At 67.8% G+C, this 220761-nt stretch carries 222 protein-coding genes, 1 tRNA gene and 1 other RNA gene (1 of these 224 only partly in view); 110 read left to right on the top strand and 114 right to left on the bottom strand.

What is annotated here, in order from left to right; translation table 11 throughout:
- The 5 genes from IEY58_RS07035 to IEY58_RS07015 form a co-directional block, all read right to left on the bottom strand.
- Positions 1–161 carry the beginning of a superoxide dismutase gene (locus IEY58_RS07035; protein WP_229743547.1) on the bottom strand. 568 nt of this gene lie to the left of the window's left edge, so 161 of the gene's 729 nt are visible here — the first part of the coding sequence; its start codon is at positions 159–161; its stop codon lies off the left edge, out of view.
- Positions 151–330: a hypothetical protein gene (locus IEY58_RS07030; RefSeq protein ID WP_189043981.1), complete on the bottom strand. Its 180-nt coding sequence runs from the start codon at positions 328–330 to the stop codon at positions 151–153. The genes IEY58_RS07035 and IEY58_RS07030 overlap by 11 nt, the downstream gene beginning before the upstream one ends.
- Positions 327–1739, bottom strand: coding sequence for a chromate efflux transporter (chrA, locus tag IEY58_RS07025; protein ID WP_189043980.1), 1413 nt, complete (start codon positions 1737–1739; stop codon positions 327–329). The genes IEY58_RS07030 and chrA overlap by 4 nt, the downstream gene beginning before the upstream one ends.
- An 11-nt stretch (positions 1740–1750) precedes the next feature.
- Entirely contained in the window at positions 1751–2524 is a 774-nt protein-coding gene (locus IEY58_RS07020) for a chromate resistance protein ChrB domain-containing protein (RefSeq protein ID WP_189043978.1), read from the bottom strand.
- A gap of 149 nt (positions 2525–2673) precedes the next feature.
- On the bottom strand, positions 2674–3957 hold the full coding sequence (locus IEY58_RS07015; RefSeq protein WP_189043976.1) for an MFS transporter: 1284 nt from the start codon (positions 3955–3957) through the stop codon (positions 2674–2676).
- Between the two features lie 96 nt (positions 3958–4053).
- Here IEY58_RS07015 and IEY58_RS07010 point away from each other — a divergent pair, with 96 nt between their 5' ends.
- Genes IEY58_RS07010 through IEY58_RS07000 form a run of 3 tightly spaced genes read left to right on the top strand, consistent with a single transcriptional unit; the run spans position 4054 to position 5510 of the window.
- Positions 4054–4695, top strand: a complete 642-nt coding sequence (locus tag IEY58_RS07010; protein ID WP_189043974.1) for a TetR/AcrR family transcriptional regulator — start codon at positions 4054–4056, stop codon at positions 4693–4695.
- Positions 4696–4753: 58 nt separating this feature from the next.
- Positions 4754–5176 carry a MerR family transcriptional regulator gene (locus IEY58_RS07005; protein ID WP_189043972.1) on the top strand — a complete coding sequence of 141 codons (423 nt, stop codon included), beginning with the start codon at positions 4754–4756 and terminating at the stop codon, positions 5174–5176.
- A complete protein-coding gene (locus tag IEY58_RS07000) occupies positions 5115–5510 on the top strand; it encodes a carboxymuconolactone decarboxylase family protein (RefSeq protein WP_189043970.1) in 396 nt (131 codons plus the stop codon). The genes IEY58_RS07005 and IEY58_RS07000 overlap by 62 nt, the downstream gene beginning before the upstream one ends.
- Before the next feature lie 13 nt (positions 5511–5523).
- Here IEY58_RS07000 and IEY58_RS06995 read toward each other — a convergent pair whose 3' ends face one another.
- From IEY58_RS06995 to IEY58_RS06985, 3 genes are read right to left on the bottom strand one after another with little or no spacing between them, the layout of a single operon-like run.
- On the bottom strand, positions 5524–8673 hold the full coding sequence (locus tag IEY58_RS06995; RefSeq protein WP_229743546.1) for an efflux RND transporter permease subunit: 3150 nt from the start codon (positions 8671–8673) through the stop codon (positions 5524–5526).
- Positions 8670–9866, bottom strand: coding sequence for an efflux RND transporter periplasmic adaptor subunit (locus IEY58_RS06990; protein ID WP_229743545.1), 1197 nt, complete (start codon positions 9864–9866; stop codon positions 8670–8672). The genes IEY58_RS06995 and IEY58_RS06990 overlap by 4 nt, the downstream gene beginning before the upstream one ends.
- The gene (locus IEY58_RS06985) at positions 9866–10480 is read right to left on the bottom strand and encodes a hypothetical protein (protein ID WP_189043969.1); all 615 of its coding nucleotides are present in this window, start codon (positions 10478–10480) and stop codon (positions 9866–9868) included. The genes IEY58_RS06990 and IEY58_RS06985 overlap by 1 nt, the downstream gene beginning before the upstream one ends.
- Positions 10481–10628: 148 nt before the next feature.
- Here IEY58_RS06985 and IEY58_RS06980 point away from each other — a divergent pair, with 148 nt between their 5' ends.
- Together IEY58_RS06980 and IEY58_RS06975 are read left to right on the top strand one after the other, a co-directional pair.
- On the top strand, positions 10629–11537 hold the full coding sequence (locus tag IEY58_RS06980; protein ID WP_189043967.1) for a LysR family transcriptional regulator: 909 nt from the start codon (positions 10629–10631) through the stop codon (positions 11535–11537).
- A gap of 96 nt (positions 11538–11633) precedes the next feature.
- A complete protein-coding gene (locus tag IEY58_RS06975) occupies positions 11634–12593 on the top strand; it encodes an ion transporter (protein WP_189043965.1) in 960 nt (319 codons plus the stop codon).
- 15 nt (positions 12594–12608) lie between these two features.
- Here IEY58_RS06975 and IEY58_RS06970 read toward each other — a convergent pair whose 3' ends face one another.
- From IEY58_RS06970 to IEY58_RS06960, 3 genes are read right to left on the bottom strand one after another with little or no spacing between them, the layout of a single operon-like run.
- On the bottom strand, positions 12609–13478 hold the full coding sequence (locus tag IEY58_RS06970; RefSeq protein WP_229743544.1) for a metal ABC transporter permease: 870 nt from the start codon (positions 13476–13478) through the stop codon (positions 12609–12611).
- Entirely contained in the window at positions 13478–14263 is a 786-nt protein-coding gene (gene aztA / locus IEY58_RS06965; RefSeq protein WP_189043963.1) for a zinc ABC transporter ATP-binding protein AztA, read from the bottom strand. Before aztA ends, IEY58_RS06970 begins: the two co-directional genes overlap by 1 nt.
- A 26-nt stretch (positions 14264–14289) precedes the next feature.
- The gene (locus tag IEY58_RS06960) at positions 14290–14457 is read right to left on the bottom strand and encodes a hypothetical protein (RefSeq protein ID WP_189043961.1); all 168 of its coding nucleotides are present in this window, start codon (positions 14455–14457) and stop codon (positions 14290–14292) included.
- Between the two features lie 194 nt (positions 14458–14651).
- On the opposite strand from IEY58_RS06960, the gene IEY58_RS06955 reads away from it, so the two are divergent.
- Together IEY58_RS06955 and IEY58_RS06950 are read left to right on the top strand one after the other, a co-directional pair.
- Complete coding sequence (locus IEY58_RS06955) at positions 14652–15107, top strand: NlpC/P60 family protein (protein ID WP_189043959.1); 456 nt, start codon at positions 14652–14654, stop codon at positions 15105–15107.
- 35 nt (positions 15108–15142) lie between these two features.
- Positions 15143–15571, top strand: a complete 429-nt coding sequence (locus IEY58_RS06950) for a hypothetical protein (protein WP_189043957.1) — start codon at positions 15143–15145, stop codon at positions 15569–15571.
- A 24-nt stretch (positions 15572–15595) separates the two neighbouring features.
- Here the strand turns inward: IEY58_RS06950 and IEY58_RS06945 are convergent, their stop codons facing one another.
- From IEY58_RS06945 to IEY58_RS06935, 3 genes are all read right to left on the bottom strand, one after another.
- The gene (locus tag IEY58_RS06945; RefSeq protein WP_189043955.1) at positions 15596–16633 is read right to left on the bottom strand and encodes a nickel/cobalt transporter; all 1038 of its coding nucleotides are present in this window, start codon (positions 16631–16633) and stop codon (positions 15596–15598) included.
- On the bottom strand, positions 16633–17244 hold the full coding sequence (locus IEY58_RS06940; protein ID WP_189043953.1) for a DUF1007 family protein: 612 nt from the start codon (positions 17242–17244) through the stop codon (positions 16633–16635). The genes IEY58_RS06945 and IEY58_RS06940 overlap by 1 nt, the downstream gene beginning before the upstream one ends.
- Before the next feature lie 100 nt (positions 17245–17344).
- Positions 17345–18688, bottom strand: a complete 1344-nt coding sequence (locus tag IEY58_RS06935; RefSeq protein ID WP_229743543.1) for an Nramp family divalent metal transporter — start codon at positions 18686–18688, stop codon at positions 17345–17347.
- 189 nt (positions 18689–18877) lie between these two features.
- On the opposite strand from IEY58_RS06935, the gene mntR reads away from it, so the two are divergent.
- The 7 genes from mntR (at position 18878) to IEY58_RS06900 (ending at position 24273) form a co-directional block, all read left to right on the top strand.
- Entirely contained in the window at positions 18878–19357 is a 480-nt protein-coding gene (gene mntR, locus IEY58_RS06930; RefSeq protein WP_189043951.1) for a manganese-binding transcriptional regulator MntR, read from the top strand.
- Between the two features lie 3 nt (positions 19358–19360).
- Entirely contained in the window at positions 19361–19987 is a 627-nt protein-coding gene (locus tag IEY58_RS06925) for a LysE family translocator (protein WP_189043950.1), read from the top strand.
- A gap of 94 nt (positions 19988–20081) precedes the next feature.
- A complete protein-coding gene (locus tag IEY58_RS06920; RefSeq protein ID WP_189043948.1) occupies positions 20082–20894 on the top strand; it encodes an undecaprenyl-diphosphate phosphatase in 813 nt (270 codons plus the stop codon).
- Positions 20895–21166: 272 nt separating this feature from the next.
- Positions 21167–22411, top strand: a complete 1245-nt coding sequence (locus IEY58_RS06915; RefSeq protein ID WP_189043946.1) for a DUF3419 family protein — start codon at positions 21167–21169, stop codon at positions 22409–22411.
- A 1-nt stretch (position 22412) separates the two neighbouring features.
- A complete protein-coding gene (locus tag IEY58_RS06910; protein WP_189043944.1) occupies positions 22413–23090 on the top strand; it encodes a class I SAM-dependent methyltransferase in 678 nt (225 codons plus the stop codon).
- Between the two features lie 117 nt (positions 23091–23207).
- On the top strand, positions 23208–23711 hold the full coding sequence (locus IEY58_RS06905) for a GlcG/HbpS family heme-binding protein (RefSeq protein WP_189043942.1): 504 nt from the start codon (positions 23208–23210) through the stop codon (positions 23709–23711).
- 97 nt (positions 23712–23808) lie between these two features.
- Positions 23809–24273, top strand: a complete 465-nt coding sequence (locus tag IEY58_RS06900; protein WP_229743542.1) for a GNAT family N-acetyltransferase — start codon at positions 23809–23811, stop codon at positions 24271–24273.
- Between the two features lie 8 nt (positions 24274–24281).
- Here IEY58_RS06900 and IEY58_RS06895 read toward each other — a convergent pair whose 3' ends face one another.
- Positions 24282–24683, bottom strand: coding sequence for a hypothetical protein (locus IEY58_RS06895; protein ID WP_189043940.1), 402 nt, complete (start codon positions 24681–24683; stop codon positions 24282–24284).
- 98 nt (positions 24684–24781) lie between these two features.
- Between IEY58_RS06895 and IEY58_RS06890 the strand changes: the two genes are divergently transcribed.
- Positions 24782–25348, top strand: a complete 567-nt coding sequence (locus tag IEY58_RS06890) for a TetR/AcrR family transcriptional regulator (protein WP_229743541.1) — start codon at positions 24782–24784, stop codon at positions 25346–25348.
- Between the two features lie 16 nt (positions 25349–25364).
- Here IEY58_RS06890 and IEY58_RS06885 read toward each other — a convergent pair whose 3' ends face one another.
- Positions 25365–26075, bottom strand: coding sequence for a DUF7168 domain-containing protein (locus IEY58_RS06885; protein ID WP_189043936.1), 711 nt, complete (start codon positions 26073–26075; stop codon positions 25365–25367).
- A 123-nt stretch (positions 26076–26198) separates the two neighbouring features.
- Between IEY58_RS06885 and IEY58_RS06880 the strand changes: the two genes are divergently transcribed.
- Positions 26199–27128, top strand: coding sequence for a hydroxyacid dehydrogenase (locus tag IEY58_RS06880; RefSeq protein ID WP_189043934.1), 930 nt, complete (start codon positions 26199–26201; stop codon positions 27126–27128).
- On the opposite strand, the gene IEY58_RS06875 is transcribed toward IEY58_RS06880, so the two are convergent.
- Entirely contained in the window at positions 27125–28297 is a 1173-nt protein-coding gene (locus IEY58_RS06875) for a glycosyltransferase family 87 protein (protein WP_189043932.1), read from the bottom strand. The two genes, IEY58_RS06880 and IEY58_RS06875, sit on opposite strands and share 4 nt — an antisense overlap.
- A gap of 120 nt (positions 28298–28417) precedes the next feature.
- On the opposite strand from IEY58_RS06875, the gene IEY58_RS06870 reads away from it, so the two are divergent.
- A complete protein-coding gene (locus IEY58_RS06870; protein ID WP_189043930.1) occupies positions 28418–28720 on the top strand; it encodes an SCP2 sterol-binding domain-containing protein in 303 nt (100 codons plus the stop codon).
- Positions 28721–28746: 26 nt separating this feature from the next.
- Here the strand turns inward: IEY58_RS06870 and IEY58_RS06865 are convergent, their stop codons facing one another.
- Positions 28747–29151, bottom strand: a complete 405-nt coding sequence (locus IEY58_RS06865) for a nuclear transport factor 2 family protein (protein WP_189043928.1) — start codon at positions 29149–29151, stop codon at positions 28747–28749.
- Between the two features lie 183 nt (positions 29152–29334).
- On the opposite strand from IEY58_RS06865, the gene IEY58_RS06860 reads away from it, so the two are divergent.
- Entirely contained in the window at positions 29335–30114 is a 780-nt protein-coding gene (locus IEY58_RS06860; protein ID WP_189043926.1) for an AraC family transcriptional regulator, read from the top strand.
- A 9-nt stretch (positions 30115–30123) separates the two neighbouring features.
- Here IEY58_RS06860 and IEY58_RS06855 read toward each other — a convergent pair whose 3' ends face one another.
- Complete coding sequence (locus IEY58_RS06855; RefSeq protein ID WP_189043924.1) at positions 30124–30861, bottom strand: CbtA family protein; 738 nt, start codon at positions 30859–30861, stop codon at positions 30124–30126.
- A gap of 141 nt (positions 30862–31002) precedes the next feature.
- Complete coding sequence (locus tag IEY58_RS06850) at positions 31003–31209, bottom strand: CbtB domain-containing protein (RefSeq protein ID WP_189043923.1); 207 nt, start codon at positions 31207–31209, stop codon at positions 31003–31005.
- Between the two features lie 194 nt (positions 31210–31403).
- On the opposite strand from IEY58_RS06850, the gene IEY58_RS06845 reads away from it, so the two are divergent.
- Positions 31404–31979, top strand: coding sequence for a histidine phosphatase family protein (locus tag IEY58_RS06845; protein ID WP_189043921.1), 576 nt, complete (start codon positions 31404–31406; stop codon positions 31977–31979).
- Positions 31980–31998: 19 nt separating this feature from the next.
- Here IEY58_RS06845 and IEY58_RS06840 read toward each other — a convergent pair whose 3' ends face one another.
- The 5 genes from IEY58_RS06840 to IEY58_RS06820 all read right to left on the bottom strand — a co-directional run bounded on the left by IEY58_RS06840 (position 31999) and on the right by IEY58_RS06820 (position 39705).
- Positions 31999–33243 (bottom strand): ABC transporter substrate-binding protein, encoded by a 1245-nt coding sequence (locus tag IEY58_RS06840; protein ID WP_189043919.1) that lies wholly within the window; start codon positions 33241–33243, stop codon positions 31999–32001.
- A complete protein-coding gene (locus tag IEY58_RS06835; RefSeq protein WP_189043917.1) occupies positions 33243–34262 on the bottom strand; it encodes an ABC transporter substrate-binding protein in 1020 nt (339 codons plus the stop codon). Before IEY58_RS06835 ends, IEY58_RS06840 begins: the two co-directional genes overlap by 1 nt.
- A 27-nt stretch (positions 34263–34289) precedes the next feature.
- A complete protein-coding gene (locus IEY58_RS06830; protein ID WP_189043915.1) occupies positions 34290–35102 on the bottom strand; it encodes an ABC transporter permease in 813 nt (270 codons plus the stop codon).
- The gene (locus tag IEY58_RS06825) at positions 35095–35964 is read right to left on the bottom strand and encodes an ABC transporter ATP-binding protein (RefSeq protein WP_229743540.1); all 870 of its coding nucleotides are present in this window, start codon (positions 35962–35964) and stop codon (positions 35095–35097) included. The genes IEY58_RS06830 and IEY58_RS06825 overlap by 8 nt, the downstream gene beginning before the upstream one ends.
- Positions 35965–36264: 300 nt before the next feature.
- On the bottom strand, positions 36265–39705 hold the full coding sequence (locus IEY58_RS06820; RefSeq protein ID WP_189043913.1) for a response regulator: 3441 nt from the start codon (positions 39703–39705) through the stop codon (positions 36265–36267).
- Positions 39706–39954: 249 nt separating this feature from the next.
- Here IEY58_RS06820 and IEY58_RS06815 point away from each other — a divergent pair, with 249 nt between their 5' ends.
- Positions 39955–42117 carry an ATP-binding protein gene (locus tag IEY58_RS06815; RefSeq protein ID WP_189043911.1) on the top strand — a complete coding sequence of 721 codons (2163 nt, stop codon included), beginning with the start codon at positions 39955–39957 and terminating at the stop codon, positions 42115–42117.
- Between the two features lie 24 nt (positions 42118–42141).
- On the opposite strand, the gene IEY58_RS06810 is transcribed toward IEY58_RS06815, so the two are convergent.
- Positions 42142–42876: a response regulator transcription factor gene (locus tag IEY58_RS06810; protein WP_189043909.1), complete on the bottom strand. Its 735-nt coding sequence runs from the start codon at positions 42874–42876 to the stop codon at positions 42142–42144.
- A 311-nt stretch (positions 42877–43187) separates the two neighbouring features.
- On the opposite strand from IEY58_RS06810, the gene IEY58_RS06805 reads away from it, so the two are divergent.
- The gene (locus IEY58_RS06805) at positions 43188–43622 is read left to right on the top strand and encodes a hypothetical protein (RefSeq protein ID WP_189043907.1); all 435 of its coding nucleotides are present in this window, start codon (positions 43188–43190) and stop codon (positions 43620–43622) included.
- Between the two features lie 20 nt (positions 43623–43642).
- On the opposite strand, the gene IEY58_RS06800 is transcribed toward IEY58_RS06805, so the two are convergent.
- The 3 genes from IEY58_RS06800 to IEY58_RS06790 all read right to left on the bottom strand — a co-directional run bounded on the left by IEY58_RS06800 (position 43643) and on the right by IEY58_RS06790 (position 46889).
- Entirely contained in the window at positions 43643–44785 is a 1143-nt protein-coding gene (locus tag IEY58_RS06800; RefSeq protein ID WP_189043906.1) for a hypothetical protein, read from the bottom strand.
- Positions 44786–44938: 153 nt separating this feature from the next.
- Positions 44939–46378 carry a dihydrolipoyl dehydrogenase family protein gene (locus tag IEY58_RS06795; protein WP_189043904.1) on the bottom strand — a complete coding sequence of 480 codons (1440 nt, stop codon included), beginning with the start codon at positions 46376–46378 and terminating at the stop codon, positions 44939–44941.
- Between the two features lie 13 nt (positions 46379–46391).
- A complete protein-coding gene (locus IEY58_RS06790) occupies positions 46392–46889 on the bottom strand; it encodes a DUF302 domain-containing protein (RefSeq protein WP_189043902.1) in 498 nt (165 codons plus the stop codon).
- A 243-nt stretch (positions 46890–47132) separates the two neighbouring features.
- On the opposite strand from IEY58_RS06790, the gene IEY58_RS06785 reads away from it, so the two are divergent.
- Together IEY58_RS06785 and IEY58_RS06780 are read left to right on the top strand one after the other, a co-directional pair.
- Positions 47133–48305, top strand: coding sequence for a cyclic nucleotide-gated ion channel (locus IEY58_RS06785; protein WP_189043900.1), 1173 nt, complete (start codon positions 47133–47135; stop codon positions 48303–48305).
- Positions 48302–49162, top strand: a complete 861-nt coding sequence (locus IEY58_RS06780; protein WP_229743539.1) for a class I SAM-dependent methyltransferase — start codon at positions 48302–48304, stop codon at positions 49160–49162. Before IEY58_RS06785 ends, IEY58_RS06780 begins: the two co-directional genes overlap by 4 nt.
- A 23-nt stretch (positions 49163–49185) precedes the next feature.
- Here IEY58_RS06780 and IEY58_RS06775 read toward each other — a convergent pair whose 3' ends face one another.
- Positions 49186–50091, bottom strand: coding sequence for a DUF4349 domain-containing protein (locus IEY58_RS06775; protein ID WP_189043898.1), 906 nt, complete (start codon positions 50089–50091; stop codon positions 49186–49188).
- A 128-nt stretch (positions 50092–50219) separates the two neighbouring features.
- Here IEY58_RS06775 and IEY58_RS06770 point away from each other — a divergent pair, with 128 nt between their 5' ends.
- Positions 50220–50693 carry a MaoC family dehydratase gene (locus IEY58_RS06770; RefSeq protein WP_189043896.1) on the top strand — a complete coding sequence of 158 codons (474 nt, stop codon included), beginning with the start codon at positions 50220–50222 and terminating at the stop codon, positions 50691–50693.
- Between the two features lie 109 nt (positions 50694–50802).
- Here IEY58_RS06770 and IEY58_RS06765 read toward each other — a convergent pair whose 3' ends face one another.
- The 5 genes from IEY58_RS06765 to IEY58_RS06745 form a co-directional block, all read right to left on the bottom strand.
- Complete coding sequence (locus IEY58_RS06765; RefSeq protein WP_189043894.1) at positions 50803–51114, bottom strand: hypothetical protein; 312 nt, start codon at positions 51112–51114, stop codon at positions 50803–50805.
- A 325-nt stretch (positions 51115–51439) separates the two neighbouring features.
- Entirely contained in the window at positions 51440–52174 is a 735-nt protein-coding gene (locus IEY58_RS06760) for a metallophosphoesterase family protein (RefSeq protein ID WP_189043892.1), read from the bottom strand.
- Between the two features lie 45 nt (positions 52175–52219).
- Positions 52220–53623: a phospholipase D-like domain-containing protein gene (locus IEY58_RS06755; protein WP_189043890.1), complete on the bottom strand. Its 1404-nt coding sequence runs from the start codon at positions 53621–53623 to the stop codon at positions 52220–52222.
- 13 nt (positions 53624–53636) lie between these two features.
- On the bottom strand, positions 53637–56501 hold the full coding sequence (locus IEY58_RS06750; protein ID WP_189043888.1) for an ATP-binding protein: 2865 nt from the start codon (positions 56499–56501) through the stop codon (positions 53637–53639).
- Positions 56502–56513: 12 nt separating this feature from the next.
- Positions 56514–56933: a VOC family protein gene (locus IEY58_RS06745; protein WP_189043886.1), complete on the bottom strand. Its 420-nt coding sequence runs from the start codon at positions 56931–56933 to the stop codon at positions 56514–56516.
- 330 nt (positions 56934–57263) lie between these two features.
- Here IEY58_RS06745 and IEY58_RS06740 point away from each other — a divergent pair, with 330 nt between their 5' ends.
- The gene (locus IEY58_RS06740; protein ID WP_189043884.1) at positions 57264–58883 is read left to right on the top strand and encodes a peptide ABC transporter substrate-binding protein; all 1620 of its coding nucleotides are present in this window, start codon (positions 57264–57266) and stop codon (positions 58881–58883) included.
- A 23-nt stretch (positions 58884–58906) separates the two neighbouring features.
- Here the strand turns inward: IEY58_RS06740 and IEY58_RS06735 are convergent, their stop codons facing one another.
- Positions 58907–59842 carry a hypothetical protein gene (locus IEY58_RS06735; protein WP_189043882.1) on the bottom strand — a complete coding sequence of 312 codons (936 nt, stop codon included), beginning with the start codon at positions 59840–59842 and terminating at the stop codon, positions 58907–58909.
- A gap of 28 nt (positions 59843–59870) precedes the next feature.
- On the bottom strand, positions 59871–61934 hold the full coding sequence (locus tag IEY58_RS06730; RefSeq protein ID WP_189043880.1) for a mechanosensitive ion channel family protein: 2064 nt from the start codon (positions 61932–61934) through the stop codon (positions 59871–59873).
- Positions 61935–62076: 142 nt separating this feature from the next.
- On the opposite strand from IEY58_RS06730, the gene IEY58_RS06725 reads away from it, so the two are divergent.
- The 3 genes from IEY58_RS06725 (at position 62077) to IEY58_RS06715 (ending at position 64939) form a co-directional block, all read left to right on the top strand.
- Entirely contained in the window at positions 62077–62670 is a 594-nt protein-coding gene (locus IEY58_RS06725; protein WP_189043878.1) for a TetR/AcrR family transcriptional regulator, read from the top strand.
- Complete coding sequence (locus IEY58_RS06720) at positions 62667–63557, top strand: haloalkane dehalogenase (protein WP_189043876.1); 891 nt, start codon at positions 62667–62669, stop codon at positions 63555–63557. Before IEY58_RS06725 ends, IEY58_RS06720 begins: the two co-directional genes overlap by 4 nt.
- Positions 63558–63712: 155 nt before the next feature.
- Positions 63713–64939: an MFS transporter gene (locus tag IEY58_RS06715; RefSeq protein WP_189043875.1), complete on the top strand. Its 1227-nt coding sequence runs from the start codon at positions 63713–63715 to the stop codon at positions 64937–64939.
- Between the two features lie 3 nt (positions 64940–64942).
- Here the strand turns inward: IEY58_RS06715 and IEY58_RS06710 are convergent, their stop codons facing one another.
- Positions 64943–65890: a GlxA family transcriptional regulator gene (locus tag IEY58_RS06710; protein ID WP_189043873.1), complete on the bottom strand. Its 948-nt coding sequence runs from the start codon at positions 65888–65890 to the stop codon at positions 64943–64945.
- 121 nt (positions 65891–66011) lie between these two features.
- On the opposite strand from IEY58_RS06710, the gene IEY58_RS06705 reads away from it, so the two are divergent.
- Positions 66012–66809: an SDR family NAD(P)-dependent oxidoreductase gene (locus IEY58_RS06705; RefSeq protein ID WP_189043871.1), complete on the top strand. Its 798-nt coding sequence runs from the start codon at positions 66012–66014 to the stop codon at positions 66807–66809.
- A 16-nt stretch (positions 66810–66825) separates the two neighbouring features.
- Here IEY58_RS06705 and IEY58_RS06700 read toward each other — a convergent pair whose 3' ends face one another.
- A complete protein-coding gene (locus IEY58_RS06700; RefSeq protein WP_189043869.1) occupies positions 66826–67437 on the bottom strand; it encodes a CGNR zinc finger domain-containing protein in 612 nt (203 codons plus the stop codon).
- 23 nt (positions 67438–67460) lie between these two features.
- Between IEY58_RS06700 and IEY58_RS06695 the strand changes: the two genes are divergently transcribed.
- Together IEY58_RS06695 and IEY58_RS06690 are read left to right on the top strand one after the other, a co-directional pair.
- Positions 67461–68174, top strand: a complete 714-nt coding sequence (locus tag IEY58_RS06695; protein WP_189043859.1) for an AzlC family ABC transporter permease — start codon at positions 67461–67463, stop codon at positions 68172–68174.
- A 7-nt stretch (positions 68175–68181) separates the two neighbouring features.
- The gene (locus IEY58_RS06690; RefSeq protein ID WP_189043857.1) at positions 68182–68481 is read left to right on the top strand and encodes an AzlD domain-containing protein; all 300 of its coding nucleotides are present in this window, start codon (positions 68182–68184) and stop codon (positions 68479–68481) included.
- 66 nt (positions 68482–68547) lie between these two features.
- Here IEY58_RS06690 and infC read toward each other — a convergent pair whose 3' ends face one another.
- From infC to IEY58_RS06675, 3 genes are all read right to left on the bottom strand, one after another.
- A complete protein-coding gene (gene infC / locus IEY58_RS06685; RefSeq protein WP_189044518.1) occupies positions 68548–69084 on the bottom strand; it encodes a translation initiation factor IF-3 in 537 nt (178 codons plus the stop codon).
- Between the two features lie 102 nt (positions 69085–69186).
- Positions 69187–71124, bottom strand: coding sequence for a threonine--tRNA ligase (gene thrS / locus IEY58_RS06680; protein ID WP_189044516.1), 1938 nt, complete (start codon positions 71122–71124; stop codon positions 69187–69189).
- 116 nt (positions 71125–71240) lie between these two features.
- Positions 71241–72482, bottom strand: a complete 1242-nt coding sequence (locus IEY58_RS06675; protein ID WP_229743538.1) for a glycosyltransferase family 4 protein — start codon at positions 72480–72482, stop codon at positions 71241–71243.
- 182 nt (positions 72483–72664) lie between these two features.
- Here IEY58_RS06675 and IEY58_RS06670 point away from each other — a divergent pair, with 182 nt between their 5' ends.
- The 3 genes from IEY58_RS06670 (at position 72665) to sbmA (ending at position 75213) form a co-directional block, all read left to right on the top strand.
- Positions 72665–73306, top strand: a complete 642-nt coding sequence (locus tag IEY58_RS06670) for an alpha/beta fold hydrolase (protein ID WP_229743537.1) — start codon at positions 72665–72667, stop codon at positions 73304–73306.
- Between the two features lie 146 nt (positions 73307–73452).
- Positions 73453–73794: a hypothetical protein gene (locus IEY58_RS06665; protein WP_189043856.1), complete on the top strand. Its 342-nt coding sequence runs from the start codon at positions 73453–73455 to the stop codon at positions 73792–73794.
- A gap of 174 nt (positions 73795–73968) precedes the next feature.
- A complete protein-coding gene (sbmA, locus tag IEY58_RS06660) occupies positions 73969–75213 on the top strand; it encodes a peptide antibiotic transporter SbmA (protein ID WP_189043854.1) in 1245 nt (414 codons plus the stop codon).
- Between the two features lie 2 nt (positions 75214–75215).
- Here the strand turns inward: sbmA and IEY58_RS06655 are convergent, their stop codons facing one another.
- The 5 genes from IEY58_RS06655 to IEY58_RS06635 form a co-directional block, all read right to left on the bottom strand.
- Complete coding sequence (locus IEY58_RS06655) at positions 75216–75608, bottom strand: DUF779 domain-containing protein (protein ID WP_189043846.1); 393 nt, start codon at positions 75606–75608, stop codon at positions 75216–75218.
- A gap of 60 nt (positions 75609–75668) precedes the next feature.
- Positions 75669–77186, bottom strand: coding sequence for an aldehyde dehydrogenase (gene adh / locus IEY58_RS06650; protein WP_189043844.1), 1518 nt, complete (start codon positions 77184–77186; stop codon positions 75669–75671).
- 152 nt (positions 77187–77338) lie between these two features.
- On the bottom strand, positions 77339–78310 hold the full coding sequence (locus IEY58_RS06645; protein WP_189043842.1) for a GAF domain-containing protein: 972 nt from the start codon (positions 78308–78310) through the stop codon (positions 77339–77341).
- A gap of 111 nt (positions 78311–78421) precedes the next feature.
- Positions 78422–79300 carry an SDR family oxidoreductase gene (locus IEY58_RS06640; protein ID WP_189043840.1) on the bottom strand — a complete coding sequence of 293 codons (879 nt, stop codon included), beginning with the start codon at positions 79298–79300 and terminating at the stop codon, positions 78422–78424.
- Positions 79301–79303: 3 nt separating this feature from the next.
- Complete coding sequence (locus IEY58_RS06635; RefSeq protein ID WP_189043838.1) at positions 79304–80908, bottom strand: peptide ABC transporter substrate-binding protein; 1605 nt, start codon at positions 80906–80908, stop codon at positions 79304–79306.
- A 55-nt stretch (positions 80909–80963) separates the two neighbouring features.
- Between IEY58_RS06635 and IEY58_RS06630 the strand changes: the two genes are divergently transcribed.
- Positions 80964–81770 (top strand): tetratricopeptide repeat protein, encoded by an 807-nt coding sequence (locus IEY58_RS06630; protein WP_189043836.1) that lies wholly within the window; start codon positions 80964–80966, stop codon positions 81768–81770.
- A gap of 4 nt (positions 81771–81774) precedes the next feature.
- Here IEY58_RS06630 and IEY58_RS06625 read toward each other — a convergent pair whose 3' ends face one another.
- The 6 genes from IEY58_RS06625 to IEY58_RS06600 form a co-directional block, all read right to left on the bottom strand.
- A complete protein-coding gene (locus tag IEY58_RS06625) occupies positions 81775–82161 on the bottom strand; it encodes a VOC family protein (protein WP_189043834.1) in 387 nt (128 codons plus the stop codon).
- Positions 82162–82206: 45 nt separating this feature from the next.
- Positions 82207–83787 carry a peptide ABC transporter substrate-binding protein gene (locus IEY58_RS06620; RefSeq protein WP_189043832.1) on the bottom strand — a complete coding sequence of 527 codons (1581 nt, stop codon included), beginning with the start codon at positions 83785–83787 and terminating at the stop codon, positions 82207–82209.
- 3 nt (positions 83788–83790) lie between these two features.
- Complete coding sequence (locus IEY58_RS06615) at positions 83791–85356, bottom strand: peptide ABC transporter substrate-binding protein (RefSeq protein WP_189043830.1); 1566 nt, start codon at positions 85354–85356, stop codon at positions 83791–83793.
- A 90-nt stretch (positions 85357–85446) separates the two neighbouring features.
- A complete protein-coding gene (locus IEY58_RS06610) occupies positions 85447–87024 on the bottom strand; it encodes a peptide ABC transporter substrate-binding protein (protein WP_189043829.1) in 1578 nt (525 codons plus the stop codon).
- A gap of 84 nt (positions 87025–87108) precedes the next feature.
- Positions 87109–88692 carry a peptide ABC transporter substrate-binding protein gene (locus IEY58_RS06605; RefSeq protein ID WP_189043827.1) on the bottom strand — a complete coding sequence of 528 codons (1584 nt, stop codon included), beginning with the start codon at positions 88690–88692 and terminating at the stop codon, positions 87109–87111.
- 8 nt (positions 88693–88700) lie between these two features.
- Positions 88701–90263 carry a peptide ABC transporter substrate-binding protein gene (locus IEY58_RS06600; protein ID WP_189043825.1) on the bottom strand — a complete coding sequence of 521 codons (1563 nt, stop codon included), beginning with the start codon at positions 90261–90263 and terminating at the stop codon, positions 88701–88703.
- A gap of 236 nt (positions 90264–90499) precedes the next feature.
- Here IEY58_RS06600 and IEY58_RS06595 point away from each other — a divergent pair, with 236 nt between their 5' ends.
- From IEY58_RS06595 to IEY58_RS06585, 3 genes are all read left to right on the top strand, one after another.
- Entirely contained in the window at positions 90500–91432 is a 933-nt protein-coding gene (locus tag IEY58_RS06595) for a DNA-3-methyladenine glycosylase family protein (protein ID WP_229743536.1), read from the top strand.
- A gap of 2 nt (positions 91433–91434) precedes the next feature.
- Positions 91435–91938, top strand: coding sequence for a methylated-DNA--[protein]-cysteine S-methyltransferase (locus IEY58_RS06590; protein ID WP_189043821.1), 504 nt, complete (start codon positions 91435–91437; stop codon positions 91936–91938).
- Between the two features lie 119 nt (positions 91939–92057).
- Positions 92058–93194 (top strand): hypothetical protein, encoded by a 1137-nt coding sequence (locus tag IEY58_RS06585; RefSeq protein ID WP_189043820.1) that lies wholly within the window; start codon positions 92058–92060, stop codon positions 93192–93194.
- A gap of 55 nt (positions 93195–93249) precedes the next feature.
- Here the strand turns inward: IEY58_RS06585 and IEY58_RS06580 are convergent, their stop codons facing one another.
- Positions 93250–93873 carry a glutathione S-transferase family protein gene (locus IEY58_RS06580; RefSeq protein ID WP_189043818.1) on the bottom strand — a complete coding sequence of 208 codons (624 nt, stop codon included), beginning with the start codon at positions 93871–93873 and terminating at the stop codon, positions 93250–93252.
- Positions 93874–93986: 113 nt separating this feature from the next.
- Between IEY58_RS06580 and IEY58_RS06575 the strand changes: the two genes are divergently transcribed.
- The 5 genes from IEY58_RS06575 (at position 93987) to IEY58_RS06555 (ending at position 98456) form a co-directional block, all read left to right on the top strand.
- Positions 93987–94457 carry an Lrp/AsnC family transcriptional regulator gene (locus IEY58_RS06575; protein WP_189043816.1) on the top strand — a complete coding sequence of 157 codons (471 nt, stop codon included), beginning with the start codon at positions 93987–93989 and terminating at the stop codon, positions 94455–94457.
- 152 nt (positions 94458–94609) lie between these two features.
- Entirely contained in the window at positions 94610–95644 is a 1035-nt protein-coding gene (locus IEY58_RS06570) for an NHL repeat-containing protein (RefSeq protein WP_189043814.1), read from the top strand.
- A 161-nt stretch (positions 95645–95805) separates the two neighbouring features.
- Entirely contained in the window at positions 95806–97074 is a 1269-nt protein-coding gene (locus IEY58_RS06565; RefSeq protein ID WP_268237551.1) for an MFS transporter, read from the top strand.
- 303 nt (positions 97075–97377) lie between these two features.
- Positions 97378–97863, top strand: coding sequence for a hypothetical protein (locus IEY58_RS06560; RefSeq protein WP_189043812.1), 486 nt, complete (start codon positions 97378–97380; stop codon positions 97861–97863).
- A gap of 5 nt (positions 97864–97868) precedes the next feature.
- Positions 97869–98456, top strand: a complete 588-nt coding sequence (locus IEY58_RS06555; protein WP_189043810.1) for a T6SS effector amidase Tae4 family protein — start codon at positions 97869–97871, stop codon at positions 98454–98456.
- Positions 98457–98484: 28 nt separating this feature from the next.
- Here IEY58_RS06555 and IEY58_RS06550 read toward each other — a convergent pair whose 3' ends face one another.
- The 3 genes from IEY58_RS06550 to IEY58_RS06540 all read right to left on the bottom strand — a co-directional run bounded on the left by IEY58_RS06550 (position 98485) and on the right by IEY58_RS06540 (position 101443).
- Positions 98485–98898 carry a VOC family protein gene (locus IEY58_RS06550; RefSeq protein ID WP_189043808.1) on the bottom strand — a complete coding sequence of 138 codons (414 nt, stop codon included), beginning with the start codon at positions 98896–98898 and terminating at the stop codon, positions 98485–98487.
- Positions 98899–98956: 58 nt separating this feature from the next.
- Complete coding sequence (locus IEY58_RS06545) at positions 98957–99625, bottom strand: glutathione S-transferase family protein (protein WP_189043806.1); 669 nt, start codon at positions 99623–99625, stop codon at positions 98957–98959.
- Between the two features lie 123 nt (positions 99626–99748).
- Positions 99749–101443: a methyl-accepting chemotaxis protein gene (locus tag IEY58_RS06540; protein WP_189043804.1), complete on the bottom strand. Its 1695-nt coding sequence runs from the start codon at positions 101441–101443 to the stop codon at positions 99749–99751.
- 216 nt (positions 101444–101659) lie between these two features.
- Here IEY58_RS06540 and IEY58_RS06535 point away from each other — a divergent pair, with 216 nt between their 5' ends.
- Positions 101660–102208, top strand: coding sequence for a PAS domain-containing protein (locus IEY58_RS06535; protein ID WP_189043802.1), 549 nt, complete (start codon positions 101660–101662; stop codon positions 102206–102208).
- 25 nt (positions 102209–102233) lie between these two features.
- Here IEY58_RS06535 and IEY58_RS06530 read toward each other — a convergent pair whose 3' ends face one another.
- A complete protein-coding gene (locus IEY58_RS06530; RefSeq protein WP_229743534.1) occupies positions 102234–102560 on the bottom strand; it encodes an ArsR/SmtB family transcription factor in 327 nt (108 codons plus the stop codon).
- Positions 102561–102737: 177 nt separating this feature from the next.
- Between IEY58_RS06530 and IEY58_RS06525 the strand changes: the two genes are divergently transcribed.
- The 3 genes from IEY58_RS06525 to IEY58_RS06515 all read left to right on the top strand — a co-directional run bounded on the left by IEY58_RS06525 (position 102738) and on the right by IEY58_RS06515 (position 107518).
- On the top strand, positions 102738–104309 hold the full coding sequence (locus IEY58_RS06525; protein ID WP_189043800.1) for a peptide ABC transporter substrate-binding protein: 1572 nt from the start codon (positions 102738–102740) through the stop codon (positions 104307–104309).
- 119 nt (positions 104310–104428) lie between these two features.
- Entirely contained in the window at positions 104429–105979 is a 1551-nt protein-coding gene (locus tag IEY58_RS06520) for a DUF4070 domain-containing protein (protein ID WP_189043799.1), read from the top strand.
- Between the two features lie 111 nt (positions 105980–106090).
- Positions 106091–107518, top strand: coding sequence for an alkaline phosphatase family protein (locus IEY58_RS06515; RefSeq protein ID WP_189043797.1), 1428 nt, complete (start codon positions 106091–106093; stop codon positions 107516–107518).
- A gap of 43 nt (positions 107519–107561) precedes the next feature.
- Here IEY58_RS06515 and gltB read toward each other — a convergent pair whose 3' ends face one another.
- The 3 genes from gltB to IEY58_RS06500 all read right to left on the bottom strand — a co-directional run bounded on the left by gltB (position 107562) and on the right by IEY58_RS06500 (position 114986).
- Positions 107562–112130 carry a glutamate synthase large subunit gene (gltB, locus tag IEY58_RS06510; protein WP_229743533.1) on the bottom strand — a complete coding sequence of 1523 codons (4569 nt, stop codon included), beginning with the start codon at positions 112128–112130 and terminating at the stop codon, positions 107562–107564.
- Positions 112131–112144: 14 nt separating this feature from the next.
- Positions 112145–113575, bottom strand: a complete 1431-nt coding sequence (locus tag IEY58_RS06505) for an NAD(P)-dependent oxidoreductase (RefSeq protein WP_189043795.1) — start codon at positions 113573–113575, stop codon at positions 112145–112147.
- 382 nt (positions 113576–113957) lie between these two features.
- A complete protein-coding gene (locus tag IEY58_RS06500) occupies positions 113958–114986 on the bottom strand; it encodes an aspartyl protease family protein (protein ID WP_189043793.1) in 1029 nt (342 codons plus the stop codon).
- A 166-nt stretch (positions 114987–115152) separates the two neighbouring features.
- Between IEY58_RS06500 and IEY58_RS06495 the strand changes: the two genes are divergently transcribed.
- Entirely contained in the window at positions 115153–115455 is a 303-nt protein-coding gene (locus IEY58_RS06495) for a helix-turn-helix domain-containing protein (protein ID WP_229743532.1), read from the top strand.
- 50 nt (positions 115456–115505) lie between these two features.
- On the opposite strand, the gene IEY58_RS06490 is transcribed toward IEY58_RS06495, so the two are convergent.
- On the bottom strand, positions 115506–116495 hold the full coding sequence (locus IEY58_RS06490) for an aspartyl protease family protein (RefSeq protein WP_189043792.1): 990 nt from the start codon (positions 116493–116495) through the stop codon (positions 115506–115508).
- Between the two features lie 213 nt (positions 116496–116708).
- Between IEY58_RS06490 and IEY58_RS06485 the strand changes: the two genes are divergently transcribed.
- Together IEY58_RS06485 and IEY58_RS06480 are read left to right on the top strand one after the other, a co-directional pair.
- On the top strand, positions 116709–117635 hold the full coding sequence (locus IEY58_RS06485; protein ID WP_189043790.1) for a LysR family transcriptional regulator: 927 nt from the start codon (positions 116709–116711) through the stop codon (positions 117633–117635).
- Between the two features lie 94 nt (positions 117636–117729).
- A complete protein-coding gene (locus IEY58_RS06480) occupies positions 117730–118314 on the top strand; it encodes a TIGR00645 family protein (protein WP_229743531.1) in 585 nt (194 codons plus the stop codon).
- 17 nt (positions 118315–118331) lie between these two features.
- On the opposite strand, the gene IEY58_RS06475 is transcribed toward IEY58_RS06480, so the two are convergent.
- Positions 118332–119288: a complex I NDUFA9 subunit family protein gene (locus IEY58_RS06475; protein WP_189043788.1), complete on the bottom strand. Its 957-nt coding sequence runs from the start codon at positions 119286–119288 to the stop codon at positions 118332–118334.
- Positions 119289–119490: 202 nt separating this feature from the next.
- On the opposite strand from IEY58_RS06475, the gene IEY58_RS06470 reads away from it, so the two are divergent.
- The 9 genes from IEY58_RS06470 (at position 119491) to IEY58_RS06430 (ending at position 125518) form a co-directional block, all read left to right on the top strand.
- Positions 119491–119577: transfer RNA gene (locus IEY58_RS06470), tRNA-Leu, on the top strand.
- Positions 119578–119647: 70 nt separating this feature from the next.
- Entirely contained in the window at positions 119648–120268 is a 621-nt protein-coding gene (locus IEY58_RS06465; protein WP_229743530.1) for a ribonuclease D, read from the top strand.
- Between the two features lie 156 nt (positions 120269–120424).
- Complete coding sequence (gene rpmH / locus IEY58_RS06460) at positions 120425–120559, top strand: 50S ribosomal protein L34 (RefSeq protein ID WP_189043784.1); 135 nt, start codon at positions 120425–120427, stop codon at positions 120557–120559.
- Between the two features lie 21 nt (positions 120560–120580).
- Complete coding sequence (gene rnpA / locus IEY58_RS06455; RefSeq protein ID WP_189043782.1) at positions 120581–120973, top strand: ribonuclease P protein component; 393 nt, start codon at positions 120581–120583, stop codon at positions 120971–120973.
- 11 nt (positions 120974–120984) lie between these two features.
- Positions 120985–121245 (top strand): membrane protein insertion efficiency factor YidD, encoded by a 261-nt coding sequence (gene yidD / locus IEY58_RS06450; RefSeq protein WP_189043780.1) that lies wholly within the window; start codon positions 120985–120987, stop codon positions 121243–121245.
- 32 nt (positions 121246–121277) lie between these two features.
- Positions 121278–123011, top strand: a complete 1734-nt coding sequence (gene yidC / locus IEY58_RS06445; protein ID WP_189043778.1) for a membrane protein insertase YidC — start codon at positions 121278–121280, stop codon at positions 123009–123011.
- Positions 123004–123684: a ribosome biogenesis GTP-binding protein YihA/YsxC gene (yihA, locus tag IEY58_RS06440; protein WP_189043776.1), complete on the top strand. Its 681-nt coding sequence runs from the start codon at positions 123004–123006 to the stop codon at positions 123682–123684. The genes yidC and yihA overlap by 8 nt, the downstream gene beginning before the upstream one ends.
- A 41-nt stretch (positions 123685–123725) precedes the next feature.
- Positions 123726–124619, top strand: coding sequence for an acetylglutamate kinase (argB, locus tag IEY58_RS06435; RefSeq protein WP_189043774.1), 894 nt, complete (start codon positions 123726–123728; stop codon positions 124617–124619).
- A gap of 14 nt (positions 124620–124633) precedes the next feature.
- Positions 124634–125518 carry an MBL fold metallo-hydrolase gene (locus IEY58_RS06430; protein WP_189043772.1) on the top strand — a complete coding sequence of 295 codons (885 nt, stop codon included), beginning with the start codon at positions 124634–124636 and terminating at the stop codon, positions 125516–125518.
- On the opposite strand, the gene IEY58_RS06425 is transcribed toward IEY58_RS06430, so the two are convergent.
- The 5 genes from IEY58_RS06425 to IEY58_RS06405 form a co-directional block, all read right to left on the bottom strand.
- Positions 125515–126606: a WD40/YVTN/BNR-like repeat-containing protein gene (locus tag IEY58_RS06425; RefSeq protein WP_189043770.1), complete on the bottom strand. Its 1092-nt coding sequence runs from the start codon at positions 126604–126606 to the stop codon at positions 125515–125517. The genes IEY58_RS06430 and IEY58_RS06425 overlap by 4 nt on opposite strands.
- A gap of 14 nt (positions 126607–126620) precedes the next feature.
- Positions 126621–126878, bottom strand: a complete 258-nt coding sequence (locus tag IEY58_RS06420) for a MoaD/ThiS family protein (protein WP_189043769.1) — start codon at positions 126876–126878, stop codon at positions 126621–126623.
- A gap of 81 nt (positions 126879–126959) precedes the next feature.
- Entirely contained in the window at positions 126960–127886 is a 927-nt protein-coding gene (locus tag IEY58_RS06415; protein ID WP_189043767.1) for a methyltransferase domain-containing protein, read from the bottom strand.
- A 163-nt stretch (positions 127887–128049) separates the two neighbouring features.
- Entirely contained in the window at positions 128050–129351 is a 1302-nt protein-coding gene (locus IEY58_RS06410; RefSeq protein ID WP_189043765.1) for a DUF2336 domain-containing protein, read from the bottom strand.
- A gap of 91 nt (positions 129352–129442) precedes the next feature.
- The gene (locus tag IEY58_RS06405; protein ID WP_189043763.1) at positions 129443–129796 is read right to left on the bottom strand and encodes a cupin domain-containing protein; all 354 of its coding nucleotides are present in this window, start codon (positions 129794–129796) and stop codon (positions 129443–129445) included.
- Between the two features lie 180 nt (positions 129797–129976).
- Here IEY58_RS06405 and cobD point away from each other — a divergent pair, with 180 nt between their 5' ends.
- The 5 genes from cobD to IEY58_RS06380 all read left to right on the top strand — a co-directional run bounded on the left by cobD (position 129977) and on the right by IEY58_RS06380 (position 134357).
- A complete protein-coding gene (gene cobD / locus IEY58_RS06400; RefSeq protein ID WP_189043761.1) occupies positions 129977–130984 on the top strand; it encodes a threonine-phosphate decarboxylase CobD in 1008 nt (335 codons plus the stop codon).
- An 8-nt stretch (positions 130985–130992) separates the two neighbouring features.
- Complete coding sequence (locus tag IEY58_RS06395) at positions 130993–131703, top strand: pyrimidine 5'-nucleotidase (protein WP_189043759.1); 711 nt, start codon at positions 130993–130995, stop codon at positions 131701–131703.
- Positions 131704–131767: 64 nt separating this feature from the next.
- Positions 131768–132625: a 2,3,4,5-tetrahydropyridine-2,6-dicarboxylate N-succinyltransferase gene (dapD, locus tag IEY58_RS06390; RefSeq protein ID WP_189043757.1), complete on the top strand. Its 858-nt coding sequence runs from the start codon at positions 131768–131770 to the stop codon at positions 132623–132625.
- Positions 132622–133776, top strand: coding sequence for a succinyl-diaminopimelate desuccinylase (gene dapE, locus IEY58_RS06385; RefSeq protein WP_189043755.1), 1155 nt, complete (start codon positions 132622–132624; stop codon positions 133774–133776). The genes dapD and dapE overlap by 4 nt, the downstream gene beginning before the upstream one ends.
- The gene (locus tag IEY58_RS06380) at positions 133773–134357 is read left to right on the top strand and encodes a hypothetical protein (RefSeq protein ID WP_189043747.1); all 585 of its coding nucleotides are present in this window, start codon (positions 133773–133775) and stop codon (positions 134355–134357) included. The genes dapE and IEY58_RS06380 overlap by 4 nt, the downstream gene beginning before the upstream one ends.
- Here IEY58_RS06380 and truA read toward each other — a convergent pair.
- Genes truA through def form a run of 3 tightly spaced genes read right to left on the bottom strand, consistent with a single transcriptional unit; the run spans position 134301 to position 136565 of the window.
- Positions 134301–135107, bottom strand: coding sequence for a tRNA pseudouridine(38-40) synthase TruA (gene truA, locus IEY58_RS06375; RefSeq protein ID WP_189043745.1), 807 nt, complete (start codon positions 135105–135107; stop codon positions 134301–134303). The two genes, IEY58_RS06380 and truA, sit on opposite strands and share 57 nt — an antisense overlap.
- Complete coding sequence (gene fmt, locus IEY58_RS06370) at positions 135089–136033, bottom strand: methionyl-tRNA formyltransferase (RefSeq protein WP_189043743.1); 945 nt, start codon at positions 136031–136033, stop codon at positions 135089–135091. The genes truA and fmt overlap by 19 nt, the downstream gene beginning before the upstream one ends.
- 7 nt (positions 136034–136040) lie before the next feature.
- Positions 136041–136565: a peptide deformylase gene (def, locus tag IEY58_RS06365; RefSeq protein ID WP_189043741.1), complete on the bottom strand. Its 525-nt coding sequence runs from the start codon at positions 136563–136565 to the stop codon at positions 136041–136043.
- A gap of 144 nt (positions 136566–136709) precedes the next feature.
- Between def and IEY58_RS06360 the strand changes: the two genes are divergently transcribed.
- The 4 genes from IEY58_RS06360 (at position 136710) to IEY58_RS06345 (ending at position 141451) form a co-directional block, all read left to right on the top strand.
- Entirely contained in the window at positions 136710–138107 is a 1398-nt protein-coding gene (locus IEY58_RS06360; RefSeq protein ID WP_189043739.1) for a DNA recombination protein RmuC, read from the top strand.
- Positions 138104–138568 carry a PaaI family thioesterase gene (locus IEY58_RS06355; protein WP_189043737.1) on the top strand — a complete coding sequence of 155 codons (465 nt, stop codon included), beginning with the start codon at positions 138104–138106 and terminating at the stop codon, positions 138566–138568. Before IEY58_RS06360 ends, IEY58_RS06355 begins: the two co-directional genes overlap by 4 nt.
- A 260-nt stretch (positions 138569–138828) precedes the next feature.
- Entirely contained in the window at positions 138829–140070 is a 1242-nt protein-coding gene (locus tag IEY58_RS06350) for a pentapeptide repeat-containing protein (RefSeq protein ID WP_189043735.1), read from the top strand.
- 109 nt (positions 140071–140179) lie between these two features.
- Complete coding sequence (locus IEY58_RS06345; protein ID WP_189043734.1) at positions 140180–141451, top strand: pentapeptide repeat-containing protein; 1272 nt, start codon at positions 140180–140182, stop codon at positions 141449–141451.
- Here the strand turns inward: IEY58_RS06345 and IEY58_RS06340 are convergent.
- Positions 141423–142700 (bottom strand): MFS transporter, encoded by a 1278-nt coding sequence (locus IEY58_RS06340; RefSeq protein ID WP_189043732.1) that lies wholly within the window; start codon positions 142698–142700, stop codon positions 141423–141425. The two genes, IEY58_RS06345 and IEY58_RS06340, sit on opposite strands and share 29 nt — an antisense overlap.
- A 126-nt stretch (positions 142701–142826) precedes the next feature.
- On the opposite strand from IEY58_RS06340, the gene IEY58_RS06335 reads away from it, so the two are divergent.
- A complete protein-coding gene (locus tag IEY58_RS06335) occupies positions 142827–143738 on the top strand; it encodes a LysR substrate-binding domain-containing protein (RefSeq protein ID WP_189043730.1) in 912 nt (303 codons plus the stop codon).
- Between the two features lie 11 nt (positions 143739–143749).
- On the opposite strand, the gene recR is transcribed toward IEY58_RS06335, so the two are convergent.
- From recR to ffs, 4 genes are all read right to left on the bottom strand, one after another.
- A complete protein-coding gene (gene recR, locus IEY58_RS06330) occupies positions 143750–144343 on the bottom strand; it encodes a recombination mediator RecR (RefSeq protein WP_189043728.1) in 594 nt (197 codons plus the stop codon).
- 9 nt (positions 144344–144352) lie between these two features.
- Positions 144353–144676 carry a YbaB/EbfC family nucleoid-associated protein gene (locus IEY58_RS06325; protein WP_189043726.1) on the bottom strand — a complete coding sequence of 108 codons (324 nt, stop codon included), beginning with the start codon at positions 144674–144676 and terminating at the stop codon, positions 144353–144355.
- 1 nt (position 144677) lies between these two features.
- Entirely contained in the window at positions 144678–146612 is a 1935-nt protein-coding gene (locus IEY58_RS06320; RefSeq protein WP_189043724.1) for a DNA polymerase III subunit gamma/tau, read from the bottom strand.
- Between the two features lie 105 nt (positions 146613–146717).
- Positions 146718–146814, bottom strand: an RNA gene (gene ffs / locus IEY58_RS06315) — signal recognition particle sRNA small type.
- 148 nt (positions 146815–146962) lie between these two features.
- Here ffs and nudC point away from each other — a divergent pair.
- Positions 146963–147898 carry an NAD(+) diphosphatase gene (nudC, locus tag IEY58_RS06310; protein ID WP_189043722.1) on the top strand — a complete coding sequence of 312 codons (936 nt, stop codon included), beginning with the start codon at positions 146963–146965 and terminating at the stop codon, positions 147896–147898.
- Between the two features lie 13 nt (positions 147899–147911).
- Positions 147912–148235, top strand: coding sequence for a YnfA family protein (locus IEY58_RS06305; RefSeq protein ID WP_189043720.1), 324 nt, complete (start codon positions 147912–147914; stop codon positions 148233–148235).
- Positions 148236–148244: 9 nt separating this feature from the next.
- Here the strand turns inward: IEY58_RS06305 and cueR are convergent, their stop codons facing one another.
- The 3 genes from cueR to IEY58_RS06290 all read right to left on the bottom strand — a co-directional run bounded on the left by cueR (position 148245) and on the right by IEY58_RS06290 (position 150465).
- Positions 148245–148670 carry a Cu(I)-responsive transcriptional regulator gene (gene cueR, locus IEY58_RS06300; RefSeq protein WP_322112042.1) on the bottom strand — a complete coding sequence of 142 codons (426 nt, stop codon included), beginning with the start codon at positions 148668–148670 and terminating at the stop codon, positions 148245–148247.
- Between the two features lie 114 nt (positions 148671–148784).
- Positions 148785–149657, bottom strand: a complete 873-nt coding sequence (locus IEY58_RS06295; RefSeq protein WP_189043718.1) for a prephenate dehydratase — start codon at positions 149655–149657, stop codon at positions 148785–148787.
- A gap of 55 nt (positions 149658–149712) precedes the next feature.
- Entirely contained in the window at positions 149713–150465 is a 753-nt protein-coding gene (locus tag IEY58_RS06290) for a 3-deoxy-manno-octulosonate cytidylyltransferase (protein ID WP_189044499.1), read from the bottom strand.
- Positions 150466–150736: 271 nt separating this feature from the next.
- Here IEY58_RS06290 and IEY58_RS06285 point away from each other — a divergent pair, with 271 nt between their 5' ends.
- From IEY58_RS06285 to IEY58_RS06275, 3 genes are read left to right on the top strand one after another with little or no spacing between them, the layout of a single operon-like run.
- Complete coding sequence (locus IEY58_RS06285) at positions 150737–151285, top strand: c-type cytochrome (protein ID WP_189043716.1); 549 nt, start codon at positions 150737–150739, stop codon at positions 151283–151285.
- 7 nt (positions 151286–151292) lie between these two features.
- Positions 151293–152081 (top strand): histidinol-phosphatase, encoded by a 789-nt coding sequence (gene hisN / locus IEY58_RS06280; protein ID WP_189043714.1) that lies wholly within the window; start codon positions 151293–151295, stop codon positions 152079–152081.
- On the top strand, positions 152081–153016 hold the full coding sequence (locus IEY58_RS06275) for a 2-hydroxyacid dehydrogenase (RefSeq protein ID WP_189043713.1): 936 nt from the start codon (positions 152081–152083) through the stop codon (positions 153014–153016). Before hisN ends, IEY58_RS06275 begins: the two co-directional genes overlap by 1 nt.
- Positions 153017–153020: 4 nt before the next feature.
- Here the strand turns inward: IEY58_RS06275 and IEY58_RS06270 are convergent, their stop codons facing one another.
- Both IEY58_RS06270 and IEY58_RS06265 read right to left on the bottom strand, forming a co-directional pair.
- Positions 153021–153368 (bottom strand): MarR family transcriptional regulator, encoded by a 348-nt coding sequence (locus IEY58_RS06270; RefSeq protein ID WP_189043711.1) that lies wholly within the window; start codon positions 153366–153368, stop codon positions 153021–153023.
- A gap of 103 nt (positions 153369–153471) precedes the next feature.
- Positions 153472–154854, bottom strand: coding sequence for a leucyl aminopeptidase family protein (locus IEY58_RS06265; RefSeq protein WP_189043709.1), 1383 nt, complete (start codon positions 154852–154854; stop codon positions 153472–153474).
- A 206-nt stretch (positions 154855–155060) separates the two neighbouring features.
- On the opposite strand from IEY58_RS06265, the gene IEY58_RS06260 reads away from it, so the two are divergent.
- Both IEY58_RS06260 and aceB read left to right on the top strand, forming a co-directional pair.
- Positions 155061–155720 carry a glutathione S-transferase family protein gene (locus tag IEY58_RS06260; protein ID WP_189043707.1) on the top strand — a complete coding sequence of 220 codons (660 nt, stop codon included), beginning with the start codon at positions 155061–155063 and terminating at the stop codon, positions 155718–155720.
- A gap of 49 nt (positions 155721–155769) precedes the next feature.
- Complete coding sequence (gene aceB, locus IEY58_RS06255; protein ID WP_229743529.1) at positions 155770–157377, top strand: malate synthase A; 1608 nt, start codon at positions 155770–155772, stop codon at positions 157375–157377.
- A gap of 63 nt (positions 157378–157440) precedes the next feature.
- On the opposite strand, the gene IEY58_RS06250 is transcribed toward aceB, so the two are convergent.
- From IEY58_RS06250 to IEY58_RS06230, 5 genes are all read right to left on the bottom strand, one after another.
- Positions 157441–157680 carry a hypothetical protein gene (locus IEY58_RS06250; RefSeq protein ID WP_189043704.1) on the bottom strand — a complete coding sequence of 80 codons (240 nt, stop codon included), beginning with the start codon at positions 157678–157680 and terminating at the stop codon, positions 157441–157443.
- Positions 157681–157687: 7 nt separating this feature from the next.
- Positions 157688–158059, bottom strand: coding sequence for a TfoX/Sxy family protein (locus IEY58_RS06245; RefSeq protein ID WP_189043702.1), 372 nt, complete (start codon positions 158057–158059; stop codon positions 157688–157690).
- On the bottom strand, positions 158059–159453 hold the full coding sequence (locus IEY58_RS06240) for a C13 family peptidase (protein ID WP_189043700.1): 1395 nt from the start codon (positions 159451–159453) through the stop codon (positions 158059–158061). Before IEY58_RS06240 ends, IEY58_RS06245 begins: the two co-directional genes overlap by 1 nt.
- 81 nt (positions 159454–159534) lie before the next feature.
- The gene (locus tag IEY58_RS06235) at positions 159535–160998 is read right to left on the bottom strand and encodes a caspase family protein (RefSeq protein ID WP_189043698.1); all 1464 of its coding nucleotides are present in this window, start codon (positions 160996–160998) and stop codon (positions 159535–159537) included.
- Positions 160999–161124: 126 nt separating this feature from the next.
- Positions 161125–162030 carry a DMT family transporter gene (locus IEY58_RS06230; protein ID WP_189043696.1) on the bottom strand — a complete coding sequence of 302 codons (906 nt, stop codon included), beginning with the start codon at positions 162028–162030 and terminating at the stop codon, positions 161125–161127.
- 100 nt (positions 162031–162130) lie between these two features.
- On the opposite strand from IEY58_RS06230, the gene IEY58_RS06225 reads away from it, so the two are divergent.
- Both IEY58_RS06225 and IEY58_RS06220 read left to right on the top strand, forming a co-directional pair.
- On the top strand, positions 162131–162991 hold the full coding sequence (locus IEY58_RS06225) for a LysR substrate-binding domain-containing protein (protein ID WP_189043695.1): 861 nt from the start codon (positions 162131–162133) through the stop codon (positions 162989–162991).
- Complete coding sequence (locus IEY58_RS06220) at positions 162988–163284, top strand: hypothetical protein (protein ID WP_189043693.1); 297 nt, start codon at positions 162988–162990, stop codon at positions 163282–163284. The genes IEY58_RS06225 and IEY58_RS06220 overlap by 4 nt, the downstream gene beginning before the upstream one ends.
- A 74-nt stretch (positions 163285–163358) precedes the next feature.
- On the opposite strand, the gene IEY58_RS06215 is transcribed toward IEY58_RS06220, so the two are convergent.
- Both IEY58_RS06215 and IEY58_RS06210 read right to left on the bottom strand, forming a co-directional pair.
- Positions 163359–163985 (bottom strand): 2OG-Fe(II) oxygenase family protein, encoded by a 627-nt coding sequence (locus tag IEY58_RS06215; RefSeq protein ID WP_189043691.1) that lies wholly within the window; start codon positions 163983–163985, stop codon positions 163359–163361.
- Positions 163986–164139: 154 nt separating this feature from the next.
- Positions 164140–165204, bottom strand: a complete 1065-nt coding sequence (locus IEY58_RS06210; protein WP_189043689.1) for a lipase family protein — start codon at positions 165202–165204, stop codon at positions 164140–164142.
- Positions 165205–165576: 372 nt separating this feature from the next.
- Here IEY58_RS06210 and zapE point away from each other — a divergent pair, with 372 nt between their 5' ends.
- The 9 genes from zapE to IEY58_RS06165 all read left to right on the top strand — a co-directional run bounded on the left by zapE (position 165577) and on the right by IEY58_RS06165 (position 176812).
- Entirely contained in the window at positions 165577–166755 is a 1179-nt protein-coding gene (gene zapE, locus IEY58_RS06205) for a cell division protein ZapE (protein ID WP_229743569.1), read from the top strand.
- Between the two features lie 113 nt (positions 166756–166868).
- Positions 166869–167822, top strand: a complete 954-nt coding sequence (mdh, locus tag IEY58_RS06200; RefSeq protein WP_189043685.1) for a malate dehydrogenase — start codon at positions 166869–166871, stop codon at positions 167820–167822.
- A gap of 75 nt (positions 167823–167897) precedes the next feature.
- Positions 167898–169094: an ADP-forming succinate--CoA ligase subunit beta gene (sucC, locus tag IEY58_RS06195; protein ID WP_189043683.1), complete on the top strand. Its 1197-nt coding sequence runs from the start codon at positions 167898–167900 to the stop codon at positions 169092–169094.
- Positions 169094–169969, top strand: a complete 876-nt coding sequence (gene sucD / locus IEY58_RS06190) for a succinate--CoA ligase subunit alpha (RefSeq protein WP_189043681.1) — start codon at positions 169094–169096, stop codon at positions 169967–169969. Before sucC ends, sucD begins: the two co-directional genes overlap by 1 nt.
- 78 nt (positions 169970–170047) lie before the next feature.
- Positions 170048–172909, top strand: a complete 2862-nt coding sequence (locus IEY58_RS06185; protein ID WP_189043679.1) for a 2-oxoglutarate dehydrogenase E1 component — start codon at positions 170048–170050, stop codon at positions 172907–172909.
- Positions 172910–173002: 93 nt separating this feature from the next.
- Complete coding sequence (odhB, locus tag IEY58_RS06180; protein ID WP_189043677.1) at positions 173003–174244, top strand: 2-oxoglutarate dehydrogenase complex dihydrolipoyllysine-residue succinyltransferase; 1242 nt, start codon at positions 173003–173005, stop codon at positions 174242–174244.
- 53 nt (positions 174245–174297) lie between these two features.
- Positions 174298–175704 (top strand): dihydrolipoyl dehydrogenase, encoded by a 1407-nt coding sequence (gene lpdA, locus IEY58_RS06175; protein ID WP_189043675.1) that lies wholly within the window; start codon positions 174298–174300, stop codon positions 175702–175704.
- 161 nt (positions 175705–175865) lie between these two features.
- Positions 175866–176438 (top strand): PAS domain-containing protein, encoded by a 573-nt coding sequence (locus IEY58_RS06170; protein WP_189043673.1) that lies wholly within the window; start codon positions 175866–175868, stop codon positions 176436–176438.
- A gap of 95 nt (positions 176439–176533) precedes the next feature.
- Positions 176534–176812 carry a hypothetical protein gene (locus tag IEY58_RS06165; protein WP_189043671.1) on the top strand — a complete coding sequence of 93 codons (279 nt, stop codon included), beginning with the start codon at positions 176534–176536 and terminating at the stop codon, positions 176810–176812.
- 15 nt (positions 176813–176827) lie between these two features.
- On the opposite strand, the gene IEY58_RS06160 is transcribed toward IEY58_RS06165, so the two are convergent.
- The 3 genes from IEY58_RS06160 to fsa are packed head-to-tail and all read right to left on the bottom strand — an operon-like array spanning position 176828 to position 179247.
- The gene (locus IEY58_RS06160) at positions 176828–177805 is read right to left on the bottom strand and encodes a tyrosine recombinase XerC (RefSeq protein ID WP_189043670.1); all 978 of its coding nucleotides are present in this window, start codon (positions 177803–177805) and stop codon (positions 176828–176830) included.
- Positions 177806–177829: 24 nt separating this feature from the next.
- Positions 177830–178561 (bottom strand): DUF484 family protein, encoded by a 732-nt coding sequence (locus tag IEY58_RS06155; RefSeq protein ID WP_189043668.1) that lies wholly within the window; start codon positions 178559–178561, stop codon positions 177830–177832.
- Between the two features lie 29 nt (positions 178562–178590).
- Positions 178591–179247, bottom strand: coding sequence for a fructose-6-phosphate aldolase (fsa, locus tag IEY58_RS06150; RefSeq protein ID WP_189043666.1), 657 nt, complete (start codon positions 179245–179247; stop codon positions 178591–178593).
- A gap of 94 nt (positions 179248–179341) precedes the next feature.
- On the opposite strand from fsa, the gene IEY58_RS06145 reads away from it, so the two are divergent.
- From IEY58_RS06145 to IEY58_RS06125, 5 genes are all read left to right on the top strand, one after another.
- Positions 179342–181585, top strand: a complete 2244-nt coding sequence (locus IEY58_RS06145; protein WP_189043664.1) for a primosomal protein N' — start codon at positions 179342–179344, stop codon at positions 181583–181585.
- A gap of 16 nt (positions 181586–181601) precedes the next feature.
- Positions 181602–182294 carry a PAQR family membrane homeostasis protein TrhA gene (gene trhA / locus IEY58_RS06140; protein WP_189043662.1) on the top strand — a complete coding sequence of 231 codons (693 nt, stop codon included), beginning with the start codon at positions 181602–181604 and terminating at the stop codon, positions 182292–182294.
- 198 nt (positions 182295–182492) lie between these two features.
- Positions 182493–183050, top strand: a complete 558-nt coding sequence (gene petA / locus IEY58_RS06135; protein ID WP_189043653.1) for a ubiquinol-cytochrome c reductase iron-sulfur subunit — start codon at positions 182493–182495, stop codon at positions 183048–183050.
- A gap of 11 nt (positions 183051–183061) precedes the next feature.
- On the top strand, positions 183062–184315 hold the full coding sequence (locus IEY58_RS06130; protein WP_189043651.1) for a cytochrome b: 1254 nt from the start codon (positions 183062–183064) through the stop codon (positions 184313–184315).
- On the top strand, positions 184315–185091 hold the full coding sequence (locus IEY58_RS06125) for a cytochrome c1 (RefSeq protein WP_189043649.1): 777 nt from the start codon (positions 184315–184317) through the stop codon (positions 185089–185091). The genes IEY58_RS06130 and IEY58_RS06125 overlap by 1 nt, the downstream gene beginning before the upstream one ends.
- Positions 185092–185161: 70 nt before the next feature.
- Here the strand turns inward: IEY58_RS06125 and IEY58_RS06120 are convergent, their stop codons facing one another.
- On the bottom strand, positions 185162–185422 hold the full coding sequence (locus IEY58_RS06120) for a hypothetical protein (protein WP_189043648.1): 261 nt from the start codon (positions 185420–185422) through the stop codon (positions 185162–185164).
- Between the two features lie 177 nt (positions 185423–185599).
- Between IEY58_RS06120 and IEY58_RS06115 the strand changes: the two genes are divergently transcribed.
- The 6 genes from IEY58_RS06115 (at position 185600) to IEY58_RS06090 (ending at position 192210) form a co-directional block, all read left to right on the top strand.
- Entirely contained in the window at positions 185600–186481 is an 882-nt protein-coding gene (locus IEY58_RS06115) for an S-methyl-5'-thioadenosine phosphorylase (protein ID WP_189043646.1), read from the top strand.
- 3 nt (positions 186482–186484) lie between these two features.
- Positions 186485–187573 (top strand): S-methyl-5-thioribose-1-phosphate isomerase, encoded by a 1089-nt coding sequence (mtnA, locus tag IEY58_RS06110; RefSeq protein ID WP_189043644.1) that lies wholly within the window; start codon positions 186485–186487, stop codon positions 187571–187573.
- Positions 187566–188222: a class II aldolase/adducin family protein gene (locus IEY58_RS06105; protein WP_189043642.1), complete on the top strand. Its 657-nt coding sequence runs from the start codon at positions 187566–187568 to the stop codon at positions 188220–188222. The genes mtnA and IEY58_RS06105 overlap by 8 nt, the downstream gene beginning before the upstream one ends.
- Before the next feature lie 180 nt (positions 188223–188402).
- Complete coding sequence (locus IEY58_RS06100; protein ID WP_189043640.1) at positions 188403–189260, top strand: VOC family protein; 858 nt, start codon at positions 188403–188405, stop codon at positions 189258–189260.
- Positions 189257–189721: a GNAT family N-acetyltransferase gene (locus IEY58_RS06095; protein ID WP_189043638.1), complete on the top strand. Its 465-nt coding sequence runs from the start codon at positions 189257–189259 to the stop codon at positions 189719–189721. Before IEY58_RS06100 ends, IEY58_RS06095 begins: the two co-directional genes overlap by 4 nt.
- Before the next feature lie 137 nt (positions 189722–189858).
- Positions 189859–192210: a TonB-dependent receptor gene (locus IEY58_RS06090; protein ID WP_189043636.1), complete on the top strand. Its 2352-nt coding sequence runs from the start codon at positions 189859–189861 to the stop codon at positions 192208–192210.
- A 54-nt stretch (positions 192211–192264) separates the two neighbouring features.
- Here the strand turns inward: IEY58_RS06090 and IEY58_RS06085 are convergent, their stop codons facing one another.
- The 9 genes from IEY58_RS06085 to IEY58_RS06045 form a co-directional block, all read right to left on the bottom strand.
- Positions 192265–192660 (bottom strand): MaoC family dehydratase, encoded by a 396-nt coding sequence (locus tag IEY58_RS06085; RefSeq protein WP_189044497.1) that lies wholly within the window; start codon positions 192658–192660, stop codon positions 192265–192267.
- A 238-nt stretch (positions 192661–192898) separates the two neighbouring features.
- On the bottom strand, positions 192899–193567 hold the full coding sequence (locus IEY58_RS06080) for a dienelactone hydrolase family protein (RefSeq protein ID WP_189043634.1): 669 nt from the start codon (positions 193565–193567) through the stop codon (positions 192899–192901).
- Positions 193568–193668: 101 nt separating this feature from the next.
- The gene (locus IEY58_RS06075) at positions 193669–194490 is read right to left on the bottom strand and encodes an AIM24 family protein (RefSeq protein ID WP_189043632.1); all 822 of its coding nucleotides are present in this window, start codon (positions 194488–194490) and stop codon (positions 193669–193671) included.
- 70 nt (positions 194491–194560) lie between these two features.
- Positions 194561–195082 (bottom strand): TY-Chap domain-containing protein, encoded by a 522-nt coding sequence (locus IEY58_RS06070; RefSeq protein ID WP_189043631.1) that lies wholly within the window; start codon positions 195080–195082, stop codon positions 194561–194563.
- A 51-nt stretch (positions 195083–195133) separates the two neighbouring features.
- Positions 195134–196234 carry a redox-regulated ATPase YchF gene (gene ychF, locus IEY58_RS06065; protein WP_189043629.1) on the bottom strand — a complete coding sequence of 367 codons (1101 nt, stop codon included), beginning with the start codon at positions 196232–196234 and terminating at the stop codon, positions 195134–195136.
- A gap of 185 nt (positions 196235–196419) precedes the next feature.
- The gene (gene pth, locus IEY58_RS06060) at positions 196420–197052 is read right to left on the bottom strand and encodes an aminoacyl-tRNA hydrolase (protein ID WP_189043627.1); all 633 of its coding nucleotides are present in this window, start codon (positions 197050–197052) and stop codon (positions 196420–196422) included.
- Positions 197053–197084: 32 nt separating this feature from the next.
- The gene (locus IEY58_RS06055) at positions 197085–197699 is read right to left on the bottom strand and encodes a 50S ribosomal protein L25/general stress protein Ctc (protein WP_189043625.1); all 615 of its coding nucleotides are present in this window, start codon (positions 197697–197699) and stop codon (positions 197085–197087) included.
- Positions 197700–197898: 199 nt separating this feature from the next.
- Positions 197899–198831, bottom strand: coding sequence for a ribose-phosphate pyrophosphokinase (locus IEY58_RS06050; protein ID WP_189043624.1), 933 nt, complete (start codon positions 198829–198831; stop codon positions 197899–197901).
- A 182-nt stretch (positions 198832–199013) separates the two neighbouring features.
- Positions 199014–199955: a DMT family transporter gene (locus IEY58_RS06045; protein WP_189043621.1), complete on the bottom strand. Its 942-nt coding sequence runs from the start codon at positions 199953–199955 to the stop codon at positions 199014–199016.
- A 154-nt stretch (positions 199956–200109) separates the two neighbouring features.
- Here IEY58_RS06045 and IEY58_RS06040 point away from each other — a divergent pair, with 154 nt between their 5' ends.
- Positions 200110–200502 carry a RidA family protein gene (locus IEY58_RS06040; RefSeq protein WP_189043619.1) on the top strand — a complete coding sequence of 131 codons (393 nt, stop codon included), beginning with the start codon at positions 200110–200112 and terminating at the stop codon, positions 200500–200502.
- Between the two features lie 18 nt (positions 200503–200520).
- Here the strand turns inward: IEY58_RS06040 and IEY58_RS06035 are convergent, their stop codons facing one another.
- The 6 genes from IEY58_RS06035 to rfaD all read right to left on the bottom strand — a co-directional run bounded on the left by IEY58_RS06035 (position 200521) and on the right by rfaD (position 206346).
- Positions 200521–201414 carry a hypothetical protein gene (locus tag IEY58_RS06035; protein WP_189043617.1) on the bottom strand — a complete coding sequence of 298 codons (894 nt, stop codon included), beginning with the start codon at positions 201412–201414 and terminating at the stop codon, positions 200521–200523.
- A gap of 87 nt (positions 201415–201501) precedes the next feature.
- Complete coding sequence (locus IEY58_RS06030; RefSeq protein ID WP_189043616.1) at positions 201502–202653, bottom strand: M24 family metallopeptidase; 1152 nt, start codon at positions 202651–202653, stop codon at positions 201502–201504.
- A gap of 43 nt (positions 202654–202696) precedes the next feature.
- Complete coding sequence (gene pgeF / locus IEY58_RS06025) at positions 202697–203476, bottom strand: peptidoglycan editing factor PgeF (RefSeq protein ID WP_229743528.1); 780 nt, start codon at positions 203474–203476, stop codon at positions 202697–202699.
- A 14-nt stretch (positions 203477–203490) separates the two neighbouring features.
- Positions 203491–204546, bottom strand: a complete 1056-nt coding sequence (locus IEY58_RS06020; RefSeq protein WP_189043614.1) for a class I SAM-dependent methyltransferase — start codon at positions 204544–204546, stop codon at positions 203491–203493.
- Positions 204547–204553: 7 nt separating this feature from the next.
- The gene (gene lgt / locus IEY58_RS06015) at positions 204554–205363 is read right to left on the bottom strand and encodes a prolipoprotein diacylglyceryl transferase (protein WP_189043612.1); all 810 of its coding nucleotides are present in this window, start codon (positions 205361–205363) and stop codon (positions 204554–204556) included.
- A complete protein-coding gene (rfaD, locus tag IEY58_RS06010; protein WP_189043610.1) occupies positions 205360–206346 on the bottom strand; it encodes an ADP-glyceromanno-heptose 6-epimerase in 987 nt (328 codons plus the stop codon). Before rfaD ends, lgt begins: the two co-directional genes overlap by 4 nt.
- A gap of 304 nt (positions 206347–206650) precedes the next feature.
- Between rfaD and IEY58_RS06005 the strand changes: the two genes are divergently transcribed.
- The 8 genes from IEY58_RS06005 to IEY58_RS05970 all read left to right on the top strand — a co-directional run bounded on the left by IEY58_RS06005 (position 206651) and on the right by IEY58_RS05970 (position 211372).
- A complete protein-coding gene (locus IEY58_RS06005) occupies positions 206651–206980 on the top strand; it encodes an accessory factor UbiK family protein (protein WP_189043608.1) in 330 nt (109 codons plus the stop codon).
- 154 nt (positions 206981–207134) lie between these two features.
- Entirely contained in the window at positions 207135–207638 is a 504-nt protein-coding gene (locus IEY58_RS06000; protein WP_189043606.1) for a type III secretion system chaperone family protein, read from the top strand.
- A gap of 7 nt (positions 207639–207645) precedes the next feature.
- Positions 207646–208464 (top strand): pyrroline-5-carboxylate reductase, encoded by an 819-nt coding sequence (gene proC, locus IEY58_RS05995; protein ID WP_189043604.1) that lies wholly within the window; start codon positions 207646–207648, stop codon positions 208462–208464.
- Complete coding sequence (locus IEY58_RS05990; RefSeq protein ID WP_189043602.1) at positions 208461–208937, top strand: YbaK/EbsC family protein; 477 nt, start codon at positions 208461–208463, stop codon at positions 208935–208937. The genes proC and IEY58_RS05990 overlap by 4 nt, the downstream gene beginning before the upstream one ends.
- 122 nt (positions 208938–209059) lie before the next feature.
- Complete coding sequence (locus tag IEY58_RS05985; protein ID WP_189043594.1) at positions 209060–209734, top strand: TetR family transcriptional regulator; 675 nt, start codon at positions 209060–209062, stop codon at positions 209732–209734.
- A 142-nt stretch (positions 209735–209876) separates the two neighbouring features.
- Positions 209877–210305 (top strand): phasin family protein, encoded by a 429-nt coding sequence (locus IEY58_RS05980; protein ID WP_189043592.1) that lies wholly within the window; start codon positions 209877–209879, stop codon positions 210303–210305.
- Between the two features lie 144 nt (positions 210306–210449).
- Positions 210450–210785 (top strand): tRNA-binding protein, encoded by a 336-nt coding sequence (locus IEY58_RS05975; protein ID WP_189044493.1) that lies wholly within the window; start codon positions 210450–210452, stop codon positions 210783–210785.
- Between the two features lie 17 nt (positions 210786–210802).
- Positions 210803–211372, top strand: coding sequence for a hypothetical protein (locus tag IEY58_RS05970; protein WP_189043590.1), 570 nt, complete (start codon positions 210803–210805; stop codon positions 211370–211372).
- Between the two features lie 13 nt (positions 211373–211385).
- Here the strand turns inward: IEY58_RS05970 and IEY58_RS05965 are convergent, their stop codons facing one another.
- Genes IEY58_RS05965 through IEY58_RS05955 form a run of 3 tightly spaced genes read right to left on the bottom strand, consistent with a single transcriptional unit; the run spans position 211386 to position 213953 of the window.
- Positions 211386–212750 (bottom strand): ATP-binding protein, encoded by a 1365-nt coding sequence (locus IEY58_RS05965; protein ID WP_189043588.1) that lies wholly within the window; start codon positions 212748–212750, stop codon positions 211386–211388.
- A complete protein-coding gene (locus IEY58_RS05960; RefSeq protein ID WP_308422395.1) occupies positions 212731–213450 on the bottom strand; it encodes a response regulator in 720 nt (239 codons plus the stop codon). Before IEY58_RS05960 ends, IEY58_RS05965 begins: the two co-directional genes overlap by 20 nt.
- On the bottom strand, positions 213447–213953 hold the full coding sequence (locus tag IEY58_RS05955; protein ID WP_189043586.1) for a MarR family winged helix-turn-helix transcriptional regulator: 507 nt from the start codon (positions 213951–213953) through the stop codon (positions 213447–213449). Before IEY58_RS05955 ends, IEY58_RS05960 begins: the two co-directional genes overlap by 4 nt.
- A 75-nt stretch (positions 213954–214028) precedes the next feature.
- Here IEY58_RS05955 and IEY58_RS05950 point away from each other — a divergent pair, with 75 nt between their 5' ends.
- The 3 genes from IEY58_RS05950 to IEY58_RS05940 all read left to right on the top strand — a co-directional run bounded on the left by IEY58_RS05950 (position 214029) and on the right by IEY58_RS05940 (position 217517).
- Positions 214029–215282, top strand: coding sequence for a BaiN/RdsA family NAD(P)/FAD-dependent oxidoreductase (locus IEY58_RS05950; protein WP_189043584.1), 1254 nt, complete (start codon positions 214029–214031; stop codon positions 215280–215282).
- 148 nt (positions 215283–215430) lie between these two features.
- Entirely contained in the window at positions 215431–215877 is a 447-nt protein-coding gene (locus IEY58_RS05945) for a response regulator (RefSeq protein WP_189043582.1), read from the top strand.
- The gene (locus IEY58_RS05940; protein ID WP_189043580.1) at positions 215874–217517 is read left to right on the top strand and encodes a peptide ABC transporter substrate-binding protein; all 1644 of its coding nucleotides are present in this window, start codon (positions 215874–215876) and stop codon (positions 217515–217517) included. Before IEY58_RS05945 ends, IEY58_RS05940 begins: the two co-directional genes overlap by 4 nt.
- Positions 217518–217621: 104 nt before the next feature.
- Here IEY58_RS05940 and IEY58_RS05935 read toward each other — a convergent pair whose 3' ends face one another.
- The 4 genes from IEY58_RS05935 to IEY58_RS05920 form a co-directional block, all read right to left on the bottom strand.
- Entirely contained in the window at positions 217622–218872 is a 1251-nt protein-coding gene (locus tag IEY58_RS05935) for a tetratricopeptide repeat protein (RefSeq protein WP_189043578.1), read from the bottom strand.
- 91 nt (positions 218873–218963) lie between these two features.
- Positions 218964–219395 (bottom strand): ExbD/TolR family protein, encoded by a 432-nt coding sequence (locus IEY58_RS05930; RefSeq protein WP_189043576.1) that lies wholly within the window; start codon positions 219393–219395, stop codon positions 218964–218966.
- Between the two features lie 127 nt (positions 219396–219522).
- On the bottom strand, positions 219523–219954 hold the full coding sequence (locus IEY58_RS05925; protein ID WP_189043574.1) for an ExbD/TolR family protein: 432 nt from the start codon (positions 219952–219954) through the stop codon (positions 219523–219525).
- Positions 219955–219956: 2 nt separating this feature from the next.
- Positions 219957–220761: MotA/TolQ/ExbB proton channel family protein (locus IEY58_RS05920; protein ID WP_189043572.1), on the bottom strand; the 805-nt coding region annotated here is incomplete at its 5' end.

Below are 220761 nucleotides of genomic sequence, written 5' to 3'. Positions count from 1 at the left end.
AATGGCATCGGCTTGATTTCGTAAGGCATGGGAATCTTTCCTTGCTCAGGGGAGGTTTGGGCCTGCGCCGCGCCGACGGCGAGCCCGACAGGGATCGCCAGGCTGGCAGCGGCGAGGCCGGCGGCTTCGATGAACTGGCGGCGGTCGAGATCAGCGGTCATGGGCCACGCCCTCGTTCGCCGAGACGGCCGCATCGGGCTCCGGGCCCGCCGTGGTCGCGGTGAGCGGCAGCCCCCGTTCGCGGGCAGCGCGGTTCAGATATTCGGCGGCGATCAGGCTCTTGGCCGAGCCGTGCAGGCAGACGAAGGCAATCTTCCTTGCAGCAATCATTGCATTACTCCGAGAAAATAACTGCCCACGCCGAGCGCCGAGCAGACTGCCAGGGTCGGGATCATCCCGACCTTGAACCGGAACAGGGCGAGCATGGCGGCCGTGGCCAGGATCAGCGTTCCGATGCTGATCGAGCCCGGATCGGGCACCTGGAGGCGGAGGGCGAAGCCGGGATGGGCGACGTCCACCCGGCCGAACAGCGTGTGAATCGCGAACCAGACGGCGAGGTTCAGCACGACGCCGACGATCGCCGCGGTAATGGCGGAGAGCGCCGCCGACAGCGCCTTGTTGCCGCGCAGCGCCTCGATGTACGGCCCGCCGACGAAGATCCACAGAAAGCACGGCGCGAAAGTGGTCCAGGTAGCGAGCGTGCCGCCCAAGACGCCCGCCAGCATCGGCGGCAGCAGCCCCGGATGGCGGAAGGCGCCCATGAATCCCACGAACTGGAGCACGATGATGAGGGGACCCGGCGTCGTCTCGGCCATGCCGAGACCGGCCAGCATCTCGCCCGGCTGGAGCCAGCCGTAGTGCTCGACCGCCGCCTGCGCGACATAGGCTAGCACCGCGTAGGCGCCGCCAAACGTGACGACGGCCATGGTCGCGAAGAACGCGGCGATGTCGGTGAACACGTTCTGCGTGCCGACCGTCGCCAGCAGGACGACGAGCGGCCCGAGCCAGAGCACGAGGCAGATCGCTGCGATCCGGAGCGCGCGACCGGTTGCCGGCCGGACATGCTCGGGGATTTCGCGCGCGAATGCCCGGTCGATCGCCGCCGAGCCGTCGTCGGTGGCGGCGGTCTTGCCGTTCGCACCGGGACGGAAGGCTGCGATCCCCGCCGCGTTGCCGACGAAGCCCACCAGGGCGGCCGCGATCACGATCAGCGGGAAGGGGACGCCGAAGAAGAAGATCGCGACGAAGGCCAGTCCTGCGAGGCCGACCATGACGCGGTTGCGCAGCGCCCGCTTGCCGATCTTGACCAGCGCTTCAAGCACGACCGCCAGCACGGCGGCCTTGAGTCCGAAGAACAGGCCCTGGACCGCGCCGATGTCGCCGTACCCGGCGTAGAGCCAGCTCAAGATCATGAGCGCGACGTAGCCGGGCAGGACGAACAGCCCGCCGGCAATCAGCCCGCCGCGAATGCCGTGCAGCAGCCAGCCGATGTAGGTCGCAAGCTGCTGCGCCTCGGGACCCGGCAGAAGCATGCAGTAGTTGAGCGCATGCAGGAAGCGGGTCTCGCCGATCCATTTTTTCTCTTCGACCAGGATGCGGTGCTTGACGGCGATCTGGCCGGCGGGTCCGCCGAAGCTCAGCATCGCGACGCGCGCCCAGACGCGCGTGGCCTCGCCGAGGGTGACCCCGTGGCCCACGGTCGGTCCGACGGCGATATCGGGCGCCTCGAGCTTGCTCATGCCTATCTCGCTCACGACAACGATCCGGCGCGGCATGCGGCGTAGAGTGCGTCATAGACGACGAGCCCGTGGCGCAGTTGGCGATGGTCATCGTCGAAGACGGCGGACAGGCCGCGCGACACGGCGAGCAGGCCTGCCGCCTCCGGTACCAGATCGGGCCGGCCCGTGTCGGCGCCGCGAACGATCGTCGCCAGCCGGTCGAGCCCCGGCGCATCGAGTTCGGGCGCCTCGAGCCGATAGCGATGGCGGATGGCGTCGAAGCTGCATTCGTCGCCGTGATGGCCAAGCTCGACGCCGGGGATGTCATAGGGGGTGGCGCCGGTCGCGGCGGCGGCCGCCAGCACCGCGTCTGCCGGGACATAGAGGAAGCGCGCGTCCGGATCGATGAACCGGCGGATCAGCCACGGGCAGGCGATGCGGTCGACCTTCGGCCGCTCGCGCGTGACCCAGAGCGACGGATCCTCGACCGGCCGCAGCGGGAAGCCGCGATCGAGCCAGCCCTGGATGCCCTCCTTGAGGAACTGGGCAACGAACCCGCGCTCGCGGAGCGCCGTCGCGGCCACTTGGCTGACCTCGCGCCCCTGGACGCCATAGACGACGATCGGCCGGCCGATCTCGATCGCGCCGACCCACTCTGGAAGCTCGTCGGGGTCGCGCCGGATGGCACCCGGCAGCATCTGGTGCCAGGCCGCGAACGCCTCGTTCGGCCGCACGTCGATGACGAGCGGTGGCGGAAAGGCGCCCCGCGATTGCTGAAGGTCTTCGGGACAGACCGAAACGTCCATAGCTCCCTCCACGCCGCGGGGCGGCGGTGGTTGAAGCAGAGCTTGGACGACGATCGTCTAAAGGGGAGCCTGCATTCCCCCATGCGCAAGAAGATAGGGCGGCGCCGGCCGCGCGGCAAGTGCGCGACGGCGCCGCCCTGTCGTAATCGTCACTCGGCCGGGATGGCGATCGGCCGCAGCTCGCCCTCGTCCCGGCCACGCTTCAGGCCGATGAACAGCACCATGACCGAGGCGCCGACGCAGAGCGCGCCCGAGATCATGAAGGCCTGGGTATAGGAGCCGAGGTCGGTCCTGAGCAGGCCCGCGCCATAGGCTGCGAACGAGGCGCCCAGCTGGTGGGCGGCGCCGATCCAGCCGAACATGATGCCGACGTTCTCCTTGCCGAACGCATTGGTCGCAAGCCGGACCGTCGGCGGCACGGTCGCGATCCAGTCGAGCCCATAGAACACGGCGAAGATCGACAGGCCCGCGAAGCTCAGATCGAACGAGAAGGGCAGGAACAGGAGAGACAGGCCGCGCAGCCCGTAGTACCAGGCGAGCAGATAGCGGTTGTCCCAGCGGTCGCTGAGCCAGCCGGACAGCGTCGTGCCGAAGAAGTCGAAGATGCCCATGGCGGCGAGCAGGCTGGCGCCGGTTACCTCGGGGATGCCGTGGTCGACGCAGGCCGGAATGAGATGGGTCCCGATGAGCCCGTTGGTGCTGGCGCCGCACACGAAGAAGCTGCCGGCCAGCAGCCAGAAGTCACGCGAGCGGAAGCCGGCGATGAGCGCATTGATCGCACGGGTGAACGGGTTGCCGGCAACATGGACCGGCGGCTCGGTGCCTTCGGGCTCGCCATAGGGGCGCAAGCCCAGGTCGCCCGGCCGGTTGCGCATGAACAGCGCCACGACCGGCACCATCACGGCCGAGACGCCGGCAACCGTGAGCGAGACCGAGCGCCAGCCATAGGCATCGGCGAAGCTTGCCAGCATCGGCAGGAACACGAGCTGCCCGGTCGCCGTGCTGGCGGTCAGGATGCCCATGACGAGCCCGCGCCGTTCGGTGAACCAATGGGCGACGACGGTGGCGCCCAGCACCATGGCTGTGACGCCCGTGCCGCTGCCGACCACGACGCCCCACAGCAGGATGAGCTGCCAGGGCTCGGTCATGAGCGGCGTCATGGCGACGCCAAAGGCGATGACGGTGAGCGCTGAGACCATCGTGCGGCGGATGCCGAACCGCTCCATGATGGCGGCGGCGAAGGGGCCCATCAGGCCGTAGAGCAGGATATTGACCGCGACCGCGCTTGAAATCGTGGCGCGGCTCCAGTGGAATTCACTCTCGAGCGGCACCATCAGTACGCTCGGCGTCGAGCGCACGCCGGCCGCGGCCAACAAGGTCAGAAAAGTGATGGCGGCGACGATCCAGCCGTAATGCAGACGCTTTGAACGCATGAGGGACCAGCCTTCAGAGTTTCGGCTCATTGCGCTGGTAATGTGAGAGACAGGTCTGTATCATGTCAACAGCGAAGATCACAAATCGGTAGTGGCATGAGCGTATCCCGCAAACTGGCGCCCGAAGCGCCTTCCGCCGACAAGCTCGCCGACAAGCTCTCTGCGCGCGAGCGGATCCTGAACGTCGCGAGCGAGCTGTTCTATCACCAGGGCGTGCGCGCGGTCGGCATCGACACGATCATCGCCGCCGCGGGCGTCGCCAAGATGAGCCTCTATCGCGCCTTTCCGTCCAAAGACGATCTGGTCGCAGCCTATCTGGAACGGCGCAATCTCGAGTTCTGGGAGCGCTGGGACCGCACGGTCGCAGCATATCCGGACGATCCGCGGGCGCAGCTCGAAGCCCTGCTCGATGCGATCACCCGCCGGACGGTGTCGGAAGCGTACCGTGGCTGCCCGTTCCTCAATACCGCGACGGAGTTCCCGGGCTCGGCCCTGCCGGCCGATGCGGTCATCCGTGCGCACAAGCATCGGGTGAACGAGCGGCTCCGCGCCATGGCCGAGGGTGCGGGCGTGCGCGACCCGCAGACGCTCGCCGACCAGCTGCAGCTCGTCATCGACGGCGCCTACACGGCGGGCCAGGCCTTGGGCGCCGACGGGCCGGCCAAGGCGCTCGCGTCCGCCGGGCGCGTGCTGATCGCGGCAGCGCTCGGCGATGTGCCGACGAAAACAACCGCTTGACTTAGAGCGCGCTCTAACTTGTAGAAGTCCCAGCGTCGTGACGGAAACAAGGTAGAGCATGAAGATCGGCGATCTCGCCCGGCGTACCGGCCTCAGCACCTACACGATCCGCTATTACGAGCGGATCGGGCTGTTGCCGCGCGTGCCGCGCACGTCGAGCCAGCGGGACTATGACGTGAGCATCCTGCCGTGGGTCGAGTTCATCGGGCGTCTCAAGACGACCGCGATGCCGATCCGCGAGATGGTGCGCTACGCCCAGCTGCGGGCCCGGGGGCCGGAGACCAATGCCGAGCGACGGGAGTTGCTCGAACGGCATCGGGACCAGGTCCGCGCCCATGTGGCCGAGCTTCAGGCCTGCCTTGCCGTCCTGGATGACAAGATCGCCGGCTATGCCGACGACGATCGGATGGAGCAGAGCCATGACGCAGACGCACTACGAGACCAACGACCGGTTCGAGCGGGGGCAGCGCGCCCTCGCTGAGATCGACGGCGCGGGCGGGCAGAAGGTGATCGACGCGCTTGCCGACATCGCGCCCGATTTCGCCCGCTATCTCCTGGAGTTCCCGTTCGGCGACATCTATTCGCGCCCGGGCCTGGACTTGAGAAGCCGCGAGATCGCGACCATCGCGGCGCTGACCGCGCTCGGCAATGCCGCACCCCAGCTCAAGGTCCATATCGCGGCCGGCCTCAATGTCGGGCTCGGCCGCGAGGAGATCGTCGAGACCATCATGCAGATGGCGGTCTATGCCGGCTTCCCCGCGGCACTCAACGGCCTGTTCGCGGCGAAGGAGGTGTTCGCGGCCCATCCGGCCTGATAGACGGGCCGGCTCAAGCCGCGGACGGCCGGCGTCGGACGAGCTGCCGCAGAAGCGCGCGCAGCCGTCCCACGGCCTGCTCCAGCCGGCCCATGTAGAGGTAGACGACCGGCGTCGTGAACAGGGTCAGCACCTGGCTCACCGCCAGGCCGCCGACCATGGCATAGCCCAGCGGCTGGCGGATTTCCGAGCCGGTGCCGGTGCCGACCATGAGCGGGATGCCGCCCAGGATCGCGCACATCGTCGTCATCAGGATCGGCCGGAAGCGCGAGAGGCAGGCGGCATGGACGGCCTCGAGCGGCGTCTTGCCCTCGCGCTCGGCGGCGAGCGCGAAATCGACCATCATGATGCCGTTCTTCTTCACGATGCCGATCAAGAGCACGATGCCGATGATGCCGATAACGTCGAGCGGCATGCCGGCGGCCATCAAGGTCAGGAGCGCGCCCAGGCCGGCCGACGGCAAGGTGGAGAGGATCGTGACCGGGTGGATGGCGCTCTCGTAGAGCATGCCCAGGATCAGGTAGACCGCGGCCAGCGCCGCGGCGATCAGCGCCGGCTGGCCGGCGAGCGCCGTCTCATAGGCATGCGCCGTGCCCTGGAACGACGCCTGGATGCTGCGCGGCAGGTGCAGGGCCGCGACGGTCTGCTGGACATCGGTGACCGCCGTGCCGATCGAGCTGCCCGGCGCCAGGTTGAACGAGACGGTGACCGACGGGAACTGTCCCTGGTGGTTGACCAGCAGCGGCGCCGTGGTTGCCGTCGGATGCGCGACCTGGTCGAGCGGCACGGGCGCGCCCGCCGACGAGCGCAGGTAGATCGACGTGAGCGCATCCGGTCCGTGCCGGAAGGCCGGGTCGACCTCCAGGATCACGTAATACTGGTTGAGCGAGGTGAAGACCTTGGTCACCACGCGCTGGCCGAAGGCGTCGTCGAGCGCGTTGTCGATGTCCTGCGGCTGGATTCCCAGGCGCGAGGCCGCGTCGCGATCGATCGCGATCGAGAACTGTAGGCCGGCACTCTGCTGGTCGCTCGTGACGGCGGCGACGCTCTTGAGCTTGGCGACGGCGGCGACGACCTTCGGCGCCCAGCTCGCGAGCTCCCCGGCATTCACGTCGGTCAGCGTGTACTGGTACTGCGTCTTGGCGACCCGGCCGCCGATCGTGATGTCCTGGGACGCCTGCATGTAGAGATGGATGCCAGTAACACCCTCGAGCTGCCGGCTGAGGCGCCGGATCACCTCGTCGGCGCTCGCGTGCGGCCCGCGCTGGCCCCGGGGCTTCAGCGCGATGAACAGGCGGCCCTGGTTCGGCGAGGGGTTGGTGCCGCCGGGCCCGACGTAGCTCGCGACCGAGGCGACGGCCGGGTCCTTGAGCACCAGGTCCACGACCTGCTGCTGCTTGGTGGCGAGCGCCTCAGACGACACGTCCTGCGCCGCCTCCGTGACGCCGGCGATGAGGCCGGTGTCCTGCTGCGGGAAGAAGCCCTTGGGGATGCTGACGAACAGGTAGCCAGTGAGCGTGACCGTCGCGAGCATGACGACGAGCATCGTGCGCTGGTGCCGGAGCGCCCGCGTGAGGGCTGCGTCATAGCCGGCCGCCAGCCGGTCGAAGCCGCGCTCGAGCAGCCGGTAGGCGAGGCCGTGCCGCGCTCCGCCGGCCGGCACCGGCTTCAGGAGATAGGCGCACAGCATCGGCGTCAGCGTGAGCGAGACGAAGGCGGAGACGCCGATCGCGACCGCGACGGTGACGGCGAATTCCTGGAAGAGCTTGCCGACCACGCCGTTCATCAGCAGGAGCGGGATGAAGACGGCGACGAGCGAGACGGAGATCGACAGGATGGTGAAGCCGATCTCGCCGGCGCCCGCGAGCGCCGCCTCGAGCGGTTTCTTGCCGTGCTCCAGATGATGGACGATGTTCTCGACCATGACGATCGCGTCGTCGACGACGAAGCCGACGGCGATCGACAGCGCCATGAGCGACAGGTTGTCGAGCGAATAGCCCAGCACCGCCATGACCGCGAAGGTGCCGACGATCGACAGCGGCACGGCGATGCCCGGGATGATTGTCGCCCACAGGTTGCGCAGGAAGACGAGGATCGTCATCACGACGAGGCCGATGGTCAGCGCCAGCGTGAACTGCACGTCGGCGACCGAGGCGCGGATGGTGGTCGTGCGGTCGGAGACGAGCGAAATCTTGATCGCCGGCGGCAGCGAGGCCTCGAGCTGCGGCAGTTCCTGGTTGATGCGGTCGACGGTCTGGATGACATTCGCACCGGGCAGGCGCTGCACCGCGAGAATGATGCCGCGGCCGTGGCCGTACCAGGCTGCCAGCTCGTCGTTGGCCGGCCCGATCTCGGCATGGCCGATGTCCTTGACCCGGATCGGCGCGCCGTTCTTGTAGGCGACGATCACGTTGTTGAAATCGGTAATCTTGGTCAGCTGGTCGTTCGTCTGCAGCGCATAGGCCTGCTGCTTGCCTTCGAGGGTGCCCTTGGGATTGTCGACCGTCACGGCGGCGAGCGCCGTTCGCACGTCCTCGAGCGCCAACCCTTGGGCCGCCAGCTGCTGCGGGTTGATCTCGACCCGCATGGCCGGCTGCTGCTGCCCGCCGATCGTGACGAGGCCGACGCCCGGCACCTGCGACAGCTTCTGGGCCAGGATGCTCTCGGCGTAATCGTCGACCGTGGTCAGCGGCAGCGTGTCCGAGGTCAGCGCCAGGATCAGGATCGGCGTATCCGCCGGGTTCGTCTTGCGGTAGGTCGGCGGCGTCGGCATGGTCTTGGGCAGGTCGCCGCCCGCGGCATTGATCGCGGCCTGGACGTCGCCCGCCGCGGAATCGACCGTGCGCGAGGCATCGAACTGCAGGGTCACCTGGGCGAAGCCGGTGGCGCTCGCGGACGTCATCTGCGACAGGCCCGGAATCTGGCCGAACTGCCGCTCGAGCGGCGTTGCGACCGACGAGGCCATGGTCTCCGGATCGGCGCCCGGCAGCTGCGCCGTCACCTGGATCGTCGGCAGATCGACCGACGGCAGCGCCGCGACCGGCAGGGTGCCGTAAGCGATGATGCCGATGAGGACGACGCCGATCATCAGCATGAGCGTCGCGATCGGGCGGCGGATGAACGGGGCGGACAGGCCGCCCGTATGGCTGGTTTCTGTGCTCATGGCTGGATCCCCAGCATGTCGGTTTGCGCATTCTTGAGTGGGGCCGCACTAGCGACTTCGTTCGCGGTCTGCTCGGCGACGCGTGTTCCCGGCTCAAGGCCGTATTGCCCGTCGGTCACCACCTTCTGGCCGGGAGCGAGACCCGACGTGACGAGCGCCCGGCCATGGGCCAGCTGGGCGACCTGGATCGGCTGCATGATCGCGGTCCCGCTTGGATCGACGACCCAGGCGTAGCTGCCGGCCGGGCCGCGCTGGACCACGGCGGCCGGCACGGCGACGCCGTCGTGGCGGACGGAGAGGACGAGCCGGGCCTGGACGAATTCGCCTGGCCACAGGAGCTTCCCGGCGTTCGGGAAATCGGCGCGCAGCGTGATCGTGCCGCTCGCGGCGTCGACCATATTGTTGGTGGTCTCGAGCGTGCCTTGGTCGAGCTTCCGCGCGCCGTCCTGGGAATAGGCCTCGACCGCAAGGCCGGTCTGGCCCGCCGCCGCCATGCGCTGCTGGATCTCGGGCAGATCCGCCTGGGGCAGCGTGAACAGCACGGCGATCGGCTGGACCTCCGTGATGGTCACGAGCCCGTTCGCATCCGTCGGATGGACGACGTTGCCCTCATCGACCAGACGGAAGCCCGCGACGCCGTCGATCGGCGCGGCGATGTCCGTATAGTCCACCTCGACCTGGTCCTGGTCGATCTGCGCCTGGTCGGCCTTCAGCGTCGCCTGCTGCTGCGCCACCATGGCCTGTTGGGTATCGACCTGCTGGCCGCTCGCGAAGCCGGAATGGGCGAGCGGCAGGTAGCGATTGAGGTTGGCCTCCGCGTTCGCCAGATGCGCCTTGTCGCGGGCAAGTGCCGCCTGGTCCTGCTCGAGCTTGGCCTGATAGAGCCGTGGGTCGATCTTCACCAGCAGATCGCCCTTATGCACGGTCTGGCCCTGGGTATAGGCGATGCGCTGGATCTGCCCCTCGACCTGGGTACGGACGGTCACCGTGTTGAACGCCTGGACCCGGCCGAGACCGTCGAGTTCGATCGGCACGTCGCCGGCCGTAGCGGTTGCCACGGTGACGGGCACGGGCGCTGGCGTCACGGCAGGGGCGGGGACCTTGGCCACTGCGTCGTGTTCATGCGACAGCAGGGCGAAGGAGAAGCCGCCGGCCATGGCGAGGGCCGGCACGAGAAGCTTGCGGCGCATCATCAGTCTCCGAGTTTGACGGCGGTACTGGGCCGATAGAAAGGCTTCGGCGGGTCGAGGGCCGCGGCGGACAGCTCGGCGAGGTAGGCGGTGCCGATCCGCACCGCCGGTCCCACGAGCCTGCGTTCGCGCAACTGGGTCGCGCGCGCGTCGATGCCGAGCGAGCGCAGGCGCTGGACCAGCAGTCCGGGCAGCCGCTCGCGATCGGGATCGTCGGACCCGAGCCCGACCAGGCGGACCTTGACCCTGCGGTCGAGGGCGGCGGCGGCCGTCGCAAGCGCCGCCGGCGGGTCGTAGACGAGCACACCGGTGCAGGCGGCTGGCACCTCGACCGCCCGGTCGATGCAGAGGCCGCCGCCTTTGCCGATGCCGACCAGCAATTGCCGTCCGCTCGGGATCGGCAGCCCGGCGAGCGACCGGGTGATCCGAATGGGGATGTCGCCCTCAGCCTCGAACACGACGAAGGCGCCAAACGGCAGGGCCGCGGCCCAGGCGTCGGCTGCATCCAGCAGGTTCGGCGACGCGCCGGCGCCGCCGATGATTGCCACGAGAAATTCGGCCGACGGGCCGCCGGTCCGTTCCGCCACCAGGCCGAAGCTGGTTCTGGTCCACTTCATGCCGCGTCTCCGATGTCCGTGGCTTGAAGATGCCGCGCCGCTCCGCCCCATTCCAATGTATGCTCGGCACTGCAATATGCCCGTCCGACATGATCAGTTCCGACATGAGCAGCCGGGCGAGGCTGCCTCGTCGGGAAGGCCCGGTCGCATGAATCTTCGCGCCCTCGATCTCAACCTGCTCGTCGTGTTCGACGCGGTGATGACCGATCGCAGCGTCACCAAGGCCGCGGTGCGGCTCAACATGGCGCAGCCGGCGCTGAGCCACGCGCTGACCCGCCTGCGTCAGGCGCTCCAGGACGAGCTGTTCGTCCGCACGCCGGACGGCATGGCGCCGACGCCCAAGGCGGAAAGCCTGGCGGAGGGGGTGCGCGAGGCGCTCGACGGCCTGCGCACCGCGCTCGACAGTGCCGAGCCGTTCGATCCGACCACCGCCGACCGGCAGTTCGCCATCGCCGTCAACAATCATGCCGCCATCGTGCTGGCAGCCCCGCTCGCCACGGCGGCGGCGGCAGAGGCGCCGAGCGTCGTGCTCGACTTCCGACCGAGCGGCACGCTCGATCTCGCCGACCGGCTCGACCGGGGCATGCTCGATCTGGCGATCGGCGGCACCGCCGCACCCGGCGATCGCTTCGCCGACCTGCGGCTGTTCCATGATCGCTTTGCCGTGCTCATGCGGCGGGGACATGCGGCCGCGAATGCCGGCGCACTCACGCTCGCCGCCTTCGCAGCCCTGCCGCATCTCATGATCACCTCGTCGGGCGAACGCGTCGACTTCGTGGATGAAGCGCTCGCGGCAGCGGGGCTCGCGCGCCGGATCGCGCTTCGCGCGCCGCTGCTGGCGACGCCCGCGGCCTTGCTGCAATCCGACATGATCGCCGTGGTGAGCGAGCGGGCCGCGCAGGAGTTCGCCCGGACGGCGCCGCTCGCGACGGTGCCGCTGCCGTTCGAGTCGCCGGTGCTGACGACGGCGATGCTCTGGCACCGGCGTGTCGGCGCCGTCCCGGCGCATCGCTGGCTGCGCGATCTCGTGCTGCGCGTCGCCCGGACTGCCGGCTAAACGCGAGTTGTTCCCGAAAGCGTGGGCAGCGGGGCCGAGCTGGGTTAGGCTTCGAATTTAAGGGAGAAAACCGCGCGGGAAGGCGCAATGCGCTCGATGCCGACGTTACGCCAACGGGTCAATGCCTGGTTCGACCATGACCTGCCGTCCAACTGGGGCGGGCGGCTGATCGGCGGCTTCGTCGCCCTGCTGATCGTCGTCAACGTCTCCTCGGTCGTTCTCGAATCGGTCGAGAGCCTGCGCGAGCGACATTTCGCGACCTTCTGGTGGATCGAGCAGATCTCGACCGCCGTGTTCACCGTCGAATATCTCTTGCGGGTGTGGAGCGCGCCCGACCGCATCTCGGCCCGATTCCGCGCGCCGGTCTGGGGCCGGCTGCGCTACGCCTCCCAGCCGTTCTCGCTCGTCGACCTGGTCGCGATCCTGCCGGCGATCCTGGGTATGCTCGGCGCCGACGACCTGCGCGTGCTCCGGCTGCTCCGGCTCCTGCGCATGCTGAAGCTGACGCGCCATTCGACCGCCTTCGCGCTCTTGTGGGACGTGTTCCGCGAAGAGGCGCAGTCGATCGGTGCCGTGCTGTTCATGCTGCTGATCACGCTCATCATGAGCGGCAGCATCATGTACATGCTCGAAAGCGACGCGCAGCCGGAGGTGTTCTCCTCGATCCCCGCGGCGATCTGGTGGGCGCTCGTGACACTCACTACCGTCGGCTACGGCGACATGGTGCCGATCACGCCTTTGGGCAAGATTTTCGGCGGCTTCGTCGCGGTCGTCGGCGTCTGTACGCTGGCGCTCTTTTCCGGCCTGCTCACGGTCAGCTTCATGGACCAGCTGCGCCTCCGGCGCGAGCAGTACCGCTCGCTGCTGCGCGCTGGCGTCGCCGGCCGGCAGATCCGGGCGCGCGACGCCGCGGCGATGGAGCAGCTCGGCGCCGAGATGGGCGTGTCGCGCCGAGACGCTGAGGCGATGGTCGGCCAGGTATTGGCCGACGCCGCTGCAGACCGCTGCCCCCATTGCGGCCAGCCCATGCCGCATCCGGCGGAAGCGGCGAAGTAACTGGCGGCTGGGCGATCACGCCGCCAGGTGCGACTTCACGAAATAGCGGGTGCGGATCGAATCGCGCCGGCCGACGGCGACGGAGACAAGGTAGAGCAGGCCGGCTGTCAGGATGATGGCCGGGCCCGACGGCAGGTCGGCATGATAGGAGACGAGCAGGCCGACATAGCCGGCAAGCGCCGCGAGCGCGCTTGACACCGCGGCCAAGGACCAGATCTCGCGCGCCCAGAAGCGCGCGGCGGCGGCCGGGATCATCATGAGGCCGACGGCCATCAAGGTGCCGAGCGCCTGGAAGCCCGCGACCAGGTTGAGCACGACCAGCGTCAGGAACAGTGCGTGGATCGTGCCGCCCGGCACGCCGACCGAGCGCAGGAAGCCCGGGTCGAACGCGTCGAGCACGAGCGGCCGATAGATGAGGGCGAGGGCAATGAGCGTCACGGTCGCAATCGCGCCGACCAGGATCAGCGCCGTGTCGTCGACCGCCAGGATGGTGCCGAACAGCACATGCAGCAGATCGACGCTGCTGCCGTGGGTCGACACAATCAGGACGCCCAGTGCCAGCGACATGAGATAGAACGCGGCGAAGCTCGCGTCTTCGCGGAGCGGCGTCAATCGCGTGACGATGCCGGCCAGGAGCGCCACCAGCAGCCCGGCGCCGAGGCCGCCGAGGCTCATCGCCGGCAGCGACAATCCTGCGAACATGAAGCCGATCGCCGCCCCCGGCAGCACCGCATGGCTCATGGCATCGCCCATCAGGCTCATGCGCCTCAAGACCAGGAACGTGCCGATCGGGCCGCAGCCAAGCGCCAGCGCCAGCGCGCCGACGAGCGCGCGCCTGAGGAACGGGAACTCGACGAACGGTCCGGCCAGGAAGTCGTAGAGCATCAGGCGCGAGCCCTCAGCGCATCCTCGGCCGCCGCATGGCAGGCGACGGCGTTCTCATCCCAGGCTTCAGAGATGCGCCGCGCGGCCGCCAGATTGTCCGGCGTCAGCACCGTCTCGGTCGGGCCCCAGGCGACGAGCTCGCGCGCGATAAGCAGGCTCTCCGGGAAATGGGCGCGCACCTGCTCGAAATCATGCAGCACGGCGATGATCGTGCGGCCCTCGCGGTGCCAGCGCTCGACCAGCGCCAGAAGATCGCGCGTCGTCTTGCTGTCGAGTGCGGTGAACGGCTCGTCGAGCAGGATCAGCGGCGCGTCCTGCACCATGAGGCGCGCGAACAGCACGCGCTGGAACTGGCCGGACGAGAGTGTCGAGACGCCGCGCTGCTCGAAATGGGCGAGACCGACGGCGTCGAGCGCCGCCAGCGCGGCCTCCGTCTCGGCCCGGCCGGCGGCGCGGTGCCAGCCGATGCGGCGCCAGGCGCCGAGCAGCACCGTGTCGAGCACGGTGATCGGGAAACCGCGCTCGATCTCCGACTGCTGCGGCAGATAGGCAAGCCGCGCAGGCCCGGCCGGATCGCGCCGGACGCGGCCGCTCACCGGGCGAAGCGTGCCGGCGATGGTCTTGACGAGCGTCGACTTGCCGGCGCCGTTAGGGCCGATAATGGCAGTGAGCGAGCCGGCCGCGAACCGGCCGCGAATGTGATGGATCGCCGGATGCCGCTCGTAGGCGACGGTCAGATCCTCGACTGCGACCGCGGCGCCCGACGCGGTCTTGGCCGTGCTCATTACGGCTCCACTCATTGCAACGCTTGTCATTGCAATGCCCAGGCGACGCCGAGCCACAAGAGCGCCGACAGGCCGCCGGCCCAGGCGAGCCGGAAACCCAGGCCATGGGCAAGCGGGCTCGTCCCCGCTACCGGTAGCGACGCCCGGCGGCGGACATGCGCGTGATCAAGCCCGTGCTCCGTCTCCATCGCCATGCTGCGGTCCACCCGTTCGATCGAAAGAAAAGGATATAACGTTACATTTCGACCGCGACAAGCGCGCGTCGCGCATCCCACTCGCGATCGCCAGCCCCGGTATCGTGGACAACATCGTCAGGTGGTGCCGCTTCCCGCCGTCTCGACCTTAGCGTACGCTCCGGTGCAGACGCCATCGAAGGACGCCGGACCAGATGCCAGACGATCAATCACCTGCCGCCACCACGTCGGATAGGATCGCCGTTGCGGCCGCCAAGCTCTGGCAAACCAAGCAGGCCGCCACATACGCAACTCCCCCTGTCTCCGATCAAGCCTTCGACTGCTCGTATTTCGTCTGGCTCGCGATCAAGACGGTGAACCCGCTGTTCGTGCGCGAGAGCTCGGATGAGATCGCAAAAGACAGGCTACAATTCCAGTCGGTGACCGGAGCGCCACAGGCCGGAGACATCGTCTACTTCCCGGCCGGGCCGGTACCGTACGAGGTCCAGAAGGGCGTGAAGCGCTCCTTCCCGGCGCACGTAGCGATCATGCTGTCTGCTTCCCAATTCGTCGGCATGCAGTCCGGGGGCGTAGGCAAGGTGAACGTACCGGATCGCTGGTGGTGGTCCCGGAAGAAGCAGTTCCTCCGCTACATCGGTTCGGCACAATGAGGTTGCTCCCAACCCTAGTGGCGGTCGCCGCTGCCATGGTCGGCATCGGCGCGGCGATGGCGGACGACGCGTCTCAGCCCATGTCGACGCCGCAGGGGACGCCTGAGATGTTCGGCACCTGGACCGTGACCAAGGTTCTGTGCAGCGATTGCCAAGGTCGCAAGACGCCGGAGATCGGCACCCAGATCGTTATATCTGACGACTCGTTCAACGACCCGTTCTCCACGAACTGCGCCACGGGCGCATCGTATCCGAACCGTCAGCTCCCTTGGCTGTCCGCAATCAAATTGTTCAAGCTGCCGAAGGGCGCACACGCGCTGGCTTCGCCGAAGGGGACGATCACCGACGCCCGACTCAACTGTGACGACGGCCCCTACGCCCGTGTTCTGTTCATCGGTCAGGATCGGGCGATCTACATCTACGAGGGCGAGGACTATTTGATCGAGCGGGCGAAGACGCCGTGATCAGCTGACGAGCGGCGCGGGCCGCTAAAGCCGCTCCCAGGCGCCCAGCATCAGCAGGCCGGCGAAGCCCACGACCAGGACCGAGCCGGCGATGTTGAGCACGCGCTCGAGCCGTTCGCCGGCCGCCGTCTCGCCGCCGGCGAAGCGCTTCATCAGGCCGCGCGCCAGGATCGACAGCACGCCGATCGCCGAGACGGTCAGGCCCATGCCGAGCGACAGCGACATGACCGCAATCGTGCCGACCAGCATCGCGCCGTTGGCGAGCGCGAACAGCATGATGATGATGGCGCTGGCGCAGGGGGCGACGCCGGCCGCGAGCGTCAGGATGTGGCGGAACGAGCTGTGCGCCGGTGCCGGGTGGTGATGCCCGTGGTCGTGGTGATCGTGGTCATGATGATGATCATGGCCGCAGGCATGGTGGTCGTGGCCGAGCGGAGCGGGCCCATGATGATGGTGGTGTCCCCGGCCCGTGGCCGCACGCCAGAACAGCACCAGGCCGATCAGCACGACCAGGCCATAGCTCAAGAACTCGACCATGGCGCCGTTGTTCTCGATCGCCATCTGGCTGGTCCGGAGGACCAGCGATAGCAGGGACACCACGACGATGGCGGTCAAGCCCTGCAGGAGCGAGATGACGCCGCCCATCATCACGCCGCTGGTCCAGCGGGCCTCGTTCGCGACGAAATAGGCGGCAACAATCGATTTGCCATGGCCGGGGCCGGCCGCGTGCAGCACGCCGTAAAGGAAGGCAAGCGCCAGGATGGTCGCGAAGGCGGTGCGCGAGCCGGTGTCGCGCACGGCCTTGAACTGGTGCGAGATGCGTTCGTTCAGCAGCATCTGCTGGTGAGCCAGCCGTTGCAGCATGCCGTTGAAAAGGCCGGTGACGGGCAGCGTAGCCGCAACGTCGCCAGGCTGCGCCGCTGGCGCCTCCGGTTGGCCCGCGGGCTTGCTCGACAGCGGCGTGCCGCCGCCGCCGGTGAACGGGTCGGCCTTGGCAGCGCCCGCCAGCCCGGCAGCGAGCCCCGTCGCGAGCAGCAGCAGGACGAAGAGGAGCCGGCGCATCAGGCGCCGCCCTGATAGGTGCAGGACACGATGTCGGCGTCGACCTGGCCCCAGCCCTGGGTGTCGCGCCGCACCGTGCCGGGCTGGCAGTCCGCCTTGAGCGCGGCACCGCCGGTCGCCTTGACCGGATCGTCGGTCGCGAGTTCGAAATCCACGTAATATTCCGGGTCGAACACCGCGATCTCCAGCAGGTTCTTGGGCGCCGCCTTGGGCAGGGTCAGCGGGATGACGAAGCTGTAGATCGCCTTGTCGTCGGCATTGAAGCTCGCCGTGAAATCCTTGGGCGTGCCGAATTCGACCGGCTTGCCGTCGAGGCTCATGGTCGTGAAGTAATGCACGGTCGCGAGGTTCGTGAAGGCCTTGTCGTGCAGGTTCTGCACGTCCTTGGCCGTGATCGGCCCCTTCTTCGTCGAGGTATAGTCGGAGCGCAGCATGGAGCTATAGAGCTCGTCGAAGCTCCAGGTCATGCGTACGCCGGTCACAGTGTCGTGGTCGAACAGCACCTCGACATGCTCTTCGATGAAGATGTGCGGATGAGCCAGCGCCGCGGCGGGAGCGCCGAGGCCGACAAGGACGAGGAGCGGGGCGACAGGGCGCCGAAGGGCGATCATGGCCGCCTCTATAGCAGAGCGGCGGGAGCGCATCACGTCCCGCCGCATGATGCGTTTCGGGTCTGGGGCAAAGCGTCGCGCCGCTGGCCGCGGGCGCTCGCTAGAACAGCATGTCCGCAGCGAGCTTGAGGTTGAGCGCCACGATGAGGAGCGACACGGTCCAGGCGGCGATCGACATCATGCGGGAATTGGCGAATGGGCCCATCAGCCGCTTGTCGCCGGTGAGCCAGACGAGCGGGATCATGGCGAAGGGCAGTTGCAGGCTGAGCACGACCTGGCTGCCGATCAGCATGTCGCCGGTTGCCTGCTCGCCCGAGAGTGCCACGACGATGGCGGCCGGCACCACGGCGAGGGCGCGCGTGACGAGCCGCCGGAGCCACGGCCGGATGCGCATGTGGAGGAAGCCCTCCATGACGATCTGCCCGGCGAGCGTGCCGGTCAGCGTCGAATTCTGGCCGGCGCAGAGCAGGGCCAGCGCGAACACGGTCGCGGCCAGCGGCGCGCCCAGCAGCGGCGCGATCAGGTGGTAGGCGTCCTGCAGCTCCGCGATGTCCTGATGGCCGGAGGTGTGGAACGTGGCGGCCGCCAGCACCAGGATCGCGGCGTTGATAAGGAGCGCGAAGCCAAGGGCCACGTTGGAATCGATGGTCGCGAAGCGGATCGCCTCGCGCTTGCCGTGCTCGTCCTCGGCATAGCCGCGCGTCTGCACCAGCGCCGAATGCAGATAGAGGTTATGCGGCATCACGGTGGCGCCGATGATGCCGATCGCGACATAGAGCATGGCCGGGTCGTGCACGATCTGCGTACGCGGCACGAGCCCGCCCAGGACGCCGGCCATCGCCGGCGAGGACACGAGCAGCTCGTAACCAAAGCAAACAGTGATGAGCGCGATGAGGCCCACGACCAGCGCCTCGACGCCGCGGAAGCCCCAGCGCTGTAGCCCCAGCACCAGGAGCGTATCGCCGGCCGTCAGCAGCACGCCCCAGAGGAGCGGCAGGCCGAACAGCAGCTCGAGCGCGATCGCCGTGCCGATCACCTCGGCCAGGTCGCAGGCCACGATGGCGAGTTCGGCGACCGCCCAGAAGGCGAAGGACGCCCTGGGCCCGAACCGCTCGCGGCTCAATTGGGCGAGGTCGCGGCCGGTTGCGATGCCGAGCCGGAGGCTCAGCGCCTGCAGCAGCATCGCCATCAGGCTGGAGAGCACCACGACCGAGAGCAGGGTGTAGCCGTAGGCCGAGCCGCCGGCGAGGTCGGTCGCCCAGTTGCCCGGGTCCATGTATCCCACGGATACAAGATAGCCCGGGCCGCCGAAGGCGAGGAGCTTGCGGAACCAGCCGGCGTCGACCGGGATCCGGATCGACCGATGCACCGGGCCAAGCGAGACCGACCGCGGGGCGAGACCCGGGGTCATCGGTTCGGCTAGGCTGACATCGCTCGGTGCCATGGGCGTTCTGCCCCCTCGGATGAAGCTCGATAATGAGATTATAGCATTGGCTATATTCGGTACAAGATGCCAGTCGTTGAAATAATTGTGACCGACAGGCGCTTGGCGGGCGAGGGCGGCCCGGCCCGCCTTACAAAATCGCCGCCCGCTTGCTAGGATCCGAGCCCGGTAGAGCAAGGAAGTGGCGCAATGGGCGAGGACAGGGAGACGCCGGTCATCGGCGTCTTGAGCTGCGTGGTCGACGAGCCGGAAAGCCAGGCGCGGGCATTCGGCCAGCAGCGGCGCCAGCGCGACAGCATGATGGCGCAGGACTATTGCGAGCTGATCGCCGACCTCATCGACACCCAGGGCGAGGCGCGGGCCGTCGATATCTCGCGACGGCTGGGGGTTGCACACGCGACCGTGGTCAATACCATCGGCCGGCTGCAGCGCGACGGCTATGTCCAGCAGCAGCCCTATCGCTCGATCTTCCTGACCGATGCCGGCCGGGCGCTGGCGCTCGAATGCCGGCGCCGGCACCAGATCGTGCTGCGTTTCCTCGAGGCGCTCGGCATCGATCCCGAAACCGCGCGCGCCGATGCCGAGGGCATGGAGCATCACGTGAGCGAGCCGACGCTTGCCGCGTTCGAGCGCTTCATCGCCGAGGCCGCGGCCAAGAAAGTCCTATAGGTCATGAACTGGCAGCTCGTCGCGCTGTTCGCGGTCACGGAGCTGGTGCTGTGCCTGACGCCCGGGCCCGCGGTGCTGACCATCCTGTCCCAGGCGCTGAAGCACGGCGCCGGCCGCGCGCTCTGGTCGATCTTCGGCATCATCGCCGGCAACACGCTTTATTTCGTCCTGTCGGCGACCAGCCTCGGCGCCTTGCTGCTTGCCTCGTATGAATTGTTCTTCGCGATCAAGTGGCTGGGCGCTGCCTATCTCCTCTGGCTCGGCGTCCGGACCTTCTTCGACCGGACGTCGAGCCTCGCCGTCGCGGCCGCCCCTGTGGCGCGCGGGCGGGCTGCCGGGCTCTTCACCCATGCCTTCGTCGTCCAGGTCGCGAACCCGAAGGCGCTGCTGTTCTTCACCGCACTATTGCCGCAATTCGTCGATACGCAGCGGCCCGTGGCGGTGCAGTTGGTGGTGCTGGCGCTGGTAAGCGTCGTGATCGAGTTCGTGGTGCAGCTGTTCTATGCCTGCCTCGCGGCCCAGGCGACGCGGCTGGCACTCCGGCCACGCTTCGCGCGCCTCACCAATCGCATCGCCGGCACCTTCCTGATCGGTGCCGGCGTCGGGCTTGCCAGCTTGACGCGCGACTGATCCCGCATCTTCAGCCCCGGCTTTTACACTGGGCACCCCGGTCCGGACTTGCTATAGCCGGTCCGCCCCCCGTTCCACCATCTGCCGAGGCGACATGGATCTCCTTCAGACCCTGATCATTTCCATCATCCAAGGCATCACCGAGCTTTTCCCCATCTCCTCCGTCGCTCACGCGGTCCTCACGCCTTTCGCCTTCGGCTGGGACCTGAGCCCGGAATTCCTGAAAGAGCATTTCCTGCCGTTCGTCGTCATGCTGCACCTCGGCACGGCGGTGGCGCTTTTTGTCTTCTTCTGGCGCGACTGGCTCGATTTCCTGATGAGCCTGTTCGACAGCCGCGCGGTGACGGCGCGGCGGACGCTCATGCTGGTGATCGTCGGCACCATCCCGGCGGCGATCATCGGGCTCGTGTTCGAGAAGCTCCTGAAAGGCATCTTCTCCAGCGTGACCTCGGCCGCCTTCTTCCTGCTCTTGAACGGCGTGCTGCTCTATGCCGGCGAGAAGCTACAGAGGCGCGGCACGAAGGAGGTCCAGGAACTGAGCTTCACCCAGGCGGTGCTGGTCGGGCTTGCCCAGTCGCTGGCGCTCGTCCCCGGCTTCTCGCGCTCCGGCGCCAGCATGGTCGCGGGCTTCTGGGCCGGCCTCACCCACGAGGCAGCCGCGCGTTTCTCGTTCCTGCTGGCAACGCCGATCATCCTGGGTGCGAGCGTGCTCGAACTGCCGAAGCTCGCCCATGCGCCGGCCGGCACCATGGGCAATGCTACGATCGGCGGCCTCGTCGCCGGCGTCATCGCCTTCCTCAGCGTCTGGGCGCTGATGATCTGGTTCCGCCGCCACGAGGTGAATGCGATGCGGCCGTTCGCGATCTATTGCTGGCTCGTGGGCGCCCTGGTGCTGGCGCTGGCGTAAGCGCCGGCGCCTGACGGAAAACGAGGAGTCGGATGGCGTCCGTGCGCCGTCCACTCCTCGCTCTGCTTAAGAAACGGGCGTCGGTTCTCCGAGAAAAGTGGTCTTTCTTAAGTAAAATGACAGTTCGGAGACGGTTCTGTGGAGGCTCGGTGAAATCATCGCCGGGCCCCCTAAATCTAGTAGACCGGCCCTGACTTTGCTCCTATTCCGCTCGTTACTCCGGCCCATGGGCACGCTGCCGAAGGGCCCGCAACGAGGGATGGGCTTTCCCGATGGTGGCACTGGCGCGTAGCAAGACCGCAGCAATCAAGAAGGCGGTCTATCGGCAGGCTCCCAGCAAGAAACAAGCGCTGCTCGACCGGCTGTTCGCGCTCTGGTTTGCCCGCTTCGTCTATAACCAGATCTGGGAAGACCCGGCCGTCGACCTCGAGGCGCTCGATCTCCGGCCCGACAGCCGGGTTGTCACGATCGCGTCCGGCGGCTGTAACATCCTCAATTACCTGGTCGCCGACCCGGCGCAGATCACCGCCCTCGACCTCAACCCGGCGCATATTGCGCTGACGCGCTTGAAGCTTGCGGCACTTCGCCATCTGCCGGACCACGAGGCGTTCTTCCAGTTCTTCGGCATCGCCAAGAACAAGGACAATGTCGACCTCTACCGCACCCACCTGGCCGACAAGCTCGACCCGGCCGCACGCGCCTTCTGGGAGCATCGCTCGCTCTTGGGCCGCGAGCGCGTCGAGTTCTTTGCCAAGGGTCTCTACCGCAAGGCGCTGCTCGGCAAGTTCATCGGCTTCCTGCATGCCTTCGCCCGGATCGCCGACCGCCATCCGGAACGCATCCTCGACGCGCGCACGATGGAAGAGCAGCGCGAGATCTACGACCGCGAGATCGGGCCGCTGTTCGAACTCAAGCTCGTGCGCCTGCTCGCCCGCCAGCCGGTCGTGCTCTACAGCCTCGGCATCCCGGCAAACCAGTTCGATGCCATGCGCCAGGACTCGAGCGGCGACCTCGCCGACCTGATCCGTCATCGCATCCGGCGCCTCGCCTGCGACTTCGACCTGTCGGAGAACTATTTCGCCTGGCAGGCGTTCGGCCGGCATTATGACGTGAAGGAGCGCCGCGCGACGCCGCCGTATCTCAAGGCTGAGAATTACGCGACGATCCGCGACCGGCTCGGCCGGGTCGAGACGCGGCTGCAGTCGATGACCGACTATCTCGCGAGCGAGGACGCCGGCAGCAAGGACCGCTACATCCTGCTCGACAGCGTCGATTGGATGGACGAGACCATGCTGGCCGACCTCTGGGCCCAGATCCGACGGACGTCGCGCCCGGGCGCGCGGGTGATCTTCCGCACCGCCGGCGCCGAATCGCCGTTTGCCGAGAAGCTGGCGCCGGCCCGCTTCGCCGCTCTCTTCGAGGGCTGGCACTATCACGAGGCGGACTCGAAGCGCTGGCTCGCCCAGGACCGTTCGGCGATCTACGGCGGCTTCCACCTCTATTCCCGCGTCGCCTGAGATGACCGACCTCGCCGCTACCGGTCTTGACGCCGCCGCAGATGCGGCACGGCGCATGGACGTGATGTACCGCTATCAGCGGCACATCTATGACCTGACGCGGAAGTTCTATCTGATCGGCCGCGACCGGCTCTTGGACGCGCTGCCGGTCAAACCCGGCGCCTCGGTGCTGGAGATGGGCTGCGGCACGGGGCGTAATCTGGTCCGGCTCGGCCATCTGGTGCCCGACGCACGGATCTACGGTGTCGATGTCGCCCGGGTCATGCTCGACACCGCGGCGCGTGCGCTCGACCGGGCCGGGCTCGGCGGGCGCGTCCGGCTCGCCCAGGCCGGCGGCCAGGGCTTCGACCCCGAGGCGGCGTTCGGCCTCGCGCGCTTCGACGTGATCTATTTCAGCTATGTCCTGTCGATGATCCCCGACTGGCGGCCGGTGGTCGAGCGCGCGCTCGACCAATTGGCGCCGGGCGGCATCCTGGCCGTGGTCGATTTCGGCGACCAGCTCGCGGCCCCCGCCTGGCGCCGCCGCCTGCTCTTGGGCTGGCTCCGGCTGTTCGACGTGCATCCGCGCGCCGAGATCGAGCGCGACCTGCGCGCGATGGCGGCCGAGCAGGGCGGGCTCGCCCTGGACCAGAACATCGGCGGCGGCTACGCCTATCTGCTGATGATCCGCAAGCGATAGGGTGCGGCGCCCGGCCGGTGGTCGATGAACTCCCTGTGAAGGGAGCGAGGCGGCGCTGGACGGTGCGGCGGCACGGGCGTAGCTCTACTCGATCGAGCAGTTCGGGGGAGCCTCGCCATGCCCAGCAGTATCCCGCGTTTCGGCCTCGCTCTGATCGTTGCAGCCGTCGGCCTCTCGGCTGGGGCGGCCCATGCAGAGCTCCAGACCCAGAAGGTGCTGTCGGCCGAGGCGGCCAACCTCATCGCCGTGACCGCGGTCGAGGCCTGCAAGGACAAGGGCTTCCATGTGTCGGCGGCGGTGGTCGATCGTGACGGCGAGACGATCGCTCTGTTGCGCGGCGATGGCGCCGGGCCGCACACGGTCGAGAATGCCCGTCGCAAGGCCTACACGGCCAACACCTTCCGCATCGATACCACGTCCTACGCCAAGCGTTACGCCGACAACGAGCCGCTGGTGCACCAGCAGGTGACCCTGCCGAACGTCATCGCGATCGCGGGTGGCCTGCCGATCAAGGTCGGTGACGAGGTAATCGGTGGCGCCGGCGTCTCGGGCTCACCCGGCAACAATGACGAGCCCTGCGTCCAGGCCGGCCTCGACAAGGCGAAGGACCTGCTGCGCTAGCCGCTCGACTGGTCTCGCCGCAGGGCGGAAAGCGGTGCTTCTCGTGATCTCGTCCGCCGGCGAGAGTCCCTGCGGGAATGACGAGGGGCGGCGGAATATGATGTCGAAAGAATGTTGCGTCCGGCCGGTCGAGCGGCGGGACCGCGATGAGTGGCTGCCGCTCTGGGCCGGCTACAACGCCTTCTACGGGCGGGCCGGCGCCACGGCATTGCCCGACGCGATCGTCGAGACGACCTGGTCCCGCTTCTTCGATCCGGGCGAGCCCGTGCATGCTCTGGTGGCGGAGCGGGACGGCCGGCTCATTGGCCTTGCCCATTATCTCTTCCATCGCAGCACGACCACGATCGAACCGACCTGCTATCTGCAGGATCTGTTCGCCGACGCAGCGGCGCGCGGGCAGGGGATCGGCCGCGCGCTCATCACGGCGGTCTACGAGCGGGCACGGGCAGCAGGCGCCCGCCGGGTCTATTGGCAGACCCACGAGACCAACCGGACCGCAATGCGGCTTTACGATGGGGTGGCGGAGAAGTCCGGCTTCGTGGTCTATCGCAAGATGCTGTGACGCCGGCCTTAGACGTCGCGGGCGATCACCATGCAGACGAGTGTGACGGCCAGGAGGACGGCGGCAACGCGTTGCGCCAGCGCCAGGCGGCTGCGGGCGGCCGCTTCGTCGTGCCCGGCGCGCAGCCGGCGGCTCGCCGGACCGGCCAAGGCGCCCTGCACGCCGGCCGCGATCAGCGCTGCGACGACGCCGACGGCCAACACCTGTTCCGACGGCCCGAAGGATCCCTCATGCAAGAGGTGCCAGACATAGCTGCCGGTCAGCACGGCGAGCGTCGCGGCGCCCATCTGCGGCCGGAACAGGCGCTCGCCGCCGATCCCTCCGGTGCGGGCCAGCGTGAAGGTGGTGCCGACCCAGAACACGGCGGCAAGGGCGTGCAGCGATAAAGCGATGAGGACGGCGAGCGGCATGGGGCAAACTCCGATTAGCTGCTATATTAGCTATACAGAATGTTTATCTAATTTGCCAGCGCCATGCCCCCAGAACCATGACAACCACACGATCCTACGTGAGCCCGAAGCGCGCGGCGGCCGCGGCTGAAAAGCGCATGCGCGTCGTGGCCGCCGCCGGCCGGCTGCTTGGCGAGCAAGGAATCTCGGCCTTCTCGCTCGAGACCGTGGCGAAGGCGGCCGGCGTCACGCGGCTCACCCTCTATAACCAGTTCGGCTCGCGCCGCGGGCTCCTCGAAGCGGTGTTCGACGAACGGGCGCAGGTAGGCGGGCTCGGGCGGCTCGGCGATGCCATGGCGCTCGCCGATCCGCTGGAGGCGCTCGATCGCCTGGTCGAGATCTTCTCAGACTTCTGGAGCGATCCCACCCTCGCGCCGCTCTATGATGCGTTCGGCCTCGACGCCGAGTTCGCCCAGGCCGTGGCCGACCGCCAGGAGCGGCGGCGCCGGCTGATGGACGGCGTGGTCGCGCGCCTGCCGTCGGCCGGCGCCCGCCAGGACACGGTCGACCTGCTGTTCGCGCTCACGAGCTATCCCGTGTTCCAGATGTTGCGCCCCGGCCGCTCGACGGCGGAAGTCGCGGCGCTGGTCAAGTCCGCCTGCCGGGCGGCGCTCGCGCGACCGTGACGGCGTTCTGGCCGCGTCACTGCGCCCGCTTGCCGCCAATCCCCGGATCGAGCGCCAGGGCGGCACCGGCCGCCCCGCCCGCGTCGTAGGCTGCGGGCGAGACATAGCGGCGCCCGGCCGGCACGGTCTTGAGCGTAAGGTCGAGCTTCGCCAGCTCGCGCTCGACGATGGCGCTCTTCACCGGCACCAGGTCGCGCCCGGTGCCGCGGTTCGCCGCGTCGCGCGCGTCCTTCAAGGCATGGAGCCGGTCCGCGATCGAGGCCACCATGCCGAGCGCGAAGGAGCCGTTCGCGAGATGCCGCTCCTTGTGCGGGAAGCGCTGGTACTCGCGCGAGGTCTTGTAATGGCCGAGCTCGGTACGGATCGCCGTGTCGATGAGTTCGGCCAGATATTGTGCCACCTCGGCATCGGCGCGGAGGCCGAAGAACACGTGGCGGAAGCCGGTGGGGGTCTTTTCGCGCCAGACCACGCAGTCGCAGAAATCTGCGACGGCGCCGATGCATTCGTCGAGCGGGACGCGCTTCTTGCGCCCCGTCTCGAACGCCCGCTGCGTGCAGGGCTCGGCCCGGAGCTCGACATCGTCCAGCGACAGGTCGTAGCGATCGAGCAGCTCGGCGACCTTGGCGGCAGCGGTGAGCGCCTCCGCCTCGGTGCAGCCGTTGGCGGTCGTCTTGGCGCGCAGCGCCTGGATACGGGCGTGCAGCTTGTCGAGGTCGTCGGCGGACATGGCGCGAGACCATAGGAGACGGCGCCCCATGGCGCCAAGGGGCCTTGATGCCGGCAGGCCTTGATGCCGATGGGGCCTGGCTGACAGAGTAGGGCGCCTCTCTCGCCGCAAGCGGAACCCCCGATGACCGACGTGCTGATCACCGAATATCTCGACGAGGACGCGGTCGAGACCCTCAAGGCCGAGTATACCGTGCATTACGATCCGGGCCTGTGCGAGCGGCCGGCCGACATCATGGCGCTGGCGCCGGGCGTGCCGGCGCTCGTCGTGCGCAACCGGACCCAGGTCAGGGGCGCGGTGCTGGCCGCCTTCGATCGGTTGAAGGTGATCGGCCGCCTGGGTGTCGGGCTCGACAATATCGACGTGGCCGCCGCCGAAGCGATGGGCGCCGAGGTCTGCCCGGCCGTCGGCGCCAATGCCGCCTCGGTCGCGGAATATGTCATCGCGGCCTGCCTCCTGACGTTGCGCAACATCTGGCAATCGAGCGACGCGGTGCTCGCCGGCAAATGGCCGCGCAATCAGCTGATGCTGAACGAGGTGCAGGGCAAGCGCCTGGGCCTGATCGGCTGCGGCTCGATCGGCCGCGAGGTCGCCCGCCGGGCAGCGGCGCTCGGCATGGAGGTGGTCGGGACCGACCGGCCCGACATCGATCCGGCGCCGCTCGCCGCGGCCGGCATCCGGGCTGTCGACCGCGCGATCCTGCTTGCGACCAGCGATGTCGTGAGCCTGCACGCGCCCTCGACGCCAGAGACCTATCACCTGATCGATGCGGCAGCGCTCGGCGCCATGAAGCCCGGGGCGGTGCTGATCAACAGCGCGCGCGGCGGCATGGTCGACGAGACGGCGCTTGTCGCGGCGCTGCGGTCGGGCCGGCTCGCCGCCGCCGTGCTCGACGTGTTCGAGGATGAGCCGCTCAAGGCCGGCTCCGAACTCGAGGGCGTGCCGAACCTGTGGCTGACGCCCCATGTCTCCGGCGTCACGGTCGAGGCGAACGCCCGTGTCTCCACGGTCACGGTCGCGAACGTACGCCGGGTGCTGGGGGCGCGGCGCTAGCGGCCGCGCGCCACGACCAGCGCCAGCGTCAGCGCCGGCGCCAGCGGCCCCAAGGGCACGTGGAACAGGTAGGAGACCGGCATGGCGACGCCTGAGACGAGCCAGACGAGGGCGAGGATCGAGAGCTCCCACGGCCTGGCGCCGGTGCGCTTCATGTCGTGGGCGAGCCAGGCGATGGCGACCGCGAGCGGCATCAGGTCGTAGAACAGCACGACCGGGGCCGCGAGCGGCATGGCCGCAGCGAGGGCGGCGAAGCGCAGGGCCGGCGCCACGTCGCGCGCCCAGAGCCAGCCCACGGCGAGGGCGCCGGCGGACGCTGCGAACCCCTGCGCCGCGTAGGCGGCCATGACCGAGCCGCCCAGCACGCGCACCGCGGCGAAGCTGCTGACCGGCCCGGTGAACGGGATCCGGCCATATTCGAAGATGCGCCGGATCTCGTCGGTGTGGGCGGCATAGACCGTCCAGATGCCGGACCCATAGACGAGCGTCGTGACGCCGGCGAGCAGGGCGGCCGTACCGGCGAAACCGGCGAGTGCGCGCCAGCGCCGGCCGCAGACGAGCGCTACCGGCACCAGCACCAGGAAATGCGGCTTGTAGCCGATGAGGGCCAGGAGCGCCCCGGCCAGCGCCGGCCGGCGGTCGATGGTGAGCGTGGCGAAGCCCAGCAGGCCCGCGGTGAGGAGCGCGTTCTGGCCGAGGCCGATGGTCCAGAACAGGCAGGGAAAGCTCAGGAACAGCAGCCAATGCCGCCGCTCCGGCAGGATGCGCCGGAGGGCTGCGTAGCAAAGCGCCGTCGTAGCCGTGACCCACAGGCCGAAGGCGGCGAGATAGGGCAGGCGGGCCAACGCCTGGCACAGCAGCAGGAAGACCGGCGGATAGAAGAAATAATAGTAGGGCAGGCGCGGGTCGCCGAAGATCTCGCGCACCGCCGACTGGTGCAGGTCCTGGTCATAGGCGAGCCGCGCCAGGCCGCGGGCGGCGAGATCGCCCGCTGCGTAGAAGCTAATGAAATCCGTCGATCCAGGCGGATCCATCACACCGAAGACGTTGTAGGTCGCGAGCGCAATGAGGAGAAGGATGAGCGCTTCCAGCAGGAAGAGCGCCGCGCCGAGCCGGCCGAGCCGGGCCGGTGTCGCCCAGGCGCCGCTGCGCAAGCTCGCGAGGTTCATCGGGCGGTGGCGCCGGTCTCGCCGGGAACGACGGCCGTGTGGCCACGGCGGCGTTTCCCGTCACGGTTCGATTTGTTAGCTTTGTCGGGCATTTCTTCAGGGCGCGTTGGAGTTTCGATCATGTCGTTGGAGGTATTGACCCGGGCGGTCAAGGAAAAGGCTGCCCAGAACGTCTCGTTGGGCCACACGGTGCTGTTCGACCTTGGGTCCGACGGCGTGATCTTCTGGGACGGGACGCAGAATCCGGCGGTGATCACCAACGAGCAGGCCGAGGCCGAAACCGTGCTCAAACTGTCGGCCGATTCGCTGCGGAAGATGCTCGACGGCGCCATGAACGCGACGCTCGCCTATATGACCGGCTCGCTCAAGATCAGCGGCTCGATGGGCGTGGCACTCAAGATCAATTCGATGATGGAGGATTGACGCCGGGCGGCAGCGATCGCCCGGCGTCAGTGGATGGAACTGCGCGGCCGGCTGCGCCCTGACTGTTGTCGGGCCATGATCGGCGTCGCTTGGTGATGTGCCAGCCGCCAGACGCCGTGTTCGAGCACGAACAGGTTGCAGGCGGCGAGGCTGCCGCCGTCCAGCGTCTCCTCACAGGTCACGAGCGCCGTGGCACCATGCATCGCCGCTTCCTCGGCACTGCACCGGATGCGCGGTGCCTGCGGTCCGGTCAGGATGGCGCGCCAGCTTTGCAGCACGAGCACGCGGCCGTGGATCACGGGCCAGCCTGGATGGATGCAGCTGACAGCCGCGTCCTGCGCCCAGAGCCGTTCGAGCGCAGCGAGGTCGCGCGCGCCGATCGCCCGGTAAAATTCCAGGTTCTGGCTGAGCACGGCTTCGGCATCCGTCATCGGTTTCTCCAGGGCATCAATTTCTCCAGGGGCATCGGTCCCTCCAGGGCTGAGCCCTCGGCCGTTCTAACGGATCCTTGCTTCTAATGGATCCTGACGGGCGACGCCATCGCCCCCTCATGCGCGGCCCAGGTGACCGTTTCTGGCTTCGCCGCTAAGATCCGCCTGCGAGCGGACGAGCCCATGACCTACAGCACCGATCCCAACGATTACCAGCGCGTGCCGGTCAAGGTCGCGGCGATGGCCAAGGATTTCCCGCCCGGCCATGTCGTGGGCGAGCATGTGCACGAGCGAGCGCAGCTCGTCTATGCGGTCTCGGGCGTCATGCGCGTCACGACCCGCGACGGCACCTGGGTCGTGCCGACCCACCGCGCCGTCTGGGTTCCGCCGGGCGAGCCGCATCAGATCCGCATGTCCGGCGCCGTCGCCATGCGCACGCTCTACATCGCGAAGGATGCGACGGCGTCGCTGCCGTCCCGTTGCGGCGTGATCGAGGTCGGGCCGTTGCTGCGCGAGCTGATCCTGGCGGCGACCGACCATCCGCCCGACCAGCCGGACCCGACCGGGCGGATGGCGCTCATCGGCGCGCTCGTGCTGGTCGAGCTCCGCTCGGTGCCGGTCATGCCGCTGCATGCGCCCTTGCCGCGCGACCCGCGGCTTGTCGCGGTGTGCCGGGCGCTCATCGACGACCCGGCACGCCCCGAGGGGCTCGAGGCTTGGGCCGATCGGGTAGGCGCCTCGGCCCGTACGCTCGCCCGCCTGTTCCGCGCCGAGACCGGCATGAGCTTCGCCGCCTGGCGTCAGCAGACGCGCCTCATCGAGGCCCTGGCGCGCCTCGCCGAAGGACAGTCGGTGAGCCTCGTGGCGCGCGACCTTGGCTATGACAGTGCCAGTGCCTTTACCGCCATGTTCCGCCGCACGCTCGGCTCGACGCCTAGCCGCTATTTCGAGCGGCTGGAATAGGACCAGCGCTCAGGACAGCACGTGGCGGGCGAAGGGGAACTGCCGGCGCTGGCTGCGCTCGGTCAGCCAACCGAAGCCCAAGCCGATGCCGGCCCAGAGCACGATCTGCAGGCCGAGCGAGGCCTCGCGGAAGCGCCAGAGCACGACGGCCGGGAAATCCTGCGGCACCTCGTTGACGTCGGGCAGCAGCAGCTGGATCGCGGCGATCGCGACGACATAGACCGCGGCCGCGGCGAGCGTTGCGTTCCAGGTGCCAAGACGCCGCTTGAGGCCGAGGCCCAGGTTGACCATGCCGATCATGAGGGCGATCGAGGCGGCGATCATGATGAAGAACAGGGCCGTGCGCTGGCGGATCGTTTCCGGATCGCCGACCGAGGGCGGGTTCGCGGGATATTTGAGCTGCGGCACCAGCACGATCGCCAGGAAGCCGGCGAGCGCCAGCAGCGCCGAGAGGCCGCGCGGGCCGAGGCGGCCGACCCGGCCCGAGGCAAAGGCGAAGACGAGCGCGAACAGGCCGCCGATCGCCGTGCCATAGACGACGACGCCGGTCAGGAGGCCGACCGAGCTTTGCACTTCGCGGCTGACGATCTCTTCATCGGGCGCTTGGCCCTTTGCCGCGTCCATTTGTGCTTCGAAAGCGATGGCCTTGTCGACCTGGGGCTCGCCCACGAATTTGGCGAAGCCGAAGGCAAGCAGTCCCGCGACGAGGCCGACGAACAGGCCGCGCAGGATGAGGTTTCCGACCATGGCGGATCTTCCCATATGCCGTCATCCCCGCGAAGGCGGGGATCCAGAGCCGTGCGGCACGCCGTCGATGACTTTATGGCCGCCCTGGATCCCCGCCTTCGCGGGGATGACGGTTCAAAAATGTTGGAAGAGGACCCCGCCTCAGTGGCAGGGGAAGCCCAGCAGGTGGCGGCCGTCGTGGACGAATTCGTGCACGTACATGCCGCTGATCAGCGACGTCGCCCCTTGCTCGGAGCCCACGAAATAGATCGCCAGCATCATGAGCAGGCCGCCCAGGATCGCCCAGGGCAGGAGTTCGCGGACCGGAATGACCGGAAGGGCGACGGGTTCGGCAGTGATGTGAGCCATGGATACCTCCTGGGATTACGCGTCCCGTTGGCAGTGATAGGGCGAAGCAGGGTCTGACTCTCGGACGTGATGCCGATCACAGTGGCGCGACCGTGCCGGGTTCTCACCGGCTTCCTCGCTTCGGGGTGTTTCCGAGCCGGATGGTAGAGTGCTACTGACGAACGTGTCAATGAACGGAAGGATGCGCGCCCGATATGGCGATCCGGCTCACGCTTCTCAGCCACGCGGCCCTCAGGCACGCGCCCGGCGCGCGCGGCACGGCGCTCCGCTTTCCCGCGGACGAGCCGGCCGACCCGATCGGTCTCGCAGCCGCCGCGGCACTTGGTCCCGCGCTCGGCCGGTTCGCGCGGCTCCTGACGGCATCTGAGGTACGCGCCAGGCAGACGGCCGAGGCACTCGGGCGCGAGCCCATTGTCGTGCCGGACCTGCGCGACTGCGACTATGGCCGCTGGCGCGGCCGCTCGCTCGAGGAGATCAGCGCCGAAGATCCAGCGGGGACCGCGGCCTGGCTTGCCGACCCGGCCGCAGCCCCGCACGGTGGCGAATCGATCGTAGCCCTCATCACCCGGGTCGGCGCCTGGCTCGACGCGACGCCGGGGCAGGGCCACACCGTCGGCGTGACCCATCCCGCCGTGATCCGCGCCGCGATCGTCCATGCGCTGGGCGCACTGCCCGCCGCGTTCTGGCGCGTCGACGTCGAGCCGCTGAGCGTGGCCGACCTGCGCTGGCATGCCGGCCGTTGGACGCTCCGCGCCCTCGGCCCTCCCTGACGCTACAGGCCCTGACGCGTTACGCCCGCTTCGACCAGCCGGGCACCGGGAAGACCGGCTTCGCCTCGGCGGCGGAGGCCGGCAGGATCACAACCGGCTTCTGGTCGCGGTTCTGCACGCCGGCGGAGCCGACGCCGTTGTTCTGGCCCTTGGCGTCGAACGTGATCGGCCCGCCCACCATCATATGCTTCTCGATATGCGTGGTGCGGAGTGCCGCCAGCAGGGCCGACGGCTCGGCCGAGCCCGCACGCTTGAACGCGTCGGCCGCGATCAGGATCGCCTCGAACGTGAAGCCGACGTTGAAGGCATAGCCCTCGAACCGGTCGTTCGGGAACTGCGCCTTGAAGGCGGCCTCAACCTGGTGCGCCATGTCGCTCTTCGGGTCGTACCACGGCACCATGGTGATGGCGTAGTCGGCGTACTTGCCGAGCGTCTTGTAGAACTGCTCGTCATACATGCCGGGGCTGCCCGGGCTCACCAGGCCCATCGGCTCCCAGCGCTGCTTCACCATCTCGCGCACCATCATGATGGCGTCCTTGGAACGCGTCGTGACGAGGGCGAGATCGGCGCCTGTCGCCTTGGCCTTCGAGACCTCGACCGCCAGGTCCTGGGCATTCGGGTCGTAGGAGATGCTCTCGACCAGCTTGAACGGCATGTCGAGGCCCGGAAGGATCGCGTCGATCGCCGCCTTGTTGGCCTGGCCGAACGTGTCGTTGGCATAGAGGAACACGGCGGTCTTGGGCGTGGTGCCGCTCGCCTGGAACAGGTCCTTCATCAGCGCCAGGCCGTTCTTCACGAGCGCGCCCGAGGTCGGGAAGTTGCGGAACACGGTCTTGTAGCCCTGCTCGGTGATCGGCGGGGCGGCGGCGACGTTGATCACGAGCGGCACGCCGTGCTGCTCGCACACCTGGAGTGCCGCGATGGTCTGGCCGCTGTCGAAGGCGCCGACGATCACCTGGGCGCCGTCCTGGATCAGCTTCTCGGCCCGGGCACGCGCCACGTCGACGCTCGATTCCGTGTCGGCGCTCATGATCTCGATGCCGACGCCCATGTCGGCCAAGAGCTTCGGCGCGATGTCGGCGCCACGCTGGCAGGCCTGGCCGGCTTGCGCCAGCAGGCCCGAGCGCGGCAGCAGCACGCCGACCTTGAGTTTCGTCGTCTCGGCGCGGACGATCGCCGGGGCCGCGAGCCTGAGCGTGCCGACGGCGCCCAGCGCCGCGGCGCCGCCGGTGAACAGGCGGCGGGAAATTTTCTGGTCGGCCATTACTTCACACTCTTCTGGGCTTGATCGACGAACGTCTCGTCGTAGGTCTTGGAAAGATCGATCGATGCGGCCTTCACCTTGTCGTCGAACACTTGCAGCACCTTGAGCGTATTGGCGCAGGCGGCCGGATCGAACTTGCCGTCGGGCGAATAGATCGCGAGCGACTTCTTGATGGCGGTCGTATAGAGCGTCTTGTTGCCGCCTTGATATTCCGGCGGCATCAGGTCGGCAATCTGTTCCGGCGAATGGCTCTGCACCCAATGCAGCCCGCGCACGAGGGCGTCGACCAGCGCTTGGGTCGTCTTCGGGTTCGCCTGGATGAAGCTCGGCCGCATGTAGAGCACGGCCGCCGGCGACGGGCCGCCATAGATCTGGTTCGTGCCCTCGGCCGTGCGGCTGTCGGCGATTACCTGGATGTCGCCCGCGGTCTCGAGCTCGCTCATGACCGGGTCGGTGTTCGAGATCGCGTCGATCTGGCCGTGGCGCATGGCGGCGACGGCGGAGGCCCCGCCACCGACGCCGATGAAGCTCGCGTCCTCGGGCTTGAGGCCGGCCTTGATCATGAGATAGCTGACCATGAAATTGGTCGAGGAGCCGGGCGCGGTGACGCCGATCCGCATGCCCTTCAGATCCTTGATCGACTTGTAGCTCGCGACCCGGGAATTGGCGATGCCGAGGGCGATGCCCGGATAGCGGCCGAGGTCGACCACGGCGACGAGCGGCTTGCCCTGCGCCTGCATCTGGATCGTGTGCTCGTAGGAGCCGGTCGTGACGTCGACGCTGCCGCCGATCTGCGCCTGCAGGCTCTGCGAGCCGCCGGCGAAGTCGGAGATCTCGACGTTCAAGCCCGCGTCTTTGAAATAGCCGAGCTTCTCCGTGACGGTGAGCGGCAGGTAATAGAGCAGCGCCTTGCCGCCGACCGAGAGCTTGATGTCCGGCTTCTCGACGTCCGCCGCATGGGCCGCACCGGCCGAGATGAGGGCTGTCAGCCCGAGTGCCAAGCAGGTTCTGATGTTCATCTGGTTCCTCCCCAAGAAACCGACGGGTTAGGCCGCATCTGTCCGCCCCGCCGCCTCCGGCCGCCAGACAAGGAAGCGGGCCTCGATCCGGCTCACCAGCGCGTCGACCGCGATCACGAAGATGGTCAGGATCAGCATGCCGGAAAAGACGCCGACCGTATCGAATACGCCTTCCGCCTGATGGATGCGATAGCCCAAGCCCGCGGCTGAGCCCAGATATTCGCCGACGACGGCGCCAACGAGCGCGAAGCCCACTGCCGTGTGCAGGCTCGAGAACACCCAGGAGAGCGCTGAGGGCAGGTAGACCGCGGTCATGAGCTGCCGGCGCGAGGCGCCCAGCATGCGAGCGTTCGCAAGCACGACCGGGCTCACCTCCTTGATGCCCTGATAGACGTTGAAGAACACGATGAAGAACACGAGGCTGAAGCCCAGGGCCACCTTGGACCAGATGCCGAGCCCGAGCCAGAGCGCGAAGATCGGCGCCAGCACCACGCGCGGCAGCGCGTTCGCCGCTTTGACGTAGGGATCGAGCACCTGCGAGGCGATGGGCGACAAGCCCAGCCAGAATCCCAGCGCGATGCCGCCCGCCGTGCCGGTGGCGAAGGCGAGCAGGGTTTCGACCGACGTCACCCAGAGATGGCGGTAGATTTCGGCGTGGCCGAGATCGGTCCAGGTGCGGGCGATGACGTCCTCGGGCGTCGAGAAGAAGAACGGGTCGAGCAGGCCCCAGCGCACGCCCAGGTGCCAGGCGGCGAGCAGCCCCACGAGCACGGCGAGGCGCAGTCCCAGCAGGGTCAGGCGGCTGACGCCGCCGGTCGGCTTGCGCTGGGGCTCAGCCATGGCGTGCTTGCCCGTAGGCTGTCATCACTTGGGCCTTGAGGTCGGCCCAGATGCGCCGATGCAGGTCGAGGAAGGCCGGCGTGAGGCGGATCTCGGCCACATCGCGCGGCCGGGGCAGGTCGATCGGATATTCGCCGATGACGTGCGCGGCCGGGCCCGCCGACAAGAGCAGCACCCGGTCGCTGAGCGAGATCGCCTCCTCCAGATCGTGGGTGATGAACAGAACCGAACGGCGCCGGGCGGCCCAGAGCTCCAGGAGCTCGTTCTCCATCAGCTGCCGCGTCTGGATGTCGAGCGCGGAGAACGGCTCGTCCATCAGGATGATGTCCGGGTCGAGGATCAGGGTCTGGGCAAGCGCCACCCGCTTGCGCATGCCGCCGGACATCTGATGCGGATATCGGTCGCCGAAGCCTCGCAAGCCGGTGCGGACGAGCCAATCCTCGCCCCGCGCCTTGGCCTCGGCCGGGCTGACGCCGCGGAAGCGCAGGCCGGCCGTGACGTTGTCGAGGGCGGTTGCCCAAGGGAAGAGCGCGTCGGCCTGGGAGAGATAGCCGGCCCGCCGATTGGGGCCATCGATCGGTTGGCCGAACGCCGTGACCCGCCCCTCGCTCGGCCGCAAGAGGCCGGCGGCGAGATTGAGCAGGGTCGACTTGCCGGAGCCGGTCGGGCCGACGATCGAGACGAACTCGCCGTCGCCGACGGTGAGCGAGATGTCGCGGAGCGCCACATAGCTCTCGCCCCGGCCCTGACGGGTCGGGAACCGGCAGGTTACGCGATCGAAGGACAGCGCGACCGGCGCTGCGGCGGCGACCGCGCGCGGCTCAGCCAGCGACGCGTCGCTCATGCCGATGGGCTGGGGCAAGCCGGTACACGCCTCACATCGCTCCCCCTTCGCTTTCTTTGCCTTAGGCGCCCATCATCCAGAGACCGGCGCCGGATGCAATGGGGCGGAGGAAAGAAAGCCAGAGCTTTGGCAAAAAGCGCTCTCGACTGCCTGTGTTGGGCTTGTCTCCTTCGTCATCCTCGGGTTTGACCGACCGCTGTCCGGTTTAGTTGTCCCGTCTTCCCCGCGCAGGCGCTAGGGGATGACGATAAAAAGACGGCAAGCTGCATCGCGCGTCCCGTCCCTGGCCGGGCTGGGCGCGATAACGGGTGGGCAACCTTACGCCGGCACGCCCATGACGCGCTCGCGCATCGCGCCGAGCGCCGCTGTCCCCTCGCGCTGGAGCTCGGCTGCTGCACGCTCGATCGCGGCGCGATCTTCGGCCTTGGCTGCCGTCTCCAGCGCGCGCGCCGTCCGCTCGACCCGGCGGGCGCCGAAATTGCCGGCGGTCGAGACCATGTCGTGCGCCTCGCGGAACAGCGAGGCGAAATCATCGGTCTCGACGAGCCGCTCGATCCGCTCGAGCCGGTCGGCCGCCCCGTCGACGAAGGCGCCGATCAGGTCGGTGAATTCAGCCGGTGCCATCACTTGGCGGATGGACGCGATATGGGGCTCGTCAAGCATCGGCAGATCGGCGGGTTTCGCCTTGGCGCGCGCCCGGTTCGCCGTGGGTGGCGGATCGGCCGGTCGAGACCGTTCCTCGGTCAGGCGCTCGACCAGATCGAGCATCAGCTTCGCTTCGATCGGCTTCGAGAGGTAGTCGTCCATGCCGGCGGCGAGATATTCCTCGCGCGCCCCCTCCATGGCATTGGCGGTCATGGCGACGATCGGCAGGTTCGCCTTGGCGTCGGTGCGGGCACGGATCAGCCGGGTCGCTTCCAGCCCGTCCATGACCGGCATCTGGATGTCCATCAGCACGATGTCGTAATCCTCGGCCGCGATGCGCTCGAGCGCATGGGCGCCTTGGGTTGCAACGTCGACGCGATGGCCGGCGCGCTCGAGGAAGGCGCAGGCGACCTTCTGATTGATCGAATTATCCTCGACCAGCAAGATCCGCCGCCCCGTGGCCAGGACCGAAGGCGCCGGCACCTGGCGGCTCGCCGGCTCGGCCGGCGTCTTGCCGGCGGCGAGGTCGAGCAGGCAATCGTGCAGCGCGCGCGCCTTGACCGGCTTCATCAATGCCGCGTCGGCGACCGGCCGCCCGCCCGCGGTCTTGGGCTTGAGCCCGCCCGACGAGGCCAGGATGATGTGGCCGCGGAACAGGTCGGGCCGTGCGCGGATCCGGCTGGCCAGTTCCTCGCCCAGCATCCCGGGCATGTGCTGGTCGGCGAGGATGACGTCGAACGCGATATGCGAGGCGCCGGCCCGCTCGATCATGGCGAGCGCGGCGAAACCGTCCTCCGCCTCCATGACCGTCAGGCCCCAGCCTTCGAGCTGGCCGCGGTAGATCCGGCGGTTGAGCGGCAGATCGTCGACCACCAGCACGCGCTTGCCTTCGAGCGGGACGACAGGCGCCGGGCGCTGCCCGACCGCCGCCTCGGCGCGGTCGAGCTTGACGGTGAACCAGAAGGTCGAGCCGTTCGGCCCGCTGGTGAGGTCGATCGTGCCGCCCATCAGCTCGACCAGCTGCTGCGAGATGGCGAGACCGAGCCCCGTACCGCCGAAGCGGCGCGTGATCGAACTGTCGGCCTGGCTGAATTTCTGGAAGAGATGGCCCCGTGCTTCGTCGGCAATGCCGATGCCGGTGTCACTCACCTCGATGCGCAGGACCACGGCGCCGCCCTCGATCGCGACCGCGGCGGCCTCGACCGTGACGCTGCCGGTCTCGGTGAACTTGACGGCATTGCCGATGAGGTTGGTCAGCACCTGGCGCAGGCGGTTGGGATCGCCGCGGAAATCGCCTTTGGCGCTCGGATGGACGAGGGCGCCCAGCTGCAGCCGCTTCTCCGCCGCCTTGGGTGCCACGATCTCGACGACGCCTTCGACCAGCGCTTCGAGGTTGAAGTCGATCTGGTCGAGCTCGACGCGGCCGGCCTCGAGCTTCGAGATGTCGAGAATGTCGTTGATGATGGCGAGCAGGTTCTCGCCTGAGGCCTGGATCGATTCGGCGAAGGATTGCTGCTCGAGGTCGAGCCCGCTCTGCAGCAGCAGGCTTGCCATGCCCAGCACACCGTTCATGGGCGTGCGGATCTCGTGACTCATGTTGGCGAGGAATTCGGATTTGGCCTGGTTCGCCGCCTCCGCGTGGGCCCGCGCCGCCTCGGCCTCGGCGCGCGCGATGGTGAGCTCGCCCGACGCAGCGATGAGGTCGGCGGCCTGGCGCTCGAGCCGCCAGTGCGCTTCCTCGACTTCCATCTCGCGCTGCTTGCGCTCGCTGATGTCGCGCACGATCGCGACCTCGCCGCCGTCCGGCATCGGATGGGCGCGCATCTCGATCCAGGTGCCGTTGCTCTGCTGGCGCTCGAATCGCATCGGCTTGCCGGCGCGGATGCGGTTCTCCTCGCCCTCGAGCACCGCGTTCAGCCGTGCCGTGCCGCCGGGATCGAGCGCGCCGCGCTCGGCCATCAGCTGACGCATCGCCCGGCTCGGATCCGGCGCGTTTAGCACGGTGTCGCGATCGATCGAGAGCACGTCGAACACCACGTCGTTCCAGGCGACGAGCTTCAGGTCGCGATCCAGCACGCGGATGCCGTCGGGCAGGTTCTGCAGGATGGTGTTGAGGATCGCGTTCTTCTCGAGCGTTGCGACAGCGGCGGCGGCGGCTTCGCGTGTTGCGGTCTCGGACCGGTGATACTGCCGCCAGAGCGCGATGCCGAGCAGCAGGATGACGAGGCTGACCGCGCCCGCGATCTCCATGTTGCGCTCGGTGTCGCGCTGCCAGTCCGCGAGCACGCTCGCGATCGGCAGCGCCACGGCGATGACGAACCGGCCGTCCTCCGACCGGTGATATGTAACGAGCCGCGGGACGCCGTCGGGGCCGGTGGCGCGGAACGTACTGAACTCCACTGCGGCCACATGGGCCTGGTAGTCCGGGTCGTCGACGTAGCGCGAGCCCGTCGTCCCGGCCTCGTACGGCTTCTCGGTCAGGATCGTGCCGTCGGCACGCATGAGGGCGATGCGGCCGTCGGCACCGACATCGATCGTGTCGTAGAACAGTTTGAAGTAGCTCAAGTCGACGTCGGCGACGACGATGCCGGCGAAGCTGCCGTCGGGATTGTTGATGCGCCGGCTGATGGCGAAGGTCCATTGCCCGTCGAGCCGGGAATGGGCCGGGGCGCCCACGAAATAGTCGTTGAGGACCGTGTCCTTGTGCGCCTGGAAGAAGTCCCGATCGGCGACCGAGACGGCGGTGACGTTGTAGGCTTCGGAATCGGCCAGCAGATGGCCGCCGGCATCAGCGATGATGAGCGACTTGATCGCGAGCAGCCCGTCCGAGCGCTCCTGCAGAAAGGCGTGGAGCGTATCTTCGTTGTAGCTCTTGAGGCCAGCCTGCTCGACGATGTCGACGCTCGTGCGCAGGACGATGTTGGTGCCCTCGATGGCGCGGTCGGCGTTCTGGGTGAGCGCGCGGGCGAGGTTCCGTTCGGCGATGCCGGCGTTGGCGAGCGCGATGCTGCGTGATTCGACGGCGAACCAGCCCGACAGGACGATGACGGCCAAGGCGGCAAGTGCCACGACGCACAGAGCGATGGTTGTCCGGGGCAGGCGAACCAACCTCATGCGCGTTTTTGTCCTTTCCGCCGGAGCATGATCAATCGCGGCGCCGGCTATCCCGCGGCGCCTAAGGGAGGTGTGAGAGGGTAGCGCTCGCCATTATGCCGACGAAACGTAAAAGTAATCTTCCCGATCGTTCGTTAGTCTTGGTGCTCGACCACACGAGGCGCAACCGGTCCGGGCGCAACTGGTCCGAACGGGGCATCGCCGGTCCCGTTCGACGCCCAGGAAATCGACGCTGGAGAAAGGGGGACGATGCTGCGGGTCGCCGATACGACCGGGACGGAGGCTGATACGCTGGATGCGGCCGCGCTGCGGGCGGCGCAGCTCTCGGCTTATTTCGACAGCCTGCCGAACGTGGTCATCGCCAATGCTGTCGGCGTTGCCCTGGTGCTCTGGGCGATCGGCGATCGGCTGGATCGGCGCACAGCCGCAGCCTGGTGTGCCGCCCATCTTCTGGTGCTGTGCGCGCGTCTCTTGCTGATGCGGCGCTTCCGCCGGGCGGGGGCCGAGCGATCGGGGCTGCCCTGGCAGGCGGGCGCCGTGCTCGGCTCGACCGTGACCGCCGGGCTGTGGGGAGCCAGCGCCTTCTTGTTCTTCGTCCCGGGTGACGTCGAGCCGCAGACGGTGCTCATCCTCGCCATCTCTGTGCTCAACACGATCGGCACCGGCGTGCTGTCGGCCTTCCTGCCGGCATTCTTCGGCTCTTTGTTGCCGTGCCTGCCGCTCTTGTCGCTGCGGCTCTGGCTCGACGGCGGGACGTTCCAGATCGGCATGGCCGTAATGACCGCGGTTCTCGCCGTGGCGCTCGCCTGCCAAGGGTTGCGGATCGGAAGGCTCTACGCCCAGGCCTTTTCGCTGCGGCTGCGCAACGAGGGCTTCGCAGCACGCCTTGCGCACCAGGCCGACGACCTGCGTGCGGCACTGGCGCGTGCCGACGAGGCAAACCGGTCCAAGGCCAACTTTCTCTCGACGATCAGCCACGAGCTGCGCACGCCCATCCATACCACGATCGGCGCCATTCGCCTGTTGTCCGAGACGAGCCTCGACCGCATGCAGCGGCGCTGCGTCGACATCATCGCCGTCGCCGGGCGGACGCTCCATGTCACGATCAACGACATCCTGGACTTCGCCGGCGTCGACGCGGGGCAGATCGAGCCGGGGACGGCCCGGTTCCGGCCTCGCCAGATCGTCGAGGATGCGGTGGCCCTGCTGATGCCGGATGCCAGCGCCAAGTCGCTCGATCTCGTCGCGATGCTGGACGGCGCGCTGCCGGAGGTGCTGGTCGGCGACGAGAGCCGGCTGCGCCAGATCCTGCTCAACCTGATCGGCAATGCGGTCAAGTTCACCGAGCGCGGCGGCATCGTCGTCCGTGGCGGGCTGCGCGCCGGCGCCGACGGGCCGGTGCTGCGCATCGAGGTCGTCGACACCGGCATCGGGCTCAGCGAAGAGCAGCGGGCGATCATATTCGAGCCGTTCGTGCAGGCCGACCCGTCGATTCGGCGCCGCTTCGGCGGCACGGGCCTGGGCCTTGCGATCTGCCGCCGGCTCGCCCGCCTGTCCGGCGGAGACGTCGGCGTCACGAGCCGGCCGGGCGAGGGCAGCTGCTTCTGGCTGACGCTGCCGGTGGTACTCGATCACGAGGCGGATGCCGAGCCGCCCGCCGTGCTCGCCAGCGTGTCTGGCCGGCGGCTGCTGGTCGTCGACGACGAGCCGGCCAACCGTTTCCTGCTGGGCGAGCTGCTGCGCTCGCGCGGTGCGGTCGTGGTCGAGGCGGCGAGCGGCGAGGGCGCGCTCGACATCTTGAGCCGCATTGACGTCGATGCCGTGCTCATGGACATGCGCATGCCCGCGCTCGACGGCATCGAAACCACGCGCCGCCTACGCGAGCGCGAGCGTCCCGACCAGCGCGTGCCGGTGCTGGGCGTCACGGCGAATGCCCGCCCCGAGGACCTCGCCGCCTGCCATGAAGCGGGCATGGACGGTGTCGTGGTGAAGCCGGTCGTCGTCGAGAAGCTGCTGCAAGCGCTGGTCCCGCTGCTGGGCACGGCCGCGTCGGCACCGCAAAATGCGCTCACACGGCTCGCCGACGACCTGGGACCGGAAATCGCCGGACGGCTGCTCGCGACCGCGCGCGCGTCGCTGGCGCAAACCGACGCGGCGCTCCGGGAGGCGCTCGCCGGCGGCGAAACGGCCTCGATCGCGGCCGCCGCCCACAAGCTTGCCGGGCTCGCGGCGTCGGCCCGGCTCGAGCGGCTCAGCGGCCTTGCCGGAAAGCTCGAGTCGGCCGGCCGGGACGGGCTCGACGCCGAGCTTCAGCGCTTGGCGACCCTGCTGCCCGAAACGGTTGCCGCGGCCGACGCGCAGCTCGGCCGGGCGCTGGACGCGCTCGCCCGCGACGATCGGGCGGCCGGCTAGGAAACGACGCCTCTAATCAAATAGTTAGAGCGCGGCGTCGGGCGACAGGTTTTCGGTGACCGATGCAGCGAAGCGATAGCCGAAGCCGGGGACGGTCACGATGAGCTGCGGCTTGCGCGGATCGGTCTCGAGCTTGCGGCGGAGGCGGCTCACCAGCACGTCGATGGTGCGGTCGATCGGCGCGTCCTCTTTCCGCGCGATCGCGTCCAGAAGCTTCTCGCGCGACAGCACGCGCAGCGGTGCGGAGGCGAGGGCGGCCAGCAGGTTGAATTCCGACGGGGTGAGCGCGATTTCGCCGCCGGCGGGCGAGATCAGGTCGCGTGTCGCGAACCGCAGCTTCCAGCCCTCGAACCGCAGTTCCTTCAGCTCCGCCGCGTCGCGGTCGGACAAGGGGCCGGCGCCCGTCCGGCGCAGCACGACCTTGAGGCGTGCGGCCAGCTCGCGCGGATCGAACGGCTTGACCAGGAAGTCGTCGGCGCCGGCCTCGAGCGCCACCAGGCGGTCTTCCACCCGCTCGCGGCTTGAAATGATGATGACCGGGATGGGGGACCGGGCGCGAATCCGCTTCAGGACCTCGATGCCGTCGACATCGGGCAGGCCCAGGTCGAGCAGCACCACGTCAATTTTGCCCGTGTCGATCGCGGCCAGGCCCTGCTCGCCGGATCCGACGCCAGAAACAACAAAGCCGTTGGTCTCGAGATACGCGGACAGCAGGGATCGGGAAAAGTCTTCGTCCTCGATGACCAACAAATGTTGCATGGATCTTCAGTCCCGCTTTGCAGGGATATGCGATCTCAGGACGTTTTGTCCGAGAATTTTTAGAAATACACTTTTAACAGGAATTAACATGGCTCGGAAATCTATTCAATACGAGGTGGGTACAATGAAAGCCAGCCGGACAGGACCGGAGCTGAGGGCTGCGCCGAATCGTGCCGACGTCGGAAAGTTCGAATGTCTTTCTCGTAGCACAACCGTCCGATGGAACGAATGGCTATGAGGTCCAGAGTGCGGACGGAGCCTTGCTCGGGATCATAGACCACCGTTTCGTGTGCGACACGAACGTTGACCGCATGCTGATCGCGGTCGAGGCGCTGCATGGAGCCGCGAACGATGTCGCGGAGCGGGCCACGCCCGGGCAGGGGCTGGTCTATCTCCAGCTCGTCTTCCATGCCGGCCGGCCGGTGATCCGCGCCGACGCGGCGCAGGCGCGTGCGTTGGCCGGCTTCGTCCCGTGCGAGCGGATCGACCTCTGGGCGCTGTTCCGCGTGCGTTTCGCTGCCATTCGCCGCCCCATCGGCGCCGGGTCGGATGAGGCCCGGCATCTGGCCCAGCTGATCGACGATGCCAGGGCCAGTGCGACCGCGTGCGATCGGCTGATGCCCGGTCGGGTCGTGCTCGTCGAACTCGCCTGGCAATGCCTGCATCGGCTGCAGGATGCCGAGCTTGCCGCTCACCGTTTGGGTGATGCGCTGCGCCCCGGACCGGATCTGCAGCCCGGCCCATGAGGTGAGACCCCGGACGATGCTCATCCGAGCGTCTTCTCGATCATGATCGCGCGCTCGGTCGCCTCCGCCTTGAGCGCCTCGTAGCGGCTGACCTGCTCGATGTCATACTGCCCGGCGTGCCGGTCGGCGGTGACACGCGGCCGCTTGTGCTGCGGCAGATCGTGCCTTCGCTCGCGCTCGGCCTCAGCCTCCTCCGCCTCGTCCCGCGGGACGAGCGGCAGCACGCGCATGATCTGCGGCAGGCTCTCGCGCTGTTCCGGCCGGCCGGCCGCCATAGCCGCGGACCACATGGCCAGGATGTAGTCCCAGCCGTCGAGCAGCCAGGACAGGCGGGCGGCGGCGCGCTCGGCAAGCAGCGCTTGCTTGTCCCATTGCCGCACCACGCGGGTGATGTCCTCGACCGTCTTGTCGAGGCGGCCGAGCACACCAGCGGCGATTCTGGCGGTCAGGTCCGCCACCTCTGACGCGAAGGCGGCATGGGGCGCGCTCTCGGAGGGATCGTGCCGGCTCCAGTCGCCGACGGAATTGCGGAAGGCGGCGAGCTCGACCGTCAGCCGGCGCAGCCGCCCATCCCGGCGCGCGACGGCGAGGCCGACCGGCGCCAGGATGCGGCTGAGCTCGCCGATCCGTCGATAGATCGTCTCGCCGTCGAGCAGCAGATGGGAGCCGGCCTCGAGCAGCATGGCGCGGACGAGGTCATCCCACTCCCGGCTCGCGGGCTTCAGCGTGAGCAGTTGGCGTGAGCTCAGGCCGAGCGCGCCCAGGAGCGACAGGATCAGTATGAGGTGGGTCTCGGCGCGCTGCGCTTCCTCGGCCTCCAGCAGCAGCTCGGCCGCATGCGCGGCCTTCGGCCCGGCGAGCCCGGTTCGGGCGATCTTGAGCGCCGCCCGGCGCATTGTGGCAGGCGTCACCGCGTGGTGCGCCAACACCTCCTCATGCAAAGCGCGATCATGGACCGACATGGTAATGACATCGCCGATCGCGGCCCAGGGTACGACATAGGCGCCGTCGGCCCCGCCCAGGTTCGGCATCAGCAGCACGAGCCCGTGCCGCTCGTCCGGGCGCACCCGGCTCAAGGCCAGGCTCGGCGTGGTGAAGGGGGCGGCGGCGCCGCGCTCTTCGAAGGTCGAAGGCAGGAACAGGCTGTTCGAACTGCCGCGCATCGCGCCTTTCCCATGTTTCGACATCTGGTAGGCGCCGACCGCGCTGCGGCGATTGCCACGAGAAGTAGTCTAGGAACAGCGGCCGATTCGGGTAAACAAGAAATCAGACGAGCCGGCGCCCTCGCGCTGTCGAGACGCAATAAATTTCTGCAACTAGCCGAGTTTGGCCAGCCAGCGGACCAGCCGTCTCGTGCCGGCGCCGAGCAGCTTCGGGGCGAAATAGCCGCCGGCCGCGCGTTTTGACGCCTCGCCCAAGGTCGGATAGGGCGTGATCAGGCCGGCGAGGGCGGCGACCTTCAACCGCTGCGCGATCGCGAGCTGCCAGATCTGGATCAGCTCGTCGGCATTCGGGCCGACGATGCCAGCGCCCAGGATGCGGCCGCGAGGGGTCGTGATGACTTTGATCAGCCCGTGCGCTCGCACTTCGGCGCGGGCCCGGTCGTTATCGTGGAAGGGTGAGCGCAGGATTGTCGGGCGGAGACCGGCCTGCCGGGCATCCTGTTCGGAGAGGCCAATTTGCGCCAGGCCGGGGTCGGTCCGGACGATGCGGGGCAGGGCCTGCGGATCGAGCCGGGCGCGCTGCCGGAACAGAATGTTGCGCAGCACGATCGCGGCCTGGACGGCGGCACCGGCGGCGCCGGTATCCGGGCCGATCGCATCGCCCAGCGCATAGATGCGCCGGTTGCCGGTACGCAGGTGCCGGTCGACCGCGATGCCGTTGGAGCCGACAGCGACACCGGCGGCCTCGAGGCCGAGTTGGGCGAGCTCGGTCCGCCGCCCGGCGGCCACGAGCAGGTGGCTTGCAACGATCGTCTCCGCCGCGGCCGGCGGCCCGACCGTGAGGTGCAGGGCGCCGTTGACCTCGGCGACGGCCTGGACCGGCGTTGCCGCGCGCATCTCGATGCCCTCGGCCCGAAGGCGCAGGAGCAGCAGGTCGACCAGCTCCGGATCTTCGTCGGCGAGCGGCGCGCCGTCGGCGATCACGGTCACCGCGCTGCCGAGCCGGCGATAGGCCTGGGCCAGCTCGAGCGCGTCGGCGCCGCTGCCGAGCACGACCAGATGGCCTGGCGCCCGGTCGGGCATCGCGAGCGTTCCGGGCGTCAGGAACGGCACGCGGTCGAGGCCGGGGATCGGCGGCCGCACCGCCCGCCCGCCGGCGGCGATGACGAAGCGTCGGGCGGTGATGGTGCGCGCGGGATCGCCGAGGACGAGCCCGTCGATCGTGATGCTGGAGGGCCCGACGAAGCGGGCGTCGCCCTCGAGCAGCCGGACGCCGAGCGCTTGCAGCCGCTCGGGCGCGCCGGCGGCTGCCGCCGTCGCAACCACGGCTTCGATATGGCGCTGCACCTGGGCGAGGTCCGGCGCCGCGGCGAGCGGGCCTAATTCCAGGTCGGCGGCACGGGTGATCCGGGCGGCGGTGTCGGCCATCGCGAGCAGGGTCGAGACGGCGAGCTCGGCGCCGGCGCCGTCCTCCGGCGTGCCGTTGCCGATAAGGGCGACGCGGACGCCCAGCAAGGCGGCGCCGGTCGCGACCGCAACGCCGGCTGCCCCGTTGCCGATGACACAGATGTCGGAACGCTCGACCTCGCCCAAGACGGCCCGATCCCTATTCGCCGACCGCGTCGTCGATGACTTTGGCGAACACCTGGTCGAGCTCGCCGGCCAGGCGGTCGAGCTCCGGCATGTCGTAGAGCGCGAAAATCGAGCTCGGCGTGCGGTAGACCACGGCCGAGGTGCGGTTGCCATTGTCGACGACATAGAGCCGGATCGGCATCTCCATGCCGGCCAACTGATCGACGCGGAGGATGCGGCCCCAGTAATCGCCGCTCGACACCAGGATCACGCTGGCGCCGGTCTGGCCGCGGCCGCCGGAATTGACCGTGGCCACGAGCGTCAGGCCGTTGGCGCGCACGGATTTCTCGAGCCGCCGTACCGTGTCGGCCTGCGGATAGCCGGTCTGCAGCGAGATCGTGCCGGGGTAGGGGCCGACCGATTCGGGCTCGCTCTCGTCGGCCAGAGCGGGTGCGGCCATCGCCAGGGGCAGCACAATGAGCAGCGGAACCAGCGCAAGGCGCCAGCCCCAGCCGAATGCCTTCTGCCCCATCGCTCCCCTCACTCCCGCCCCGGAACGTACACCGCGTCACCTCTATACCCTGGCAGTGTCGCGCGCGATCCTATGATGACACTCGCCACAGGAGAATTCTCGGGAGTGTGGTTTCCCAGTCGACGCAACTGGGTCGCCGCAACGGGGCCGCCGCAACTGGGCTTGCCGAGCGTGCGCGGGGGCGCCATCCTGCGGTCCGACCGGGCCCCCCTCTGGAGTGGCGCCCGCCCCGCCGGAGCGTCAATGAAGGCCCTCGAAACCCTCATTCATCGGATGATCGACGAGCATGCGCTCACGCGCGCAACGCTGATCTATCGGATGTTCGATGCGTTGCTGGTGCTGATCGGCATCGGGGCCGCGATCGCCGGGACGCAGCCGAGCCTGCCGCCGCACGTCGTGACCGGCTGTCTCTACGCCATTGCCGTGATCTGGGCCTTGTTCGTGCTCGACTATCTGAGCCGCCTCTGGGTCGCCCCCTTGGACCGCGATCTCAGCGGTCAGTCCGTCTGGGCGGTTCGGCGCGAATGGATAGGCTCGCGCATCGGCATCATCGACCTCGTGACGGTTTTGCCGATCGCGCTGGGCGCGCTCGTCGCCGACTGGACACCGACCGGCGCGCCGCTGCTCGCGGTGCTGTGGATCGCTCGCTTCGCCCGCTACACGACCGGCCTCGACATGCTGTGGCGGGTGGCCGTCCGCGAGCGGCAGCCGGTGCTGGGTGTGTTCCTGATCTTCCTTCTGGTCCTGCTGGTCGCCTCGGTGCTTGCCTATCACGCCGAGCGCGAAGTGCAGCCCGACCGGTTCGGCAGCCTGTCCATGGCGCTCTGGTGGGCGGTGACGACACTCACGACCACCGGCTATGGCGACACGGTGCCGCTGACGCCGTTCGGCCGGCTGCTCGGCGGCATCGTCATGGTCTGTGGCATCACCGTATTCGGGCTTCTGGCCGGTATCCTTGCGACCGGCTTCTCGAACGAGCTTCGGCGGCGCGACTTCTTGCGCAACTGGGACCTGGTCGCCCAGGTGCCGTTCCTGCACGACGTCGGACCTGGCGCCATCGCTGATCTTGCCAACATGCTGCGCCCGCGCGAGGTGCCGGCACGCACCGTGCTGGCGCGGCGTGGCCAGCCGGGCGACTGCATGTATTTCATCGTGCAGGGCGAGGTCGAGGCTGCGGTCAAGCCGAAGCCGCAGATCATGGGGCCGGGCGAGTTCTTCGGCGAGATCGCGCTGCTGACCGGCGGCCCACGCACCGCCACGGTGGTAACGCTGAGCCAATGCCAGCTTCTGGCGCTCGATATCGCCGATTTCCGGGCGATCGCCGCGTCCCGGCCGGAACTGCTGGCGGTCATCCAGACCGAGGCCGACCGGCGGCTCGGGCTCGGCGGCCGGGCACAACCCGCGGAGAAGAAATGATGAGCGAGCCTATCGAGACTTTGCACGAAAACCAGATCGCCTATTGGAACGGCGCCGGCGGCGATCATTGGGTGAAGCGTCAGGAGCTGACGGACCAGGTGCTGGCGCCGGTGGCCGAGATCGTGCTCAACCGGGCCGCGGTCGCGGCGGGAGAGCGGGTGATCGATGTCGGCTGCGGTTGCGGGGCTACGACCAGCCTGCTCGCCGAGCGGGTCGGTGCCACGGGCGCCGTACTCGCGGCCGACGTGTCGGCGCCGATGCTGGCGCGCGCCGAGCAGCGGCTCGCCGACCGGCCGACGGTCTCGTTCGTCTGCGCCGATGCGGCCCGGCATCCGTTCACGCCGGGGTGGGCCGATCTCTTGTTCTCGCGCTTCGGCGTCATGTTCTTCGGCGATCCGGCGGCTGCCTTCGCCAACATGCGCCGCGGCCTCAAGCCCGGCGGACGGGTCGCCTTCGCCTGCTGGCGCAAGCCGGCCGAGAACCCGTGGATGATGGTGCCGCTCAATGCCGCCTACGAGCATGTGCCGCCGCTGCCGAAGCCGGGGCCGGAGGATCCGGGGCCGTTCTCGTTCGGTGATCCGGAGCGAGTGACGCGCATCCTCTCGACGGCCGGCTTCGAGAACGTGGCCATCGAGCCGGTCGATCTGGCGCTCGACCTCGCGTCTGGCGGCGGCGTCGACGCGGCGGTCTCCTATACGCTCGACATCGGCGCCACCAGCCGGGCGCTCGACGGCGTTTCGGACGAGATCCGCGCGGCGGTGACGGCCTCGCTGAGGCGAGTGTTCGTCCCCTATGCCGACGGCGGGCGCGTGCTGCTGCCGGCGGCCATCTGGATCGTCAGCGCCAAGGCACCCTGAGCCGACTGATCAGGCGCGCCCCATCAGGCGCGCCGGCGGCGGCGGAAGACCTGGCGCAGCACGGCCAGCAGGGTGAACGCTACCGCGGCGATCACCAGCCACGGCACGGCGCCGATGGCGAAGTGCAGCGCCGCCGCCGTGTTCTGCCCCAGCACGGTGCCGGCGTTGCGCCAGACCTGGCCGATCGGGCCGGTCATGGTCTCGGGCGTCGGCTCCGCCGCGAGGTTGATCGTCAGGAGCTCGGTTGCGACCTGCTCGTTCAGGTGCTTCTGCTGGGCGGTGATCGTCTCGATCTGGCTCTGGGTGTTCGACAGCTCCTGCTCGACCTTGATCAGGTCCTCGACCTTGGCGTCCGCCCGCTTGGCGAGCGCCGTCAGCCGGTCGCGATAGTCGGTGAGCTGGGCGAGCCGGCGGTCTACGTCCTGGATCGCCGTGGTCAGGTCGTCGGCCGAGGTGTTGCGCGAGCGGAGCTCGATCGCCCCCGGCGCTTCGCCCGGCACGGGGGCGGCGATGCCCTGCTCAACGGCGGCGACCGCATCATGGGGCACGCGCATCGTCAGGCCAGCGTGCGGCGGCCGGCCGTTCCGCGGGTCGCCTGCGTCGATCGAGGCGTTGACCAGCACGCAGTTGGCGGTGTCCGCCAGGCACTTGTCGCGCGCCCGCGCATAGCGCGGCGCCACGCTCGCCGCCGGCATCTCGTATTCCAACCAATGGTGATAGGCGAGCTTCGGGCCGTTCGGCACGTCGGCGACCTTCATCGTGGCCGCGGCCGGCGCCATCATGCGGCCGCCGGCCGAGCCGCTGCCGCTATTGCTGCTCGTCGGGCTCTGGTCGCAGCCGGCGAGGACGAGGAGGCCCGCCATCAGGGCGGCGGTGGGTAGGGAGCGCAGGCGCATGATCGGGATGTTCCAGAGCGGAGGAAGGGGCATTACGCGGCGCGTCATTGCGAAGGTGGAGCCTAGGCAGGCAATCTGACGGGAATATGGCGATGCGGAGGAACAGGCATGGCAAAGACAATTTCAGCGCGAGGCGGGAGTTCAATGCGAGGGGCCGGGCGATGATTTTCACCCCACCTGCGGTGCCGGTAACGCCGGTCAGAGGCTTCGAGGAGCTCTCGGTCGGGCAGCGCTTCCAGCTGGGCAGCGTCACGCTCGACCGGTCCGACACGATCGGCTTTGCACGTGATTTCGATCCACAGCCGTTCCATCTGGACGATGCGGCGGCAGCGAGCTCGATGTTCGGCCAGCTGGTCGCGAGCGGCATGCATACGATCTCGGCCATTTTTGGCCTGTCGGTCCGGTCCGGCGTGCTGAAGGAATGCAATCTCGGCGGCAGCGGCATGACCGACGTCAAATGGGTGCGGCCGGTCCGGCCGGGCGATGTGCTGAGCCTGGAACTGACGGTGCTGAACCTGATCCCGTCGACCCGGCGGCCCGATCGCGGCACCGTCCATATCCGCTACGACGTCACGAACCAGGAGGATCAGCCGACGCTGAGTCTGGTGCTGCACCACATCGTGGCGCGCGTTTGACGGGGACGGTTCTGATCGGAACGGCCGCGACGACAGAATGATGCGGCTTTAGGTTGGTCGGAAGGAGCGCTGGAGGCCGGACGAGCCGGCCTCCAGCCGGTGGCCGTCATTACGACTGCTTGACGGGCGCCTTGGTGGTCTTGTGCGACTTGTGCGAGGCCTTGTGAGCCTTGCTCGTGTGCTTCTTGGTCTTGTGGCTGGCCTTGGCCGGCGTCGACTTCTGGGTCGTGCTGGCCGCCGGAGCCGAAGCGGTCGGGGCCGGAGTGGCAGGGGTCGTGGCGGCAGGGGTCGTGGCGGCAGGGGCCGTCGCGGCCGGGGCCGGCGTCGCGGGGGCGGCCGGAGAGGTCTGCGCCAGCGCCGCGAGCGGCAGGGCGACGGACAGGCTGAGCGCGGCGGCGGCAAGCTTGTTGAAGAAACGCATTTGGTCGGTCTTTCCAATGCAGCGATGGGGAGCATCCGGCCGGGCTGCTGCAATCACCCGGTTGCTTACACAACGGGGCAACCCCGGGTTCTCTTTCCCACATGACAAAGATTTAACCTGACCTGGATTTTGCCGGGCCGGCCCTGGCGCGAGAATGCCCAGCGGCCGGCCCGGGATCTGTGCGGTCCGGCAGGCGGTTAGACCAATCCCACGGGCCCGACACGAGCCTCACGACCGTACATGTTCATGTTATGTTCTGCAAGGGCAAAGATGTGACATCGCCGCGCTGTCATCGCCGCGCTGGCATCGCCGGTCATCCTCGCCGCTAGACCCGGCCGGTCCTGAGCGCGCGCGCCCAGTCGGGCCGGCCGTTGGCTTCGGCCTGGCGGGCTGCTGCCTCCCAGTCGTAGGGAATGGCGCGGAAGTCGACCGCGACGGTATCCGTCGTCACCTCGACGATGGCATAGCGCGCGTGCGGCGCGCCCATCTCGACAGGGTGCGGGACTGGCTCCTCGTCGCTATAGGCCTGCAGGCCGACGCTGCCTGGATTGACGATCACGCGGTCGTCGGCAGTGTGTGCGAGGCGCGGCGTGTGGGTATGGCCGCACAGGATGAGCCGCGCCCGGGTGTCGGCCGCCCGTTCCTCGATCTCGGCGGCGGTTGCCGCCCGCGCATAACCCGGCTCGGGCGTCTCTAAGAAATAGACGAGATCGCTCGCGGGCGTGCCGTGGACGAGCAGGATATCGCCGTCGAGCCGGAGCGTCGCTGGCAGCTCAGCCAGCCATTCCTTCTGGTCCGGGCGGAGCGTCGCTGCCGCATGCCGGTCGGACGCCCCCATGCGATCGGGCGCGAACGTCAGGACCTGCCGCTCGTGATTGCCGCGAATCGTCGGCAGGCCGAGCGGCCTCAGCCGATCCGCCGTCTCGCGCGGCCAGAGCGGGCCCGAGACGATGTCGCCCAGGTTGACGGTGAGGTCGACACCGCGCGCCGCGATGTCGGCCAGAACGGCGTCGAGCGCCAGGAGATTGCCGTGGATGTCGGCGATGACCGCGATCTTCATGCCCGCGACGATAGCAACGCACAGGCAAGGGCGGAACCCCAGCCGCTACATGCCATAGGTCGCCGGGTCGAGCGCGAAGGCGTGGCCCTGCCAGTCAGGATCGCCGGCCGCGTGCTTGCGGCGGTTTTCCCGGGCGATCTGCTGGTAGAGCTTGAGCGCTGCGCTGTCGTCGAGCGCGCTCGTGTCCCGGCCCAGATGTTCGTCCAGCAGATCGATGCGGAGCGCGCGGGTGAAAGCCGGGTCCCAGACCGAGACGTTCATCTCGCCGCTGCCGTAGAGCGAATTATGGTGCAGGTTGGCCGAGCCGATCGTCGCCCAGGCGTCGTCGACCAGCATCAGCTTGTCGTGAACATAGATGTCGTGGCGCGGGCCCAGCCCGGCGCGGCCGGCGAGGCCCGCGAGCGTAAAACCCTCGTAGCGGCCGAGGGCGGCCAGCCGGTCGAACTGCTCCCGACGCTGGCCCGCGCGCCGGGCCAGCGTCACCCAGTCCTCCGGCACGCCCGGGACGAGCGCCGTCACGGCGACGCCGCGCGCCAGCGCCGCTTCGAGCCGGGCCGCGATCTCGGCGATCGGGATCGCCTGGTTCTCGATATAGATCGAGCGTCGGGCAGCCTCGATCGCGCGTGTGTATTGCTCGAGGATCGAACGCTCGCCGGCCGCGATGTCGAACGGTGGGGCGCCGGGTGCTGCGTGCCCGTCGCCGTAGCAGCCGGGCGAGATGGTGCGCTGGACCTGCACGCGGCTGGTGCCGCGTCCAGCGGAGGTGCAGCTCGGGAACTCGAGCGCGTCGCTGCCAGGATAGTCCAAGGCCGTATGGCCCCAGGTGCCGTCCGGCGCCCAGCACTCGCTCGCCTCGTTCCAGCGCTGGACGAAATTATGATGCACGTCGGTCGCCGACGGGCCGGCGAGCTCGACATAGGCGTCGTGGATCCGGCTCATGTCGGCGTGGTCGCGCGTGCCGAGCGCCCGGTGGTTGATGTTGATGCCGCCGACGAAGGCGAGTTCCGTGTCGTGGCCGGCATCGATCAGCCAGCTCTTCTGGTGCTGGCAATAGGTCGTGGGCGACCGGTCCCAGCGAATACGGAAGCGCGAGCCGCGGGCGGCGAGCAGCGCCCGGTCCTCGGGCCGTCCGGCGAAGGTCCGGCCGTAATGCTCGGTCTCGGGATTGGGGCGCCAGAACAGTACGCGCACGTCGACGCCGCGGGCGACGGCGCGATCGAGCAGGTCGAACAGCGTGCCGCGCCCTTGGGGCAGCTCGACCTCCGGCGCCATGAAGGTGACGGTCAGCCAGACGCTGTGCCGGGCCGCCTCGACCGCGGCGCCGATGCGGGTGAAGGCCGGCACGCCGTCGACGAGCGGGCGGATGAGATTGCCGTCACGCACCGGATAGCTGCAGGCGGTTGCGGCCGGGATATATGCGGCCGGCTCACCCAGCGTGGCCTCGTTCAATCGAGCCCCCCGGTCAATCGAGCGCCCCAGTCACCCGGGCCATGGCGCGGAACAGGGTCGGCGGGTCGACCGGCTTGGTCACGTAGTCATCCATGCCCTCGGCAAGATAGCGTTCCCGGTCGCCGGACATGGCATGCGCGCTTAGCGCCACGATCGGGATGCGCGCCTTGCCGTCCGGCAGCGCGCGGATGAGGCGGGTCGCCGTGGCGCCATCCATTTCCGGCATGGAAATGTCCATCAGTACGAGGTCGAAGGAATCGGTGCGGACCGCCTCGACCGCGGCGGCGCCGGTCTCGACGAAGCGCACCCGATGCCCGCCGCCGGCGAGGATGCCGCCGATCACCATCTGGTTGATGTTATTGTCCTCGGCCACCAGCACCGACAGGCTGCGCAGGATCGGCGGCGCCTGGTCGTCGGTCAGGTCGCTGCCGGCGCCGACCAGGCCGCGCTCGTCCGCGGTCGAGAGGGTGAGGCGCAGCCAGAAGGTGCTGCCGCCGCCGGGCGTGCTCGAGACGCCGAGCTCGCCGCCCATCAGGTCGGCGAGCTGCTTGCTGATCGCGAGCCCGAGGCCGCTGCCGCCGTATTTGCGCGAGGTGGACGCGTCGCCCTGCGTGAAGCGGTCGAACAGCCGCTCCTGCATCTCCCCCGGGATGCCGATGCCCTCGTCGCGCACCTGAAGCGTCAGCATGCGCTTGCCGTCCTTGGCCGGCGTGGTCGAGACGATGATCGAAATCGTGCCCTGGTCGCTGAACTTGATCGCGTTCGACACCAGGTTCAGCAGGATCTGGCGGATCCGCGTCGGGTCGCCGACGAGCGCTCCCACGGGGCCGGTCGGGTAATCCACGGTGAGTTCGAGGCCCTTGGCCCGGGCACCGTTCGCCATCAGCGACAGGACCTGGTCGACGAGCGCCTCGGTCGCGAAGGGGATGCCCTCGAGCGCTACGGCGCCGGCCTCGAGCTTCGAATAATCGAGGATGTCGTTGATGATTGCGAGCAGCGCCTCGGCCGACTGCGCGATCGCCTTCGTGTAGCGCAGCTGGTGCGTGTCGAGTCGGGTCTCGAGCAGGATTGCGGTCATGCCGATCACGCCGTTCATGGGCGTGCGGATCTCGTGGCTCATGTTGGCGAGGAATTCGCTCTTGGAGCGGTTCGCCGCCTCGGCGGCCCGCCGCGCGCGTTCGAGCGCGTTGGCGGCCGCGATCTGGACCGAGATGTCTCGGGCGCAGCCGCGATAGCCCATGAACGCGCCGGACGGGCTTTTGAACGGCTTGCCGCTCAGCGACAGGTTGTAGGTGGCCCCGGCGCGGGTGACCGTGACATGCCAGTCGTGGAACGCCTCGCCCGCGGCGAGCCGGATCCGGCGCTCCTCGGCCTGGCGTGAATCGTCCTCGAGGCCGAGCCTGTCGAGCGTCGAAAGGTTGCCGGTCGAGATGCCGAGCGCCTCCGCCCGGTCTGAAACATAGGTGAACCGGTAGATATCGTCGGTTTCCCAGAACCAGTCGGACGCGACCTCGGCGAAATCGCGGAAGCGCGTCTCGCTTTCGGCCAGGCGTCGCGCGCTCTCCTTCAACGGCGTGATGTCGCGCGAGACGCTGACGACGCCGCCGTCGGCCGTCGGACGCTCGGCTGTGTCGATCGTGCGGCCGTCCGGCAGATCCTGCTGGAGGCGCTGGGGGGCGGAGCGCATCTGGTCGAGCCGCCAGCGGATCCAGCGCTCGCGCGCCTCCGGCGTCTCGACGCCGCGCAGATTGTGCGAAGCGCGCTGCGCCAGCTCCTGGAAGCGGATGCCGGATCTGAGCAGCGGCTTCAGGTGCGGGAAGACCTGCAGGTAGCACTCGTTCCACAGCACGACGCGGTCCTGGCTGTCGTAGAGGATGAGCCCGTCGGCCATGGCGTCGATCGCCTGGCGCAGGCGCTGCTCGGCCGCGGCCTGGCGGCGCAGGAGGAAGCGCAGCGCCAGCGTGAAGCCGAAGATCATGACAGAGCCGAACACGCCGGCGCCGAGATAGATTGCGCGCTGCGCCTCGATCGCGCCCATCACCTCGTCCTCGGACAGGCCGACGATCGACAGGAGTGGCCCGCGCGGCACCCGGGTCGCGACATAGATCCGGCGTACATGATCAAGTACGCTTTCGAGCACGGCCGCCCGGCCGCTTGCCTCCTCCGCGAAATGCAGGAGGGGCGTGCCCGAGATGTCGGCGGTGGCGAGGTCGGTCGCAACCGAGCGGGCGCGGACGCCGCCGTCCTCGCCGACCAGCATGACCATGCCGTCCTTGCCGAGCGACAGGTCGCTGTAGAAGCGCTTGAAGTAATCGGGATCGACCGAGGCGACGGCGATGCCGCCGAAGCTGCCGTCCGGCTTGTCGATCCGCCGCGTCATCTGGATCGACCATTTGCCGGATGCCCGGCCGAACACCGGCCGGCTGATGAACAGGCCGGTGACCTTCCGGTCGGCATGGACACGGAAATGCTCCCGGTCGGCGACATTGACGGTGGGTGCAGCACCGATGCTGCTCTGGACCATGGTGCCGGCGGCATCGGTGTAGGACACCTGCAGCACGAGCTCGTTCACGAGCAGGCCGCGGTTGACCATCTCGGCCATGTGGAACCGGCTGCCGTCGCGTTCGACCAGATAGGCCAGCGTGCGCAGCATCTGGTCGACGCTGTCGACCGCCCGGTCCGTTTGCTCGGCGACCGCGGTCGAAATGTTGCGGGCATCGCGCTCCGCATCACTGCGAATCGACCGCGTCGCGTCCTCGATCAGGAAGACGATGCCGATCCACAGCAGGCCGGCGAGCACGATGCCGCCCAGGATCGTCAAGCGCTCGTTGCGCTTCAGGCGATCGGCCGGACTCCGGTTGAACGGTCCGATCGGCAATGGCGTCGCCCTTTACCAGCTGCCGGTATTCGACATCGAGGCCCAGGGCTCGGCGGGAGGAAGGGCCGGGCCAGCCTGCAGCAGCTCGATGGAGATGCCGTCCGGCGAGCGGACGAATGCCATCCGGCCGTCGCGCGGCGGCCGATTGATGGTGACGCCATTGTCCTGAAGATGCTTGCAGGTCGCGTAGATGTCGTCGACGGCATAGGCCAGATGACCGAAATTGCGGCCGCCGGTATAGGCCTCCGGATCCCAATTATAGGTCAGCTCGACCATGGCGCTCTCGTCGCCGGGGGCGGAAAGGAATACAAGCGTGTAGCGGCCCTGTTCGTTTGTCGTGCGGCGGATTTCCTTGAGGCCGAGCTTGTTGCAGTAGAAGTTCAAAGAATCTTCCAGATTGCTTACTCGCACCATGGTGTGGAGGTACTTCATCGATTCTCGTCTCCGTTGCAGATCGTCGCGGCTTTGTTCTTCTCCACGCGACCGATGCCGCTTAGGAGGAATGGTAGGCCGGACGTTTGAATGATCGGTGGCGGGTCCGCGCCACGGAGGGCGGCGGGCGGGCGTCCAGGGAGGCGCCTGGGGCGAATATGGTCCCAATTTTGCCCTGACCGGAGACGAACGGAAAGACCTTATGTGGTAGTAACCGACAGTGTGACGGTTCCGCGACGTTTTTCCCTTCGAACCTGGCGGGTCGTCGTGCCATGGTCCGGCCGAATCGTTTCAATGGCCGGCGTTTCAATGGCCGGGATCGAGGGTTTCGTGGTCGGAAGTTTCGGACGGGTGTGCGGGGCAGTGCTCGCCGCGGCGGCTCTGGCGGGGGCGGTCGAGATGGCGCTGCCGGGAACGGTGATCAGCCAGGCCGCGGCCGAGACGGTGTTTCGTCGCGGCCATCAGGCCGAGCCCGAGTCGCTCGATCCGCAGAAGGTCGACAGCGCCGAGGAAAGCAACATCCTGCTCGACCTGTTCGAGGGGCTAACGCGGATCAGCGGCAAGGGCGAGATCATTCCGGGTGTCGCGAGTTCCTGGGACGTGGCGCCCGACGGGCTCAGCTGGACGTTCCATCTCAGGCCCGAGGCCAAATGGTCTGACGGCTCGCCCGTGACGGCCGGCGACTTCGTCTATGGCTTCCGCCGCGCGGTCGATCCGGCGACCGCCGCCCCCTATGTCTCGATCCTCTACGAGATCGTGGACGCCCGCGCCATCAGCGACGGCAAGGAGAAGGACTTGGGGCGGCTCGGCGTCACGGCGCCCGACGCCCATACGCTCAAGATCGCCCTCACGGAGCCGACCGCGTTCCTGCCGGGCGTGCTCGCCCTACCGATCGCCTATCCGATGCCGAAGCAGGCGATCGAGGCGGGCGGCGCGCAATGGACGCGGCCGGGCAAGATGGTCTCGAACGGCGCCTACAAGCTCGATTACTGGGAGCCGCAGCAGGAGATCCGCCTCGTCCGCAACCCGGACTATTGGGATGCGAAGTCGGTCAAGATCGACACGGCGCGCTGGCTCGTCGTCGAGTCTGACGAGACGGCGTTCAAGCGCTTCCGCGCCGGCGAGCTCGATTTCTCGCGCATCCCCGTGACCGAGATGGCGTGGGCGCGCAAGAACATGGCGGACGAGCTGCATCCGGACGTCAACATGTGGACGGCCTACATCATTCTCAACGCGGCGAAGCCGCCGCTCAACGACCCGCGGCTGCGCCAGGCGCTCGCCATGACGCTCGACCGCGAGACGCTCGCCGAGAAGGTCGATCCGCACGGCGAGGTGCCGGCCTACGGCCTGGTGCCGCCCGGCATTCCCGGCTACACGCAGCAGCCGCCGGAATGGATGCGCCTCTCCAAGGCCGACCGGCTCGCCAAGGCCAAGGCGCTCTATGCCGAGGCCGGCTACGGCCCGGACAAGCCGCTGAAGCTCGAGCTGATATATCCGACGACCGAAGGGTCGAAGCGCTCGACCACGGCGATGGCCGGCATGTGGAAGCAGGCGCTCGGCGCCGATATCACCATGTCGAACGAGGAAAACCAGGTGGTGCTGGCCCAGACGCGGCATCACGATTTCCAGATGTCGCTCTACGGCTGGATCGCCGACTATCCCGATCCCTGGACCTTCCTGTCGATCTTCCAGTCCGACTCGGGCGATCTCAACACGTCCGACTACAGGAACCCGGAGTACGACCAGCTGCTGCGCAAGGCGACGGCGACGCTCGATCCCGCAGCGCGCCTCGAGATGCTGGAGGCGGCGGAGCGGCTCATCTCGCGCGACACGCCCGTCATCCCGCTCTATTACGACGTCCGGCCCTATCTGGTCTCGACCAAGCTCGCGGGCTATCAAGCCAATCCGCTCGACATCCACCCGACCCAGGACCTGGCGTTCAAGCAATAAGGCGGGCAAGCAATAGTGCGCCGTCAGATGGCGGCGCGGGCCTTGTCGTATTCGGCCCGCCAGTAGTCGTCGAAGCCGGCAGGGTAGGTCGCGGCTTCGGCGAGGGCGGTCTCGGCCCCGGCGGCATCGCCCAATGCCTTCAAGGCGCGGGCGAGCGCCAGCAGGTGGAAGCAGGCATCGACCGGTTCGGGCTCGTTGGCCGCGATCAGGGCCAGCCCGTGGCGCGCGTGCTCGGCCGCCGCCGCTGGCTGGCCGGTTGCATTGAGCGCCAGCGCCATCAGGTAATGCGCCCGCTCGTGGTGGATCCAGCTGCCGACCGCATGCCAGCAATGGAAGCTGAGGCGCGCCACGCGCTCCAGCACACGCGCCGGCTCGCCGGCCGGAACAGGGCCGGCATCCAGGATCGTGCTTGCGATGTTGTTGGTGGCGATGGCGAGGAAGCGGACGAGGTCCGGCGGCCCCTCGATCGCTTCGGCGCGGGCGACCCAATCGTCGAGCACGGGGAGCCAGGGCAGAATCTTGTCCCGGCCCATGTCCTGCTCGATCACCAGCAGGCGGATGACCGCCGCGCAGTCCGCTGTCGGCGCATCGAGTGCCGAGGCCAGCGCCGCTTCGGCCCGGGCCGCCTCGAGCGCGTCGCCGGCGAGGACCGCCGCCGCGGCGAGGCAGCGGAGCATGTCGGGCCGCGGGGCGCCGGCCGCCGCAATCGCCTGGCGGCAGATCAGCAGGGCCTCGGGCCAGCGCTTCAGCAGCCCGCCCAGCACATGGACGCCAAGCCGTGCGAGCTGCGCCAGATCGTCCGGTGCGGCGAGGCTGGCCGGCAACGGCAGCAGCATGTCCCGCGCACGCCAGGGATCGTCGTCATGAATGCGCTGCGCTTCGGCCAGTTGTTCTTTGGCCAGCTGTTCTTTGGCCAGCTGTTCTTTGGCCAGCTGTTCTTGGGGCGTGCGGTCGGTCATGAAAACGCTTCCTCCGGGGCGGGGGAGATCAGGGCGGATTGGACGCGGTCGCCGGTGGATTGGCGAAGGCGATGCCTGCGGCGGCGAAACGCTGGATGATCCCGCGCATCGCCTGGCGCCTCAGCACGGTCGGGCGCCCCGGGCGCGCGGTGAATTTGCAGCGGATCATCACGGCAGCCTGGGTCACGTCGGCCACGCCCTGCATCTTCAGCGGCTGGATGAAGTCTTGGCCGAATTCGGGATCCTCGAGCAGGGCCAGACCCAACTGCTTGATGGTCTTGCGCACGAGCTCGAGGTCCGATTCCGGAGCGATGTGCAGGTTGAACTTGATGATCGCCCAGTCGCGGCTGCTGTTCGTCACGGCCTGGATCTGGCCGAACGGAATGGTGTGGACCTGGCCGTTCTGGTGGCGCAGGCGCACGGAGCGGATCGAGATCGCCTCGACCGTGCCCTTCAAGCGGCCGGTATCGATGTATTCGCCCAAGCGGAACGCGTCGTCGATCAGGAAGAACAGGCCGGCGATGACGTCTCGCACCAGCGCCTGGGCGCCGAAGCCGAGCGCAATGCCGACCACGCCGGCGCCGGCGAGCAACGGGCCGACGTCGACGCCCAGGTCGCCGAGCGCGATCATCGTGCCCAGGAAGAAGATCGCGATGGCGAGGACGTTGCGGATGAGCGGCAGCAGCGTCGCGAGCCGGGTCATGCTCGTCTCCACGGCGCCGTCCTCGTCGATCGGGCTGCCGGGATGATGCGGCGCGCGCTCGCGGAGGAAGCCGCCGATGGCGCTCCATGTGAGCCAGGCGAGTGCCAGCGTGATGGTGGCCCGGAAGAGCGGTCTCAGCACCGTTGCCGTGGCGCCCGTCGCGTCCGGATCGAACACGTCGAAGCCCCAGAGGGTAGCGAGCCAGGCGAAGCCGCCGATCAGCACGACCATGTCGACGGTGCGGTTCACGACTGGCTGCCACCAGCGCACCTGGTCATGACGGCCGTATTCGGTGATGAAGCGCTGTTTCGCTGCCCACGCGAGCGACATGCCGACGATGACCGCCTGGAGCGCGCCGGCCGCCTCCACGGTCCCCGTCCCAGTCCCGCTGCCGAGTGCATATTGCTCGACCGCCAGCAGGAAGATCGTCCAGGACAGGAGAATGAACACCCAGTGCCAGAGGGCTGCGGCCAGCCGGCGGCCGAGGCGCGGATGGTCGCCGCCCGCGACCAGGATCGCGGCCGAGACCGGGGCCCGGACATGCAGGAACATCGCGGTCTTGTAGAGCGTGATGATAAGGCCGAAGCCGACCGCGATATCGAGCTGCAGATCCGCGTCCGCGCCGAGCCGGGTGGCGAGCCAGGCCGCGGGAATGAATACCATGGCGTAAATCAGATAGGGGCCGACCCAGCGATAGACCCGGCGCGCGCCGGCGTCGACGATATAAAGCGGCCGTGCCGCGGGCAGGCCCGGCGACAGGACCAGCGCCAGAAAGCCGGTGGCGATCCGCCAGGTGACCGCGCTGTCGATCACCCGGGCCGTCGTCGCGATCAGCAGCGGCGAATTGCGGCCGATCAACCCGCCGCCGAGCCGCACCACGGCAATGAAGCTCACGAGACCGGCGGCAAGCCAGACGAAATGGTGCAGGAAGGCGCGGTCCAGCCGCATGTCGGGCCGAATCCGCAGGCGGGGGATGAGTGCCGGCACGGCGGCACGGATGAGCAGCTCCAGCAGCCAGGCGCCGACGATCAAGCCCAGGAGCCGCAACCAGAAGCCGCCGCCGGATGACGGCTCGGCTGCGAGCGCCGCGGACCAGCGGGCGGGCAACTCGGCCAGTTGGGGCGCCTTCGGTACCGCTTGCGCCAGCCGCGCCAATATCCGGTGGATCACGGGTTCGCTGGGCAGGTTCGGTTGGGCGGGCGGGACAATGGCGGCGCCCTTGCCCTCCAGGCCGGTGACGAGCTCGCGCACCTGGTCGGCGGTCATGCCCGGCGGCAACTGCAGCACGATTGCGGGCTCGCGCTCGTGCTCGGCCGGTGCTGCGCGCGGCGACGCGAGCGGCGTCAGCAGCAGGAGGACCAAGAGACCCAGCGATAGTCGCGCAGACAAGATATCTCCGTTCGTTCCCGTCGCCTTGCGTAGCGGCGGCCATCAACTTGCCCGATGTCGCGCGGCGGCGACAGTGCGGCGGCGATTCTCGCCTGATGCGAGATATGCTTGATCTGTTTACGTACGTTTGTATTATATCGATATGGCACGCCCTTCGATCCGCGAAAACCTCGTCCAGGCCGGCTTGCACATGCTGTGGCAGCACGGCTATGCCGGAGCGCCCGTGCGCGACATCACGGATCTGGCGGGTGCCCGGCCGGGCTCCTTCACGAACCATTTCCCGTCAAAGGAGCAGTTCGCCGAAGAGGTGCTCGATCGTTATTTCGCCTATGTCGGCACTCTGGTCGCGGCAGCGCTCGCCGATGACGGGCCGTCGCCGGCTGGGCGGCTCCGGCGTTATTTCGATCTGATCACTGACAAGCTCGCGGCCGAGAGCTGGGCGCGCGGCTGCATGATCGGCAACTTCAGCCTGGAGGTCTCGCCGCACAGCGAGGCGCTGCGCCGCCGCCTGTCGCAGATCTTCGAAGAATGGCGTCGGCCCTTCGCGGCCTGCATCGCCGAAGGCCAGGCGGCCGGAGAGATCACGGACGCGTGCAGCGCGGACGACCTCGCGGATTTCCTGCTCTCTAGCTGGCAGGGCGCCATGCTGCGCATGAAGGTCGACCGCGATCCGGCACCGCTCGACCGGTTCAAGAAGATCATTGGTGCAACCCTGTTCGCAAAGGCTTCGCCATGACGCATCACGAGATCGCGGTCCTTGGGTCGACCATGTCCTATATCGAGGCCGGCAGCGACGGCCCCACCGTGCTGTTCCTGCACGGCAATCCGACCTCGTCCTTCATCTGGCGCAACATCATTCCGCAGGTGGCGCCGGTTGCGCGCTGCATTGCGCCGGACCTGATCGGCTTCGGCCGGTCGGGCAAGCCCGACATCGACTATCGCTTCGCCGACCACGCCCGCTATCTCGACGCCTTCATCGCCGCCCTCGGCCTCGACCGCCTGGTCATCGTCGCGCAGGACTGGGGTACGGCGCTCGCGTTCCACCACGCCCGACGCCGGCCGGAGACCATGCTGGGCCTGGCGTTCATGGAATTCATCCGGCCGTTCGCCAATTGGGATGCATTCCATCAGAGGCCACAGGCGCGCGATCTGTTCCAGGCAATCCGCACGCCGGGGCAGGGCGAGCGGCTGGTCCTCGAGGACAATGTGTTCATCGAGCGCGTCCTGCCCGGATCGGTCATCCGCCCGCTGGCGGCGGCGGAGATGGACGCCTATCGGACCCCGTTCCCGACGCCCGAGACGCGGAAGCCGATCCTGCGCCTGCCGCGCGAACTGCCGGTCGCCGGCGAGCCGGCCGACGTCCATGCGGCGAGCGGTGCAGACCATGCGGCGCTCGCCGCTTCGACCTACCCCAAGCTCCTGTTCTGCGGCGAGCCGGGCGCGCTCGTCTCGCCGGCTGCGGCGGCCGAGTTCGCCCGCACGCTCAAGGATTGCCGCGTCGTCAATCTCGGCCCCGGCGCCCACTATCTGCAGGAGGATCACCCGGAGACGATCGGCCGCATGGTGCGCACTTGGCTCGTCGAGGCGGGCATCGCTGCCGAGACCGGGCACGTACCCGCGTGAGCCCGCGGGCAGATCGCAGGCAACCAGCATTATTGGTCGATCTGTCGCATGAAGGCGGGACGATTTCGCTGCAACCCCGCCTTGCGTAACCGCGCATAGGGGCGGTCGGACAAAGCCCTGTAGGCTGAAACCGCTCGTCTTGCTCGGGACTGTCGATGTTTGTGCTGAAGCCGCTCGCGCGGCGACCGATCGCGCTCTTGTGGTCCGGCCAGGTGCTGGCCGCCACCGGTTCCGAGTTCTACATGGTGGCCGTGGTCTGGATCGCCGCCGACCTGATCGGGCGCGAGGCTGGCTACGTCTCGGCGGTGCAGGCGGGCGTGCTGCTGTTCGGCAGCCTGTTCTCCGGCGTCCTCACCGACCGCTGGCGCCATGGTGCCACCATGATTGCGGCGGATCTGGCGCGTGCGGTGCTGGTGCTGGTCCTGTCGGTGGCGGGCCTGCTGCACATGATGAGCCTGCCGCTCCTGATCCTGGTCGCCGGCGCGGTGGCGCTCGGCACCTCGGCGTTCGATCCGGCGCTGCAGGCGACCCTGCCGGCGATCGCGCCCGACCCGGTGCTGCGCCATGCCACCAACGGCCTGTTCGACGCGACGAAGCGCATGGCCCGTATCCTGGGGCCGTCGCTGATCGCTTTGGTCAACGGTTTCGTGCCGAAGACGCAGTTCTTCACGCTGACCGCCATCACCTTCCTGCTGTCGGCGCTGGCCGTGCGCGCGGTGAACCGGGGCCTCGGCGAGGCGCCGCAGCGGCGGAGCGTCACCGGGACGGCTGCGGTGATCGACAGCCTGCTGGGCGGCCTCCGGGCCGTGCGCGGCCACGGCCTCGTGATCTATGGCCTCGTCGGCAACATGATCGGCAATCTCACCTGGGCCATGGGCGTGCTGCTCGGCATGGTGCTCTATCTGCGGGCGACCAGCACGGACCCGCTCACCGACTACAGCCTGATGATGACGGCCTACGGCATCGGCAATCTCGGCACCAATCTCATCCTTGCGAGCCGGCGCCCTGGCCGGCCGCAGGTGCAGCTCGTCATTGCCAAGTTCATTTTCGGCACCGGCGTCTTCCTGCTGCCGCTGATGCCGAACCGGGCGATGCTCATGCTTGTGGCCGGCTTCGCCGCGATCAACGGGCCGTTCGAGAACCTGGCGATCCTGCACCTGATCCAGAGCCGCTTTCCGCCGCATCGGCTGGCGCAGGTCTATCGGCTGCAGATGTGCTCGGTCTTCGCCGGCCTGTTCCTGGCCTATACGATCGCGCCCACGCTCTATGGCTGGTTCGGCCTGGCGCCGGTCATCATGGCGGCGGGCGCCTTGACCTTCGCGACCGGGCTCGTCGGCTTGGTGCTTGTGGTGCGGCGCCGGGCGGTTCGGGTACCGGCCTGAGGCCTAGCCGGCGAGGGCTTCCGCCCGGGCATTGCGCCGGATGACCTGTGGCGGCTGGCCGAAGGCGCGCAGGAACGCGCGGCGCATGCGGTCGCGGTCGGCGAAGCCGGTCTGCTCGGCCACCACGTCGATCGGATGGCGGCTCTGCTCCATCATCAGCCGCGCCGCCTCGACGCGCAGGTTCTCGATCGCCTTGGCCGGCGACTGGCCGGTCTCGGCATGGAAGGCGCGGCTGAACTGGCGGGGGCTCAGCCGTGCCGCGTCGGCCAGGTCCTTGACCGACAGCGACGTCTGGAGATTGCGCTTGGCAAAAGCCAGCGCATTCTGGATCCGGTCAGACTTGGGCTCGAGCTCGAGCAGGGCCGAGAATTGCGACTGGCCGCCGGCGCGCCGGTGATAGACGACGAGCTTGCGCGCGACGGCACGGGCGAGCTCCTGCCCCAGGTCCTGCTCGACCAGGGCGAGCGCCAGGTCGATGCCGGCGGTCATGCCGGCCGAGGTCCAGACCGGCCCATCCGCGATGAAGATGCGATCCTCCTCCATCTTGACCTTCGGGTACTGCGCCTGAAGCGCGCGGGCGTGGAACCAGTGGGTGGTGGCGCGCCGCCCATCGAGCAGGTCGGCCTCCGCCAGCACGAAGGCGCCGGTGCAGGTCGCAGCAATCCGGCGATAGCGACCGAGCCCTTGGCGCACGAACTGGATCAGGCCCGGCGTCATCGGCTCGATCTCGGTGCCGCCGCCGACGATCAGGGTGTCGTATGCCGTGTCGTCGAACCGGGTCGTCTCAACCTGGATGCCGATCGAGGTGCGGGTCGGGCCGCCGTCTTCCGACAAGAGGCGCAGGTCATAGACCGGCCGGCCGGCGACGATATTGGCGAACTCGAACACGGAGACGAGAGCAAAGCTCATCACCTGGTAGCCGGGAAAGACGATGAAGCCGATGCGCTGCATGGAACGTCTCCGTGATTATGTCCTAAAACGCCGGATATATGACGTTTGAGACGGACGCGCACAAGCCCACCTCTTCAATCAGCAAACGGCGGCATCCCGCTGCCGGGCTCGGAGAGGAAAAATGAGCAATATCGACAGCAAGGGCGTCGCCCTGATTACCGGCGCGTCTTCGGGCATCGGCGCCGTCTATGCCGACCGCCTGGCCAGGCGCGGCTATGACCTGATCCTGGTCGCCCGCAACAAGAGCCGGCTCGCGGCGCTGGCAGAGCGTCTCACGGCCGAGACCGGGCGCACGGTCGAGACGATCGCGGCCGACCTTAACGACAAGGCGGACCTGGCGCGCATCGAGGCGACGCTCAAGAGCGATCCGCGCATCACGCTGCTGGTCAACAACGCCGGGGTCGGCGGTGCCGGGCCGCTGCTCGCGTCCGACGTCGACAAGATGGACGACATGATCCAGCTGAACGTGCGCGCGCTGACCCGGCTCACCTACGCCGTCGCTCCGGCCTTCGTCGCTCGCGGCACCGGTACGATCGTCAATATCGCCTCGGTCGTCGCGATCTCGCCGGAGACGCTGAACGGCGTCTATGGCGGCACCAAGGCCTTCGTGCTCGCGTTCAGCCAGTCGCTGCAGCATGAGCTTGGCGACAAGGGCGTGCGCATCCAGGCGGTGCTGCCGGGCGCCACCGCGACCGAATTCTGGGACATCGCCGGCCTGCCGGTTCATAACCTGCCCGAGGCGATCGTCATGTCGGCCGACAACCTGGTCGACGCGGCGCTGGCGGGCCTCGACCAGGGCGAGATCGTGACCATCCCGTCCTTGCCTGACAAGGCGGAGTGGGACAGCTACGAAGCGGCGCGCCGTGCCATGTCGACCCGGCTGTCGAGTGCCAAGCCGGCCCAGCGCTACGGCGTCTGACCCGGGCGAGGGCGGCCTACGGCGCCGCCCTCCCGCCGCGCCGCTTCGCATAGGCGCGGCGCGCCCGCTCGCGGTTGCCGCACACCTCGCTCGAGCACCAGAGGCGTGTCCGGTTCGGGCTTTCATCGACGAAGAACCAGCCGCAACCCGTGCCATGGCAGCAGCCGATCCGGCTGGCGTCGATCGACGTCAGCAGGGCGGTCAGCGACCAGAGCACCGGCCAGAGCGGCTCGTCGAGCGCTGCACCGGGTAGATCGTAGAGATAGCTCGTATCTCCCTCGACGAGCGACGGCTGGGCGGGCAGGGCCGCGAGATGGCGATTGAACGTGGCCAGTGTAACGGGCACGCCCTGCATCAACGCCTCGGCTGCGTGCCAGACCTCGGTCCGGAGTACTCGCGCCCGTGCCAGCACGGCCGCGGCCTCTGGCTGCATTGCACGCGGCCGGAGCCGGGCGATCGCCGCCGCCGGCAGCGTCCGGCGATTGCCGCTCCAAGTCAGCAGCGCCGCATAGTCGGGCAGCAGTTCCTGCGGCGCGTCCGACGTTCGCCAATCCATCGTATTGGCGAAATCGAGGCAGACCCGGCCGCCGAAGAATTGTGTTGCCGCGCGCTGAGGGTCCCTTGACATGGTCCTGATCATATCTAATGGTCATGACCATGAAAAGCGCCGAGGCAACCGCCAGACCCTTCACGTTTACGGGCTTCCGCCGCGGCTTCGTGGCGGCGCTGCCGTTCATCCTCAGCAACGGCATCGCCGGCGCGGTCATGGGGGTGGCCTATCGTGGCCTGGGGCTGGGTTTCGTGCCGGCGGTGCTGTTCAGCCTGCTCGTCTATTCGGCGACGGCCCAGGCGGTGACGCTCGGGCTCTGGGCCCTGCCGCCGCCGATCGCGGCGATGATGCTCGCCTGCGTCGCGACCAACGCCCGCTACCTAGTGATGGGCGCACACCTCCGGCAGCTGTTCCACGACCTGCCGCGCCGGCTCATGCTGCCGATCCTGGCGATCCTGGGCGATGCGTCGTGGCTCATGACGGTCGCGGAGGCGGACAAGGGCCGGCGCGATGCGGGCTATCTCTTCGGCTGCAGCGTGCCCATGGCGATCGGCTGGATCGGCGGCACCGCGCTCGGCTATCTGGCACCGTTGACGCCGCACGGGCCGCTTGCGGTCGGTGCGGCCTTCCTGCCGCTGGCATTCGTTGCCGCCCTGCTGCCGACGCAATGGCGTGGGCAGCGCAGCCTCATGCCCTGGGCGCTGTCCGCTGCGGCGGCCGTGACCGTGGCCGGCACGCTCGGCCAGAGCTGGGCCATGCTGATCGGCGGCGGTGTCGGCACGCTTGCGAGCGCGCTCCGGGGTGACGATGCCTAACTGGACGATGACCGATTGGGGTCCTTATCCGGCGATCCTGGCCGTGGGTTTGGCGGCCTATGCCATGCGGGCCGGCGGCTTTCTGGTAATGGGGGCGCTGCCGCAGGGCGGATTGGTGGCGCGGCTCCTCAGGCTGGCACCGGGCAACCTGTTCATCGCCTTCGTCGCGGCCGGGATCTGGGAGGGTGGATGGCCCAACCTCGCAGGCAGCGTCGGGGCGGTCGCGGCGATGGCCGTTACCAAGAAGGAGTGGGCGGCCTTGGCCGCCGGCTTCGCCGCCGCGGCGCTCGCCGCCGAATTGTTCTGACAACAACGGCCCGGCGGGTTTCCCCGGCCGGGCCGTTTCGTTCGGTCTATCCCTTGCGGGCGAGGCTCAACGCGGCGACAGCACCATCGTCATCTGGCGGCCTTCCATGCGCGGGAATTGCTCGACCTTGGCGATCTCGTCCAGGTCGTCGCGCACGCGCATCAGCACGTTCATGCCGATGTCCTGATGGGCGAGCTCGCGGCCGCGGAAGCGCATGGTGACCTTCACCTTGTCGCCTTCCTCCACGAACTTGACCATGCTGCGCATCTTGACGTCGTAGTCGTGGTCGTCGATGCCGGGACGGAGCTTGATCTCCTTGACCTCGATGACCTTCTGCTTCTTCTTGGCCTCGTTCTTCTTCTTCTGTTCCTCGTACTTGAACTTGCCGTAGTCGAGGATCTTGCAAACCGGTGGGTCCGCCGCGGCGGCGACTTCGACCAGGTCGAGGCCGGCGGTGGCGGCCATCGCCAGGGCCTCCATCTTCGTTACGACCCCGACCATCTCGCCGTTCTGGTCGACCAGGCGAACGCGGGGGACGTTGATCTCCTCATTGATGCGCGGGCCCTCGCGGGACGGCGTGAGGTTGAGGGGTGGTCTGGCTATGTACGGCCTCCTAATTGTGCAATGGACATGGGCGCCGGGCGTGATGGCATCACGCGGGCACCGGTCCGGGTCGAATCGTTCGAGCCTGCAATCCCCATCCGCTCACGCATGGGTGGACGGGACAGCAGCTTCTTCTGACAATCTAGTGATGGCGTCGGCAAGTGCAACGACTTCTTGATCCTTTCCGCCGAGGCGGCGGATCGCGACGGTCTTTTCCTCGGCCTCGCGGCGGCCGACGACGAGCAGCACCGGGATCTTGGCGAGCGAATGCTCGCGGACCTTGTAATTGATCTTCTCGTTCGCGAGGTCGACCTCGGCGCGAATCCCGGCCTTGACGAGCGATGCTTTGACCTCGCGCGCGTAGTCGTCCGCGTCCGACGTGATGGTCGCGACCATGACCTGGACCGGCGCCAGCCAGATCGGCAGCTTGCCGGCATGCTGCTCGATCAGGATGCCGATGAAGCGCTCGAGCGAGCCCAGGATCGCCCGATGCAGCATGACCGGTCGATGCTTCTGGCCGTCCTCGCCGATGTAGGAGGCATCCAGGCGCTCCGGCAGCACGAAATCGACCTGCAGCGTACCGCACTGCCAGTCGCGGCCGATCGCGTCTCTGAGCACGAACTCGAGCTTCGGCCCATAGAAGGCGCCTTCGCCCGGGTTCATCGTGTAGGGCAATCCTGCCGCCTCGATTGCCGTCTTGAGCGCGCCCTCGGCCCGGTCCCAGGTCTCGTCCGTGCCGGCGCGCACGTCAGGCCGGTCGGAGAACTTGACCGAGACCTCGGTGAAGCCGAAGTCGCGATAGATGCTCTGCAGCAGGTCGCAGAACGCGACCGACTCGGCCGTGATCTGGTCCTCCGTGCAGAAGATGTGCGCGTCGTCCTGGGTGAAGGCGCGCACGCGCATGATGCCGTGGAGTGCCCCCGAGGCCTCGTTGCGGTGGCAGGCGCCGAACTCGGCCATGCGCAGCGGCAGGTCGCGGTAGCTCTTCAGTCCCTGGCGGAAGATCTGGACATGGCACGGGCAGTTCATCGGCTTCACGCCGAACTGGCGCGCGGGCTTGCCATCCTCGCCATGCTCGGCGTCGATCTTGAACATGTTGTCGCCGTACATGTCCCAGTGGCCCGAGGCCACGAACAGCGACTTGTCGATGAGCTGCGGCGTCTTCACTTCCTGGTAGCCGGCGCGGTCGAGGCGCATGCGCACGTAATTCTCGATCGTGCGATAGAGCGTCCAGCCCTTGGCGTGCCAGAACACCTGGCCCGCCGCCTCTTCCTGCTGGTGGAACAGGTTGAGCTCGCGGCCCAATTTGCGATGGTCGCGCTTCTCGGCTTCCTCGATCTGGAACAGGTACTGCGCCAGGTCCTTGTCGCTGGCCCAAGCCGTGCCGTAGATCCGCTGCAGCATCGGGTTGCGATGGTCGCCGCGCCAATAGGCGCCGGCGAGCTTCATCAGCTTGAAGGCGGTGCCGATCTTGCCGGTCGAGGGCGCATGCGGCCCGCGGCAGAGGTCGAGGAACTCGCCCTGGCGGTAGATCGAGATCTCCTCGCTCTCCGGCAGATCGCGGATGAGCTCGGCCTTGTACTTCTCGCCGATCTTCTCGAAATAGGCGATCGCCTCGTCGCGCGGCCAGACCTCGCGGACGAACTTCTCGTCCTTGGCGACGATCTCGCGCATCTTGGCCTCGATTGCGCTGAGGTCGTCCGGCGTGAACGGCTTGTCGCGGGCGAAGTCGTAGTAGAAGCCATTCTCGATCGCCGGGCCGATCGTGACCTGGGCGTCGGGATAGAGCGCCTGCACCGCCTCGGCCATGATGTGGGCCGTGTCGTGGCGGATGAGCTCCAGGCCCTCCGGCTGCTTCGCCGTGACGATCGCAACCTCAGCGTCCCGGTCGATGGTACGCGAGAGATCGACGAGCTTGCCGTCGACCTTGATGGCGAGCGCCGCCTTGGCGAGGCCGGCCCCGATCGATGCCGCGATCTCGGCGCCGGTCACGGGGCCGTCGAAGGTGCGCGTGGCGCCATCGGGCAGCGTGACCGTGATCGGATTGGGCGCAGCGGACTCGGGAGCCAAAGCGAGGGTTTCCTTGCTGAAATACCGGAAGCGATGGATGTAACGCAGCTTGCCCGGTGCCGCAACCGCCGGGGCGGCAGACCAGCTCAGCCGAACGCGCTCTCCAGGGCGGGCGTCGTCGTGATGAGCGCGTCGGGGAACAGCACCTCAGTATAGACGTCGAGCGTCGCCTGGCACATGAGGCGCTTGTCGAACCGCTCGATCATGAAGGCGCGGGCGCGCTCCTTCAGCTCGGCGCGTTCCGCGGGCGCCAGCGCCAGCGCCTCGCCGATGGCCTGGGCCAGCGCGTCGCGGTCGCCCGGCGGGACGAGCCAGCCGGTTTCGCCGGGCAGCACGGTTTCTTGAGAGCCGCCATGGTCGGTTGCGACCACGGGCCGACCCATGGCCTGCGCCTCGACCGCAACGCGGCCGAAACCCTCGGGCTCCGTCGAGGCGGAGACGACGACGTCGGCCAGCATGAAGGCGGCGGCCATGTCGCGGCAATCGCCGACGAGTTGGACATGACCCTCGAGGCCGATCTCCCGGACGAGCCGGACGAGCTCTTCGCGGAACGCCGGCTTCTGCTCGTGGTCGCCCACGAACACGACCTGGAAGTCGCGGTGGGGCAGGCGCTGCATCGCGTAAAGCAGGTCGGCATGGCCCTTCCAGCGCGTGACCCGACCCGGCAGCATCACGACCGGCAGCCCGTCCTTGAGCTGCCATTCCTTGGCGAGCTGGACCAGGCGCGAGGGGTTGACCGCATCCGGATCGAAGCGCTTCAGGTCGACGCCGCGCGGGATGACCCGCAGCCGGTCTTCCTCGACGCCATAGGTCCTGGCCGCCGCCTGGCCGACGAAGGCGGAGATGGCTATGACCCTGAGACCCCGCGCCATGATCGAATTGTACCAGTGTTTGAGGCGCCCCTGGCCGCCGTAGACATTGTGGAACGTGGTGACGAACGGCCGGCCGGTCTGTAGGGCCGCGTAGTAGGCGCTCCAGGCCGGCGCGCGGCTGCGGGCATGGACGAGGTCGATGTTCTCGCGCTCGATGAGCGCCGCCAGGCGCCGGATGTTGCGGCGGATGCCGAACGGGTTCTTGGTCTTGAGCGGCAGGGTCACGTGCGTTCCGCCGGCACGCTCGATCTCGTGCACCATGCGGCCGCCCGAGGAGGCCACGACGGCGCGCCAGCCGGCTTCGACCAGCGCTTGGGTGATCTCGACCGTGCCGCGCTCGACCCCGCCCGTCACCAGCGCCGGCAGAACCTGCAGCACCGCCGGCGGCCGGCCGGTCGCAGCCTCGGGCGCGCCGCCTGGGACATCGTGGGTCTGGGTGATAAGGTCGGCGCTCACGGGATCAGCCTGATGGAACGAGGGAAATGAGTGACGAACCGATGCCGGATAGCGCCGAGGAACCCGGCATCCTAACACGCGAAGACGGGGCTTCAATCGCCTACGTCAGGCAAGCTTGCAATAGAACTCGGTCACACGCAGAGCTGCCCGGCATCGTCTATCTAGGCGGATTCCGATCCGACATGACCGGAATCAAGGCGACGCGGCTCGCCCAGTTCGCTTGGCAGCGGGGCCAGGCCTTCGTCCGGTTCGACTATCGCGGCCACGGCGCCGATGCGGCCCGCTTCACCCGCTACACCGTCGGCGACTGGATCGCCGATGCGCTTGCGGTCGTCGACCGGTTGACGGAAGGGCCGCAGATCCTGGTCGGCTCGTCCATGGGCGGCTGGATCATGCAGCACGTAGCGCTCGCCGGGCCGGACCGCGTCGCGGGCCTCGTCGGCATCGCGACCGCGAGCGACTTCACCGAGCGGCTGATCCGGCCGAACCTGGACGCGGCCGCGCGTGCCCGGCTCGCGGCCGACGGATACCTGACCGTGCCGTCGCGTTACGACCCGGCCGGCTACATGCTGACGGCGGCTTTGATCGAGGACGGCCGGCGCCACGCGCTCTTGCCCGGGCCGATCCCGATCCGCTGCCCGGTCCGGCTGCTGCACGGGCTCGCCGACCCGGACGTGCCCTGGCAGCTCTCGCTCGACCTCGCGGCGGCGCTCGCCGGCGACGACGTGCTCGTGACGCTCATCAAGGGCGGCGACCATCGCCTGTCGGAGCCGGACCATCTCGCGCGCATCGAGGCGGCGGTGGTGGAATTGAGCCGGCGCTGAGGCCGCTTGGGCCGCCCCTGCGACAGAATGGCAGCCGCAGATTTCCGCAAATTAATGTTGGCGCAAGCCTCCTTTCATCTTCGCTGGCCACGTGTCGGACGGGACCGAAAACATCGGCTCTCACGATCGGTTGAAAGGAGAAAGCCATGCGTATCCTGATGGCCGCTTCGGCGGCGCTGGCACTCATTGCCTCCGGCGCCGCCTTTGCTGCCCCGTCGAACAGCGCTGCGGCGCCGTCGGCCCCGCAACAGGCTCAGCCCACCGCCCCGCACAAGGTCGCGATGCGCCACCATGGCCGCGACGTTATTGGCGACCGCGAGACGGCGGCGCTCAACAGCCTCGAGGCGTCGGGCTATTACACCTTCAAGGACATCCGTCCCGACGGCAAGAACATCGCCGCCGACGCGCAGAAGCCGGGCGCCGGCTTCGTGCATCTGATGGTCACGCCCGACGGCGCCATTAAGACAGCCAGCGGCTCCGCCACCTGAGGCAGCCCGGCCACCTGAGGCGGCCCGAACGGGTAGGCCGCGGCTGACGCCGCCTGCCCGGGGCCGCTTTCCGGTCCAGGCTTCGCGGCCCGTGTGCCGCCGAAGCTTTTGCATTCCCAAGCCTGGCTGAGGCGACGCGCCGGACCCACGCGCCGCCACCGATGGAGCGCGCCCGTGTTCGTCTCGTTCTTCCCACGCCCGCGACTGTTCGCGGTTTCAATCGCCCTTTGGGTCGCGTTCGTCGTTCTGCTCTGGGCTTTCGCCGCCAAGGACTGGGGCGCGTACCTGGGGCTTCCGCCGCTTGCCCAGGGACAGACGCCGGTCATCGGCGTCTCGCGCTTCTGGTCGGCGCCGTTCCTCTGGTTCTATCTCTATTATCTCGCCGCAGTGGCATTGTTCGGCCTGTTCTGGCGGCTCGTGGCGCCGCACCCCTGGGCCCGCTGGTCGATCTGGGGCTCGGCGCTCATCCTGTTCGTGACGTATTTCGAGGTCCAGGTGTCGGTCGCGATCAACGACTGGTACGGACCGTTCTACAATCTGATCCAGGCGGCGCTCGACCACGGCCACGCGACCGCGGCGCAGTTCTACATGGAGAGCTTCAGCTTCCTCGACATTGCGCTCATGGCGGTGATGCTCGCGGTGCTCACCCGCTTCTTCGTCAGCCACTATATCTTCCGGTGGCGCACGGCGATGACCGACTACTACATGGCCCATTGGGCGACGCTGCGCCGGGTCGAGGGCGCCTCCCAGCGTGTGCAGGAAGACACGATGCGCTTCGCCTCGACGCTGGAATCGCTGGGTGTCAGCCTCATCACCTCCGTGATGACACTGATCGCCTTCATTCCCGTGCTGAACCGGCTTTCGGCGTCCGTGACGACATTGCCGCTGATCGGCGCCGTGCCGCATGCGCTGGTGCTGGTCGGGATCGTCTGGTCCGTCTGCGGCACCGGCTTCCTGGCGCTCATCGGCATCAAGCTGCCGGGCCTCGAATTCAAGAACCAGCGGGTCGAGGCGGCCTATCGCAAGGAACTCGTCTATGGCGAGGACAATGCGATGCATGCCCAGCCGCCGACCGTCGCGGAGCTGTTCTCCAACATCCGGCAGAACTATTTCCGCATCTTCTTTCACTACACCTACTTCAACCTAGGCCGCTTCGGCTATCTGCAGGTCGACAATATCTTCCCGTTCCTCGTGCTGACCCCGACGGTCGTCGCGGGCCAGATCACGTTCGGCCTCTTGAACCAGATCCTGAGCGCGTTCGATCAGGTGCGCTCGTCGTTCCAGTACCTGATCACGTCCTGGCCGACGATCGTCGACCTGCTGTCGATCTACAAGCGCCTGCGCGGCTTCGAAGCGACGCTCCGCGGCGAGCCCTTGCCGGCGATCGAGACGGCTGTCGCCGACACGGCCGCGCCCTAAGCCTAAGAGCCGAGGCCCTTGGCCGGGCTGCCGCCCAGGCTGCAGATCTCCTCGCCGGAGAAGGTGCGCGACCGGGTGAGGAAGCGTCTTTCGCTGCCATTCTCGAGCGAGAACATGCCGCCGCGGCCCGGCACGACGTCGATGATCAGCTGGGTATGTTGCCAGGCCTCGAACTGTGCCGCGCCGATATAGACCGGGGCACCGCCGATCTCGCCGAGCCGCACGTCGCGGTCGCCGAGGATGAAATCGGACTGCGGATAGCACATGGGCGAGGAGCCGTCGCAGCAGCCGCCGGACTGATGGAACAGGATCGGTCCGTGCCGGTCCTGCAGCTCCCGGATAAGGTCGAGTGCCGCCGGCGTCGCGGTCACCCGATCCGGAGTGGTGTCGGCCATCCGAAGTCTCCGAAGCGGCAACCGGACCGGCGCGCGGGCCGGTCCGGCATCGCCTTTGTCTCAGAAGAAGCCGAGCTTTTTCGGCGCGTAGCTGACCAGGAGATTCTTGGTCTGCTGGTAATGGTCGAGCATCATGCTGTGGTTCTCGCGGCCGATGCCCGACTGCTTGTAGCCGCCGAACGCCGCATGGGCCGGATAGGCGTGATAGCAGTTGGTCCAGACCCGTCCCGCCTGAATGGCACGCCCGAACCGGTAGGCCAGGGTGCCGTCGCGCGTCCAGACCCCGGCGCCGAGGCCGTAGAGGGTGTCGTTCGCGATGGCCAGCGCTTCCTCGTCGCTCTGGAAGGTCGCGACCGAGACGACCGGGCCGAAGATCTCCTCCTGGAAGATCCGCATCTTGTTGTGGCCCCGGAAGACGGTCGGTTGCATGTAATAGCCGCCCGCAAGATCGCCCGGCAGCGGGTTGCGGCTGCCGCCGATCAGCACTTCGGCCCCTTCCTGGCGGCCGATCTCGATGTAGCTCAGGATCTTGTCGAGCTGCTCGGACGAGGCCTGGGCACCGATCATGGTCGCGGGATCGAGCGGATTGCCCTGGACGATCGCCGCCACGCGCTGCAGCGCGCGCTCCATGAAGCGCTCGTAGATGCTTTCATGGACGAGAGCGCGGCTCGGGCAGGTGCAGACCTCACCCTGGTTGAGCGCGAACATGACGAAGCCCTCGATCGCCTTGTCGAAGAAATCGTCATCCTCGGCGGCCACGTCCTTGAAGAAGATGTTCGGCGACTTCCCGCCCAGCTCCAAAGTCACCGGGATCAGGTTCTGGCTGGCATACTGCATGATGAGCCGGCCGGTCGTGGTCTCGCCGGTGAAGGCGATCTTGGCGATGCGGTTGCTGGACGCGAGCGGCTTGCCGGCTTCGAGGCCGAACCCGTTGACGATATTGACGACGCCGGGCGGCAGGATGCCGGCGATGAGTTCGGCCAGCACCAGGATCGAGGCCGGGGTCTGCTCGGCCGGCTTGATGACGACGCAATTGCCGGCCGCGAGCGCCGGGGCCAGCTTCCAGACCGCCATCAGCAGCGGGAAGTTCCACGGGATGATCTGGCCGACGACGCCGAGCGGCTCGTGGAAATGATAGGCGACCGTGTCGTGGTCGATCTCGGAAATCCCGCCTTCCTGCGCGCGGATGGCACCGGCGAAATAGCGGAAATGATCGACCGCGAGCGGCAGGTCGGCGGCCGTCGTCTCGCGGATCGGCTTGCCGTTGTCCCAGGTCTCGGCCTCGGCGAGGAGGGCCAGATTGTCTTCCATGACCTGGGCGATCTTGTTCAGCAGCAGCGCCCGCTCGGCCGGGCTGGTGCGGCCCCAGGCATCCTTCGCGGCGTGGGCGGCATCAAGAGCCGCTTCGACGTCCTGGGCGTCGGACCGGGCGATCTCGCAAAGGAGACGGCCGTTCACCGGCGAAGTGTTCTGGAAATACCGGCCACCCACCGGCTCGACCCAGCGGCCGCCGATGAAGTTGCCGTAGCGGGATTTGAACAGGTGCGCGGCACTCCGCGCGGCTTCCGGATGGCTCATCGTTTCACTCCCTGTCGAGCACGCCGAGTTCGGCGTCGATCGCGAGCGAGGATAAGCCCGGACCTGGGGCAGGGTTAGATGAGGGCGGTCAGGAAACATGCCGATGTGTCGCACAAGTGCGACACTTATCCAGGCGATGCGCGGCGCCTCGCTTAGTGCCGGTTTTCGAGCCGGAGGCGCGCGATCTTCCGGTGCAGGGTCGCCCGGCTGATGCCGAGCGATCGAGCCGCCGCCGAGACGTTGCCATGGGCGCGCGACAGCGCCCGCTGCACGGCGCCACGCTCGGCCATCGCCAGATCCTCGCCCGGCGCCTCGGCCTCGGGCGCCAGGATGTCGCCGACGGGGAAGGGGCGGGCCAGCTGCTCATCGGTCAAGCCATAGGCGCGGCGGGCCGTATAATTCGCGCCGATGACCAGATCCTGCCGGTCGACTGCAAGCAGACCGCCTGCTCCCCGGCTCGTATCCGGACCGACAAGGATACGGGCGTCACGGAAGGCGTCGCGGAAGCACCGCGCCTCGATCCTCTGCGCCGCCTCGCAGGTCGCCGACGCGATCAGCTTCAGCACGGCCGGCGTCAGGTCCGCACGACAATTGGAGACGTCGAGCGTCGCCGCGATCTTGCCGCGGGCATCCCGGATCGGCGCCACGGTGCAGCTCAGGCTGATGTTGCGGGTCATGAAATGCTGGTCGCGATGGATCGTGAGCGGCCGCCCCTCGGCGAGGCAGGTGCCGACGCCGTTCGTGCCTTCGCTCGCCTCGCTCCACACCATGCCGGTCCAGAGGCCCAGATTGCGGAAATCGATATCGTCGGCGGCCTTGCCGCGCCGGACGAGCGGCACGCCGTCGCGATCGGTCAGCATGACGCAGCAGCCGGCATCGCCGACCGCCTGGAACAGGCGATCGAGCGTCTCGTGCGCCAGATGGATGAGGGGTGCCAACCGTTCCAAGGCGAGGTTGAACGCGATCCCATCCAGCCGTTCCGGCGGCCGGCCGAGTTCCGGGTCGAGGCCATACTGCAGCGAGCGCGACCACGATGCCGCGACAGCCGACTGCGCGGCTGACGCCCGATCGCTCAGGACCGAGTAGATTTGATCGGCGTGATGCGCCCTGCGCGTCTCGGCCATCTCTCCTCCCGCCCGCTGCCACCTCTTGTTGTCGAGCGGTGTGGTTCGGGCGTCTTATGTTTCGATTGCCGCGGGGACGGAGTCAATGAGGCCATCGATCGTTCGGCCCGGTCATGCTTGCGCGAGCAGCGCCTGCAGTCCCGTCCGATAGTCCGGATAGCGCAGCTCGACACCCAGCTCCTCCTTGATCAACCGGTTCGAGACGCGCTTGTTGTCGGCGTAGAAGCTGCGGGCCATGTCGCTCAAGGATGCCGTCTCGAACGGGATCTCGGGCGGTGACGCGACGCCGAGCAGCTCGCAGGCATAGGCCACGACCTCGTCGGGCGGTGCCGGATTGTCGTCGCAGACATTGTAGACGGCGCCCGGCCGCGGCCGCTCGATCGAGGCCGCCAGGACCCGAGCGATGTCGTCGACATGGACGCGGCTGAACACTTGGCCGGGCTTGACGATGCGTTGGGCACGGCCGGCGCGCACCGTGTCGAGCGCGCTGCGGCCGGGGCCGTAGATGCCGGCCAGGCGGAAGAGATGGACCGGCACGCCGACGGGCAACAGGGCCTGCCAGGCCGCCTCGGCGTCCGCGCGCCGTTGGCCGCGCTCGCCTGTTGGATTGAGGGGCGTCGTCTCGTCGACCCAGCCGCCGTCGTGGTCGCCATAGACGCCGGTGGTCGAGAGATAGCCGGCCCAGACAAGCCCGCGGTGCCGGGCGATGGCCTGCCGGGCAATGGCGGGGCCCCAGAGCGCCAGCGCCGGATCGCCTGCCGCATCGGGCGGGATCGAGGCGAGCAGATGGGTGGCGCCGGCGATCATGCTGTCCGGGTTCGCCGGCGGATGCGTGCGGTCGGCGACGATCGCGTCGATACCCTCCGCCCGGAGCGCGGCGGCCCGGTCCGGCTCGCGGCAGGTGCCGCCGACCGACCAGCCCGCCGCGCTGAGCCGCCGGGCAAGGGTGAGCGCGGTATAGCCGAGGCCGAAGCAGAACAGCCGGGCCAAGGTTCAGTTCCGGATCGCGAGGAAGCGGGTCGGCGCGTCGGCCTCGTTGTTGCGCCAGCCGGCGACGCGCGGCTTCACCATGTAGTTGTTGGCGTAGGAGAACAGCGGGATCATTGGCACATCGTCCATCAGGATCCGTTCTGCCTTCTCCGAGAGCGCATTGCGCGACGGCCAGTCGAGCGCCACACGCGCCTGGCGGATGAGCGCGTCGTAGGCCGGGTTTGCATAGGCTGAGGAATTGAAGTCGCCGGCATCGGTCTGGTTGATGCGCAGGTATTGCACCGGGTCGTCGAAATCGATCTGGAAGCCGATCGAGGCGATCTCGAAATTCTGGCGCCGGAGGTTGCTCAGCAGCACCTGGAATTCCTGGTTGTCGAGCGTGACCTCGACGCCGAGGCTGGTCTTCCACATGCTGGCGATGGCCGTCATCAGGCTGCGGATCTCGTCGTTGGTCGTGTAGCTGATGGTGAGTTTAAGCGGGTGATCCGGCCCGTAGCCGGCCTCGGCCATCAGCTCCTTGGCGCGCGTGATCCGATCGGCGAGCGAAGCGCCGGCGAAGCGGAACTTCTGCGGCTCGTAGCCGTGGCTGCCGATGACCTCGGGCGTGAAGCTGTAGGACGGCTGCTGGCCGCGCACGATAATCTTGTTGACCAGCGTCTCCCGATCGATCGTCATGGCGAGCGCCTCGCGCAGCCGGACGTCGGTGCCGAGCGGCGCGCGCCTCAGATTGATCGGCATGTAGTAGGTCGACCGAGCGATGCCGGTCTTGAGCTCCTCTGGGTAATCCTTGCGGATCGCGATGAGCTGCCGCGTCGGTACGCGGGTGATGTCGAGGTCGCCCGAGAGGTAGCGCTTCAGGGCGGTGCCGTCGTCGTCGGAGACGACATGGTCGACCTCGTCGATCGCGATTGCCGCCGCGTTGTAGTAGCCCGGGTTCTTGACCAGCACGATCTGGTCGTGCGGCACCCACGACTTCAGCAGGTAGGGGCCGTCGGTCACGGCGACGCCGGGCCGGGTCCAGTCGGACGGGTGCGCCTCGATCGTGGCACGGTGCAGCGGATAGACGAAGCGCTGGGTCATCAGTTCCGGCAGCACGAGGTTGGCGGCCGCGAGATGGATGGTGAAGGTGTAGGGATCCGGCGCCTCGACGCCGAGCTTCGAGAGGTCCTTTTCCTTGCCGGCGTTGATCGCTTCGGCATTGACGATGTCACGTACCGCGTCGATGTCGCCCGCGGCCGTCTTGGGGTCGACCAGGCGGCGGAAGCTGTAGAGGAAGTCGGCCGAGGTGACCGGGTCGCCGTTCGACCATTTCACGCCGTGGCGCAAGTGGAAGACATAGGTGAGCCCGTCGGGCGACACGTCCCAGCGCTCGGCGATGCCGGGCGCCGGGTGCTTGTTCACGTCCCAGATGGTCAGGCCCTCGTAGAGGTCCTGCTCGACCTGAACGTCCTGGATGCCGGTCGATTTCTGCGGGTCGAGCGTTTCGGGCTCGGCCTGGTTCCAGCGCCGGAGCACCTTCGGCTCCGTGGCGTCGGCACCGCTGCTTGCCGTCAGCGCCAGCAGGATCCCAGCCAGTGCAAATCCCCAACGCCCTAAGCTTGCCATCATCGTGTGCCCGTTGTTTAACCCGCGAAGCTGCCGCCCCGACGAATGAAAGCCACCTATGCCACGTCTGCCGTCTTTCCACCATTCACGCTGCACCGCGACCAATTGGCTCCTGGCCCTGGCCCCCTTGATGGTCGCTTCGGTGCCGGCACCCGCCGCCGACCTCACGAACGACGCGGCCAGCTACGAGCGCTGCATGGATACGGCGCGCAAGGAGCCGGAAGACGGGTTCGAAATGGCCTCGGTCTGGAAGGACCACGGCGGCGGGCTACCGGCGGAACATTGTGCCGGTGTGGCCCTCATGGGTCTCAAACAATATGCGCTCGCCGGCGACACGCTCGAGACGCTCGGCAAGGAAATGGTGCGCGAGGCGCCGAGCCTGCGCGCCGAGGTTCTGATGCAGGCCGGCGAGGCCTGGCTGCAGGCGGGCCAGCCGGCCAAGGCGCGGGCCGATCTCGATGCGGCGATCGGGCTCGATCCCAAGGACCCGTCGCTGCTCGTCGCGCGCGCGCGCGCCCTGGCCGCGGCCAAGGACTACAAGGCGGCGAAGGAGGATCTGAGCCGCGCCCTTGCCGGCGGGGCGCCGCGCGGCGAGGTGCTTACATATCGCGCCGCCGCCAACCGGCTGCAGGGCGAATTGTCGGCCGCGCGCAAGGACGCCGACGAGGCCGTGGCCGCCGCGCCGAACTCGGCCGACGCCTGGCTCGAGCGGGCGAACGTCCGCCGGCTGCAGAAAGACGACAAGGGCGCCCGCGCCGACTGGATCAAGGTGCTGGAACTGGCACCCGATGGGCCGGCCGGCGACGCCGCCCGCGACAATCTCGCGGCCATGGACGTGCATGTCGATGGAGCCGCCAAACCCTAAAGCGCTATGCGGGCCGGCGGCAGACCGCTTCGATGTTGTTGCCGTCCGGGTCGCGTACGTAGGCGCCGTAGTAGTCGGGGTGGTAGTGCGGACGCGGGCCCGGCGCGCCGTTGTCGGTGCCGCCGGCGGCGAGCGCTGCGCGGTGGAACGCGTCGACCGTCGCCCGGTCTGGCGCCACGAAGGCGACGTGCGTCGATTGCGCCGGCCGCGATCCGGTGCCGATCCAGAAGAACGGCCGGCCCGGCGTGCCGAAGCCGGCGTGGGCCTCGGCGCCGGTCTCCTCGGCGCTCACTTCCATGAGCAGCGTGATGCCGAGCGGCGCCAGCGCCGCCTGGTAGAAGCGTTTCGAGCGCGCGAAGTCGGCGACGGCGAAGCCGATGTGATCCAGCATGGGTTCGGGCTCCTTAGGGTGTTCCGGCATGCTCCCCTCCCATGATCAGTCCGTGACCGACAGATACCGGCTCTGCGGATAGGCCACGTTGGCGTGCCAGCCGTGCACGCGCTTGTGCACCAGCGTGTGCTGCAGCACGTCGGTCAGCGGGATGACCGGCATGTCGGTCATCATCTGCTTCTCGGCGGCCTCGAAGAACTTGGCGCGCGCCTCGACCGTGGTCGCGACCCGGCCCTCGTCGAACAGCTTGTCGAACTCGGCGCTCTTGTAGCCGGGATAGTTGTATGAAGTGTTCGACGAGATATAGTTGATGAAGGCGTCTTCCGGCTCGTTATAGAGGCCGTATTCGCCCATCGAGCCGATGTCGTAGTCCTTCTGCTGGACTTTGTTCAGGTAGACTTGCCATTCCATGTTGTCGAGCTTGACCTCGACACCGATCTGCTTCCACATGGCGGCGATGGCGAGCAACTCGGTACGGGTCTGCTCGTCGGTCGTATAGATCAGCGTGAGCTTCAAGGGATGGTCCGGGCCGTAACCGGCCTCCTTCATCAGCTCCTTCGCCTTCGCGAGCCGCTCGGCCTGGCTCAGGCTCTTGAAGAACACGGGCTGCGAGACATAGTCGGGGATCACCGGCGGCATGAAGCCGTAGGCGGGCATGCTGCCGTTCTGGATGACCTTCTGGGTGATGGTCTCGCGGTCGACCGTCATGCTCAAGGCCTGGCGCAGGCGCAGGTCTTGGGACAAAGGCCCCCGGGTCATGTTGATTGTCAGGAAATTGTGCGAGTTGATCGGCGCTTCGAGCATCTCGTCGGCATAAGTCGCCTTCAGCCGTTTCAGCTCCTTGACCGGCGGCCGGTCGAACGTGTCGAGCTCGCCCGCCTCCCAGCGCTTGAGCCCGCTCAGCGTGTCCGAGGTGTTGAGGTAATCGACCTCGTCAAGTTTGACGTTCGCCGCGTCGTGATAGAGCGGGTTCTTGATCAGCGTGATCTGGGATTGCGGCACCCAGTCCTTGAGCACGAAGGCGCCGTTGCCGACGAAATGGCCGGGCTTCGGCCAGTCCCGGCCCCATTTCTCGATCGATGCGCGATGGAGCGGCATCGCCGTGTTGTCGGTCATGCGCAAGGGGAAGATCACGCAGGGCGCTTGCAGGTGGACCCTGAGCGTCAGCGGATCGACCGCCTCGACGCCGAGCTTGGTCACGTCCTTCTCGGTGCCGGCGATGATCGCCTCGGCATTCAGGATGGGCCGGAGCGCCAACGGGTCCGAGGCGCCGGTCTTGGGATCGACGCCGCGGCGGAAGGCATAGACGAAGTCCTCTGCCGTGACCGGATCACCGTTCGACCATTTGCCGTCGGGCCTCAGGTGGAACGTGTAGGTCAGGCCGTCCGTCGACACGTCCCACGAGAGTGCGGCGCCCGGTACCGGCTTCAAGTCCATATCGAGCGCCGTCAGCCCTTCGAGCAGCTCGTGCTGCACCGAGACGTCGTAGAGCGCGATGCCTTTCTGCGGGTCGAGCGATTCGACTTCGGAATCGAGGCTGCGCCGCAGCACATTCGCGGCTTGCGCGTCGGCGGCCTGGAAAATCATGAGCGCCGCGGCAGCCGCGGCGAACGTCCGGATCAACAAGGCTCAGTCCTCGCGCGAGAGATAGCGGCTCTGGATATAGGGGTTGGCGTTCCGCCAGCCGCCGACCTTGGCCGACACCAGCATGTTCACGGTCTGATAGTAGAGCGGGATTTCGGCATAGTCGGCGAGGATGATCCTCTCCGCCTGTTCCATGAGCTCGGCGCGGCTTTTGATATCCGTCGCGACCGACGCCTGGCCAGCGAACTTGTCGTAGGCGGGGCTGGCGTAGCCGATCGTGTTCTGGTCGGTGGACGTGCTGACGTAGGGCTCGATGAGCTGCATCGCGTCGTCGTAGGTGACGGTGCCGCCGAGCGGTGCCATGGCGTAGTTCTTCTGCCGGAGCGTCGCCTCGAACACCTGCCATTCCTGGTTCTGCAGCGTGACCTCGACGCCCAAGGGTTTCCACATGGCGGCGATGGCGAGCAGCATCGTGCGCGCCTGCTCGTTGGTCGTGTAGGTGATCTCGAACTTGAACGGATGGTCCGGCCCGTAGCCCTCGTCCGCGAGCAGCTGCTTGGCGCGGGCGAGGCGCTCGGCCATCGGCTGGTCCTTCCAGTCGTACATCGGCGGCGTGTAGTCGCTGATCACCGGCGGCACGGTCGAATAGGCCGGCTTCTCTCCCTCGGGCACGATCTTGCTGACGATGAGGTCGCGGTCGACCGCGAGCGACAGCGCCTCGCGCAACTTCGGATGGCCGACGAACGGGCCGTTCTTCATGTTGTAGAGCAGGGCGAACTGGCCGAACACGTCGCCCGCGTGCAATTCCGTGCCCAGGTTCTCGCGCGCCCATTTGATCTGCGTGCGCGGCGCGCGGGCGACGTCGATCTCGCCGGCGCGGAAGCGCTTGAAGCCGGTCTCGAGATTGTCCGACATGATCCAGCGCACGCCGTCGAGTGCCACCTTGGCCGCATCATAGAAGCCCGGGTTCTTCTTCAGCACGATCTCGGAATTGGGCGTCCAGCTGTCGAGCGTGAACGGGCCGTTCGTGACGATCTTGCCGGGCCGGGTCCATTCGGCGTTGCCCTCGATCGCCTTGCGATTGAGGGCAACGACGTTGGAGTCGGTCAGCAGCAGGGGCAGCATGATCTGCGGCTGTTTCAGCGTGATCACGACCGTATAGGGATCGGGTGCCGCGATGCCGAGCTTGGTCGGGTCCTTCTCCCTGCCGGCGATGAGTTCTTCGGCATTGACGAGGTCGCGCACCTGCTCGGTCTCGGCCGCGGCGGTCTTGGGATCGACGAGGCGGCGGAAGCTGTAGACGAAATCGGCCGCCGTCACCGGATCGCCGTTCGACCATTTGGCGTCATGGCGCAGATGGAAGGTCCAGACCTTCTTGTCGGTGCTCGCCTCCCAACGCTCGGCGATGCCCGGCACCACCTTCATCTCCGGATCGAGCGTCAGCAGGCCTACGAACAGGTCGCGCTCGATGTTCGCCTCGTAGAGGCCGGTCGTCTTCTGCGGGTCGAGCGATTCCGGCTCGGCCTCGTTCGCCCGGCGCAGCACGTGATCGGCATGGGCCGTGGACGCCATGAGAAGCAGGCTTACGGTGAGGGCAGGGGCGAGACGCATGGGGCGGGGCGATCCTTTAAGCTCTCGTCATTCCCGCGCAGGCGGGAACCCAGCGTTACGCGCGGGAGCGCGGAAAGGGGATGACGGCTGTCACTGCTTGAACGACAAATAACGCGACTGGTTATAGACGACCTTGGCGACATAGCCCTGGAGTTTCGGGTTGACCAGCACGTTGCGCACGTAGAATTCGAGCGGCACAACCGGGTAGTCGTTTAGCATCAGCTTCTCGGCCTGTTCCATCAGGTGCCGGCGCTCGAGCGGGTCGGTCGAGGTGCCGCCGCGGTGGAACAGGTCGTCGAACTTGGCGTTGGCATAGCCGTTGACGTTGTAGGTGCCGGCCGTGCTGCGGAAATTGTCGAGCCCGTTCTCATAGTCGTCATACGTGCCGACGAGGTTGAGGTAGCCCACCTCGAAATTACGCTGGTCCGTCACGTCGATGAACACCTGCCACTCCATATTGTCGAGTGCCAGGTCGACGCCGATCGGTTTCACCATGGCCGCGATCGCCAGCAGCAGCTGCCGGTTGTTCTCCTCGGTCGGGTAGGTGACCTTGACCTTGAGCGGATGGTCGGGGCCGTAGCCCGCCTCCTTCATCAGTCCCTTCGCCTTGGTGAGGCGGTCGGCCTGCGGCATGTCCTTGAAATCCATGCTCTGCTGCGTGTAGTCGCTCGTCACCGGCGGGATCACGCCATAGGCCGGCTTCTCGCCGCGCGGGTCGACCTTGGTGACGAGTGTCTCGCGGTCGACCGCCAGGTTGAACGCCTCGCGCAGCCGGACGTCCTCCTTGAACGGCCCCTTCGTCATGTTGAAGAACAAGAAGGTGAAGCCGTTGACGTCGGCGGTCACGAGCTGGTCCGCGGCGTTCTGCCTGGCCCAGGGAATGTCGTTCTTGGCGAGCGGGTCGAAATCAAGCTCGCCGGCGCGAAAGCGCGTCAGCGCCGTCTTGGTGCTTTCGGTCACGATCCAGTCGACCTCGTCGAGCTTGACCGACGCCGCGTCGAAGAAGGTCGGGCTCTTCGTCAGCACGACCGATGACTGCGGCACCCAGCTCTTCATGACGAACGGGCCGTTGCCGACCAGATGCTCGGGCTGGGTCCAGGCTGCCCCCCATTTTTCGACCGAGGCCTTGTGCAGCGGGAACAGCATCGGGTCGGTCAGGAGGAACTTGAGGGCGAGCCGGGGCTCGGTCAGATGCAGGACGAGCGTATAGGGGTCAGCCGCCTCGACGCCGAACTTGGTCAGGTCCTTCTCCTGGCCCGACGCGATTGCCTGGTAGTTCACGAGCTGCGTCAGGTCCGAGGAATCGGCGGCCGCGGTCTTGGGATCGACGAGGCGCCGGAAACTGTAGACGAAGTCCTGGGATGTCACCGGCTCGCCGGTCGACCATTTCGCGTCGTGGCGGAGATGGAACGTCCAGGTCTTGCCATCGGGCGAGATCTCCCATTTTTCGGCGACGCCCGGCACGACATGTTCCTGCGGGTCGAGCGTGAGCAAGCCGATGAACATGTCGCGGTCGATCGCGAGCGAACCCGAGGCCGAGCTCTTCTGCGGATCGAGCGTCTCGGGCTCGGCCTCCGAGATCCGGTGCAGGACCTGGCCTGCCTGGGCCGGCGCCATCAGGAACTGGAGCGCCGCTACGGCGGCGATTACGGACGGAAGAGCGCGCATGGACGTGGTTGGACTCCATTTTACCCCGCCGTCATGCCCGGACAGCCGTGGGTCAAGCCCGGCCATGACGAAAAAAGTATTTGCCTATTGTTGCTTGATCGAGAGATAGCGCGACTGGTTGCTGTCCACCTCGGTCACGTAGCCCTGCACCTTCGGATTGATGAGTATGTTGCGTTGGCCGAACTCGAGCGGCGCGATCGGATAGTCGTCCAGCATCAGCTTTTCCGCCTGCTGCATGAGCTCGCGCCTTGTCGCCATGTCCTTCGCCGTGCCGCCGCGATGGAACAGGTCGTCGAACTTGGGATTGGCGTAGCCTGCGGGATTGCCGAAGCCCGCGTCCGAGCGCCAATTGTCGAGCGCGTTCTCGTAATCGTCATAGGTGCCGATCAGCGCGAAGAACCCGACGTCGTAGTTGCGCTGGTTCATGGTCGAGACGAACACCTGCCACTCGGAATTCTCGAGTTTCAGGTCGAAGCCGACCGGCTTCACCATGGCGCTGATCGCGAGCAGGATCTGCCGGCTGTTCTCGTCGGTCGTGTAGATCGTCGTCAGGCTCAGGGGATGGTCCGGCCCATAGCCCGCGGCCGTCATCAGCGCCTTCGCCTGCTTCACCCGGTCGGCCATGGGCGTGCCCTTGAACGGCATGCTCTGCGCCGTGTAGTCGCTGACCGCGGGCGGGACCATGCCGTAGGCCGGCGGCTCGCCGCGCGGGTCGATCTTCGTCACCAGCGTCTCGCGGTCGATCGCCAGATTGAGCGCCTCGCGCAGCCGGACGTCCTGCGACAGCGGTCCCTTGACCATGTTGAAGAACAGCAGCGTGGTCGCGTTGATTGGCGCCGAACGGAGTTGATCGGCCATGTTCTCGCGCGCCCAGGGCAGATGGACGCGCGTCAGCAGCACGAAATCGAGCTCGCCCGCGCGATAGCGCGTCAGGCCCGCGTCCAGGTTCTCGGTCACGAGCCAATGGACTTCGTCGAGTTTCACGTCCTTGGCATCGAAGAAATTCGGGCTCTTGGCCAGCACGATGTCGGACTGCGGCGTCCAGCTCTTCATCACGAACGGGCCGTTGCCGACGAAATGGCCGGGCTGGGTCCATTGGTCGCCCGATTGCTCGATCGAGGCCTTGTGGAGCGGCGCCAGCGCCATGTCGGTCAGGATGAACGGCAGCGCGATGCGCGGCTCGGTCAGGTGCAGGACGAGCGTGTAGGGATCGGGCGCGTCCACGCCGAGTTTAGAGAGGTCCTTCTCCTCGCCCGAGACGATGGCGTCGTAGTTCACCACCTGCTTCAGGTCCGACGGATCCGCCGCCGCGGTCTTGGGATCGACCAGGCGGCGGAAGCTATAGAGGAAGTCGGCCGAGGTCACGGGCTCGCCGGTCGACCATTTGTCGTCATGGCGCAGATGGAAGGTCCAGGTCTTGCCGTCGGGCGAAATGTCCCAGCTTTCCGCAGCACCCGGCACCGGCTTGCCGTGCGGGTCGAGCGTCACGAGGCCGATCAGCATCTCGCGATCGATCGCCAGGCTGTCTGCCGCATTGGTCTTCTGCGGATCGATCGAGTCCGGTTCGGCCGAGTCGAACCGCTGCAACACCTGCTCGGCATGTGCAAGGTTGGTCGAGGCGAGAAGGGCGGCAACGAGGCCAGCGACGAGGCGCGGGGAGATACGCATGCGACGGCTCAGTCCTTGAACGAGAGATAGCGCGACGGCGGGTTAGGCCGGTTGTCGCGCCGCCCGCCCAGGCGCGGGTTCACCAGATAATTGGCGACGCCGAACTGCAGCGGCACCAGGGCATAATCGCCGAGCACGGTCCGTTCCGCCGCCTCGAGCGCCTGGCGGCGGGCCCCGAACTCGGTCGCGGCCGCCGCTTTGTCCATGAGCGCATCGAGCGCCGGGTTGGTGTAGCCGCAATGATTATAGAGCCCGGCATCGCTGCGGTAGGGGATGAGGAATTCCGTCGGATCGTCGAAGTCCGGCACCTCGCTCAAGACGCCGATCTCGTAGTCGAGCTGGCGAATCTTGGTCTGGTAGACCTGCCATTCCATGTTATCGAGGGCGAGTTCGACGCCGATCGGCTTCCACATGGCGGCGAGCGCCAAAAGATAGACTCGTGTATCGTCGTTGGTCGTGTAGCTGAGGGTCAGCTTCAAGGGATGCTCGGGCGTGTAGCCCGCTTTCGCCATCAACAGCTTCGCGCGCGCCAGCCGGTCGGCATAGGGCTCCGTCTGCCAGTCGTACGGCTGCGGCGTGTAGTTGGGCATCAGCGACGAGATCATGGAATAGGCCGGCTTCTGCCCGCGCGGGTCGACCTTGTCGACGATGGTCTGGCGATCGACCGCGAGCGACAGCGCCTCGCGGATCTCCTTATGCTCTGCCAGCACGCCGCGCTTCATGTTGAAGAAGGCGTACCACAGGAACAGCGCGTCGCCGGTGTGCAGTTCGGCCGCCGCTTCCTTCTTGGCCCAGGCGAGCTGCGACTTGTTCGGCAGCACCATCCAATCGAGTTCGCCGGCACGGTACTGCTTCACGCCGCGCAGCTGGTCGTCGACCGGGTAATGCTCGACCCGGTCGATCGCCACATGGGCGGCATCGTGGAACAGTGGGTTCTTGACCAGCACGATCTTATCGTGCGGGTTCCAGCTTTCGAGCGTGTAGGGGCCGTTCGAGACCATGTGGCCGGGCCGCGTCCATTGCGTGCCCCATTTCTCGACCGCCGCGTGCGGGATCGGGTCGGCGCCATGGTCCGAGATCAAGAGCGGCAGGATCAGCTCCGGCTGCTTCAGCGTGAAGCGCAGCGTGTTCGCGTCGACCGCGACGATGCCGAGCTTGGCCGGGTCCTTCTCGCGCCCGCTCGCGATCCCCTCGGCGTTCACGACGCTGCGGATCTGGTCGAACTTGGCGGCGCCGGTCGCGGGATCGACCAGGCGGCGGAAGCTGTAGACCCAGTCCTCGGCGGTGAGCGGCGTGCCGTCCGACCATTTGGCGCCGGGCCTAAGGTGAAAAGTCCAGGTCTTCTCGTCCGCCGAGACGTCCCAGCTTTCGGCGGCCCCCGGCACCGGACGGCGGTCGGCGTCGAGCGTGATCAGCGGCTCGAACAGGTCGCCCACGATGTTCGCTTCGGTCAGGCCGGTGATCTTCTGCGGATCGAGCGATTCCGGCTCGGCCGAATTCGGGCGGCGCAGCACGGTTTCGGCGGCGCCCATCGACGCCGTCGCGAGCGAGAGGAGGAGGAGACCGGCCATGAGGCCCGCTCGGTGCGCAAGATTCATCCGGCTTCAGTTCCCCGTTTGATGCGGCGGCCTTGTTCCCGACCACCTATCCTTGAATGGCGGCGGATGGTGGCACAAGCCGCGGGCGCCACCAAGCGGTAACGAATGCAACTAATCCGGCTGGCCGTCGCCGGAGCGCCCGCCGTGCTCCGGCGACCATGTCCGAAAACCGCGAGACGGCGCGCCGGCGGCGGTTAGTATCCGGGGCCATGGACACCGAACTCTATGTCTCGACCCCCGCCATTTCGACACTGGCCCTGCCGGTACGCCACCCGTTTGATTGGGCCGAGATCGCCGGCTTCCTCGCCCCGCGCTGCATCCCGGGCGTCGAGGCGGTCGACGGCCTCGTCTATCGCCGCACCATCCTGGTCGAGGGGCGCCACGGCACGATCGAACTGGGGCCGAGTGACTCGAGGCCGGTTGACGGGCTCGCGGTCCGGGTCCGCCATCCCGACCCGACGGTCGGGGTGCCGATATCGACGCGCCTGATGCGGCAGTTCGATCTCATGACCGACATCGACGCGATCGCACTGCAGTTCGGCTGCGATCCGTTGCTGGCGCCGCTCATGGCGCAGCGCCCGGGGCTGCGCGTGCCGGGCGCCTGGGACCCGTTCGAGCTCGCGATCCGCGCCATCCTGGGCCAGCAGGTGAGCGTCGCCGCCGCGACCACGCTTGCAGGCCGCCTGGCGCAAGCCTATGGCGAGCCGCTCCGGCTCGACGACGGCCTGCCGCCGCCGCCGGGGCTGACGCAGGTCTTTCCGCCGCCGCCGGCCCTCATCGCGGCCGATCCGGGCGTGCTGCGCATCCCGACCAAGCGGGCGGAAACCATCGCCGCCTTCGCCCGCGCGGTCGTGGCGACGCCGGCGCTGCTTGCGGGCGGCGTGCCGTTGGCGGAACTGGTCGAACGGCTGGACGCGCTGCCCGGCATCGGCCCCTGGACGGCCCATTACATCGCCATGCGCGCGCTGCGCGAGCCCGACGCTTTCCCGTCGGGCGACCTCGGCCTGCGCAAGGCGATGGCGACGGCCGACGGCCTGCCGAGCTTCAAGGAAATGGACCGGCGTGCCGAAGCTTGGCGGCCGTGGCGTGCCTATGCGGCGCTGCATCTCTGGATGAGTCTCGGCGGCGGGACGGGAGGCTGACGATGACCGATCTCGACTTCGACCGGATCCCGAGCGCCATCGGCGAGATCCTGGTGGCGAGCGACGGCCGGGCGCTGGTGGCGCTCGACTATGCCGGCTACGAGGCGCGCATGAACGCGCTGCTCGCCAAGCGCTACGGCCGCTTTCGCCTGATCGGGCGGACGGACCCACTCGGCGCCTCGTCCCGGGTACGAGCCTATATGGCGGGCGATCTCGCGGCGTTCGACGAGTTGCCGGTCGCGACCGGCGGCACGCCGTTCCAGGACGAATGCTGGCGGGCGCTCCGTGCCATCCCGGTCGGCACGGTCACCACCTATGGCACGCTCGCGGCCCGGCTCGGCCGGCCCAACGCGAGCCGCGCGGTCGGCTACGCCAACTCGCTCAACCCGGTGGCGATCATCCTCGCGTGCCACCGCGTCGTGGGTCAGAACGGCGATCTCACCGGCTATGCCGGCGGGCTCGAGCGCAAGCGCTGGCTGCTGGCGCATGAGGGGGTGAAAATGTGAAGAAGCCCCATCGAGGGGTGTGGAACATTTCATAGGACCGGTTGTGCGCGAAGGCGTATAGAGGTAGTCACGCTCCACGAGACCGGGCCGGTGCCGATCGGCTCGTCGGGAGGCATCCGATGACGAGCCAAGCGGAGATCGATCCGAAGCTTATCATGAGCGCGCCGGCTCTGCCGGCCGTCGAGCGCCCTGCACCCGGGCCCCAGGCCGTTGACCGTCAGGCCGGCAACGGCAAGAAGCCCGCGAAGGCTTCCGTCACCGAAAACCTGCTGGAGAATGCGGGCTACTTGCTGCACTACGCGGTCGAGGCCGGCATTGCGGTCGATGCCGACATCTCGCAGCGCATCATCAGTGCCCGGCGGCGCGGCGACCTCGCGTGGGACGAGCCGGATGCCGGCCTGCTCGCGACCGCGATCACCCGGCTCGCAGCGCTCGTCCATCCGGTCACCGCCGAAACGCTGAGGGCGTGCCGTGAGCAGGCACACAAGACGATGCGCAACTATCGCCGCATGGCTTATTGCCTGGCGATCATCATTCTGCCGCTGTCGATGATCTCGTTCATCTATACCGGCCTGTCGAACGCCATGACCGCCGATCTGGCGGCGGCGAACCAGCTGGCGGTCAATCTGCACGCTCAGCTGACGACGACCGGTGCCCAGGCGGCGGCCACCGCGGCGCAGAACAGCCTGCCCGATCTGCAGCAATATGCTGCGACGATCCGCGCAATCCGCGCCCGCACGGCACAACTCGCCTGGTTCGTGCCGCTGCATGTCGAGATGCGGTCCGAGGTGCCGAGCGGGGAGGGCGGCGGTTTCGGCCGGTTCGAGCTCGACCCGAAAACGTCGAACACAGTGGCTGATCTGACCACGAACCTGAATCGGTTGACCGCCGGCTACCAGGCCGTCCGCGCGGACGCGAAGTCCGTGCAGGATACCGCCTCGCTGCTCTACGGCGCCATCAGCGCCTTCATCCTGCCGGTGCTCTACGCGTTGCTCGGCGCCTGTGCCTATCTGCTGCGCGTGTTCGCCGACCAGGTGGCGAACCAGACCTTCCGGCCGACCTACGCGGCCTCGGCCCGGTTTGTCATCGCTGCGATCGGCGGCGCCATCGTCGGCTTGTTCAACAATTTCTCGCTGGGCCAGGGCGCGTCGCTCTCGCCGCTGGCCCTGGCCTTCCTGGTCGGCTACGCCACCGACATCTTCTTCTCCTTCCTCGAAGGATCGATGCAGAACTTCAAGAAGACGAAGGCGGCGTAACGCGATTTGCGAGACGGGGCGGAGCTCAGTCGGCGGGGGCTCAGTCGGCAGGGGCTCAGTCGACAGTGTCGCCGGTGAGCGGTGTCGCGCGCATGGAAGGACGGTCGAGGAAGGCGCGATACCAGGCGGTGAGCCGCGGCCGGCCCGGCTCGAATGCCGGCAGCCCGCGGAACTCGAGCCAGCTGAGCGCCGTCGCCAGCGCAATCCGGCCGATGCACGGACGGCCCGGGGTGGTGAGCAGTTCCTCCTGTTCGAGGAAGTCATACGCCGCCAATAGCTTCGCGATCTGGCCGTCGCGCATCGCCGGATAGCGGTAGGGCGGCGGACGGCGCTCCGTCTCGTGGCGCACGGCGATGCCGGCGTCGCACAGGCCTTGAGCCAGTGCCTGGAGCCGGAGGCTCCGCAGCCGCGCGCGCCCTTCCGCCGGGATGAAGGGCGCACCGCCGTGCAGCCCGTCCAGGTACTCAGAGATCACATTCGAATCGAACAGGGCGAAGCCGTCGTCGAACAGCAGCACCGGCACCTTGCCAAGCGGATTGACGGCGAACACTTCGTCGTTGCGCTGAGTCGGGCTCGTCTCGTGATGCACGACCTCCAGGCGATCGGCGAGCCCGGCCTCATGCGCCAGGACCAGCACCTTGCGGGCATAGGGCGAGTGGGTCTGATAGAACAGCTTCATGGAGGACTCCCGAGCGGCGGATGGACGCAGCATATCGGCCTCCTGCGCGGCCAGGCCGCGTCGTTGGTTCAAGCCACCTTTTTCAGCAGCAAGTTTTCGTGTTCTGATGCGGTATGACCGATAGCGCCGCCCTCGATGACTTCGACCGCGCCATCCTGCGCCGTTTGCAGCAGGATGCCCGGGCGACCGGCGAGGCGATCGGCGCCGAGGTGCATCTCTCCGCCGCGGCCGTGCAGCGCCGCATCAAGCGCCTGCGCGAACTCGGCGTCATCACGGCCGAGGTGGCGTTGGTCGACCCGACCCGCGTCGGCCAGACGATGAGCTTCATCGTCGGCGTCGAGCTCGAGCGCGAGCGGGCGGACATGCTCGACGCCTTCCGCCGGGCAGCGCGGGCCGATCCCAACGTGCAGCAATGCTATTACGTGACCGGTGCGGCCGATTTCATCCTGATCGTGACCGCGCGCGACATGGCCGATTTCGAGGCCTTCACGCGGCGCCTGCTGTTCGACAATCCGAACATCCGCCGCTTCACCACGAACGTGGTGCTGTCGCGCGACAAGGTCGGCAGCGTGGTGCCGGTCTAACCCTCGCCCGCGCGCCGGAAATTTTCCTCCTGCCCATGGAATAGCGGCCGATTGTCGCGAGTCACCTGTCTGGGCGTTTTGCGCGGTCAGTGCCGCGGGCGCCCACCGACAGCTGCCCCCACCGACGGCGTCGTTCCGAGGGAGGAAGGGTCATGCGTATCTCGCCAATCATCCTATCGGGCCTTGGGTTGCTGGCATGTGCCACCATGCCGGCGCGCGCGGATCAGGGCCGGTTCAACGAGCCGGGCAACATCCTGATCACGGACCAGTTCAACAATCGCGTGATCGAGATCGATCGCGACAAGAACATCGTCTACAGCTTCGGCTCGAACGATCCCAGCCTCTGCAATCCGGGACCGGGAGCCATCATCGCGCCGAATGACGTCGAGCGGCTGGCGGGCGGTCTGACCCTGATCGCCGGCACGGGCACGTCGACCTGCCCCGACAACCGGGTCATCGTGGTCGATCGTGCGGGCAATATCTTGTTCCAGTACGGCCAGGCCGGTGTCGCGGGCTCCGGGCCGAACCAGCTCAACACGCCGGTGTTCGCGCTCCAGACGCCGCACGGCAACTTCCTCATTACCGACCAGGCCAACAACCGCGTCATCCTGGTCAGTCCCAACAAGCAGGTCTTGTTCTCCTACGGGCCGACGTCCGGCCCGGGTGCGCTCAACAACCCGAACAGCGCCGAGCTGCTGTCGAACGGCCATATCCTGATCGCGGACGAGAACAACAGCCGGGTGATCGAGATCAACCGGCGCGGCACCATCGTTTTCGAGTATTCCGCAGGCCTCAACATCGTGGCATTCGCGAGCCGGCTGCCGAACGGCGACACGCTCATCACCGATTCCGGCAACAGCCGCATCGTCGAGATCAACCCGGCGAAGCAGGTCGTGTTCGAGTACTTCACGAACCTGGTCGCGGGCAGTAATCCCACCCCCCAGCCGACGAGGGCGGTCCGGCTGGCCAATACCGAGACCTTGATCGCCGATCAGTTCAATGATCGGGTCATTATCATCACCCAGGGCAAGGCGACCGTGTTCCAGTACGGCGTGACCAACGTCGTCGGCAATGGGCCGAACCAGCTCAACGCACCCTACAGCGCCGTGGAAATCGGCGATTACACCGGGCTCACGCCACCGCCGGGCTTCGGCCCGAACAATCAGGGCGACGACCTGGCCGATTGAACGAGCCGCCTTTCGAGGCGGGTTTCGCCAGGAGGGAACCTGCCTCGATCCTATGACGGGCACCCGGCTCCAGACGGCCGGCAGGGCAGCCCCTCGTCCGCTCCGCTTGACCGGACGAAGACGAGCCGCGACGCTCTGTCGCGCACGCCTTGTCCTGACACTTGGAGTCTGCTCTGCCCGCCGACCCTCTTGCCCCGGCGCCGGAACTGGCGGTTCCGCCCTCGGTCTTGCGCCATCCCGCCTTCGCGCTCTTCTGGGCAAGCCGCGTGTTCTCGACAATCGCGTTCCAGATGCAGGCGGTGGCCATCGGCTGGCAGGTCTACGGCCTGACCGGCAGCGCTTTCGCGTTGGGGCTGGTCGGCCTCGCCCAGTTCATCCCGGGCCTGGCGCTCGCCTTCGTGGTCGGACCGGTGGCCGACCGGTTTGACCGGCGGCTGATCGTGCGCCTCTGCCAGACGGTCGAGGGCGCTGCGGTGGGCGGCCTTGCGCTCGCCTGGTTCATGGGCCGGCTCGACATCGTGCCGATCTTCGCCGCCGTCTTCGTGATCGGCTCCGCCCGCGCGTTCGAGGCGCCGACCCTGCAGGCGCTGGTGCCGGGCCTGGTGCCGGCCGATCTTCTGCCGCGCGCGCTCGCCTGGTCGTCGACCGCCAACCAGACCGCGATCATCTGCGGGCCCGCCGTGGGCGGGCTGCTCTATGCCTTGAGCCCCGGCACAGTCTATGCCGTGGCGGCGGCACTGTTCCTCGTCTCCAGCCTCGTCATCGGCTTCATCCGGCTGGAGCGGGCGCCGCCCCGGCGCGAGCCGGTGACGCTCGCCTCGGTCTTCGCCGGCGTCGCCTTCATCCGCAGCCGACCGGCGATCCTCGGCGCCATCTCGCTCGACCTGTTCGCAGTCCTGCTGGGCGGCGCCACGGCGTTGCTGCCGATCTTCGCGCGCGACATCCTGGCGATCGGCCCGTGGGGGCTCGGGCTATTGCGCTCCGCCCCGGCGCTGGGCGCACTCTCCATGTCGCTCTTCCTGGCGCAATGCCCGCTCGAGCGACGGGTCGGGCGCATCATGCTGACGGCCGTCGCGATCTTCGGCCTCGCGACCGTGGTCTTCGCGCTCTCGACCTCGTTCTGGCTGTCGCTCGTGGCACTCGTCGTGCTGGGGGCGGCGGATTCGATCAGCGTCGTCATTCGCCTGTCCCTGGTCCAGCTCGAGACGCCGGACGAAATGCGCGGCCGGGTGAGTGCCGTCAATTTCATCTTCATCGGCACGTCGAACCAGCTGGGCGAGTTCGAATCTGGCCTGACCGCCGCCTGGTTCGGCGCAGTGCCGGCGGCGCTCATCGGGGGGATCGGCACGCTCCTCGTCGTGCTGATCTGGCTCAAGGCCTTTCCGGACCTGGCCCGGCGCGACCGGCTGCAGTCGGCAAGCGTCGGATAGAAATCGAGCTGCCGATCGCAAATTCGTCGGATCGACGGGATTGAATCGGGCGTCGCGGCGTTCAAGGTCTCAGCAACCATGGCGGGTGCCTCGTCGCGACGCGGCGGGCCCGCAACGGCGTCTCGGGGGGCAGTTCCGTTGATCGGCCGAACAATGCGACTGGCGGCAGTGGCCGGCTTCGTCCTATGGCTCGGAGCGCCGGAGCCGTTGCTTGCCCAGGATAGGGCCGCGGCCGGTTCGGAGGATGCGCATCTGCCCCGTCCGACCAGCGTCTATCAGGACAGGTCCGAGGCCGGCATTCCCGTGCGCCTCGACTATTTCGCGCCGCCCGACGGTCCGATGATGGTCTTCCGGTTCGACGAGCCGGACCAGCCTGCGAAGCCCTGGCCGTCGATCGACGAGCAAGGACGGATCCTGGATCGGCTCCTCGCGAGATTGCTGGCGGAGCATCCGGATCTGGCTTCGCCTTTTGCGTTCTCGCTCGGCAGCGGCCGGGGTGCCTTGGTCGCAGCGCTCGACAGGCAATTGCTGGAACCTGGTGCCAACTGGGACGTCAAGCGCGGCCGGCCCAAGCAGGGGCAATTCGGCGACGTGCTCAGGGAAGAGCTCGACCGGGCCCTCCAATCATCGGCGATTGCCAAAGCCTTCGGCGCGCACGGCTACGCGCTGAAGCTGAAGGGCATCGGTCGCATCGACATCGACAGCGTCAAGGCCCCCGCCGGGGCCCGTCTCCCCGCGTTCATCTCCACGATGGATATCGAAGCAACCAAGATCGTCGGAAAAGGATGATTGCCATGGCTCAAGCGGCCGCGCGTGTCAGGTCCAGCCTGTCGTTCGATGCGCTCGTCAACGAATATCCGAGCCCTATGAGGTATTCGCCGGGGGCGGTCAAACGTCTGATCGGCGGCGCGGTCGACGACACCAAGAAAGGCGCCACGCCGTGGCTTGGCGGCGAGCAAGGCGATACCTGCACCATCCGGATGAGCCGCGCGTTCAATCGCGCCGGCCACTTCATCCCGGCGCACCTCCATTTCATGCGCACGGTCCGCGGTGCCGACGGCCTCGCCTACGCCTTCGCGGTCCAGGAGTTTCACCGGTATCTTCTGCTCGACCTCGGCGAGCCCGACATCCTGGTGAAGGGCAAGCCTGTCGACCGGCAGAAAATCGCGGGCAAGAAGGGCGTGATCCTGTTCGACATCAACTTCGGCCTCAATCCGGACGGTCAGACCCGCGCCATGGGGCACGTCGACCTCTGGGACGGCCAAACCTTTTTCGATGAGATCAGCGGGCAGAGCGATCCGCAGGGCCGCGACTTTTTCAAGATCGCCACCGCGGTTTCGCTGTGGATCTGCCAGGGCAACGACATGCTGCCGAGAGTGTAGCCGCCGCTTCCTTGAACCCGCGCGACGCTCAGTAGTTCGGCCAGAGGCCGGGCGTCGCGAGCTCGATCAGATGGCCGTCGGGGTCATCGAAATAGAGGCTGTGCCCGCCGCGCGGCCAGGCCATCTCGCCGCGCAGCGGGATGTTGCGCTGGGCGAGCCGATCCTTCCACTTGTCATAGTCCTCGGTCTCGATCGCGAAGGCCATATGGACCGGCCCGCTGCCGTCGTGGCCGGGCACGCAGCCGTTCGGGCCCGGCATATCCTCGGCCGAGGCTCCCTCGAGGAACAGCAGCAGCACGCCCTGGCGCCCGGCGTCGAAGGCGGTCAGCCGTTCAGTCGACAGCATGGGCTTCAGGCCCAGCACCTCGATGAAGAACGCCTTGGCCACGGCCATGTCCGAGACATAGAGGGCTGTTTCGAGCAGGCCGGCGATCCGAGGCATGGGCGGGCTCCCTTGTCGCTCTTATCGGCCCTCCCGGTGCTGCGGGGCGGGCGGTCTCCTAGAAATCGAGATCGGTATAATGCTCCGGCGGCGGGTTGCCGGGAATATGGTCGGCGAGCAGCGGGCGGAAGCTCGGCCGCGACTTGATGCGGGCGTACCAGTCCTTGGCGAGCTCGTGGCTGCCCCATGGCACGTCGCCGACATAGTCCAGCACCGAGAGATGGGCGGCGGCCGCGATGTCGGCCAGCGAGAAATGGTCGCCGGCGAGCCAGCGCCGCCGCTCGACCAGGAACGCGATATAGTCGAGATGGTAATGGATGTTGGCGTGGCCGGCGCGGATCGCCGCCGAGCTCGGCGTGCCGTAGCCCATCTGGCGCTTCAGCATCTTCTCGCCGACCAGGTTCTGCGTGACCTCGCGGTTCATCTTGAGGTCGAACCAGGCGATGAGGCGCCGGACCTCGGCCCGGTCGATCGGGTCGATGCCGAGCAGCAGCCGGTCGCGATAGACCTCTTCCAGGTATTCGCAGATGACGCCGCTGTCGACGATCGGCGAGCCGTCGGATTCGACCAGCACCGGCACCTCGGCCGCCGGGTTCATCTGCAGATATTCCGGCCGGCGGTCCCACACGCGTTCCTGCCGGAGCTCGAACTCCAGGTTCTTTTCCTTGAGGACGACGCGAACCTTGCGGGAAAACGGGCAGAGCGGGATGTGGTACAGGATGCGCATGGCGGCGAGAACGATTCCGGGCTTGGGTGACCGTTCAACCTAGCGCCGGAAGCGGGGGGAGGGCCAGCGCAGACTGCGCCAGCCCTCCTTGTTCGTCAGGCCATAATCCTCAGGCCATAGTCCTCAGGCCGCGCGGATGTCGGAGAGGAACGTGCCGACCCGGGCGCGCAGCTGCTCCGCCTGATGACCGAGCTCGTCGGCGGCACCCAGCACCTGGACCGAGGCCGCACCCGTCTCCTCGACGATCTGGTTCAGGCCGCCGATGTTGCTCGAGACCTCGGTCGTGCCGCGTGCCGCCTCCTGCACGTTGCGCGCGATCTCCTGGGTCGCGGCCCCCTGCTGCTCCATGGCGGCCGCGATCGAGGTCGAGATCTCGTTCATCCGGCCGATCGTCTCGTCGATCCGCGCGATCGCGGCGACCGCCGCCTCGGTCGAGTTCTGCATCGCCGAGACCTGGGCCGAGATGTCCTCGGTCGCCCGCGCCGTCTGGGTCGCGAGATTCTTGACCTCGGAGGCCACGACCGCGAAGCCCTTGCCAGCCTCGCCGGCGCGCGCCGCCTCGATCGTGGCGTTGAGCGCGAGGAGGTTCGTCTGGCCGGCGATGTCGTTGATGAGGCGTACGACCTCGCCGATCTTCTGCGCCGCGTCCGCAAGAACGCGCATGGTGCCGCCGGTGTGCGCCGCCTCCTGCACCGCCTGGCCGGCGATGGTCGAGGATTGCACGACCTGGCGCGAGATCTCCTGGATCGAGGACGACAGCTCCTCGGTCGCGGCGGCCACGGTCTGGACGTTGGTCGAAGCTTCCTCGGACGCGGCCGCGACAGCGCCCGCCTGCTTGGAGGCGAGATCAGCATTGTCGGACATGCTGCCGGCGGTCGCGCGAAGCTCGGTCGCGGCCGTCGCCAGATAGTCGAACGCCTCGCGCGCCGACTGGTCGAACTCGGCGTTGATCGCCTCGATCCGCGCCGCGCGCGCCTCCTTGCGCGCCTGTTCCTGCCGCTGCTCTTCGGCCAGGCGCTCGGCGGTGATCATGCTGTCCTTGAACACCTGGACCGCGCCGGCCATGGCGCCGATCTCGTCCTTGCGGCCGAGGCCGACGACCTCGGTCGCAAGATCGTGACCGGCCAGTCGCTTCATCGCGTCCGTGATGCGCTGGATCGGCGTCGAGACGCCCCGCACCAGCAGCCAGCCCAGGATGGCGCACAGCAGGGCCGCGACGAGCATCGTCGTGATCACGAGCCACTTGGTCGAGGCATAGATCGCATCGCCCCGGTCGCCCGCCTTCTTGCCCTCGCGCACATTGACGTCGGCATCGTCATTGACCGCCTTGATCGCCCGGTCGAAGCTGTCGCGCGAGGCGCCGTTGAAGAGTGCGGTCGCGCCCTTGGCGTCGTGGCTCTTGGCGAGCGCCAGCATCTTGGTCGAGATCGGGAGGTAAGCCGCCCATTCCTGGTCGAATTGCTTGACGAGCCGCTCGTCGTCTGTGCCGAGCGAGATGAGCGGAGTATAGTCGGCGCGTGCCTTGGCGATCCGTTGCGCGCCGGCATCGATGTCGGCCTCAGCCTTGTCGAGGTCGCCGCCGTCGGCCGCGACCAGGAGGTAGCGGGATTCGCGCAGCCGGAAACTGTAAATCGAGGCCAGAAGCTTGCTCATCTGCCCGGTGCTCGGCAGCCAATCGTTGCGCACGCTCTCGGCATTGTTGTTGACCGAGCTCAGGCCGTTGATCGAGACCCCACCCAGGATCAGCACGATCAGGAGCACGATGGCAAAGCCAAGCGGAATCTTGGTGCGGATCGCTAGATTGTTGAGCATGTTCATTGCGCGCATTCCCTGGTTGTATAAAGCTGGTGCCGACAAACTCTAGTGACCGTATTTCCGGTTAATATTCGCTCTATGTGCCGTATTTCGGTGACGGCCTGATGAGGGAGTTGGCGCATAACTGCATAACTACTGTGCGGCTGCAGCTTTTTGCTGGCGGGCGGCAATCAATGTCGGGCAATGAACGTTCGGTGCACGGGGAGGCCTGGATCGCGCATGGATCCGATGATTGACGCGAGCACATTCCGGGCGGCGCTGGCGACGCCGGAGCTCATCCGGCTGTTCGATTACTGGCAGGCGCTACGCGGTACCCGGCCGATGCCGCTCTGGTCGGACATTCGACCGGAGGAGATCGCGCCCGTACTGCCGCGCATCTGGGCCTGGCGGCTCGGCGCCGATGACGATCTCCGGCTGCGTCTCGTCGGCGAGCAGGTCCTGGCGATCCTGCGGCGCAACGTGCGTGGCAAGACGCCAGAGGATCTCTACGCGCCTGCCGAAGCCGCGGCCATCCGGGCGCGCCTCATCAAGGTCGCGCGCGTGCCGACCTGCAGCCACACGGCGGGCGACATTTTCCACGGCGCCCATCGGGTCGGCACCGGCGAGCGGCTGGCGCTGCCCTATGCCGAGGCCAGGGGCGGCTTCGGCATCATCGGCGCCTCCAAGGCGACGCTCGACCCGGACCCCGAGAGCGGGCTCGAGCGGCCGTTCGATCCGCAAGCGCTCTATACGCTGGTCGGGCCGGAGTACTTCCTGCGGATCGATTGAGGTCGCAGGCGGTCCTATGCCGCCGCTACTGATCCATACGTTTCCGCAGATCTTCCAGGCGATCGAACCGGCCCTGCCAGAAGCGGCCGTAGAAATTCATCCAGTCGACGAGCGGCGCCAAGCCCTCGGGCCGGGCGCTGTAATGGGTCTCGCGCCCGTCGCGCCGGTCGTGGACCAGCCCGGCGAGCTTGAGCACGCCCAGATGCTTCGAGACCGCCGGTTGTGACACGCCGGACTGGTCGGTAAGCGCGCGGACGGTCAACTCGCCCTCGCGGATGAGCCGCTCCAGCAATGCGCGACGGGTCGGGTCGGCCAGGGACTTGAACAGCGCGTCGGTGTCGGGATGCATCATCGGCAGCCGCTTTAAGGGAACTTGGCTTCGGTGGGAAGTTGCATTCCCATCCGGGGAGATTTCGATAGATCAATAACTAATTGGTTATTCATCTGTCAATGCGCCGATCCGGCTAGGCCCGGTCTTGGGGCCGTGCCATCTTCTTCTCGGAGTTGATGACGTGTGGCCAGAAAAACCATGGATCGCAGAACCTGTCTCGCCGCGGCCTTGCTTTGCCTGTTTTCGCTCCCTGCCTATGCCGATCACGTGCTGCATCGCCCGCTCGAGGTCGAGCCTGACAGCCTCGATCCGGTCAAGACGACGAGTACGGTGGCCGATGCGATCGAGAGCGATCTCTTCGAAGGGCTGGTCCGGCTCGATCCGCAAGGCAACATCGTTCCCGGCGTGGCCGAGCGCTGGGAGCGCGCGGCGGACGGCGTCACCTATACGTTCCATCTCAGGCCCGACGCCCGCTGGTCCAACGGCGATCCGTTGACGGCGGCCGACTTCGTCTATGCCTGGCGTCGCGGCGTCGATCCGGCGACGGCGGCGACCAGCCTCCATGCGCTCACGGACCTGGTGCACGGCCGCGACATTCTTGCCGGCAAGGGGATGGACCCGGTCGCGCTCGGCGTCGAAGCCGTCGACGCGCTTACGCTCCGGGCGGTGACGGCGGCGCCGACGCCGTTGTTCCTGGCGCACTGCGCGCTCCGGGATGCCTATCCGGCCCACCGCGCCACGATCGAGCGATGGGGCAGGGCGTGGACGCAGCCGGAACACATGGTCTCGAACGGCCCGTTCGTGCTGAAATCCTGGGTGCCGCATGGCGAGACCGTGCTCCGGCGCAGCGAGACCTACTGGGACCGGGCGTCGATCAAGCTCGATGAGGTCGACGATCTCGCGGCCGACGACGGCGAGGTCGCGCTGAAGCGTGTCCTTGCCGGGGAGCTGGACTACGCCGAGGTGCCGACACGCGAACTGGCGAGCGTCCGGGCCGACCATGCGGCATTGCTGCACATCGGGCGCGGCACCCGGATCCACAATCTCGCCTTCAACACGGCCACAGGGCCGTTCGCGGGGAACAAGCCGCTGCGCCAGGCGCTGGCGCTCACCTTCGATGCCGGCGTCGTGGTCGACAAGCTGCAGAAGCGCGGGCAGCAGATCGCCTACAACTGGGTGCCGCCGACCATCGCCGACTACACGCCGCAGAGGATGTTCTACGCCGGCATGACGATGGAGCAGCGCGTGGCGCTCGCGCGCAAGCTCTATGCCGAAGCCGGCTACGGTCCTGGCCGCCCGTTGCAGCTCACCGTCAATTATCCGACCAACGAGGACGTGAAGGCCGAGTTGCTGGCGGCGGCGCAGATGTGGAAGGCGGCGCTTGGCGTCGAGGTCACGCTGGAATCCGAGGAATTCCAGGTCTACCTGCAGCGGGTCAAGCGCGGCGACGATCAGATGTCGGTACTGGGCTGGTCCGAGACGGTGCGCGATCCCTCGCTGTTCCTCGAGCGCTTCAGGACGGGCGGCTTCGGCAACTACTTCCAGTACGCCAACCCCGCGGTTGATGCGCTGCTCGATGCGGGCGGCCAGACCATGGAGGCAGCCAAGCGGCGGTCGCTCTATGAACAGGCCGAACGGATCATCGACGACGACGTGCCCGGCATCCCCAGCTATTTCAATTCGATCGTCATGGCGGTCAATCCGCGGCTCGAAGGCTGGGTCGACGACGAGCAATATCCGCAAAGCCGCTGGTTGTCGCTCAAGGACTGACGCGATCCGGGGCCCGCGCTCGATCGTCCGCGCCGCCGCCATTCCTGTTTCCGCGTCGGCGCCGTGGGTGCAGGATGGGCTACGGCGCTTCCTCTTGGGCTTCCCCGGGGCGGTCGGTCATGGCGGACATCGTCCTCATCAATCCGCGGTTCGAGGTCTCCTACTGGGGCCTCGAGCATGCCATGCCCTATTTCGGCAAGCGCGCGGTCTTTCCGGTCGCGGCGCTGCCGCTGCTGGCGGCGCTGACGCCGGCCGGGCATTCGGTGACGCTGATCGACGAGAATGTCGAGCCGATCGATTTCGCGCGCTGCGCGCGCGCCGACATCGTGGGCCTGACCGGCATGAGCGTGCAGCGCTTCCGCATGCGCGAAATCCTCGAGGAGCTGAAGCAGCGCGGCCGCTTCACCATCGTCGGCGGCCCGTGGGTGACGCTCGAGGAGGGCTATTTCGAGGCGCTCGCCGATGTGATCTTCGTCGGCGAGGCGGAAGACACCTGGCCGCAGTTCCTCGCCGACTGGACGGCGGGCCAGCCTGCGCGCCGCTATGAGCAGGCGGCGCGCACCGACATGACGCGCGTGCCCGTGCCGCGCTTCGATCTTCTGCAGATGCGGCGCTACGCGTTCGGCAGCGTGCAATTCTCGCGCGGCTGCCCGTTCACCTGCGAGTTCTGCGACATCATCGTGACCTTCGGCCGCCGGCCGCGCCTCAAGGCCGAAGCCCAGGTGCTGGCTGAAATCGCGGCGCTGCAGACCCTGGGCGCCGAGTTCGTCTTCATCGTCGACGATAATCTGATCGGCAACCGGCATGCGATCAAACCGCTCCTGCAGGTGGTCGCGGCCTGGCAGGCGGCACGCGGCTATCCCATCACCTTCTTCACCGAGGCCTCGCTCGATCTGGCGGACGATCCGGAGCTCTTGGCACTCATGGCCGAGGCCAATATCGTGACCGTGTTCGTCGGCATCGAAAGCCCGAACGACGCGGCGCTCATCGAGGCGAAGAAAAAACAGAACCTGCGGGGCGAGCGCTCACTGGTCGAGAAGGTTCATGCGATCCAGGCGGCGGGGCTCGAGGTCTGGTGCGGCATGATCCTGGGGTTCGACCATGACGACGCGACGATCTTCGAGGCCCATCGCCGCTTCCTGGCCGAGGCGCGGATCATCCATGCCATGACCGGCATGTTGACGGCGCTGCCGAAGACGCCGCTCCATGCGCGGCTCGCCCGCGAAGGCCGGCTCGACCCGGCCGACCGCTCGCCCTACGGCACCAACGTCATCCCCCGGCTCCTGGGTCGCGACGAGCTCAAGCGCGGCTATGTCGGCCTGATGCAGGCGCTCTATGCGCCCACCGCCTATTTCGACCGGTTCGAGGACCTGTTCCTGGGCGCCCGGCTCAGCTTCAACGCGACGCGCCGGCGTTATTGGGCGACGCATCCCTGGCAGGGCGCACTGGCAGCACTCCGCGCGCTCGTCCAGGCCGTCGCCATCCTGGGTCGGCTGCAGTGGCGGATCGAGGAGGCGGCACTCAGGCGCGAATATCGCCGCCGCCTCATTGCGCTGCTCCGTGTCCGGCGCGAGCCGGAGATGCTGCTCGTCTACGCCATGAAATGCGCGATCCATGCCCATGTCCACGCGTTGACCCGCGACGAGGCCGCGGTCGGCAATACATTCTGAGCGCCGGCGGCATGGCAGGAGTGCCCGGCGTGCCGTTCCATGATAGCGTGTAGTCAATTCCGCGATGCACGCAAATCTAGTGTTCGGTTGTTTCCCCGGGGGGAGTCAGCGATGCCGCCTCAGATAGACCATGTCGTCGTTCTCATGCTCGAGAACCGGTCGTTCGACTGCATGCTGGGCTGGCTGAAGCCCGGCGATCCTGATTACCGCGGCCTGACCGGCGACGAAACCAATCCGCAGCCGGGCGCGGGGCTGCCGCCGGTGCCGGTCTGGAACCAGCCGGGCACCGATCCCGCGACCATGTCCATCCCGAATCCCGATCCGGGCGAGTTCTTTGCCCAAGATATGAACGTCCAGCTGTTCGGCGCTGGGCAGCCGACGACCGGCACGCCCAAGATGGACGGGTTCGTCATCAACTATGCGGGGCAGAGCGGCGTCGCTGCTGCCAATATCAACGCCGTGATGCACTACTTCACGCCCGACCAGGTGCCGGTCATCAGCGCGCTTGCGAACGCGTTCGGCGTTTCCGACACCTGGCACGCGTCGGCGCCGTGCCAGACCTGGCCGAACCGGTTCTTCGTCCACACCGCGACCGCCGCCGGCTACGTCAACAACCTGCCGCCGCATTTCCCCTACTGCATGAAATCGATCTACGAGCTCTTGGACGAGAAACAGAAGAGCTGGCGGATCTATTTCCACGACATGCCGCAATCGGCGACGCTCGCGAACGTCTGGGAGTCGGGCGCGCTCAACTTCCGGCCGTTCGAGGAGGAATTCGTCAAGGATGCCGCGGCCGGAAACCTGCCGAATTACAGCTTCATCGAGCCGCGCTATCTCTCGAGCAGCCTGCTGCAGCTCATTGCGAACGACGAGCATCCGCCGCACAATGTGCATTACGGCGAGCAGCTGATCGCCACGGTCTACAACGCCTTGCGCAGCGGCCCGAATTGGGAAAGCACGCTGTTCATCGTGACCTATGACGAGCACGGCGGCTGCTACGACCATGTGGCGCCGCCGGAAGCGCCTCCGCCGGGCGGTCCGACGCCGGACGGCTTCGCCTTCGACCGCTACGGCGTCCGCGTCCCGGCCGTGATCGTATCGCCCTATATCCCGGCCGGCTCGATCGTGCGGCCGACAAGCGGAACGCTGCCGTTCGACCACTCGTCGATCATCAAGACGCTGACCAACCTATGGGGCTTGAGCGGACCCTTGACCGGGCGCGATGCGGCGGCGCCAGACCTCCTGGGCGCGCTCAGCCTCGCCGAGCCAACCAACGGCGGCCCCGAGACGATCACGCCGCCCGACCTCGTGCCGAGCGCCGGCGAAATCGCCGAAGCGGTGCAGCGGCCGACGAACGATCTGCAGAAGAGCCTGTGCGCGCTCGCAGCCCATCTGCCGCCCACCTCGACGCCGATCCCCGACTATATCGCGGACCTGGAAAAGCAGGCGATCGCGCCGACGGCGCCGGCGTGCGAGACCGTCGAGGCGGCGGGCAGCTATATCGAGGCCCAGGTGAAGGCGTTCATCGGGACGCTGTGAGGAAACGGGCGATGGGGTGCACCCATCGCCCGTTTCGCCTCGGTTACTCCGCCGCGACCGCCGAGACCGGCTGCTCCAGCCGGTGCAGCATCTCCTTGGGCACGACGTGCCAGAAGTGGCTGAGCTCGCGGGCCCAGTCGTTCAGGATCTGCTCGGCGAAGCGCGACTGGGTCTCCGTCACGTGGGTGCGGATCAGGCTTTCGAGCACCGTCGCCCAATGCTCGGTCTCGATCCGATGCAGCCCGATCGTCTCCGGGTTGATCAGGCTCGAGAGCCGGTTCTGCGGGTCGTAGACGAAGGCCATGCCGCCGGTCATGCCGGCGCCGAAATTCTCGCCGACCCGGCCCAGGATGACCGCGACCCCGCCGGTCATGTACTCGCAGCCGTTGGAGCCGCAGCCCTCGACCACGACCTCGGCACCCGAGTTGCGCACGGCGAAGCGCTCGCCGGCCTGGCCCGCCGCGAATAGGCGACCGGAGGTGGCACCATAGAGCACCGTATTGCCGATGATCGTGTTCTCGTTGGTCGCGAGCGGGCTCGAGGTCATCGGCCGGATGACGATCGTGCCGCCCGAGAGGCCCTTGCCGACATAGTCGTTGGCGTCACCGACCACTTCGAGCTTCAGGCCCTGCACCGCGAAGGCGCCCAGCGACTGGCCGGCCGAGCCGCGGAGCCGGACCGTGATATGGCCCGGCTGCAGCCCGGTCTGGCCGAACTTGCGGGTGATCATCGAGGACAGCCGCGTGCCGATGGCGCGCTGGGTGTTCCGCGTGTTGTAGGTCAGCTGCATCTTCTCGCCGAGCTCGAACAGCGCCTTGGCGTCCTGCAGCATCTGGGCGTCGAGCGTGTCCGGCACCTCGTTGCGGCCCTCGAGCGTGCAGTAGCGCGGATAGTCGCCCGGGTCGGCCTGGGACAGGATCGGGTTCAGGTCCAGGTCGTCGAGATGCGCCCAGCCGCGGTTGACCTGCGCTAGCAGGTCGGTGCGGCCGATGATCTCGTTCAGCGAGCGGGCGCCGAGCGAGGCCAGGATCTCGCGCACCTCTTCGGCGACGAAGCTGAACAGGTTCACGACCTTTTCCGGCGAGCCCTCGAACTTCTCGCGCAGCGCCGGGTCCTGGGTGCAGATGCCGACAGGGCAGGTGTTGGAGTGGCACTGCCGCACCAGGATGCAGCCCATGGCGACGAGCGAGGCCGTGCCGAGGCCGAATTCCTCGGCACCCAGCATGGCGGCGATCACCACGTCGCGGCCGGTCTTGATGCCGCCGTCGGTGCGCAGTCGCACGCGATGCCTGAGCCGGTTCAGCACCAGCACCTGGTGCGCCTCGGCCAGGCCCATCTCCCACGGAATGCCGGCATGCTTGATCGAGCTCTGCGGGCTGGCGCCGGTGCCGCCGGTGTGGCCCGAGATCAGGATGACGTCGGCCTTGGCCTTGGCGACGCCGGCCGCAATCGTGCCGATGCCGGAGCGGGCGACCAGCTTGACCGTGACCTTGGCGTCCGGGTTGATCTGCTTCAGGTCGTAGATGAGCTGCGCCAGATCCTCGATCGAATAGATGTCGTGATGCGGCGGCGGCGAGATGAGCGCCACGCCCTCGGTCGCGTGCCGGAGCTTTGCGATCATGCTGTCGACCTTGAAGCCGGGCAACTGGCCGCCTTCGCCGGGCTTGGCGCCCTGGGCAACTTTGATCTCGAGCTCGCGGCAGTTGTTGAGATACTCGGCCGTGACGCCGAACCGGGCGGACGCCACCTGCTTGATCGCGGACGCGGCATTGTCGCCGTTGAGCCGCGGCTTGTAGCGTGCCGGATCCTCGCCGCCTTCACCCGAGTCCGACTTGGCGCCGATCCGGTTCATGGCGATCGACAGCGTCTCGTGCGCCTCAGGCCCCAGCGCGCCCAGCGAGATGCCGGGCGAGACCAGGCGCTTCCTGATCTCGGTGATCGATTCGACCTCGTCGAGCGAGACCGCCGGCTGCTTGTAGTTGAAGTCGAGCAAGTCGCGCAGGTTGATCGGCGGCTGCTTGCGGATCGCCTCGCTGTATTTCTTGAAGGTCGCGTAGGAATCCTTGGCGACCGCGGTCTGCAGCAGGTGGATCATGTTGCCTTCGAAGGCATGCTTCTCGCCGCCGCGCCGGTAGCGGTAGAAGCCGCCGACCGGGAGCGCGATGAAGTCCTCGGCATAGGCGCGCATATGCGCCTCGAGCGTCTTCAACTGGATGCCCTGGAGGCCGATGCCCGAGATCTTCGAGGTCATGCCCGGGAAGAATTCGGCGACGAGCGAGCGCGAGAGCCCGACCGCCTCGAAATTATAGGCGCCGCGGTATGAGGAGATGACCGCGATGCCCATCTTGGACATGATCTTCAAGAGCCCGTCGTCGAGCGCCTTCTTGTAGCGGGCGAGCGCATCCTCGAGCCGGATGTTGGGCAAGAGGCCGCGGCGATGCCGGTCGGCGATCGTCTCCTCGGCCAGATAGGCGTTGACCGTCGTGGCGCCGACGCCGATCAGCACGGCGAAATAATGCACGTCGAGGCATTCGGCCGAGCGGACGGTGAGCGACGTGAAGGTGCGGAGCTGCTGGCGCACCAGATGGCTGTGCACGGCGCCGGTCGCGAGGATCATCGGGATCGCGGCCCGGCCGGCGCTCGTCGCCTTGTCGGACAGAATGACGTGGTTGCAGCCGCCGCGCACCGCGTCCTCGGCCTCGCGCTCGATCCGCTCGATCGCGTCGCGCAGCACCTTCTCGCTCGAGGTGGCGCCGTCCGTCGGCACCTCGAACGTGCAATCGATCTCGGTCGCCGACGCGCCCATGTAGTCGCGCATCGCCTTGAATTCGGCGTTGGTCAGCACCGGCGAGGCCAGCTGCAGCAGCCGGCACTGGCTCGCGTCCTCGTCGAGGATGTTGCCGAGGTTGCCGAGGCGCGTGATGAGCGTCATGACCCGCCGCTCCCTGAGCGAGTCGATCGGCGGATTGGTCACCTGGCTGAAATTCTGCCGGAAGAAATGATGCAGCCCGCGGTACTGGTCGGACAGCACGGCGAGCGGCGTGTCGTCGCCCATGGATCCCACCGCTTCCTTGCCCTCCTCGGTCATGGGCTGCAGGATCAGCTCCAGATCCTCCATCGACCAGCCCATGGCAACCTGGCGCCGGCGCAGCTCGTCGCCGTCGAACTCCGCCGCCTCGGGGCCGCCCTGCTTGATCAGGCTGTCGAGCACGGTGATGTTCTTGACCCACTGCGAGAACGGCCGGTCCTGGCACATCAGGTCCTTGAGCGCGTCGTCGCGGTAGAGCTTGCCGCTACGCAGGTCGACGCCCAGCATCTGGCCGGGCCCAAGCCGGCCCTTCTCGACGATGTTCGCCTCCTCGACGCGCACCATGCCGGTCTCGGACCCGGTGATGAGCAGCCCGTCCGTCGTGATGCAATAGCGCATCGGCCGGAGCCCGTTGCGGTCGGTCGCCCCCAGCACCCAGCGGCCGTCGGTCATGGCGAGCGCCGCCGGACCGTCCCACGGCTCCATCACGGAATTGCAGTAGGAATAGAGGTCGCGATGCGCCTTCGGCATCTGCTCGCGCCCCGACCAGGCTTCCGGCACCATCAGCGCCTTGACCATCGGCAGCGGCCGGCCCGAGCGCGACAGCAGCTCGAACACATTGTCGAGCGCCGCCGAGTCAGAGCCCGCGGCCTGGACGACTGGCTTGATGTCCTCGATGTAGCCCTCGAACGCCGGGCTCGCCATGCGCGTCTCGTGGCTCTTCATCCAGTTGACGTTGCCGCGTAGCGTGTTGATCTCGCCGTTGTGCGCCAGCATGCGGAACGGCTGGGCCAGGGGCCAGGTCGGGAATGTGTTGGTCGAATAGCGCTGGTGATAGATCGCGAAGGCGGATTCGAAGCGCGGGTCCAACAGGTCCGGATAGAAGGCGGTCACCTGCTCCGCCAGGAACATGCCCTTGTAGATGACCGAGTTGGCGCTCAAGGAGCAGATGTAGAAGTCGCGCAATTGGTCGGCGATCACCCGCTTCTCGATGCGCCGGCGCAGGATATAGAGGTCGCGCTCGAACTCCTCGGCGCTGGTGCCCTTCGGGTTGCCGATGATGATCTGCTCGATCTCGGGCCGGGTCGCGTTCGCCTTCTCGCCGATGACGTCGATGTTCACCGGCACCTGGCGCCAGCCGTAGATGGCGTAGCCGAAGGCCAGGATCTCGGTCTCGACGATGGCGCGGGCGCGCTCCTGGCCGTCGAGGTCGGTGCGCGGCAGGAACACCATGCCGACGGCGAGCGGCAGGTCGCGCGCCTCGCTCGAGCCGGAGCGGGCGACGTGCGCGCGGAAGAACGCGTCGGGGATCTGGACATGGATGCCGGCGCCGTCGCCGGTCTTGCCGTCGGCGTCGACGGCGCCGCGATGCCAGATCGCCTTCAGCGCCTGGATCGCCGCCTCGACGACGGCGCGCCGGGGCTTGCCGTCGATGGCCGCGACGAGGCCGACACCGCAGGCGTCGTGCTCGTCCTTGGGGTCGTAGAGCCCGTCGGCGGCGAGCCGCGCGGCATTGAGCTGATAATTGAGCGCGAAGGCCTCGCCGCTTTCGATGCCGGACATCGGGTCGATCTCATGGGACATGGGGGCGGGCTCCTTCACTCGGCGGCGGCGACGGCCGCGCCCTGCTTGTCGAGGATGTAGCGGGCGATCGACTGGGCGGCGTCGCGGCCGTCGCGGATCGCCCAGACGACGAGCGACGCGCCGCGCACGATGTCGCCGGCGGCGAACACGCCGTCGATGCTGGTCATGAGCGTGCGATGGTCGACCTTGATCGTGCCCCAGCGGCTCACCGCCAGCTCCGGCGCCTGGAACAGCGTCGGCACGTCTTCCGGGTCGAAGCCCAGTGCCTTGATCACGAGATCGGCCTCGATCGTGACGGCACTGCCCTCGACCGTCTGCGGGATCTGCCGGCCCGAGGAGTCCGCGACGCCCAGGTGGATCGAGTGGGCGCGCACACCCGTTACCGTGCCGTTGCCGAGGAACGCGTCGGGCGCGGTCAGCCAGACGAACTCGACGCCTTCCTCTTCAGCGTGACTCACCTCGCGCTGCGAGCCCGGCATGTTGCGGCGGTCGCGGCGATAAAGGCACTTCACCGACTTCGCACCCTGGCGCACCGCGGTGCGCACGCAGTCCATCGCCGTGTCGCCGCCGCCGATGACGACGACATGCTTGCCGGTGGCGTCGAGGCCCATCTCGTCGACCGCGTCGCCGAGGCCGCGCCGGTTGCTCGCGGTCAGGAAGTCAAGGGCGGCGACGATGCCGTCCTGGCCGGCGCCCGGCGCCAGGAAGTCGCGCGCCTTGTAGACGCCGGTCGCGATCAGGATCGCGTCATGTTCGGCGCGAAGCTCGCTCAGCGTCTTGTCGCGGCCGACCTCGAAATTGAGGTGGAACGTGATGCCGGCGGCCTCCAGCAGTTCGTGGCGGCGGCCGACCACGGCCTTGTCGAGCTTGAAGTTCGGGATGCCGTAGATCATCAGGCCGCCGACCCGGTCGTAGCGGTCGTAGACATGGACCGCGAAACCCTTGCGCCGGAGCTCCATGGCGGCGGCGAGGCCGCCCGGGCCGGCGCCGATGATGCCGACCGAGAATCCCAGCTCGCGCTTCGGTGCGGGCGGCTTGACCCAGCCGCGCTCCCACGCCGTGTCGGTGATGAATTTCTCGACCGAGCCGATCGTAACGGAATCGAAGCCCTTCTCGATGACGCAATTGCCTTCGCAGAGGCGGTCCTGCGGGCAGATGCGGCCGCAGATCTCGGGGAAATTGTTGGTCGCCGACGAGATCTCGTAGGCCTCCTCGAGCCGCCCCTCGGCGGTCAGCATCAGCCAGTCGGGGATGTTGTTATGCAGCGGGCAATGCACCTGGCAGAACGGCACGCCGCATTGCGAGCAGCGCGACGCCTGGGTGCGGGCCGCATCCGGCGCGAAGGCGGCATAGATCTCGTCGAAATCGTGGCGGCGCTCCTCGGCCGTCCGCTTGTCCGGATTGGCCTGCTCGATCCGGGTGAACTGCAACAACTTCTGCGCCATGGGGCCGCTCCGATACGCGCTCGAGGAACGCCCGTCGCGCTCACGGCCGGGCTCCACCGCATATACGGGAGCAAACCGGCGGCGACAAAGGGAAAATGGCCTGATAGATCCGGATCGGACCCGATTTTCTGCATTGTGGTGACGGTATAGCGCGGCCAATGCGACCGGAATCGCGAAATGATCTTCCAAAGAGTCCGAATCGGATATATTGGCGAGATGCGTCCCGATGTCCGGATATCCGGTAATTTTCTGCGGAAAGTTTGCGCTTGCGCGCAGCGAAACACCGATCGTTGCGCTAGCAAGAATGTGGCGCTGCGAAGCTCTCGGCATGAAAAAAGCCGACGCGTGGTCGGCCTTTCCGGCGAAGGAAGTGGCGAAAGGGCTACTGTCCGGCCGCCTGCTTCGGCGGTGCGATCGTGTAGTAGATCGCGTGCTCGCTGTACGCGAGGAAGAGGTGCAGCTTCTTCATGAAGTTCATGCCGATATAGACGTCCGGCTCGTCCTCCGAAGCTGCCTTTAGATGGCTGCCCAGTTTTTCGACGTGGGCCGCGGTATCGATCGGAATGATCTCCATCTTGGTGTTGTGGAGCGTGATCTCGCCGAATGTCAGCGTCTGGAAGACGTGCTCGTAGACATCAAGCTTCACGCCTTCGACGCCCATCGTGTGGCCAGTTTTCGGCGTATCGGGGGTGTCCGTCGAAATGTCGAGCCGCCCCCTGGCGGACGCCAGGCTCATGAAGGTCGTGGGCGCGCCGGTATCGAGGAGGGCGAGCATGCGCTGGCCGTCGACCGCGATCTCCATCAGCGGCCGATGCAGTATCCCCTGCTCGTAGCGGATCGGGCTCTTGAAGAATTCGGGCGCCCAATAGACTACGTTGCCCTCGCAATGGTCTTGCGAGAACAGGTTCATCTTGCCGCCGGCGAAATCGAATTCGACGTCATAGTTCTGCAGATAGTCCGCTCCGAACAGACCGACCCACCGGCCGTCGGTGCCATCGCCGCCGATCGGCATCAGCGCAAAATCCGCGTTGTGGCTGACGGCGTCGCCCAAGTGTAAGTCGCGCACGTGGGTCTTGTGGTCGAGGGCCCGGCCCGTCAGGCCGTAGTAGACGCCTTCCATGGTCTCGATCGGCATGCCCAGCCGCTCGGCGAACTTAATGCTGAGTGCGGACGTCGCGCCGCCGGTGTCGATCCTGAGCGTCGCGGGCGTGTCGTTGATCTTGACGCTGGCGACGACCGTGTTGGCCGGCGTTACTTCCGTCGGAATTGAGGCGACCAGCTTCAGCGCGCATTCGGTCGCGGCGAAACCCGGGTCCGCGCAAAAGGCGGCGGCACAGGCGGCGAGGCCGGCGAGGGGCCCGAAGAGGCGGTGCATGAGCATGTTCACGTTCTGGCTGATTCGAGTTGCCATTTTCTAGCACCGATTTAAGCGCGCGCCACCGGTCCGACACCGCGAGGAGGTCTTCCAAAGCCGGAAAGCCGTCTTCTAAGCTGGAGCCTCGGCTCTCGCCGACCCCGCGCGCCGGACCCTGCGGCTACGGGGCGAAGGCGGTTCCGGAAATGAAAGGCGCGAAAACGTGGATTGGAACGATATACGCCTGTTCCTGGCCGTAGCCCAGGCCGGCAGCTTGTCCGCGGCGGCGCGGCAGGAGCAGGTCGGCATCGCGACGGTCGGCCGGCGCGTCCATGCGCTCGAGGCGGCGCTGAGCGTCCGCCTGTTCGATCGGTTGCCCGAGGGCTATGCGTTGACGGCGGAGGGCCGTGATTTCGTGCCGATGGCTGAGGAGATGCACGCCACCGCCGAGGTGATGCGCCGGCGTGCCGATGCCGCGGAAGAGAGAGCGATCCGGTCCGTCCCAGTCGCATCTTCCGAAGCATAAAAAGGCCGGCGGATTGCCGGCCTTTTGGGCGAAGGAAGTGGTGGCTGGGGCTACTGCCCGGCTGCCTGCTTCGGCGATGCGATCGTGTAGTAGATCATGTTCTCGCTGTAAGCGATGTAGAGGTGCAGCTTCTTCAACAAATCCATGCCAATGTAGATGTCGGGTTGCTGTGTGTTGATTGAAATAAAATGGCTGCCAGTCGACTCGGAGTTGGCGGCAATATTGATCGATTCCACGCTGACGGTGGTGTTATGCAGCGTGATGTCACCAAAGGCGAGAGATTGGAATGTGTGGGAATACCGATCGGTGGTGCGACCGTCCGAATCGTGCCATGTGCCGCTCTTCGGCATTTCGGCCGAACCCGCGACGAGACCGAACCGGCTTTCCGCCACGGCTTGCCGCAGCACGTTCTTTGCATCGTCCGTCGAAATCATGCCGCGTAGCGACTGGCCGTCCGCCACGATGGTCATTTCAGGGCGACGCGCCAGGCCTGTGTTCGACAGAAAGATTGGCGACGCCAAATATTCCTTGGCCCAATAGGCGACCTGGCCTTTGCAATGGTTGCGATCGAAGAGATTGACCTTGCCGGCGGCGAGGTCGATGTCCACGTCGTAATTGGAGAGATAATCGGTTGCTAAGGTGCCGACCGGCTTCCCATCCACCCCATCATGGCCCTCCGGATAGATGACGAACGGTGCATCGGATGATAGCGCGTTGCCGAGGCGCATCGAGGAAATGCGGGTCTTCTGGTTCATCAGACGCCTGCCGGTCGAATAGACCTTGCCATTCATGTCGATGAGCGGCATGCCCGCCCGCTTCACGAACGCTTCGTCGATGCTGGAAACGTCGGATGCCGTTGCGAGCCACATTTTCACAGGCAGATCGTTGAGCGTCGCATCAACAGCGAGAGCGCCGTCGATGAGCGATGCCGACATGGAAGCGATTTGTTTCAGCGCGCAGTCGTCCGCTGCAAATGCGGTCGAGGCCAAAAAGGCGAAGGTTGTCGCGACGGTTGCGATCCGGATGCTGAAGGTGCGCATGTTTCTCGTCTAGGCTGTTGTTTAGTCAACTCTCTAGCACTGGTTCGATTGTCGTCGCTAGTGGGTGCCTTCACTGTTCCGATGGATTGTGCTGAAACGGCTTTCCGCATTTTTAAAGAAGCGCTCCCACCTAACGGGTTGGGCATTCTCCATTTGTCGACAGATCGCTCGCCGAATAGCGGCGAAAATGCAAATGGCTTAGGGATTTCAGTTTTGAAAAACCAACAACCCGATTGGAACGACATCCGCCTGTTCCTGGCCGTAGCCCAGGCCGGCAGCTTGTCCGCGGCGGCGCGGCAGGAGCGGGTCGGCATCGCGACGGTCGGCCGGCGCGTCCATGCGCTCGAGGAGGCGCTGGGCGTCCGCCTGTTCGATCGATTGCCCGAGGGCTATGCGCTGACGGCGGAGGGCCGCGATTTCGTGCCGATGGCGGAGGAGATGCGCGGTGCTGCCGAGGCGATGCGCCGGCGCTCCGATGCTGCGGGCGAGGAGGGTGGCACGGTCCGTCTCATCGCGAACGACTGGGATGCGGGCTTTCTCGCGAGCCGGTGGGCACAGCTCATGGCGGCGCTCCCGGGCATCAGCCTCGAAGTGGCCCAGTCGCACATGCCGACCAATCTCGCCCGGCGCGATGCCGATCTCGCGATCGTGACGACACTGCCGGCGACGGGCGAGCTCATCGCGCGCAAGCTCCGGCCGTTCGCCTATGGCGTCTATGGCGCGCGCCGCTTTCTCGAGGTCCGGCCCGAGGCGCGGGCAATGCCCACCGATCCCGCCTTAGCCGATCCGGCCTTGTGGGTCGGGCTCGACGGGCAGCACCAATATTTCCCGGTCGCCCGCTGGCTTGCCCGCCAGCTTGCAGCACCCGCCGCCGCCGGACGGACGAACAATCACCTGCTCGTGCGCGACCTGGTCGCGAGCGGGGCCGGCCTCGGCGTGCTCGCCTGCTTCGCCGGCGATGCCGATCCGACGCTCGAGCGCCTCGGGCCGCCGATCGCCGAATTGAGCGAGGATCGCTGGCTCCTCGTCCATGCGGATTTGAAGCGCGTGCCGCGCATCCGCCGGACGATCGATGCTCTGGCCCGGCTGTTCGACGACGCGGCGGCAGCCCTCGCCGGGCGCCTGGAGCGCGCGCCCTGATAAAGCCCTGCATCCTTCAAAAAATTGCCATGTGCCGGCTCTACCCGATGACCGTTCGTTGCCCCATTATTCGGGGCCGCAGCAACGATCGCGAGTGCTCCGTTCCATGGTGCAGAATTTCGAACGACTGACCACACCGCCCGGCGGCGCAGGCCTGAAGCCGCTTCCCGCGATCATCTTCAGCTCCCGCTGGCTGCAACTGCCGCTCTATATCGGCCTGATCGTGGCGCAGGCGGTCTATGCGGTGCTGTTTCTGAAGGAACTCTGGCACCTGGTCAGCCACGCGACCGTGTTCGGCGAACAGCAGATCATGCTGATCGTCCTGGGCCTGATCGACGTGGTCATGATCTCGAACCTGCTGATGATGGTGATCGTCGGCGGTTACGAGACCTTCGTCTCGCGCCTCAGGCTCGAAGGCCATCCGGACCAGCCGGAATGGCTCGATCATGTCAATGCCGGGGCGCTCAAGATCAAGCTGGCGATGGCGATCATCGGCATCTCGTCGATCCACCTGCTGCGCACTTTCATCGAGGTCGGCAACCTGGGCACGCCCGACAGCCCTTACACCTTGGCCGGCGTCATCATGCAGGCAACGATCCATGGCCTGTTCGTGCTGTCGGCGGTCGGCGTCGCCTTCATCGACCGGCTGTCGCAGTCGGCCGACCACACGCATTCCTGACCCATCGGGCAGACTCTTCAGGCCGGCTTCTGCCCGGCATGGCGGCCGCCGGTGCGGAACCGCTCCAGGTAGCTCTCGATGATGACCTCGGGTGCTGTGGGCGTGATGCCGAGGTCGGCCAGCGTCTTGGCGTCAGCCGAGACGACATTGTCGCGTTTCAGGAGCTTGACCTGGTCGCGCGTCAGCAACTGACCCGGCAGGTGCTCGAGGATGGCGGCCTGCAGGGTGGCGAGCCCGAACGGGATCGGGACGAGCGGGAAGCCCGGCCGGCCGATCTCGCGCAGCATCAACCGTATCAGCTCCTCGAACGTGTAGACGGTTGGACCGCCGAGCTCGTAGGTCTGGCCTGCGGCCGCAGGCTCGTCGATGGCGGCCATCGCCGCATCGGCGACGTCGCCGACATAGACCGGCTGGAACTTGGTCCGGCCGCCGCCGATGAGCGGCAGGAACGGCGAGAGGCGGGTCATGGCGGCGAATCGGTTGAAGAACTGATCCTCTGGTCCGAACACGATCGATGGGCGCAGAATGACGGCGCCGGGGCAGGCCGCCCGCACGGCCGCCTCGCCCGCCGCCTTCGATCGCCCGTAGGCCGCAGGGGAGGCTGGATCGGCGCCGATCGCCGATACGTGCAGAACGTGTCGGGCGCCCGCTGCGGCCGCGGTACGGGCGATGCGTCCGGCGCCCTCGTGCTGCACGGCCTCGAAGCGCTGCCGGCCGGATTCGGCCAGGATGCCCACAAGGTTGACCACCAGGTCCGCCTCCTGGACCGCGGCGGAGACGACGGCATCGTCCCGGATGTCGCCATCGACGAGGGCGATCTGGCCGACATCGCCCATCGGCTGCAGATAATTGCCACGCCAGGCGTGGCGACCGACCACGATCACGGTGGCCCCGCGCTGCGCCAGGCGCTTCACGATATAGCGGCCGATGAAGCCGGTGCCTCCGAAGACCGTCGCGCGGCGAATGGGAGCCATGTTCAGACCTCCTCGCGAGCTGCCGAATGGTGGAAATCATAACATGCAAAAAGGCTTGGCGATGCCTGGTGCCGCGAGATTCCGCGCCCGTCCGCTCCGAAGGTACCGTCAGAGGGCTCCGCTGGATGCGAGGCGATCTCGCGGGTAAAAAGTCTGGTTGACAAGGAGTCCGGGCTCCCTTATCACCCGGCTCCTCACCTGAGCCCAGGTGGCGGAATTGGTAGACGCGCTGGTTTCAGGTACCAGTGGGGGAAACCTCGTGGAAGTTCGAGTCTTCTCCTGGGCACCATAGTGATCCTCCCGTCCGTCCGATCCTCTTCGATGACGATCGGCGGACGGGGAGGGACCCTTCCCGCAGGATGCGCCCCGTGACCGTCACTTATCATCGCGGGGATCTGCCCGCGGGCCTCTCCTTCGGCAATATCGTTGCGATCGACACGGAAACCATGGGGCTAAACCCCTGGCGCGACCGGCTCTGCGTCGTGCAGCTGTCGGCCGGCGACGGCACGGCCCATATCGTCCATCTGCCGCTCGGCCAATATGACGCGCCCAACCTCAAGGCGCTCTTGACCGACCCCAACGTCACCAAGCTGTTCCATTTCGGCCGGTTCGACATCGCGGTGCTGAAGCAGTACCTGGGCGTCGTGACGGCGCCGGTCTATTGCACCAAGATCGCCTCCAAGCTGGTCCGGACCTTCACCGACCGGCACGGCTTGAAGGATCTGTGCAAGGAGCTGATCGGCGTCGAGCTGTCGAAGCAGCAGCAATCGTCCGACTGGGGCGCCGACGCGCTCAACGAGGAGCAGCTGAAATACGCCGCGTCCGACGTGCTCTATCTTCACCAGATGAAGGAGAAGCTCGACGAGATGCTGGCGCGCGAGGGGCGGACCGAGCTCGCGAACGCGTGCTTCGAGTTCCTGCCGGCGCGGGCGCTCCTGGACCTGGCCGGCTGGCCCGAGATCGACATCTTCGCCCACTGAAGCGGGGCGGACCGGCCGGAACCCTCTCGGGAGCCCTGCGCCTGAGGGGCAGAAGGTCTGTCTCTTTGCCGCAGCGCGGCGAATTGACTTAAGCCGGGCGCTCCTCTATAGACGGGCGCTCGAATTTTTGATGCCCAAGCGTTTGGAGTTCTCGTCGTGAAGCGCACCTATCAGCCCAGCAAGATCGTCCGCAAGCGGCGCCATGGCTTCCGTGCCCGCCTGGCCACGGTCGGCGGCCGCAAGGTGCTGGCCGCTCGTCGCTCCCGCGGCCGCAAGCGCCTGTCGGCCTAACGGCCGCTGCGGGCGGCCCCCATGCCCCGCACTCTCGGTCGGATGAGGGAGCGCAAGGATTTCCTGCGCGTCGCCGGCGAGAGGCGCAAATGGGTGGCACCCAGCCTCATCCTCCAGGTCGCGCCATCGGACGCGCCGGAGGTGGCCGGTCCCCATGCCGAGGGACGTCGCATCGGCTTCACCGCATCGAAGAAAGTCGGCAACGCCGTCGCCCGCAACCGCGCCAAGCGCCGTCTGCGTGCGGCGGCGCGCGCCTTGGTGGCCGAACATGGCCTGGCCGCGCACGATTTCGTGCTGATCGCGCGCCAGGAAACCGGCACGATCCGCTACGCGCAGTTGCTGGCCGAGCTTGAAAAGGCGCTTCGGCGGCTCAAAGTGTGGCGCGACGGCCCGACGGCGGCGCCGGGCGCTTGAGGCGAGGCATCATGGCGGATCTGTTGAGAGGGCTCATCTGGCTCTACCGCATGCTGATCTCGCCGCTGCTTGGGCCGAATTGCCGGTTCGAGCCCAGCTGCTCCGCCTATGCCATGGATGCGCTCGCGCGCCACGGCGCGTGGCACGGCAGTTTGCTGACCCTGCGTCGGCTCGGCCGCTGCCATCCGTGGGGCGGCAGCGGCTATGATCCGGTGCCCGAGGTTTTGCCCGCGCATCGGGCGCATCATTCTGGTTGTCGGCACGCCCGATAGGGCGGCGTGCCCTGAGAGGACCCATGCAGGGAATGGAGCAACGCAATCTAGTCGTCTTTATCGTGGTGGCTATCGCGATTCTGCTCGGCTCTCAGTATCTGCTGCCGCATCCGCAGCGCCCGGTGCAGACCACCCAGCAGGCGGCGCAGAACAGCGCTGCCAACGTCTCGCCGGCCGCGCCGTCGGAGTCCGCGGGCAACCAGCTGCCGAGCGCCGCGGCGGCGGCCGCCGCGACCGAGACGCGCGAGCAGGTGCTGCATGAGGCCACGCGCGTCGCGATCGACACGCCGCGCATGACCGGCTCCATCAACCTCAAGGGTGCGCGCTTCGACGACCTGACGCTCAAGGACTATCGCGAGACGATCGATCCGAAGAGCCCGGCGATCGTGCTGCTCTCGCCGTCGGGCGCGCCCAACGCCTATCGTGCGACCGAGGGCTGGGTCGCCAAGGATCCTGCCGTCAAGCTGCCGACCGACGACACGGTCTGGCAATCCTCGGGCGGCACGCTCACGCCCAAGACGCCGGTGACCCTCACCTGGGACAATGGCGCGGGGCTCACTTTCAAGCGCACGATCTCGGTCGACGAGAACTTCCTGTTCACGGTGAAGGATACGGTCGCGAACGCCGGTTCGACGCCGGTGACGCTCTATCCCTTTGGCTCGGTCGCGCGCACCGGCGAGCCCGAGGTGTCCTCGACCTGGGTCTCCTACGAGGGGCCGATCGGCGGCTACACCAGCGGCTCGGAAGAGGTCGGCTACAAGGACGTGGCGGCCGGCAAGGCCCAGCCCAAGGAGACGGTCGGCGGCTGGCTGGGCTTCTCCGACAAATACTGGCTGACCGCGGTCGCCCCGGACCAGAAGATGGCGATCACCGCGCGCTTCTCCCATTCCGGCAGCGGCGAGGCCCAGACGTTCCAGGCCGACTACCTGGGGGCCGAGGTCAGCGTGGCGCCCGGCGCCTCGATCGACAATACCGGCGTCCTCTTCGCCGGCGCCAAGGAAGTGAAGCTGCTCGACGCCTATACCAAGAGCGCGGGCCTGCCCAATTTCGACCGCGCCGTCGACTTCGGCTGGTTCTATTTCCTGACCAAGCCGATCTTCTATCTGCTCGACTGGCTCTATGCCCAGGTCGGCAACTTCGGCATCGCCATCCTGATGCTGACCGTCGTCATCAAGACCCTGTTCTTCCCGCTGGCCAACAAGGCCTTCAAGAGCATGGACAAGATGAAGCAGCTGCAGCCCGAGATGGCCAAGCTCAAGGAGCAGTGCGGCGACGACAAAGTGAAGCTGCAGCAGGAGACGATGGCGCTCTACAAGCGCATGGGCGTCAACCCGGTGGCCGGCTGCCTGCCCATGCTGCTGCAGATCCCGGTGTTCTTCTCGCTCTACAAGGTGCTCTACGTCACCATCGAGATGCGGCACGCGCCGTTCTTCGGCTGGATCCAGGACCTCTCGGCGCCCGATCCGACGACGCTCTTCAACCTGTTCGGCCTCATCCCCTGGACGCCGCCGCAGTTCCTGATGATCGGTGCCTGGCCGGCGATCTACTGCCTGACCATGCTGCTGCAGCAGCGCATGCAGCCGACGCCGCCCGACCCGACCCAGGCGCGCATGATGCAGCTGATGCCGTTCATCTTCACCTTCATGCTCGGCAAGTTCCCGGCCGGCCTGATGATCTACTATTCCTGGAACAACATCCTGACGGTCGGCCAGCAGCTGCTGATCCGGCGCCGGGCGGCGGCGTCCGCCATCCGCGCCAATGCCTGATCAGCCGATCCCTGATCAGGACGACGAGCTGCAGCCGTCGCCCGAAGCGCTCGACGTCGGGCGACGGCTGTTCGCCGCCGAGTGCAGCTTCACCAACGGCTCGACCCGGCTCGAGACGATTCCCGCGGCCGGCTTGCCCGAGGTCGCGTTCGCCGGCCGGTCGAACGTCGGCAAGTCAAGCCTGATCAACGCGCTCACCGGCCGCAACACGCTCGCGCGCACGTCGAACACGCCCGGCCGGACCCAACAGCTCAATTTCTTCGACCTGGGCCAGCGCCTCGTGCTGGTCGACATGCCCGGCTACGGCTACGCCAAGGCGCCGAAAACCCAGATCGCCGCCTGGACCGCGCTCGTGAACGATTTCCTCCGCGGGCGCGTGACGCTCCGGCGCGTCTGCGTGCTGATTGACTCGCGCCATGGCTTGAAGGACGTCGACGAGCCGGTCATGAAGATGCTCGACGAGGCCGCCGTCTCCTACCAGGTCGTGCTGACCAAGGCCGACAAGGTCCGGCCGAACGAGCTCGCGGCGCGGGTGCGCGAGATCGGCGCGGTGCTGGCGAAGCACACGGCGGCGCATCCGGTCATCCACGCGACCAGTGCGGAGGACGGTACCGGTATCGCCGTGCTGCGCTCGGCGCTCGGCGCGCTTGCAGCGGTAACCTCAGTCGGCTAATCGGTCCTGAACGAATCCTATCGAGGCTGGAGGGCCGCCCGATGATCAGTGAACAAGAGATCGTACTGAAGGCGGACATCCTGTCCGAGGCGCTGCCCTTCATGAAGCGCTACGCCGGCAAGACCGTCGTCGTGAAGTACGGCGGCCACGCCATGGGCGACACGGCGCTGGGCGCCCGCTTCGCGCGGGACGTCGTGCTCTTGAAGCAGATCGGCGTCAACGTCGTGGTCGTGCACGGCGGCGGGCCGCAGATCGGCCAGATGCTCGAGCGCCTGAAGATCAAGTCGTCGTTCATCGACGGCCTGCGCGTCACCGACAAGGAGACGGTCGATATCGTCGAGATGGTGCTGGCCGGCTCGATCAACAAAGAGATCGTCGGCCTCATCAACGCCGCGGGCGGCCGGGCGATCGGCCTCTCGGGCAAGGACGGCGGACTCATCCAGGCGAAGAAGCTCACCCGCACCAAGCGCGATCCCGAGAGCAACATCGAGCAGGTGCTGGACCTGGGCTTCGTCGGCGAGCCGACCGCGGTCAACGCCGAGGTGCTGTCGCTCCTGACCAAGGCGGACTTCATCCCGGTCGTGGCGCCGACCGGCCTCGGCGACGAGGGCGAGACCTACAACATCAACGCCGACACTTCGGCGGGCGCCGTCGCGGCCGCCTTGAAGGCGACGCGCCTCCTGATGCTGACCGACATCGCCGGCGTCATGGACCAGGACAAGAAGGTCATGCCGGAGATCACGGTCGCCCAGGCGCGCGCCATGATCGCCGACGGCACGATCTACGGCGGCATGATCCCGAAGATCGAGACCTGCCTCGACGCGGTCGAGAACGGCGTCGAGGCGGCGGTCATCCTCGACGGCCGCAAGGCGCATGCGATCCTGGTCGAGCTGTTCATCAGCTCCGGTGCCGGCACGCTGATTAGCAAGAAGTAGGCAGGAGCAACCTCGTGCACCGGCTCGGCTCGACCCTGCGGGTCGTCCGGCCGGCGCCGTGCGTCCTGGGCTTCTACGACGGGCGGATCGCCGGCGTGCGGGCGCATTCGGACGGGCCGAACTGGCTCGATGACGGCGCCTTTGCGCTCGGCATCTGCGCCTATGCCGTGGTCGACGGCGACGAGGCGCTGGTCTTCGACACGCATATCTCGCGCGCCCATGCGGCGATCATCCGCCGGACGCTCGAAGAGCAGGGCGTCACCCGGATCCGCGTGGCGCTCAGCCACTGGCATGCCGACCATATTGCCGGCAACGAGGTCTTCGCCGACTGCGAGATCATCGCGAACGAGTTGACCGCCCAGGCGCTCGAGGCGAACCGGGTCAAGCTCGAAACTCGAGACCCGCCGATCCGGCCGCTCGTCCTGCCGAACCGCCTGTTCGCGGGCACGCTGGCGCTGACGGTTGGCACGGTCGCGGTGGAGTTACGCCAGGTCGATATCCATAGCCATGACGGCACGGTGCTGTTTCTGCCTGAGACCGGCCTGCTGCTGGCCGGCGACGCGCTCGAGGACCCGGTGACTTATGTCGCCGAGCCGGCCCGGCTTTCCCATCACCTGGCCGATCTACGGCGCCTCGCGGGCTGGCCGATCGCGCGCATCCTGCCGAGCCACGGCGCGCTCGAGGTGATCGAGGCCGGCGGCTACGACAAGCGCTTCATCGAGGCGAGCCTGCGTTATGTCGAACGGCTCGAACGGTGCCGGGCCGCGCCTGAACTCGCCGACCCGGATCTGCGAACCTTCGCGGCCGACGCCTTCGCCGCCGGTGCGATCAGCTATTTTGCGCCCTACGAGGCGGTTCATCGCGCCAACCTCGCGGCGGTCGGCGCCGCGCGGGCTTAGGCCGCGAACTGCACGCTCGCGATCGGCGGCAGGCGGGCGTTCGCCAGCTGCCAGCGCTCGCCGCCGTCGGCACTCGTCCAGAGGCCGCCGGTGGTGGAGCCCATGGCAAGGGTGCGGCCGTCCGGTGCGACCGCGAGCCCGTGGCGATAGACCAGATCGAACGCCGGCGGCGCCGGCAACCCGTCGCCCAGCCGCTCGAAGCTGCGGCCGCCGTCGCGGGTGCGGGTCACGCAGAATTGCCCGTCGCTCGGGATGCGGCTCTCATCGCTTTCCGCCGGCACGAACCAGGCGATGTCCGGATCGTCCGGGTGGACCGCGACGGCGAAGCCGAAGTCCGGCACCGGCAGCCCGTCGAGCCGGACCCAGTTCCGTCCGCCGTCGTCAGAGCGGAAGATGCCGCAGTGATGCTGCATCCAGAGCCGGTCCGGTGCAGCGTCACAGCGCACGATGCGGTGCGGATCCTGGACCGCCGTATCCTCCTGGCGCGCTTCCGGCATATATGAGGCGACGAGGCCGGCGCCGCCCAGCTCCCAGTGGGCCCCCGCGTCGGGGCTGAGCCAGACGCCGCCGCAGGACACGCCCAGGACCAGGTGCCGGCGGTCGCGGGGGTCGGGCAGGATCGAATGGATGCCGGGCGCGTCGTAGCCGCCGCCGAACCACAGCTGCCGCGAATCCTCGCGCCACAGGCTCTCGACCAGCAGCCAGCTGGCGCCGCGGTCGGTCGAATGGAACAAGGCACCCGGAATCGTGCCGGCCCAGAGCTCGTCCGGTTCGGCACCCGGCTCGAGTGACCAGAGCAGCGACACGGACGGCGCCGGCTTGTCCGCGGCATCCGGCGGAAACCCGGCCGGAAAGGCCGGTGCCGGCAGTTCGGTCCAGTTGGCACCGCCATCGTCCGACCGATGCAGCTTGACGCCGAAATGGCCGTGGTTGAGCCCGGCATAGAGCGTGCCGTCGCGCGGATCATGAGTGGTGATCGTGACCGGTACGCCGGGGAAGGCGTGATGCCGGATGGTCCAATCCCCGGCAGTACCGGCCTCGAGGATGAACAGGCCTTTGCGGGTACCGACGAGCAGGGGCTGGTTCATGGTGTCGTCTCCGTTCAGCCGCCCGACAGCGCCTGCAGCACGGCGATCTCGGCCTTGGGCCCGACCGGGTCGGCGAGCCCGGCCCGCGTACCGTCGACGAACAGTGCGATGTGCCGGCGCAGCCGCCGCTGGTCGTCGAGGATGTAGCCTTCCAGCATCGGGTGGTGGGCAAAGACCGAGTCGAGCGCCTCCGCCACGGTCTTGCCGGCGGCTTCGACCGGGGAGGGTGGTGCCAAGCGCCTCAGATGCGCGGTGAAGAGGACCTGCGGCATGGCGCGAGCCTACGCCCGGCCATGCCGCCTGTCGAGCCGGCGCCGCCCCAGGGGTTGTGCCAGGGTGGCGCCGGCATCGCTTTATCGGATCGGCCGCTCGGGTACCCGTCCGACGACGATATAGAACAGGCCGCCGCCCGCCGCGTGGTAGCGCCGATCCGTGATCGCCTGATCGGCCGCGGCGGCGCTTGCCAGCATCATCTGCCAGCTCCGCTCGATCTCGGCCTCGTCGGCGCTGCCGGCCGCAAGGTCGGCGGCGAAGACGGCTCGGTCGTAAGGGCCGCTTCCCTCCGCCTGCCAGCGCGCGTGCGCCGCCAGCTGGGCCTGCTGCTCCGGTGCCGCGTAGGGCGGGACGAACGGCAGCGCGCAGTCGGCGACCCAGACCCGGATATCCTCGAGCCCGGCGCGGGCGAACAAGCCGGGCAACAGATCGCCCAGGTACTCGCAGCCGAGGCCCTGGCGCCGGCGGCCTTCGACGAGCCGGAGCGCCGCCGTTACTTCGGTGATGCGCTCATCGAGCGGCGTCTCGGGCGTGAGCGACGAGACGGCGATGCGGTTGAACAGGTTGTTCGGCTCGACCGCCACGACCTGGCCGCCGGGTCGCGTCACCCGCATCAGCTCGGCGATGGCCCGTTCCGGCTCGGCCAGGTGGATCAGCAGGGTCTGGCAGGTCGCGAGATCGACCGTGCCGTCACCGAGCGGCAGCGCCAGCGCGTCGCCTTCTGCGAAGCGCGCCGGCCGGTCCGGCCAGAGCCGGGCAAAGCGTGCGCGGGCGCCCGCGACATTCGTTGCGTCGCGGTCGATGCCGATGATCTGGGCGTCGGCCGGCACGTGGCGAGCCAACAGGCCGCACCAATGGCCGATGCCGCAGCCGATGTCGGCCAGCCTTGCCACCTGGTCGAGGCGCAGGCGCCGGGCGAGCAGTTCGAGATAGTCGTCGTTCCACCAATAATCCCGCTCCTCGCCGAAATAGGCGGCGGAGTGCGGAGCCGCAGAGCTGGCGCTCATGATCCAATCCTCAAAGACATAGGGAGGCATCCGCTGCAGGCGCGGACGCATCGGAATGACAAGGGGGAGGGAGCGGCTTACATGGCGGCGGAGTATAGCGGCCGGCCGTTCGCGCGCAAGTTGGCGAATGCGGTCAGAGGCCCTCCAATCAGATCCCCTCCAATCAGATCCCCTGGGGCACCAGCGTGCGGAAGAACTCGATCTGCCATTCGAGCTCGGCGGCGCTCAGCGGGAAGGTGCCGCCGCCACCGGCGACGAGCCGGGCCTTGGGCGGCAAGCGCGCCACGCGCAGCTGCAGCTGCAGCGACAGGCGCATGGTGAAGCCGGCTTTCCAGACGAGTGCCGTCAGCCCTTTGGCGCTGTGCGAGGCCAGGATCTTCGCGACCACTGCCGGCGGCAGCCTGGCGCGGAGCGACAGGGCTGCAATCAGGAACTCGCGGTCGGTGTCGAGCGCGTCCAGCACGGCCTCCTCGTTCAAGAGGCCGTTCGCATAGAGCCGCCGGGCACGTTCGACCGGATGGTTCTCATCGTGCGCGGTCATGATCGTCGCGGTCGGCCCGACGCCGGGCGTGGCCGCGCGCTCGTGGATGATGATCTCGATCGCGGCGTTGGTCTCCGGATCGAGGTCCGGCCGGCTGCGCAGGACCTGGACGAGCTTGTCGGCGACGAAGCTCGCGAGCCGGACGGCGGCACCGTCGGTGAGGTGCGGCCGCTCGACCAGCGGCTGATGCCAGCTTTCGTGCGGTGGTGCGCGATCGACGACCCTGTCGAGCGTTTCGGGGGCTAGCGTCGCCTGCTTGTTGGCGAGCAGGATCGCGACCGACGGCGCGCTGCCGTGCGTCACGACCGCCTCCGCCACGGCGGGGCCGATGGCCGGCCGCCTTGCCACGGCGCCGATCACCGCCTGGTCCGGCGCTTTCTCGACGATCTCGAGCAGGTCCTTGTCGGCGATCGGCCCGACGAAGCTCAAGGCCGGTACGGCGACGGTGCTCGTGCGGTCGCGGCCGAGCTCGGTCATCATCCGCGGCGGCACGGCGGCGATGCTGCGGGCGGTCTCGGCGACCAGCTGGCGCACGCGGGCGAGATCGTCGCGCGCGAGCGCTTCCATCACCTGCACGGTCAATTGCCAGATCTGCGCCGCCTCGTTGGTGCTCAGCTGCTGCGCCTGATGGGCGATCTTCTCGGCGATGAGCGTGCGGATCTCCGGCTGCTCGTCGAGCGCCAGCAGCAGGTCGGCCTGGCGCGGCGTGCGCGGATGGGCGGCAACGGCCGCGCGCACCGCGGGCATCCGGTCGCGCGCCAGGAAGAACAGCAGTTCCGGCGCCGCTTCCGGATCGAGGGCGACCGAGCGGCGAACGGCGGCGTCGCCGTGGCGCGCCAGTGCCTTCGCCTTGTCGAACGGGATGGAAACCGCCTGCCCGCCGCCCCGTCGTCCGAACAGTCGTGTGATGGCGTCGCGCAGCACCCGCGCATTCCCTCTCGCCGTTTCGGGGATTTTCCGGAACCGGAGGTCGATCACATCCCGGATCGCTCGCCCTTGCTTAGCGTGCCCGCGGTTAACCAGCTGTTAAGGGGATCGGCTCCGGGTCGACCAGCAGGAACGCGCCATGGCCGCCGGGCAGGATGGCATGGGGCACGCCGGCCGGGATCAGCTGGAAATCCCCGGCGGCCAGCCGGATCGGCGTGCGGTCCAGCGTGAGCGTGATCTCGCCGTCCAGCATCAAGAGGCCTTCGGCATAGTCCGGATGGGTTTCGGTCGGCAGCCCTGCGGGCTCGACGCGGAATAGCTTCAGGCCGATGTCCTGGATCTGCGCCAGACGCAGGCTGCGCCAGCCGTCGCCGAGGCCGGCCGCCAGTCGGGTGAGATCCCTGAACGTGGTCTCCCTGAACGTGGTCTCGGGCGTGCTCATTGGTCTTCTCCCCCCGCTGTGTCTCGCGACATAGATGACAGGCATTCGGGCGGGAAGCACAACCGACCGACGCGCAAGGCCGGATGCGGCCAACGCCCCTCGACAATCCCAGCGAAACCGTGAAGAACGGTCGGGCTCACCAGGAGGGCCCCAGGGATCTTGTCCGCCGACGCTGCTTCTATGCTGTATCATCCAGCCGTTGACCACGGCGGGGCGCTCGACCGTGCGATCGCCCGGTTCGGCGGCGTGCGCTCGGACTGGATCGATCTTTCGACCGGCATCAATCCTTGGCCCTATCCTGTGCCGGCGCTGCCGGCCGATGCCTGGACCCGGCTGCCGGACGAGCGCGGGCTCGCCGACCTCGCCGCCGCCGCGCGCGATTTCTACGGCGCGCCGGCCGAAGCGCCGCTCGTGGCGGCGCCCGGCTCCCAGGCGCTGATCCAGCTCCTGCCGCGCCTCGTGCCGCCGGGCGAGGTTGCAATCGTGGCGCCGACCTATGCCGAGCACGCCCGCTGCTGGGCGGTCGCCGGCCATCATGTGCGCACGATCGGCGCGGAGGCGCTGGAACGGGATCCGGCCGATGTGCTGGTCGTGGTCAACCCGAACAATCCCGACGGCTCCGTGCTGAGGCCGGGGCAGCTTGCGGCGCTTGCTCAGGCGCAGGCGGCGCGCGGCGGCCTGCTCGTCGTCGACGAGGCCTTCGCCGAGGTGGTGCCGGCGGCGAGTCTGACGCCTTGGGCCGGAATGCCGGGGCTCGTCCTCCTGCGCTCGTTCGGTAAGTTCTTCGGCCTGGCCGGCCTGCGTCTCGGCTTCGCATTCGGTCCGGCCGATCTGGTCCAGTGTATGAATGCCGCGTTCGGCCCCTGGGCAGTCGCCGGCCCGGCGCTCGCGGTCGGCCGGACGGCGCTGGCCGATCGCGCCTGGGCCGCGGCGACGCGATCCCGGCTCGCCGAGGCGGCGCGGGCGCATGATGACATCCTGTCGGCGGCCGGGCTCGCGCCTGCCGGCGGCACCGATCTCTTCCGGCTGGCGCGGTTTGCCGACGCCGGGCCGCTCGCCGACCGGCTCGGCCGGCACCATATCCTCGTCCGCCGCTTCATCGACCGGCCCGACCGGCTGCGCTTCGGCCTGCCGCCCGATGCGGCGGCTGAAGCCCGGCTCGTCGCCGCCCTTTGCAACAAGGATTGATCCCCGCGATGCCGCTGCCCCCACATGAGATCGAGGCCTGGGTGTTCGATCTCGACAACACGCTCTACCCGGCTGGATCGAACCTGTTCGCGCAGATCGCGGAGCGCATGAGCGAGTACATCATGCGGCTGCTCGGCGTCGACGCCGAGGCGGCGCTGGCCGAGCGCAAGCGCCTGTTCCAGGCCTATGGCACGACCATGCGCGGGCTCATGACCGAACATGCAATCGACCCGCATTCGTTTCTCGCCCATGTCCACGACATCGACCTCACGGTGATCGAGCCGGCGCCGGCGCTCGATGCGGCGCTCGACGGCCTGTCGGGCCGAAAGCTCGTCTTCACCAACGGCTCCGTCCGGCATGCCGAGCGCGTGCTGGAACGGCTCGGCATCGCCCGGCATTTCGAGGTGCTGTTCGACATCGCCGCCGCCGAGTTCCAGCCGAAGCCGCACCCGAGCGGCTATCAGAAGCTGATCGATCTGCATGCCGTGGTGCCGGCCCGGGCGGCCATGGTCGAAGACATGGCACGCAACCTGGAACCGGCGGCAGCACTCGGCATGCTGACGCTCTGGGTGCGCTCGCCGCTCGACTGGCAGCGGGAAGGGGCGGACGAGCCCTATGTGCATTACCAGACCGATGATCTGACCGGCTGGCTCGAGACCCACGGCCGCGGCTCTGGTGCGGCGCCAGATCGGGGTGGGCCTGCGTCGCGGCCGGGTTGACAGGCGCGCCGGCCGGCCGCCATGGTTTCGCCCTCCCTCATCGCAACAGTCAAGATTGACCGCCATGACCGCGCACCTGCTTGAAGCCGCCATCGATGCGGCCTGGGAAGCCCGCGACACGATCTCGCCTGCCACGACCGGCGACGTCGCCGATGCCATCCGCAAGGCACTCGAGCTCCTCGACAATGGCGAGGCGCGCGTCGCCGAGCCGGTCGACGGCGGCTGGAAGGTCAATCAGTGGCTGAAGAAGGCGGTGCTGCTGTCGTTCCGCCTGCAGGCCAACGTGATCATGCCGGGTGGCGCCAGCGACCCGAGCCTGGGCCAGGGCGTCTGGTGGGACAAGGTGCCCTCCAAGTTCGCCGGCTGGTCGGCGCAGCGCTTCGAGGCGGCGGGCTTCCGCTGCGTGCCGGGCTCGGTCGTGCGCCAGTCCGCCTATATCGCGCCGAACGTCATCCTCATGCCGAGCTTCGTCAATGTCGGCGCCTATGTTGGCAGCGGCACGATGGTCGACACCTGGGCCACCGTCGGCTCCTGCGCCCAGGTCGGCCGCAACGTCCATCTGTCGGGCGGCGTCGGCTTGGGCGGCGTCTTGGAGCCGCTGCAGGCCGATCCGGTCATCATCGAGGATGACTGCTTCATCGGCGCGCGCAGCGAGGTGGTCGAAGGCGTGCGCGTCGAGCGTGGCTCCGTGCTCTCCATGGGCGTGTTCATCAGCGCGTCGACCAAGATCATCGACCGGACGACCGGCGAGGTCTTCATCGGCCGCGTGCCGGCCTATTCGGTCGTGGTGCCGGGCTCGCTCCCCGGCAAGCCGCTGCCCGACGGCTCGCCCGGCCCGAACCTCGCCTGCGCGGTGATCGTGAAGCGGGTCGACGCCCAGACCCGCTCCAAGACCTCGATCAACGAGCTGCTGCGGGCATGAGCCAGGCGCTCGATCCGGTCGGCCTCGCCGCCGACCTGATCCGCCGGCCGAGCGTCACGCCGGCCGACGCCGGCGCGCTCGATGTGCTGGCGTCGGCGCTCGAAGGCGTGGGCTTCACCTGCACGCGGCTGCCGTTCAGCGAGCCCGGCACGCCCGACATTCTGAACCTGTTCGCCAAGATCGGCACCGGCGGACGGCATTTCTGCTTCGCCGGCCATACGGACGTGGTGCCGGCCGGCGATCCCCAGTCCTGGAGCGTCGATCCGTTTGGCGGCGTGGTCCGCGACGGCTTGCTCTTGGGCCGCGGGGCTGCCGACATGAAGGGGGCGATCGCCTGCTTCGCAGCGGCTGCTGCCCAATTCGTGGCGAAGCGAGGCGCCGATTTCGGCGGGACGATCAGCCTGCTCATCACCGGCGACGAGGAAGGGCCGGGGATCAACGGCACGGTCAAGATGCTGGACTGGCTCGAGGCCCGGGGCGAGACGCTCGACGCCTGCGTGGTGGGCGAGCCGACCAACGCCCGAATGCTCGGCGACATGGTCAAGATCGGCCGGCGCGGCAGCCTGACCGGGCATCTGACGGTCCAAGGCATCGGTGGCCATACCGCCTATCCGCACCTGGCCGACAACGCCGCCCATCGGCTCGTCGCCATGCTGACGGCGCTTATCGCGCAGCCGCTCGACCAGGGCACGGAGCATTTCCAGGCCTCGACCCTGCAGATCTCGACCATCGACGTCGGCAATCCCGCGACCAACGTCATTCCGGCGACGGCGCGCGCCAGCTTCAACATCCGCTTCAACGACGGTTGGAGCGGCGCCGGGCTCGAGGAATGGCTCCGGCGCACGCTCGACGGCGTCGGCGGCCACTATGAGCTCGAGGTCAAGGTCAGCGGCGAATCCTTCCTGACGCCGCCCGGCGCCGTCGCAGCTCTCATCGCCGACGCGGCCGAAGCGGAAATCGGACGGCGGCCCGAGTACAGCACAACCGGCGGCACGTCGGACGCGCGCTTCATCCGGCGCCTCTGCCCGGTCGCGGAGTTCGGCCTGGTCGGCCTCACCATGCACAAGGCCGACGAGGCGGTGCCGGTCGCCGACATCGCGGTGCTGACGCGGATCTATCTGGGCGTGCTCGAGCGCTTCTTCGCCGGATGAACCCGCCCGACGCTGCGCCGGTCCGATCCGAAACCGTCCGCTCGCTCGCCGGCGCGCTGCGCTTCCTGAAGTTCGACCTGCGCGCGATTGCCGCGTTCGATCCCTCGACCGGAGCGGCGATCCGGTCGTTCATGGCGGCGCTTTATGGCGTGCCGATCTATGCCGGCCTGCTGGCGCTCGACCTGCTGCAGGCCGAGAAGCAACCCGCCGACCTCGGGGTCTACGCGCTCGTCCAGTTGATCGCCTATATCGCCCGCACGGCGGCCTTTCCGCTGGCCGTCCTGGGGCTGGCGCGCATCCTCGGGCATGTCGAGCAATGGCCGCTGTTCGTCACGGCGATGAACTGGTTCGGCCTCGTGCAGATCACCGTGCAGCTGGCCGCCACCATTCTCGATCAATCCGGCATCCTGGGGGCCACCGGGTCGGTGCTGGCCCAGGTCGTGCTGCTCTATCTGCTGACGGCCGAGGCCTTCGTCGCTTGGGCAGCGCTCAGCGCGCCGGCGCTCGCCGGCTTCGCCGTCGTGCTACTCGACATCGTCATCGGTGTCGGTATCGACAAGATCGCGACTTTCCTGCTCTAGCATCGCCTCCGCGGGATATCCGACCCGCGTCAGGTAGAGCCCGTCCGGCGGTGCCGTCGGGCCCGCAGCCGACCGGTCGCGCGCGTCGAGCGCCCGCTTGACGTCGTCGGGCCGCCATTGGCCGGCCCCCACCAGCTTCAACGTGCCGACGATGTTGCGCACCTGGTGATGCAGGAACGAGCGCGCCTCGGGCACGATCCGGATCTCGTCGCCGACGCGGCTGATCGCGAGGCGGTCGAGCGTCTTCATCGGCGATTTCGCCTGGCACTCCGCGGCACGGAAGCTGGTGAAATCATGATGGCCGATGAGATGGGCGGCGCCCTCTATCATGGCATCGACGTCGAGCGCCACCGGCACGTGCCAGACATGGTTCCGTTCGACGGCCGGCGGCGCCCGACGATTGAGGATGCGGTAGAGATAGGCCCGATGATTGGCCGAGAGCCGGGCGTGGAACGTGTCAGGCACGCGCTCGGCCGCGATGACGGCGACGGCGGCCGGCTTCACGTGATGATTGATGGCACTCATCACGACGTAGGGGCGATAGTCGCGCTCCAGGTCGACATGGGCGACCTGGCCGGTCGCATGCACCCCGGCATCGGTCCGCCCGGCGCCCTGCACGAAGGCACAGGCACCGCTGAAGCGCTCGACTGCGGTTTCCAGGATCTCCTGGACCGACGGGCCCATCGGCTGGCGTTGCCAGCCGAGCAGGCCAGTGCCGTCGTACTCGATGGTCAGTTTGTAGCGGGGCACGGCAGCACCTCGCCCGCTGCAATCCGGGTGCCGTTCAGGAACGCGCGCCGCTCGACCGGCGCGCGGCCCGGCCGCTGCAGCAGGGTGGGTCTCAGCACGCCCGTGCCGCAGGCGATGCCCAGATCATCGTCGATTACGGTGCTGGGCGCGCCGTCACCGGCCTCCGGCTGGGCTGCCAGCACCTTGATGCGCTCGCCCTGATGCTCGAACCAGACGCCGGGCCAGGGATTGAGCGCGCGGATCTTGCGGTCGAGCGCGGCGGCATCCTCGCGGAAGTCGAGCGCGCCCTCCTCGCGGGTGAGCTTCGCCGCGTAGGTAACGCCGTCCTCCGGCTGCGGTTCGGGTACGAGCGTGCCGGCCGCCACGCCATCGAGCGCCGGCACGATCAGCTCGGCGCCGAGGGCCGCGAGGGCATCGTGCAGGCTCTCGGCCGTCGTTTCAGGGCCGATCGGCACGGTGCCCCTCAAGAGCATGGCGCCGGTGTCGAGCCCGACGTCCATCTGCATGATCGTGATGCCCGTCGCCGGATCGCCGGCCATGATGGCGCGCTGGATGGGTGCTGCCCCGCGCCAGCGCGGCAAGAGCGAGCCATGGACGTTGAGGCAGCCGAGCCGCGGCGCCTCCAGGATCGCGCGCGGCAGGATCAGGCCGTAGGCCGCGACCACGGCAGCATCGAGCCCGAGTGCCGCGAATGCTGCCTTCTCCTCCTCGGGCTTGAACGAGACCGGATGCCGGACCGGCAGGCCCAGCGCCTCCGCGCGGGCCTGGACCGGCGAGGGCTGCGTCTTGTGGCCCCGGCCGGTCGGGCGCGGCGGCTGGCAATAGACGGCTGCGATCTCGTACCCGGCCCGGACGAGCCCCCCCAGCACCGGGACGGCGAAATCCGGCGTACCCATGAAGGCGAGGCGGAGCGGGGTGCTGACCATCGTCGGCTTACTCGCCGTCTTCGGCCTTCTGCTTCTTCAGCTTGGCGAGCTTGCGCATGATCATGTTGCGCTTCAGCGCCGATAGGTAGTCGACGAACAGCACGCCGTTCAGGTGATCGATCTCGTGCTGCACGCAGGTCGCGAGCAGGCCGTCGGCCTCGAGCTCCTGGCGCTTGCCGTCCCGGTCGAGGTAGCGGACCTTGACCTCGGCCGGCCGCGTGATGTCGGCATATTGCTCCGGCAGCGACAGGCAGCCCTCGTTGTAGGTCGAGAGTTCGTCCGACTGCCAGAAGACCTCGGGGTTGGCCATGCCCATCGGCCGCGGCGGCTCGCCCTCGCGCGCCACGTCCAGCACCAGCACGCGCTGCAGCACGCCCACCTGGTTGGCCGCGAGCCCGATGCCGGGGGCGGCGTACATCGTCTCCAGCATGTCGTCCATCAGGCGGCGGATCGAGTCGTCGACCTGCTCGATCGGCTTTGCCTTCGCCTTCAAGACGGGATCGGGAGCAAGGACGATGGGCAACTTGGCCATGGAAAGTCGGACTCGTTGGGATTGCTGGACTTCTGTCGGCAGAGGTATGGCTTTCGCCGGTTTGGGTCAAGCAGCCGCTGTCGCGGCCGCCCGCACGGCTGCTATCGTCCGCCGACAGAACGATCGGAGCGGGACCAAGGAACGATGGACGGGCTGACGGTGGCGATCGCCGCGATCGCCGGATTGGCGCTGGGCTTCCTCGCGGCGCTGTGGCGCGGCGGACGGGCGCGGGCGGCGCTGGAGGCGTCGCTCGGCGAGGCGCGTGCCGCGGCGGAGATCGCCGAGAGCCGCCGGCTCGACCTGCAGGCGGCGCTCGATCGCGCTCACGAGGGCGAGGCCTCAGCACGCGCCGCGGCGCATCGGGCCGAGACCGACGCGGCCCTCGCGCGTCAGCAGGCCGAGAGCATCCGCCAGCAGATGGCTGACTGGGAGAAGACGCGGACCGAGTTCCTGGAGACGACGAAGGCCGGCGTGTTCCAGACGGCGCAGCAGATATCGAGCAAGCTGCTCGAGGACCACAAGCGCGAGACGGCCGAGGCGAAGCTGGCGGCCGAGAAGCAGCTGGCCCAGACGACGGCGGCGCTCCGGCAGGAGGTGCAGGCGCTGGGCGACGGCGTCTCGCAGCTGAAGGGCCAGGTGACCGAGAAGGCGCAGATGATCGACACGATCCAGCGCGCGCTCTCGAGCCCGGGCGGTGCCGGCTACTTCGCCGAGATCGGCCTCGCCAACACGCTGAAATCCTTCGGGCTCGAGCAGGGGCGGGACTTCGTGCTGCAGCAGACCGTCTATGGCGCCGAGGCCGAGCGCAAGCTCAGGCCCGACGCCATCGTCTTCCTGCCGGGCGACGCGGTGCTGGTGATCGATTCCAAGGCGTCGAAGCATCTCCTCGACCTGGCCGAGGCGGAGGGGACGGCCGGCGAGGCGGTGGCCTATCAGAGCCTCGCCCGCACCATGAACCAGCATCTCAAGGACCTGGCCGACAAGGATTATCGCGGCGCCGTGCAGTCGGGCTTCCGCAAGTCAGGCCGCGAGGGCGAGGTGAGCCGCGTGCTCTCGGTCATGTATCTGCCGAACGAGGCGGCGATCGAGAAGCTGGGTCGGGCCGATCCCGACTTCGCGCGCAAGGCCGCGGACGTGCAGATCATTCCGGCAGGTCCCTCAGGCCTCGCCTGCATTATCGGCTTCGCCGCGGTCGAGATCAGCCTGATGCGCCAGATCGAAAACCAGGCGCGCATCGTCGGTGCCGCGGAAAAGCTGCTCGAGAGCCTGTCGGTCGCGGTCGGTCACGCAGCCTCGGTCGGGCGCGGCATCAAGCAGGCGGCGGACGGCTTCGCCAAGCTGACCGGCACGCTCAACGGGCGCCTGCTGCCCCGCGCGCGGCAGATGCAGCAGCTGGGACTCCGGCCCGGCAAGCCGGTGCCGGGCAATCTCGGCGCCTATCAGGTGGTCGATGCCGGCGCCGACAGTCTGATCGAGGGCGAGGCGCTCGACCTCGCCGAGGACGCAGCGCTCATCGCGCCGAACGGGAGCAGCAAGCCATGACGGAGCGGCGGTCCTTCGCCCCGCGCGACCCGGACTTCGCGGCGCGCGTCACCGCGAGCTTCGAGCGCCAGGGCATCATGGCGCATCTGGGCGCACGCCTCTCCCGCATCGAGCCGGGCTTCTGCGAGATCGTGCTGCCCTATCGCCCGGAGCTCAGCCAGCAGCACGGCTATTTCCACGCGGGCGTCACCGGCACGATCGCCGATTCAGCGGGCGGCTATGCCGGGTTCACCCTGTTCCCGGCGGCAAGCTCGGTCCTGACCGTCGAGTTCAAGATCAACCTGCTGGCGCCGGCCGACGGCGATCTGCTGATCGCGACTGGCCGGGTCATCCGCTCCGGCCGGACGCTCACGGTTTGCGAGCTCGAGGTCGAAGTCGAGAAGGACGGCCGCCGCACCGCCTGCGCCCACGGGCTGCAGACGCTGATCACGGTCACGGACCGGCCCGATCATCCGGGCTGATCGGGTCCCGTTCAGCCGGGTTGCTCCAATTGAGTTGGATTCAATGCCGATCGTATTTGTGCGATGTTGATTCGATAAAGTATTTGCCTATAGCTCGCAAATATCGGAAATTTTATACGTACTTTGCTGCTCGGGTTTGCTCTGCAAGCGTCGGAGTTCGTTTTGCCGCACTTTGAAGAGAATTCTGCCCGCTTCTCGTGGGGTTCCGAGCGCTCGCCGGCTCAGTCCCCCGGCGGATGCCGCTGTTCCGCGAGGACGCGATGAAATCCGCCGATCTGCTGCAAGCGATCTCGGAGCATCGGCTCTACCTGGATGGCAAGCCGCACGGCCGGCTCCTCAATCTCAAGGGCGCCGCCCTTTCCGGGACTGATCTGTCAAAGCAGCGCCTGCAGTTCGCGCATCTCGCCGGCGCCGATCTCAGCCTCGCGATCCTGTCGCGCAGCAGCATCGACAATGCCGACCTGGGTGGTGCCAATCTCGCGGGGGCCAATCTCTCCCATGCCACGCTGGTCGGTGCCGATTTGCGCGGCGCCAACCTGCGCAAGGCCAATCTCCAAGGAGCCAATCTCGAGCAGGCCGACCTCGGGCCGGGGCAGGGCGTGATCCTCGTCGGCGGCGAGCGACGGGTGCGCGAGGCGCCGGCCGACCTGACGGGCGCCAACCTGCGGGGGACGCGGCTCGTGAGCGTCAAGGCGCCCGGGGCCAACTTCGGCTATGCGAACCTGACGGACGCCGATCTGGCGGGTGCCATGCTCGACGGCGCCAACCTGACCGGTACGGACCTTACGCGGGCGAATTTCACCGGCGCCTCGCTCCGGGCGACGCTGCTCAACAACGCGCGGGTCGATGCGGCGCGCTTCGACGGCGCCGATCTCCGGCGCGCCGAGCTGCGTAACGTCGACCTCGGCAAGGCGTCGTGCCAGGGCGTCGTCCTGAACGACGGCGAGCCGCCGCTCGACGACGAGAGCTTCCGGCTCCGGCTGTCCCAGCACATCGAATGGATCGTGACGAACGGCGTCGGCGGGCGCCGGCTTGATCTCAGCGGCGCGTCGCTCGCCGGCTTCAATCTCGCGCGGGCCGATCTTTCAGGCGCGAAGCTCACGGATTGCGACCTCTCCGGCGCCGACCTGCGCGGCGCCAAGCTCTGTCTGGCACAGCTCGACAAGGCGCGTCTGCGCGACTGTCAGCTGGCCGGTGCTGACCTGTCGGGCGCCTCGCTCGCCAAGGCCGATCTTGCCGGCGCCAGGCTCAACGGGGCGAGGCTCGGGCCGATGCCGATCCGCGGCACCGATGGCCGCTCGACCGGGCGGGATTGGCCGGCCGACCTGCGCGGGGCGAGCCTCGTACGGGCCGACCTCGGCGGCGCCGATCTGCGCCGTGCCCGGCTCGAGGGTGCCGACTTTACGGCGGCGGACCTGACGACCGCCGACCTGCGCGGCAGCGATTATATGAACGCGGTGCTCGGTGGCGCGAAACTGACCGGCGCCAGCTACGAAACGTGACGCGGCAATGCGGGGCGCGGGTCGCCTGGGCCTGCCGCGACCGAGGGCGGGGGTGAGGCGGTGGCCACTGGCGAGAGCGCCCACCGGCTCCTAGACTGCGCGAGACCCAATGACGGCGGCTCCTGTGGTCCCGGTTGATCTCGTTCCTGCGCTCGCCGCGCACCGGCTCATTCTCGAAGGGCGGCCGAACGGCCAGCGCCTGTCGATGCGGGGCGTCACGCTCACGGGCACCGATCTCGAGCGGCAGCGCCTGAGCCTGGCCATGCTTGCCGGTGCCGATCTCAGCCACGCGCGCCTTGCCCGCAGCTTCCTCGATGGGGCCGACCTGTTCGGTGCCAACCTGACCGGGGCCGATCTGACCGAGGCGACGATGATCGGCGCCGATCTGCGTGGCGCCACGCTCGCCAAGGCGCGGTTGCGCGGCACCAATCTCGAACGCGCCGATCTCCGGCCGGGCCAGCTCGTCGTCTGGCTGTCGACCCGACAGGTGTCGCGCAGCCAGTCCGCCGTGCTCGCCGGTGCCGATCTCAGCCGCGCCAAGCTCGTCGAGGCCGATCTGTCGCTGGCCGACCTCACGGGTGCCAACCTGCGCGGCGCCAATTTCCACAACACGATGCTGTTTGCGGCCAACCTGAACGGTGCCGACCTCAGCGGCGCCAATTTCGGGCGGGCGCGGCTCAAAGGGGCGCTGCTCAACAATTGCCGGATCGAGGGTGCGGATTTTCGCGGCGCCGACTTGCGCCAGGCGAAGCTGCGCAACACCGACCTGTCGGCGGCCCTCCTCGACGGCGCGCAGATCTCGGACGAGAGCAGCCGCGACCGGCGCGAGCCGCTGTCGGCGGTGCTCAAGGAGCTGCTGACGCTGCATCGCGAATGGATCGCGACCAACGGTGCCGCAGGCGCGCGGCTCGACCAGTCCAAGGCGGCACTGCACGGCACGAGCCTCGCCGGGTTCGATCTGTCCGGCGCGTGCTTTTCCGAGGCCGATCTGACGCTGGCCGATCTTGCCGACGCAAAGCTGTGCCTCGCTCAGTTCGATGGGGCGCGGCTCGGCCGCGCGCAGCTGACGGGTGCCGACCTGTCGGGCGCCAATCTGGCGGGCGCGGTACTCGACTTGGCCCACATGGCTGGGGCCAAGCTCGGCCCGATGGCGCTCCTCACGCCGGAAGGCAGGCCCGCCGGCCGCGACTGGCCGGTCGACTTGCGCGGGGCCTCGCTCAGAGGCGCCGATCTCCGCGGCGCGGACCTGCGCGGCGTGCGGCTCGAGGGCACCACGTTCGAGGGCGCCAATCTCGCTGGCGCCGACCTGCGCGGCGCCGACGTGCGGCAGGCCAATTTCACGGATGCTTCGCTCACGGGCGTGCTCCGCGATCACGGCTGACGGCGCCCGGGAAAGCCTGCGGGGGAAAGACGGCGGATGCCGCGAGCGCCGAGCCCGCGGCCGCGATCCACACGGTGGGCCAGGCACTCCATGCCAGCAGCACGGGGATGGCGAGCGGCGTCAGGAACAGGGTGAGGAAAGCGAAGCTGTTGCCGAGCGCCAGCGCGGTGCCGGCCCGGGCGGCGCCAGCCAGGCTCGCAAGCTCGGTAAAGGCGATGCCGTTCCAGGCCGAGGCGATCACGCCGCCGAAAGTCAGCAGGCTCACGCTCCACCACCACGCTGCGGGCCCAAGCGTCGCTGTGAGCAGGCCGAGGCTGAGGAATAGGCCGGCGCTCGCAAGCGCGCAGCCACGCAGGTAGGCGCGCCGGTTGCGGCGGCGGTCGGTCCAATGGCCGCTCCAGACCCGGAGGATGCCGGCGCCGACCTGGACCACGACGAGCGCACCGCTGGTGACGGCCACGCCGACCCCGGCGAAATCATGAAGGAAGATCGCGCCGAAGGTCAGCACTGCGAGCTGCGGCACGCAGAGCAGGCCGATGCCAGTCGCCACCCGCCAGATGGCGGTACTGCGGAGCGGCCCTGACCCCGCCATGCTCGGGTCACCGGCGGCCGCAGCCTCGACCGGAGGTTCGCCGAGCCAGCGTGCTGCCGCCAGGGTGGCGAGGGCGCAGAGGCCTGCAAGCCCGCCAAAGACCACGGCAAAGCCGTGGGTCGCGGCGAGCGGTGGCAGCACGAGCGCGCCGAGCCCGCCGCCGGCCGGCAAGGCGGTCTGCCGGATGCTCATGGCGAGGCCGCGCTCGCCTTCGCGGAACCAGGCCATGACCGCGCGGCCACTCGAGCCGTTGACGCTGCCACCCAGGAGACCGACCAGCAGCATGCCGGCGGCGAGCAGGCCCCTCGGCGGCGCAGCGCCCGGCGAGGGGGCGGCCACGAGCGCCATCATCGCCAGGGCCAGCGCCGTGGTGCCGAGGCCCAAGAGCAGCACGCGCCGATCGCCCCAGCGATCGGTCAGCAAGCCCCAAGGCAGCTCGCTCAGCGCAATGCCCAGCCCAAGCAGCCCCAGCACGAGGCCGAGCAACGCGTTGTTCAGATCGTAGGCCGCGCGCATGAACACGGCGGTGGTCGGCAGGCCGGAAAAGGCGGCAGCGAAGCTCGCATTGGCGGCAACGCCGACCGCCAGCACCTTCCAGCGGTGCCGGCGGTCAGCTCTGGCCTTGGGCGAAGCGGGACCAAGAACGGTCGCGGACATGGGGGCTGGCTCCTGATCCAGGGACAGGCGGCCGAACCGCCTTGATTCCCCGACCGTGCCGCGCCATCATCGTCCTGAAAATTTGAAAGTTTTTCACGAATAGTTCTGATTTTCAGGATGATATCCATGCGGCAGACCACGTTCGATCTCGATGTGCTGCGCAGCTTCCTGACCGGCATGGAGCTTGGCAGCTTCGCCAAGGCGGCCGACCGGCTGAATCGCTCGACCTCGGCCATCAGCGCACAGCTGCGCAAGCTCGAGGACCAGGCGGGGACGGCGATCTTCCGCAAGGCGGGGCGCGGCCTGGTGTTGACCGAGGCCGGCGAGACCCTGCTGGGTTACGCCCGCCGCCTGATCGAGCTCAACGACGAGGCGGCGACGGCGGTGCGGGGCGTCGATCTCGCCGGCTGGGTCCGGCTGGGCGTGCAGGAGGATTTCGGCGAGTTCCTGCTGCCGGATGTGCTGGCTCGCTTCGCGCGCGCCCATCCCAAGGTCCGGATCGAGGCGCGGGTCGCACGCAATGCCGAGCTGTTGGACCGGGTCACGGCCGGCCGGCTCGACCTGGTGCTGGCCTGGGGCGACGGCACGGACGCACCCCACGGCACGCGCATCGCCGATCTGGCGATGTGCTGGATCGGGCCACCGGACGGTTGGCCGCTGCAGCCCGATCTTTCGGGTGAGCCGCTGCCCCTGATCTCGTTCGAGGCGCCGTGCCTGTTCCGCTCGTCCGGCACAGCGGCGCTCGACCGGGCCGGCATTCCGTGGCGGCTTTCGGTCAGCAGCGCCAACCTGGGTGGGCTCTGGGCCGCGACTGCGGCCGGACTGGGCTTGACCGTCCGCACTGCACTCGGCCTGCCGCGGACGGTGCGGGCGCTGGCGCCAGGCGAGGCGGGCCTGCCGCCGCTGCCGAACCTGTCGCTGGCCCTCTACCAGGCCGATGCCGAGCCGGCGCCGACGGCGGCCCGGCTCGCCCAGATCCTGCGTCAGGCCGTCGTGGACGCCGAGGCGGCGCTGCCGGCGCTGGAAGCTGTGGCTTAGCTTTCTCGCTCCTAAAGCGGCCGGCGCGCCTTCAAGGCGGCGGCGAGCGTGCCTTCGTCGAGATAGTCGAGCTCGCCGCCGATCGGCACGCCGTGGGCGAGGCGGGAGACCTTGACGCCGGTCGCGGCCAGCCGGTCTGTCAGGTAGTGCGCCGTGCTCTGGCCTTCGACGGTCGCGTTCATGGCAAGGATCACTTCGCGCACGGCACCCGAGGCGGCGCGATCGACCAGTGCAGCGATGTTGAGGTCCTCGGGCCGGATGCCGTCGAGCGCCGACAGGATGCCGCCCAGCACATGGTAGCGGCCGGTGTAGGACGAGGTCCGCTCGATCGCCCAGAGATCGGCCACGTCCTCGACGACGCAGACAAGCCCGCCGTCCCGGCTCTCGTCCGTGCAGATCGGGCAGGGGTCGGTGGTGTCGAGGTTGCCGCAGATGCGGCAGGTGTGGATGGCTTGGGCCACTTCGCCGATCGCGGACCCGAGCGGCAGCATGTAGGCCTCGCGCCGCTTCAGCATGTAGAGCACGGCGCGCCGGGCCGAGCGCGGCCCCAGCCCCGGCAGCTTGGCCAGGAGCTGGATCAGCCGGTCAATCTCGGCGCCGGACAAGAGGGCCTCTTAGAACGGCAGCTTCATGCCCGGCGGCAGCTGCAGGCCGCCGGTCAGCTTCTGCATCTCGGCCGCGGCATGGGCCTCGACCTTCTGCTTGGCGTCGTTGAACGCGGCCAGCAACAGGTCTTCCAGCACCTCGACCTCTTCCGGGTCGACGAGCGCCTTGTCGATCGAGATCTTCCGGACATCGTTCTTGCCGCTCAGCACGACCTTGACCGTGCCGCCGCCTGCCTGGCCGGTCATCTCGACCTTCTCCAGCTCGGCCTGCATCTCCTGCATGCGCGTCTGGAACTGCTGGGCCTGCTTCATCATGTTGCCGAGATTCTTCATCTCAAGCGTCTCCATCTTCGTCGTCGGGGTCGAGAATCGGGGCCATGAACGGCCCCGGGTCATCTTCTTCATAAAGGCCTGCGGCCGGCACGTCGCCGAGTGCCGGATCACCGATGGCCGCTTCGTCGAACGGGGCGATCGCGTCCGGCTCCGGCGCCAGCGGCAATTCCGCCGGCAGTGCCGACGCGGGCTCCGGTTCCGGCTCCGGCACGAGATCGATGATCTTGTCGATGGTGAGGCCGGGAAAGGCCAGCAGCAAGGCCTTCATCACCGGCGTGGTGCTGACCTCCGCCCGGCGCTTGGCCTCGCGCGCCTGGATCTGCTCCTTGAGCGTCGGCTGGCCCGGCTCGCGGCTGACCATGATCATCCAGCGTTGACCGGTCACCTCGTTCAGGAACTGGCCCATGCGGGTGACGAGATCACGCGGCGCCTCTGGCGCAGGCCTGAGCTCGATATGACCGACCTGGAAGCGCACCAGATGCACCATCGCGGCGATCTGGTTGTAGAGGATCGCCTCGCGCCGGACGGCGATCAGCTCCATGACCTCCTGGAAGCTCGCGGGCTGCGGCATAACCTCGGCTGCGGCGGTCTCGGCATGCGCGGCAGCAGCCGGCTCGGCCTGGCGCACGGCCATGGCCTGGCCGCCCTGGCCCGCGCCGCCCATGATCGCGCCACCCATGATCGCGACCGGCCGGGGCGGCGCCTCGGCGCGCGGGCCGTTGCGCTCGCCGTTGGGCGCGCTGCCGTTATTCATACCGGGGCCGCCAGCGTTCTGCAGCGCCTTGATGAGCTCGGCCGGCGGCGGCAGGTCGGTGACATAGACCAGCCGGATCAGCACCATCTCGGCCGCCTTGAGCGGTGCCGGCGCCGTCTGCACCTCGGGCAAGCCTTTCAAGAGCATCTGCCAGGTGCGGGCGAGGGCGGCGAGGCCGAGCCGGCCGGCGAGCGCCCGGCCGCGCTCCAGGTCCTGGCCATCGGCGAGCGGCCGGTTCGACCCGCCGGCCTCGGGCCGCTCGAGCTTGAGCCGCGTGACGAAATGGGTGACGTCCAGCAGGTCCTGCAGCACCATCGCCGGATCGGTGCCGCCGTTGTAGAGCGTCTCGAGCCCCGCGAGCGCTGCCGGCGCGTCGCCGGCCATGACGTTCTCGAACAGGTCGAATGTCAGGCCGCGATCGGCGACGCCCAGCATGTCGCGCACCGCCGCCTCGGTAATGAGGCCGCCGAATCCCAAGGCGATCGCCTGGTCGAGAATCGAAAGCCCGTCGCGCACCGAGCCGTCGGCGGCGCGTGCGACCAGCGTCAAGGCACCGGGCTCGATCTCGACCTTCTCCTTGACGGCGATCTCGCCGTAATAGGCGGCCAAGGTCTCGAGGGGGATGCGCGGCAGCGTGTAGCGCTGGCAGCGCGACAGCACCGTCACCGGCACCTTGTTGATCTCGGTCGTGGCGAACACGAACTTGATGTCGGGCGGCGGCTCCTCGAGCGTCTTCAGCAGCGCATTGAACGCCGCCTTCGACAGCATGTGCACTTCGTCGATGATGTAGATCTTGTAGCGCGCCGAGACCGGCCGGTAGCGCACGCCCTCGATCAGCTCGCGGATGTCGTCGACGCCGGTGCGGGACGCCGCGTCCATCTCGATCACGTCCGGATGGCGATCCTCGGCGATGGCCCGGCAGGCGTCGCATTGCCCGCACGGCTGCATGGTCGGGCCGCCGGTGCCGTCGGGCCCGACGCAGTTCAAGGCACGCGCGATGATGCGGGCCGTCGTCGTCTTGCCGACGCCGCGCACGCCGGTCAGCATGAAGGCATGTGCGATGCGGCCGCTGTCTAACGCATTCGTGAGCGTGCGCACGAGCGTGTCGTGGCCGATCAGCTGGTCGAAGCTCGACGGCCGGTATTTGCGGGCGAGGACCCGATATTCGACTTGATCGCTCATGGGACGGGACGAGGCGCCGGCAACAATGCCGTGCTGGCAGGACGATCGGTCACGGTCGACACTGTCAAGAAGGAGGCCCGCCGCCAGAAGTCGCTTGGGAGAGGGGTGGAAGACCGGCGACGACCCAAGTCGGAAACTCGTTGCGGCTGCTTCCTTCCGGACCTGACCGGGTTGGCGAGGGACCTGCCCACCGCCAGCCTTCCGAGGCCATATATCGGCTGTCCTGCGCCGAGGTGCAAGCAGGATCGTCCGACGACATGGATGGGCTGCGGGAAAAGACCGCCCCGGCGTACCGCTGCGGCGGCCCTTCGCCTTGCCGCCTGCGCCGGGGCATGCCATGGTCTCGCCCCATGAGACGACCGAATTTCTATGCAGCGGGTGGGCTCGACCGGGTCGGGCCCTTGCGCAAGAACCCCGACTGGATCAAAGCACGGCTGACGTCCGAGACGAGCCGTTTCGTGCCGGTATGGCGCGCGCAGCATCTGGTGCGCGACACCGGCAGCGGTCCCGAACCGATCCTGCTCGATCTCGAGACCGTGACGCCGTTCATCCTTGCCGGCGTCGAACCGATGCTGCTCGGCCTCGACGGCGACATCGCCCATTTCGCACTCGATCTCTCGGCCGAGGAGACGCCGCTCGAACGGCTGGGCTTTGGCGCGGCCGCATCCGACTCGGGGCCGCGATTCCAGGATCTGCGCGCGTTCGGACCTCTGCTGACGCAGCAGACGGGCTCGCTCCTTGCCTACGCGCGCGGGCTCGCCCATTGGCACAACCGGCATCGGTTCTGCGGCGTCTGCGGCAGCGCCACGATCGGCGCCGAGGGCGGCCATGTCCGGATCTGCATCTCACCCGATTGCAAGACGCACCATTTCCCGCGCACGGACCCGGCCGTCATCATGCTCGTGACCGACGGCGACCGGATGCTCCTGGGCCGCCAGGCGGTCTGGATGAAGGGCATGTATTCGACGCTCGCGGGCTTCGTCGAGCCGGGCGAGAGCCTGGAGGAGGCGGTCGCGCGCGAGGTGAAGGAGGAGGCCGGCGTCGAGGTCGAGGACGTCGTCTATCACTCGTCGCAGCCCTGGCCCTTTCCGTCGTCGATCATGCTGGGCTTCTATGCGACGGCGAAGAGCCGCGACATTCACCTCAACGACCGAGAGCTCGAGGATGCGCGCTGGTTCTCGCGCGACTGGGTGCTGGACCACGAGGACGACGAGTTCTTCCGCCTGCCGCGCAAGGATTCGATCTCGCGCCGCCTGATCGAGGACTGGCTGGCCCAGGGCCGGTAAGGGCTTTCCGCCGATGGGGTCCTTCGCCGCCGCGGTCGGCGCAGCCTTGGCCGAGATCGCCGGTTGCTACGCCGTCTGGGCCTGGCTCCGGCTCGGCCGCTCGCCGCTCTGGCTCGTGCCGGGTGCCGTGAGCCTGGCGCTCTTCGCCTTCCTTTTGACCCGGATCGACGCGCCCATGGCCGGGCGCGCCTATGCCGCCTATGGCGGCGTCTATGTCGCGACTTCGCTTCTCTGGCTGCTCGCGGTCGAGCGGGTCCGGCCCGACCGCTGGGACCTGATGGGGGCGGCGCTCTGCCTGATCGGCGCCGGCGTCATCCTGTTCGCGCCGCGGGGGTAGGGGTCCGGATTAGTGGCAGCTTTCGGCGCCGGCGATATTGTCGATGATCGGGCAGTCCGGGCGGTCGTCGCCGTGACAACGGTCAACCAGGTGCTCGAGCGTCGCCTTCATTTGCGCCATGGCCGCGATGCGCGCCTCCAGCTCGGCGATATGCGCCTCGGCCAGCGCCTTGACGTCGGCGCTCGCGCGGCCACGGTCCTGCCACAGCGCCAGGAGCCGGCCGATCTCCTCCATCGAGAAGCCCAGGTGCCGGGCGCGGGCGACGAAGCGCAGCGTCTCGACCGCCTTGGCGTCATAGGTCCGGTAGTTGGATTCGGTCCGCATCGCCGGGCGGACCAGCCCGATGCTCTCGTAGTAGCGGATCATCTTGGCCGACACGCCGGATGCGGCGGCCGCATCGCCGATGGTCAGGACCTCCTCGGATCGGATCGCCATCTCTCGCTCCTTGGCTCATGAGGAAGCGAGAGATGGGATTGCCATCATGGGAAGGTCAAGGGGCGCCTCTTTCGATCGTCAAGCCCGGGATGACGGCGGAGAGAGGGAAGGACGTTAGTTTCCGCCGTTCTGCTTGGTCCGGTACGGGTGCGCGGGATATGTGCCGAGCATCGTCAGTTCCTCGGTGAAGAACCGGAGCTCGTCCAAGGCCAGCTGCAGGCGCCTTTCTGCGGGGTGCGCCTCGACGTCGGCATAGAACTCGGTCGCGGCGAAAGTGCCGCCGGCCATGTAGCTCTCGAGCTTGGTCATGTTGACGCCGTTGGTGGCGAAGCCGCCCAGCGCCTTGTAGAGCGATGCCGGAACGTTGCGCACGCGGAACAGGAACGTGGTCACGGTGAGCGCACCGGTGAACTTCGGCATCTCCGGCTCGCGCGCCAGTACGACGAAGCGCGTCGTGTTGTGGGCGGCATCCTCGATCCCGGCCTTGAGCGAAACGAGCCCGTAGATCCGGCCGGCGAGCTCCGAGGCGATCGCGGCCACCGACGGATCGCCGAGCCGCGCCACCTCGGCGGCGGAACCGGCCGTGTCGGCGGCTACGACCGGCGTCAGCTTGAGCGCGCGGATCGCGTCGCGGCATTGCGAGAGGGCATGGACGTGGCTCCGCACGGTCTTGATCGTGTCGAGCGAGGCGCCGGGCACCGCCAGCAGGTGGTGGTGCACCGGGGCGAAATGCTCGCCGATGATCGACAGGCCCGAGCGCGGCAGCAGGTGGTGCACGTCGGCGACGCGGCCTGCGACCGAATTTTCGATCGGGATCATGGCGAGGTCGGCATCGCCGCTCGAGAGCGCCGCCAGCGCGTCCTCGAAGGTGCGGCACGGCAGCGTGCGCCGGTCCGGATAGACTTCGTGGCAGGCGAGGTCGGAATAGGCGCCGGGCGATCCCTGGAAGGCGATCGGGCCGGTCGTGGCGGGGGATGGGGCGGGCATCGGGCTCTTCGTTCGATCGAGGAAGCGGCGGGGAACGGGCGGTAAAATCGAGTCGCTAACCCTTCAGCATCTTGCGGGCCTGCTCAAGATCTTCCGGCGTATCGAGATTGAGCGGGACGGTCGCGACCTCGACCACGTCGATGCGCATGCCGGCCTCGAGTGCGCGCAATTGCTCAAGCTTTTCGCGCAGTTCGAGCGGCGCCGGCGCCAAGCCCACGAAGCGCCGCAGGGCTGACCGGCGATAGGCGTAGAGCCCCAGGTGGTGATAGAGCGGGCCTGGCCCGGTCGGCACGGTGGCGCGACTGAAATAGAGCGCACGGCCGACGCCGCCTTCGGGCCGCCAGGCGACGACCGCCTTGACAACGCTCGGCCGCTCGCGCTCCGACGGCTCGACGATCTCGCAGACCAGCGTCGAGATGTCGACCGCCGGGTCGGCGAGCGGGTCGAGCGCCTTGCGGATGAAGGCGCCGTCGAGTGTCGGCATGTCGCCCTGCACATTGACGATGATGTCGTGGCGCCCGTCCGGATCGACCGTGCGGACCGCCTCCCACACCCGGTCGGAGCCCGAGGGATGATCAGGCGCCGTCATGATCGCGGTGCCGCCCGCGGCCTCGATCGCCTCCAGAATCGGCCGGTCGCCGCAGGCGACGACCACCGGACCGATCCCGGCCTCCATCGCCCGGCGCCAGACATGCACGATCATCGGCGTGCCGTGGATATCGGCGAGCGGCTTGTTCGGCAACCGGGTGGCGGCCAGGCGCGACGGAATGACGACCAGGGCGTTTGGCGAATTTGCGTTGGAAATCATCATTTTCCCTTGATTTTACGGCGCTTTGCCGCAGGATTTCGCGGCAATTGCCGGCTCAAGCCGGTTCATGGTTCTGGTCCTGGCTCAGGTTTTCACGAGACAAGCACTCGACATTTGTCTCTCGGCATGATGAAAACCTCCCGTCCGTACCATCCTTTGGGGGGAATGGTTGTCCTTGAGTGCTGCACGAGAGTTCGCCGGAGCTTTCCCCGCGCACCCGATCATCCCCCGACCCGACCACCAAACTGCGTAAACCGTCAAGGGCTGCACCATGTCTTCGTTTGAGTTCAACAAGCTCGCGGCGTCGCTGCTCGTCGCGTTGATCGTCGCGATGGTCACCGGCCTTGTTGCGGAAGGCCTGGTTCACCCCAAGAAGCTCGAGACGGCGGCCTATCCGATCGCCGGCGGCGAATCGACGGAGACGCAGACCGCCGCAGCCCCGGTCGCCGAGAAGCCGGCGCCGATCCCGGCCGACCTCTGGGCCAAGGCCGATGCCGCCAAGGGCGCCGACATTGCCAAGAAATGCGCTGCCTGCCACAATTTCGACAAGGGTGGTGCGAACAAGGTGGGCCCGAACCTCTGGGGCGTGCTGGGCGGCCCGCGCGCGCATGAGGGTAGCTTCACCTATTCGGATGCGATGAAGAAGCTGGGCGGCTCCTGGTCGCCGCAGGAAGTCGCGGCCTTCATCTTCAACCCGAAGGCTTATCTGCCGGGCACCAAGATGGGCTTCGCCGGCCTGCCGAAGCCGGAAGACCGGGCCGATGTGATCGCCTATCTCAACAAGCAGAGCGACAGCCCGGTCGACCTCACCAAGGAGTGATCGACCCATGACCGAAACCTCTTCCGCCGTCATCGACGCGGCCGCGCTTCTGGCGGCCGAGCTCGCCGACGCGGCGGGCGAGGTGGTCCGGCGCTATTTCCGCCAGTCCGTCGAGATCATCGACAAGGACGATGCCTCGCCGGTCACGATCGCCGACCGCGAGGCCGAGGCGGCGATGCGCCGCCTGATCGCGGCGCGCTTTCCCGACCATGGCGTGTTCGGCGAGGAGCACGGGGTCGAGCGACCCGATGCCCCCTGGGTCTGGGTGCTCGATCCGATCGACGGGACCAAGTCCTTCATTTCCGGCGTGCCGCTGTTCGGCACCTTGATCGCGCTGCTCCACGAGGGCCGGCCGGTGCTGGGCGTGCTCGACCAGCCAATCTCGCGGGAGCGCTGGCTGGGTGGCGCCGGGCGGCCCACGACGTTCAACGGCCAGGCCGTGCGCACGCGGGCGTGCAGCGAGCTCGCGCGTGCCACGATCTTCTCGACCACGCCCGCCATGTTCGATGCGGTCGACCGGCCGCGCTTCGACGCGGTCGCCGATGCGGCGAAGCTCGTGCGCTACGGCGCCGACTGTTATGCCTATGGCCTGGTCGCGAGCGGCTTCGTCGATGCCGTGATCGAGGGCAGCCTCAAGCCCTACGACTATTGCGCCCATGTGCCGATCATCGAGGGCGCCGGCGGCATCGTCACCGATTGGCAGGGACGGGCCCCCGGGCTCGCGAGCGACGGACGCATCATTGCGGCCGGCGACCGGGCACTCCACGCCCGACTGATCGAGCGGCTGAACCACTGATGCCCCTTACCCTGGCGTTCCGCTCGACCGGCGACAATTTCGACAAGTGGCGGGCGGCGCTCATGCCGCTCATGCCGGACCTCACGCTCCTGCCGTGGCACGAGGTGCGCGACCCAGCTGAGGTCGACGCGGCCTTGTGCTGGCGTCCGCCCGAGGGCTGGCTCGCCTCCCTGCCCAATCTGCGGCTGGTCCATTCGCTGGGCGCCGGCGTCGACCATATCCTTGCCGACAAGGACTATCCCGCTGCGGTGCCGCTTGTCCGCCTGGTCGACCCCTACATGACCCAGGCGATGACCGAGTATGTGACGTTCCAGGTGCTGCGCCTGCACTTGGGCACGCCCGCCTACGACCGGCAACAGCGCGCGGGACGGTGGGAGCCGCACGTGCCGCCGCGCGCCGCGCATCGCCGGGTCGGCATCCTCGGCTTGGGTGAGCTCGGCGCGGCCGCGGCGGCAGCGCTCGTGGCGCTCGGCTTCGACGTCGCCGGCTGGAGCAGGACGGCAAAGGCCCTGCCGGGTGTCGCCTGCTTCGCCGGGGGCGAGGCCTTGGGTGAATTCCTGGCGCGGACGGAAATTCTGGTCTGCCTGCTGCCGCTCACGGCCGCCACCGACGGCATTCTCAGCGCCGAGGCCTTCGCGCGGATGCCGCGGGGCGCCGGCATCATCAATGTCGGGCGCGGCCGGCACCTCGTCGAGGCCGACTTGCTGTCCGCCCTCGAGGCCGGCCAATTGTCCGAGGCGGTGCTGGACGTGTTCCCGACCGAGCCGCTGCCGGCCGGCCACCCGTTCTGGACGCACGACCGCATCGTCGTGACGCCCCACGTCGCGGCCCTGACCAACCCGGAGACGGCGTCGCTCATCGTGGCCGAAAACCTGCGCCGGCTCGCGGCCGGCGGGTCCTGGCCCGACCGGGTCGATCTCGCGAGCGGCTACTGACCGGCTATTTCGTCGCCTTGGCGGCGTCGACCATGATCTCGGAAAATTCGGTCAGGAACACGGATCCCTTGACCGTGCGCTGAACGAGCACGTTGCGCTTGTCGGTTTCGTCACGCTTGCGTCGGGCGAGACCCAGCATGCCGAGCCGGTCGAGCGCGCGCGTCACGGCCGGCTTGGAAATGTTGAGGATTTCGGCGAGCCCGCGCACCGTGTGCGGCGACGGCGTCAGATAGACAGTCAAGAGGATGGCGAACTGGCGGGCCGAAAGATCCGGCCCGGACCGGCGCACGCTTTCACACAGCGCGCGGCGCCACAGGTCGAGCCCCTCCGGTCCTTTGAACTCGATCGCCATCGGTCGACCTGTCGCGCTCCGTTATCGATTCGTTTCGCCTACGAACCGAAATGATGCGCGACAGGTCTTTCTCAAGTGTTAAGCGGCTGGTCCGCGGCCGGCGTCAGCTGAATCGCTTTTGGATCAAATGATAGAGCGCCCGGAGTGCCAAGCCTTCGCCGCCCTCCGGTCGGCCGGCGCGGGATGCCTGGTTCCAGGCGAAGGTGTCGATATGGACCCAGGACACTTTCGCGCTCACGAACTCCTGCAGGTAAAGCGCCGCCGTGATGGCACCCGCGAAGCCCGAGTCCGACGCGTTGTTGATGTCGGCGATCTTGCTGTCGAGATACTTGCGATAGGGCTTCCACAGCGGCAGGCGCCACAGCGGATCCGCCTCGGCCGTGCCCGCCGCGAGCAGCTCGGCCGCGACTGTATCGTCGTTCGAGAACATCACCGGCAGCTCGGGGCCGAGCGCCACGCGCGCGGCGCCGGTCAAGGTCGCCATGTCGATCAGCAGCGCCGGCTCCTCGGTCGTGGCCTCGGCGAGCGCGTCGCACAGGATGAGGCGGCCTTCGGCGTCGGTATTGCCGATCTCGACCGTCAGGCCCTTCCGGGTCTTGAACACGTCCATGGGGCGGAACGCATTGCCCGAGATCGCATTCTCGACCGCCGGCACCAGCACGCGCAGCCGCACATTGAGGCCCGAGGCCATGACGGCGTGGGCGAGGCCCAGCACGGTCGCGGCCCCGCCCATGTCCTTCTTCATCAGCTTCATGCCGGAGGCGGGCTTGATGTCGAGCCCGCCCGAATCGAAGCAGACGCCCTTGCCGACGAGCGTCAGCTTCGGGGCGTCTTCCTTGCCCCAGGTGATGTCGATGAGGCGCGGCGCCCGGTCGCTGGCGCGGCCGACGGCATGGATCGTCGGATAGTTGTTCGTCAAAAGCTCGTCGCCGACGACGAGCCGGGTCTTGGCACCATGGCGCTCCGCGAGCGTCGCGGCCGCCTGGGCGAGCTCGGCCGGCCCCATATCTTCGGTCGGCGTGTTGATGAGGTCGCGCGCGAGCGTCAGGCCGTCGGCAAGCGCCGTGACCGTGGCCCGGTCGGCGCTCTCCGGCCAGACGAGCTGGGCGAACTTGCGCTTCGGCGCCTTGTAGCGGCTGAAGACGTAGGATCCGAGCGCCCAACCGAGTGCCACGCGGGTGCCGGCGCCCTTGCCGAACAGGCTCTCGCTGTCGAAGCCCAGACGATAGGTGCCTTCGGGCAGACTGTCCGGCAATCCGGCGAGCGCCCAGAGCGGCTCGTCGGCGGCGACACCCTGCACGACCATCGACAGATGACCGTCGGGGCCGGGGACGAGGGCGGTCTTGCCGGCCTCGCCGGTGAACCCGGTCGCCGCGAGCCAGGCGGCGACGGCGCCCGGATAGCCCGCCTTCCATTCGCCGAAGCTCTCCGTCGTCACCGCCATGATCGGAATGCCGCCCGCGCCGTCGATCAGCGTGTCTACCATCGTCTTCCAACTCCAAGCTTTTCTGGGCCCGGCGGTCGTCGGCGCCGGGCGATGACAGGTATCCTGCCCCTGCCTCCCGTCGCTTGGGAAGCCGTCGATTGCGGGAGATGTTGCTTTCGTTGCCGCTGCAACGGTCGGATGTTGCGCGGGTTCCCGGAACGGGTCAAAACTGTCGCCCGTTCACTCTGCGAGAAGGGCCTGACCCGATGGCAGACTTTACGATCTATATCGGCAACAAGAATTATTCGAGCTGGTCGCTCCGCCCGTGGCTGGCGCTGAAGGCGTCAGGGCTCGATTTCGACGAGGTCGTGATCCCGCTCTACACGCCGGGTTACAAGGCCGAGATCCTGCGCTACTCGCCGAGCGGCAAGGTGCCGGTGCTGCATCACGGCGACCGCATCATCTGGGACGGGCTCGCGATCGCCGAGTACCTGGCCGAGCTCGTGCCCGAGCGGCTGTTGTGGCCGGCCGCCCCGGTCGCCCGTGCGCTCGCGCGTTCGGTCGCGGCCGAGATGCATTCCAGCTTCGCAGCATTGCGCGCCCATTGTCCGATGAACATCCGCTCGTCCTTTCCGAATCGCGGCGTGACGCCGGACGTCCAGGCCGACATCAACCGCATCACGAGTATCTGGCGCGACTGCCGCAAGCGGTACGGCGAGGCATCGGTCGGCCCGTTCCTGTTCGGCGGCTTCACCATCGCCGACGCCATGTTCGCTCCGGTCGTGAGCCGGTTCCGGACCTACAGGATCGAGCTCGACGAGGTCTGCCAAGCCTATGCCGATGCGGTCTGGGCGCTGCCGTCGTACCAGGAATGGCAGGAGGCGTCCCGCCACGAGCCGATGATCATCGAGGACGCGGAATTCTGACGGGTCGGCCGCGAACGCGCCGACGAGGAACACACTCGAGGGGATGGAGATGACCAAGATCGTTCTGCCGGCGGGCGTCGAGCTCAAGGCGCCTGCCGCGGCTGGCCAGGACACGGTGCTGACGCCGGAGGCGCTCGCCTTCATTGTCGGCCTGGAGCGCAAGTTCGGCGCCGAGCGCCTGCGCCTCTTGGCCCGGCGGGACGAGGTCCAGGCCTGGCTCGACGCCGGCAACAAGCCGATCTTCCCGCCCGAGACGCAAGAGGTCCGCGACGGCGATTGGACCGTGGCGCCGCTGCCGGCGGACATCCTCGACCGGCGCGTCGAGATCACCGGGCCGGTCGACCGCAAGATGATCATCAACGCGCTCAATTCCGGCGCTCATGTGTTCATGGCGGATTTCGAGGATTCGAGCACGCCGACCTGGGCGAACCTGATCGAGGGCCAGATCAATCTCAGGGACGCGATCGCCGGCACGATCAGCTACACCGATCCCGTGAGCGGCAAGGGCTACAAGCTTGGCGAGCAGACCGCCGTCCTGTTCGTCCGCCCGCGCGGCTGGCACCTGCCCGAGGCGCATCTAGAGGTCGACGGCCGGCCGGTGAGCGGGTCCTTGTTCGACTTCGGGCTCTATTTCTTTCACAACGCCAAGGCGTTGCTCGCCAAGGGCTCGGGCCCATATTTCTATCTGCCGAAGATGGAGTCGCGCTTCGAGGCGCGGCTGTGGAACGAGGTGTTCCTCCATGCCCAGGCGGCACTCGGCATTCCAGCCGGCTCGATCAAGGCGACGGTGCTGATCGAGACGATCCTCGCCAGCTTCGAGATGGACGAGATCCTGTGGGAGCTGCGGCAGCATTCGGCCGGTCTCAACTGCGGCCGCTGGGACTACATCTTCAGCTTTATCAAGAAGTTCGCGAACGATCCCGCCGCGGTGCTGCCTGACCGCGGCCAGGTCACCATGACGACGCATTTCCTGCGCTCGTACAGCCAGCGGGTCATCCAGGTCTGCCATCGCCGGAACGTCCATGCCATGGGCGGCATGGCGGCGCAGATCCCGATCAAGAACGATCCGGATGCCAACGAAGCGGCCATGGCCAAGGTCAAGGCCGACAAGGAGCGCGAGGCGGGCGACGGCCACGACGGTACCTGGGTCGCCCATCCGGGGCTGGTGCCGATCGCGCGCGAGGCGTTCGACCGGCTGATGCCGGGCGCGAACCAGATCGACAAGAAGCGGGCCGACGTTGACGTCGCGCCGGCCGACCTGATCCAGATTCCCGAAGGCACCAAGACCGAGGCGGGCCTGCGCCAGAACATCGCGATCGGCATCGGCTATATCGAGGCCTGGCTGCGCGGCATCGGCTGCGTGCCGCTGTTCAACCTGATGGAGGATGCGGCAACCGCCGAGATCAGTCGGGCCCAGGTCTGGCAATGGCGCCGCCACGGTGCCGCCCTCGATGACGGCCGCAAGGTCGACGCGGCCTTGATCCGCAAGGTGCTCGACGAGGAACTGCACAAGATCGACAAGGCGCTGGCGCCCGAAGCGGTCGCCGAGCATCGCTATGCCGAGGCCGCGGCCCTGTTCCTGGAACTGGTCGAGGCCGACCGGTTCGAGCCGTTCCTGACCCTGCCGGCCTACAAGATGGTGGCGAGCGCCCACTGAGGTGAGCTCTCGCTTCAATCTTCCCCTCTCCACCCAAAATGGGATGGAGAGGGGCGTGTCAGTTTACTTGCAGGCGAATTCGGCGACTTGCGAGCCGTTCAGCGTGATCACGTCTTTGAGCTGCGCGCCCTTCTTGTAGGGGGCGCAGGCGGTGGCGGCGTCGGCCTGGGCCTTGGTCATGTCGGCGGCCGGCAGGCGCAGCAGAATATCGCTCGGCGCCCTGTCGGCGTCGTCCCCGAACAGCAGCGAGCAGCCGGCGGTCGCGGCTACGAGCGGGAGGATCAGGGCAAGGCTGAGACGCATCAGTCGGTTACTCCGCTTCATTGATGCCGCTTTGTAGGCCAAGCCCGCGCGCCACGGCCAGTGCCTTGTCGGCCCAGAGCGCCAATTCGTCCGGATCATCGAGCACGGCCGGCGGCACCTCGTAATGATGGGTGGCGATGACGCGGCCGTTGGAGCGGGTGTACTGGAACGGCGGCATGCCGGCCGCGTGATAGTCAGCGAGGTTGCCGGGCCCGGTCTTGAAATAGACGCGCTCGCGCATGACGAGCCCGAACAGCGTACCGTCGCGATAGAGCGCGTAGCCGCTGAACAGCCGCTTGGCCTCGACCGGCCCCCAGGCGCCGAGCCGGATCTCAAGCGCGCCGACGATCGCCGGGCGAGGTTTCTTCGGTTTCGCCATCAGTTGCTCCATCCCAGCACGATGCGGTCATCCTCGGCATAGATCACGCAGTCGAGCCGGCCGGCCCGGCATTGCAGGAGCGCGTCGCGCCGGGCGTCGTCGATCGTGGCGCCGTGGCCGACGCCAATTTCTTCATGGCCGGGGCTGAGCGCCAGCGCCTTCGGCGTTTCGCTCGCGAGATAATGCTCGATCTGCGGCCGCTGATCGTCACGGATGAACGGCGCGTTCTCGGGGGTCAGCCGGCCGCTGCGGACGAGCCGGGCCGGGTGGAACGGCGCCAGACCCGACGGCAGACGTGCGACCGTCTGCTGGTTCCAGGCGTAGAGGATGCAGGCGCCGCCGGTCAGCCACTCGCAACGCTCGAGGGCCAGGCGTGCCACGTCGGCCTCGGTGCGCCGGCCGTCGCGGTCGCGCGCCACGGTGATGGGCAGCCCCTCCGCGGTCATGGCGAGCGCCTTGGGCAGCGGTGCCGCGGCATAGCGCAGCAGGTCACCGTGCAGGCGCAGGCGCTCCTCGCCTGGCAGCGGCACCAGCGCTGGATTGAACGGGTCCGGCCCGGGCGCGAAGCGGATGGCCTGCGGGGCATCATCGTCCGACGGGGCGGCCGGCGGCGCCACGTCGGCCATCGAGTCGCCGAAGACCGCCGTCGGCTGCGACGGCAGCGCGCCGATCTGCCGCTCGCGCTGGCTGACGCAGGTGACCGTGCGGGCGAACACCTCGTGCCAGCTCTGGCCCTCGCCGAGTGCGCCCAGCAGGCATTCGTCGAAATAGGTGTAGCGGTAGCTGGCGCCGCAGCCGAACGAGGTCCGGTTCGCGTCGGCCGCCGTCAGGATGATGCGATTGGCGCGGGGCATCGGCGGCAGCGTGAACTGGCCGGCGAAACAGGCGGACACGATCACGACGGTCGGCGCTTGGCCGCATCCGCGTTCGAGAGCGTGGTCGAGCTGGCTCGGCTTCAAGACGTCGTCGGAGGCCGAGAGATAGAGCCCTCGCTGGTAGGCGCCGTGCGAGGTCAGGTAGACGAGGCAACTGCCGCCCCGTGGCACCTCGACCGCCTCGATCCGACTGATGACAGCGCCCACGGTCGCGAGCTCCGCGCGCGGGGTCCGCTGCGGCGCTGCGCTCAGGCGATGGACCTGCTCCGGCGGCACGCCGGTTGCCGCAAGCTCGTCGGCGACATAGGCGGTGGCATTATCGAAGACCGGCAGGCTGTCGTCACCCGCGACCAGCACGGCCACGAGCCGTTTCGGATCCATCGGGCCGGCAAGGATCGGTGCCGGCGGGGGCGGGGGACTGGTGCAGGCAGCAAGCCAGGCGAGCAGCAGGCCGACCAGGATTCGGCGCCCCGATAGAAGCCGGATGGAGCCGGTCCGTCTCGTCGTTCGACCGCCCATCGAACGCGTTTCCTACGCCGTCATGCCCAGGTCGGTACGGTAACAAAAATACGGGGACTTGCACCCGCCTCGACGACGACCTCAGGGTTGCATCGCAAGCACGATGCGGTCGCCCTCGGCATAGGCGACGCAGTCAGTCGCGCCCTGGGACCCGCAGCGGGCGATCGCCGCCGCGGCCGTGGGGCCGGTGCCCATCGCCTCGGCTGTTGGCGAGAGCGCAAGCGCCTTCGGGCCCGGTGCCGCCAGATAGGCGGCAATCTCGCGCCGTTGCGCGTCGCGGATGAACGGTACGGTCTCTGCCGTGACGCGGCCCGCGCGCACGAGCAGCGGGGGATGTTCGGGCGGCTGGCCCGAGGCGGAGGCCGCGGTCAGGTTGCTGTTGCGCGCGAACAGCACGCAGGCGCCGCCCGATTCGTATTCGCAACGCTGCAGCGCGATGCGCGCAACGTCGTCGGGCGTCTCGCCACGGCTGGCGCCGACCCAGACGACCGTGCCGGCGAAGGTGAGCGCCAGGGCCTTGGGCGATGGTGCGTGCAGATAGTCGGTGGCGGCCGAGGCATTGCGCGCCTGCAGCGTCGGGAAATAAGGCAGCGCATCCGGCGTGAAGCGGCCGATGCCCTGCAGGAACCGTACGTCCATGCGCGGCGGGTGCCGCGCCGCGTCGGCCCACGGCGTTGCCAAGCCGGCGGCAGCCGGGCCGATGAAGCTCTGCGGCGCCACCGTCGCCTGGCCGACCAGGCGTTCGCGTCGGGTGACGCAGGCGCGCGTGCGATCGAACACGTCGGTCCAGCTCCGCGTCCCGTCAAGCGCGCCCAGGAAACATTCGTCGAAGGTCGTGAAGCCGACGTTCGGCCCGCAGCCGAAGCCGTTGGCGCCGGCGGCGGACGCGGTCAGGATCAGCCGGTTCGGCCGGGTCATGGGCGGGGCGGCGAAGGCGCCGGCATCGCAGGCCGACACGACGACGACCGTCGGTTCCGTGCCGCAGCCGCCGATGAGCGCGCGGTCGAGCAGGTCGGGCGTCAGCGCCTTGCCGTCGGCAAGCTTCAGCCCGCCGTCCGATGGGGTGCTGACCAGATACGCGAAGCAGGCCTTGCCGGGCTGGGTCGCCTGCAGGTCGAGCACCCGATGGGCGAGGAGCGCCAGCGTCGGCGGCTCGATCGCGCCGGGCAGCACGCTCAGCTTTTCACCGATGTCGCCCGTGTGGGGATGGACGATCTCGCGCTCGTAGGTGTCGGCGCTGAATACCTGCTTGTCGGCGCTCATGGCGCGCACCCGGTCGATGCCGAGCCCGGCGTCGCCGAGGATGTCGCGCATCTCGAGCATGGCGTTGGTGTAGACGTGCCGGTTCGCGTCTCCCGCGACGAGCAGCGCCCGGTAGTCGGGCTGGGCCAGCGTCGCCGAATCGAGCGGCACCGTCGGCTGGGTGGCTGGCGCCGGTGGCAGCGTCGGCACTTCGAGATGGTCGGGACTGGCGCCGCATCCGGACAGGAGGCAGGCCGACAGGAGCAAGAGCGCCGCAGGCAACAGGCGGCCGAAAGGCCTCACACGCAACGATCCGAGCAATTTGGGCGCACCTGTCCTCGAGCGGTCGCAAGGGGTCGTGCCGTTATAGGACGAAGCTCGGTCGCCTGCGCAATGGTTTTAGGCGCAATGGTTTTAGGCGTAATGGTTTCAGCGGCTTGCGACGAGAATGCCGAGGGTGACGGCGCCGAGGCCGCCGAGCAGCGCCGGCCCGATTGGCTCGCCGAGCCAGAATGCACCCACCAGCATGGCCGAGACCGGGTTGAGCGCCACGGTCACGGCGACGCGAGTGGGCGTCGTCCGGGCAAGACCGGCCGACCAGAGCAGGAAGGTAAGTGCGCCGCCAACGAGGCCCAGAAAGCCGACGGCGCCCCAGCCGAGCCCGTCCTGCGGCAGCCGGGCCGAGAGCGGGCCGCCGAACGGCACCAGCAGCATCAGGGTGACGGCGCCTGCCGCCATGGCAAGGGCGGTGAAGCCGAGCGCGCCATGGCGGCGGATCGCCGGCCGTGCCAGCACGTTGTAAAGCGCGCCGATGAGGGCGGCCGCGACCATGGTCAGGTCACCGCGCCAATGGCCAGTGCTTAAACCGTGGGTGCTTAAACCTTGGGCGCCAAACCCTTGGCCAGCCAACGCGAGCGCCACGCCGGCGCAGGCAAGCAGGATGCCGGCGAGCTTGCGGCCGGTCAGGCGCTCGGCACCGGCCGTGGCCGCGATCACGAGGGTGAGCAGCGGCAGGCTCGACAGAGCCAGCGCCCCGCGCGACGCGGTGGTGTCGACCAGCGCCTGGTTGAGCAGGATCGGAAACAGCGCGAAGAACAGGCCGCCCAGGAGCACGATCTCGGGCCAGGCGCGGGGCGGCGGCAGGCGCTCGCGACCCCGGAGCGAGAGCGGCAGCAGACAGAGCGCACCGATGCCGTAGCGGAAGAAGGCGAGCAGCACCGGGTCGGTGGTGCCGACGACGCGCCGGATCGCCACCAGCGACAGGCCGCCGATCAGGCTCGATGCCGCCGCCGCCGCGATGCCCCAGCGCTCCCGACCCCGACCTTCGCCGTCCATGCCGCCTCCCGAACCGATCGATCTGCCGACGCTAGGGGCGGCGATGTCATCACGAAAGATGCTTGTTGCGATCTAAGCCATCGTCAATCACGATAGGTCGATGGATCTCGATCTCGATGCACTGCGCGCCTTTCTGGCGATCGTCGACACCGGCGGCTTCTCGCGCGCCGCCCGGGTGCTGCGGCGCAGCCAGTCGGCGGTGAGTGCCCAGGTCCGGCGCCTCGAGCAGTCGATGGGCGCGGCGCTGTTCGACCGTACCGGCCGTCTGCCGGTGCTGACCCCGGACGGCGAGGCGCTCATCGCCGCAGCGCGGCAGATGGTGGGCTTGAACGACCAGGTGCTGAGCCGCCGGCGCGGGGCGCCCGTCCGCGGCATGGTCCGGCTCGGCGCCATGGACGATTACGCGACGAGCGTGCTGCCGGCAGTGCTGCGCCGCTTCGCCGAGACCTACCCGGAGGTCGGTGTCGAGCTGCAGAGCGGCCTCACCGCGGAACTGGCGCGCAAGCTTGGCATCGGGCTCGATCTGGTCCTCGTCATGCACGGCGCCGGCAGCCATCGCGGCCGCATTCTGCAGCGCGACCGCGCGGTCTGGGCCGCCGCCCCCGGCTTCACTGCGCCCAAGGGCGCCCCGGTGCCGCTGGCGGTCGCGCCGCGGGGCTGCCTGTTCCGCGACTGGGCCATGGCGGCGCTCGATCGCGCCGGCCGGCCCTGGCGCATCGCCTATCTGACCCAAAGCATCAGCGCTGCCACAGCGGCCGTCTCGGCCGGGCTTGCGGTCGGCGTATTCAAGGCGGCGCTGCTGCCGCCCGGGCTGGTGCCGATCGGCGCCACCGAGGGATTCCCGGTGCTGCCCGATCTCGAAATCGCGCTGCATCGCTCGGCCGGCCATACGAGCCCGGCGGTGACGGCGCTCGGCGACTTCATCGAGGCGAGCCTCGCCGAGCGGGCGAGTGCCGCATGAGCGGAGCGCCGGAGTTGCTCGCGATCGAGGAGCAGGATGCGGCGCGCCCGGCGATCGAGGCGATGCTGCGTCAGCTGCCGGAGCCGGAGCTGCACGCGCTCTGGGCCCGCACCCGCGCAGCGGCGGCCACGGCCCGGGCCGCGGACGACATGGCGCGCGTGTTCCTGCTGGTACGCGGCACCAAGACGATCCAGCGCATCGCGGGGGAGCGGGGGATCGTCATCATGGCGGGGCGGGTGCGGTCTCCAACTCAGTCCGTCATTCCCGCGAAGGCGGGGATCCAGGGCAAGTGAAAGCTATCCGACCAACTTGCGCGGCAACTCTGGATTCCCGCCTTCGCGGGAATGACGGGAAAATATCCGTCTGGCTACGACGCCCAGGGCAGGATCTTCTTCATGCGGGCCGAGAAGCGGTGGCGCGCCTGCTCGTGGCGCACGACGTCCTCGCCGGTCACCCAGTTGAGCTGGATCACCCGGCGGGGCCCGACGAACGGCTGATGGCCGTGCCAGGAATTGGGCGTCACCAGGAAGGCCAAGAGCGTGCCTTCGTCCGGCGGCACCTCGGCGATGACGTCGTCCAGGCTGTCGGCGGAGCGCAGCAGGCGCAGCCGGCCGCCCGGCGCTTCCCACTGCCCATTCATATAAAGCAGGACCGTGATGACCTTGCTCTTGCTGTCGGTATGGATGCGGCCGTCCTTGGCGCGCGCCTGGCCGCGCACCGTCACCATGGTCGGCAGTTCGGTGAGATCGATGTCGAATTTCTCGGCGAAGGCGGCGCGCACCGCCGGCCCTTCGAGTTCTTCCAGCATCGACTTGAAATGGCCCGCGCAATTGACTTCGCTGGTCGGGAAGCTGCCGGGCTTCGCGATCTCGGGATAGTCCTTGGCGACCGCGGCGCGGACGTCGGCCTTGAGGAAGCCCGGCACGATCAGATAGGGGAACGGCTCGGTGACGAGCGGAGTGGCGGCAAAACTCTCGAGATCGAAATAGCTCATGATCGGGCGGATCGTCCTGCGGCGGCGCGTCTTGGGCGCGGAAATTCCACTAAATGGTCCTTCATAGCCCAATGAGAAGCCCTTGGGGAGCGGCGGCATTGCGTCTCAGCATCCCGCCCCAGCATCTCCAAGGGCATCCCCAAGGGCGCCCCGCTCAGCCAAAGGTCTGGGTCAGCAGTGCCTGATAGGTCGCGACATGGTGCTGGCTGAACTCATCGTTGGGATCGGTGTAGGCGGTATTCGCGACCAGCGCGATCTCCGCGCCGGCCGGCATGAAATTGAACGACGCCAGGATCGAGAGCGGTGCGGCGCCAGGCAGCAGGCCGGCCGGCTTGCCTTTCGCCTCGACCAGGGCAGGCAGGTTGCGGAACGACCCGGTCGCCCAGGTGAGCGCCTGCGATTCCTCGAATGCTACGGCCGCTTGGATCGCGGTTGCGACGGTGCCGGCGATCGCGCCGCTGAAGCCGGTCACCGTGCTCAAGGGGTTCGGCGTGTTGATGTCCTGCAGGAACTCGATGGTGAAGGGCACCTGCGGCACCCAGTCGAGCGGGTTGGTGATGCGCAACCCCAGGCCCTGGCTCACCACCGCCTGCTCATAGTCCCAGGAATAATGGTCGTTGCCCGGCTTCGGCTGCGCGAAGGCGTAGGTCTTGTAGCTGAGCGGCGGCAGCGCGTCAGTCAGGTAATTGGGATAGCGCAGGTACGAGGTGACGAGGGCCGCCAGTGCCGCACCCTGGCTGTGGCCGACAATATAGACTTCGCTGTTCGGCGGCAGGGCGGCGAGCTGCGCCAGGATGCCGTTGACGCCGAGATGGTCCGGGTCGAGCAGCAGGAAGAGCGCGCCCAGCGTGAAACCCAGGTGGAGGCCGGCCGGCTTGACGCCGGTCTGGGGCTCGGCGGCGAACTGGAACGAGATGGTGAGACTGTCGACCGTCACCTGGAAGCTCGCTGGAATCATCAGCGAGGCGAGGTCCTCGATGATGCTGCCGGTCTCCTCGACCGTGCCGCGGATGGCGACCGCGTATTGGCCGGGCACGGCGCCGTTGCGCCAGAGCTGGAACAAATTGTCGAACGGGCCGAGCTCGGGTGATTGGAACGACAACGCCCAGCCTGCCGGCGGCGGAGGCGGGGAGGTGCCTGGAACCGTGTCTTCGGAGAGGCCTGCGAGTGTGAGCAGAGCCTGAGCCTCCGACAGGATGAAGCCGGGTGCGAAGGGCATGACGCGTCTCCTCGGTGAGGTAACAGAGGAGTGTGGGCCGTTTGCCGCTTCTGCTCAACCACGGATTGATTAAATCATGCGCCGACCCATCTGGCCTGCGCATAAGTCGCTGGCCGTCGCATGCGTCAGGCGAGGGGCTGACCGTGCGGCGGTGGGCTTGCTGCCAGGCTTCGCGGATGCAACATAGCCCCGAGTGAAGCATTCAAAGCTTTCGAGTAGCTTTCACTGCAGATTTTTGCGTTGCAAGAGCGCGCAGAGTCAGGTTCTTTCGCGGCTGCCCTGCCGCTCGCCAGATCGTCGATGCGACTCTTTTCAGACCCACCGCCCGAACCCATCGCCCCGACCGCCACGCTCGAGACCCATCCGGGACCGATGCCGGCCTACCGCGCGAAGCGCGCAGCCGGTTTGCTGAAGCCGGATCCGATGCAGGAGCTGGCGGCGGAGAAGCTGCAGTCGCTGCATCGGGCACTCCTGTCCTACCGGCCCGAACCGCCGGCGGCGGCGCCGACCGGATGGCGCGCGTTCTTGGGGCTCAACCCGCATCGCGACGCGCCCAAGGCGCCGCGTGGACTCTACATCTACGGCGGCGTCGGCCGCGGCAAGTCCATGCTCATGGACCTGTTCTTCGAGACGAGCGCCGTCGAGGCGCGCCGCCGGGTCCATTTCCACGCTTTCATGCAGGAAGTGCACGACCGGCTCTACGCGCTTCGCACCAGCAAGATCACCGATCCGCTGGCCGTGCTGGCGTCCCAGATCGCCCGCGGCGCGACGCTCCTCTGTTTCGATGAGTTCCAGGTGACCGACATCGCCGACGCGATGATCCTGGGCCGCCTGTTCGAGGCGCTGTTCGCCGCCGGCGTGGTCGTGGTCGCGACCTCGAACCGCGAGCCCGACGATCTTTATAAGGACGGGCTGCAGCGCGAGCGCTTTGTGCCGTTCATCGCCATGATCAAGGAAGAGCTCGACGTGCTCGAGCTCGACAACGGCCGCGACTATCGGCTGATGCGGCTGGTCGGCCGGCCGGTCTATTACGCACCGCTCGGCGAGGCGACCGCTGAGGCGCTCGAGGAAACCTTCACGGAACTGACCGACGGCACCAAGCCGACACCGCTCGTGCTCGAGGTGAAAAGGCATCCGGTCCGGGTGCCGCGCCAGGCCATGGGCGTCGCCTGGTTCGACTTCAAGGACCTGTGCGGCCAGCCGCTCGGCGCGGGCGACTATCTGGCGATTGCCGAGCGCTTCGAGAGCGTCGTGATCGCGAACGTGCCGCAGCTCGGCCCGGAAAATCGTAACGAGGCGAAGCGCTTTAATACGCTCATCGATGCCTTATACGAGGCCAAGGTGCATGTCGTGATCTCGGCCGCGGCCGAGCCCGCCCAGCTTTACACCGAAGGCGACGGGGCTTTCGAGTTTGAACGAACCGTGTCCCGCCTAATGGAGATGCAGTCGATCGACTATATTTCGAGCCGCCGGACCCAATCCTACGCATCGCCGGATGGCAGGGATGCTGCGCATTCCGAGTTGCTTGCTGGCCCCGGCGTTTCGCGCTAAGACCGCCGCTCTGGCAGGGCAACCTGCACGGCGGAGATTCCAACAGGCGCCGCGATTCGCGCGGGGTCTGCTCCATGCCGCCCGATCCCAGGGCAACCGAAGGGAAGAATTCCATGGCACGTAACAAGATCGCATTGGTCGGCGCCGGTCAGATCGGCGGTACGCTCGCGCTCCTCGCCGGCCTCAAGGACCTGGGCGATGTCACCCTGGTCGACATCGCCGAAGGCGTGCCGCAGGGCAAGGCGCTCGACCTCGCCGAGGCCTCGCCGGTCGAGCGCTTCGACGCCGTCATGGCCGGCTCGAACGACTTCGCGGCCGTCGCCGGCGCCGACGTCATCATCGTGACCGCCGGCATCCCGCGCAAGCCGGGCATGAGCCGCGACGACCTGATCGGCGTCAACACCAAGGTGATGCGCCAGGTCGGCGCCGCCATCAAGCAGCATGCGCCGAACGCCTTCGTGATCGTCATCACGAACCCGCTCGACGTCATGGTCTCGGTCATGCAGGAGGCCACGGGCCTGCCGCACGAGCGCGTCGTCGGCATGGCCGGCGTGCTCGACAGCGCGCGCTTCCGCTATTTCCTGGCCGAGGAATTCAAGGTCTCGGTCGAGGACGTCACCGCCTTCGTGCTGGGCGGCCACGGCGACACGATGGTGCCGCTGCTGCGCTATTCGACGGTTGCCGGCATTCCGGTGCCGGACCTGGTCAAGATGGGTTGGACGACCCAGGACAAGCTCGACAAGATCGTCCAGCGCACCCGCGACGGCGGTGCGGAGATCGTGGCGCTCTTGAAGACCGGCTCGGCCTTCTACGCGCCGGCGTCCTCGGCGATCGCCATGGCCGAGTCCTACCTCAAGGACAAGAAGCGGGTGCTGCCCTGCGCCGCCTATCTCACCGGCCAGTACGGCGTCGACGGCCTCTATGTCGGCGTGCCGGTCGTGATCGGTGCGAAGGGCGTCGAGCGGATCGTCGAGATCGATCTCGCGGCGGAAGAGAAGGCCGGCTTCGACAAGTCGGTGGCCGCGGTCAAGACGCTCTGCGAAGTCGCCAAGAACGTCCAAGCTTAAGCGTTCGGCAGGTCCGGTCCGGCGGGCCCCGGCGCCCGCGGGCCGGACCCCGACAATCCCGAGGGGCGCGCATCAATGAATATTCATGAGTACCAGGCGAAGGCCTTGCTGAAGGGGTTCGGCGTCGCCGTTCCGCGCGGCGGCGTCGCATACACGCCGGAAGAGGCCAAGAAGGTCGCGGCCGATCTGGGCGGTCCGGTCTGGGTGGTGAAGTCCCAGATCCACGCGGGCGGCCGCGGCGCCGGCCACTTCGCCAACGACCCCCAGGGCAAGGGCGGCGTGCGCGTCGTGAAGTCGATCGACGACGTCGCGACCAACACGGCGGCCATGCTGGGCAAGGTGCTCGTCACCAAGCAGACGGGCCCGGCCGGCAAGGAAGTTAAGCGCGTTTACATCGAGGAAGGCTGCGACATCAAGCGCGAGCTCTACCTCGGCATGCTGGTCGACCGCGCCACCGGCCGCGTCACCATCATGGCCTCGACCGAAGGCGGCATGGAGATCGAAGAGGTCGCCCATAACACGCCGGAGAAGATCATCAAGGTCGCGATCGACCCTGCGACCGGCGTGCAGGCGTTCCACGCCCGCCAGATCGCCTTCGCCCTCGGGCTCGAAGGCAAGCAGGTTTCGACCGCGACGAAGTTCATCCTGGCGCTGTCCAAGGCGTTCCACGAGCTCGACGCCTCGATCGTCGAGATCAACCCGCTGGTCGTGACCGGCGCCGGTGACGTCCTCTGCCTCGACGCCAAGGTCAATTTCGACGACAACGCGCTCTTCCGCCACAAGGATGTCGAAGAGCTGCGCGACGCCGACGAGGAAGACCCCTCGGAGCTCGAGGCGGGCAAGCACGGGCTCAACTACGTCAAGCTCGACGGCAGCATCGGCTGCATGGTGAACGGCGCCGGCCTCGCCATGGCGACCATGGACATCATCAAGCTCTACGGCGGCGAGCCGGCGAACTTCCTCGATGTCGGCGGCGGTGCCACCAAGGAGCGTGTCACCACCGCGTTCAAGCTCATCCTCTCGGACCCGAACGTCGAGGGCATCCTCGTCAACATCTTCGGCGGCATCATGCGCTGCGACGTGATCGCCGAGGGCGTCATCGCCGCCGCGCGTGAGGTCAGCCTCGACGTGCCGCTGGTCGTGCGCCTCGAAGGCACCAATGTCGAGCTCGGCAAGAAGATCCTTGCCGAATCGGGTCTGCCCATCCTGGCCGGCGATAATCTCGCGGATGCCGCCCAGAAGGTCGTCAAAGCCGTGAAGGAGGCCAAGTAATGGCCGTTCTGGTCAATTCCAATACGAAGGTCATCTGCCAGGGCTTCACCGGCGCGCAGGGGACCTTCCATTCCGAGCAGGCGCTGGCTTACGGCACCAAGATGGTCGGCGGTGTGACGCCCGGTAAGGGCGGCACCAAGCATCTCGACCTGCCGGTGTTCAACACCGTCGCCGAGGCGGTGCACGTGACCAAGGCCGACGCCAGCGTCATCTACGTGCCGCCGCCGTTCGCGGCCGACGCGATCCTGGAAGCGATCGACGCCGAGGTGTCGCTCATCGTCTGCATCACCGAGGGCATTCCCGTGCTCGACATGGTGACGGTGAAGCGGGCGCTCGGCGGCTCCAAGTCGCGGCTCATCGGGCCGAACTGCCCGGGCGTCATCACGCCGGGCGAGTGCAAGATCGGCATCATGCCGGGCCACATCCACCGCCGCGGCAAGGTCGGCATCGTCAGCCGCTCGGGCACGCTGACCTACGAGGCGGTCGCACAGACCTCGGCCGTGGGCCTCGGCCAGTCGACCTGCATCGGCATCGGCGGCGACCCGGTCAACGGCACGAACTTCATCGATTCGCTGAAGCTGTTCCTCGACGATCCGGAGACCGAGGGCATCATCATGATCGGCGAGATCGGTGGTTCGGCCGAAGAGGATGCGGCCCAGTTCATTCGGGAGTCGAAGACCAAGAAGCCGATCGTCGGCTTCATCGCCGGCGCCACCGCCCCGCCGGGACGCCGCATGGGCCACGCCGGCGCCATCATCTCGGGCGGCAAGGGTACCGCCGCCGACAAGTTCGAGGCGATGCGCAGTGCCGGTTTCCATGTCGCCGACAGCCCGGCGTCGCTCGGCTCCACGATGCTCTCGGCCTTCAAGGGCTGAGGCGCATCGGAGCCCCGAGAGCGAACCTAACCAACCCCAGCAGAGAGAGCGGCCGCGTCAAGCGGCCGCTCGAACAAAATGGCGCAGACCCGCGAAGCCACCTTCCTCTATGGCACTAACTCGGCCTTCATCGCCGAACTCTACGAGCACTATCTGAGCGATCCCAACGGGGTCGATCAGAGCTGGCGGAGCTTCTTCGATGAGCTCAGGGACGATGCCGTCTCGGTCCAGGCCGAGGTCAAGGGACCGAGCTGGCAGAAGATCGCGAAGCGGATCATCGGCAGCGACGGCGCCGGTGCCGCCCCGGCCAAGAAGACCAATGGCGCCACGGCGCCGGTCTTGTCCGAGGAGGCGGTGAAGCAGGCGGCGACGGATTCGATCCGCGCGCTTCAGCTGATCCGCGCCTATCGCGTGCGCGGCCATCTGGAGGCGAGCCTCGACCCGCTCGGCCTCCACAAGCCCGAGCCGCATCCGGAACTTCACCCAGAGCATTACGGCTTCACCGATGCCGACTATGACCGGCCGATCTACATCGCCGGCGTGCTCGGCCTCGAGAATGCCACGCTGCGCGAAATCTACGCGGTGCTGCGCGATACCTATTGCGGCAGCGTCGGCGTCGAATACATGCACATCCAGGATCCGGCCCAGAAGGCCTGGATCCAGGAGCAGATCGAAGGCGCGCTCAACCGCGCGAATTTCCCCGCGACGGAGAAGACCGAGCTTCTGGAGCGCCTGACGGCTGCCGAGAGCTTCGAGCGCTTCCTCGACAAGCGCTTCACCGGCACGAAGCGCTTCGGCCTCGAGGGCGGCGAGACCATGATCCCGGCGCTGGAGGAGATCATCCGCACGGCCGGTCGCCTTGGCGTCAAGGAGATCGTGCTCGGCATGGCCCATCGCGGCCGCCTGAACACGCTCGCCAACGTCATGGGCAAGCGCTTCGCCGCGATCTTCTCCGAATTCCAGGGCAATCCGGCGAACCCGGAGGACGTCCAGGGCTCGGGTGACGTCAAGTACCATCTCGGCACCTCGTCGGACCGGGAGTTCGAGGGCAACACCGTCCATCTGTCGCTGACCGCGAACCCGTCGCACCTCGAGGCGGTCAATCCGCTGGTGCTGGGCAAGGTGCGCGCGAAGCAGCGCCAGCGCGGTGATATCGAGCGCACCCAGGTCGTGGGCCTCTTGATCCACGGCGACGCGGCGTTCGCCGGCCAGGGCCTGGTCGCCGAGTCGCTCGACCTGACCGAGCTCAAGGGCTATCGCACCGGCGGCACGATCCATTTCATCATCAACAACCAGATCGGCTTCACCACGGCGCCGCAATATGCGCGCTCGGGCCCCTATTGCTCGGACGTGGCGAAGTCGATCCAGGCGCCGATCTTCCACGTGAACGGCGACGATCCGGAGGCGGTGGTCCACGTCTGCCGCATCGCGACCGAGTTCCGCCAGGTCTTCAAGAAGGACGTGGTGGTCGACATGTTCTGCTATCGCCGCCACGGCCATAACGAGACGGACGAGCCGGCGTTCACTCAGCCGCTCATGTACCGCAAGATCGCGACCCAGCCGACGACCCGGCAGATCTATGCCGAGAAGCTGGTCGGCGAAGGCACGCTCGACCAGGCCAAGTCCGACCAGATCGTGACCGACTTCCTCTCCAAGATGGAAGCCGAGTTCGAGGCGGGGAAAAGCTACAAGCCGAACAAGGCCGACTGGTTCGAGGGCGCCTGGGCCGGCTTCGGCCTGGCGCCGGACGACGACCGCCGTGGCAATACGGCAGTGCCGCTCGAGACGCTGAAGCAGATCGGCAAGGCGCTCACGACCGTGCCGGAAGGCTTCAACCTCAACCGCAAGCTCGTTCGCCTGTTCCAGGAAAAGGCGAAGATGTTCGAGACCGGCGAGGGCTTCGACTGGGGCACGGCCGAGGCGCTGGCGTTCGGCTCGATCGCGGCGGACGGCATGTTCGTGCGCCTGTCGGGCCAGGACGTGGGCCGCGGCACCTTCTCGCACCGGCACGCCGTGCTGGTCGACCAGGAGACCGAGCAGACCTATCTGCCCGTGAACAACATCCGCGAGGGCCAGGCCCAGGTCGAGATCATTGACAGCTTCCTGTCGGAAGCGGCGGTGCTGGGCTTCGACTACGGCTACTCCATGGCGGAGCCGCGCGCGCTCGTGCTCTGGGAAGGCCAGTTCGGCGACTTCGCGAACGGCGCCCAGGTCATCATCGACCAGTTCATCACGTCCGCCGAATCGAAGTGGCTCCGCATGTCGGGCATCGTCATGCTGCTGCCGCACGGCTACGAGGGGCAGGGGCCGGAGCATTCCTCGGCGCGCCTCGAGCGCTATCTGCAGATGTGCGGCGAGGACAATATCCAGGTCTGCAACATCTCGAACCCGGCCAACTATTTCCACGCGCTGCGCCGGCAGGTCTGCCGGAACTTCCGCAAGCCGCTCATCATCATGTCGCCGAAGTCGATGCTGCGCGCGAAGCTGTCGAACCTCGCCGACATGGCCGAGGGCACGACCTTCCACCGCGTCTATGGCGAGGCCGAGAAGCTCGTCGCCGACGATAAGGTGAAGCGCGTCGTGCTGTGCAGCGGCAAGCTCTACCACGAGCTCCTGGCGGCCCGGACCGAGCGCAAGATCAAGGACGTGGCCCTCGTCCGCGTCGAGCAGCTCTATCCGTTCCCGTTCAACGCGCTCGGCAAAGAATTGAAGCGCTACACCAAGGCAGAGGTTGTCTGGTGCCAGGAAGAGCACCAGAACATGGGTGCCTGGACCTTCGTCGACCGGCGCATCGAGACGCTGCTCTCGGGCCTCGACATCAAGGCGAAGCGCCCGGTCTATGTCGGCCGTGCCGAATCTGCCGCGACCGCGACGGGCTCGATGAAGAAGCATGTCGCGCAGCAGCAGAAAGTCATCGACGACGCGCTGACGCTGCGCTGACCAACCCCTCAATTGTTGGGACGGGCGGCAAGCGGCCGGATGGGGACTGACCGGCCGCACCGCTCGACCTGAAACCTGAACCAAGGACCGAACATGGCGACCGAAATCAAGGTGCCCCCGCTGGGCGAATCGGTGACCGAAGGCACTGTGGCGCGCTGGCTCAAGAAGGTCGGCGACAGTGTCAAGATCGACGAGACGCTGATCGAATTCGAGACCGACAAGGTGACGGTGGACGTGCCCTCGCCCGCGACCGGCGTGCTGAGCGAGATCTCGGCGCCGGAAGGTGCCAATGTCGCTGTCGGCGGGCTCTTGGGCGTGATCGCCGAGGGTGCGGCGGGTGCTGCGGCGAAGCCCGCTGCGGCCACGGCACCTGCCAAGGTCGAGGCGCCGAAGCCGGCGGCTGCACCGGCGCCGGCTCCTGCCGCCGCTTCGGCCGCGACCGATCTCGACCGCTCGGGCCCGGCCGCGCGCAAGCTCGTCGCCGAGAACCAGCTCGACGCCACCAGCATTCCGGCAACCGGCAAGGACGGCCGGCTCACCAAGGGTGATGTGCTGGGTGCGATCGCGACGGGCACGGCCGCTCCGGCTGCGGCCCCGGCTCCGGCAGCGCCTGTGGTGCAGGCCCGCGAGGCCGGCCCGCGCGAGCAGCGGGTCAAGATGACGCGCCTGCGCCAGCGCATCGCGCAGCGCCTCAAGGAAGCCCAGAACACGGCCGCCATGCTCACCACCTTCAACGAGGTGGACATGACGGCGATCATGGCGATCCGCGAGCAGTACAAGGACGCGTTCGAGAAGAAGCACGGCGTCAAGCTCGGCTTCATGTCCTTCTTCGTGAAGGCCTGCATCGCAGGCTTGAAGGAATTGCCGGCGGTTAATGCCGAGATCTCGGGCGACGAGCTCATCTACAAGAACTACTACGACATCGGCGTCGCGGTCGGCACCGAGAGCGGTCTCGTCGTGCCGGTGGTGCGTGACGCGGACGTGATGAGCTTCTCCGACATCGAGAAGCAGATCGGCGTCTACGGCAAGAAGGCGCGCGACGGCAAGCTCTCGATCGAGGAACTGACCGGCGGCACCTTCACGATCTCGAACGGCGGCGTCTACGGCTCGCTCATGTCGACGCCGATCCTGAACCCGCCGCAGTCGGCGATCCTGGGCATGCACAAGACCCAGAAGCGCCCGGTCGCGATCGGCGACAAGGTCGAGATCCGGCCGATGATGTATCTGGCCTTGAGCTACGACCACCGCATCATCGACGGCCGCGAGGCGGTCACCTTCCTGGTTCGCGTCAAGGAAAACCTGGAAGACCCGCAGCGCCTGCTGCTGGACATGTAATCAAGATCCTGCGGGCCCGGTGACGGGCCCGCAGCCATAACGGAAAGAGAATCATGACCGACAGCTACGATCTCGTCGTCATCGGGAGCGGCCCGGGCGGCTATATCGCCGCCATCCGCGCGGCCCAGCTGGGCATGAAGGTCGCCTGCGTCGAGAAGAACGAGCGCCTGGGCGGCACCTGCCTCAACGTCGGCTGCATCCCGTCGAAGGCGCTGCTGCAGTCGTCCGAGAAGTTCGAGGAAGCGAACCACGCGCTGGCCGCGCACGGCGTCCAGGTCTCGGGCGTGGCGCTCGACCTTGCGACCATGCTGGCACGCAAGGACAAGGTCGTTTCGGACATCACCAAGGGTGTCGAGTTCCTGTTCCGCAAGAACAAGATCACCTGGGTCAAGGGCACGGGCAAGATCGCCGCGGCCGGCAAGGTCACGGCGACGGCAGCCGACGGCACGAGCCAGACGATCGAGACCAAGAACATCCTGATCGCGACCGGCTCCGACGTCATGCCGCTGCCAGGCGTCGAGGTCGACGAGAAGCAGATCGTGTCCTCGACCGGCGCGCTCGAGATCCCGAAGGTGCCGAAGCACCTGGTCGTGATCGGCGGCGGCTACATCGGCCTCGAGTTGGGCTCGGTCTGGCGCCGTCTCGGCGCGGAAGTGACCGTCGTCGAGTTCCTCGACCGCATCACCCCGGGCCTCGACCTCGAGGTCGGCAAGGCCTTGAACCGCGCGCTCGCCAAGCAGGGCATGCAGTTCAAGCTCTCGACCAAGGTCACGGCCGCCAAGAAGACGAAGACCAGCGTCACGCTCACGCTCGAGCCCGCGGCCGGCGGCGACAAGGAAGAGCTCAAGGCCGATGTCGTGCTGCTCTCGATCGGCCGGCGTCCCTACACCGACGAGCTGGGCCTGGCCGAAGCCGGCGTCGAGCTCGACGAGCGTAAGCGCGTCAAGGTCGACGGCCATTTCCAGACCAATGTCCCGGGCATCTATGCGATCGGCGATGTGATCGCCGGCGCGATGCTGGCGCACAAGGCCGAGGAAGAGGGCGTCGTCTTCGCCGAGATCCTGGCCGGGCAGAAGCCGCACCTCAACTACGACGCCATTCCGGCCGTCGTCTACACCTGGCCGGAAGTGGCCTCGGTCGGCAAGACCGAGGAAGAGGTCAAGGCCGCGGGCATCGAGTACAAGGTCGGCAAGTTCCCGTTCACGGCCAATGGCCGTGCCAAGGCGAACGGCGATACCGAAGGCTTCGTCAAGTTCATTGCCGACGCCAAGACCGACCGGGTCCTGGGCTGCCACATCATCGGCCCGGACGCCGGGACGATGATCGCCGAAGTGGCGCTCGCCATGGAATATGGCGCGTCCTCGGAAGACATCGGCCGGACCTGCCACGCGCATCCGACGCTGAATGAGGCGGTCAAGGAAGCAGCCCTCGCGACCTCGGGCCTGCCGCTCAACATCTGAGCGCCTCAACATCTGAGCCGGGGCATCCCGGGTCCAAGCCTTATGATCCGCCGGCTCTGCGAAGGGCCGGCGGATTTCATTTTCGGCGAATTTGATTTTTTCTGGGAGCCGGACTTCTCTTCACCTCCGGGTAACGCCCGCCCCGCTACGCTCGCCGGATCATGCTCGCTCGACCGATCGTGCAGCCATCCGCGTTTCAGGCACTGCTCAGCGGCACGCCGCTCGAGGACTGCTTCGCCTTCTGGCGCGCGCGCCGGGCGGGACGCGCGGTCCCGCTCAAGTCAGCGCTCGATCCGGTCGAGATGCCACAGCGCATCCTGCCCTATCTCTTTCTTTACGAGGTCACACCCGAGGGTCGCTTCCGCTGCCGGCTCGCCGGGACCGCCGTCTGCGCGGCCTTCCAGAGTGACCCGACCGGCCGCTATCTCGACGAGATGATCCCGGCGCCGGTACTGGAAGACCGGCTGCGGCTCTTTCGCGAGGCGGTCGAGCGGGAGTTGCCCGTCGTCTACACCGGCACGCTCGCCGAACCCGGCCGCACCTGGATCAAGTTCAAGCGGCTGCTGACGCCGATGTCGATCCGCGGCGAGCACCCGGACGGCATCTTCGGCATGGTGATCTTTCCCGAGCTGCAACGTCGCCGCGCGGGACCGCGGCTGATCGAGGAGGGCGCCGTCGAACTCGTCGCCTGGGCCACGCCCGAGGATCTCACGGATCCGGACGCAACATCCTGAAACCATTTGGTTCTTTCTGAAACGCAAAGGGGTGGGACAGGGGCGCCGCCGATCCGCCACACTCGCGGCCAGCTTCCACGAAACCGAGCGTTCCGGTGAAACATCCCTTGATCGCGGCCTTCGCCGTCCTCGTCGCGGCGTCCGCCGCCGCTCCAGCACTTGCCCAATCCGCTCCGCCCGGCGCACCGTCGGGTCCGCCGCCCGATTTCAATGCCATGCGGGCCGAGCACGACCGGTTCGAGGCCGCCTGGGCGCAGTGCCGGACAATCGCGGACGGCACGACGCGTGCGACGTGCTACGAAAAGCTCCATGACGATCTCGAAGCTGCCCGGGCGCAGCGACATGGCCACGGCGATCGTCCGCCTCCCCAATAAGCGCTGTCCGAAGCGCTATCCGCGCGCGCGCGGGTGCGCCCGGTCATAGACCTCCATCAGCTTCGCGGCGTCGATCGCGGTATAGCGTTGTGTGGTCGACAGCGAGGCGTGGCCGAGCAGTTCCTGGATCGCCCGGAGATCGGCGCCGCCGGCCAAGAGATGGGTCGCGAAACTGTGGCGGAGCGCGTGCGGGGTCGCGCTGTCGGGCAGGCCCAGACGGATGCGCAGCTGCTCCATCAGGCGCTGCACCAGGCGTGGATTGAGCGGCCCGCCGCGCGTGCCGACGAACAGCGGATCGTCCGGGCCGATCGGGTGCGGGCAATGCGCCAGATAATCGTCGACCGCACTCGCGACCACCGGCAGCAACGGCACAATGCGCGTCTTGCCGCCCTTGCCGGTGACGCGGAGCGTGGTCATCCCCGCCGTCGGCGCCTGCCGGCGCGTGAGGTCAAGCGCCTCCGACAGGCGGAGGCCGCAGCCGTAGAGCAGGGTTACGACGGCGGTATCGCGGGCGGCGATCCAAGGCGGCGCCGTGACCGTCTGCACCGTGTCCGCCGCATCGATCGCGGCCTCGGCGTCGCCCTCGCTGAGCGGCTTCGGCACGGATTGTCCAAGCCGCGGCCCGCGCAAAACGGTGAGCGCCGGGTTGGTCACGAGGCCGCGCCGGTCGAGGAACCGGAAGAAGCCGCGCAAAACGGAAAGCGCGCGCGCCTGTGAGCTCTTGGCCAGATCCTGTGCGGCGCGTGCCGCGAGATAAGCGCGGAAATCGGCCGGCCTCAGGCGGCCGAGCAGGGCGAGCGACGGCATCTCGCCGTGATGGTCGCGCGTGAAATCGAGGAAAACGGCGAGGTCGCGGCCGTAGGCGGCGAGCGTATGGGCAGAGGCGCGGCGCTCGGATTTGAGCTGCTGCTGCCATGCCTCGATGGCGTCCGAGAGGTCGGCGGTCGCGGCAAAACGGGCGAGCGGCAGCGGGTCGGGGCGGCGGACAGGCACGGTCGGGCCGGGGGTATGGGCCGGTTAGGCCTCGAGGTCGAGCCATTGGGCGATGGTGATCTCCAGCGCCTGGGCAAGGAAGCACAGGAGTTCCGTGCCCTGGCCGGCCTTGAACTTGTGCGGCCTGCGCGAGCCCAAGGCCAGGATGCCGGCGGGCGCGTGGCTGCCGATCGTAAGGCGCAGCAGCGCCTCGGACTGGACGAGGCCGGCGCCGGCGCCGAACAGGGCCGGATCGCCGCGCACTTCGTCCTCGAGCAGCGCGTCCTTGTCCGCGCCGAGGAGCCGGTCGACCTCGCCCGACGGCAGCAGCAGAACGCCCGGCAGCGGCGGCCGGGGCAGGGGGCCGGTGTCCGATTCGACACACAACGTCACGACATCGACGTCGAGCAATACGGCGAGATCGGTCGTCACGGTCTGGATCAGCTGCTCGAAGCTGCTGGCGCCGACGATCGCCAGCACGGCCGCGTGGATACGCGTCTGGCTGGTCAGGTTCGACCGGCTGGTCGAGATGAGCGCGCGCTGCTGGCTCTTGAGCCGGGCCAAGTCGCTCTGCAGCCGCTGCAGCATGAATTGCTGCATGTCGACGACGCCGGCACCGCGCCGGTGCTCGGGTGGCGTCAGGACGCTGACCAGGTCGGGATGGTCGGCAAGGAAGCCCGGATGCCGGGTCAGATAGGCCAGCACCTCGTCGGTTGTCGCCGCGCGGGGCGCGGCGTCAGTCTCGACGCGGGATTCGCTCTGGCCTTGCTGTTCCATGATCGGCTCGCGGGCTCCTGTCGCTCAGTTCAGAGGATCGACTGGCCGGTCTTGGCCCAGTCGGCGACGAAGGCGGCCAGGCCCTTGTCGGTCAGCGGATGGGCGAACATCTGCCGCAGCACCGAGGGCGGCAGCGTTGCGACGTCGGCGCCCATCTTGGCGGCGGCGATCACGTGCTGCGGCCCGCGCACCGAAGCGACCAGCACCTGGGTCCGGATGTCGGGATAGCTCGCGTAGATCTCGATGATGTCGGCGATCAGGTTCATGCCGTTCTCGCCGATGTCGTCCAGGCGGCCGACGAAGGGCGAGATGTAAGTGGCGCCGGCCTTGGCGGCCAGGATCGCCTGGGCCGCCGAGAAGCAGAGCGTCACGTTGACCGGCGTGCCCTTGTCGGAGAGCGCCTTGCAGGCTTTGAGGCCGGCGGGCGTCAGCGGCACCTTGACCGCGACGTTGGGGGCGATCTTCGCCAGTTTCTCGCCTTCCTTCAGCATGGTATCGAAGTCGGTGGCGGCCACCTCGGCGCTGACATGACCTGGTATCACGTCGCAGATCTCTGCGATTGTGTCGAGGAAGTTGCGGCCGGTCTTGGCGACCAGCGAGGGGTTGGTCGTGACACCGTCGACGAGGCCAGTGGCGGCCAGCTCGCGGATCTCGGCGATGTCGGCGGTATCAATGAAGAATTTCATGGTGAACCTGAGGGATCTGCTGTTGTCGAGGAAGGGGAACGCACCGGATCCACGACCCGTCGACGCATCCCTTCGATGTATGGGACTCTAGCCCATGGCCGGGTCGAGCACCAGTTTTGCGGCGCCGAAGACGCCACAGGTCTCAAACTCGCCGCAGGCGGGCCGGGTTCCGGTTCTCCTGCCGCTGCCGCTGGACGGCGCCTACGACTATCGGGCGCCGGCCGAGATGCCGCCGCCGGGCAGCTTCGTCACCGTGCCGCTTGGCCAGCGGATGGTGACCGGTGTGGTCTGGGACCGCTCCGAATCGGGCGATGATGTCGCAGAGCCCCGCCTGAAGCCGGTCGCGACCGTGCATGACGCCGTTGCGATGCGGGCGCCGGTCCGCCGCCTGGTCGACTGGGTCGCCGCCTATACGCTGAGCCCGCCCGGCGCCGTGCTGCGCATGGCGATGGGGCCGTCCGACGCGCTCGAGCCGGAAGAGGGGCGCGTGGGCTTCGCCGTGGCGCCCGATCTGCCGGGACTCGACGCCAAGGATCGCCGCCTGACTGCGACGCGCCGGCGCGTGCTCGCCGTGTTCAACGGCGGCGAGGCCCTGCCGGCCGCACTCCTGGCCCAGGAGGCCGGTTGCGGCGCCGGCGTCATCCGCGCCATGGCCGAGGCGGGCCTCCTGGTCGAGACCCGGCTGCCGGCGCGGCCGCCCAGGCCGCTGCCCGACTGGCGGCTGCCGTTCCCGCCGCTGTCCGACGACCAGCGGCAGGCCGCGGACGCCATCGTGGCGGCGGTCGAAGCGCGGCACTACGAGACGATCCTGCTCGACGGCGTCACCGGCTCCGGCAAGACCGAGGTTTATTTCAAGGCGATCGCGGCAGCGCTTGCCGCCGGGCGCCAGGTGCTGGTGCTGCTGCCCGAGATCGCGCTCGGCGCGCAATGGCACCGCCGTTTCGAGCGGCAATTCGGCGCACCCGCCGCCGCCTGGCATTCCGACCTCAGACCGGCCGAGCGGCGCGGCGTCTGGCGCGATGTCGCCGACGGGCGGGCAAGGGTCGTGGTCGGCGCGCGCTCGGCCCTGTTCCTGCCGTTCGAGGACCTGGGGCTGATCGTGGTCGACGAGGAGCACGACGCCTCGTTCAAGCAGGAGGAGGGCGTCGTCTACCACGCCCGCGACATGGCCGTGGTGCGTGCTTCGCTCGAGGGCGTGCCGATCGTGCTGGCGTCTGCCACGCCGTCGCTCGAAAGCCTGGTCAATGCCGAGCGCGGGCGTTATCGGCGCATCGTGCTGCCCGATCGCCATGGCGGGGCGGAACTGCCGCAGGTGACGCTGGTCGACCTGCGTGAGGACAAGCCCGAGCGCCAGCGCTTCGTGGCGCCGAGCCTGATCGCGGCGCTCAAGGAGACGCTTGTCGCCGGAGAGCAGGCGATGCTGTTCCTCAATCGCCGCGGCTACGCGCCGCTGACGCTTTGCCGGACCTGCGGGCATCGCATGCAATGCCCGAACTGCACTGCCTGGCTGGTCGAGCATCGCTTCATGGGCCGGCTCGTCTGCCATCACTGCGGTCATGCGGAACGGCCGCCCGAGATCTGCCCGGCCTGCGAGGACAAGCATTCCTTCGCGCCCTGTGGTCCGGGCGTCGAGCGCCTGGCCGAGGAGATTGCCGAGCGTTTTCCGGACGCGCGCGTCGCGGTCATGGCCTCGGACACGCTCGTCGGTCCCCAGGCGATGGCGGACCTGGTGGCGCGTGTCCAGGCGCATGAGATCGACCTGTTGATCGGCACGCAGATCATGGCCAAGGGGCATCATTTCCCGATGCTGACGCTGGTCGGCGTGATCGACGGCGACCTGGGCCTCGCCGGCGGCGACCTGCGTGCTGGCGAGCGCACGTTCCAGATGCTGCATCAGGTGGCGGGCCGTGCCGGCCGGGCGGAACGGCCGGGCCGCGTGCTGCTGCAGACCTTTGATCCCGGCCATCCGGTCATGCAGGCGCTGGCTGCCCACGATCGCGACCGGTTCCTGGCGCTCGAATCGGCCGAGCGCCGCAGCCGCCACATGCCGCCGTTCGGCCGGCTGGCGGCGCTCATCGTCTCGGCACCCGATGCTGACCAGGCGGACCAGGTCTCGGCAGCGCTCGCCCGGGCGGCGCCGCACCTGAAGGGCGTCGACGTGCTGGGGCCGGCGCCAGCGCCGCTCGCCGTGCTGCGCGGCCGGCATCGACGACGGTTCTTGATGAAAACCGATCGGCAGGTGAATCTGCAGGCGGTGCTTCGACAATGGTTGTCGAGCGTACGCGTGCCGACGGCGGTTCGCGTGCAGGTCGACGTCGATCCCTACAGTTTTCTCTGACTTCCCGGAGAAGCGAATGGCGCAGCGCTGGCCCGAGGGCCAAATCGAGAGCCCTGTGGGTGGCCATGGCGGGGATGGCCGTGGCGTCGGGGGCCATATTCTGCTCGATCGCCTGGTGCTGACGGCGACCGCCGGATTCGCGCTGGTGGCATTCGGCCTGCTCATCTGGCGCGTCACCGGCACGACGCCGCGCGCGGCAGTCGCCGGCATCGTCTATGGCTTGACGCTCGCGGCGTCGTCGGTCGTCTCGCTCGTCTACAACACGCTCTTCACCGCCAACAAGGCGAGCCTGTGGCGCTTCGCCGACCATATCTGCATCTTCCTCATGATCGCCGGCACCTATACGCCGCTCTCGCTTATGGCCCCCGAAGACGGCGTCGGCTTCCTGCTGGTGCCGATCTGGCTCATGGCGGCGGTTGGGATCTGCCTCAAGCTGTGGCTGCGCCTGCGCCATGAGCGCTGGTTCATCCTGTTCTATCTGGCAATGGGCTGGATGGTGCTGCTGGGCCTCGACCGGCTCGTCGCGACGCTTACGCCGACGGTGCTCGTGCTCGTCACGGGCGGCGGACTCGCGTTCAGCGCGGGGGTGATCTCCTACGCGCTCAGTGCACGCTGGCGTTGGGGCGGGCCGGTCTGGCACACGGCCGTGCTCATTGGCTTGGCGACACACTTCGTTGCGATTTTCAGCTTTGTTCTTCCAGTGGGTTGACTTCCTGTGCCCAGGTCGGCCAAAGGAAGCTCAACGACTTCTCGGCGCGGGTTTTTTCCGCTACGGTGCCGCCGGCTTTCGACCGACACCGTCGTTGAACTTGCGACCGCGTGTCACATGAGCCGTCCCGCAGGGCGCGAAAAAGCGCCGCGCCGTGGGGCGGCCCCATGTTGCCGTATCATCCCCAAGAGGTAGCTGATGGCGGAGACAACGAATATTGCAGGGACGGAACACCATGGAGACGGCGAGTCGCGCCGCGACTTCCTGGTGTTGACGGCCACGGCGCTGGGCGTCGTCGGCGCCGCGTCGGTTGCCTGGCCGTTCATCAGCAGCATGAACCCGGCCGCCGACACGCTGGCGCTATCCTCGACCGAGGTCGACCTCACCCCGGTCGCCGTCGGCCAGAGCATCACGGTCGTCTGGCAGGGCAAGCCCGTCTTCATCCGCCATCGCACGGAAAAGGAAATCAAGGAGGCGGCCGACGTCAACGTCGCCGAGCTCCGCGATCCGCAGACCGACGCGTCGCGCGTCAAGAAGCCCGAGTGGCTCATCGTCGTTGGCATCTGCACCCACTTGGGCTGCATCCCGCTCGGGCAGAAACCGTCTGATCCGCGAGGCGAATACGACGGCTGGTTCTGCCCCTGCCATGGCTCGCAGTACGACAGCTCGGGCCGTATCCGGAAGGGACCTGCGCCGCTCAATCTGGCGCTCCCGCCCTATGAATTCAAAACCGACACTTCGCTCAAGATCGGCTAAGGGCATCCGCAATGACCGCAAAGGCCTATCAGAACAGGGTCATCCGCTGGATCGACCACCGCCTGCCCGTTTTCTCGTATCTCGACCATGAGCTGAACGAGTACCCGACGCCCAGGAACCTGAATTATTTCTGGAACTTCGGGTCGCTGGCGCTGGTCGTGCTCACCGTCATGATGCTGACGGGCATCTTCCTCGCGATGAACTACACGCCGAACGCGGATCTCGCGTTCTCGAGCGTCGAGCGCATCGTCCGCGACGTGAACTATGGCTGGCTGCTCCGCTACATCCATATGAACGGCGCGTCGATGTTCTTCATCGTCGTCTATATCCACATCTTCCGCGGCCTCTACTACGGCTCCTACAAGGCGCCGCGCGAGCTCCTGTGGATGCTGGGTGTCATCATCCTGCTCCTGATGATGGCGACCGCCTTCATGGGCTACGTGCTGCCGTGGGGCCAGATGAGCTTCTGGGGCGCCACCGTCATCACGAACCTGTTCTCGGCCATCCCGGTCGTGGGCCAGCACGTCGTGACCTGGCTCTGGGGCGGCTTCGCCGTCGACAACCCGACCCTGAACCGCTTCTTCTCGCTGCACTACCTGCTGCCGTTCGTCATCGCGGCGGTGGTCGGCCTCCATATCGTGGCGCTGCACCAGCACGGGTCGAACAACCCGCTCGGCATCGACATGAAGGGCAAGCAGGACTCGATCCCGTTCCATCCGTACTACACGGTCAAGGATCTGTTCGGCACATCGGTGTTCCTGCTGATCTGGTCGGCGTTCATCTTCTTCGACCCGAACTTCTTCGGCTCGCCCGACAACTACATCCCGGCCAACCCGCTCTCGACGCCGGCCTCGATCGAGCCCGAATGGTACTTCCTGCCGTTCTACGCGATCCTGCGCTCGCTGCCCGACAAGCTCGCCGGTGTCATCGCGATGTTCGGCGCCATCGCCGTGCTGTTCGTGCTGCCGTGGCTCGACACCTCGCCGGTCCGCAGCGGCAAGTTCCGCCCGGTCTTCCGCGTGTTCTTCTGGCTGCTGCTGATCGACGCAGTCCTTCTGGGCGTCGTCGGCGCGCACAAGCCCGAGGGCTGGTGGGTGCTGATCGGGCGCCTGTCGACCGCCTGGTACTTCTTCCACTTCATTATCGTCCTGCCGGTCCTCGGCAAGCTCGAGCGGCCGCTCCCGCTGCCGACCAGCATTGCCCAGTCGGTTCTGAAGGGTGGCGCGGCTACCGCCGCCGCCGGCGCCCGGATGGAGAAGCCTTGATGATCCGTCGGTTCCTTCTTGGTGCGGCGATCGCCGTCTCGGCGCTCGCCACCCAACCGCTCGTCGCTCATGCCCAGGAAGCGGCGGAGCCGGAACTGCTGAAGGGCGACTGGTCGTTCAGCGGCATCTTCGGCACGATCGACAAGGCGTCCGCCCAGCGTGGCCTGCAGATCTACAAGGAGGTCTGCTCGAACTGCCACGGCCTCTACGAGATGAGCTACCGCAACATCGCGGCGCTCGGCTACAGCGATGATCAGGTCAAGGCGTTCGCCGCCCAGTACCAGGTCAACGACACCAACGACGACGGCGCCGTCATCCAGCGCCCGGCCAAGCCGTCCGACAGGTTCGTCCGGCCGTTCCCGAACGAGAAGGCGGCGCGCGCGGCCAACAACGGTGCCAATCCGCCGGATCTGGCGCTGATCGTGAAGTCGCGCGAAGGCGGCGTGAACTACGTCTACTCGATCCTGCAGGGGTACAAGCAGGCGCCGGCCGACGTGAAGCTCGCCGACGGCCAGTATTACAACATCTACTTCACCGCCGGCGGCCAGAAGATCGGCATGCCGCAGCCTCTGACCGACGGTGCCGTCACGTTCGCGAACGGGGCGCCCAACGACCTGAAGAGCGAGGCGCACGACGTCGCGACCTTCCTCGCCTGGGCGGCCGAGCCGGAGCAGGATGCGCGCAAGCGCCTGGGCGTGCGCGTCATGCTGTTCCTGATCGTGCTGACCGGCGCGCTCTACTACGCCAAGCGGAAGATCTGGGCCGACCTCCACTGAGCGTCGCCCCGGGTTCGCCGGTAATCCCGAGAGGCCGTTCCCCTGACGGGGAGCGGCCTTTCGTTTTGGCTCAATCCGGGTTGGTCTTGCCGGCAATGCCGCCGTCGTCGCCGCTCAAGGCATCGGGATGTGCCGGCACGATATAGGGCGGCAACGCCGTCCGGCCGCGCTCGGTGCCGGTGACCGAGCCGCCGGCCTCGGCCGCGCCAGTCGCCTCATCGCTATTTGCCCCCAAGGCCGGTGTCCGCGCCGTTCCTAGCGCGAACAGGCCACTATGGCTGCAGGCACCGAGCGTCACGGCGACAGCGAGGGCCAGGCTGAGGAGCTTCATCTGAGGTCTCCCCGAAAATGCGGGTACATCAACAACAGATACGCAGCGCGGTCGCCGGTTTCACCGGGGCGGCGCCGGTCTTTTCCACGCGACCGCGGCACGCGGGCCGGCTAATATCCCGCCCGCTTCAAGGCGCCGGTCCGGCCGGCGCCGTTTTCGAGACGAAGGAAATACGGGATGGCGCGGCCGCGGATCGGCATCATCGGGGGCAGCGGGCTCTATCAGATCGACGGGTTGACCGATGTGGAATGGCGCCGGGTCGAAAGTCCTTACGGGGCACCGTCCGACGAGCTGTGCTTCGGCCGGCTCGAGGGCGTCGACGTGGTGTTCCTGCCGCGTCACGGCCGCGGCCACCGCATCTCGCCGACCGAGATCAATTATCGCGCCAACATCGATGCGCTGAAGCGCTCGGGCGTCACCGACATCCTGAGCCTGTCGGCCGTCGGCGGCCTGCAGGAGCGTTATGCGCCCGGCACCTTCGTGATCGTCGACCAGTTCATCGACCGGACCTTCGCGCGCGAGAAGAGCTTCTTCGGCACCGGCTGCGTCGGCCATGTTTCCGTGGCGCGGCCTGTCTGCCCGCGGCTCGGCGATGCGCTCATGGAGGTGGGTCCCGGTCTCGGCATCGATATCCTGCGCGGCGGCACCTACATGGTGATGGAAGGCCCGCAATTCTCGACCTTCGCCGAGAGCGAGCTTTATCGCAGCTGGGGCTGTGCCGTCATCGGCATGACCAACATGCCGGAGGCGAAATTGGCCCGCGAGGCGGAGATTTGCTACGCGAGCGTCGCGATGGTGACCGACTACGACTGCTGGCATCAGGGGCATGACGACGTCTCGGTCGAGATGGTCGTGCGCGTGCTCATGGGCAATGCCGAGAAGGCGAAGGCGCTGGTGAAGTCAGTGCTGCCGCACCTGGGCGGCCACGAGGGCCCGTGCCATGCCGGCTGCCAGACGGCGCTGGAGCACGCGATCATGACGGCACCGGAGGTGCGCGACCCGGCGGTGCTCGCCAGGCTCGATGCGGTCGCAGGCCGCGTGCTCAACCGGCGGAGCTGACGGATGCGCGTCGACGGTACACCCATGCGGACGATCTGGCCGGTCGCCGGCCGGCGCGTCGGCATCATCGACCAGACCCGCCTGCCGCACGAGTTCGTGACGCTCGAGCTCACGACCATGGAGGCGGCGGCGCACGCGATCCGCGCCATGCTGGTGCGCGGTGCACCGCTGATCGGCGCCACGGCGGCCTATGGCGTGGCGCTGGCGGTCACGGCCGATCCGAGCGACGCTGCGCTCGCCCGGGCGATCGAGGTGCTGGGTGCCACGCGCCCGACCGCGATCAACTTGCGCTGGGCGCTCGACCGGGCGCGGCGGCGCTTGGCCGAATTGCCGCCGGGGGAGCGGGCGGATGCCGCCTGGGCGCTCGCCGCCGAGGTCGCGGACGAGGATGTCGGCATCAATGCCGCCATCGGCCGGCACGGGCTCGAGCTCGTGAAGCGCGCGCGCAAGGGCGACAAGCCGGTCAATATCCTGACCCACTGCAACGCCGGGTGGCTCGCCACCGTCGACATCGGCACGGCGACGGCGCCGATCTACGCCGCGCACGACGCCGGCATTCCGGTCCATGTCTGGGTCGACGAGACCCGGCCGCGCAACCAGGGCGCAGGCCTCACCGCCTGGGAGCTTGGCCGGCACGGCGTGCCGCACACGGTGATCGTCGACAATGTCGGCGGCCACCTGATGCAGCATGGCATGGTCGATCTCTGCATCGTCGGCACCGACCGCACCACGGCGTCGGGCGATGTCGCGAACAAGATCGGGACTTATCTCAAGGCGCTCGCTGCCCACGACAACGGCGTGCCGTTCTACGTGGCGCTGCCATCGCCGACGATCGACTGGACGCTCGACGACGGGGTGAAGGAGATCCCGATCGAGCAGCGCGACGGCGGCGAGGTTTCATTGGTGCCCGGGCGTCTCGCCGATGGCACGATCGCGAGCGTACGGGTGACGCCCGAGGGGAGCCCGGTCGCGAACTATGGGTTCGACGTAACGCCGGCCCGGCTCGTGACCGGTCTCATCACCGAGCGCGGCGTGGCGTCGGCCTCGCGCGAGGGGCTCCTGGGCCTGTTTCCGGAGAAGCGCGGTGCCTGAGGACACGCTCGAACTCAGGCAGGCGTTGATCGCGCATGCCCGCAAGCTCACGGCCTCGGGCCTGACGAAGAACACGTCGGGCAACTTGAGCCACCGCGTCTCGGGCGGCTTCCTGGTGACGCCGTCGGGCATGGACTACGACGGGCTCGAGCCCGGCGACATCGTGTTCGTCGATTTCGCCGGCCGGGCGACGGGCCGGCGCCTGCCGTCGTCGGAATGGCATTTCCATCGCGAGATCCTGGCGCGGCGCGAGGATATTTCGGTCGTGCTGCACGCCCATTCGCCGTTCGCGACCAGCCTTGCCTGCCTGCGCGAAGGCATTCCGGCGTTCCATTACATGGTCGCGGTCGCCGGCGGCGCCGACATCCGATGCGCGCTCTATGCGACCTTCGGCACCGAGGAGTTGTCCCGGCACGCGGTGGCGGCGCTCGAAGGGCGCAAGGCCTGCCTGCTCGCGAACCACGGGCAGATCTCACTTGGCACCGATTTCGCCTCGGCGCACAAGCTCGCGGTCGAGGTCGAGACGCTGGCCGAGATGTACTGGCGCGCGCGGCAGATCGGCACGCCGATCATCCTGGACGCGGCCGAGATGGCGGTTGTGCTGGAGAAATTCCGCACCTACGGCAGGCAGCCGCCGTTGCCGGCTTGAGCACGCTCTTTCACCCGTCATCCCCGCGCAGGCGGGGATCCACGCGCAAACCGCAGGTTTGCCGCGCCCTTACGCGCGGCAGCGCGGACATGAGTCTTGTCGCCGCAGACGCGGCTCTTGCTAGATTCCCGCCTGCGCGGGAATGACGGTGGGGTTGGTTTTAAGTGAGGTGAGCACCGCATGGCGCACGGCATTCTCGGCATCGATCACACGCTCGTCGGCGTTGCCGACCTCGACCAGGCGGCGATGGCCTGGACGCGGCTGGGCTTCACGCTGAGCCCGCGCGGCCGGCACATCGGCTGGGGTACGGCCAACTACTGCGTCATGTTCGAGCGCGACTATATCGAGCTCCTCGGCATCCTCGACCCGAAGCAATTCGTGAACGGGCTCGACCAGTTCCTGGCGAAGCGAGGCGAGGGGCTCTTGGGCTTCGCCTACGGCAGCGCCGACAATGCGGCGACCCGGGCCTCGCTCGCCGCGGCCGGCCTGGGTGTGAGCGAGGTCAAGGATCTGGCGCGCCAGCTCGAGCTGCCCGAGGGCACGGCGCTGCCGAAGTTCAGGCTGGTGTTCCTGGAGGCCGAGACGGCGCCGGGTGTGGCAAGCTTCGTGACCGAGCACTTGACGCCGGAGCTGCTGCGCCGGCCGGAATGGCTGGTCCACGCCAACGGCGCCGTCGGGCTCAAGGGCGTCACGGTCGCGATCGACGATCCGGTGGCGCTTGTGCCGGCCTACGAGCGGCTGTTCGGGCCGCATTCGGTCAATCGGACCGACGATATCGTGACGCTGCATGTTGGACGCCATACCATCCTGTTCGCCGGCCGCGAGGACCTGGAGGCGCTGCATCCGGAACTCGACCTGGCCGACGAGGATCCGGCGGAGCCCCGCATCGTGCTGATGACGCTCGCCTCGGCCGACCTGGACCGGACGATCGACCACCTGACCTTCGGCCAGATCGAATTCGAGCAGCGGCGCGACGGAGCGGTGCTCGTCCCGGCCGACATGGCGACCGGGGCCGCGCTTGAGTTCGTCGCGGCATGATACTGTCGGCGGCACCGGAACGGTTCGTCTGGCGCGCGTTCGACGCGCTTGGCACCGCCGAACTCTATGCGCTCTTGCAGCTCCGGTCCGACGTGTTCGTGGTCGAGCAGAATTGCGTGTTCGCCGATATCGACGGCAAGGACGCGGCGGCGCTGCATCTCCTGGTCTGGGTTGGCGACATGCTGGGCGGCTATCTCCGCGTGTTCGCACCGGCGGATGCCGCCAAGATCGGCCGCGTGGTCGTGGCACCCGCCTGGCGCTCGACCGGCCTCGGCCGGCGGCTGATGGCGGCGGCGCTCGACCAGATCGCGGCCCGCTGGGGCGCCGTGCCGGTCGAACTTTCGGCGCAAGCCCATCTCGAGCGGTTCTACAGCAGTTTCGGCTTCGAGCGGACCGGGCCGGACTATCTGGAGGACGGTATTCTCCATTGCGACATGCGGCGCGCCGTCACCGCTCGCTGAGCCCGAAACGCGTCTCTACCCATCCTTGTGTCACCGAACCGACATGATGGCATGGGCTTTGCGAAACTCTCCCGCCGGCCGCAAGGCTGGTCATTTCAAAGCGGCCTTAAGAGCTGCCAGGGAGAGGTTTGCACGCGATGGGGCATCATGCCATTTGGGTAGGCGTACTGGCCGCGCTCGCGGCCGGATCCGCAAATACGGTAAGCGCGCAGACGGCACCGTCAGGTGGCGATGCGACGGCAACCGGCAAGACCGCCGGTCAGATCGAGGAAATCACCGTCACCGCCACCAAACGGACCGAGACGGTACGGGAAATCCCGCAGAATATTTCCGTGCTGAGCGGCACCCAGCTGCAGGATCAGCACGTCGTCGACTATCAGGACCTGGCGCAGGCCGTGCCCGGCCTCTCCTTCACCAGCGGCGGCGCCGGCGGGCTCGGCAATATCGAGCTGCGCGGCGTCAGCTCCGCGGCGGGTGCTGCGACCGTCGGCATCTATCTCGACGACATCTCGCTCTCGGTCCGCAATGTCGCCCAGCTCACCGGCGCGGCTGAGCCGAAGCTGCTCGACATCGATCGGGTCGAGGTGCTGCGCGGGCCGCAGGGTACGCTCTACGGCGCTGGTTCCGAAGGCGGCACTATCCGTTTCATCAGCAATCAGCCCAAGCTCGATACCTTCGAAGGCAGCTTCCATACTGAGCTCGCCGGCACGGACCGGGGTGGCATCAGCTATGACGAGGAGGGTATGGTCAATGTGCCGCTCTTCCCGGGTGTCGCAGCGCTGCGCCTTTCGGCCGGCTATAGCAAGGATGCAGGGTATCTGAAGCGGCTCGGCCTCGACGGCAGCGTGCTCGCGACCGACGCGGGCGACACCGGCACTGGCGTGATCCGCATCTCGGGCAAGTGGCTGCTCGGCGACGGGTGGACCGTGACGCCGACGCTGTTCTACCAGAACGGCCGGCAGGACGATCAGTCGATCTATTACCCGAACGCCGGCCGGTTCGAATCGATAAAGCAGCTGCCGGAACCCGATCACGAGCAGATCGCGACGCCGACCGTCGTGGTGACCAAGGACTTTGGCTGGTCCGACCTGACCTCGGTCTCCGGCTTCTTTTGGCGCAAGACGGACATCCAGGTCGACGGCACGTTCCAGAACAGCTCGTATCTCGCCAGCATTGCGCCGACCGATGACCCGACGCTCGCCAACCTCGAATCGCCGATCGCCTATCGCGCGATGACCAACCAGGTCTCCGAGGAGCTGCGGCTCGCGTCGAAGTCGATGCAGGAATCCGGCCTGCCGATCACCTGGGTCACGGGCCTCTATTATTCCGACCAGCATCTGACGACGTCGGACTACGAGCACGTCAACGGCTTTTCCAACCTGTTCCAGGGGTTGTTTGGCGGGCCGCCGGCGCCGTACTACCAAGGCCTGTTCGCGGCGGCGAATCCCGGGCTGCCGCTGCCGGCCGGCTCGAACAACTGGTTCGCCAATGACTTCGTCTACAACAGCGTCCGCCACTATGACGAACGGCAATATGCGATCTTCGGCGAGATCAACTACGCCGTGCTGGAGCATCTGAAGGCGACCGCCGGACTGCGCTATCTTTATGCGCGCGAGTCTCTGAACCGCTTCGGTGGGGGCTATTTCGATGCGGGCGATCCGGACTCAGTCAGCAAGCTGTCGCGCGCCTATGCGGCCACGCCCAAGTTCGCGCTCAACTACGACATCACCGACAACAACTCGGTCTATGCCAACGCGACCAAAGGCTTCCGCCTGGGCGGGCCGAACCGGCCGGTGCCGAGCACGATCTGCGCCGCCGATCTCTCGGGCCTGGGGCTCGCGTCGGCACCTGACGCCTACAATTCCGACTCGCTCTGGAACTACGAGGTCGGCACGAAGAACCGGCTGCTCAACAATCGGCTCGCGGTCACGGTGGCGCTGTTCGACATCGAGTGGAAGAACATCCAGCAGACGGTCTCGCTGCCGGGCTGCGGCTTCGACTTCGTGAAGAATGCCGGCACGGCCCGGAACTACGGTGCCGAGGTGCAAGTGCAGGCCAAGGTGACGGAGGAGATCACGCTCGGGCTGAACGGCGCTTACACCCATGACCGGCTCATCTCGGTCACGCCCAATACCGGCGCCTCGGTCGATGATCGCGTGCTGGGCACGCCCGACTGGACGGTTGGCGTCAACGGGGAATATCGCCATGCCGTGACGGACGCGCTCGAGGGCTACCTCCGCGCCGACTACAATCTCAACGGCAAGAGCAGCGGCACCTTTAACAAGAGCGACCCGGACCACTACCGCCCGGTCTATGGCATCGCCAACGCCAGCTTCGGCGTCGACGCGGGCAGTTGGCAGCTCGAGGTCTTCGCGAAGAACCTGCTGAACGAGACCAAGGTCATCCAGCGGATCTACTTCAGCGCGTCGGACTCGCAGGTGACGCCCCGGCCGCTGACCGTCGGCCTTGCGCTCTCGAAGCAGTTCTGAGCCGGCCGGCCCGGCGGGGAGGATCTTTCCGCCGGGCCGTCGTTTTCCCCGGGATCAGGCGACTGCGACCGGGCGGCTCGGCGCCCTGACCAGCGCCTCGCCCTCGATCACGACCTGGTTGCCGACCGAGCAGACGGTGGCCAGCACGACGCGACCGCGCTCCGGGATCAGTTCCTGCACCGTGACGCGCGCCTCGACCATGTCGCCGATGCGAACCGGCGCCTTGAACGACAGGTTCTGGCTGAGATAGATCGAGCCGGGGCCTGGCAGCTGCAGTGCGATCGCGGCCGAAATCAGGCTCGCCGACAAGAAGCCATGGACGATCCGGCCTTGGAACGGCGTGGTTGCGGCATAGCCCTCGTCGAGATGGACCGGGTTCGTGTCACCCGACAATTGCGAGAAGCTCACCACGTCGTCGTCGGTAATGGCGCGGCTGAAATAGGCGGTCATCCCGACCTTCAGCTCTTCGATGTAGTAGCCCCGATGCTCGGGCTCCGAATAGGCTGCGCTCACGTGCGGATCCTCCAGCCGATGTCGTTTTCATCGCGTCGGACCCAGCCGTCGGCAGCGGTGTCCGCCTATATGTCCAACGCGTGACTATGATGTTGCGTTGCAAAATAGGCGGATGCAACATTTTTGTGCTGCAGCGCGAAAAGATGGCGCCCGGGACAACCCGGGCGCCTACCGATTAGGCAAGGTTATTGTTGAAGAATTCCAATGTCCTGGTCAGCGCCAGCTCGGCGCTCGGCTTGTCGTAACTGCCGCGCTGGTCGCAATTGAAACCGTGGCCGGCCGGATAGAGATGGACGGGAATCGACGGATAGCGCGTGCTGATCTTGTCGACGTCGGTAAGCGGGATGCCGTGATCTTCCTTGCCGAAATGCAACAAGGTCGGGATCTTGGGCGCGGTGTCGATGAATTGGGCGATGGCGCCGCCGTAGTAGCCGACGGCGGCCGCGAGGCCGGTGACCCGGCCTGCTGCCAGGAACGCGAGCGAGCCGCCCCAGCAATAGCCGACGATGCCGACCTTGCCGACGCCCTTGACCGCATCGACCGCGGCCTGCAGGTCGGCGAGCGTGCCGTCGACTGGAATGGCGCCGCGCGCCTTGAGGCCGGCATCGATGCCCGCCTGATCATAGCCGAGCTCGATGCCGCGCTCGGCGCGGTCGAAGATGGCCGGGGCGATCGCGACATAGCCGGCGGCGGCAAAGCCGTCCGTGACGTTGCGGATGTGGCTGTTCACGCCGAAGATCTCCTGCACCACGACGATGGCGCCCTTGGGCGTGCCCGAAGGGTCCGCCCGATAGGCGTCGAGGGTGAAGCCGTCGGCGGCGGTCAGCTTAAGTGTCTGGCCCATCAGAATCTCCGGAATCGCAAAGGAAGGGCGGCGGCATGCCGTGCCCGACCGGAACATGGGAGCGGCCGACCGGGCCGCCAACCCCCCAACGACCACCGCAATCAGCGATCGTCGCGGTCGCTGCCGAACAGGCCCGCGGCGAGGCCGCCCAGGACGCCGAACGCAGCACTCGCGACGTTGGCCGCCGTGTTGCTGTCGGCCCGGTCGCGCGCGTCGGCCCCGGCGCTCATCAGCATGGGCGAGGCCGATTGCAGGCCAAGCCGCCCGGGGCCGGTGAAGCGGTTGAGCGTGATGCTGTTGCCGGCCAGGAAGCCGGTCGAGAGTCCGGTCAGGTTGGTGTCGAGCTGGACCGACGGGTCCTTGTAGAGCCAGCCGCCCGGCTCGACGTCGATCTGCTCGCCCGGGGCCAGGTCCTTCTCGAACACGTTGCCGTGGCCGTGCAGCCAGACGATGCCCTCGCCGCCGGCGGCATGGAACCGGTCGACGAAGAAGCCGGTGCCGCCGAACAGCATGTTCGCGATGCCGGACACCCGATCCCAGGTGTAGTCGATGGTGCTCGTGCCGGCGAGGAACTGATGCTCGCGCACGTTCAATTCCTGGCCGGCGGCGAGGTGCATCGGGAAAATCTGGCCGACCCCATCGCGCGACAGCGCGATCTGGCCGGGCCCGCGCGCCTCGGTCACCAGGATCTGCATGCCGGCGATCATGCGCTTCAGCATGCCGGCCAAGGGCCGCACGCTGATCTCAACCGACGGTTCTTTCCAGAGCAGGATGTGATGCTCGAAGAAGATCGTCTGGCCGGGCATGAGCTCGACCGTCAGCACGGGCACGAGCTCGCCCGAGAGGTGGAAAGTATAGCCGGCGGCGGTGGCGTCGGCGAGCTGCGAGGGCAGCGGCGTCGGGCGGCGATTGAGGAAGGCCATGATCGGAACCTCTTGGGGCAGGAACCCAGCGACGCCGATCATGGCCGAGCCAGCTGATCTTGTGAACGCTTCAGCGGATAAGCGGTGCGAAGACGCTGTGGATCAAAGCCTCCAGATCACGGCCGGGGACGAATGGCGCTTCATAGATTAGCCGCATGTCCAGCCCGAGGCCGTAGGCGCGATACAACGTCTCCACCAGGAGGCTTGCGATATCCATCAGGCTATCTTCGTCAGCAATTAAGCGCTCGACTGAATAATTCTCGTCTGGTTTCGTCACGTCGTAGCCGAGTGATGCCAGGGCGGCGGTTAGTTCCTTGGTTGGCGACCAGTTGTCATAGGCGCCCGACGCCGCCTCGCAATGCAGCCACTGGTCTTCGTCGTAGAACATGCACTGGACATAAAACGGGCGGTCCTCAATCGCCAAGATGAGGAAACGGTTGTGCTCCGTCATCTCGTGGGCGCGGATCGCCTCCAGCACCGCATAGATTAGGCCGGCATAGCTCAGCTGCAGCCCTGCCAAGACTTCGTCCTGGGCGGCAGCGTCGCCAGCGCCGATACGAACGAATAGGTCGGATGAAGCAGGCTTGCGCATGGTGCCGATCCTAGACGATCGACAATTTTTGCGCGAGAGGCGCGCAGGAGGCTACACGTTGAAGCGGAAATGGAAGATGTCACCGTCCTTGACGAGATAGTCCGAGCCCTCGAGCCGCATCTTGCCGGCTTCCTTGGCGCCGGCCTCGCCGTTGCAGGCGACGTAGTCGTCGTGGGAGATGGTCTCGGCGCGGATGAAGCCCTTCTCGAAGTCCGTATGGATGACGCCGGCCGCCTGGGGGGCCTTGGCGCCGGCTTCAACGGTCCAGGCGCGCGCCTCCTTGGGGCCGACCGTGAAGAAGGTGATGAGCCCCAAGAGCCCGTAGCCGGCGCGGATGACGCGAGCGAGGCCGGTCTCCTCGAGGCCGAGCGTCTCCAGGAACTCGGCCTTCTCGGCCTCATCCGCGAGCTGCGAGACCTCCGCCTCGATCGCGGCCGAAATCACGACCGAGACGGCGCCCTGCGCCTTGGCGAATTCGGCGACCTTGGCCGAATGGGCGTTGCCGGTCGCAGCCGAGGCTTCCTCGACGTTGCAGACATAGACCACCGGCTTCGCCGTGATGAGGTCTAGCTGCTTCAGGATCTTCTGGTGCTCGGCATCGAGCTTGACCGTGCGCGCGGCCTTGCCCTCGCGGAGGGCGGCCAGCACCGGCTCCATGACCTCGAGCTGGGCCTTCGCCTCCTTGTCGTTGCCGCGCATCTTCTTCTGCGCGGCCTGGACCCGGCGCTCCAGGCTCTCGAGGTCGGCCAGCATCAGCTCGGTTTCGACCGTCTCCGCGTCGCGCACCGGGTCGACCGAGCCCTCGACGTGGGTCACGTTGCCGTCCTCGAAGCAGCGCAGCACATGGGCGATCGCGTCGGTCTGGCGGATGTTGGCCAGGAACTGGTTGCCGAGGCCCTCGCCCTTGGAGGCGCCGCGCACCAGGCCGGCGATGTCGACGAACTCGAGCTGGGTCGGGATGATCTTGGCCGACTTCGCGATCTCGGCGAGCTTGAAGAGCCGCGGGTCGGGCACGGCGACGCGGCCGACGTTGGGCTCGATCGTGCAGAACGGATAGTTGGCCGCCTCGGCCGCGGCCGTTGCGGTCAGCGCATTGAACAGGGTCGATTTGCCGACGTTCGGCAGGCCGACGATGCCGCAATTGAAGCCCATGGTGCCTAGCTCTCGCTTGATCGGTTCGTCTGCCTCGCCAGAAACGTCATCCCCGCGAAGGCGGGGATCCAGTCCCTTACGCGCGGCAGCGCGGATAAAGAGTCTTGTCGCCGCCGACGCGGCTCTTGGCTGGATTCCCGCCAAGGCGGAAACTTTGTTTCCGCCCGGGGAATGACGTCCTGATACTACTTTCCGTTCTTGGCGGCGCGGGCAGCTTCGGCGTCGCGCTCTTCCTTGAGGGTGCGCTGCGGCGGATCCATCAGCAGCGTCACCTTGCTCATGAAGGCCGAGTCCTGGCCGGCAAGCAGCAGCGGCAGCGCCTCGGCGATCGCCGGCATTTCCTTGTCGAGCCACACGGTCTCTTCGGGCAGGAAGTTCTGCAGCACGTAATGCAGCACCAGGTCCTTGCGGCCGGGATGGCCGATGCCGAGGCGCATGCGCCAGTAATCCTGGCCCAGATGGGCGTCGATCGAGCGCAGGCCATTATGGCCGGCGGCACCGCCGCCGCGCTTCACGCGCAGCTTGGCCGGCGCCAGGTCCAGCTCGTCATGGATGACGATGACGTCCTGGGTCTCGATCTTGAAGAAGCGGGCGGCGGGCGCCACGCTCTCGCCGGAATTGTTCATGAATGTCATGGGCTTCAGCGCGATGACGCGCTCGCCGCCGATGTCGCCCTCGTAGAGTTCGCCGTTGAACTTGTCCCGCGGGCTGCGGAAGCCATGGCGGCGGACGATCGCGTCCACCGCCATGAAGCCGATATTGTGCCGAGTCCGCTCGTATTTCGAACCCGGATTGCCCAGGCCGACGACCAGTTTCATGGGAGGCTAGCCTTCAGCCTGGACCAACGGGATCAGGCGGTCTCGCCGCCCTCGGCCTCCGCCGCCGCTTCTTCCGACCTCACGGTCGGAGCCGCGATGGTCGCAACCGTGAAGTCGCGGTCGGCGATCGCCGACTGGGCGCCCTCCGGCAGCTTGATCGCGCTGATGTGCACGGAATCGCCGATGTCGAGACCGGTCAGGTCGACGACAATCTGCTCCGGGATGTTGCCGGCCGCAACGATCAGCTCGATGTCATGGCGCACGATGTTGAGCACGCCGCCGCGCTTCAGGCCCGGGGAGGCCGCCTGGTTCTCGAACTGCACCGGCACGTTGACGTGGGTCTTGGTGCTGGCCGTGACGCGCACGAAGTCGACATGGAGCGGCTGGTCCGTGACCGGATGCAGCTGCACGTCGCGCGGCAGGGCGCGATGCTTGACGCCGTCGACACTGATGTCGAACAGATGGCTGAAGAAGCCGCCGCGGTTCAGCTGGCGGCCGAATTCCTTCGGATCCAGGCTGATCATCACGGGTTCCTTCTTGTCGCCATAGATCACGGCGGGAATCCGGCCGGCGCGGCGCGTGGCCCGGGCGGCCCCCTTTCCAGCCCGGTCCCGAACCTCGGCCTCGAGGGTCACGATCTCGCTCATCTCTTACTCCTCACGAAAGCGGGGAGGGACACGATGTCCCGCCTTCCGCCACGCCCGCGGCCTCCAGGGGTGCCGCTCGGGCGCTGCCGTCCCAGCCTTTTCGGGGCGTGGTCGGCGAAAGCCTCAAACCCAAAACACGGCCAGGACCGCCCCGTCCGGAGCGGTCCTGGCCGCGAAACTCATCGATCGAAGGTGCCGATCAGTCGAACAGGCTCGACACCGACCGTTCCTCCGAAATCCGCCGCATGGCCTCGCCGATCAAGGGCGCGACCGTCAGCTGGCGGATGTTGTGCGACACGCGCACCGCCTCGGTCGCCTGGATCGTGTCCGTCGCGACCAGGGTCTGGATCGGCGACGAGGTCACGCGGGCGACCGCACCCCCGGACAGCACGCCGTGGGTGATGTAGGCCGACGCGCTTACCGCACCGGCCTCGATCAAGGCAGCGGCGGCATTGCACAGCGTGCCGGCGCTGTCGACGATATCGTCGACCAGCACGCAGTGCCGGCCCTTGACCTCGCCGATGATGTTCATGACCTCGGACACGCCGGCCCGTTCGCGGCGCTTATCGACGATGGCGAGGTCGGCGTCAAGCCGGCGCGCGATCGACCGGGCGCGCACGACGCCGCCGACGTCGGGCGACACGATGACGAGGTCCCGGCCCGCGAACTTCTCCTTGATGTCGTTCACGAACACCGGGGCGGCGACCAGATTGTCGACCGGGATGTCGAAGAAGCCCTGGATCTGGCCGGCGTGGAGATCCATGGTCAGCACGCGGTCGGCGCCGGCGGCGGTGATCATGTTCGCGACGAGCTTGGCCGAGATCGGCGTGCGCGGACCCGACTTCCGGTCCTGGCGCGCATAGCCGAAATAGGGCAACACAGCCGTGACGCGGCGCGCCGACCCGCGACGCAGCGCGTCGAGCGTGACCAGCAGCTCCATCAGATTGTCGTTGGCCGGGTAGGAGGTCGACTGCACGACGAACACGTCCTCGCCGCGGACGTTCTCGTGGATCTCGACAAACACTTCCATGTCGGCAAACCGGCGTACGCTTGCCTTGGTCAGCGGCAGGTTGAGGTATGCCGCAATGGCTTCCGCGATCGGCCGATTGCTGTTGCCGGTGATGATCTTCATGGAAGGCTCTGTCCAGGACGACGGATCGAGACGCTGTGCGGCGCCATGCGGCGCACCCTCCCGAAATGGCACGGACTTGTAACAAACCGAGGCCCAGCAAGCAACCCGTCAGCCATGCATGGAGGGGATGCGGAGGGGGTGCCGTCGCACCCCCTCTCGCCCCGGGGTCAGCGCGGGTCAGATCACGGCCGCACGCTGCTTGCCGCTGAGGGGGCAGCGCAAGGCGCGGCGCCGCTTGCGCGGCGGGGCAGCGTGCCGAGCGCGATGCCGGTGAGGATCAGTGCCAGCGCCAGGACCAGTGCCACGTCGACCGGCTCACCGAGCCCCACGGCCGAGCCGAGCAAGCCGACAACGGGCGTCATGAGCAGGCCGAGCGAGGTCGTGACGGCCGGCAGGCTGCGGTTGACCACTGCCATCGCCCAGTAGGCGAGGGCCGAGCCGCAGACACCGCTATAGAGGAAGGCGCTGGCGAGCGCGGGGTTCCAGCGGATCTGCGGTGGTCCGTCGATCGCGAAAGCGACCGTCGTCAGGACGGTGGTCGCGAGCAGGGTCTGCCATGGGATGAGCTGGAACGGCGTCGATAGCCATTTATGCGCGCGCACGTAGAGGATATTCGCGGCCCAGCAGAGCGCGGCCAGCAGGATGAGCCCGTCGCCGGCCCAGGCGCCGCGGTCGTGCCAGTCGAAGGCCAGTGGGTTGAACAGGACGGCGAGGCCGGCGAGGCTCACGCCGATGCCTGCGAGCCGCCGTTTCGTCATCGCTTCGCCCAGGAACAGCCAGGCGCCGGGTGCCACCCAGATCGGCGTCGTATAGCCGAGCACGACGGACCGGCCGACCGGGGCAAACCGCAGCCCGAAGGCGACGAGGGTCGAAAACGCCACCATGTGGAGCCCGGCGATGGCAATGATCACCGGAAGATCGCCGCGGCGCGGCAGGACGAGCTGGCCGCGTGCCAGCTGTAGGCCGAACAGCGCCACCGTGGCGATGGCGGTGCGGATGGCCGTCGCCCAAAGCGGGACGACGCTCTGGACGATCGCCTTGGTCACGAGCCAGTTGAGCCCCCAGGCCACCACGACCAGCGTGAACAGGCAGACGGCGGTGCGGCGGCTTAACGCGTGGTCCATCGGATGTTCCCCGGCCGTGAAGCTCAAGCGCCGATGTGGCATGGGCGACAGAGTAGTTGCCGCCGGGCCAGGACAAAGGGCAGCTTCGGCACAGGTGAGAGGACCAGTTTCAGGGCAGGCGCCCTGTCCGTCCTCGCTTCAAGGGAGAAGGACGATGGGCAAGGAGATCGTCGAGGTGCCGGTGCTGTCGGCTGCGGTCCGTGCGATGGGCGTCCCGCTGTCGCTCGTGACGCGCGGCGGCGGGCTCGTGTTCGTATCGGGCACGCCGCCGCTCGACATCGAGACAGGCAAGCTCGTGCGCGGTGATATCGAGGTGCAGACCGAGGCGTCGCTGGTGGCACTCGAACATTGTCTCGCCGCCGCCGGCACCGGCCCGGAAAACGTGCTGATGGTCCGTATCTACGCCGCCAACGCCGGCTATTACGGTGCCATCAACCGGGTCTATGCCCGGCACTTTGCCCAAAATCCGCCGGCGCGCACCTTCGTGCCGGTCGCGTCCTGGCCGATGGAGTTCGACATCGAGATCGAATGCACGGCGCTCGCCTGAGCGGCCCTAATCAAACACTTAGTTCGCGATCGGGTTCTTCAGCGGAATCATGTTCACGACGCCCATGATCTGGTCGGCGCCAGCGGTCGCGACCGCCATGCCGATGTCGCCCCAGGTATGGTCGAGCGAACCGGCCGGCACGTCATTCTCCTGGCTGACCTGGCCTGCCTCGGTGCCATCCGGGCGATAGATGTGCCAGGTGATCCGCACGTGCTGCTGAGCGGCATTCTTGGACGAGAGCTCGACGATGGGGGCGACGACCACAGCGTCGACGGTCTGGCTGTCCGGCGTGACCTTGACGCCGGCCCGGGTCAGAAGGAAGCCCAGCGAGCGCGGCAGGGCCGTCCGCCCGTCGCCGGGCGCCCCCTCGGTCGGGCGGATGAAGATCTGGCGGCCGGGATCATGCTCGACCGGCGGCGCCTCCTGGATCATGGCGGCGATGCGGACGGCCTCGGCCTTGCCGAGCGGGGCGAGTGCTGCGGCATTGCCGCCGGTCCAATCGGCGGCCGCGAGCGTTGCGCGCTGCCGGTCCTGGCCGACGGCATCGCCCTTGGCGTTGCGGAGCGTCCACTGGATGTCGACCGCGGCGTTACCGGCAGCGATCGTCGTGGCCGCGGCGTCGCCGGCGAGGCGGTAGCTCTGCCGGTTGGCGGCGCGGGTGTCGGCCGGGATTTCCCGGTCGCGCAGGGCCGAGGCCATCGCCTCGGCCACCGCCCCGTCCGCAGGGGCGTGTGTCACGGGCTCGACCAGGATGCCGACGGAATCGGCGACCTGCAGGATCGGCGCGTCCGGCGGCAGCTGCGCGTCGGAGAACGGATGCGGCACCGGCTGGCAGCCGGCGAGTGCCAGGCCGCCGAGCGCCAGGCCGATCAAGGCCCTGCCGGAGCCGGATATGCGCGCGAGTGAGGGCATTGCAAACACGTCTTTCAGGGCGAAGCATCTGGCCGGCGGACCCGGCGACGCGGGAGGGAGAAGGGGGCGGGGCGGGCGGAGCCCGTCCTACTTGACGATGAGATCGACCGGGGCGCCCGAGAGGCATTCAGCACCCCGGGATCCCACGATCGAGCTGCGGCCGAGGCTCATGGCGAGGCCGGCGTCGGCGTCGAACACGATGATGTGGATGAAGAATACCATGCCGGGCTCGGCCTCGACCGGATTGCCCGCGTAGAACATCGGCCAGTCCATCCAGTTGGGCGCGAAGGTGGCGCCGAGCCCGTAGCCGCTGGCGTTGAGCCGGGCATGACGGTAGCCGCGGGCATCGAGCGTGCGGGCGTGGGCGTCGAACACCGTGCCGATCGGTCGTCCCGGCTTGAGGGCCGCCTCCGCTGCGAACAGCGCGTCCTGTGCGGCCGAATGCATGTCGCGCAGCCGGGGGTCGATCCGGCCGACGCCGACCGTGCGCATCAGGCAGGCGTGGTAGTGGCGGTAAGTCCCGGCGAACTCGAGCGTCAGCTGGTCGTCGGCCGAGAGATGGCGCCGGCCGGTCTTGTAGCGGCAGAGCAGCGCGTCGGCGCCCGACCCGATGATGAATTCGTTGGCCGGATCGTCGCCGCCGCCGCGGAATACGGCGCCGTGCATGGCCGCCAGGATGTCGCCCTCGAACGCATCCGGCCGGGTCTCGGCATGAGCGGCCGCGAGCGCCGCATCGGCGAGCTTCGCCGCCTCGCGGACATAGGCGAGTTCGGCCGAGCTCTTGACCGCGCGCAGCCGGGTCACGAGGTCGGACGCATCTTCGAGATAGGCGAAGCCGTCGAACGCGGCTGCGAGGCGCTGGCCGTTGCGCGCGGTCAGGCCGTAGCTGTCCCATTCGACGCCGAGCCGCTTGCCGGCAAGCCCGAAGCCCGCGAGCAGCGTCCGCAGTTCTTTCGCCGGCTTGGCGGCGGGACCGTCGACCCAGACCCGGATGTCCTCGATGACGGAGGTATGTTCGGCCTGCAGCAGATCGGGCGCGCGCGTCAGCAGCACCATCCGGTCGTCGGTGCCCAGATAGAGGCACTGGAAGAACACATAGCCGAACGTGTCGTAGCCGGAGAGGTAATACATGCTCTCCTGGCAAAACATCAGCAGCCCGTCGAGGCCGCGGCGCTCCATTTCGGCGATCGCTGCCGCGCGGCGCTGGGCCAGTTCTTCCGACGTGAAATGGATGGCCATCGAACGGTACCTCAGCCTTCGTCGCGTCGAGAGGGCGAGGCCGTCAGCGGGTGAGCGCGATCGCCGACAGGCCTCGACCATAGTCCGGCTCGCCGCTCAGCGTCGCGCGCCGGTAACTGAAGAACAGGGCCGGCTCGGCGGCCGTGTCGTGGCGGCTGCGCTCGACCGAGGCGAGCCCCAGCGCGTTCAGATGCGCCTCGACCAGGCCCGGCAGATCGAACATGAAGTGGCCGGGGCGGGTCGAAGGGGCAAAGTATTGTTCGGCCTCGGGACCTTCGGCCGCGAAATGCCTGGGGAATTCAGGCCCGACCTCGTATGACGCCTGCTGGATCGCTGGGCCGATCGCCGCATGGATGTGCTGGCGCCGGGCGCCCAGGCGCTCCATCGCCTCGATGGTCGCTTGTCCGATCCGGTCGCGCGTGCCTTTCCAGCCGGAATGGGCGGCGCCGATCACGCCCGCCTCGGCATCGGCGAACAGGATCGGCACGCAATCGGCCGCGAGGATGCCGAGCGCCACGCCGGGGCGATCGGTCACGAGCGCGTCGGCTTTCGGGTTTTCCGCCCGCGGCCAGGGCTGCTCGACGACCGCGACATCGGCGGAATGGATCTGATGCACGGTCGTGAGCGCACTCGCCGGCAGGCCGATGAGCGCCATGGCCCGGGCGCGGTTGGCCTCAACCCGTTCCGGTGCGTCGTCCGACCCAAAGCCGCAGTTGAGCGAGGCATAGAGCCCGTCGCCGGTGCCGCCCTGGCGGGTGAAGAAGGCATGGCGCAGGCCCGGAAGGCGGGCGAGTGCGGGGAGAGTGACGATCGATTGATGCATGTCGAGCGCGAGGGTCAGGGCGGGCTCCGTTCGGGGGAAGTGGCCGCGAGGACCTTGAACAGCCTGCCCATTTCCATCGGATCGAGCAAGCGGCGTACGCCCGCCTTCAAGACGAGGGCCGCGTCTTCGTCCTTGCCGCGCAGCAGGGCGTCGAGCCTGAGATTGGCGCCATGATCGATCAGGAACTGCCCTTGCGGGGCCAGGGGTGCGACATTTGCGCCGACCGCCGCGAGCGCCTGGCCAAGCGCATCGAAATCGACATGAGCAGTGAGGTCGGCCTCGCCCGGCTCGGCCAGCACGGGGGCGAAGGCATGGCCCTTGACTGCCTGTAACGTGTCGCCAGCCGCGGTGCGGCCGTGGCCGTAGTCGATCAGCAAGGCAGCACCCGGCGCCCGGCTCAGGCGGCGGCCGATCTCCCGCGCCACGGCAAGCGCCGGCTCGCAGGTCTCGAACAATGCGCCATCGGGCGCGTCGTTCGGCGGCGGTATCGGTGGGTGACCTTCGGGACCGAGCGTGAAGGCGAGCTGTCCCGCCGCGTCGAGCCCGACAAGGCGCTCGCGCCATGTTTCGCCCGCGCGCCGCCATTGCCGGATGGGCAGCGCGTCGAAGAATTCATTGGCGACGAGCAGCATCGGCCCCTCCGGCACGTCGGCGAGGGCGTCGTGCCAATGCGGCGTCACATCCGGATGGCTGCCAGCCAGCGTCGCGGCCTGGCGCGCGCGGAGCGCCGGGCTCGTCTCGACCAGATGGATCTCGACCGCCTGGCGCAGGGCCGGCACGACCCTGAGCGCCCGCAGCATGTCGGCCATCAGCGTGCCGCGGCCGGGGCCGAGCTCGACCAGCCGGACCGGCAGAGGGCCGTCAAGGCGCTGCCACTGGTCGGCACTCCACAGGCCCAGGATCTCGCCGAACACTTGGCTCACCTCCGGCGCGGTCGTGAAGTCGCCGCCGGCGCCGAGCGGGTCGCGCGTGCCGTAGTAATGGCCGAGCGCTGCCGCCATGAAGCGGTCGACGCCGATCGGGCCGGACGCACGGATCTCGCCCGCGAGCTGCCGTTCGAGCGGCGTCATTGCCGCCTCAGGCCGCCATCTCCGCCGCGACCGGCTTCGCGCGCAGGATCAGCCACACGCCCGCGATCAGCAGCGGGATCGACAGGAGCTGGCCCATGGTCGTGCCAAAGATAAGGAAGCCCAGCTGCCGGTCCGGCTCGCGGAAGAGTTCGCTCACCGAACGCGCGATGGCATAGCCGATCAGGAACGCGCCGGTGATGACGCCTGGCCGGAGCCGCGCCTTGAACACGCGATCGAGCACGAATGCGAGCAGGAACAGGCCGATGCCTTCGAGCCCGGCTTCGTAGAGCTGGCTCGGGTGGCGCGGCTCGGGGCCGCCGTTCGGGAACACCATGGCCCAGGGCACGTCCGTCGGACGGCCCCACAGCTCGCCGTTCACGAAATTGGCGATCCGGCCGAAGAACAGGCCGATCGGCACCGCGCACGTGATGATGTCGCCGAAGGCGAACAAGGGGATCTTGCGGTTCCGGCAGAACAGGACGAGTGCCACCGTGACGCCAGCGGCGCCGCCATGGAACGACATGCCGCCGTGCCACAGCCGGATGATCTCGAGCGGATCGGTGCGATAGAGATCGAACTGATAAAACAGCACGTAGCCGGTGCGCCCGCCGAGCACGACGCCGAGTGTCGCCCAGGTGAGGAAATCGTCGACATCGGTCGTCTTGACGAGCGCCGGCGCCCGCTTGGCGAGGAACAGGCAGTAGCGCCAGCCGACCAGCAGGCCGACGATATAGGCAAGCGCGTACCAGCGGATGCCGAAAGCGCCGATATGGATCGCGAAGGGGTCGAATTCCGGGTAGGGGATGACGCCGATCATCGATATCGATCCGTCTGCATCAGGAAATCCTGGACATAGGTTCTGACCCCGTCTTCGAGCGAGGTCGGCGCGACCGGGCAGCCGGCAGCCTTGAGGCGCTCCATGCGCGCCTCGGTGAAATATTGATAGTTCGCCCGGATATTGTCCGGCGTGTCGACATAATGGATGTCGGGCGTGCGGCCGATCGCCGCGAACACCGCATTGGCCAGGTCGAGGAAGCTGCGCGCCTTGCCGGTGCCGGCGTTGAACAGGCCCGAGAGCTTCGGCGTATCGTAGAGCCACAGCATGATCGAGACGACATCCTGCACCGTCACGAAGTCGCGCAACTGGCCGCCGTCGGCATAGTCCGGGTGGTGCGAGCGGAAGAGCGTCGCCCGCCCGCCGTTCAGCACATGCTCGGCGATCTGGACGACGACGCTCTTCTGGCCGCCCTTGTGATATTCGTTCGGGCCGTAGACGTTGAAGAACTTCAGGCCCGCCCATTGCGGCGGCGACGGATAGCCGCGCTCGATCTGGCGCACGGCCCAGCGGTCGAACAGATGCTTCGACCAGCCATAGGCATTGAGCGGCAGGAGCTTGGCGAGGGCGGCGCTCGACCAGTCGTCGTCGAACCCGGCCTTGCCGTCGCCGTAGGTCGCGGCCGACGAGGCGTAGATCAGGCGCACGCGGCCCTCCGCGCACCAGCTCCACAGCCGCTGCGAGAGAGTGAGGTTGGTGCGGACGATCAGGTCCGCGTCCGGTTCCGTCGTCGAGGAGATGGCGCCCATGTGGAAGATCGTCTCGATCTCGCCGCGATGGTCATCCAGATAATCGAACAGCTCCTCGGGCGGGACGATCGCCAGCACCGCGCGCTTGCCGAGATTGCGCCACTTGTCGCCGGTGCCGAGCCAGTCCGTGACGATCAGGCTCTGATCGCCGCGCGCTTCGAGGGCCGCGACCAGATTCGACCCGATGAAACCGGCGCCGCCGGTGATGACGATCATCTCTCTCGCTTCCTTGTTTTTGCGCGACGAACCCAGTCCGCGACGGCGCTCGGACCTGCGGCGCCAACCGGCGAATTTATGGCGGAAGCCCGGACGGGCGGCAAGCGTCGGTCCCTCGATACCGTTTGCCCCAATGCCACTTGCTTTGCTGTCGGTTGATGGCAGACGGTGCCTCCGCCTTGTGCAGGGGCGGGGGAGGCGATGCGGATCAGATGCGACCCCAATGACGTTTGCGTCGGGCACAAAATATGCTAGCGCATGCGTGCACGAGGCGATTACCGAGGCTGAAAGGGGCTGACGCACCATGCAAACCGACAATCGCCTGCTGGACGATCTCTCGCGGGTCGCGACCGGCGCCTTCTCGGCGCTGACCGGTGTGCGCGAGGAGATCGAGAGCCGGATGCGCGAGCAGTTCGAAAAGATCCTCTCGCGCATGGACGTCGTGGCGCGCGAGGAGTTCGACGCGGTTCAGACCATGGCCGCACGGGCGCGGGCCGAGCAGGAAGCGCTCGCAGCCCGGGTCGCGGCCCTGGAGTCGCAGCTCGCGGCCCTCGCCGGGGCCGCCGGAAAACCGGAGCCTGCAGCGCGGAAACCGGCCGCGACTCGGGCAAAGAAGGCGTCGGGCGAGTCGTAATCCCGCTCGCGGGGTACGGCGCTTGCGCGCCCCGAGGGCCTTTGGCACCCTACCGAATGTTGGGGTTGGCTCTCGGATCGACACAGTATCTCGGGACCGAAGCCGTTCCATCCGACGGGCGCTTCGGCCCCCGCTCCCCTGAAGGAGGGCAGCTATGACCGCGCTTTCCACTGAAACCGAAATCGTCGCCGCGAATCCGATCGACCTGGTCGAGGAGATCGTGCTGGCCAACGAATGGCCGCACGATCGGTCGAGCGACGAGGAAATGGTGGTCGAGATCTCGGGCCGCTGGTGCGAGTACCGCCTCTTGTTCGTGTGGCAGGAGGAGATCAGTGCGCTCCATTTCTCGTGCAGCTTCGACATGAAGGTGCCGAAGGCGCGCCGGCAACCGGTCTATGAACTGCTCGCGACTGTGAACGAGAAGATGTGGCTCGGCCATTTCGACATCTGCTCCGACACCGGGTTGCCGATGTTCCGTCACGCGGTGCTGCTGCGTGGCGCCATGGGCGCCTCGGTCGAGCAGATCGAGGATCTGGTCGACATGGCGCTCACCGAGTGCGAGCGGTTCTATCCGGCGTTCCAGTTCGTGATCTGGGGCGGCAAGACCGCCGAGGAGGCGGTCGTTTCCGCCATGGTCGAACCGGTCGGCGAGGCCTGATCCGCTCATGACGTCTGGCAAGACCGAGGTTCTGCTCGTCGGCTGCGGCAAGATGGGCGGCGCGCTGCTCGCGGGCTGGCTCAAGGGCGGCGCCGTCGACCGCGCCGTCGCCGTCGACCCAGGACCCGGACCCGATGTGTTTGCCGGCGACGCGCGGGTGACGGTGTGCCGGTCCGGGCTTGACCTGCCGGCGGGATTCGCGCCGGACGTGGTCGTGATCGCCGTCAAGCCGCAGATGATGGCTGATGCCGCGCCGGTCTATCGCGACATCGTGCAGCGCGGCGCGGTCGTGCTGTCGATCGCGGCTGGCAAGACCATCGCCCATTTCGAGGACCTCTATGGGGCTGCGACCCCGGTCGTGCGCGCGATGCCGAACACGCCGGCGGCGATCGGGCGGGGCATCTCCGTCGCCGTGCCGAACGCGCGCGTGACGCCGGCGCAGCGCGCGCTGTGCGACCGCCTGCTGCAGGCCGGTGGTGCCGTCGAATGGGTCGATGACGAGGCGCTGATCGACGTCGTGACCGCGACGTCCGGCGGCGGGCCGGCCTATGTCTTCCTGCTGATCGAGAGCCTGGCGGCGGCCGGTGTTGCCGCCGGCCTGCCGGCCGACCTCGCCATGAAGCTCGCGCGGACGACCGTGTCGGGGGCCGGCGAGCTCGCCCGCCAGTCGTCTGAGACGGCCGAGCAGCTGCGCAAGAACGTGACCAGCCCGAACGGGACGACCCAGGCGGCGCTGGGTGTGCTCATGGCCGAGGGCGGCGTGCCGGACCTGATGGTCCGGGCGATCGCGGCCGCGACGCGCCGCTCGCGCGAGCTTGCCGATTGACCAGCCTCACGCATCCGGGCATCGAGCGGGTCGCGACGGCACTTGCTGCCGCCGGACACGGGGGAGCGGTCCGCCTGCTGCCCGACGCCTGCCGCACCGCGGCCGAGGCGGCTGCGGCGATCGGCTGCGCGGTCGACCAGATCGCGAAATCGATCATCTTCCGCGCCGCATCCGGCCAGGCGGTGCTGGTCGTGACCAGCGGCGGCAACCGCGTGGTCGAGCAGAAGGTGGTGGACGCGCTGGGTCAGCCGGTCGGCAAGGCCGATGCCGGCTTCGTGCGCGAGACGACCGGCTTTGCCATCGGCGGTGTGGCACCCGTCGCCCATGTCCAGCCGCCGATCGTGTTCATCGATCAGGATCTCCGGCAGTTCGACGAGATCTGGGCCGCGGCCGGCCATCCTCACGCCGTCTTTCCCCTGACTTTCGACGATCTCCGGCGGCTGACCGGCGGCGCCATTATCGCCGTCTGCTGACTGATCGTTCGAACGGCCCATCATCTGGGGGCCATTATCCGAGCCGTCTGATCTGGCCTCTCGTCTTGCGCGTCGCCATATGATGGGATCATCGTATCGGCAGGGGAGGAGAACGTCCGATCATGGCTCGCAAGACCAGCAGCCCCCGGCCTGGCAGTTCCAAGGCCCGCGCCGACAGCAACGCATCCAAGACCGCTCCCAAGAACGCCCGTGACGTCGAGGACGCCGTCGTCACCGCAGCGCTCAATTTAGCCGCCGACCGTTCGTGGAGCGGCCTGGCGCTCACTGAAATCGCAGCGACGGCCGGCGTCAGTCTCGCCGACCTCTATGGCGTCTTCCCGTCCAAGGCGTCCATTCTCGGCACCTTCTCCCGGCGCATCGACGCGGCGATGGTGGCACTCCCGGGGGAGGCCGATGCCGCACCGCGCGACCGCCTGTTCGAGGTGCTGATGCATCGCTTCGATCTGCTGGCGCCCTACAAGGCCGGGCTGCGTGGGCTCGCGCACGAAGCGCGGCGGGGCCGCGTCGACGTCCTGCCGCTCGCCTGCCGGCTGCCGCGCTCACTCCGCTGGATGCTCGAAGCGGCGGGGATCGCGACCGGCGGGTTCAAGGGCGCCGCCCGCGTCAAGGTTCTGGGTCTGGCCTATCTTGCAACGCTGCGCGTTTGGTTGGAGGATGACAGTCCCGATCTGGCACGCACCATGGCGTCGCTCGATCGCGCCTTGCGACGGGCAGAACCATTCCTGGGTCTGCGCACCCGTTCTTCAACCACCACCGGCGACGAGGCCGTCGCCTAGCATCTTCGTTTCGTTCTCGCGTCGGTTTTGTTGCGGTGCAGCAATAACGCTTGACGGGACAAGGGCTCCCGATGGATGGTTCGATCCAACAGTTGCACTGTCGCCGCTTGGTGCACTGGAAACTTGTGGAGGATGTACGTCGATGGCCAAGCTTCCGAACCCGTTCGACACGGATGTCACCAAGCTCATGGCAGAGTTCAAGCTGCCGGGCGTGGACATGGAGACTGTCCTCGCGACCCAGCGCAAGAACATCGAGGCGTTGACCAAGGCCAACCAACTGGCGATCGAAGGGCTGCAGACCGTCGCACGCCGCCAGGCCGAGATCCTGCGCGCCGGCTTCGAGGAGGCCTCGAGCCTCGCCCGCGAGCTGTTCCAGAACCAGTCCCCCGAGGATCGCGTTGCCAAGCAGACCGAGGCGACGAAGGCCGCGCTCGAGAAGGCGTTCAGCAACGCGCGCGAACTGGCCGAAATCGTCGGCAAGGCGCAGCAGGAGGCGTTCGAGGTCATCAACAAGCGCCTGTCCGAGGGGCTCGACGAGGTCCGCGAGCTCGTCAAGAAGCACAGCAAGTAACAGCACCCGCCCACGCGCGACTGTTGCTGGGGCCGGCCCATCAGGGCCGGCCCTTTTGCTTGTGCGCGTCGGGAGCGCTTGCCTATGCTGGCGTCCGATCTCTCGAACGGATTGGACCCAGAGTCGATGACCAACCCAGAGCCGATGACCATCAGCTACGATGATTTCCTGCGTGTCGACATTCGCATCGGTACGGTCATTGCCGCCGAGCCCTATCCCGAGGCGCGCAAGCCGGCCATCAAGCTGACGGTCGACCTCGGGCCGGAGATCGGGGTCAAGCGCTCCTCGGCCCAGCTCACCGTTCATTACACACCCGAAACGCTCGTCGGCCGGCAAGTGGCCGCCGTCGTCAATTTCCCGCCGCGCCAGATCGGCAAGTTCATATCCGAGGTGCTGGTGCTGGGCTTTCCCGATGCCGACGGGGCTGTCGTGCTGGCGGCACCCGACAAGCCCGTGCCGAACGGCGCCCGGCTCTTTTAGCGCGGGCTCGTCCGGCTTTGGCGCAACTCGATGCGGCGTCATTTTCCAGGACGGCTTTGGCGGCCTTCCCCAAATCTCTCCATCTAGCAGCAGCGGAAGCCGCCACAACGTTGAAGCCTTTTGTCGATGACGGCTATCGCATCCAGACTTTGCAAGCGATCATGGCCGGCCAAAGGCTCCGGATTCCGAAGCGTATCCACTTCAGCAACCTAGACATCAACGAGCAGGCAGTCCCGATGGACGTCGAGTGCGCAGCGTGCTGCCTTCTGACGCGCGCCACGGATGGTTTTGTTAGGCAGAAGGCCCTTGGTCAGATTTTGGCACGCAACGAACCTTGGGTCGTTCCGTATGTAATGCTGCTATCCGGCGAATATGTTGTGGAGATCGCTGCGGACATGGTCGCAGCATTTCCAGCGCTTGATCGTGGCGCGTACGCTAATTTTATTCGCGAAAACAGACCTTTGATGCGTCTGCTTCGAGCGAAAGCGTCTAGCTATTGGAATTGTTATTACCGCACGTCATTTCCGGACCGGAGGGCGTTTCCGAACCTGGTGTTTCTCAATCAGGTCGAACTCTGGGCAAGTTAGATTGCCCAGCGCCTCAGCGCGGCAGCACGAGCCGCGCGCGCAGGCCGCTTTGCGGCGAGGTCTCAAGCTTCAGCTCGCCGCCGTGGCTCAGCATGATGTCGCGCGCGATGGTGAGGCCCAGGCCGATGCCGCCCGTCTCTTGATTGCGCGAGCTTTCGAGCCGGTAGAACGGCCGGAACACGGCCTCGCGCAGCGCCTCGGGGATGCCCGGCCCGTCGTCGTCGATCATCATTTCGACCGTGCTCGATGTCGGCATCACGGTCACCCAGACATGGCCGCCGTAGCGGCTCGCATTGCCGATCAGGTTCATGACGCAGCGGCGGAACGCGTCGCGCCGGATCGGCACATGGAGTTCCTGCGGCCCGATCAGGCTGATCTCGGTGCCGTCGCGCCGGGCGGTCGCGACCGCTTCGCCCATGAATTCCATCAGGTCGACGATGGCCGGCTGCTCGTTGCCCTCGCCGCGGGCAAATGCGAGATAGCCCTCGATCATCTGCTGCATCTCGGCGACATCGCCGCGCAGGCCCTCCACCTCCTCGACGTCGCCCAGGAGCTCGAGCTCGAGCTTCATGCGGGTGAGCGGCGTGCGCAGGTCGTGCGAGACGCCGGCCAGCATCTCGGTGCGCTGGCTGATCTGGCGCTGCAGCCGTTCGCGCATGACGAGGAAGGCGGCGGCGGCCTGGCGCACCTCGGTCGCCCCCTCCGGCTTGAAATGCGGCACGTCGCGCCCCTTGCCGAAGGCCTCGGCCGCGCTGGCGAGGCGGCGGAGCGAGCGGACCTGGTTGCGCAGGAACCGGGTCGCCAGTGCAAAGGTCACGAGCGCCGTGCCGATCATCCACAGGATGAAGATGTAGGGCGCGCCGATCAGCACGCGCGAACGCGGCACCGCGACGTCGAGTACGCCTTCAGGCAGCTGGATTGCGATGTCGATGATGTGCTGGGTGGCCTGCGCCCGCTCGTCGATCTGGAACGGGCGGCCGACGCGCTCGGCGAGCGCGTTGCCGAGGTGCCGTTCGATCAGGCTGCCGGTCGGCTCCGGCGGCCGGTCGGGCAGCTGGGCACCCGGCACCAGCTGGAAGCTGAATTCGGTCGAGCCGTGGGCGAGCTCGAACAGCTGCGTGTCGCCGGACGGGTTGAGCGACCGCGCGTCGATGGTGAGCGCGATGTCGCCGGCCGCACCGCTCGCGAGCCGGCGCACGACCGTGTCCCAGAGGCGGTCATAGAACACCCAGGTCGCGACCGCCTGGACCAGGATGAGCGGCGTCACCAGGATCAGCACGGACCGGCCGAACAGCGTGCGCGGCAGCATCCGCTTGAACAGGCTGCTGTTCCGGCTGCCGAGCGCGCGCCGCTCCGTCTCAGTCCGGCTTGAGAACATAGCCGGTGCCGCGCACGGTCTGGAGATAGCGGGGATATTTCTGATCGGGCTCGATCTTGCGGCGCAGCCGCGTGATCTGCACGTCGACGGTGCGCTCGTTGCCGCTGAACTGGCTGTAGGCCGACAGCGCCTCGCGCGAGACTGGCTCACCGGCGCGCTGGGCCAGCGCCATCAGCAGGGCCGCCTCGCCGGCCGTCAGATGCACCAGCGCGCCGTGGCGGGTGAGCTCGCCGCGCTTCAGGTCGAGCGCGCAATCGCCGAACTTCAGCAATGTCACCGGCTCGGCAGCGGCGGCCGGCGGCGGCACCCGCGTCAGGATGTTGCGCAGGCGCAGGACCAGCTCACGCGGCTCGAACGGCTTCGGCAGATAGTCGTCGGCGCCGCGCTCGAGCCCGTTGATACGGTCCGGCGGCTCCGACATCGCGGTCAGCATCAGGACCGGGACGCGCGTCTCCTTACGCAGCTCTGTCAGGAATTCGAAGCCGGACTCGCCCGGCATCATGACGTCGAGGATCAAGAGGTCGAACTCGAGCGACTTGAGCTTCGCCCGCGCATCGCGCGTGTCCGCCGCCTCGGTGACGAGGAAGCCGTTCTTGACCAGGTAGCGCTTCAGGACCGAGCGTAGCCGGCTGTCGTCGTCGACGATCAGCAGGTGCGGCGTCGCCTCCGATGCCGTTGGCTCGTCGAGGCTGGACATCATCGGCGCACCCCCGTTTCCGCCGGGCGATCGAAGCGCTGCCGGTCCTTGGGGGTGGCAACCAGGCCCAGCAGCACCTTGCGGAAACCGTCGACTGCGGCGGCGCCGGCGTCGCGGTAGGCCCGGGCGATGCGCGCGCGCTGACGGTCCGACAGGCTCTTCTCGAGTGCGGCACCCGCCGGCGTCAGGGTCAGGAGCCGCTGACGCCGGTCGCTGAGGCCGGGCCGCTGGCTGACGAGCCCGCGCTCGATCAAGAGGTCGAGCACGCGGCCGAGGCTCTGCTTGCTGAGTGCCGTGAGCTCGACCAGGGTCGAGACGGTGATCTGCGGCTGGCGCGCGATGAAATGCAGCGCCAAGTGATGCGGGCGGCCGATATCGTGCTCGGCCAGGATGCTGTCGCATTCGGCGGCGAAATCGCGGGTCGCGAAATAGAGCAGCTCGACGCCCTGGCGCAGGTCCTCCTCGCGGAGGAATAGCAGGGTCGCGGCGGGAGACGGATCGGGCATGGCGCGGATTATGGCGCCGTCGCGCCGGGGCGTATAGCTTTGGAAATACGAAAAAACGTTTCGGAATGTTTCCCAATGCCCGTGCCCCCGACCGACGACGCCGCCTCCGACGGTCCGGTCATCGTGGTCGGCGCCGGACCGGCCGGCCTCATGGCGGCGGAACAGCTGGCGGCACATGGGCTCCCGGCGGCTCTCTATGATGCCATGCCGTCGCCCGGTCGCAAGTTCCTGATGGCCGGGCGCGGTGGCCTCAACCTCACCCACAGCGAGCCGTTCCAGCACTTTCTCAGCCGCTACGGCGAGGCCGCGGCCTCGTTGGCGCCGATGCTGGAAGCGTTCCCGCCTGAAGCGCTGCGCGCCTGGGCGCACGATCTCGGCATCGAGACCTTCGTCGGGTCGAGCGGGCGGGTCTTCCCGATCGGGCTCAAGGCTTCGCCGCTGCTGCGCGCCTGGCTCGCGCGGCTCGGCAGGTCCGGCGTCGGGCTCCGCCCGCGGCAGCGCTGGATCGGGTTCGGCCCGGACGGGACGCATCGTTTTCTCGATGCGGACGGCCGCCATCATCTGGTGCGCGCTTCCGCCGCCGTGCTGGCGCTCGGCGGGGCGAGCTGGGCGCGGCTCGGTGCCGATGGGGCCTGGGCGGCGACGTTCCCGGTGCAAGACCTGGCGCCGTTCCGACCGGCCAACTGCGGCTTCCGGATCGCCTGGCCGGACGGCTTCGCCGACCGTCATGCCGGCACACCGCTCAAGAACATCGCGCTCTCGATCGGCGACCGGCGTGTGCGGGGCGAGGCGGTCGTCAGCGCCTATGGCATCGAGGGCGGGGCAGTCTATGCGCTCGGTGCCGCGCCGCATCGCGCGCTCGCTCAAGACGGGACCGTGACGTTCGCGCTCGACCTGAAGCCGGACCTGAGTGTCGCCGATCTGGCCGCACGGCTCGCCCGGCCGCGGCGCGGCGCTAGCCTCGCGAGCTTCCTGCGCAAGGCGGCAAACCTGCCGCCGATCGCCGCCGCCTTGCTCCGGGCCTGCCGGCCCGAGGTGCTGGACGAGGCGCCCGAGGGTTGGCCCGAGCGATGTGCCAATACGCTCAAAGCCTTGCCGCTCGTCGCTCACGGCACCGCGCCGATCGACCGGGCGATCTCGACCGCCGGCGGCCTCCGCTGGGCGGCGGTCGACGAGGATTTGCAGCTGGCGGGCCGACCGGGCGTTTTTGTCGCCGGGGAAATGCTGGATTGGGAAGCGCCGACCGGCGGCTATCTGCTGCAGGCCTGCTTCGCGACCGGACGTTGGGCCGGGGAGGCGGCCGCCCGCTACCTTGCTGGCGTTGGTTGAGTGGCGCTCAAAATGCAACTATGTCGAACGGCACTAAACGGTTTGTAAGTATTTCTCGTCGTCAAATCATTCCGACAGGTCTTTCGACGATCTCGGCGATGAGCATGTTCATGATCCGGCAAGGCCGCTCGACGGCGCAGAGGCTGCAGTGATCGGTCGTGGCAAGACCGTGCTGGTCGCTGATCCGGCCGAACTCGTACGCCAGATGGTTTCATCCTCGCTGCGGGGCCTGCAGTTCGAGCGGGTCGTCACGGTCGAGGACGCCGAGGATGCCGAGCGGGCGCTTGAATCCGCCACGATCGACCTCGCCGTTATCGACTGGGAACTGGGTCGCCGGTCCGGATTCGACCTGGCGGCCGATATCCGGATCGGCCGCGTGCCGCCGCGCCTGGATCTGCCGATCATCATGCTGGTCTGGAGCGCTGCGCCGCGGCGGGTGCTCGCGGCCCAAGGGCTGAAGCTCAATGGCCTGGTGGCCAAGCCTCTGTCGCGCGACGCCCTGGAGAGGAAGGTCGCGACCGCCTTGAACCCGCCGCCGGCGATGCCGGTTGCCCAGCGGATCGCGCCGAAGCGTTTCCTGGGGCAAGCCCTTTGACGCGGCGCGCGCGCGATCTGCTCGCCGGTCTGATCTTCGGACTTTCAGCTGCGGCGCTTGCCGTGGCGGCGGCCGATCCCGCCGCGGCGGCGAGCGTGCTCCGGCGGGTGAGCCAGGTCGACCCGGAAACGCTCGATCCGCAGAAATCGTCGGGCGGCTTCGAGCAGGCCATCGAGATGGATCTGCTCGAAGGGCTCACGAGTTACGATGCCGACGCCCGGCCGGTGCCCGGCGTCGCCGAACGCTGGGAAACTTCGGCCGACGGCCTCACCTGGACCTTCCATCTTCGCAATGATGCGAAATGGTCGGACGGCACGCCGGTGACGGCCGACGATTTCGTCGCCGCCTTCCGGCGCCTGGTCGATCCGGCCACCGCCTCGCCATCGGCGCAGATGTTCGATGCGGTCGCCGGTGCCGCGCGCATCATCGCCGGTGCGGAAAAGAACCTCGAGACCTTGGGCGCCAAGCCTATCGATCCGCATACGGTGCAGTTGAAGCTCGACCACCCGATGCCGCTGCTGCCGGACCTGCTGGCAACCGGCGCAGGCCTGCCGATCAACCGGGCGGCGCTTGCCAAATACGGCGACCAATGGACCCGGCCGGGCAATTTCGTCTCGAACGGCCCCTTTGTGCTCGCCTCGGTCGCGGCCCAGTCGGAACTCGTGCTGAAGCGCAATCCGATGTTCCATGACCAGGCGAAGGTGGCACTCGACGAGGTGCATTGGCTCGTCGTCGAGGATGATCAGACGGCGCTGAAGCGCTATCGCGCCGGCGAGCTCGATATCTCCCGCGTGCCGGCCGGCGAGCTCGACTGGGCCAAGCGGACCCTCGCGAACCAGCTCCATGTCCAGCCGCAGCTCGCCGTCGTCTACATGGCGATCAACATGCATGCCGAGCCGCTCGCGTCGAACCTGAAGCTGCGGAAGGCCCTGTCCATGGCGATCGACCGGGAGGTCTTGAGCGACAAGGTCGAGCCGGCGGGCGAGATCGCGGCCTACAGCTTCATCACCGGCGGGCTGGACGGTTACGAGTCGCAGTCGCTGGCGTTCAAGTCCATGAGCTCGACCGACCGCGTGGCCGAGGCGCGCAAGCTTTTCGAGGAGTCAGGCGCCGGCAAGGCCGGGCCGCTCAAGCTCTCGGTCATCTATGCGACCGACCGGGACAAGAAGCGCATGCTCCTGGCGATTGCCGCCATGTGGAAAGAGTGCTGCAACATCGAGCTGACCCTGGTCAATCGCGAGTGGCAAGTATTCCTCGCCAATCTGCGCCAGCATGATTTCCAGCTGGCCTACGACAATATCAGCGGTTCTTACTCGGACGCGTATGACGTGCTGTCGGGCTTCCGGTCGGGCGCTGGCGAAATCAACGACGCGGCCTATGCCAACCCGGCCTATGACGCGCTGATCGACAGGGCGTCGGCGACGATCGACGCCGCCGAACGCGCGAAGCTGCTCGGCCGGGCCGAGCAGATCCTGCTCAACGACGCAGCGGTCCTGCCGCTCAATTTCCCGGTCTATCGGGCCGTCGTCGCGACGCGGGTCCGCGGCTGGGAAGACAATCTGCTCAACATCCACCCGTCGCGCTACCTGGCCTTTGCACCCGGAAGCTCCGCCAGCTCAAACGCCGCCCCCAATCCATGAAACCCCCAATCCATGAAAAAGGCCGGCCGCAGGATGCGGCCGGCCTCGTTTCGTGTCGGTAGGGTCGTGTCGGTAGGGTAAGGCCGATAGGGCAGGGGAACGGCTCAGACCTTGCCGATCTGGAGGATCCATAGGCGGGCGAGGTCGGCCGTGCCGTCGGTGCCGCCAACGGTCTTCAGCATCTGCACGGCCTTCGCCTTCTGGCCGGCGGCGAGATAGGCCAGGCCCAGGTGCAGCTTCGCATCCTCGGGATGCTTCAGCGCATCCTTGCGGATGCCCTGCTCCATGGCCGGAATGCCCTTGTCGAACTGACCGTAGCTCACGTATTTGGCGCCGATGTCGAAGAGCGCGTTGCCGTCCTTGGCGGCCGCGGCTTCCGCGTCGCCCTTGCCCATGTTCTGCTGGTCGTCGGCGATGGTGCGGGTCACGAGGTCCTTGAGGCGCTGTTGGCGCGGCGCTTCCGTGCCGGTGCCAAGCACGCCAGCGGTATAGCCTTTGTCGACAATCGTCTTGGCCTCGCCGGTGAGGCCCGCCTGCAGTGCGATCTGTGCCATGTCCATGTATTGCGCCGAGGCCGCGAGCGTGCCGACCGCGAGCTGCAGCCGGTCGAGATCGAGCGTGAGGCGGTCGGAGAAGCCGGGCTTGACCTGGAGGCCGTGGATCAGCTGCGCCCAGTAATCCTTCTTCGGATAATAGACCACCAGCTTTTCCATGGTGGCGGCGAAGCCGGCATTGTCCTTGGTCTGGGTCTGGCAGGCGGCGAGCAGCTGCAGCTGCTCCTCGGACGGCTTGGCGTTCGCCTTTTCCTCGGCGGCGATCTGCTCGGCCTGCGCCTTGCCGGCGTTGGCGTAGTCGCCCGACAGGTAATAGGACTGGATGAGGAAGGTCCGGTTCGCCGGATCGGCGCCCGGCTCCTTGAAGTAGCGCGTGAACCAGGTAATTGCCGTCGGATAGTCCTTCGCCTGGTAGCTCATGCTGGCGACGGCCAGGACGAGCTTCGTCTGTTCGGCGCCGGTGACGCGGCCCGATGCAAGCTGCGCCTGGAAGGACTTGCTGGCACCCGCCGTGTCGCCGGACGCCTGGGCGATCGCGCCGCGCATCTGCTCGATGACGAAGCTCTCATAGGCCGTCTTGTTCTTGGCGGCCTCGGCGTCGCGCAGCTGGGCGCTCGCTTCGCTGAATTTGTGCTGCTTCACGAAATCCTGGGCCTTTTGCAACGGCTTGCCGACCTCGGGGCGAAGCTTGTCTTCGTCCTGGGCCTGGGCCACAGCGATGCCGAGCGGTGCGTGGGGCAGCAACGTGAGTCCAAGGCCGGCACCGACGAGGCCGACATACAAAAGGCGGAAGCGCGTCATCGAGGCTAATTCCGAATGGGGCGAGGAAGGGACAGGACAATACGAAAAGTGAGGCTGCGATGCAGCCTCACTTTTTGCCGGGTGGCGGGGATCAATTGTCGACGAACTGCTCGTTGCCGACGAGGGAGAGTTTGGTCAGGCCGAGGCGCTGGGCGTCGGCCATGACGGCGGCGACGTATTTGTATGTCACGAGCTTGTTGGGCCGCAGGTGCAGTTCCGGCTGGACCGGCTGGGCCGCGGCGGTGACGATGCGCGCATCGAGGCCCTGGCGGTCGACGACCTGGTCGTTCCACAGGATGGTGCCGTCGAAGTCGACGTCGACGGTGACGACCTCGGGCGGCGTCGGCGGCGGCGGCGGGTTGCCGGCCGGCAGGTCGAGCTTGGTCGCGTGGGTCTGGATCGGGATGGTAATGATCAGCATGATCAGGAGCACGAGCATCACGTCGATGAGCGGCGTGGTGTTCATGTCGACCATCACTTCGGGCTCGGCGCCCTCGCCCCCGGATCCGACATTCATACCCATGGGTTCTGTCCTTCGTTCGTTCCGGCCGATCCGCCCTCACCCTCCCGCGTTCCGCGGGTCCCTCCCTCTCCCGCATGCGGGAGAGGGTCGGGGTGAGGGTGGGTCGGCTTGGCGACTGTGTCTCGTATCAGCCGCCGTGCGGCGGGGGTTCGGTGATGAAGCCGATCTTGAAGATGCCGGCGCGCTCGCAGGCCATGACGGTTTTGCCGATGAACTCGTAGCGCACGTCTGAGTCGCCACGGATATGCACCTCGGGCTGCGGCACCTTGACGGCCACCACCTTCAGCTTCTCGAGCAGCGCCGGGAAGTCGGCGACCGACTGCTCGTTCCAGAAGATGTCGCCGTCCTTGTTGATCGACAGGTTGATGTTCTCCGGCTTGGTCTGCGTCGGGATGTTCGTTTCCTTCGGCAGCTTGACCGGCACCGTGTGCGTCACCACAGGGATCGTGATCAGGAAGATGATCAGCAACACCAGCATGACGTCGACGAGGGGCGTCGTGTTGATCGCCGAGACCACCTCGTCCTCGCCCCCGTCGGGCGAGCCGACGTTCATCGCCATGGTTAGGCGACCCGGGCCGAGGCTGCCTTGGCCGGCTGGCTACCCGACAGCAGCACCGAGTGGACGTCGGACGAGAAGTTGCGCACCATCTCCATGCCCGACTTGTTGCGACGCACGAGCCAGTTGTAGCCGAGCACCGCCGGCACCGCGGTCGCGAGACCGATCGCCGTCATGATGAGCGCCTCACCGACCGGGCCCGCCACCTTGTCGATCGACGCCTGGCCGGCGATGCCGATCGCGGTCAGCGCGTGATAGATGCCCCAGACCGTACCGAACAGGCCCACGAACGGCGCCGTCGAGCCGACCGTGGCGAGGAAGGCCAGGCCGCCCTGCAGCCGGCTCTGGATCGCCTCGACCGCGCGCTGCATCGACATGGTGACCCAGGTGTTGAGGTCGATCTGCTCGACCAGCGTGCCCTCATGGTGCTCGCTCGCCGAAACGCCGCTCTCGGCGATGTAGCGGAACGGGCTCGTGGCCTTGAGCTTGCCGACCGACTCATGGATCGAGCCAGCCTGCCAGAAGCTCTTGTTCGCCGCCCGGCCGGCCGCGAACAGCCGCGACTGCTCCCACACCTTGGTGATCATGATGTACCAGGTGCCGACCGACATGATGACCAGGATGATGAGCGTGCCGCGCGACACGAAATCGCCGCCCTTCCAGAGCGCATCGAGGCCGTAGGGATTGTCGACCGCCTCGGTCGTGGGCGCCGGGCCCACGGCCGGTGCCGCCGGCGCCGTGGCATCGGTTGCCGCCGGGGCCGCGGCGGGTGCGGCGCTCTGGTCGGCCGTACCGGCCGCCGGCGCCGTC

The sequence above is a fragment of the Aliidongia dinghuensis genome, from assembly GCF_014643535.1.
Taxonomy (GTDB): domain Bacteria; phylum Pseudomonadota; class Alphaproteobacteria; order ATCC43930; family CGMCC-115725; genus Aliidongia; species Aliidongia dinghuensis.
Note: the sequence above shows the minus strand (reverse complement) of the source record. Positions and strands in the feature narration are given on the sequence as shown.

What these genes read in the sequence shown, in the direction of transcription:
- IEY58_RS07030 (WP_189043981.1), bottom strand. Translation starts at nt 330, where the DNA reads ATGATTGCTGCAAGGAAGATTGCCTTCGTCTGCCTGCACGGCTCGGCC.
- chrA (WP_189043980.1), bottom strand. Translation starts at nt 1,739, where the DNA reads ATGAGCAAGCTCGAGGCGCCCGATATCGCCGTCGGACCGACCGTGGGC.
- IEY58_RS07020 (WP_189043978.1), bottom strand. Translation starts at nt 2,524, where the DNA reads ATGGACGTTTCGGTCTGTCCCGAAGACCTTCAGCAATCGCGGGGCGCC.
- IEY58_RS07015 (WP_189043976.1), bottom strand. Translation starts at nt 3,957, where the DNA reads ATGCGTTCAAAGCGTCTGCATTACGGCTGGATCGTCGCCGCCATCACT.
- IEY58_RS07010 (WP_189043974.1), top strand. Translation starts at nt 4,054, where the DNA reads ATGAGCGTATCCCGCAAACTGGCGCCCGAAGCGCCTTCCGCCGACAAG.
- IEY58_RS07005 (WP_189043972.1), top strand. Translation starts at nt 4,754, where the DNA reads ATGAAGATCGGCGATCTCGCCCGGCGTACCGGCCTCAGCACCTACACG.
- IEY58_RS07000 (WP_189043970.1), top strand. Translation starts at nt 5,115, where the DNA reads ATGACGCAGACGCACTACGAGACCAACGACCGGTTCGAGCGGGGGCAG.
- IEY58_RS06995 (WP_229743546.1), bottom strand. Translation starts at nt 8,673, where the DNA reads ATGAGCACAGAAACCAGCCATACGGGCGGCCTGTCCGCCCCGTTCATC.
- IEY58_RS06990 (WP_229743545.1), bottom strand. Translation starts at nt 9,866, where the DNA reads ATGATGCGCCGCAAGCTTCTCGTGCCGGCCCTCGCCATGGCCGGCGGC.
- IEY58_RS06985 (WP_189043969.1), bottom strand. Translation starts at nt 10,480, where the DNA reads ATGAAGTGGACCAGAACCAGCTTCGGCCTGGTGGCGGAACGGACCGGC.
- IEY58_RS06980 (WP_189043967.1), top strand. Translation starts at nt 10,629, where the DNA reads ATGAATCTTCGCGCCCTCGATCTCAACCTGCTCGTCGTGTTCGACGCG.
- IEY58_RS06975 (WP_189043965.1), top strand. Translation starts at nt 11,634, where the DNA reads ATGCCGACGTTACGCCAACGGGTCAATGCCTGGTTCGACCATGACCTG.
- IEY58_RS06970 (WP_229743544.1), bottom strand. Translation starts at nt 13,478, where the DNA reads ATGCTCTACGACTTCCTGGCCGGACCGTTCGTCGAGTTCCCGTTCCTC.
- aztA (WP_189043963.1), bottom strand. Translation starts at nt 14,263, where the DNA reads ATGAGCACGGCCAAGACCGCGTCGGGCGCCGCGGTCGCAGTCGAGGAT.
- IEY58_RS06960 (WP_189043961.1), bottom strand. Translation starts at nt 14,457, where the DNA reads ATGGCGATGGAGACGGAGCACGGGCTTGATCACGCGCATGTCCGCCGC.
- IEY58_RS06955 (WP_189043959.1), top strand. Translation starts at nt 14,652, where the DNA reads ATGCCAGACGATCAATCACCTGCCGCCACCACGTCGGATAGGATCGCC.
- IEY58_RS06950 (WP_189043957.1), top strand. Translation starts at nt 15,143, where the DNA reads ATGGTCGGCATCGGCGCGGCGATGGCGGACGACGCGTCTCAGCCCATG.
- IEY58_RS06945 (WP_189043955.1), bottom strand. Translation starts at nt 16,633, where the DNA reads ATGCGCCGGCTCCTCTTCGTCCTGCTGCTGCTCGCGACGGGGCTCGCT.
- IEY58_RS06940 (WP_189043953.1), bottom strand. Translation starts at nt 17,244, where the DNA reads ATGATCGCCCTTCGGCGCCCTGTCGCCCCGCTCCTCGTCCTTGTCGGC.
- IEY58_RS06935 (WP_229743543.1), bottom strand. Translation starts at nt 18,688, where the DNA reads ATGGCACCGAGCGATGTCAGCCTAGCCGAACCGATGACCCCGGGTCTC.
- mntR (WP_189043951.1), top strand. Translation starts at nt 18,878, where the DNA reads ATGGGCGAGGACAGGGAGACGCCGGTCATCGGCGTCTTGAGCTGCGTG.
- IEY58_RS06925 (WP_189043950.1), top strand. Translation starts at nt 19,361, where the DNA reads ATGAACTGGCAGCTCGTCGCGCTGTTCGCGGTCACGGAGCTGGTGCTG.
- IEY58_RS06920 (WP_189043948.1), top strand. Translation starts at nt 20,082, where the DNA reads ATGGATCTCCTTCAGACCCTGATCATTTCCATCATCCAAGGCATCACC.
- IEY58_RS06915 (WP_189043946.1), top strand. Translation starts at nt 21,167, where the DNA reads ATGGTGGCACTGGCGCGTAGCAAGACCGCAGCAATCAAGAAGGCGGTC.
- IEY58_RS06910 (WP_189043944.1), top strand. Translation starts at nt 22,413, where the DNA reads ATGACCGACCTCGCCGCTACCGGTCTTGACGCCGCCGCAGATGCGGCA.
- IEY58_RS06905 (WP_189043942.1), top strand. Translation starts at nt 23,208, where the DNA reads ATGCCCAGCAGTATCCCGCGTTTCGGCCTCGCTCTGATCGTTGCAGCC.
- IEY58_RS06900 (WP_229743542.1), top strand. Translation starts at nt 23,809, where the DNA reads ATGATGTCGAAAGAATGTTGCGTCCGGCCGGTCGAGCGGCGGGACCGC.
- IEY58_RS06895 (WP_189043940.1), bottom strand. Translation starts at nt 24,683, where the DNA reads ATGCCGCTCGCCGTCCTCATCGCTTTATCGCTGCACGCCCTTGCCGCC.
- IEY58_RS06885 (WP_189043936.1), bottom strand. Translation starts at nt 26,075, where the DNA reads ATGTCCGCCGACGACCTCGACAAGCTGCACGCCCGTATCCAGGCGCTG.
- IEY58_RS06880 (WP_189043934.1), top strand. Translation starts at nt 26,199, where the DNA reads ATGACCGACGTGCTGATCACCGAATATCTCGACGAGGACGCGGTCGAG.
- IEY58_RS06875 (WP_189043932.1), bottom strand. Translation starts at nt 28,297, where the DNA reads ATGAACCTCGCGAGCTTGCGCAGCGGCGCCTGGGCGACACCGGCCCGG.
- IEY58_RS06870 (WP_189043930.1), top strand. Translation starts at nt 28,418, where the DNA reads ATGTCGTTGGAGGTATTGACCCGGGCGGTCAAGGAAAAGGCTGCCCAG.
- IEY58_RS06865 (WP_189043928.1), bottom strand. Translation starts at nt 29,151, where the DNA reads ATGACGGATGCCGAAGCCGTGCTCAGCCAGAACCTGGAATTTTACCGG.
- IEY58_RS06860 (WP_189043926.1), top strand. Translation starts at nt 29,335, where the DNA reads ATGACCTACAGCACCGATCCCAACGATTACCAGCGCGTGCCGGTCAAG.
- IEY58_RS06855 (WP_189043924.1), bottom strand. Translation starts at nt 30,861, where the DNA reads ATGGTCGGAAACCTCATCCTGCGCGGCCTGTTCGTCGGCCTCGTCGCG.
- IEY58_RS06850 (WP_189043923.1), bottom strand. Translation starts at nt 31,209, where the DNA reads ATGGCTCACATCACTGCCGAACCCGTCGCCCTTCCGGTCATTCCGGTC.
- IEY58_RS06845 (WP_189043921.1), top strand. Translation starts at nt 31,404, where the DNA reads ATGGCGATCCGGCTCACGCTTCTCAGCCACGCGGCCCTCAGGCACGCG.
- IEY58_RS06840 (WP_189043919.1), bottom strand. Translation starts at nt 33,243, where the DNA reads ATGGCCGACCAGAAAATTTCCCGCCGCCTGTTCACCGGCGGCGCCGCG.
- IEY58_RS06835 (WP_189043917.1), bottom strand. Translation starts at nt 34,262, where the DNA reads ATGAACATCAGAACCTGCTTGGCACTCGGGCTGACAGCCCTCATCTCG.
- IEY58_RS06830 (WP_189043915.1), bottom strand. Translation starts at nt 35,102, where the DNA reads ATGGCTGAGCCCCAGCGCAAGCCGACCGGCGGCGTCAGCCGCCTGACC.
- IEY58_RS06820 (WP_189043913.1), bottom strand. Translation starts at nt 39,705, where the DNA reads ATGAGGTTGGTTCGCCTGCCCCGGACAACCATCGCTCTGTGCGTCGTG.
- IEY58_RS06815 (WP_189043911.1), top strand. Translation starts at nt 39,955, where the DNA reads ATGCTGCGGGTCGCCGATACGACCGGGACGGAGGCTGATACGCTGGAT.
- IEY58_RS06810 (WP_189043909.1), bottom strand. Translation starts at nt 42,876, where the DNA reads ATGCAACATTTGTTGGTCATCGAGGACGAAGACTTTTCCCGATCCCTG.
- IEY58_RS06805 (WP_189043907.1), top strand. Translation starts at nt 43,188, where the DNA reads ATGCTGATCGCGGTCGAGGCGCTGCATGGAGCCGCGAACGATGTCGCG.
- IEY58_RS06800 (WP_189043906.1), bottom strand. Translation starts at nt 44,785, where the DNA reads ATGCGCGGCAGTTCGAACAGCCTGTTCCTGCCTTCGACCTTCGAAGAG.
- IEY58_RS06790 (WP_189043902.1), bottom strand. Translation starts at nt 46,889, where the DNA reads ATGGGGCAGAAGGCATTCGGCTGGGGCTGGCGCCTTGCGCTGGTTCCG.
- IEY58_RS06785 (WP_189043900.1), top strand. Translation starts at nt 47,133, where the DNA reads ATGAAGGCCCTCGAAACCCTCATTCATCGGATGATCGACGAGCATGCG.
- IEY58_RS06780 (WP_229743539.1), top strand. Translation starts at nt 48,302, where the DNA reads ATGATGAGCGAGCCTATCGAGACTTTGCACGAAAACCAGATCGCCTAT.
- IEY58_RS06775 (WP_189043898.1), bottom strand. Translation starts at nt 50,091, where the DNA reads ATGCCCCTTCCTCCGCTCTGGAACATCCCGATCATGCGCCTGCGCTCC.
- IEY58_RS06770 (WP_189043896.1), top strand. Translation starts at nt 50,220, where the DNA reads ATGATTTTCACCCCACCTGCGGTGCCGGTAACGCCGGTCAGAGGCTTC.
- IEY58_RS06765 (WP_189043894.1), bottom strand. Translation starts at nt 51,114, where the DNA reads ATGCGTTTCTTCAACAAGCTTGCCGCCGCCGCGCTCAGCCTGTCCGTC.
- IEY58_RS06760 (WP_189043892.1), bottom strand. Translation starts at nt 52,174, where the DNA reads ATGAAGATCGCGGTCATCGCCGACATCCACGGCAATCTCCTGGCGCTC.
- IEY58_RS06745 (WP_189043886.1), bottom strand. Translation starts at nt 56,933, where the DNA reads ATGAAGTACCTCCACACCATGGTGCGAGTAAGCAATCTGGAAGATTCT.
- IEY58_RS06735 (WP_189043882.1), bottom strand. Translation starts at nt 59,842, where the DNA reads ATGACCGACCGCACGCCCCAAGAACAGCTGGCCAAAGAACAGCTGGCC.
- IEY58_RS06725 (WP_189043878.1), top strand. Translation starts at nt 62,077, where the DNA reads ATGGCACGCCCTTCGATCCGCGAAAACCTCGTCCAGGCCGGCTTGCAC.
- IEY58_RS06720 (WP_189043876.1), top strand. Translation starts at nt 62,667, where the DNA reads ATGACGCATCACGAGATCGCGGTCCTTGGGTCGACCATGTCCTATATC.
- IEY58_RS06715 (WP_189043875.1), top strand. Translation starts at nt 63,713, where the DNA reads ATGTTTGTGCTGAAGCCGCTCGCGCGGCGACCGATCGCGCTCTTGTGG.
- IEY58_RS06710 (WP_189043873.1), bottom strand. Translation starts at nt 65,890, where the DNA reads ATGCAGCGCATCGGCTTCATCGTCTTTCCCGGCTACCAGGTGATGAGC.
- IEY58_RS06705 (WP_189043871.1), top strand. Translation starts at nt 66,012, where the DNA reads ATGAGCAATATCGACAGCAAGGGCGTCGCCCTGATTACCGGCGCGTCT.
- IEY58_RS06700 (WP_189043869.1), bottom strand. Translation starts at nt 67,437, where the DNA reads ATGTCAAGGGACCCTCAGCGCGCGGCAACACAATTCTTCGGCGGCCGG.
- IEY58_RS06695 (WP_189043859.1), top strand. Translation starts at nt 67,461, where the DNA reads ATGACCATGAAAAGCGCCGAGGCAACCGCCAGACCCTTCACGTTTACG.
- IEY58_RS06690 (WP_189043857.1), top strand. Translation starts at nt 68,182, where the DNA reads ATGACCGATTGGGGTCCTTATCCGGCGATCCTGGCCGTGGGTTTGGCG.
- IEY58_RS06670 (WP_229743537.1), top strand. Translation starts at nt 72,665, where the DNA reads ATGACCGGAATCAAGGCGACGCGGCTCGCCCAGTTCGCTTGGCAGCGG.
- IEY58_RS06665 (WP_189043856.1), top strand. Translation starts at nt 73,453, where the DNA reads ATGCGTATCCTGATGGCCGCTTCGGCGGCGCTGGCACTCATTGCCTCC.
- IEY58_RS06655 (WP_189043846.1), bottom strand. Translation starts at nt 75,608, where the DNA reads ATGGCCGACACCACTCCGGATCGGGTGACCGCGACGCCGGCGGCACTC.
- adh (WP_189043844.1), bottom strand. Translation starts at nt 77,186, where the DNA reads ATGAGCCATCCGGAAGCCGCGCGGAGTGCCGCGCACCTGTTCAAATCC.
- IEY58_RS06645 (WP_189043842.1), bottom strand. Translation starts at nt 78,310, where the DNA reads ATGGCCGAGACGCGCAGGGCGCATCACGCCGATCAAATCTACTCGGTC.
- IEY58_RS06635 (WP_189043838.1), bottom strand. Translation starts at nt 80,908, where the DNA reads ATGATGGCAAGCTTAGGGCGTTGGGGATTTGCACTGGCTGGGATCCTG.
- IEY58_RS06630 (WP_189043836.1), top strand. Translation starts at nt 80,964, where the DNA reads ATGCCACGTCTGCCGTCTTTCCACCATTCACGCTGCACCGCGACCAAT.
- IEY58_RS06625 (WP_189043834.1), bottom strand. Translation starts at nt 82,161, where the DNA reads ATGCTGGATCACATCGGCTTCGCCGTCGCCGACTTCGCGCGCTCGAAA.
- IEY58_RS06615 (WP_189043830.1), bottom strand. Translation starts at nt 85,356, where the DNA reads ATGCGTCTCGCCCCTGCCCTCACCGTAAGCCTGCTTCTCATGGCGTCC.
- IEY58_RS06610 (WP_189043829.1), bottom strand. Translation starts at nt 87,024, where the DNA reads ATGCGCGCTCTTCCGTCCGTAATCGCCGCCGTAGCGGCGCTCCAGTTC.
- IEY58_RS06605 (WP_189043827.1), bottom strand. Translation starts at nt 88,692, where the DNA reads ATGCGTATCTCCCCGCGCCTCGTCGCTGGCCTCGTTGCCGCCCTTCTC.
- IEY58_RS06600 (WP_189043825.1), bottom strand. Translation starts at nt 90,263, where the DNA reads ATGGCCGGTCTCCTCCTCCTCTCGCTCGCGACGGCGTCGATGGGCGCC.
- IEY58_RS06595 (WP_229743536.1), top strand. Translation starts at nt 90,500, where the DNA reads ATGGACACCGAACTCTATGTCTCGACCCCCGCCATTTCGACACTGGCC.
- IEY58_RS06590 (WP_189043821.1), top strand. Translation starts at nt 91,435, where the DNA reads ATGACCGATCTCGACTTCGACCGGATCCCGAGCGCCATCGGCGAGATC.
- IEY58_RS06585 (WP_189043820.1), top strand. Translation starts at nt 92,058, where the DNA reads ATGACGAGCCAAGCGGAGATCGATCCGAAGCTTATCATGAGCGCGCCG.
- IEY58_RS06580 (WP_189043818.1), bottom strand. Translation starts at nt 93,873, where the DNA reads ATGAAGCTGTTCTATCAGACCCACTCGCCCTATGCCCGCAAGGTGCTG.
- IEY58_RS06575 (WP_189043816.1), top strand. Translation starts at nt 93,987, where the DNA reads ATGACCGATAGCGCCGCCCTCGATGACTTCGACCGCGCCATCCTGCGC.
- IEY58_RS06570 (WP_189043814.1), top strand. Translation starts at nt 94,610, where the DNA reads ATGCGTATCTCGCCAATCATCCTATCGGGCCTTGGGTTGCTGGCATGT.
- IEY58_RS06555 (WP_189043810.1), top strand. Translation starts at nt 97,869, where the DNA reads ATGGCTCAAGCGGCCGCGCGTGTCAGGTCCAGCCTGTCGTTCGATGCG.
- IEY58_RS06550 (WP_189043808.1), bottom strand. Translation starts at nt 98,898, where the DNA reads ATGCCTCGGATCGCCGGCCTGCTCGAAACAGCCCTCTATGTCTCGGAC.
- IEY58_RS06545 (WP_189043806.1), bottom strand. Translation starts at nt 99,625, where the DNA reads ATGCGCATCCTGTACCACATCCCGCTCTGCCCGTTTTCCCGCAAGGTT.
- IEY58_RS06540 (WP_189043804.1), bottom strand. Translation starts at nt 101,443, where the DNA reads ATGAACATGCTCAACAATCTAGCGATCCGCACCAAGATTCCGCTTGGC.
- IEY58_RS06535 (WP_189043802.1), top strand. Translation starts at nt 101,660, where the DNA reads ATGGATCCGATGATTGACGCGAGCACATTCCGGGCGGCGCTGGCGACG.
- IEY58_RS06530 (WP_229743534.1), bottom strand. Translation starts at nt 102,560, where the DNA reads ATGATGCATCCCGACACCGACGCGCTGTTCAAGTCCCTGGCCGACCCG.
- IEY58_RS06525 (WP_189043800.1), top strand. Translation starts at nt 102,738, where the DNA reads ATGGATCGCAGAACCTGTCTCGCCGCGGCCTTGCTTTGCCTGTTTTCG.
- IEY58_RS06520 (WP_189043799.1), top strand. Translation starts at nt 104,429, where the DNA reads ATGGCGGACATCGTCCTCATCAATCCGCGGTTCGAGGTCTCCTACTGG.
- IEY58_RS06515 (WP_189043797.1), top strand. Translation starts at nt 106,091, where the DNA reads ATGCCGCCTCAGATAGACCATGTCGTCGTTCTCATGCTCGAGAACCGG.
- gltB (WP_229743533.1), bottom strand. Translation starts at nt 112,130, where the DNA reads ATGTCCCATGAGATCGACCCGATGTCCGGCATCGAAAGCGGCGAGGCC.
- IEY58_RS06505 (WP_189043795.1), bottom strand. Translation starts at nt 113,575, where the DNA reads ATGGCGCAGAAGTTGTTGCAGTTCACCCGGATCGAGCAGGCCAATCCG.
- IEY58_RS06500 (WP_189043793.1), bottom strand. Translation starts at nt 114,986, where the DNA reads ATGGCAACTCGAATCAGCCAGAACGTGAACATGCTCATGCACCGCCTC.
- IEY58_RS06490 (WP_189043792.1), bottom strand. Translation starts at nt 116,495, where the DNA reads ATGCGCACCTTCAGCATCCGGATCGCAACCGTCGCGACAACCTTCGCC.
- IEY58_RS06475 (WP_189043788.1), bottom strand. Translation starts at nt 119,288, where the DNA reads ATGGCTCCCATTCGCCGCGCGACGGTCTTCGGAGGCACCGGCTTCATC.
- IEY58_RS06465 (WP_229743530.1), top strand. Translation starts at nt 119,648, where the DNA reads ATGCGCCCCGTGACCGTCACTTATCATCGCGGGGATCTGCCCGCGGGC.
- rnpA (WP_189043782.1), top strand. Translation starts at nt 120,581, where the DNA reads ATGCCCCGCACTCTCGGTCGGATGAGGGAGCGCAAGGATTTCCTGCGC.
- yidD (WP_189043780.1), top strand. Translation starts at nt 120,985, where the DNA reads ATGGCGGATCTGTTGAGAGGGCTCATCTGGCTCTACCGCATGCTGATC.
- yidC (WP_189043778.1), top strand. Translation starts at nt 121,278, where the DNA reads ATGGAGCAACGCAATCTAGTCGTCTTTATCGTGGTGGCTATCGCGATT.
- yihA (WP_189043776.1), top strand. Translation starts at nt 123,004, where the DNA reads ATGCCTGATCAGCCGATCCCTGATCAGGACGACGAGCTGCAGCCGTCG.
- argB (WP_189043774.1), top strand. Translation starts at nt 123,726, where the DNA reads ATGATCAGTGAACAAGAGATCGTACTGAAGGCGGACATCCTGTCCGAG.
- IEY58_RS06425 (WP_189043770.1), bottom strand. Translation starts at nt 126,606, where the DNA reads ATGAACCAGCCCCTGCTCGTCGGTACCCGCAAAGGCCTGTTCATCCTC.
- IEY58_RS06420 (WP_189043769.1), bottom strand. Translation starts at nt 126,878, where the DNA reads ATGCCGCAGGTCCTCTTCACCGCGCATCTGAGGCGCTTGGCACCACCC.
- IEY58_RS06415 (WP_189043767.1), bottom strand. Translation starts at nt 127,886, where the DNA reads ATGAGCGCCAGCTCTGCGGCTCCGCACTCCGCCGCCTATTTCGGCGAG.
- IEY58_RS06405 (WP_189043763.1), bottom strand. Translation starts at nt 129,796, where the DNA reads ATGAGCACGCCCGAGACCACGTTCAGGGAGACCACGTTCAGGGATCTC.
- cobD (WP_189043761.1), top strand. Translation starts at nt 129,977, where the DNA reads ATGCTGTATCATCCAGCCGTTGACCACGGCGGGGCGCTCGACCGTGCG.
- IEY58_RS06395 (WP_189043759.1), top strand. Translation starts at nt 130,993, where the DNA reads ATGCCGCTGCCCCCACATGAGATCGAGGCCTGGGTGTTCGATCTCGAC.
- dapD (WP_189043757.1), top strand. Translation starts at nt 131,768, where the DNA reads ATGACCGCGCACCTGCTTGAAGCCGCCATCGATGCGGCCTGGGAAGCC.
- dapE (WP_189043755.1), top strand. Translation starts at nt 132,622, where the DNA reads ATGAGCCAGGCGCTCGATCCGGTCGGCCTCGCCGCCGACCTGATCCGC.
- IEY58_RS06380 (WP_189043747.1), top strand. Translation starts at nt 133,773, where the DNA reads ATGAACCCGCCCGACGCTGCGCCGGTCCGATCCGAAACCGTCCGCTCG.
- fmt (WP_189043743.1), bottom strand. Translation starts at nt 136,033, where the DNA reads ATGGTCAGCACCCCGCTCCGCCTCGCCTTCATGGGTACGCCGGATTTC.
- def (WP_189043741.1), bottom strand. Translation starts at nt 136,565, where the DNA reads ATGGCCAAGTTGCCCATCGTCCTTGCTCCCGATCCCGTCTTGAAGGCG.
- IEY58_RS06360 (WP_189043739.1), top strand. Translation starts at nt 136,710, where the DNA reads ATGGACGGGCTGACGGTGGCGATCGCCGCGATCGCCGGATTGGCGCTG.
- IEY58_RS06355 (WP_189043737.1), top strand. Translation starts at nt 138,104, where the DNA reads ATGACGGAGCGGCGGTCCTTCGCCCCGCGCGACCCGGACTTCGCGGCG.
- IEY58_RS06350 (WP_189043735.1), top strand. Translation starts at nt 138,829, where the DNA reads ATGAAATCCGCCGATCTGCTGCAAGCGATCTCGGAGCATCGGCTCTAC.
- IEY58_RS06345 (WP_189043734.1), top strand. Translation starts at nt 140,180, where the DNA reads ATGACGGCGGCTCCTGTGGTCCCGGTTGATCTCGTTCCTGCGCTCGCC.
- IEY58_RS06340 (WP_189043732.1), bottom strand. Translation starts at nt 142,700, where the DNA reads ATGTCCGCGACCGTTCTTGGTCCCGCTTCGCCCAAGGCCAGAGCTGAC.
- IEY58_RS06335 (WP_189043730.1), top strand. Translation starts at nt 142,827, where the DNA reads ATGCGGCAGACCACGTTCGATCTCGATGTGCTGCGCAGCTTCCTGACC.
- IEY58_RS06325 (WP_189043726.1), bottom strand. Translation starts at nt 144,676, where the DNA reads ATGAAGAATCTCGGCAACATGATGAAGCAGGCCCAGCAGTTCCAGACG.
- IEY58_RS06320 (WP_189043724.1), bottom strand. Translation starts at nt 146,612, where the DNA reads ATGAGCGATCAAGTCGAATATCGGGTCCTCGCCCGCAAATACCGGCCG.
- nudC (WP_189043722.1), top strand. Translation starts at nt 146,963, where the DNA reads ATGAGACGACCGAATTTCTATGCAGCGGGTGGGCTCGACCGGGTCGGG.
- IEY58_RS06305 (WP_189043720.1), top strand. Translation starts at nt 147,912, where the DNA reads ATGGGGTCCTTCGCCGCCGCGGTCGGCGCAGCCTTGGCCGAGATCGCC.
- cueR (WP_322112042.1), bottom strand. Translation starts at nt 148,670, where the DNA reads ATGGCGATCCGATCCGAGGAGGTCCTGACCATCGGCGATGCGGCCGCC.
- IEY58_RS06295 (WP_189043718.1), bottom strand. Translation starts at nt 149,657, where the DNA reads ATGCCCGCCCCATCCCCCGCCACGACCGGCCCGATCGCCTTCCAGGGA.
- IEY58_RS06290 (WP_189044499.1), bottom strand. Translation starts at nt 150,465, where the DNA reads ATGATTTCCAACGCAAATTCGCCAAACGCCCTGGTCGTCATTCCGTCG.
- IEY58_RS06285 (WP_189043716.1), top strand. Translation starts at nt 150,737, where the DNA reads ATGTCTTCGTTTGAGTTCAACAAGCTCGCGGCGTCGCTGCTCGTCGCG.
- hisN (WP_189043714.1), top strand. Translation starts at nt 151,293, where the DNA reads ATGACCGAAACCTCTTCCGCCGTCATCGACGCGGCCGCGCTTCTGGCG.
- IEY58_RS06275 (WP_189043713.1), top strand. Translation starts at nt 152,081, where the DNA reads ATGCCCCTTACCCTGGCGTTCCGCTCGACCGGCGACAATTTCGACAAG.
- IEY58_RS06270 (WP_189043711.1), bottom strand. Translation starts at nt 153,368, where the DNA reads ATGGCGATCGAGTTCAAAGGACCGGAGGGGCTCGACCTGTGGCGCCGC.
- IEY58_RS06265 (WP_189043709.1), bottom strand. Translation starts at nt 154,854, where the DNA reads ATGGTAGACACGCTGATCGACGGCGCGGGCGGCATTCCGATCATGGCG.
- IEY58_RS06260 (WP_189043707.1), top strand. Translation starts at nt 155,061, where the DNA reads ATGGCAGACTTTACGATCTATATCGGCAACAAGAATTATTCGAGCTGG.
- aceB (WP_229743529.1), top strand. Translation starts at nt 155,770, where the DNA reads ATGACCAAGATCGTTCTGCCGGCGGGCGTCGAGCTCAAGGCGCCTGCC.
- IEY58_RS06250 (WP_189043704.1), bottom strand. Translation starts at nt 157,680, where the DNA reads ATGCGTCTCAGCCTTGCCCTGATCCTCCCGCTCGTAGCCGCGACCGCC.
- IEY58_RS06245 (WP_189043702.1), bottom strand. Translation starts at nt 158,059, where the DNA reads ATGGCGAAACCGAAGAAACCTCGCCCGGCGATCGTCGGCGCGCTTGAG.
- IEY58_RS06240 (WP_189043700.1), bottom strand. Translation starts at nt 159,453, where the DNA reads ATGGGCGGTCGAACGACGAGACGGACCGGCTCCATCCGGCTTCTATCG.
- IEY58_RS06230 (WP_189043696.1), bottom strand. Translation starts at nt 162,030, where the DNA reads ATGGACGGCGAAGGTCGGGGTCGGGAGCGCTGGGGCATCGCGGCGGCG.
- IEY58_RS06225 (WP_189043695.1), top strand. Translation starts at nt 162,131, where the DNA reads ATGGATCTCGATCTCGATGCACTGCGCGCCTTTCTGGCGATCGTCGAC.
- IEY58_RS06220 (WP_189043693.1), top strand. Translation starts at nt 162,988, where the DNA reads ATGAGCGGAGCGCCGGAGTTGCTCGCGATCGAGGAGCAGGATGCGGCG.
- IEY58_RS06215 (WP_189043691.1), bottom strand. Translation starts at nt 163,985, where the DNA reads ATGAGCTATTTCGATCTCGAGAGTTTTGCCGCCACTCCGCTCGTCACC.
- IEY58_RS06210 (WP_189043689.1), bottom strand. Translation starts at nt 165,204, where the DNA reads ATGCCCTTCGCACCCGGCTTCATCCTGTCGGAGGCTCAGGCTCTGCTC.
- zapE (WP_229743569.1), top strand. Translation starts at nt 165,577, where the DNA reads ATGCCGGCCTACCGCGCGAAGCGCGCAGCCGGTTTGCTGAAGCCGGAT.
- mdh (WP_189043685.1), top strand. Translation starts at nt 166,869, where the DNA reads ATGGCACGTAACAAGATCGCATTGGTCGGCGCCGGTCAGATCGGCGGT.
- sucC (WP_189043683.1), top strand. Translation starts at nt 167,898, where the DNA reads ATGAATATTCATGAGTACCAGGCGAAGGCCTTGCTGAAGGGGTTCGGC.
- sucD (WP_189043681.1), top strand. Translation starts at nt 169,094, where the DNA reads ATGGCCGTTCTGGTCAATTCCAATACGAAGGTCATCTGCCAGGGCTTC.
- IEY58_RS06185 (WP_189043679.1), top strand. Translation starts at nt 170,048, where the DNA reads ATGGCGCAGACCCGCGAAGCCACCTTCCTCTATGGCACTAACTCGGCC.
- odhB (WP_189043677.1), top strand. Translation starts at nt 173,003, where the DNA reads ATGGCGACCGAAATCAAGGTGCCCCCGCTGGGCGAATCGGTGACCGAA.
- lpdA (WP_189043675.1), top strand. Translation starts at nt 174,298, where the DNA reads ATGACCGACAGCTACGATCTCGTCGTCATCGGGAGCGGCCCGGGCGGC.
- IEY58_RS06170 (WP_189043673.1), top strand. Translation starts at nt 175,866, where the DNA reads ATGCTCGCTCGACCGATCGTGCAGCCATCCGCGTTTCAGGCACTGCTC.
- IEY58_RS06155 (WP_189043668.1), bottom strand. Translation starts at nt 178,561, where the DNA reads ATGGAACAGCAAGGCCAGAGCGAATCCCGCGTCGAGACTGACGCCGCG.
- fsa (WP_189043666.1), bottom strand. Translation starts at nt 179,247, where the DNA reads ATGAAATTCTTCATTGATACCGCCGACATCGCCGAGATCCGCGAGCTG.
- IEY58_RS06145 (WP_189043664.1), top strand. Translation starts at nt 179,342, where the DNA reads ATGGCCGGGTCGAGCACCAGTTTTGCGGCGCCGAAGACGCCACAGGTC.
- trhA (WP_189043662.1), top strand. Translation starts at nt 181,602, where the DNA reads ATGGCGCAGCGCTGGCCCGAGGGCCAAATCGAGAGCCCTGTGGGTGGC.
- petA (WP_189043653.1), top strand. Translation starts at nt 182,493, where the DNA reads ATGGCGGAGACAACGAATATTGCAGGGACGGAACACCATGGAGACGGC.
- IEY58_RS06130 (WP_189043651.1), top strand. Translation starts at nt 183,062, where the DNA reads ATGACCGCAAAGGCCTATCAGAACAGGGTCATCCGCTGGATCGACCAC.
- IEY58_RS06125 (WP_189043649.1), top strand. Translation starts at nt 184,315, where the DNA reads ATGATCCGTCGGTTCCTTCTTGGTGCGGCGATCGCCGTCTCGGCGCTC.
- IEY58_RS06120 (WP_189043648.1), bottom strand. Translation starts at nt 185,422, where the DNA reads ATGAAGCTCCTCAGCCTGGCCCTCGCTGTCGCCGTGACGCTCGGTGCC.
- IEY58_RS06115 (WP_189043646.1), top strand. Translation starts at nt 185,600, where the DNA reads ATGGCGCGGCCGCGGATCGGCATCATCGGGGGCAGCGGGCTCTATCAG.
- mtnA (WP_189043644.1), top strand. Translation starts at nt 186,485, where the DNA reads ATGCGCGTCGACGGTACACCCATGCGGACGATCTGGCCGGTCGCCGGC.
- IEY58_RS06100 (WP_189043640.1), top strand. Translation starts at nt 188,403, where the DNA reads ATGGCGCACGGCATTCTCGGCATCGATCACACGCTCGTCGGCGTTGCC.
- IEY58_RS06095 (WP_189043638.1), top strand. Translation starts at nt 189,257, where the DNA reads ATGATACTGTCGGCGGCACCGGAACGGTTCGTCTGGCGCGCGTTCGAC.
- IEY58_RS06090 (WP_189043636.1), top strand. Translation starts at nt 189,859, where the DNA reads ATGGGGCATCATGCCATTTGGGTAGGCGTACTGGCCGCGCTCGCGGCC.
- IEY58_RS06085 (WP_189044497.1), bottom strand. Translation starts at nt 192,660, where the DNA reads ATGACCGCCTATTTCAGCCGCGCCATTACCGACGACGACGTGGTGAGC.
- IEY58_RS06080 (WP_189043634.1), bottom strand. Translation starts at nt 193,567, where the DNA reads ATGGGCCAGACACTTAAGCTGACCGCCGCCGACGGCTTCACCCTCGAC.
- IEY58_RS06075 (WP_189043632.1), bottom strand. Translation starts at nt 194,490, where the DNA reads ATGGCCTTCCTCAATCGCCGCCCGACGCCGCTGCCCTCGCAGCTCGCC.
- IEY58_RS06070 (WP_189043631.1), bottom strand. Translation starts at nt 195,082, where the DNA reads ATGCGCAAGCCTGCTTCATCCGACCTATTCGTTCGTATCGGCGCTGGC.
- ychF (WP_189043629.1), bottom strand. Translation starts at nt 196,234, where the DNA reads ATGGGCTTCAATTGCGGCATCGTCGGCCTGCCGAACGTCGGCAAATCG.
- pth (WP_189043627.1), bottom strand. Translation starts at nt 197,052, where the DNA reads ATGAAACTGGTCGTCGGCCTGGGCAATCCGGGTTCGAAATACGAGCGG.
- IEY58_RS06055 (WP_189043625.1), bottom strand. Translation starts at nt 197,699, where the DNA reads ATGAGCGAGATCGTGACCCTCGAGGCCGAGGTTCGGGACCGGGCTGGA.
- IEY58_RS06050 (WP_189043624.1), bottom strand. Translation starts at nt 198,831, where the DNA reads ATGAAGATCATCACCGGCAACAGCAATCGGCCGATCGCGGAAGCCATT.
- IEY58_RS06045 (WP_189043621.1), bottom strand. Translation starts at nt 199,955, where the DNA reads ATGGACCACGCGTTAAGCCGCCGCACCGCCGTCTGCCTGTTCACGCTG.
- IEY58_RS06040 (WP_189043619.1), top strand. Translation starts at nt 200,110, where the DNA reads ATGGGCAAGGAGATCGTCGAGGTGCCGGTGCTGTCGGCTGCGGTCCGT.
- IEY58_RS06035 (WP_189043617.1), bottom strand. Translation starts at nt 201,414, where the DNA reads ATGCCCTCACTCGCGCGCATATCCGGCTCCGGCAGGGCCTTGATCGGC.
- IEY58_RS06030 (WP_189043616.1), bottom strand. Translation starts at nt 202,653, where the DNA reads ATGGCCATCCATTTCACGTCGGAAGAACTGGCCCAGCGCCGCGCGGCA.
- pgeF (WP_229743528.1), bottom strand. Translation starts at nt 203,476, where the DNA reads ATGCATCAATCGATCGTCACTCTCCCCGCACTCGCCCGCCTTCCGGGC.
- IEY58_RS06020 (WP_189043614.1), bottom strand. Translation starts at nt 204,546, where the DNA reads ATGACGCCGCTCGAACGGCAGCTCGCGGGCGAGATCCGTGCGTCCGGC.
- lgt (WP_189043612.1), bottom strand. Translation starts at nt 205,363, where the DNA reads ATGATCGGCGTCATCCCCTACCCGGAATTCGACCCCTTCGCGATCCAT.
- rfaD (WP_189043610.1), bottom strand. Translation starts at nt 206,346, where the DNA reads ATGATCGTCATCACCGGCGGCGCCGGTTTCATCGGGTCGAATCTGGTC.
- IEY58_RS06005 (WP_189043608.1), top strand. Translation starts at nt 206,651, where the DNA reads ATGCAAACCGACAATCGCCTGCTGGACGATCTCTCGCGGGTCGCGACC.
- IEY58_RS06000 (WP_189043606.1), top strand. Translation starts at nt 207,135, where the DNA reads ATGACCGCGCTTTCCACTGAAACCGAAATCGTCGCCGCGAATCCGATC.
- proC (WP_189043604.1), top strand. Translation starts at nt 207,646, where the DNA reads ATGACGTCTGGCAAGACCGAGGTTCTGCTCGTCGGCTGCGGCAAGATG.
- IEY58_RS05985 (WP_189043594.1), top strand. Translation starts at nt 209,060, where the DNA reads ATGGCTCGCAAGACCAGCAGCCCCCGGCCTGGCAGTTCCAAGGCCCGC.
- IEY58_RS05980 (WP_189043592.1), top strand. Translation starts at nt 209,877, where the DNA reads ATGGCCAAGCTTCCGAACCCGTTCGACACGGATGTCACCAAGCTCATG.
- IEY58_RS05975 (WP_189044493.1), top strand. Translation starts at nt 210,450, where the DNA reads ATGACCATCAGCTACGATGATTTCCTGCGTGTCGACATTCGCATCGGT.
- IEY58_RS05965 (WP_189043588.1), bottom strand. Translation starts at nt 212,750, where the DNA reads ATGTTCTCAAGCCGGACTGAGACGGAGCGGCGCGCGCTCGGCAGCCGG.
- IEY58_RS05960 (WP_308422395.1), bottom strand. Translation starts at nt 213,450, where the DNA reads ATGATGTCCAGCCTCGACGAGCCAACGGCATCGGAGGCGACGCCGCAC.
- IEY58_RS05955 (WP_189043586.1), bottom strand. Translation starts at nt 213,953, where the DNA reads ATGCCCGATCCGTCTCCCGCCGCGACCCTGCTATTCCTCCGCGAGGAG.
- IEY58_RS05950 (WP_189043584.1), top strand. Translation starts at nt 214,029, where the DNA reads ATGCCCGTGCCCCCGACCGACGACGCCGCCTCCGACGGTCCGGTCATC.
- IEY58_RS05935 (WP_189043578.1), bottom strand. Translation starts at nt 218,872, where the DNA reads ATGACGCGCTTCCGCCTTTTGTATGTCGGCCTCGTCGGTGCCGGCCTT.
- IEY58_RS05930 (WP_189043576.1), bottom strand. Translation starts at nt 219,395, where the DNA reads ATGGGTATGAATGTCGGATCCGGGGGCGAGGGCGCCGAGCCCGAAGTG.
- IEY58_RS05925 (WP_189043574.1), bottom strand. Translation starts at nt 219,954, where the DNA reads ATGGCGATGAACGTCGGCTCGCCCGACGGGGGCGAGGACGAGGTGGTC.